Here is a 230,686-nt window from a genome sequence, read left to right on the forward strand (position 1 = left end):
TAGCGCTCACCGACGAATGCAACATGTTCGCGCTGGTGAAGTTCTACAAGGCGTGCAGCGCGGCTGGCATCAAACCCATTGGCGGCTGCGATCTTTGGATCAGTTCGGCGGACGATCCGCGCCCCTGGCGCCTCACCATGCTGTGCCAGAACCGCGACGGCTACCTGAATCTTTCTCGCCTTGTCTCGCGCACCTGGCGCGAAGGCCAGCAAGGCGGGCGCGCATTGACCGATGCCATGTGGCTCACACCCGATGCGACAACGGGACTGATCATCTTGCTAGGCCGCGAAAGCGAAGTCGGTCGCATCGCAGTCAATCAGGGCAGCGACGCTGGCGCAGCACGCCTGCATTCGCTGATGCGGCTGTTTCCCGATCGTCTTTATCTGGAACTCACACGTTGCGGTCGCGAAGGCGAAGAGGCATGGAATAACGCCGCACTCACGCTGGCAACCGGATTGGATTTGCCGGTTATCGCCAGCAACGACGTACGCTTCCTCAAGCAGGATGACTTCGAAGCCCACGAAGCGCGCGTGTGCATTCACCAAGGCCGCGTGCTGGCCGATCCCAAGCGCCCGCGCGACTACAGCGACCAGCAATTCCTGAAAACGCCGCAAGCGATGGCGGAGCTGTTCGCCGATATTCCGGAAGCGCTCGAAAACACACTGGAGCTCGCCAAACGCTGCAATCTGGAAATGAGCTTCGGCACCTATTACCTGCCGAACTTCCCAGTACCGGAAGGTCATGACCTGGCCAGCTACATCCGCGAGATCGCGCGCGAAGGACTGAAGGAACGCCTTGCCGCCGCCCCGCTCGCCCCTGGCCATATCCTGGCCGATTACGAAACCCGCCTGGAACGCGAGCTGGACGTGATCATCAAAATGGGCTTCCCTGGCTACTTCCTGATCGTGGCGGACTTCATCAACTGGGGTAAGCAAAACGGCATTCCGGTCGGTCCCGGCCGTGGTTCGGGTGCAGGCTCGCTGGTCGCATGGGTGCTGAAAATCACCGACCTCGATCCCTTGCAATTCAACCTGCTGTTCGAGCGCTTCCTCAATCCCGAACGCGTATCGATGCCGGACTTCGACATCGACTTCTGCATGGATCGCCGCGACGAAGTAATCGACTACGTCGCGCGCAAATACGGTCGCGATCACGTCAGCCAGATCATCACCTACGGCTCGATGGCGGCCAAGGCCGTGCTACGCGACTCCGGCCGCGTGCTCGGCATGGGCTACAACGCGGTCGACAAGATCGCCAAATTGATCCCCCCGCGCCCGCTCGACCTCACGCTGTCGTGCGCACTCGGCCGCTCGGAGAAAGCACAGAAAGAACCCGACCGCGTGGTGAAGGAATTCTGCGCGCTATACGAGCAGGACGAAGAAGCCCGCACGCTAATCGATTTGGCGCTGAAGCTGGAAAGCCTCACACGTAACGCCGGCAAACACGCCGGTGGCGTGGTGATCGGTCCGCAACCACTGACCGAATTCGCACCACTATATTGCGAACCGGGCGGTGCCGGTGTCGTCACGCAATACGACAAAGATGACGTCGAAGCCGTTGGCTTGGTGAAGTTCGACTTCCTCGGGCTGCGCACGCTCACCATCATCGACTGGGCGGTGAAGGCGATCAATAGGCGGATTGCGGGATTCGGGGAAAAGCCAGAAGCTGAAACCCCGCCGAATCCTGCTTTTCCGAGTCCCGAGTCCCGGATCCCGAGTCCCGCAGACCCTCTGGACATCACCCAGCTCCCGCTCGATGACGTACCCACGTACGAGCTGCTGAAGCGCGCGCAAACCATCGCCGTCTTCCAGCTCGAATCCTCCGGCATGCAACGCATGTTGAAGGATGCAAAACCCGACCGCTTCGAAGACATCATCGCGCTGGTGGCCTTGTACCGCCCCGGCCCGATGGACCTGATCCCTAGCTTCGTCGCGCGTAAGCACGGCCGCGAAGAAGTGATCTATCCCGATCCACGCGTCGAACCCATCCTGAAAGAGACCTACGGCATCATGGTCTACCAGGAGCAGGTGATGCAGATGGCGCAGATCGTCGGCGGTTACTCGCTCGGCGGCGCCGACCTGCTGCGCCGCGCGATGGGTAAAAAGAAAGTCGAGGAAATGGCCAAGGAACGCGCCAAATTCCGCGAAGGCGCCGCCAAGGACGGACTCAGTGGCGAAAAATCCGACGCTATCTTCGACGACATGGAAAAATTCGCCGGCTACGGCTTCAACAAGTCGCACGCCGCCGCCTACGCACTGGTCTCTTACCAGACCGCGTGGCTGAAAGCGCACTATCCGGCCGAATTCATGGCCGCGACCATTTCGTCGGACATGGACAACACCGACAAGGCGGTGACGTTCCTGGACGAATCGCGCGCCATTGGCCTGAAGATTCTGCCGCCGGATGTGAATGCTTCGGAATTCATGTTCGTCGCCGTAGAATCGCGCGTCATCCGCTACGGCCTGGGCGCAATCAAAGGCGTCGGCCAGGGTGCCTGCGAAGCCATCGCCGACGAATGCAAAAAAAACGGCCTGTACAAGGATCTGGCCGACTTCTGCCGCCGCGTCGATCCCGGCAAGCTCAATCGGCGCGTGATGGAAGCATTGATTCTCTCCGGCGCACTCGACGCGCTAGCGCCCAACCGCGCCAGCCTGATGCTGCAATTGCCGGACGCCATGAAGGCCGCCGACCAGCATCTACGCGACCGGCAATCGGGCCAGAACGACATGTTCGGCGCAACCATGGGCAGCTCCGCGTCCGTCGTGCAGGTCGACCTGCCCACCGCACCGGAATGGCCGCTGGAGCAAAAACTGCACGGCGAACGCGAAACCCTCGGTCACTATCTGTCCGGTCATCCCACCGATCCCTGGCGCGAAGAACTCGCCCAACTCTCCACCTGCCCGTTAGGCGAGATCGCCGACCGCTATCAGCCGCCCCGCCCGCGCAAGAGCGACAACGACGACGGCAACCGCTTCCGCCGCGGCCCCGACACCCCATGGACTGTGGCCGGCATGGTCACCGCCGTGCGCAAGCGCGGCGACAGCGACGCCTTCGTCCGCCTGGAAGACGGCACCGGCATCATCGAAGTGAGCTTCTTCGGCGAACTGTTCCAGCAAGTGGCACCGCTGCTGACCCGCGACGAACTACTGGTGGTCGAAGGCGGCCTGCGCATCGACGAATTCTCCGGTGGCGGCTTCCAAGTACGCGCCCGCAGCGCCATGTCCCTCGCCGACGCCTGCCGACGCTACGCACGCCTGCTACGCGTCAAGGTCAACGGCATCGGCCCCGACTTTGTCCCACAACTGCGGCAAGCCCTTGCCGGGCATCGCGGTGGTGGCGCCAGCGTGATCCTCAACGGCTATCGCAACGCTACGGCGCAAGCCGATTTGGAGTTCGGACAAGAGTGGAAAGTACATGCCATTCCCGAGTTGCTGCACACGCTGCGCGGGATGCCGGGTGTGCTGGGGGCTGGCGTGAGAATCGTGAAGACGGGGAATGGGGAATAACCCATCCGATGACACACATCCAAAACGTCTGATGGGTACGCACCGCTACTCCGGACGGGTGCACCGTATTCTTATTTTTGAAGCTTTGTTACCGGTAAAGAAGATGGTGGCAAAGAAATCTGTTTTCTCTGGACACAGCTCCTGTATGCCTCCCCCAACGTCCCATTCATTGGTGTTGAGGAGGCATTGCTTTTGTGTAGAGCTCATTGTTTTGACTTCAATCCAGCTAACTGGACACTCAGTTGGCTTTGGCTTGGGAGAAAAAGCTTCATTAGGGAGTCTGGCTAGAATGGACTCTTTAGTCTCCCCGATCAAGAAAGCTCCAGCGTTGCCGTTAGTAATTTCAAAGACCTTCATTGGCTGATCGAAAGTATGAAAGAAATAACCAACGGCAATAACGCAAGCTAGTACCAGTACGCCAATAATTTTTAGTGATGCGGATAGCACTTTGTTCATTAGCATGCCTCAATTCAATCTTCCGTCGGCTAGTTATTGGGATAGTGCTGCTGCCAAGCCCCAGGTATGTCGGGCATTGTTCCACCAGCATTTTGAATGATTGAATTTGTTGCAGTATTTGAATTAGGACCATTTTTCGCGTCATAGGGTTGGCCCGAGTCATAAGAGTCCCCCGCCCCTGTTACAGCCCCATCGAACTGCGAGCTTGTCATACCTGGCGGCGGCGGTATGTTCCAGTCAGACACGCCATTGGCGCCACCATCGCCTTGGAAAAACGCATTCCGATCATCAACAGCAGTGGGAGCATTGCTCCCCTGAGGGAAGGGAGTTGTATTGCCTGCCAAACTATATTGGCGATCAATTACACGCTGCCCGTTGCAGTCTAGATACCAAACAAAAACAGCACAGTGAACGTATTGCGTCATCGTCACAACTCCCAACGCGGTCACTCTTCCGTCATTAATCGGCCTGCAAACCACCATAGTTTGCGGATTTCGGCGATCGTGACCGCGTATTTCGGTTGATCGTGACCGGTCAGCGCCAGTCATTGTGCGGTGCACTCGAGTGTAACTGGACCGGTCACGATGAGGTATCGGCGGCTGGCTTGGCGGAGGACTTTCGGCGCATCGATTCGCCCTTCAACACGATGCGATGAGAGCGGTGTACGAGACGGTCGAGGATGGCATCGGCGAGGGTGGGATCGTTGAGCCAGGCGTGCCAGTGTTCGATCGGTAGCTGGCTGGTGATGAGGGTCGATTTGCCGTTGCCGCGATCGTCGATGACCTCCAGCAGATCATGGCGCGCCGCCTGATCGAGCGGTGTCATGCCCCAATCGTCAAGGATTAGCACGTCGATGCGCGCCAACTGAGCAAGCACGCGACCGAAGCTGCCGTCGGCGTGGGCGATGCGTAGCATCTCGGCGAGGCGTGGCACACGCTGATACAGCACCGGGAAGCCTTGGCGGCAGGCATGTTGTCCAAGCGCACACGCCAGCCACGTTTTACCAACCCCGGTCGGACCGGTCAGCAACACACTTTGCCCCTGCCGGATCCAGTCGCCGCCGGACAAGGTGGCGATCAGGCGTTTGTCGATACCGCGGTCGGCGCTGTACTGCACATCTTCCAGGCAGGCCTGGGCGTGTTTGAGCTTGGCCACACGAAGTAATCGTTCCTGCCGTCGACCGTCACGCCAATGGCGTTCGCGATCGACCAGCATGCCGAGCCGATCTTCGAACGGCAGATCGTGACAGGCCGGCAACAGGCGCTGTTCTTCCAGCGCCTGTGCCATGCCGTCGAGCTTGAGGGCACGCAAGTGTTCAAGGGTGGGATGGATCAACAAGGTGGTCTCCTTTTCAGTGAGTGGTGGGTGGATCGCGGTAATAGGTGGGGCCACGCAGGTTGACGTGGTCGGGTGTGACCCAGTCGGTTTGGGCGATGGCGCTGGGCAAGGGGTGTTGATCGAGCTTGTTGTGCAGGATCGACTGCACGGATTTGCGCGTGCGCGAACCGATCGCCCACGCGCGTGCGCAGGCCGCTTCCAGGCGGTCGTCGCCGTACTGGCGCGCGAGCGCCAGCAGCCCCAGGCAACTGCGATAGCCCATCTCCGGATGCGGGCGCTCGGTCAGCAGGTGCTCGACCAACTGACGGGTTGCCGCGCCGATCGTGTCGGCCCAGTGCAGGAAGCGACCGGGTGACCATTCCCGATGCGCACGATGTGCGGCCGGCATGTGGTCGGCGACGGTGGTGTGGCGTCCGCGCGCCGGGGAGCGGACGTGGCTGGCGATGCGCTGGCCGGCATGCAGGATCTCGACGGTGGTGTCGGTGATGCGCGCCTCGACGGTCTTGCGTACCAGGCTATGCGGCACGCTGTAGTAATGGCCATCGACCTCGATGTGGTAATCGATGTTGACCTTGCACGGCTTGAAGCGCGCCGGCTCATAGGGTTGCGCCGGCAAGGGCATCAGGGCGGGACGGTCGATCGTCTCGAACCACGAACGGCGCGAGCCGTCGAGCTTCTTGAACGGCCGTGCATTCAAGTCCGTCAGCAGGTCGGCGATGGCGTGATTGAGAGCGCTGAAGGTAAAAAAGCACGGATGGCGCAAGCGCGCGAGGATCCAGCGCTCGACCACCTGCACGCCGACCTCGACCTTGGCCTTGTCCTGCGGGCGTCGTGGGCGGGCCGGCAGGATCGCCATGCCGTAATGCTCTGCACACACCTGCGTAGCACGGTTGAGCACGGGCTCGTAGCGATCCGGCTGGGTGATCAGCGCGCGCGGATTGTCAGGTACCACCAGCGCCGGCACGCCACCAAAAAATGCCAACGTCTGCGTCAAGCCGCGCAGCCAGTCGATCTGCGTTTCGCCCGGTGTGGCGCAGGCATAGGTGAAACTGGACGCACCCAGCACGGCCACGAAGATGTGCGCTCGCCGCAGCTCGCCGGTGTCGGGGTTGACGACGCCAAGGGTGGGGCCGGCGTAGTCGATAAACAGCTTTTCACCGGCAACGTGCAACTGACGCATCGAGCGGCGCAGCGAGGCCGTGTAGTCGTGGAGGTGCTGGCAAAACTGGGTGTATTGGTACGTGAGACGGCCAGCGTTCGCGTCGCAGTATTCCTGCCACAACAATTGTCGCGTGACGCCTTTGCGGCGCAACTCCCGATGCACCCATGGCAGATCGATGGGTGCCCGCTCGCCACGCACGGCGGGTGGTGACATACACAACTGGGCGGCAATCGCGTTGTCGTCCATGGCGGACAGGCCGGGCCAGTCCAGTCCGGCGGCCGTGGCACGTTTCACGTACTTGCTGACCACGCCCTTGGACAGACCCAAGGCCAAGGCGATGCGTTCGTGCGAGAGGTCGCACTCCAGCTTCAGTCGAAGACATTCTTTGATCTTGCGCATAGCTACTCGCGGGGTCGGCATCGCCACTCCAAAAAGCCGTGGAGGATGCCGTTGCGTTGAAGTTATGCACAACGAGGGGCGCGTTTCGGTAAGCCGTGACCGCTGATTTCGGTGACCGTCGAAAATCGGTCACGATCAACCGAAACGGGCGGTCACGGCTTACCGAAATGACCGGTCACGCCTTACCGAAATGGGCGGTCACGATGGGCCGAAATACGCATAGTTGAAAGCCCAAGGGGATCGATATTGCTCAGCGGACTATTTAAGCCGTAAGCGTAAGTGTTCGGTCCGGCTCTCAAACCAAGCGGATCGCTCTCGATATATCGGCCTGAACCAGAGTCGTAGTCACGGAAACCGTTATGGAACAACCCGGTTTCTTCATCAAAGTACTGCCCACTGAAACGAAAGTAAGTATCCCCCGGCAAAGCCGGGGGCTTTATTGGGTGAGCCCCTCAAAGGGGCGATAACAGCGTGAGCCGCCTGAAGGCGGCGGGCTACACGCCCAGCTTCATCTCGTCGTAACGTTCATCCTCTTGCTCTTGGTTTCGGATGTATGCCCTCACCATCGCTTCGTCCAAGCCCACCGTCGAGACGAAATAGCCTCGTGCCCAAAACGACTCCCCAGTGAAGTTTCGATTCCGTCCTCCGAACTTGCGCGCAATGGTGATGGCACTCTTACCCTTGAGGTAACCCACCACGTTCGACACTGCATACTTCGGCGGAATGCTGATGCACATGTGAATGTGGTCGCTCATCAGGTGGCCTTCCACAATCTGCGATTCCTTGTGCGAAGCCAACTCGTGGAAGACCTCGCCCAAGTGCTTGCGTAACTCTCCAAACACCTGCTTCTTTCTCCGCTTGGGAATGAACACCACGCGGTACTTACAGTCCCAACGGGCATGACTCAAGCTTTGATACTCTTTCATCGTGAACCTCGTCTCTTGGTCGAGATTTCAGGTTCACTACGACCGCCGTATAGGTCAAACCTTGGTGAGTCCCCCGGCAAAGCCGGGGGCTTACCTCATTCTGAGTTATACGTATAGCCATTGCTTGTGGGTGCTTGTTCAGCCCATGCATTCCCTTGATAGGCCCACGTCCACACCGCGTTGCCGCTGCTATCGGTGACGGCTCGCGGCGTGCCGAGCTGATCCGCCGTGACGTAGGCGACCGACGTGGTCGTTCCCTGCGTATCAAGGTTCGCCACCGGAATACCAGCAAGGTAGACGTAGTCACGGTTGGTCGTGCCGTATTCGCTTAAAAGCTGACTGTCCTCGTTGTAACTGTAACGTTCGGTCGTGCCTGTCGTCGTCTTTGCTACGCGCTCACCGTTGGCGTTATAGGCGTAATTCGCAACCGTGTGCGTATTCCGACGCAAATCGGCCACTGATTCCGAGCTAAATCGGCCACCCGTTCCGACGTAAATCGGCCCCCATTCCGAGCCAAATCGGCCACCCTGCCAACGTCATGCGTGGACCCCTGATCGGGCACGCTCGCCCGCTTTTCCCCAGCGAGCAGAGCGATGCCCAAAGCGAGGTTGTCCATGCGCAAGATTCGAGAAGTTCTCCGGCTCACCGCGGCCGGCCTATCCGCCCGCCAGGTGGCAGCCAGCGTCAAGCTGGCGCGCAGCACCGTGGCCGATTACCTGCGCCGCGCGCAAGCCGCTGGCGTCCATTGGCCGCTCCCCGAGGAGGTGGACGAAGACACGCTGTGGGATCGGCTCTATCCGCCGACCGTGTCGGCTGAGCAGGCTCACCAACCACTCCCCGACTGGCCTCGTATCCACTACGAACTGACGCGCAAAGGCGTCACGCTGATGCTGTTGTGGGAGGAGTACAAAGCCCATCACCCCGACGGTTATCAGTACAGCCGTTTTGCCGATTTGTACCGGCAATGGGCCAGCAAGCAGGACGTGGTGCTTCGCCACGTCCATGTGCCGGGCGACAAGCTGTTTGTCGACTACGCGGGACACACGCTGGACATCATCGACCGTCGCACCGGCGAGCTGCGTCCGGCACAAATCTTTGTGGCCGTGCTCGGGCATTCAAGCTACACCTATGCCGAGGCCACCTGGACCCAGAGCGTGCCTGACTGGCTGGCCTCGCACGTGCGGGCACTGGAATTCATCGGTGGTGTGCCGCGCGCGATCGTGCCCGATAACCTCAAGGCCGGCGTGACCAAAGCACATCGCTACGATCCGGATATCAATCCGTCGTATCAGGATCTGGCCGAGCACTACGCCACCACGGTGCTGCCGGCACGGGTGAGAAAGCCGCGCGACAAGGCCAAGGCCGAAGTGGGCGTGCAGGTGGTGGAACGGCGGATTCTGGCGCCGCTGCGCGAACAATCCTTGTTCTCGCTCAACGAGGCCAACGCAGCCATCCGCCCATTGTTGGATGAACTGAATCGGCAACCCTTTCAGAAGCGCGAGGGAAGCCGTCTGAGCGTATTCGAGGCGATCGAACGAGCAGCGCTGCAACGGCTGCCTGCCACGCGCTACGAATACGCCGAATGGAAGAAGGCCAAGGTGCACCTGGACTACCACGTCGAGGTGGATCGGCATTACTACTCGGTGCCGCATACCCTGACGGGCCGCGTGGTGGACGTGCGTTTGTGTGCCTCCACCGTGGAAATCTTTCTGCGCGGCACGCGCGTCGCCGCGCATACGCGCTCCACGATGCGCGGCGGTTTTACGACCTGCCCGGCGCATCGCCCGAAGAGCCATCGCGCGGTCACGGAGCTGACGATCGAGCAGTTGTTTGCACGTGCCGAAACCATCGGGCCGAACGTCGTCGGCGTGCTGAACATGCAAGTCAACATGCGCAAGCATCCCGAATATGCGTTGCGCGCATGCCTGGGCATTTTGCGCTTGGCCAACGACTTCTCGCCGCTGCAACTGGAGGCAGCCTGCAAGCAGGCGCTGGCGCACAACAGCACCAGTTACCGCGCCATTCGTGCGCTGATCAAGCACACCCTTCCGCAAACCGAATTGACACTTTCCCTGCCCGAGCACGACAACGTGCGCGGCGCGTCCTACTACCACTGACGGAGACCACGATGGTGCTACATCCCTTGATCGAACAACTGCAATCCTTGCGTTTGCGCGGCATGGCCGCCGCCCTGACGCAGCAACTGGCATCTACCCAAGCCGACCATTTGCCCTTCGAGGACCGCCTGGCCCTGTTGGTTCAGCACGAGATGGCCGACCGCGATACGCAGCGCCTGCATCAGCGTTTACGCTGGGCCAAACTCGGACAGAGCGCCACCCTGGAAGACCTCGATACACGCATCGCACGGGGGCTGGACAAGTGCTTGATCGCCAAACTCGCCACGCTGACGTGGATCAAAGAGCACCTGAACGTGCTGATCACCGGACCGACCGGTGTCGGCAAGAGTTATCTCGGGTGTGCGCTCGCTCAAGCGGCCTGTCGGGCAGATTACTCGGTGCGCTACTTCCGCCTGCCACGATTGATCGATGAACTGACCAAGGCACACGCCGAATCACGTCGTAGCGCTTACTTCCGCTCGCTCGCCAAGGTCGACGTGATCGTGCTCGATGACTTTGCCCTGGCACCGCTGACCGACCTCAATCGGCGCGACCTGCTGGAAATCCTCGACGATCGCTACGACAAGAAATCCACCCTCATCACCAGTCAGTTGCCGGTCGAGCAGTGGCATGCGTACCTGGGCGACCCCACCCTCGCCGACGCCATCCTCGATCGCCTCGTCCATAACAGCTACCGACTCGCCCTCACCGGCGAGTCCATGCGCAAGCGCGCTCCGGCCACGGTGGCCTCGACCCGCTCCGTCACCCCATAATCCACCCACCCCGCGCACGGCCTTTGCCGGGGTGGCCGATTAACCTCGGAAGACCCGGCCGATTTGGCTCGGATCAGGTGGCCGATTTGCGCTGGAATGAGTGGCCGATTTCGTCGGAATACGCACCCATCCAAGGCCACCACCGCACGCAGCACCAGCAGCAGCCCAAGTAGCCACGCACGCCGGACCATTCGCCAAGCCAAGAGGATCAACAAGCATCATCGGGCTGTTGTTCACATAGGCATACCAACTCCACTGCCCGCCCTCATACCCAAGCGGATCAGGCTGGCCATATCGCCCAATGGGTGGCTCGTAATACCGGTTGATGTTGTAGTTAAGTCCTGTTTCCTGGTCAAAGTATTGCCCCGGGAAGCGCAGGTTGTACGTATAACCGTTGCTTGTGGGTGCTTGCTCACCCCATGCATTCCCTTGATAGACCCATGTCCATATCGAGTTGCCGCTGCTATCCGTGACGGCTCGCGGCGTGCCGAGCTGATCCGCCGTGACGTAGGCGACCGACGTGGTCGTTCCCTGCGTATCGAGGTTCGCCACCGGAATACCAGCAAGGTAGACGTAGTCGCGGTTGGTCGAGCCGTATTCGCTTAAAAGCTGACTGTCCTCGTTGTAACTGTAACGTTCGGTCGTGCCTGTCGTCGTCTTTGCTACGCGCTCACCGTCGGCGTTATAGGCGTAATTCGCAACCGTGCTCTGGTTGAGTTGGGCGAGCGCCATCCGGTTACGCGCGTTGTAACCAAATCCATACGTGCTGCCAGCTTGGTTGATCGCGGTGGTGTTGCCGTTGGCATCCACCGTTCGCGCCGCATTCCCCGTGCCGATCAACTGATGCGTATTGGGGTTGTAGCTGTACGCCCCCGTCGCCAGGCCGCTGCCCGTCTTGCTCAACCGATCCCCGGTCGGGTTATACGTCACGCTCTCCAGCGTGCTGCCATCGGCTTCCGTGATGGCCGTGAGGCGATACAGCGGGTCGTAGCTGTACGTCTCGGTGGCCGGGTTGGCGCCGGGGCTGTTGCCGGTCGCGGTGATATGGCCCATCGCGTCCCGCGCCACGTGCAAGGTGAACGCCGGGCCGACGAGGTCCGTCAGCCGGTAATTGGCGTCGTAGCTGCGCGTGATCGTTTGCCCGTTGCCCAGCGTGTAGCCGCTGATCGGTCCGAACGGCAGATAGGTGACGTTGCTGACCAGGGTGGTGGTGCCGTTAGCGGTGATGGCGGTGACGCCGCTGACGTGGCCGTCCGCGTCGTAGCTGTAGCTCACCTGGTTACCGCTGGGATGCGTGATGCTCAGCAGCTTGCCGCCGGGGCTGCGGGTGTAGCTCGTGACATCCGTGTGGCCATCGACCGTCTGGCTCTTCTGGATCACATAGCCCTGGGCGTTATAGCAGTACACCGTGGTGACGGCGCTTTCGATCATCCGCGTCAGGTGGCCGATGGGATAGGAAGTCGTGCAGCCCGTGACGTTGTTGGCTTCGTCGTAGGCGTAGCTGATGTTCTGGGTGCTGTCGGCGTAGCTGGCGCTCAGGCGGCGGTCGTTGGCGTCGTAGGTGAAGGTGACGGTGTTGCCGTTGGCATCGGTGGCGGTCAGCACGTTGCCGGCGGCGTCATAGGTCTTGGCGGTGACGCCGGTGTCGGGGCTGGTGAGTGTCGTCTCGTCCGACAGGCCGTCGTAGTGATAGGTGGTGTTGAGGCCGCTGGGGTCGGTCACCTGGGTGAGGCGATCCAGCGCATCGTAGCTGTAGGTAGTCTTGGTGTTGGCGGTTTGCGCGGTCACCGGCGAAGTGCCGATGACCATGGCCAGGCCGAGCATGATGCCGGTCAGCGGCTTCCTCTTGCGTGCGGCCCCTTTTGCTACGGCAAACGAACGCACTGCAGTCTGTTCTTGATTCATGGTGAAGTCCCTGTCAGTTCGTGCCGTTGTAGTTGTCGAGGGTCTGCACCAGGCGGTTCAGGGCATCGCACCACAAAAGGGGTCGGCACATTTTTCGACCAAACGGCAGACCCAGAAAAGTGTTCTGACCCATTTGTTCTTACATTTGTTCTTAACTTTCCCAGCCACGAATTTTCTCTGCAATGCAAATCGGCACGGTTATCGTGAATTCATTTTCATGCAGCCTGGACAGTTACCCATCTTCCTTCAAACCATATAGCTCCTTCCGCAAGGTGGGCACGAGCAGCATTAAAGTTTGCCCTACCCATTCAGACGCTTTTGTCGCACCCATCTCTTGAAGACTCTGAAGCCTCAGGCGAATAGGAAACCTACTTTCAACACCATTCACAACTGTTCGAACGAGCAGCGATCTGTCCTCTACGTCGAACGTCACGCGAAAGTCGTTAGTCAAAATATCTTCTTTTGGCATATCCAAAGCACTCCATCTAAATTTCTGTTTCTACGCCGGTCAATGGCGGCCATTCGGATTCAGGCACTCCGCGTAAGCACAGTTTGTAGCGCTGGAACGCAGCTTTCATACAAATTGCTACGGCTTGCTTTGGATTTCCAGGGTAGCGAGGCCCCGCCATCAACTGACACAGCGTTTCCTCTCGCTCCAAACGAGCATCGCACTCGTCCTCATTCGAGCCGCACATTTTGCTACCAATCCAGCCCCCGAGCGCCCCGCCCGCGGCAGCACCAGCGGCCCCGCCCGCAGAGCTACCAGACGAAGCCCCGATAGCTCCGCATCCGACCGTGCCCACCCCCGGCGCGACAAGAGTACAAGCAGCTCCACCACCGACTCCGCCTCCTACGCCACCGCCAAGCCATCCCAGCGCACCACCGCATGCGGCGCCAGCCGCCGCCCATGCAGCTTGACATGCGGGTCCGGCAAGACCCAATGGATCACTTGCGTTCAATGGATTCCCACTCACATAGGCATACAGACTCCACTGCCCGCCTCCGTAACCCAACGGATCAACTTGCCAATATCTGCCCGTCGCCGAATCGTAATCACGGTTGACGTTGTAGTTCAGCCCGGTTTCCTGGTCAAAGTACTGCCCCGGGAATCGAGGGTTGTAGGTATATCCGTTACTGACGGGCTGCTGTTCACCCCATACGTTCCCCTGATACGCCCACGACCACAGCGTACTGCTGCCGCCTGAGATGGCTCGCGGCGCTCCTTGATGATCTGCTGTGACATAGGTGATGGACGTGGACGCGCCTTGCGTATCCACATTCGCCACCGGAATATCATCGAGATAGACATACTCCCGGTTGGTTGCTCCGTACTCGCTCAGGAGCTGACTATCTTCTCCGTAGTTGTAACGCTCCGTGACACCACCTGCTATCTTTGTCACACGCTCGTTATCGGCGTTGTACGTATAACTCCCCACCGTATTCCCAGCGAGCTGCGCCACCGCCATCCGATTGCGATCGTTATACCCAAACCCATACACACTCCCCGCCTGGCTGACCGCCGTGGTATTCCCATTGGCATCCACACTGCGCGCCGCATTCCCCGTCGCAATCAACTGATGCGTATTCGGGTTGTAGCTATAATTGCCAGTCGCCAGCCCACTGCCCGTCTTGCTCAGGCGGTCGCCGGTTTGGTTGTACGTCACGCTCTCCAACGTACTGCCATCGGCCTCCGTGATCTGGGTCAGGCGATACAGCGGATCGTAGCTATAGGTTTCCGTCGCCGGAGTCGCCCCCGGCGCATTGCCGATGGCGGTGATGTTGCCCATCGCATCCCGCGCCACGTGCAGGGTGAAGGCCGGGCTGGTCAGGTCCGTCAGCCGGTAGTTGGCGTCGTAGGCGCGCGTGATTTGCTGGCCGTTGCCCAGGGTGTAGCCGCTGACCGGGCCGAACGGCTGGTAGCTGACGTTGCTCACCACCGTGCTGGCGGTGCCGTTGGGTGGCGTGGCGGTGATGGCCTGGATGCGGCCGTTGCTATCCCTGGTGTAGCTGACCTGCGTGCCGCTGGGGTAGGTGATGCCGCTCAGGCGGTCGGCGTTGGTGTAGCGGTAGCCGGTGGTGTCGGTGCCGGCGGCGGTGATCTGCTGTTTCTGGATCACGTTGCCGTGGGCGTCATAGCAGTACACGGTGGTGACGGCGTGCTCGATGATGCGCGTGAGGCGACCGATCGGGTCACTGCTGCTGCAGCCGGTGATGCTGTTGGCCTCGTCGTAGGCGTAGGTGATGTTTTGCGTGCTGTCCGGGTAGCTGACGGTGAGCAGGCGGTTCAAGGCATCGTAGGTACTGGTGGCGGTGATGCCCTTGGCGTCGGTGCGGGTGAGCACGTTGCCGGCGGCGTCGAAGGTTCGGCTGGTGCTGCCGGTATCCGGGCTTTGTTGGGCGGTGGCGTTGCCCAGGCCGTCATAGCCATAGGTGGCTGCCAGGTTGCTGGGGTCGGTCAGCTGGGTGAGACGATCCAGGCTGTCGTAGCTGTATTGCGTGCGGGTGTTGGCCGTGGCGCTGTCGGTGCCGTTGTAGTTGTCCAGGGTTTGCACCAGGCGGTTGAGTGCGTCGTAGCTGGACTGGCGCTGGATGCCTAAACCATCGGCGCTTTGCACCAGCAGAAATGTAGCTGTGAGAAACCGAGATCAGAATGTATGTTCGCTTCGCCCGATGACGAAAGTGCACTCCGACCCCGGTTCTAACCCCTGTTTTACTTAGGAATAAATTGCAACCTGCTAGCAATGCCACCATTCAGGGCAAAATCAATGGCTTTTTTCCAATAGCCATCGATTGCCGGATCTGCGGTGCCGCCATCCGCCAATGTCGACATATCTCCAAGCAATGATGCCAGCGCCCCCTCTTTTAATGCCTGATACCGCTGATCAAGAAAGTAAAACATTGCTTCATAAGCCTGTTGCTCTGTCAAAGTAGTCATAAAAAACCTCACTGATTTGGGCGTGTTGGTGAAGATAGACCAGTTTGAGTATTGTAGTTTCGAGGAGCCTGGTTTAGCCCACCATTCTGGATTACACCATTCATTGTGGAGACCCATACTTGAGAGCCGTCTGGCTGTGTCTCCGCATACCACGTTAGGCCCCTGGAATCTGTACCAAGTTCGTTATCTGGATTATTTGCCACATCTTCGATTAGCTGCTGATTTTCCGGGGTATTTGGCAAATGCCCCTCGTTATTAGCATTGAAGATGTGACCGAGTTGAGAACCATTAGTTGGAAGGCTATTTCTGCGGCATATCCCTTCACGAGCTTCCCTCTGCGCCTCTGTCTCCAGCGGTTGGGAAGTCTGATTTGGGCCTAGCTTATATGCCCATGGCTCGACTTCCTCGTCACGCTCTTCTACAGGGTCATACTGTTGAAGACCAAAGGGATCCTTATAACGCAAGGGATTTCCACCTACATAGGCATATAAACTCCATTGCCCACCTGCATAACCAATCGGATCAACCTGCGTATAGTCACCGATACTCCCATCGAATGTCCGATGGACGTTGTCGCTTAGCCCTGTCTCCGCATCGTAATACTGTCCAGGAAAGTGCAAGTAAGTATCCCCCGGCAAAGCCGGGGGCTTTATTGGGTGAGCCCCTCAAAGGGGCGATAACAGCGTGAGCCGCCTGAAGGCGGCGGGCTACACGCCCAGCTTCATCTCGTCGTAACGTTCATCCTCTTGCTCTTGGTTTCGGATGTATGCCCTCACCATCGCTTCGTCCAAGCCCACCGTCGAGACGAAATAGCCTCGTGCCCAAAACGACTCCCCAGTGAAGTTTCGATTCCGTCCTCCGAACTTGCGCGCAATGGTGATGGCACTCTTACCCTTGAGGTAACCCACCACGTTCGACACTGCATACTTCGGCGGAATGCTGATGCACATGTGAATGTGGTCGCTCATCAGGTGGCCTTCCACAATCTGCGATTCCTTGTGCGAAGCCAACTCGTGGAAGACCTCGCCCAAGTGCTTGCGTAACTCTCCAAACACCTGCTTCTTTCTCCGCTTGGGAATGAACACCACGTGGTACTTACAGTCCCAACGGGCATGACTCAAGCTTTGATACTCTTTCATCGTGAACCTCGTCTCTTGGTCGAGATTTCAGGTTCACTACGACCGCCGTATAGGTCAAACCTTGGTGAGTCCCCCGGCAAAGCCGGGGGCTTACCTCATTCTGAGTTATAAACATAACCGTTGGACGTTGGTTGCATTTCGCCCCATGGATTACCGTGGTAAGCGAATTGCCAAAGGGTGCTTCCGGCGCTATCCGCAATCGCACGTGGCGTCCCCAATTGATCTGCCGTGACATAAGTGATCGAGCCGCTGCCGTTTGCGACATCCACATTCGCCACCGGAATCCCATCCATCCAGATGTAATCCCGATTGGTCGTGCCATATTCGGCGAGCATCTGACTGCCTTCGTTGTAATCGAAGCGCTGGCTTACGCCGTTCGCCACCTTCTGCACCCGCTGATTCAACGCGTTGTATGTGTAACTCCCAACCGTGCTTTGGTTGAGCTGCGCAACCGCCATCCGATTGCGATCGTTATACCCAAACCCATACGTATTTCCGGCTTGGCTCACCGCCGTGGTATTGCCATTGGCATCCACACTGCGCGCCGCATTCCCCGTCGCGATCAACTGATGCGTATTCGGGTTGTAGCCGTAATTTCCGGTCGCCAGCCCACTGCCCGTCTTGCTGAGCCGATCCCCGGTCGGGTTGTACGTCACGCTTTCCAACGTACTGCCATCCGCCTCCGTGATTTGGGTCAAGCGATACAGCGGATCGTAGCTATAGGTTTCCGTCGCCGGATTCGCCCCCGGTGCATTGCCCATCGCGGTGATGTTGCCCATCGCATCCCGCGCCACGTGCAGGGTGAAGGCCGGGCTGGTCAGGTCCGTCAGCCGGTAGTTGGCGTCGTAGGCGCGCGTGATTTGCTGGCCGTTGCCCAGGGTGTAGCCGCTGACCGGGCCGAACGGCTGGTAGCTGACGTTGCTCACCACCGTGCTGGCGGTGCCGTTGGGTGGCGTGGCGGTGATGGCCTGGATGCGGCCGTTGCTATCCCTGGTGTAGCTGACCTGCGTGCCGCTGGGGTAGGTGATGCCGCTCAGGCGGTCGGCGTTGGTGTAGCGGTAGCCGGTGGTGTCGGTGCCGGCGGCGGTGATCTGCTGTTTCTGGATCACGTTGCCGTGGGCGTCATAGCAGTACACGGTGGTGACGGCGTGCTCGATGATGCGCGTGAGGCGACCGATCGGGTCACTGCTGCTGCAGCCGGTGATGCTGTTGGCCTCGTCATAGGCGTAGGTGATGTTTTGCGTGCTGTCCGGGTAGCTGACGGTGAGCAGACGGTTCAAGGCATCGTAGGTGCGGGTTTCGGTGATGCCCTTGGCGTCGGTGCGGGTGAGCACGTTGCCGGCGGCGTCGAAGCTGCGGCTGGTACTGCCGGTATCCGGGCTTTGCTGGGCGGTGGCATTGCCCAGGCCGTCATAGCCATAGGTGGTGGCGAGGTTGCTGGGGTCGGTCAGCTGGGTGAGCCGATCCAGGCTGTCGTAGGTGTATTGCGTGCGGGTGTTCGCCGTGGCGCTGTCGGTGCCGTTGTAGTTGTCCAGGGTTTGCACCAGGCGGTTGAGGGCGTCGTAGCTGGACTGGCGCTGGATGCCTAAGCCATCGGCGCTTTGCACCAGGTTGCCGTTGGCGTCGTAGCTGTTGCTGGCGCTGGCGTCGAAGACGGTGTGGTTGAGGCCGTCCATCACCTGGGTGAGTTGGCCGAGGGTGTTGAAGCTGCGGGTGAGGCTTTTGTGCAGGGTGCCGCTGGTATCGAAGACCTGCTCGGCGGTTTTGTTGCCGGCGGCGTCCAGGGTGTATTGCACGTAGTTGCCTTGCGCATCGGTGACCTTCATCAGGCGGTGCGCCGCGTCGTAGTCGTAGGTGGTGACCACACCGTCCGCATCGGTGACGGTATGCACCGCACCGTAAGGCGTATACGTGAAGCTAGTGGTCGAGCCGCCCACTTTGCGCGAGGCGAGCCAGCCGCGCGGGGTATAAGTCATATCCGTGTTGACGCCGTTGGCATCGGTGACGCGAGTGATCCGTCCTGCGCCATCGTAGGAGGCGATGGTGGTCACGTGCCCTTGAGGATCGGTCACCGTATGAAGATCGCCGGCCTGGTAGCAGGCAGCACCGGGGGTGCCGCAGTTGGTGGCACTGCTAGCCAGGTAGTAGCCGTAGGTGGTGGCTTCTGGAGTGTCTGTGCGCGGACCGGTCGCCGTCAACATCAGACCCACGATAGGACATTGCGTGGTATCGACGGCGGTACAGTAGGTATACGTCCAGCGGCGTACACCCGCTGGAAGGGTACCGCTATTGCTGCAGGCATAGCCGGAGGTGGCGCTGTTGGCAGGATCGGTCTCGCAGCGGGCCAGCGTCTGATCGGTGCTGTTGTACACCCACTGCGCATTGCCCACAGTATTACCGTTTGCATCCAGAACAACGCGTGTCACCGGAACGCGGAACGTGGTGTTCCAGGTGAAATTGGTCGTGCGTTGATTGATCGTTCCCGACGCCTCAATTTGCTGATCGAGCAATCCGCTGGCGTCGTAGGTCGTCTTGGTGACGTTGCCGTTGAAATCCGTCGATGACGTGAGATAGCCGTTACTGTCATACGTATATTGGCGACTTACCGACGCGCACCCTGTACAGGAACGCGTAATCGTGGTCGGAACGGCGACACCAAAGAGATATTCGGTATTGGTCGTCTCGGTTTTCCCGAGCGCATCGGTAACCGTCTCGACCGCAGCCCCATTGTTGGTGGCATAGCTGAAGGACGTTTGGTTGATGCCGTTAGGACCGGTCGTTGAAGTGACCTGATCCGACGAGTTGTACGTCGTGGTGTCGATCCGGTTGTTACTTTCGTCAACGACGCCGGTGAGATCGTTGCCACCGGCACCGTTTTCCGCATAAACCAGCGTGAGCTTGCTTGAGTCGGGATAGGTAACGGTGAGCAAGTTGTTATTGCTGTCGTAGGCAAAGCTGTAGACCTGGCTGTCCGGCGTCATCATGCCTTCGATGCGACCGCTACCGTCGTAGGTAAAGACGAGCATGCGGCCTTGGGGATCGGTGACCGAGGCAAGCTGGCCGCTGGCGTTGTAGGTCAAGGTCTGCGTGAGCCCGCCACGCTGGATAAGCGCCGTGAGTTGCCCGGGGCTGCTGTAAGTTTCCTGGTCACCGTTGGCCGTGATGTACGTCCATCCGCTAATCGACCCGTCATTGGCATAGCTGGCGATGAGTGTGTCGCTGACGTCTTGGTCACCAATCCAACTGGTGCCGTTCTTGTCAAATCCCAGAACCTTCCCGTCGGGCCGCAGGACATAGGCGGTGGCCGATTGAGTATTACTCGCAACACGGACCGTTCGTAGATAACTATGCACGCGATGTGCGCCTAGTACCAGCTCGTTTTGAAGTTGCGACCCGCTATTACCCGATTGGCTGTTGTAGGAAATGGTGAAGTCGAGCGGAAAAGCACCGGCTCCATGATAGATTTCCAGTTCCTCGAACTTATTGCCCGTGGCTGGATTGACCGGATCGCCTGCCAATTGGCAGGGGCAGCGAGGCTTACCTCGATTCTTATCTCGGTTTGGGTTTGCAACAGGACAAAGGCTGTTTGGCCAAGCATCTGCAGAATAAGCACTGGAGTTGGGATCACCGCAATTGGCGAATCGACGTGCACCTGACGGATATTCGTAGGGTCCCCCTGATAGCGCACAGCTTGAATGGTCATGACCGTAATAGAACGCTTCGTAGAGGTCTCCATCTTCATAACCGCCCGAATGGACCATTTGTACGCCAGCCCAAGTCCATGCATCTTGCCCATTGGCACATTTTGGCACCTCTGATTCCCAGAGAGACATATATGCCGCCAAGGGTGTGGGATACCTAATTTGATCCCATCCGCCGTTGTACCAATTGGGCACGTTGTAAAAGATGATCGGTGCGTGTTGTGCTGACACCTTTGCAGCGAAGCCGCTTAGCACAAGACATACAAAAAAGATCAACGCTTGCCAGACATACTTTATCTCTTGGACGCGTTCTATATGTTTCATTCCTTTGCCTCTCGATTCTTTTTCGGATCTCACACGTTTCATGAAAGAACGCACTAACGCGACTCATTCGTGCCATTGTAGTTGTCGATGGCCTGCATTGGCCGATCCAGGGCGTCGTAACCCCGCTGTCGCTGGATGCCAGGCCAACGACGCTTTGCACCAGATTGTCGTTGGCAGCGCAGCTTTTGCTGGCGCTGGTGTCGAAGAACGTAAGGTTGAAGCCACTCATCGCCTTGATGAGTTGGCCTGAAGTGAAGACGCTGCGAGTCAAGCTGTGGTGCAGCGCACCTGTCCGTGCCATGCGGCAGCTCGGCAATTATGTTGCCGGTTACGCCCAGAGTGCTGGTGCATAAGACGCATTGATGATGGCGGTCTTCCATGCAAACCCCTTGTCTTCCCTTGGCAGGTATTTACCCAGATCGATGCAAGCACCGCAAGTACCCGCGATGACTCATCCCTGATTCCGTGAGCTCCCAACGCGCAGTGCGCATGGCCTCTGGGTTTGGGAGTGATCTTTGACTCACCCGGCGGGTGAGTGGACGTCTTCGATATGCCACTCCCATGGCATCCCGTGATCGATTACGCTGACGCACAACCCGTCGACACGATCGCTTTCATGCAGCCCACGTCCTTCGTTGTTCGCCAATCCCCCCGCGACCTAACCGCGATGTCGGGTCTGGCCTTTGTGGGCATCGCACTGCACCGCTTTGCCCAGATCGCGCAACACATCGATCCGAAGTTTCCCACGCGCCAGGGTTTGCCAAGCAGCCAGATTCTGGCCGGTTACATCGGCTTGCTGGCCGAAGGCAAAAGCGATTTCGAGGCGATCGAAGGCAAGCAGCGCTTGCCGAGCGGCAAATTCAACACCAACGCTCTGGTGCTGAGCTTGGCGGCAGTGGCTTACAACATCCTGCGCCTGATCGGCCAGCAAGCACTGCTGGGCAAGGATATCCCGCTGCGTCATCCGGTCAAACGTCGACGCTTGAAGACGGTGATGCAGGAGATGATGTGGGTCGCCGCGCAACTGACCCTGCACGCGCGACGGGTGACGCTCAACTTCGACCGGCACTGTCCCGTGTTCAAGGTGTGGCGGACGCTCTATGTCACCTGGACCGCCGACGACTGGCTGCCGCCTGTGGCGGCGCGCTGCACCTAGCCCGGGCCTGGCCAGCAACTCATCAATCATCCCTACGCGCGAACGATCGCGAGGTATGCGGTTGCACGCAAGCAGGAAAATGTTCCCGGCGGTGCCTGCAAGCGTCGGTGTAAAAGCCCGCGCGCCGCGGTGAGTGGTTCTTTTTCTGGCATCCGATAGCTGAGTGCGGCATCATCATCGCGCTGATCACCGCCTTGGACGGCAAAGCGGAATCGTGCCGAGGAGAGGTCACGGAATCAGGATCTAAAAAGATGTGTGTCATCGGATGGCATAAATAGGCAGACCCCGAAGAACAGCGATTCGTCTTGTTCTTCGGGGAACTTGCATCATGAATTGCCGCGTCTCGTGCACATCAAGTAGAACGCTACGGGAGATTTGCTACCCGTGTTTTGATTGAAATTCAGCGAATCAATAAGTATCGATCCACCATCTATTCTTAGAGCCTGTCGTCATGAGGTGTTGAAATATGGTTAACTACCCGCCATGGAATCTTGCTGGATGGAATCCTCTGTGACTGCAGCCTATCGACGCCATGACATTTCCGATGAAAAATGGGGTTTGCTTGAACCCCATTTGCCGGGTCAAGCGGGCCGATGGGGGCGTGTAGCCAAAGATAATCGGCAATTCATCAACGCAGTGTTCTGGATACTTCGCACCGGAGCGCCGTGGCGAGATTTACCACCCGAGTACGGCGATTGGAAGAATACCCATCGGCGCTTTTGTCGCTGGCGCGATAACGGCACATGGGAAGGTCTGTTGGAACGTGTGATGGATGAGCCGGACTTTGAGTGGCTGATGATCGATGCCAGTCACTGCAAGGTTCATCCTCATGCAGCGGGAGCTCGTGGCGGCAATCAGGGCATAGGTCTCACAAAAGGGGGCGCAACACCAAGATACATTTGGCCGTGGATGCGCATGGTATGCCAGTCCGAATTCTTGTTACAGAGGGTACCCGGGCAGATTGTTCGCAGGCCGCGGAACTGATCAAAGACATTCCTGCTGAGCATCTCATGGCCGACAAAGGTTATGACAGTGATGCCATTGTTGAGCAGGCTCATGAGCAAGGCATGCAGGCGCATATTCCGCCACGTAAAAACCGAAAAGAGCCGCGCGACTACGACACGTACCTGTATCGTCATCGCCACCTGGTTGAGAATGCGTTTTTGTACCTGAAACAGTGGCGTGGTGTGGCGACACGCTACGCGAAGAATCTGTCCTCTTTCCTTGCCGCTGTGCAAATTCGCTGCCTCGTCATGTGGCTCAGAATCTTATGACGACATGCTCTACAATGCCTATGAGCGGAATCGTTGTTGGCGGATTAGCCTGACCACCGGGCGTCGCAGTGCAAATCAGTTTATGCGGCACGTCGGGGTTCAATTGGATCGAAAATCGATTATTTCCAGAAATGCTTACAGAATGTACCCAGTCGTCTCCACCTAACGTAGTTCCTCCAGAGCTGACGTATACGCTATATACCCTATGATTTTCGTCCTGTGCGGAGGCGGATGAGAATGCGGTCATTGACAAAGCCGTACCGCATAAAGACAGTGCTAACCATTTCAAATATTTCACTCGTAGCGTCCTTAGCAGCCAGAAGCTGTAGTAAATGAAAATACCTTTCCGGCCTTAGCGCGCAGTTGACTTGCGTGGGCAAGAACTCCAATAGTCCCATGGACGGGCCGCGTACCTGGAGACATGTTTATTTATGCTGCGCTATCAGTGCAGCACGAAACATAGACGAGGAAACGTGAAGTACTGGTCAAATGGCGTAACGCTGCCAAACGCCAAAGGCATTCTGTGATGCAAACTAGTGTGGCGACGGCTGCCACCTCATGCACATCATGTGTTTATCGAACCGCGAAAAGCGCAGCATATTTGGAAAGGGAATATGTTCGGTTGATCACCGCCCTAGCTTGCATACCGAAGTTCTCTGTCAAGACATAACAGGCTTGCTGCCCGGCTAGCCATACGCCCCCGTTCCCGTGTTTTTGGTGGCCCCGGTATACTGCCCCGACTCTGTACCAGACCAAGACCGGAATGAACCCTAATTTCCTCGACTTCGAACAACCGATTGCCGATCTGGAAGCCAAAATCGAGGAATTGCGCTATGCCAGTAGCGGGCAGGCCGTCAACATTGATGACGAGATCCACCGCCTGCGCGAAAAGCTGAAGATCAAGACCGCCGACATCTTCCGCAACCTGGATTCCTGGCAGACCACCCAGCTTTCGCGCCATCCGGCTCGCCCCTACACGCTCGATTACATCAGCGTGATCTGCGAGGAGTTCCACGAACTGGCCGGTGATCGCGCCTTTGCGGACGACGGTGCTATCGTAGGTGGACTGGGCCGTATCAATGGCCGCCCGGTGATGATCATCGGCCATCAGAAAGCCCGCGATACCAAGGGCAAGCTCAAGCGCAATTTCGGCATGCCACGCCCGGAGGGCTATCGCAAGGCGTTGCGCCTGATGAAGATGGCGGAACGTTTCAAACTCCCGTTGTTTACCTTCATCGACACCATGGGCGCCTACCCCGGCATCGGCGCCGAGGAACGCGGCCAGAGCGAAGCCATTGCTCGCAACCTGCTGGAAATGGCCGAACTGAAAACCTCGATCATCTGCACGGTGATCGGCGAAGGCGGGTCCGGCGGTGCGCTGGCGATCGGCGTGGGCGACCGCACCCTGATGCTCCAATACGCCACCTATTCGGTGATTACCCCAGAAGGCTGCGCCTCGATCCTGTGGAAGAGCGGCGAGAAGGCCAAGGACGCTGCCGAAGCCCTCGGCATGACCGCTCCGCGCCTGCTGCAACTGGGCCTGATCGACAAGATGGTGCGCGAACCCCTGGGCGGCGCCCACCGCAATCCGCACTCGATGGCGGTGCGCCTGAAGGCCGTGCTGCTCAACGAGCTGGATCGGCTCGAAGCCATTCCCCTACCTGAGCTGATGGAACAGCGTTATCGCCGTCTGCGCGGTTACGGCGCATTCCAAGAGTAAGCACGTAGGTTGCCATGAAAGTCCCGCAATCATGGGACTTTCATGGCAACCTACGACATCACTAGCCGCCTGCCGACTTTTGCTGAACAATGGCCCAGCTTTTACCTGTGGGACGCTCTTATGCAGACACGCTCCTCGTTGCAACGCGTGATCCTTATGGCCACGCTAATCTGCGCGCCGCTGGTTTGCGCGCAAAAAGCGCCGACACCTAGTAGCGATGCCGAAGCCCGCACCGCCAAAGCCTTCGAAACCGCTCGTCAGCAGAGCCCACTCGCCCTGCACGCCTTTCTCGCCGACATGCCCAAAGGGGGCGATCTGCATGTCCACCTCGGCGGTGCGATCTACGCCGAATCGTTGATTGCCGAGGCCGCAGCCGATGGCCTGTGCGTAGATATCGCCACATCCGGCCTGCTCGACAAACATGATGCAACTGCCCCCAATTGCGGCAACGGCCGACGTCCCGCCGGCGATGCATTGAGCGATCAACACTTCTACGACACGTTGGTGGATGCGTTCTCCATGCGCAGCTTCGCACCTTCGAACGGCCACTCGGGCCACGACCAGTTCTTCGACACCTTCGGTCGCTTCGGCGCCGTCGGCTCTCAGCACAAGGGTGACTGGCTCAACGAAGTCAGCGCACGCGCCAGCGTGCAGAACGAGCAATACCTGGAACTGATGATCACCCCGCCATTCGCGCATGCCGCCGGACTCGCCCGCACGCTGGGCTGGCACGCCGACTTTGACCTGATGCGTCGCCAATTGCTAGCGCATGGTCTGAAAGACGAAATGGCCGACGACGAACAGCTGCTCACGCAAGCGTTGGCCCAACGCAAGCAGCAACAGCATTGTGACAGCAAGCAGGCCGATTCGGGCTGCACCGTGCAGATTCGATTCCTGTATCAGGTCTTACGCGGCGCAGCGCCCGAACGCGTGTTCGCGCAAACCCTTCTGGGCTTTGAACTCGCGTCGGTCGATCCACGCTGGGTAGGTATCAATTTCGTGATGCCCGAAGACGGCTATTTGTCGATGCGCGACTACAGTCTGCAAATGCACATGCTCGACTACCTGCATCGCCTATACCCGAAGGTGCATATCAGCCTGCACGCCGGCGAATTGGCACCGGGACTGGTGCCACCGGAAGGCCTGCGTTTCCACATCCGCGAGGCGGTGGAACTGGGCCATGCCGAACGCATCGGCCACGGTGTGGACGTGATGTACGAAGACCGCCCCGAAGCACTGCTCGACGAAATGGCCGCGCGCCATGTGATGGTGGAAATCAACCTCACCAGCAACGATGTGATTCTGGGCGTGCGCGGTGCCGAGCATCCGTTGCCGATCTACCTCAAGCACGGCGTTCCCGTGACGCTGTCCACCGACGACGAAGGTGTTTCACGCATCGACCTTACCCACGAGTACGTGCGCGCTGCGGAAGACTTTGGCCTGGACTATCCCATGCTGAAACAGATGGCACGCAACAGCCTCAGCTATAGCTTCCTGCCGGGCGAGAGTCTGTGGGCATCCAGCGCCTGCCAAGGCATCTCGCTGGGCGCCGGCCATCCCAACGCTGCTTGCCAGCGATTATTGGCAAGCAGCGAGAAAGCGACGGCGCAATGGGAGCTGGAGCGTCGTTTACGTGCATTTGAACAAGCGCACTAATGTATGCATCAATACTCCCAAGGCGGAAGCAGCGGCGGTGATATACCATCGTATAGATGCCAATTGGCATGCACGACCTGGCCATGGTGCAAGGTCACCACGGTGACACCCGGCTTTTCCATCAGCGCAATGATCTGATTGAAACCTGACCAGTTCGCCGCCGTATACGCCCAGTGCTCCAGGATATCGTCGTTCTGCGCAGTCAAAGGAGGTTTCTCCGGCACGGCGTACCCCGCCGGATAACACTCATGCAACACATACATATCATTGCCGGTCGGCGCAGAGGTAGGATCAAGTGGATTGCTCAGCTGCTGCCCTTTTTCGAGGCTGTAGGTTAGTCCGGCGCCTCCGTGGGTCGCCTCCCAGAACTGCGCGTGACTTGCCCATAAGGCATCAAATCCTGGGGAGCCGTCCGGCTGCGTACCCTCGTATTGCGTAGGTGTGATAACCACGATGGTAAGCGCCTCGTTTCCAATGTTGCCCGCACTGTTGTCGAAGCATGGATTGAAATATCGAGGGTTGGGGTTGAGGTCCGGCCACGCTGGCCGAGGATAGTTTTGTGCGTAAACATTGAATGCCCCAAAAACCGCTGCACAGGTGCATGTCACTCCAAGTACCGCCGAGCATGTGAATGAACTCAAACGCTTCATGGCTTTGTCTCCCATCGAGTTCCCCCTGGTCCCAAAGGTCTTCGCGATCGAAACACTGACTCCAGTCCGACAGACTCCTATACATGCCTGGGTTGCATCGGCATGCCGATAGGGTCACCATCCAGCCGCTGGCCAAACATGGCCGGCGAATCCGTCGTAAATGGAATACATGGCAAGGTACAGCCGGCCACTTCAAGCTGTGGCTTGATCGTGCGCAGCAAATCGGCCTTGGTGGGATAGAAATCGGCCACCTTGGTCCAGGCCATCAAGTTCAGCTTGGTACCCAGATCGGTGTAGTCGGACACAACCGCGCCTGACATCGCGTCCGGTTGCTGCAAAATCCGCGGATCGGCATTGATGATCTGTCGCAATACGCCCAGCGCATCCTCGATATCGTCGTGCCGCGCGATCAGCAATTGAATGCTGATCATGCGATAAGGCCGCGCCGAGAGATTCGTCACCGGATTGGACCACAGTTGGCTATTAGGCACGAACATCATCGTTCCATCGTTCTTGATGAGATGCGTTGTAAACAACGTGACATCCTGCACGGTGCCACTCACCGCCCCGATTCCCTCGATCGAATCGCCCACGCCAAAAGGACGCCACAGCAGCAGCATCAAACCTGCCGCAATATTCTGCAGCGTACCCTGCAAGGCCAGGCCGATCGCCAGCCCCGCCGTGCCCACCATGGTCAGCACGCTGGCCGTCGCCACGCCCATTTGCCCAAGTGCAAAGATGAAAGCGATCCCGCGCACCGCCCATTTGGCAAAGTTGCACACCACCGACGCAAAGGTCGCATCGGTGTGCATTTTTCCCAGCGCGCGCTGCAGAAATACCACGATGCGATTGGACGTCCAAACGCCTACCAACACGATCATCAACGCGATCAAAAATTCAAAGCCGATTCTTGCCGTGGCGTCAATGACATCATGTATTTCGGACTGCCAATTCGATAAGCCTAGCTGTAACGATGGGATAAGCATGAAGGCCTCCACAACGCTCAGGGTACGGAGTAAGACAACATAGGAAAGCATGAACCCAGGCAACCGCAAGAAGACGTGAATACACCCAAACCAGGCAGCCTGTCCCCGTTTTTTGTGTTTGACCACGTCTTGGGCGACACTCGTCAAACATCAAAAACCTCATGACCATGCGCGCACTTACCCTTCAAAGCGAAGCCTTGCCAGGTACCTTGTTTGCAGCGCTCCATGCGCATCCAGATGGCAAGCTTTGCGTCGCCTACAGCGGAGGGCCGGATTCCACCGCTTTGCTGCATGCCTTGGCACACCTCTCGCCGGCACGCACACGCGGCTTGCGTGCTCTGCATGTCGATCATGGGCTGCATGCGGAAAGCGCACGCTGGGCGGCGCACTGTCGCGCCTTCTGCGCAGCCCTGGGGATTGCTTGCGAAGTACACGTCGCCAAGGTTCAGCGCTCAACCGGCATAGGATTGGAGGCCTCCGCGCGAGAGGCTCGCTATGCCGTATTCGCCGAACACCTCGTTGAGGACGAGCGTCTGGTCTTCGCTCACCATCAGGACGACCAGGCCGAAACCGTACTGCTGAAACTGCTGCGCGGCGCCGGACCGGAAGGCCTGGGCGGCATGCGTGAAGAACGGCCGCTAGGCCGTGGTATCGCCTGGCGGCCGCTGCTCACGCTGCCACGCCAGGCGCTAGTCGACTATGTGAGCGCACACGACCTGCCCTGCATCCACGATCCCTCCAACGATGACCGGCAACTGGCGCGCAATCACCTGCGCCACAACGTCATCCCGTTGCTGAAAGCGTATTGGCCACAAGCCACCATCTCGATCACGCACAGTGCCGTGCTGTGCCGCGCTGCGGCCGATACGCTGCAACAGGATTGGCGGGTCGCCTATGAACACTTACGCGATGACACCAGCAACAGCCTCGATGCACGCGGCTGGCTTGCCTTACCTTCCGCATGGCGTGATCCGCTGCTGGCGCACTGGCTGCATGCCCAGGGCCTGACTGCGCCGACGACCGCACAACGCCGGCAGATCGAACGGCAGTGCAGTGCACAGGACGGGCAATTGCCTTGTATCCAATGGCCGGGGGCCCAGGTGCATGTATGGAGGCACCGGCTATGGGCGGTGCCGCCGCACAAGCGAATCGAGCCATCCGCGGAACTGCGCTGGCAAGGCGAGCCACTGACCTTGCCCGATAGCAGTGTGCTGAGTACGGACCCGAACGTGCGACTTCCCTTTGCGTTGCAGGTTCGTTGGCGACAAGGAGGCGAGCGGATCAAACCGGCTGGTGATCGCCACACGCGTGATCTTCGCGCGTTATTTCAGACGGGAGCGATTCCGCCTTGGCAACGCGATAACTGCCCGCTGTTATACGAAGGCGATCAACTGATCGCCGTGGCCGATCGCTGGCTGACTGAACGTGCTGAAGAGCTATTTCGCCTAAGCGGTGGGCGCGTGTGTTGGCAACCACGTAGGCATAGGTTGGGTTAGCGGAGCGTAACCCAACCTACGCGACCACCCGACCGACACGGCTCGATTACGGTTCCTGGCTCGCCGTCTGTTCCAATCCCACGCCTGCCAGCGCCGTCCTGCTGACTCGCCGATTGACGAAATACATCAGCACAAAGGACAGCAACGTCGTGCATATCACCACGTCGCCCAGCGCGTCGAAATGCAACAACTGACCGTCGATGGCTTCCTTGACCACCATGCCACCCAGCATGGCAGCGATCCCCCCCGACATCTGCTGCAACGACGAGCTGATCGACATGTACGCGCCACGATCGGCCGGTTTGGGCAAGGCCGACATCAATGCCGCCGACGCGATCATGCGCGAAAAAATACCCAGCTGAAGCATCGCGCTCACCGCAATCATCGTCCACAAACCCACGTGGGACATGCGTGTGTAGACCACCACCATCACGACGCTCACCGTGCAGCCAAAGGCAAACACACGGAACTTGCCGAACGCATCGCTAGCCCGGCCGATCAGCGGCCCCGTGATGATGGACACGGCGCCGGTGACCAGATACACCAGCGGCAGTTGCTCGATGGCAATGCCCACGTTGTGCACCAGAAACACCGTGGAATAGGGCATCAGCAGAAAGCCACCCATGGTCAGCATGGCTGTGGTAGCAAAACCGATCAGGTAGGAACGAGTCCGCAGCGTATGCAGCAGGTGGTGCAACGGATGGTGATCAGGCTGCAACGCGAGATGCGCAGTGACCGGACGCAAGCGACTGAAAATCGCTGCGCCAACCAGTGTGCATACCGCCACGACCAGAAAAAACGGCGCGTTCCACCCCCAACGACCGGACAGCGCCAAGCTGAGCGGCAAACCGATCACCGTACTGGCGCCGAAAGCCGTTTGAATAAGGCCCATCACGCGGCCGCGCATCGATAGCGGAAACAGATCGGTAACGATGGCCATCGACGCCGCACCCACCACGCCGGCAAACAGCCCCGTCACCATGCGCGCCAGCAACAGCGATAGGTAACTGTGCGCCAGCGCGCACAGCAAGGTGCCGAGCATGAAGCCGGTGTAGAACACCAGCAGCAGTTTTTTCCGGTCAAAGCGGTCGGCAAAGCCCGCCGCCAAAATACCCGACACGCCTGCGCTGAACGCATAGGCCGAGACCACGTCGCCGAACTGGCCCGGCGTGATCTTCAGCGCCGGAATGACGATGGCCCCCAACGGCGCCAACAGCATGAAATCCAGCACGATGGTGAACTGCAAAAACGCCAGCACGGCCACCACGAACTTTTGATAGCCGGAAAATCCCGTGCCGGCCGGCTGGGCCTTCGGCGAGGAAGAACGATGACTCACAAAAACTCCTTGGGTGGCGCGCTGCGCAGGCCACAACTATCCGGATGGGGAATATCGCAAAATATCGCCGCAGCGGACGAACCGGCAAGCCTTACTTTCCGGCTAGACGAGTGAAAAACCATCGCAGGCAATTGATTCCACGCCTGTGCTGCGCTAGCGTTGCCCGCCATGGCCAAGTCCTCCCCCGCCCCCGCAGAAACCACTCCGGTCGCCGATTTCGAGCGCTCACTGGACGAGCTCGAACAACTGGTGGCGCGCATGGAAGGGGGCGAAATGAGTCTGGACGAATCGCTACGTGCATTCGAGCGTGGCATCGGCGTGTACCGCCATTGCCAGCAGGCGCTGGACCAGGCCGAATTGCGCGTACGCCTACTGCTCGACCCCGACGCCCCAGACACCGCCGAACCCTTCGAACCCAAAGTTTGAGCGATAGCTCTCACCACAACAGGCTGCTCGCTCAGTCTGGTCGAACTGGAACACATGCACGCTGCAAGACCGGTGCGCTGACGCGTGCAGTGGTGCGTCTCGGCGCCCTTACCGCCCACACCGACGCACGAGCGCTGGAAACCCTTGATCGCTACGCTGCAACCGTGATCTTGCACCCGCTAGCCGATCACATCAGGTTGCGTCCATGAAATAGTTCTTCGATTTCTCGGCGCAGCAGTTGCTCGATCTTCTGCCGCTCCTTGAACGACAGATCGTCGGCGTGCGCTTCGAACAGGTAGGTGTCGAGGTCGAAGTCCTTGATGTGCATCTTGGTGTGGAAGATGTTTTCCTGATACACGTTCACGTCGAACATCTCGTACTTTTGGCGGATGTGGCGTGCTAGGTAGTCCTGCACCGAGTTGATCTTGTGATCGATGAAGTGCTTCTTGCCCCTCACATCGCGGGTGAAGCCGCGCACGCGATAGTCGCAAACCACGATGTCCGATTCGAAGCTGTCGATCAGGTAATTCAAGGCCTTCAGCGGGGAGATCACGCCGCAGGTGGCTACGTCGATGTCCGCGCGGAAGGTCGCGATGCCATTGTGCGGGTGCGTTTCCGGATAGGTATGGACGGTGATATGGCTCTTGTCCATGTGTGCCACCACGGCATCGGAAATCGTGTCACGGCCCAGTTTTTCCACCACGGGCTCTTCGGAGATGAGAATGGTTACCGAGGCGCCCTGTGGGTCATAGTCCTGGCGGGCCACGTTCAGAATATTCGCGCCGATGATCTCGGCCACGTCGGTCAGGATCTGGGTGAGGCGATCGGCGTCGTACTGCTCGTCGATGTACTCGATATAGCGCTGGCGCTGGTCTTCGGACACCGCATAGCAGATGTCATAAATGTTGAAGCTCAGAGCCTTGGTCAGGTTGTTGAAGCCCTGCAAGCGCAGGCGCGGGAGGGGTTTCACCACGGCGACACTCCATGGCCGGGTCACGGCCGACAAGTGAGGCGGGTTAGCTACAAGGGTCCCCGCTGAATTGAGAAGGCATGCTGGACCCTTATCCTGCACGCCCCTTGTGTACGGACGATGCCAAATGCCACCATCCGAGGAAGACTGCAAAGTATGCGGCAAAACGATGAAAAACAGAACCGCGGGCAGATCCACAGCCACGTGTCGTCTTTGCCATAATGCACACAGTCGCAAGGGATGCGTTCAGTCAGTACGGCCGCCGGTAAGGACGGCCCTCTTGGACTACTCAGCTTGGGGAAAACTTCTGTGGTGCAGCTGAAATATCAATTACAACAAGCTTTTGAAAAATCGCAGGCGCCACTAGGCTTTGCGCCGGACCCCGTCGCCATGGAGCGCTTTCTGGGGCTCTGCCATCGTCGCCGCTACCCCGGTAAGACCGCCATCATTCGCCCGGGCGACCCCGCCAACACCCTCTATTACGTGATCGAGGGTTCGCTGGCCGTCTGCACCGAGGATGAGCAAGGTCGGGAGCTGATTCTGGCCTATATCAACCGCGGCCAGTTCATCGGTGAAATGGGCATGTTCGTGGAGCAGGCGCAACGCGAATCAATGGTGCGCACGCGCAGCCCGTGCGAAATGGCGGAAATCAGCTACGAGCGCCTGTTCCAGCTTTTGGAAGGCCCGCTGCGCGACGAATGCCCGAAGATCCTGTTCGCCATTGGCGCCCAGCTTACATACCGCTTGCTGCGCACCTCGCGCCAGGTAAGCCGGATGGCGTTCATGGACGTGACCAACCGCATCTCGCGCACTCTGCTGGATCTCTGCCAGGAGCCGGATGCGATGAGCCATCCGGCCGGCACCCAGATCCGCATTTCCCGCCAGGAAGTCAGCCGCATCGTTGGCTGCTCGCGCGAGATGGTAGGCCGTGTACTCAAGCAGCTGGAAGAGCAAGGCATGATCGAGGTCTCTGGCAAGACCATCGTAGTGCGTGGCACCCGCTAAGCCGCCTTGCAACGCCCCTTAGCTCTTGCTGCCCTGCCAGGAGCGTTTTGTCTGCAAGTGCCGGCTTCTCTCTGGGTCAGGTAGGCAGGAAATCTGGAATCATCATCCGTGAGTGTCGAATAGCCGCTTCAATTCCTGGCCAGGATCGGCCGCGCGCATAAACGCTTCGCCCACCAGAAAAGCGTTGATACCCGCGTCGCGCAACCGCGCAACATCGTCGGGCGTGCGGATGCCCGACTCCGCGACCAAGATACGGTCGTATTCCATCAGTTGCTGCAGTTCAAGCGAGTTATCGAGTGAGGTGCGGAAAGTGCGCAGGTTGCGATTGTTCACGCCGATCAGCGGCACTGGCACGGCTTGGGCACGTTCCAATTCCTCAGCGTCGTGCACTTCGCACAGCACATCCAGATCCAGATCGGCGGCCAGCAGGGAAAGCTCCAGCAATTCGGCATCATCCAGCGCCGCCACGATCAGCAGGATGCAATCCGCACCGATCGCACGCGCCTCGTAGACCTGATAAGGGTCAATGATGAAATCCTTGCGCAACGCCGGCAACGAACACGCTGCACGCGCCTGCTGCAGAAAATCCTCGCTACCCTGAAAAAAATCCTTGTCGGTCAGCACGGAAAGGCAGGCCGCTCCACCCGCTTCGTAACTTCGCGCGATGGCGGCCGGATCGAATTCCGTCCGGATCACGCCCTTGCTGGGGCTGGCTTTCTTCACCTCGGCAATCACCGCGGGAAGCCCCTCGGCGATCTTGACCTCGATGGCTGCTGCGAAGCCGCGCGTGTCGGGCATGTCAGCCACGCGAGCGGACAGCTCTTTCAGCGGTAACTTGGTGCTGCGTTCGACGAGCTCTTCCGCCTTGCGGGCAAGAATGCGTTGAAGAATGTCGGTCATAGGCTTGTGATCGGCATGAGGAACCAGTGAAAGGGATGGGCTTGCACTCAGCGAGTAGTATCCGCAAGTCGCTGGGTGGTTGCCACGAATGCGTCCATTTTTGCACGGGCCGCGCCGCTGGCGGTGGTCGTCCGGGCCAACTCTATGCCACCAGCGATAGAGCTGACCAGGCCGGAGATATACAGCGCCGCGCCCGCATTCATACAGACGATGTCGTGCGGCACGCCGTGCCGGTCTTCCAGCGCGTCCAGCAGCATGGTTTTGGATTCCTGCACGTTCTCGACCCGCAGATTGCGGCTGGACGCCATGGCCAACCCGAAATCCTCTGGTTCGATCTCGTACTCCAGAACTTCGCCATGGCGCAGTTCGCCAACCAGGGTTGTAGCACCCAGTGAAATTTCGTCCATACCATCGCGCCCCCACACCACCATAGCGTTCCGCGCGCCGAGCGCCTGCAGCACGCGCACCTGGATACCGACAAGATCCGGATGGAAAACTCCCATCAAGATGTTCGGTGCACCAGCCGGATTGGTCAGCGGCCCCAAGATGTTGAACAGGGTGCGCACGCCTATTTCCTTGCGCACGGGCGCCACCACTTTCATCGCAGGATGATGATTGGGGGCGTACATGAAGCCGATATCGGTCTCGATCATGCACTGCGTCACCTGTGCGGGCGACAGCTCGATCTTCGCCCCCAGCGCTTCAAGCACGTCCGCGCTGCCCGACTTGGACGACACGCTGCGCCCACCGTGCTTGGCAATGCGTGCGCCCGCCGCCGCGGCCACAAACATCGAAGCGGTGGAAATATTAAAGCTTGACACACCATCACCACCGGTACCGACGATGTCGAGGAAATGTGAATGAGGCGGCACCTCCACCTTGGCCGACAGCTCACGCATCACGCGCGCCGCACCCGTGATTTCACCGATGGTTTCCTTCTTCACACGCAGGCCGGTGAGGATCGCCGCCGTCATCAGCGGACTCACCTCGCCATTCATGATCTGTCGCATCAGCGCAATCATCTCGTCATGAAAGATCTCACGATGTTCAATCGTGCGTTGCAACGCTTCTTGCGGCGTGATGGTGATGGTGCGCCCGGTCATGCGGCGAGCTTTTGCAACGGTTGCCGAAGGAAGTTACGTAGCAGGTCATGACCGTACTGGGTGAGAATCGACTCGGGATGGAATTGCACCCCCTCCACCGCCAGCGTCTTGTGGCGCAGGCCCATGATCTCGTCGATGGAGCCGTCGGGGTTTTCCGTCCAGGCGGTGACTTCCAGGCAATCGGGCAGCGAAGATTGCTCCACCACCAACGAGTGATAACGCGTGGCTTCGAACGAATCCGGCAATCCGGCGAACACGCCCTTGCCCAGATGGCGCACCGGCGAGGTCTTGCCATGCATGATGTGCTTGGCGCGAACCACCTTGCCGCCGAAGGCCTGTCCGATGGCCTGATGCCCAAGACAGACACCAAACACCGGGATCTCACCCACCAATTCGCGCAGCACATTCAGCGAAACGCCGGCATCATACGGTGTCCCCGGGCCAGGCGAAATCATGATATGTGACGGCTTCAACGCACGGATGCCGGCAACGTCCATCGCATCATTGCGCACCACCTTCACCTCCTGTCCCAACTCGCCGAGGTATTGCACGAGGTTGAAGGTGAAGCTGTCGTAATTGTCGATCATCAGCAACATATTGAGCCTAATTTTTTGATTTATATTGCATTATCTTAAAAATCTCGTCGTCCATAACCACATTTTCCCCGCCGACGACGAGCGTTGAGCGCCGCAGGACGGCACGTGAAGACACAGCATACCAACGCCGGCGGCCAGAGTTGCGCGCTGCATCACTTTAGCCTTGCGGCCGCCAAGGGCAAGGAACGGCGGAAATCATTCGATGACACGCACATTTTAATTTTATTAATCAATGATATACAGATCATCATCATGGATGGCATGTCGTTTTCGTAGCCACATGAATCGGGTATTTACACACACCTGCCGGCCCTGAAAAAACGATGTGTGTAATCGGATGTCCTATGCGAGGGAAAAGGTGTACTTTAATTACTAACATCTTCACCCAATGCAGTGTCGATGAGTTCGGGGACTCACAACGAAATTCACCCATAACGAACGACATTCGGGGGAGTGCTTTCGGCATATGAGCGTGATCCAGGTCAACAGCTTGCCGATGGTCAGTCCCGCACGAAGGACGGCGGCCGTTTTTCTTTTCCCCCCCGTCGAACTTTTCTTGCGCTGTCTTCTGTCATCGCGAAAGGAGGATATCGATCGTGGATAACGAACAGAGCAACGCTGCCACCAAGCCGCAAACAACGCTTGCCCGATTACGCGAGAAGCTGCTTGATCACACCATCCTGCTTCTGGCGCTGCTGGTAGCCAGCATCACGGGTGCGGCACTATGGTATTTACATAGTCAGCAACAACGCATTGTTTCTTCGCTTGCCGAACAAGGCGCAAAGCAAGAGCTAACCACAATGGAACAAGTGCGTGCCATGTACACCACGGAAGTGGTAGACAAGATGCGTGGCCACGACATCACCGTTACACATGATCATCTTGACCAACCCAATACCATTCCCTTACCGGCGACGCTGACCATCGAGCTTGGCAACCGTATCAACAGTCAGAATACCGGCCTGCAATTGCGTCTTTACAGCGATTATCCGTTTCCATGGCGCAAGGACGGCGGCCCACACGATACCTTCGAACGCGATGCGCTCGTCGCGCTGCGCAAAAATCCGAATCTTCAGTTCATTCGCCTAGAAGACGTGAACGGAAAACCGATGCTGCGTTACGCGGTGGCGGATGTGATGCTGCCCGCCTGCGTTACCTGCCACAACAACACCCCTGCAAGTCCGAAGAAAAACTGGAAGGTAGGTGACGTGCGTGGCGTGCTCGAAGCTCGTCGTGAAATCTCGCCACTCGCAATGACAATACAGACTGATCAACGACGCACATTTGGTCTGATCGGCAGCATGGCGACCCTTGGTCTTTTCGGTGTGGGCTTAGCATTCGTCAGGCAGCGTCGCGATGCCGGCAACTTGCGCCAGGTGGCCTCACGTTTGAGTGCCATGGATGCAGCCTCGCCATCGGGAACCTTCGTCACGGACGTAAATGGTTGCTGCGTGCATATGAATCAGGAATATCGCCGGATCACCGGCCATAAGGGCAGCGGGAGCGTCAACACCCTCTGGTACGCTAGCGTCCACCACGAAGACCGCGAACGCGTGCGCAAGCTATGGGATGAGGCCATACGAAACGGATACACATTTGCCACGGATTGTCGCTTCGTGGACGACAACGGATTGCACATATGGACGAGTTGCAAGGTCGCGCCGATGAAGGACGAGCATGGATTGATCGGCTATGCCGGCACGCTTGAAGACATCAGCGATCGCAAAAAAATAGAGCAGATGAAAAATGAGTTCGTCTCCACCGTTAGTCACGAACTGCGCACGCCGCTGACTTCCATCATGGGATCACTCGGTCTACTGGCTGGTGGTGTCAGTGGCGAACTGTCCGACAAGGCTAAGACCCTGGTGGAGATCGCCCACAATAACAGCGAACGACTAGTACGCCTCATCAACGACATTCTCGATATCGAAAAAATCGAATCGGGCCGCATGCGCTTCGAACTGGTGCCTGCCCCATTGCTGCCGCTGGTCGAACAGGCTATCGCCGCCAACAAAGCCTACGCGGCACAATTCGACGTCACCTTTAGTCTCGATGTACAAGACCCGATTGCATGCGCAAAGGTCGATGCCGACCGTCTGATTCAGGTGATGACCAATCTGATGGGCAATGCCGCCAAATTCGCGCCCGCCGGCACGACGGTAGAATTGTGCCTGACGAGCCACCAGGACAAGCTTCACTTTAGCGTCACGGATCATGGACCCGGCATTCCCAAGGATTTTCGCGACAAAATTTTCGCGAAATTTTCGCAGGCCGATTCATCCGATACACGCCAGAAAGGTGGGACCGGGCTTGGCCTGTCCATTTCCAAAGCGATTATCGAAGCGATGAATGGCGACATCGGATTCGAGACAACCGAAGGCCAGGGCACCACGTTCTATTTCGAACTACCTAAATGGTCCGAGTCACTCGAAGTGCGTGATCCATCCGCGGTCGAGTATAAGACCTTGCATCGCAGCAAGGTTCTTGTCGTCGAGGATGATCACGATGTCGCGACGCTGCTAGTAATGATGTTGGAACGTGCCGGCTACGAAGCCGTGCCTGCCTACGATGCAGCCTCGGCGCGGCGCATGCTGGCTGAAGGTTGTTACTCCGCCATGACATTGGATCTTAAATTGCCTGATGTCGATGGCCGTACATTCATGAAGGAACTACATGACGATCCTGCCACAAAAAATCTCGCGATCATCGTGGTATCCGGCCATCTTCGTCGACAGGTTCGACAGAGCAACGGCAACGGCAACGACCTTGGCGTCGTGGATTGGATCGCCAAGCCCATCAACGAATCGAACCTGTTACAAGCCATAAAAAAAACGACTCGCAATCAAGCTAATGGCAAGACGCGTGTACTGCATGTGGAAGACGATATCGATTTACGTCATATCGTCAGCTCCCTCTGCGAAGATGTGGCGGAATTCGATTCGGCGAGCAATTTCGCGGAAGCGGCAGACATGCTCGCCAAGCAACGCTACGGCCTTATCATTCTGGATCTGGAACTACCTGATCAGTCCGGATGGGACCTTTTGCCGATTATCGACAAACAGGTGCCTCATCCATCCGTACTAGTTTTTTCTGGCACCGAACTGTCGCACGAAGAATCGATCCGAGTCACGGCAGCCCTGGTGAAATCGCATGCCACCAATCCCGAACTGCTGGACACTGTCCGTCACCTTACCGATAGTGCCGGCACGAATGAAGCCTAGGAAGACCTCATGTCCAGGAGACTGTAATGCCTAACGAAACTCTGAAACGTATCTTGTGCGTGGAAGATGAAGCCGATATCCAGGCGATAGTGCGCATCGCGCTGGAAGCCGTCGGTGGCTTCGAATTGATGGTCTGCGGATCAGGACATGACGCGCTGCGCGATGCTCCTACGTACGAACCCGATCTCATTCTGCTCGACGTGATGATGCCCAAACTGGATGGACCGGCCACACTTGTGGAATTGCGGAAGCAGCCGAGTTTGAAGAATACACCCATCGTTTTCATGACCGCCAAGGTGCAAACGCATGAGGTGGAGCAGTACCGCAAGATGGGCGCGGCGGACGTGATTGCCAAACCCTTTGATCCCATGACGCTCTCGGATACCTTGCGCGGAATATGGAATAACGTGCCATGAGCGCTCCGGCGAACGTTTTGACGCAATTGCGACTTTTGCAGGAGCAATACGCCAAGCAACTTCCTGACAAGCTTGATGCTATGAAACAGGCCTTCGATGATGGCCAGAACTTGGAATCCCTGCGGCAATTACGTTTTATTGCCCATGGCCTGGCGGGTTCCGGTGCCACCTTCGGTATGCCGCGCATTTCGGAACTGGCGCGACAGATCGAAATGACCGTTGCCATGGCGATCGATGATGGACATTTCCTTGATGTGTCGGAACAAGAGTCCGTCGCTTTCCTATATGGCGCGCTGAAATCAGCAGCGCTGAGCACAACGGTGGAATCTACCTTTCCGGCTGTGCAGTCGTCTCCGATGATTCACCATGGCACACGAAAACTGGTGTACCTGGTAGATGACGATACGGTGGCGGCAGCAGAGCTGGCGCGACAACTCGGCCATTTCGGATATCACGTTAAAACCTTTGCCACTCCTCAGCAGTTTGCCCACGCCACGACTGACCCAGAGCTCGCCGCAGTGTTGATGGATGTCATGTTTTCCGACGGCGATTTGGCCGGGCCCGATACCATTGCCAAGCTGGTCTCGGCAAAGCAACTCAATGTGCCCGTACTGTTTATTTCAACGCGTGCGGATCTCGCTGCACGCCTGGCCGCTACGCGTGCAGGGTGTTCAGCTTACGTGGAGAAACCTGTCGATGTGCGCGAGATGGTGAGCACACTCGATCGCCTGCTACCGCATATCACGATGGGCCAGGACCGAGTGATGATCGTGGAGGATCTGCGAGAGCTTGCCGAACATTACGCCTACACCTTGCAATCGGCGGGCATAATCACCGACATCGTCACCAATCCGATGAGTATCCTGAGTCATCTGAACGACTTTCGTCCCGACCTGGTACTGATGGACATGTATTTACCCGATTGTACGGGCGTGGAACTGGCAAGCGTCATTCGTCAATTCGAAAACTACATGTCGGTGCCGATCGTCTTTCTCTCCTCCGAGCGGGATACCGCCAAACAGTTGGGGGCGATACGGCTTGGTGGCGATGATTTCCTTACCAAGCCAATCGAACCGGAACATCTGATCAGCGCAGTGCAGGCACGCCTTGAGCGTTATCGTGTGATGCGCTCCTACATGGCCAAGGATGGTTTGACCGGTTTGCTCAATCATTCCAACATCAAAGGGCGATTGGTCGTAGAAATCGCACGCGCGATACGTGATCGACAGCCGCTTTGTTTCGCCATCATCGACCTGGACCACTTTAAGGACGTTAACGACACCTACGGTCACCCCGCCGGCGATCGCGTTATCCGGACACTCGCCGATATGCTGCGACAGCGACTACGTAGGGCTGACGTTGCCGGCCGACTGGGTGGCGAAGAGTTCGGTGAAATCATGCCCAATACCGATGCCAAGGATGCTGTACACGTTCTTGACGAGGTGCGAGAGGCCTTTGCCGGTGTGCAACAATATGCTGACGGACGCGAGTTCAATGTGTCCTTCAGTTGTGGTGTTGTCCAATATCAACCTGGCGTCAGTGCCGACGATCTGCTCAAAGCTGCCGACGAGGCTTTGTACAAAGCGAAGACGGAGGGGCGCAATCGCGTAGTGCTGAATGGCTCAACAACCGATCTGCTGCCACGCACGCCATCACAGATTGCGGATATTCCAAGTGCAAATGATGCTCTCCAGCCAAACGGTCGACATCATTGATCCGGCATCCATATTCTTAAAGAAAAACGCAGTGTTTCAGGTTTTTTTGACGACTCTATCGCTCAAGATTATGGATGCCGACGCAATAATCGCATCATGGATGCGCCAGCACGTGGCCGGTGTAGCTTTCCACCACCAGGCTGAAGGGCTGATTGTCGGCGGTGTACAGCACCGCGCGATGCTGCAGTATATGGTCAGGAATCGTCAACGGCTTGTTGCTAGCTGGTGGCAAGGGTGCGCCAGCGTCCCATCCCGGTGGCAGCGGCGACCAAAGCAGGTCCGCCGAAAGCGTCTGGCGACGAAAATGCAGCGGCTGCACGACCTTGCCGAATGGCACGTCGGAATTATCGAGCTGTTGATTCATGGCTTCGGTCAAACGCGCGGGCACGTACCAGTTATCCGCATCGGACAACACGATATCGCCGCAACTAAGTGCCACGCGACGATAACGCACGGGCTCATGGGGACCCATGCCTAGCAAGGCGCGCGCATCCGCAGGCAACGGCTTGTCGGCACCGTGGACACGATGGGCAACGATATGCGCATCCGGCGCCAGATGATGTGCGCTACACCATCGCTCCAGTGTCAGCGTGGCGCTGGGATGACTCAGCAGTTCCGCGTTCAAGGTTTGCAATTCTGCCAGCGCCTGGGTGCGGCTTAGCACGGTATCGGGCCAGCTTTGCGATGGCTCCCGCGCAAATACCGGTAACGCACACGCTAGCGACAACACTGCAACCGAGCGAAAACAACGCGCTATCCACATCATGGTAAATCCTTATTGATTGACCGACATCAACACAAGCATCACAGGCCTTTGGCTGCTTGTGCCACGGCACGGAACAACGCACGCCCCTTGTTCATTGTCTCTTCCCATTCGGAAGCGGGATCGGAATCGTAGACAATGCCAGCGCCAGCCTGTACGTGCAAGCGGCCGCCCTGAATAACGGCTGTGCGAATGGCGATAGCGGTGTCCGCGTCGCCCCACCAGCCGATCCAGCCGATCGCGCCGGCATAGATGTTGCGCTTGTAGGGTTCCAGTTCCTGGATGATTTCCAGTGCGCGAATCTTGGGCGCGCCACTGACTGTCCCCGCCGGGAACGTAGCCTTGAGCACATCCATATAACTAAGGCCAGGTGTCACCTTGCCTTGCACCTGCGACACGATGTGCATGACGTGCGAATAGCGCTCGACCACGAAGGATTCGCTCACTTCAACGCTACCTGTCTCGCTGATGCGACCGATATCGTTACGGCCCAGATCGATCAACATGACGTGTTCAGCACGCTCCTTGGGATCAGCCAGCAATTCCGCTTCGAGTGCCTGATCCTCTTCCTCGGTGTCACCCCGCTTGCGCGTACCGGCAATCGGACGCACCACCACATGGCCGTTCTGCAGACGGGCAAGAATCTCGGGCGAGGAGCCCACGATCTGCGTATCGCCCACATCGACGAAATACATGTAAGGCGAGGGATTCATCGCACGCAAGGCACGATACACATCCACCGGACGTGCATGGAAACCCACGCTCAAGCGTTGTGATGGAACCACCTGAAAAATATCGCCCGCGCGAATGTATTCCTTCGCACGCTCTATCATCGCCTCGAATGCTTCGCGCGTGAAGGAGGATTTAAAATCGCCTTCGTCCAGCACAGTGGATTGCGTGAGCTGCGGATAAGGCGCACCACCCTGCCTCAGCCGATGCGTCAACGCATCCAGCCGGCGTTGCGCATGTACGTACGCCTGCGGTTGTGACGGATCGGCATGCACGATCAGGTAGAGACGACCCTTGAGGTTATCGAAGACAGCCACTTCCTCGGCCAGCATCAGCAACACATCGGGCGTACCCAGTTCATCCTCGCGATCCCACTGTGCCAGGCGCGGCTCGATATAGCCGATGGTTTCGAAACCGAAATAACCTACCAGTCCGCCGCTGAAAGCCGGCAATTGTGGTAGGCGCGGCACATCGTACTGCTTGCGCAGGTTTTCGATCTCGGCCAACGGATCATCCAGGTAACGACGCTCGACCATTTCACCGGCATCCTCCACCTCCAACTCGTGACCGCGAAGGCGATACACGCGCTTGGCCGGCAAACTGATGATCGAATAACGCCCCCACGTCGCACCACCCTCCACCGACTCGAACAAAAAGGTGTATGGGCCATCGGCCAGCTTAAGGTAGACCGACAAGGGCGTATCCAGGTCGGAGAACACTTCGCGTACCAGTGGGATGCGGGTGTGTCCTTGCACGGCAAGTGCTTCGAATTCGTCACGGGAAATCACGTAGGGAGTCCGATGGAACGAAGAAGGAATAGCCATTGTATAGAGAGGGAGGATCCATAGTTACGACGTGCTCGGCCTTATTGCACAACGAACTTTTGTGCATCGACCGGATAAGTCGACGCCGCGAGAGCGACTTCGACCCAAACCGCATAAACCTGTGATGTACACCATGCACTGGGCCTTCACAATGGACGTGCCGGCCATGAATGTCGACATCGTTAACCACGCTGCCGATGCATCGCATCCGGACTCATTGGAGTCCAAATGCGGGTGGTTTTTGGCGGGTGCTCCCGGAATGAAAAAAGGGCTTTCGCCCTTTTTTAAAGGATCCCGGACATCAGTGGATGTCCGTGGATCGACATTTGGAGCGGGAAACGAGACTCGAACTCGCGACCCCGACCTTGGCAAGGTCGTGCTCTACCAACTGAGCTATTCCCGCATCGGAGCAAGCAACTATAGCAGATCCGGTGCCGATGTGAATAGCCGGAACTGCGTTTTTCAGTAATTCAAGCTACTTGCCGCATATGTTTGAAGTACTGATACAACAAGGCCCCGGGCTTTGACCTAGGGCCTTGTCTGGAAACTGGAGCGGGAAACTGGACTAACATCCAGCCCGCGACACCATTGTTAACTCGGGTGTTTCATCTTGTCTCGCGTCAGACAACTGTTCAATCATGGACTGATTCTGCATTGCTGTCAACGAATTGAGTCCATCTCTTTCCACTCAACGTCAATACGTACCACTTGCGCCTGTTCGAACGTGACGATTCTGGCGTAGCACGCTTCGCCTACTCGCCCACGATGACGCATCGATGGCCCGCGCCCACGATGGAATCCATCCACTCTGCTATGCATTCCCCAGTTTGGGCGAGCACAGCGTATTCAATCTGAACCACGCGCACCACGACCTCGGTGAGGTCCATCATTTCAGGGGCAGATGAGTTGTTCCCGGAAGGCCGGACAATTCGTCTCCCGCATCAATGGCCCGATCTCGAAAATCGCAGCCCTGCGCACGTCCGATACGGAGCAAATTCGTTTGCCATCTCGAACATTCAAGTAGTAGCCCTGCGTGTTTGTCAAAGTTGAATCCCTACGTGATGGACGCGCCGTGATACAGGCCATCCCATGTTGGAGAAAATACAGCCGAGTCGGCTTTCCACAACTGACCGACGGTTACCCAGACAGGTCTTCCCAGTTGCTTTTCAAACTCCGGTGCCAGGTAATGACACCGTTTTAGACACTGACCCGCTGACTTCGCCGGATCGGTTACGCCGGCACGCCGCAGGGGAGGTTCAATGAAGCTACCCTCCGCATCAAGTGCATCACCGGACGTCCAGACTGGCTTGGGTACTTCAAAACCGCACCAAGACGTGAAATCAACCGCTTGTTCGAAGTTGAGTTTTTGTAGTCGCCCCTCCCGCAGAGGGGTGGTTGATACGGCCCAAAATAGAGGGGCGGCGGCGTCTCCATCAATCCACATCACCCTGTTTGTGTGTCACCAAGGCCGCCATTACGATGCCGTATCACTCACCATGATGTGGTTCGAAACGACGCCATCTCGCTCTTGAGCAACGTCAAGCGCGTCTTGCCATCCGGCAGGAAGTGCGTGCCGAACCGCACGAGGCCCGTCTGATGAAGATGGCAGGTCATCATGAAGCTCAGCAGCATGCCGTGCTCGACATCGACGATCTCGATATCGATGGCTTTGAGGCGCGGCTCGTATGTCAGCAGCGTGTGCTCCATGACGCGTTTGAGCCGCAACGTTGAAGCTGGCAGGTCCCGATACACCTCAGTCAGATCATCCAGGCCGTAATCGGGGATGTGCAACAGGCCGTTACGCCGGCTGTTCAAGATGCGCTGAATGTTGTCCTGGACGGAGAGGAACGTCTGCGTCGACGCATCAAAGTCCTCCACTGCCGCGCCGCTGGCGAAGTGTCCCGTCACCTTCTCGAACAACCCCGGCCCGCCACGATTCATGCCGCACGCTCCATGGCGGCCTCAAAATCAATCGTCACGCCCTCCTCGTCGGCATGGCCAAGCTGGATCACCGATGGCAACGGCCCTTGCGCACTGCGCACGAGCAACTCGCGCGAAAGTGCCGGCAGGATCTGCTGATCGAGCAGGCTGTCGATGTTGCGGGCGCCCGAATCGGGCAGCAGGCAAGCACGTACCAATTCGGCCACCAACGCATCGTCGCACGTGGCCGAGACGCCAAAGCGTTGCGCGATGCGCTGGGCGACGGTGTCCAGTTTCATGCGCACAATGGTGGTCAGCGCATCGGTCGACAACGGCCGATACACGATGGCCTGAAAACGCGCCAACAACGCCGGCTGAAAGTGCTCCACCAGCAGCGGCCGGATCGTTTCCATCAGCATCGCCGTCGTCACCTCTCCGCCCGTGTCGCGCACCGCGTCCGTGGTCGCCATGATCTCCGCGCTGCCCAGATTGGACGTCATCAGGATGACGGTGTGGCGGAAATCGATCACGCGCCCTTCCCCGTCGCGCATGAAGCCGCGATCGAATACCTGGTAAAACAAATTCAGGACATCGCGGTGCGCCTTCTCGACCTCATCCAACAGGATGACGCTGTACGGACGCTGGCGCACCGCTTCGGTCAGCACACCGCCCTGGCCGTAACCGACGTAGCCCGGCGGCGAGCCCTTCAGTTGCGACACCGTGTGCGCTTCCTGGTACTCGGAAAGGTTGATCGTGACCAGCGCGCGTTCACCACCAAACATCAACTCGGCCAAGGCCCGCGCCGTCTCTGTCTTGCCGACGCCGGAGGGACCGACCAGCAGGAACACGCCGAGCGGCGCCTGATCCGAGGTCAGTCCCGCTTTCGCCGCACGCAGGCGCTTGCCCAATGCCGCGAGGGCATCATCCTGCCCCACCACAACCTTCCCTAGCCGTGTTTCGAGTTCGAGCAGGGTGGCCCGTTCGTCTTCCAGGAGACTGCCGACCGGTACGCCTGTCCAGTCGGCGATCACGCTTGCGACAGCCGCTTCATCGACTTCGGCGTGAACGAGACCATCGGCGCCTTGTTCGGTGAGCAATGCATGCAAGGTCTTGATCGATGCTTCAACCGCGGCACGAGCGTCGGCATGGTGCGCGTCCCGCCATTGCTCGCGCTGCGCCTGCAATTGCGCGACGGTCATACGCTGCGTGGCGCACAGCGCCTCCAGCCGCGCGTGTTCGACAGACAGCGCCGCCATCCGTTGATCGATGGCGACGAGCCGCTCGCCAACGTCGGCACCCATGATTCCCTGATCCTGCGTCAACGCCAGACGTTCGATCTCCAGCGCACGGGATTCCGCCAGACACGTAGCCAGCGGCACCGGTGTTGCATCCATGCTCATGCGCACGCGCGAAGCCGCCGTGTCTAGCAGATCGACGGCCTTGTCGGGCAACTGCCGGCCGGTCAGATAGCGGCGCGACAAACGCACCGCTGCTGCGACCGCTGCGTCGGTGATGTGGACATCGTGATGTCGCGCGTAACGGTCTTTCAAGCCACGCAGCATCAGACAGGCGCTGGCATCGTCCGGCTCGTCGACTTTGACCATCTGGAAGCGGCGTTCGAGCGCCGCATCGCGCTCGAAATACTGCTTGTATTCGGACCAGGTCGTCGCCGCGATGGTGCGCAACTCGCCCCGCGCAAGCGCGGGTTTCAGCAGGTTCGCCGCATCGGCACCACCTACTGCGTTGCCGGCACCGATCAAAGTGTGCGCCTCGTCGATGAACAGCAGAATGGGCGTCGTGGATGCCTGTACCTCATCGATCACATGCTTCAGGCGCTGCTCGAATTCGCCCTTTACACCCGCGCCGGCCTGCAGCAGACCGAGATCGAGCGTCAGCACGCTGACGTCGCGAATCGCCACGGGTACGTCGCCTTCGACGATCTTGAGCGCAAGCCCCTCGACCAAGGCCGTTTTGCCGACGCCTGGGTCGCCGACAAGGATCGGGTTGTTCTTCCGTCGGCGCACCAGGATGTCGATCATCTGGCGAATCTCGACGTCGCGGCCGAACACCGGATCGATGCGTCCTTCGCGCGCTTTCTGCGTGATGTCAATCGAAAAGCGGCTCAACGCACCCTGCGCTTGTGGCGCCGCGCTCGTCCGCAACAACGCGGAGCGCGGCGTAGCCCCCACATCTTCCGAGTGGTGATCCTCAGCGGTTGATCCCGGCTCCGTCGACTCCTCCGGCGAACGCACCTGAGCAGGGGCTTCAAGCGACACCGCATCAAGTTCCTGCATCAGTCGATCGACTTGCGTGGCCGATACCGTCAGCAGCGCCCATGCATCGTGTGCCTTGAGGAGTTGGGGGTTTTCTGCCAACGCGGCCAGCAGATGCGCGGAACGGATCGACGTCGCACCCCCCGTTGGATCGAGCGAGGCGCGCAGCCACGCCGCCTCCAGCCATGCCCCCACACGTGGCGACAAGCCAGGTTTGCCGCGCAGGTCGTGCGGCAGTCGGTCGATGGCACTGAGCAATCCATGCCAGATCCCGTCGAGGTCGAGTTCATACCGACGCAGGATCACGAGCAGATCGCCCTCGCCACGTTCGAGTAGTTTGATCAGCCAGTGTTCGACCTCGATGTCGCGGTGTGCGCGGGTTTCACACAGGCTCGCCGCGTCGGCAAGCGCCTGCGCGCAGATATCGTTGAGTCGTCGAAGGTAGGGAGTGTAGTCGCGGGAAGTCATGGGAGAAACACTTTCGGTATTTGTGCAAGACGGGCAGGCAGCAATTTGGATGGACTGGATCTACTTGTAATCCCATGTATCCACGACCTTGGTAATCTTCCAAAGTCCGTCCAGTTTTCTCATAAACACCAAAACATCGACTTTGTCTGTGGACCCAAATGTAACCGGGACAACAGCCACGCCATCCAACATGATTGCCGGATGCGTGGCAATGTGAGTAAGCCAGTCATGGCTATCGTAGTCCTGCACCTTTAAAAAGTAGTCGACACCGTTAGGCGGCCCACCGTGGGAGTAATCGTTCCTCAATCTTTTCACCGTGTCCGCAGCCACATATTCTTCTATGTCTTTTTCCCTCAACGGATAGCCTTGGTCGGAGTCGTTTTTTATAAACCACGTATAGAAAGCGCTCACCTTTGCTTCAGGTGTATCTGGGATACTTGCCGCCGTCGCTCCTTGCTGAGTGAAGGCACCCAAGGAAAAGATCACGATGGCTGCGGCGAAGAAAAGGAAACGTTTCATTTTTCCCTCAATCATGACGGTAGATTTCGTAGGAAGGTTGCGCATTTCGATAAGCCGGGTCAGGGTAGAAGCCGTGCCGCTGCTTAAAATCCGATATCCAATGCGCTCCATCATAGATGGCCATGTGACCGGCAGGATGGCCAGGTGCCGGCTGGATCACAATCACGTCACCCTTTCGTGGAGCGCCAAGTGCCGCACGAAAGCCCGCTGCTTTTAGGATTGGACCATAGTCCTTTGCGTAGCGGGTACGTGGAAGGGATATTCCTCCCCACTCGATAGCCCTGCGTACGTACTTAGCACATTCTCCGGTGCTATCAGGTTGGGCATGACTGTCTGCGTAGCTGGCAGCTGACGCTCCGTCGTAAGGCATGCATTTCCTCCAGTGAACGCTTTCATGATGAAAATCAAATCGCCTGATCTTGCCCCTCTTCCACGGACACCCGGTTAAGCGATTCAATTCGCTATCCCGTCCCATGCGGGATACTTGATCACGTGGACACCTGGACCAAAGCAATCCAGGCATCCGCGCACTTGCAACCTCGCCAGAAATGAACAACACGAACGAGCTAGGAGCGTTCGTTCCACGTATCGGCATGGACAATGTTGCCGTCCTCATAGACATGAGGATCTTGATTTGCATATAACTTGTGGTGCTCATAGCAAGTCAACTCGACAAGCTTGCTCGCACTACTTGTAGTCCCAGGTATCGTCGACCTTGGTGATTTTCCATTTCCCATCCAGTTTTCTCATAAACACCAACAGGAGCAAGCATGAATCCGTGGCACCCTGACTACAGTGAACCGCCGATTTTCCGCGCGACGACATAAACATCAACGCCGCTCATCGAGCATTCGCTGGAGGATGCTTCGCTATTCGTGATGACTTGAACCGTGACACCTGATTTCTCGTAAAAAGTAATGTCGTAGATCTGGCGATACAGGTCCGTTCCGACCTTCTCCGAGGCGAGCAGCATCGCCTTTGTTTTCGATTCGTCCAGTTTCGTCGGGTCGGTAATTCCTGCATTTTTCAGGCTCGCGATGGCGATGTTGGTCGGCCAGCTTGAACACGTGGGAGCTTTGGCAAAGCAGAGCATCGGACTCACGAGGAGCAGCGCGGCGAGCAGTCGTTTCATGGCACCACCTGAAGCCGGTGATCACTGCTTTCCCAGACTCGCTCACGGGCGGGAAAGGACATGATGATGCAACCATCTGACGCACGGCCAGGATGCGCTGCGCTATCGCCGTGCATCATGAACCCGGTACGACCGTAGGTGTTCGTCATCGGAGACGGAACGAGCCGCATTGTGTAGTTGCCTGCGTGAGGATGGCGGAAGGGCGCTTCAATCGACCCATTGCCGACAGGAATTGGTCCGACGTTTCTCGCACTTTGCATATGCGGATCATTCTTCCCGATGCCGTTACCAGAGTAACCTTGCCCGACGAGCTCCCCTCCGTCGCGCGTCAAGCGCCCAGTGCTTTGACTGTATTTCCAAGTCATTCGTTGACTCCATTTTGTAATTGAATCCGCTCGGCCTAAAATTCCACCAAGAAACTCTGTCGCCCTGGAAGGTGGCCAGCGCAGATGAGCTGCCCGCGCTGGCCTTAGCCAGATGCGCGCTCAGCGCTCGTTCCACGTATCGGCATGCACGATGTTGCCGTCCTTGTAAGCCCAGGTGATCTTCTCGTAGCGCAGTTCGACCTCTTCGAGATGGTTGTGTTTCTCGTAGTCGGGGTTCTTGATGTCGAGCATTTTGGGCTTGACCGCCACGATCTTCACGTTCTCGAGCTTGGTATTGAAGTACTCCTTTTCCTTGCCCGAATCATCGATCTTGTACCACTTGATCTCGGCCGATTTCAGGGTCTGGCCGCTGGTCACGGCCTTGTACAAATAGGGCGTCGACGCATCAGTTTCCTTGGTGAGCGTGATTGCCTGATGCACGCGGGTACCGGTCAGCTTGCCCGTATTTCCGTCGGTAGGAATATGCACGCCGTGATCGAAGGCCACGAGTTCGACACTGCCCTCGCGACCCTGGACCGTCACCGACCCCTTGATGTCGGCGCCGCCATCGTCCTTGAGCCACATGTATGCCGGAATTGCCATGGTACTTCTCTCCTATCAGGAACAGGCCGGACGGCCTTCGGTTGAACGACTGCTGCGGTCATCGCGGCAGTCGGGAATCAAGGTGATTGCAACGCGCCGGTTGGCAGCCCGCCCGGCGACAGTGTCATTGGAGGCTTTGGGCCGCGTGTCGCCGTAGCCCTGGATCGCGAAGTGCGTCGGTGACAGCCCTGAGGCGTCAGTCAACCAGTCGCGCACGGCGGCGGCGCGTGCTTCGGACAACTGCTGATTCGACGACGGGTTGCCCGTCGAGTCGGTATAGCCAGCCACCAGCACGCGCTTGCCGGGATGCGCCTTGATCATCTCCAGCGCCCCAACCAGCACGCGGTTGGAACCCGGATTGAGCACGGCGCTGCCGCTGTTGAACATTGCCATGCTGTCGAGCTCGATCATCGACGGCGGCGGTGCCGGTGGTTGATAGCTGGCGATCAACCGGTTAGCCACGGGCAACCACGGTGTGCCGCGATACAAACCGAAACTGAGGCGCATCGGCACGCCTGCATTCGCATACCGCTCGAGCTCGTCGCGATCGCGCTTGACCGCTGCAAGCGCATCGACGCGCGCTGCATCCTGTGACGCGGGGATGCTTTGATAACGCGCCACGTTATCAGCCACGCGTTGCATCAGGGCACGGTTCTGCCATGCGGAAGCGGCAGTGCCAGCGACAAAGAAAACCGCCAGCCCGATGAGAGCGTGCCCAAGCGCACGCGGCCAGGCGCGACGCACCGGCTGACGCGGCATGCCAGTCAGCACCGCGTCGGGTAACGGATAGCGCGACACCACAAGCCGATCCGCAGACGGAGGGATCAGACCGGTGATCTGCGTGACAAACTGACCAAACCGTGTGCGTGGCGCCGGAAGGCCCGGCACGGTGGCGACCGCGAAGGCCGTCACCCGCCAGGGCGTACGCCCTTCCATCCACATCGGCAGAAACGCCGTGCTCGCCCAGCGAACCCCTGCATTCAGCCACGCGGCGCGACGTGCACGCAGCTCCGGTTCGATGGGTATCGCCACGCGCACGTACTGCTGCAACCGTGGCGCGATCACGGCGGGCAGATCCTTGGCGTCCAGCGCTGCGGCACCGGATACCCCGAACCAGGGTGACGCCTCGGTGTCGTCCCGTGTGGACGCCGCATATACGGCCACGCCAACCGGCAGTGCATAACCTACGGTCCGGCACACCGCACTCAGGGCGGAACGCCAGGCTTTCCACGCGACGGTTGCGTCGGCGTCGCCATGATCTTGATCCGCCGCGACCAGCAGAACAACCGCATCCGGTCCCTGTCCGCCGCGCCAGCGTTTCAAGGCATCGGCCAAATGTATCAGGGTCGAGGGCGACTCACCGCGTACCCAGATCGCCGCGTCCGTGACACGAACGGTGTCCTCGCCCCAGACACATGCCATGGCCTGGGGATCGCCCACCGTGATGACCAGCGGAGTGTGCCGCTTCAGATCCGCCGGCAACGCCCGCAGCGAGCCATCGAGTGCGGCCAGCGTCTGCACCGTCGCGCGATACTGCGCACGCAAGCGACGAGTCACCCAAACGAAGGCAACGATGGCTGCTCCCGTTACCACCACGGCCAGCAACGCGTTCACACCGTTTGGCCAAGGCGAACAGAGACCAAGCCACGCAAGCGCAAGCAGCGTGATCCACAGCGCCTGCAGGCGGTACGGATATCTGGACACACTCGTCCCCGTCAGCGCAGCAGTTGTGCGGCCGCAGTGCCTAGCCACCGATCGAGCAGCACCCACGCGACGCCAGCAGCGACAATGGAGACCAGCACACAGGCCGGCAACGAAAGCGGTGCGAACCCGCGTCGCCGCGCGGAGGATCGCACGACGATGCCGCCCGGCGTTCCCTCGGATCCGCCGAGCCGCTCATCGAGTGCACTGACCATGGCCGCGCGCACGTCGGGCCCTTCCAGTGCAAGACGTCCTCTGAAACCCAGGGTCAGCACTGCATGAAAGATGGCGAGCAACGGGCGCGCCGGCTGTGGCTGGCGCAGCCGCTGCTGCATCCGATCGATCAAGGCATCGCCGGCATCGTGCGTGCCGAATTCTGCCACTTGCAGCGGTTCGCGCTCCCATGCGTCGCGTTCGCCGTCCTTAAGATGAATGAGCGCCGCTTCGTCCAACAACGCGCACTGCGCATAGACGGCGTCCTGGACGACATCCTCCGACAGACCAGCGGTGTTCAGTTCGACTCGCAAGCGCTGGATCTGCTCGCGGCAGCGCTGTCGCAGGGTCTCGAACGACGACGGGGCGAATTGCCAGCCAAGTGTCGTCACGGTCAGTGCCGTATCGCGAAACGCCACCGGCAGCCACATAGGATTCATGGAGAGAGAGGACGTCATGCAGGCAGTACCGCGTAGAGTTCCAGTGACGCATCCGGAATGGAGGTCGGCACATAAATCTGGCACGCGTGCGCCGCCGTCATTCGTTTGAACGCCGGATGCGCGCTGTCCAGCGCGAAATAGTGATTCTCGATGCGTACCGGAATCGCTGCCGGCAGGCGTGACGCCGGACGAAGCGGGATACCGGGCAAGGCCGAGTTCACGATGTGCTGCACGTCATCCGGCGCACCGATCTTACACAAGCGCGGGAATATCTCGAGCAACTCGTGCGCTGGCATGGACGCACGCACGGCGAGGTAATAGTCGGTGTTCTCGACGAGTCGTGGATCGTTGAACTGCCCGGCCCACGACGTGGCTCGCGGACGGTCCAGTGTGATCGGCACCACACTCGACGGAATCACCGTGTCGAGCAGCGTGCGAATCAAGGCTTCCAGCTTGGCGAACACGGTTTCCGGTGCACGATGGTCGTACGACGGAATCGACTGCAACGTGTCGGTCATCGAGAACGTCAGTAGCGAGCCGGCCAAGCTCGCAAGCACCGCATACAAGCGTTCCGGATGCTGATCGGGCGCCTGCGCCAGGCGGGCCAGCGCGGGCCACGTTGTGTTCACGCTGTGCAGAAGCCAGAACAACGACACGTCGGCCACCGCGTAATCGGCGATTTTGTCAGAGCGCTCCTTGCGGCGCTGCGCGAGACTCGCGCTCTTCGCCGCCAGAATCTCCGAAAGACGTTGCATGCGCGCAGTTAAGTGATCGTTCGCCGACAGCACCAGGCAGGGCGGAACAAACGCAGCATCTGCCTCGAAGCGTCCCTGCGTGTTGCGCACGAAGCGACCTACGGGACAGGTCACGTAATCGTCGTGCTGCTCGAAGTGGAACAGCAGTGCAAGCGCATGTCGCTCGACACTGATTTCGTCTTTGCCATCGCCGTGGAGATCGGCCACGTGCAGGTATTCACCCACGAATCGACGCGGTCGGGCCGGCTTCTGGCCGTCCTCGATGCAATTGCTGCCTTGCGGATCGATCAGCGGCAAACCGACCAGCACATCGACCGCGTCCACGTCTTTTGGCACATCGTGGAGGTTACGGGCTGGCGGCAGCCGATCGACGATATCCGTGTCGATCCATGTGCCATCCGGCAATCGCACCGTCAAGGCGCTCACTTGCACGCGCTCGACGGAAAGCGCCTGCTTGTCGAAAGCGACGCCTTGCACGCCCCAAGGATCGGGGCTAGCGATGCGCGCCACCTGCTCGTCGCAAAGGCTGTTCCATAAACCTTGCTGCTGGAAGTGCTGCGGCGACATGAAGATACCCTTCGCCCACAGCGGTCGTGTGATTTTCATTGTGATTGTACTGACGCGGGCGCACGCTCCATGCATTCGCCCGCTTTGAGGGACCCAGCGCCTGAGTGGCGCGCGTTAGCCGCGCCACCCAAGCGCCCACCAGTTACCGTGAGCAATGCTCCGGCGCGCTTACGTCTTGGCCTTGGGCATCTGCGACACCAGCGACAGGCCGATGTCCATGCCTTCCACCTGGAAGTGAGGCACTATGAACAGCTTGATGCGGAAGAAACCGGGGTTGTCCTCGATGTCTTCGACCACGACCTTCGCCTCGCGCAACGGATGCGACGCCTGCAGCTCGTCGCCCGGATCCTTCATCTCGGTGACGAGACCTTTGATCCAGTTGTTGAGCTCGTTTTCGAGGACGCGGCGGTCCTTCGTGGTGCCGATGTTTTCGCGCTGAATGAGTTTCAGGTAATGCGCGATGCGCGAGAGCAGGAAGATGTACGGCAGTCGCGCGTTGATGCGGCTGTTGGCGGTCGCTTCCTTGGTCTCGAATACAGTCGGCTTCTGGGTCGAGTTCGCGGAGAAGAAACACGCGAAATCACGGTTCTTGTAGTACGACAGCGGAATGAAGCCTAGATTGGCGAACTCGAATTCGCGCGTCTCCGGAATCAACACCTCGGTCGGAATCTTTGCCTGATTGCCAGTGCCAAGATCATAGAGATGGATCGGCAGGTCTTCCACCAGGCCACCGGCCTGCGGACCGCGCACCTGCACGCACCATCCGTTCTTCACGAAGCTCTGCACCATGTTCGCTGCGAATGCGAAGGCTGCGTTGGTCCACAGATAGCGGCTGTGGTCCGGGCCTTTCACACCTTCCGTGTAGTTGAACGCTCGCACAGGCGTCGTATCCGGGCCGTACGGAAGACGCGCCAACACACGCGGCATGATCAGGCCAACGTAACGCGCGTCGTCGGTCTCACGGAAATTCTTCCACTTCAGGTATTCGGCACGATCGAAATAGTTGCCGATGTCCTTGATGGCGGCCACCTCTTCCATCGTGTCTTTGCCGAAGAAGGCCGGACCCACGGACCCGATGAACGGCATGTGCGCGGAGGCCGCAACTTTCGATACGTTGCGCAGCAGTGCAATGTCCTGTGGAGAGCGATCGAATTCGTAGTTGGCGATTACCGCGCCGATCGGCTCGCCACCCGGCGTGTCGTATTCCTGGATATAGACATGATGAAACAGACCGCTCTGGATGATCTCCGGCGTATCCTCGAAGTCCTGACGCAGCGCATCCTTCGAGACATCCAGCACTTCGATCTTGACGTTCTTGCGGAAGTCCGTGCGATCGACGAGGAACTTGAGGCCGCGCCACGCCGATTCGATCTGCTGGATGGTTTCGTGATGCATGATCGCGTCGAGCTGTTCGCTGATCTGCGCATCGAGCTGCCCGATATGAAAATCCAGAAGACTCTTATCCAGTCGATCGACCTGCTGCGAGGAACCGTGCAGCATTTTGAGAAACACGCTTATCGCCTGGGTCACACGCTCGTCGGTCGAGGAATCCGACAGCGCATCCACGCTCTGGAAGCTCTCGACCGGACGGGTCGCTGTCACCGGCGTCAGGTTGATCTTCTCGCACAGTGATGCGTAAACGCTTTTGGCCGATGCATCTAGCACAATGGTCTCCGCCGAGGCTTCCTGGGAGCCCTGTTCGTTCTTTGCCATGATTGGGAATGCTCCGTGCTGGTATCAGTCGTGGGACAGCGCGCTGCCGCTGATGGTCTGAAGGTCGTTGCGCAAACGCTCCGAGAGCGTTGGATCCTTCAGGATTTTCTCCAGCTCGCGACGAAACGTCGCGTCATCGAGCAAGTTGGATTTGAGATCGCGCAACAGATTGCGTGCCGCCATCAGCGCGCGTAGTTGCGGCACCTTGCTCGCCATCACTTCCGGCTTGAAGTCGTCCATCGCGGCGAAGTCGACATCGACCGTCATGTCCGAGCCATCACGAGCGAGCTTGTTCTCGACCGTTATCCTCGCCTTCGGGTGGTAGTCGGCAAGCACCGCGTCGAAATTGGTTTTCGTGATATTGACCTTCTCGCGCTCAGCCACGGCACGCGCGTCCTGTCCGTTACTGAAGTCCCCCGCCACTAGCAGCTTGAGAGGAAGCTCCATCTTCTTCTGCGCACCTCCCGTATGGAGGTCTAGTTTCAAATTGATACGAGCCTTGGGAAGCTCGTTCTGATAACTCGTACTCATCAACAGTCCTTTTGATCGGTAAGAAACGATGTTGGCCACATGCACATGCATGCCCGGGTAGCGATTAGTACAACACTTTCGCAAAATTGTGAGTGGGATTTTTCTGATTCTAGTGTCAGAGATGATCGAATGATTGTTGAGTTGCTTGCTGCACGCAAAATCGCTTCACCTGTTCGCTAAAAGCGTTTATGTTCGGCACCCTGTAACAAGACGCATGCATGGCGATTCGCCATGCTGGACACATATCACAGTGCAAACTCTCGTCTGGAAGCAAGCCAACGCCGAATCGCTGCGCTACGTCAGGCGCACGCAGGTGAGCGCGGGGCCGTTGGATCTGTTGGCACTGCGCGGCTTCACACTGCCCGAGCGGATTTTCATTGTCGGCAAGAACGGCGCGACATCTCCTCTGCCGCAGGACATGCGATCACCATGAGCGGACCGACCCCACGGACCCGCCGTCGCGCCAATGCCATGCAACAACTGCATGCGCTGCAGCAGTTGGCGATCGCGCGGGGCGGGCGCTGCCTGTCGACCGACTATGTAAACAGCGCGACGCCGCTCCTATGGCAATGCGCCAACGGCCATCGCTGGAGCGCCATCCCGACCTCCGTCAAGAATAAAGGTAGCTGGTGTCGGCAGTGCTTTTGCGATAGACGTCGCGATACCCTGGAAGACATGCAACGCACCGCCACCGAACGTGGCGGCCGCTGCCTATCCACACGCTATGTGAACTCATCCTCTCCGCTCGAGTGGGAATGCGCCCAGGGGCACCGCTGGCAAGCCATACCCGAGCGGATCAATCGCGGCGATTGGTGCGCACAGTGCCATTTCGACCGCAAGCGCGACACCTTGGAAGCCATGCAGCAACTGGCCGCTGAACGCGGCGGGCGGTGCTTGTCCACGGCCTACATCAGTAGCCAGACGCCGCTGCAATGGGCCTGCGCCCAGGGCCACCGCTGGCAGGCCGTGCCGGCTTCCGTCAAACGCGGCACCTGGTGCCGCGCCTGTGCAGCCGCACGTCTGCGCGATACCCTGGCAACGATGCAGCAGCTCGCCGCCGAACATGGTGGGCGATGTTTGTCCAAGCGCTATAAGAATGAGCGCATACCGCTTCTATGGCAATGCGCCCAGGGCCATCGCTGGAAAGCGACGCCGATGGGCCTCAAGCAACTAGGTAGCTGGTGCCGCCAGTGTTTCTTTGAAAGTCGGCGCGACACGCTGGAAAACATGCAACAACTGGCCGCCCAACAGGGCGGTCGATGCCTGTCCTCGCACTATGTGAATAGCCAGACACCACTGCTGTGGCAGTGCGCCCAGGGCCATCAATGGCGATCCCAGCCAGCCAAAGTGAAACAGGGCTATTGGTGCGGCTTATGCGTGGATAACGCCGCCATGCAACAGTTGGCCGCCCGTCGTGGCGGACTCTGCCTATCCACGCACTATGTGGATAACGACACAGCGCTTCAGTGGCAGTGCAAGCAAGGCCATCGCTGGCGCGCCACGCCGGCGCAGATCAAGCAGGGGGTTTGGTGCTACCCGTGCCGAGTTGACCAACGCCAACGCGCCATGCTGGCACAACTCCAGGACATCGCCGCCGCGCGCGGCGGCAGCTGCCTGTCCGAGCACTACGTCGACATGAAAACCCATCTCCACTGGCAATGCCATCGGGGGCATACGTGGAGAACCATGCCGGCCGTGATCAAAAGCGGCAGCTGGTGCCCCCAGTGCGCGATCCTGGTACGCGCCAAGCATCAGCAAAAACGCCGTAAGTACCTCGCGGACCGTCCCCCGGCCGATGGCCGATAGCGCCGCGCACGCGGCGGGGGCGGCGAACGCGGAAAGGGCGCATGGCCGCCGTCCTTCGTCATACCCCGGATAACCACCACAGCCGTGGCGATGTATGCCTACGCATCGAGCCTGGCTTCGACGACATACCCAGCCACCCCATACGGCTACGTTGTGCCTTGCACCGCGCGCCAGCGCGCCGGTCAAGCAACCCGCAGGGAGCCAACATGCACGACCCGAACGATATCGTGGCGGCCATCGCGCCGCCGCTCCATCAGCGCTACTTCGTCGACGTCACCGGCTTTGCGCGCAACGAAGCGTCGTCCGTGCGCGAGTTCGAAGTACACGAACAGCTCGGCCATCACTACCGCATCACGCTCACGCTCACGCATCCCGAGGCGCTCACGCGCGCGGAGATGGTCGGCAAGGATGCAAGCTTCCGCATGCTGTCCGCCGACGGCACGCCGCGCCGCTTCGCCGGTTGCATCACCGCCTTCAGTCAACTGCGGCGCAGCCAGGACGAATACACCTATCGCATCATGATCGAACCGCACGTCGCGCGCCTGCGTCTCACGCGCGCCAGCCGCATCTTCCAGCATCAGACCGCGCCGCAGATCATCGAGGCGATCCTGCGCCGTCACGGCTTCAAGGGGCACCAGTTCATCTTCAAGCTGCGCCGCAAGTACCCGGAATATACTTTTAGATTTCAGTATCAGTGCAGCGACGCATGTTTCATGAAAATACTCATGGAACAGGAAGGCTTATTTTCCTACGTCGAAGAAGGCGAACACGGGGATCTTCTCGTGCTCGGGGACGACATCGACCATTATATATACCTCCCCACGCTGACCCTGCCTTTCCGTGAACCCGCTGGCCTGAATGCCGGCGGTGACGCCATCCTTGCACTCGAAACGCACGCGCGAACCGTGCCGCAGTCGTTCCGGGTGGCCGACTATAACCCGGATCTGGCGTGGGAGCGTATCCAGGCCGAAGCCAATGTCGCGAGTAAGGACACCACGACTTACGGCCAGCCGTATATCTACGGCACCGGTCATCTGGATCAGAAACAAGCCCAATGGGAAGCACAACTGCGCCACGAAGCCGCCATCAGCGGGCAGGTGCGCTATCAGGGCGAGACCACCCATCCCGGCCTGCGCTGCGCGCGCATCACCCACACCACCGAGCCTTTGCCCGATGCACCGAACGGCATGGTGATCACCGAGGTGATCCACCGCGGCGCGCGCGACCAGGCGTATCGCAACAGCTTCAAAGCGATACCGGCCGACCGGCGCTTCCGCCTGCCGCTCGACGAGGCGTCGTGGCCGAAGATCCACGGCACGCTATCCGCGCGCGTCACCTCGCCGAGCAAATACAAGTACGCCTACCTGACCAAGGCCGGCTACTACGTGGTGCGCTTCGATCTGGATTTCGATGCCTGGAATCCCGGTGGCGAAAGCGTGCCGTTGCGTCTTGCCAAACCCTTCGCCGGCAAGCGGCAGACCGGCATGCACTTCCCCGCGCTGGATGGCGACGAAGCCGTCATCGAGTTCCGCGACGGCGACCCGAACAAGCCCTATATCGCCGCCTTCCACCACCACAGCCAAGCCGTCGACCTGATCACCACCCAGGACCGCTGGCTGTCGCGCAATGTGATCCGCACGCAAAGCGACAACAAGCTGCAGATGGAAGACTGGAAGGACCAGGAGCACGTCAAGTTCAGCACGCAGCATTCGGGCAAGAGCCAACTCACGCTTGGCCATATGGTCAACGGCAACCGCGAGAAGCGCGGTGAGGGCTTTGAGCTGCGCACGTCGGCGCACGGCGCCGTGCGAGCGGGCCGTGGTTTGTTCGTTTCGTCCAACGACCGCCCCAACGCAAAGGGCAAGCAGCTCGATATGCGCGAAGCGTTGGAGCAGCTCAGCGCCGCGCAGTCGCAGATGGAACAGTTGGCGCAAACCGCCCAATCCGCCCAAGCCGATGCCGCCGATGCCAAGGCCATGAACGAGGTGCTGCAGAAGCAGATCAAGGACCTGCAGCAGGCGGTCATGCTGCTTTCCGCGAGTTCCTCCATCGCCCTCACCACGCCCGAAACCATCCAGCACAGCGCCGGGCGCAACCTCACGTTTACTGCGGGCGAAAACGCCGACATGGGTGTGCTGCGCAAATTCACGGTCGCCGCAGGCGAGAAGATCAGTCTGTTCGCGCAGACGCTCGGGATGAAACTCTTTGCCAACCAGGGCAAGGTGGAAATTCAAGCCCAGGGTGACGACATGGCGCTCGCCGCGCTCAAGGATCTCACCATCACCAGCACCAATGGTCGACTGGTGCTTGCCGCGTCCAAGGAAGTGTGGATCGGCGCTGGCGGCTCGTATATCCGCATCAACGGCAATCGCATCGAGAACGTGTCGCCCGGTGACATCCTGGAGAAGTGCGCGCTCTGGGACACCGTCGAACCGGCGTCCGAAAACATACCGCTGCCGCAATTCCCCCGAACCACTTGCAAGAGCTGCCTGATCGACGCCATGCGTCAAGGTGCTCCCGGCGTGTTCATCAGCTAGGTGCCTGCCATGTTCCGCTACATCCTTTTCGATTCCTGCCAGCATCCACGGTTTCATCAGAAATTGCAGCAAAGAAACATCTTGTATGGCTCACTGTTCGAGGGGCACGCCGAGGAATCACTCCCGGAAATAGCGCCACTACTGATCGACGTCACGGTCGAAAGCGAAGCGACCCAGAAGGTCATTGACGAGACGACTCGAATCGGCCAACTGAAACCGTGCGTCAGCGTGCTCGAATCAACGCTGCCGTTGTTCTTGTTGACCGACCATTTCGCTCAATTCCATCTGATTGAAAGACCAGATGGGCAATCCATGCTCATGCGATGGTATGACACGCGAATATTGCCCGTCTGGCTGGACGCTCTAACCGCGGAACAGCGCATGTTCTTCACACGCGGCATCGCGCAGTGGACAAGCATCGATCGGTTTGGCGACGAACAGAGACACCCTATCGCTGAGAGCGACATCGAAACGGCAAAACGCGCGAGCCTCCCTTTGCAACTTGACGCATCGCAAGCTGAGCGTTTGCAAACCGCATCAGAACCCGACGCACTGATCTACGAGCTGCGCAAAACCATCGCCAAGCAAATCGATAGCATTCCGCATCGCGTGCTCTATCCGTTTATACACACGCACTGGCAGATGGCACGACAGCATGGCCTGTGCGATCGACACGCGCAGACGCTATGGCTCACGCTGGCGCTGCGTACCTCTGGCAAGTTTGTGGAGCACCCCACGGTCGCAGAGCGATTTGCGTCGCCGTCTTCGCAACCCGAGCAACCGTTTGCGGACTGGTTCAATACGTTGCCGGACGACCTATGGGAGCTCGGCAAGCCTTTGTGGGAGCAGTGAATCCATGCCTCAGTCCCACCATCCAAGCCCAGAGCAACGTCCCGCAAATCATCGCGCTACGTCCTCAAAACGAAAAAAGCAGACCCACCGTGTGCGGAGCTTTTTCATATTCGTCAGCTCAACCTTCGCCAGCGGCTACCTGCTGCTCATATTGACCGCCATGTACTCATGGCTTACCGAAGGCGACAAATCATGCGGTGGCTACTTTTGCATATCACTCTCGGAACTCATCGCCGTCCTATCCTCCTTCCTTCTCGCTCCCTTGATCGGCGCTTGGATAACCGTCCAATTCAATGCGTGGATGCATTGTCGCGCGCACCGGGTCATGTCGGAGGAAGAACGACGATTTATGGAGCTTCCGTAATTTAAATACCCGGACTTAGATGCCCGCACAATCATGACGTAAATCCGCGTCCTATTCGATAACGCCGTTGATCATCCATAACATCCAAGGCAGTCAGGAGACTCGATGAAAAACTTCAAGAAACTTGGGCTTGGTTTCATGCTTGCGCTGCTGAGCATGATGCTTTCCAGTTGTTATACCAGTAATGACAGGATGGGACTCGATGTCGTTGGTTATAACCATACCGATCGCGATATTGGCTGGTTCACCGTCGGCAATGGCGGGGGCGGCATTCTAGGTAAACACAAAGGAGGCGGAGGTTTCGTTTGCTGCATTTCCATTCCAAGAAAATACAAGCCTGGCATGACCGTCACCGTTCGCTGGGGTGGAGTCGAAAGGGAAACGCAGGAACGCGCCGTACAAGCCCCCCCCATACACCCCCGAGGACGGCGGCCATTTTGCCATTCATTTCCTGCGCAATGGCGATATCAAAGTCTTCGTCACCATGTATTACCTCGAGCACCCCGACTACCCGCTCAAGGGCGACGAAGCCAAGATGTAAATGCATGTCTTATTCGATAACGCCGTTGATCATCCATAACACCCAAGGCAGTCAGGAGACTCGATGAAAAACTTCAAGAAACTTGGCTTTGGCTTCATGCTTGCTCTGCTGAGCATGATGCTTTCCAGTTGTTATGCCAGTAATGACAGGATGGGACTCGATGTCGTCGGTTATAACCATACTGATCGCGATATTGGCTGGTTCTCCGTCGGCAACGGTGGAGGAGGATACCTCGGCAAACACGAAGGAGGCGGAGGTTTCGTTTGCTGCATTTCCATTCCAAGAAAATACAAGCCCGGCATGACCATCACCGTTCGCTGGGGTGGAGTCGATAGGGAAACACAGGAACAAGTCGTGGAAGTCCCACCCTATACCTCAAAGGATACGGGTGTATTCGCCGTCCACTTTTTGCGAAATGGCAGCGTCAAAGTATTCGCCACCGACCTCGTCTTTTTAAGCAATCCTGATTACCCGATCAAGGGCGACGAAGCCAAGATGTAAATGCATGTCTTATTCGATAACGCCGTTGATCATCCATAACACCCAAGGCAGTCAGGAGACTCGATGAAAAACTTCAAGAAACTTGGGCTTGGTTTCATGCTTGCGCTGCTGAGCATGATGCTTTCCAGTTGTTATGCCAGTAACGACAAAATGGGACTCGATGTCGTCGGTTATAACCATACCGATCGCGATATTGGCTGGTTCACCGTCGGCAATGGCGGGGGCGGCATTCTAAGGAAACACAAACAAGGTGGCTCTGCTTGCTGCATTTCCATTCCAAGAAAATATAACCCCGGCATGACCGTAACCGTTCGCTGGGGTGGAGTCGAAAGGGAAACGCAGGAACGCGCCGTACAAGTCCCCCCATACACCCCCGAGGACGGCGGCCATTTTGCCATTCATTTCCTTCGCAATGGCGATATCAAAGTCTTCGTCACCATGTATTACCTCGAGCACCCCGACTACCCGCTCAAGGGCGACGAAGCCAAGATGTAAATGCATGTCTTATTCGATAACGCCGTTGATCATCCATAACACCCAAGGCAGTCAGGAGACTCGATGAAAAACTTCAAGAAACTTGGCCTTGGCTTCATGCTTGCTCTGCTGAGCATGATGCTTTCCAGTTGCTATAACAGAAACGAAAGCATCGGTCTCGATGTCGTCGGTTATAACCATACTGATCGCGATATTGGCTGGTTCTCCGTCGGCAATGGCGGTGGCGGCGTCCTATTGAAACACAAACAAGGTGGCTTCGCCTGCTGCGCTTCCATTCCACGCACTTACAAACCGGGCATGGCTGTTACTGTGCGATGGGGAGGAGTCGAGAGGGAAACACAGGAACAAGTCGTGGAAGTCCCACCCTATACCTCAAAGGATACGGGTGTATTCGCTGTCCACTTTTTGCGAAATGGCAGCGTCAAAGTATTCGCCACCGACCTCGTCATTTTAAGCAATCCTGATTATCCGCTTAAAGGCGAAGAAGCCAAGCTGTGACACCCCTAAAGCAAAAGAAGGAACGTTCCGTGTCAAACAAGCTAGTGATTCCCAATCCAATGCCCACTGATGGCTATCGCACACTCTCTCCACGAGAAATGGCACAAAGACAGAGCGCCTTGACCTGTATTCGGAGCAAAGAGTCTGCGCAATGCCAAGGCCAGGTTTACGCCACGGTGTTCTTTGACGGTACCGGTAACAATATGGATTGGAAGGAACCCGACACGCTGGGCAAACAGGAAGAACTAGACAAGCACAGCAACGTGGCCAGGCTATATCGTGCTGCCCTTGCCGAGCCCAATGACGGTTTCTTCCCCTACTATATCCCCGGCGTCGGAACGCCTTTCGAGCAAATCGGCGACCTGGATGGTGGCCGTTTCGCGAAAGGTCAGCGCAGGCTCGGCGAGACCGCTGGCTACATGGGCGCAGACCGCATCAATTGGGGTATCACGCGCATCTATAATGCCGTTCATCGCTACCTAACCGGCACAGATCTATTTGATGACAAGAAAGCCAAGACCATCGCCAACAATATGAGCTCGGCAATAGGCGCCCTCGGCTTCGAGAATAGCTACCGCCGAAGGGTATTGCGCAATTGGGAAGAAAAGCTCTCCGCCGTCGTAAGAGGAAGTCAGCGCAAAATCACACAGATCAACGTCGCGGTGTTTGGCTTTTCGCGCGGGGCCGCGGAGGCAAGGGTCTTCGCCAATTGGTTGAGCGAGCTTTTGCAGCAAGACGGTGGCGGATACGTGTTAGCAGGCGTACCGCTACGCATCTATTTCATGGGCCTGTTTGATACCGTCGCCTCCGTTGGCGGTTCTGACGCCATCCCGGGCGTTGAAGGCCACCTGGCATGGGCGGATGGCAATATGCGCATCCCTCCCACCGTGGAGCAGTGTGTGCACTACATCGCGTTGCACGAGCAGCGCGCCTCGTTCCCGCTGGAAACGGCTGCAATCGTACGACAGGTGGTCTATCCCGGCATGCATTCTGACGTGGGTGGCGGTTATTTGCCCACTGAGCAAGGCAAGCTTTCGCAGCTATCCCAAATCCCTCTGAACGACATGCACTTCGAGGCATTCAAGGCTGGCGTCCCCTTACTGTCCAGGGAAGAGATCGAGGGCAATCCTGACTACAAAAAGGACTTCTTCATACCGCCAGACCTTATCAAAGCCTATAACGCATTCTGGCAAGACTGTGACATCGGAAACGCCTCCGGCACAGAAGTCACCCGCGATTTTGTGCACCGACACACGCATCAGTACCTGCAATGGCGCGGTGGCCTGTTCGAGCGTTGGCAAGCGCTCAAAACCCGGGCGTTCTATCAACGGGCCAATGCCAAGGACAAAGCCGACCTGGACGCCAGCCAGAATGACCTCGCGCAACAGATTGCGGCAATACGCGGGCGTCTACGCGTAACCGGCGAAGGAACCCATGACGTTCTCGGCCATACGCCCATCGTGCTCATAGGCCGTCTGTTCTATGACGATCCGTTTCAGCCGGTGGACGCAACCACCCGCACGTTGCTCGCGGTCATGGATAGTCGCGTGGACCTGCCCGATGCCGTCCGCCGATTCCTGGACGACTACGTCCACGATTCACGTGCGGGGTTTAACGACATTCCAAAGTTCCGCCTGGAACCGTATCGGCTTACGGGTGGTTACCTCCGCTACCGAAACATTTTCCAGAACGAGCGCGAAACCGGAAAAACGGCATCCGCCGAGACGTCGCTTCCTGCTTCTGGTGCGGCACCCGCGTCAGACGCACGCAGGGAATTGGCCTAACGCATGGCGAGGGAGCAGCAAACATCATGAGCAAGTTCATTCGACTCGGCGACAGCACCGACCACGGCGGCAAGGTTATCAGCGCCTCGAACACGATGCGCATCCGCGGGCGTTTCGTCGCGCGTAAAGGGGATGAGGTGTGGTGCCCCAAGCACCCCGATGTCCGCCCTAACCGCATCACCGAAGGCGACTCCAAAACGACCGATGGCGGCATTCCCGTGGCACGCGAAGGGCATCGTGCAACGTGCGGCTGCCAACTTATTTCCAGCCTCCACTGACATCGATTTATGCCTGTAGAACTGCCAACCCCACAGTGGGACACCACGCCCCCCACACTTCCCAGACCCTTCGTGTGGCTGGGCTTGTTCGTTGCCATCATGCTGGCGGGTGTCATCTTGGCCCTGCTGACATGGCCCAAAGGCGAACCCACCGACACGGCCTGGTTCTGGATGCGTCTGCTCGCGTTCCCGGCACTCGCGTGGTGCCTGCTCTTTGGTTTGCGATGGCTCTATCACGAGCAGGAAAGCGCGCGCCTGCAAGCCGCGGACGACGTGCTGGCTGCCGACCGCGCCAAGGCACTTCTGTTCGCTCGGGAGCCACTGGCGGTGCTTAACGCGAGCTACCTCTGCGCGATAGGTCCGGGCGAAGCCGCAACGCAAATCGTCGATGGCGAAAGCAAGCTCGAATCCCGCGACTCGTTTTCCGACGGCACCTCGGTACGGCACACCGCGCTTGACGTCGAAGGTTTTAACCAGGAAGAACGTTTTCAGTCGTGCTTCACGGCGTTGATACGCCAACTCGCGACCTCCTTGACCGAGATTCCTCGTCGCGTGCCGCTTGCTGTCTATCTGCAACTTCCTGCAGACGCGCCGCACGAGCAAATATTCGCGCTCTGGCAATACTGCTGGGATGCCGCAGGATATCGTTCCGTAGAAACAACCCTGCTCCACGAGGAGCAGGGCATCATGGCGCTCGACGAATGGCTGGATATTCGTGGCGGCCCCGAACTCGAAAAAATTGCACTGTTCATTGCCGTGCAATTGCATGAAATGCCTAGCGCCAACAGCGCTGAAGCGGCGGTCGCATTGCTGCTGGGCTGGGCGCCACTCGTCGAACGAAAAGCACTCCCGTCGCTTGCACTGCTTCATCGCCCGGTGGAAGACAGCAAAGACAACGTGAACGAGACGATTTCGCGAGCACTCCTGTGGGGCAACGCAGAAGCAGCGAACGTCGAGCACCTCTGGCAGGCCGGCTTGACGCACGCAGACGCATCGTCATTGATGCAAGCGTCCTCCGACCTGTCACTGGGTCTTTCGTCCAAGCAAGCCGCGGACGGAATACATGATATCGATGCCGCCATCGGCGATGCAGGCGTTGTCGCCGCTTGGCTTGCCATGGCGCTTGCCATCGAACACGTATCGCAGACACACATGCCGCAACTTGTCGCGAGTCGGCAAAACACACTACGCGCGACGGTCGTTCAACCCGTCGCAACACATCAGGAATCAGGACTGCAGGGATGAATACTCGAAGATTGTCAGGCTTCTGGATGGTCGTGCTCACGATGACGGTCGGCGCCGCCATCACGGCATGGTACCAAGGTGCCGCATTGCACCCGTCCTCGGTTGTCCGCGTGCTGGTCGTGCTACTGATCGGCGCCTCCGCACTGTTGGCACACGGTCTTCTCATGGGCGCATGGCATTGGGTCGCACGACAGCATTGGGTCGCACGACAGGCGCCGCATCGCGACGAAGAGCGCTACACACGCGATGGCACCGCGCGAGTTGGCGCCCCACATGCGTCCACTGCTCCCATCCTCGCGCGACTGTGGCGAGACGAACTGGCTCTCGCGCTCCGGGAACGGCACGGCCTGCGCTGGCGCTATCGCCAACCCTGGCTACTGCTCACCGGCAACGACAAAACCATCGCACGTCTGCTGCCCGAGCTCGCCGAGCACGGTCACTTGATCACCGACGAGGCCGTGCTGCTGTGGCACGCCAACGACGACAACGGCCAACCCAACGACGCCTGGCTGCAACAGCTCTATCGCCTGCGTCGCCGTCGCCCGGTGGATGGTCTCGTGCTGGTGGTCAACGGTGTCGAAGACACGCTCGCGCCGACACGCGGCACCCCCGGCATCCACTTGGCCCGTGTCGCGCAAAGCTTGCATTGGTCAGCACCGGTCTACGTGCTCGATGCCGCCCAGGTCGATGAGGTGAACGACGGCACCACGCCGATCGCCGGTTGCGAATTCCCCCAAGGCCGCGTTGCGCCGTCGATGGACACCGAAGTGCGGACGCTGCGCGATCAGCTCGCCCATCTCGGCGTGCATCGCCTGGGCGCCAATCCGCGCGATATCTATATCGCTAAGCTGTCCGAACGCCTCGATGGGCGCGCCGCGCCCTTGTCAGCCTGGATGGCCAGCCTCGTGGCGCGCCGCTTGCCGGTGCGCGGCGTGTTTTTCACGCCGTTCCCCGCGAAGTCCGTCGAAAGCGGCGCCGCCTCGGGCACCGTCCTTCCTGCACTGTGGTCGCACCTTGGCGATCTGACCCGCCGCGATCGCGGCCGCCGCATCGGCTGGCATCCGATCACCGTGTGGTCGGTCATCGCACTGGCCCTGGTCGGCATTGGCACCGTCGGCACGCTGGTCTCGGCCTTCGCCAATGCGCATGAGCTTCAACGCTCGCAGGCCGTCGTGCGGTCACTCGATCAGGGCGATGACGCCACGCGCGTTCGCGCCTTGCTGGCCTTGCAACAACGCATCGGTGTGTATGAAGCACGCGTGCGACGCCGCGCCCCCGGCGTGCACGGCTTCGGCCTCAACCGCAACCGAGTCACGCTCGACACGCTCTGGATGCGTTATGCCGACGCCAGCCGCGCGTTGCTCACGATTCCCGTGCAGCGCAGTCTCGAAGCATCGCTCGCCGCCCTCGGCAAGGTGCGCGCCGATGCCTTGCAGGATCGCGACGCGCAGCAGCGCGACTACAACGTGCTGAAGACGTACTTGATGCTGGCCGATCCGGCGCACACCGATCCCGACTTCCTCGCGACACAACTCGCCACCGTCTGGCCGGTCATCCCGCGCATGCCGCCCGGCGAATGGCAGGACACCTCACAGCGTCTGGCCCGCTTTTTCGCGCAGCACCTGCACGCACACCCCGATTGGCGTATCCAGCCGTCGGCGCCGCTGATTGCCACGGCACGCTCGACGCTGGTCAATCAGATCGGTCTGGCGAACGCGGACGACACGGTCTACCAGTCGATCCTCGATGGCGTGCGCGGCAAGTATGCCGACCTGTCGTTGCCGGCATTGCTCAACGGCACGGATGCGCAAGGGCTGTTCGGGACGAGCGCGAGCGTGCCGGGCGTGTATTCCCGCGCCGCCTGGGACGGCATGATCGCCGCGGCGATCGACCAGGCGGGCGAACGCCAGGTGGAAAGCGATGGGGTGTTGACCGACGGCAAGACCATCGCCTTGCCCGAGCACGATGCGCAGCGGGCCGGCGATCTGAAGCAACGCCTGACCGCACGCTACTTCGCCGAGTACGCCGCCGCGTGGCAACGCCTGCTCAATAGCCTGCATTGGCAGCCGGCGACGAACCTCAGCGTGGCCGTCGATCAACTCACGCGGCTGACCGATGCGCAGACCTCGCCGCTGATCGCCCTGATGAAGTCCGTGCAGCATCAGGCCCAGGCGGGGCGTCCTTCGCAGGCGCTTGGCGACACGCTGGTGCGTCGTGCGCAGAGTCTGGTGGGCAAGGAGGACACCCCGGCGAGCGCGGTGACCAACCCGCTCGATCAGTCGTTCGGCCCGCTGCTCGCGCTGATGGGCGACAGCGGTGTGACGACTGGCAACGGTGCGAACGCCGCGAACGGCAACGCGCCCGCCACCCTGAGCGGCGTGAGTCTGCAAAGCTATATCACCGTGGCCACCACGATGCGGCTCAAGCTGCAGCAGATCGGCCATAGCCCCGATGCGCAGAGCATGGCCCGCGCGCTCGCGCAGGCGGTGTTTCAGGGCAAGCTCTCGGATCTGTCGCAAGTGCGCGAACAGGCGGCCTTGACCGCCGCGAGTCTGGGTTCCGCCTGGGCGGGTTTCGGCGATGCGCTGTTCCTGCGTCCGCTCGACGGCGCGTGGCAAACGATTCTGCAACCGGCCGCCGCCAGCCTCAACGAGCTCTGGCGCGCCAGCATCGCGGCGCCGTTCAACAGTGCGTTCGATGGCCGCTATCCGTTTTACGACACGAACGCCGACGCCTCGTTCGCGGAACTGGGCCGTTACGTGCGTCCCACCAGCGGCTTGATCAACCGCTTCCTCACCGTTGAACTGGCCGGTGTGCTCGCCCAGCAAGGGGATATGTGGGCACCCAACGGGCTGGCGCCGCAAACGCTGGCGTTCGACCCGGCCTTCCTTAAAGCCATCCAGCAGATGTCGCTACTCGGCACGCGCTTGTATCCGTCCGGCGACGCCAGTTATCGCTTCGAGATCATGCCGCAGCCCACGCCCAACGTGACGCGCTCGGAGCTGACCATCGACAAGCATGCCGTCATCTACTTCAACCAGCAGGAAACCTGGACGCCGATCGCCTGGCCCGGCGACGGCTTGAACGGCCATGCGGCGCTCACCTGGCAAACGCTCGATGCCGGCGTGCGGCAAGTCTTCGATGCCACCGGCGATTGGGCGTGGCTGCGCCTGCTCGCCACGGCCGAGGTCAAACCGCTCGACAGCACCCGCTATGAACTCACCTGGACGCACCCCGACGCCGAATCGCTGCGCTATGTCCTGCGCACGCAGGTGGGCGCGGGGCCGCTGGATCTGTTGGCACTGCGCGGCTTCACACTGCCCGAGCGGATTTTTATCGTCGGCAAGAACGGCGCGTCGCCCGTCATGCATCCCCTGCCGCCGGAGCTGCGTTCACCATGAAACCTTTCTTTCTCACAACGCTGCGTGCAGCCATGCTGCTCACGCTGACGATGCTGACCGGCTGCGGCGCGTGGCAAACCACCAAGGACACGTCCACCGACGTCAGCCGCGCGATCTTCGTCGCCAAGGTCAAACAGATGCATCTGGTGATCGAGGGCCGCGCCGAACTTAACCGCGATGAGCGTGGCGCGTCGCTGCCGGTGGCGATGCGCGTCTATCAACTGAAGGATGCCAAGGCGTTCGAGCAGGCGACTTACGCGCAGTTGTTGCACGATGCCGACCGCGTGCTCAAGGCGGACGCGTTGAGCCACACGGACATCGTGCTGGCACCCCAAGCCACGATCACGCTCAACACACCCATGGCCGACAACGCGCAGTACGTGGGCGTGGTGGCGTTTTTTCGCGATCCGTCGCACGCCGCATGGCGGCTCGTCATGCCCAAAGCGCAGTGGAAGAAGACCGATCCGGTCACGCTCAGCGTGATCGGTAACACGCTGGAACGGGAGGGTGATGCGCCATGAGCAAGCCTTTGTCTTCCGAACGCGCGCCCCGATCGCCCCGTGACCCGAAGGCGCTCTTCGATTGTTTGCACCGGACCGGCACGCGCAACGTGAACGCGCATCGCCGCAATCAGAAGGCTGGCGACACACAGCTCGCACCAAACCGCAAAGGCAACACCCTCCCATGTTGACGAACCTCCTCAAATCCCTTTTCGGTACGCGCAAGCCCTCGGATCTGGCGCGCTCCGCCATCGCCCGATGGCACGACTGGCTGCAACCGATCAGCGCTACCGCTCCCGTCGGCGCCGATCCGAATTACGACGACAACTTCCAGACCGTGCGCGATGAAGTGGGCAAATTCGCCGACGTCAACGACGCGCTCATCATTACCCACGCCGAAAAGCTGCTCAAACACACGGCGAAGGACACACGCGTCGCCGCGTACTACGTGTATGGCCGCATGCGCCGCGATGGCGCCGAAGGTGTCGCGGAAGGGTTCGAACTGCTCGCCGCGCTCGTCGATCGCTTTGGCGACACGCTGCTGCCGACCCGCCCCGAAAGCCGCAAAGCCGCGATCGAATGGCTCGCCGGCAGCACGTTCGCCAACCGGTTGGATCAGGTGCAAGGACTCAGCGGTCCGTTGCTCGAACGCACGCTCTCGGCCATCGCGCTGATGACGGAACGCACGACCGAATGGCCGGAACCTGGCCGCCCTGATCTGGCACCCCTGTTTCGCCGTTTCGAAAGCCGCATCGAGCTGACGGTGCCGGGCGACGGCACGACGTCGACGACGAGCACCACTCCCGCTCAGGCCACCGCGCCATCCGGCACACCCATCGCGTCATCGCACGAGCTGCTGGAGCGCGCGCGCCAGATGGCGAAGTTCCTGCGCGAACAATCCCATGGCTACCTTGCCGCCTGGCGCCTGATGCGCTGCATCCGCTGGGACACGCTCGATGAGGTGCCGCCGCACGAGGCCAGTGGCAAAACGCGATTGCCCGCACCGCGCGCGGAACTGCGCTCGAATCTCAAACGCTTGCTGCTGCAAAAACAGTGGCCGGAATTGCTCGAACGGGTGGAAGCGGCCTTTGCCGAAGGCGTGAATCACTTCTGGCTGGATTTGCAGTATTACGCCTTCGTCGCGCAGGAACATGCCGGCCATGAGTACGCCGCCGTGCGCGAGATGGCGGCGATGGATTGCGCGCTGCTGCTGCAACGCCTGCCGGGTTTGGAACACCTGTCGTTCAACGACGGCTCGCCGTTCGCCGACAGCACGACGCTCGAATGGATCGCCCGCCACGCGACGGTCTACGACGCAGGGCAGAACCCCGACACTCTGGTGGACACTGCCAACGAGAGCGAAAACCATTGGGCTAGCCTCGAAGCGCAGGCACTCACGATCACCACCCAACAAGGTCTCGACGACGCCCTGGCCTGGCTGCAAAAACTGCCGGGCCACGACACCGAACGCCAGCGCTTTCTGCGGCAACTCGTGATGGCCCGCGTCGCCGAGCGTGCCGATCGCGCGGATATCGCGATCCATCTGCTGACCTCGCTCGACACCAGCGCGCAACGCCATCGACTTGCGCAGTGGGAGCCCGCCCTCGCCTTCGACGTCAAACAACACCTGATACGCGCACTCAGAACACGTCTGCACCGCAAAGATGCCGACAAGGCGACGCTTACGCAGAAGATCGACGCACTGCTTGGCGAGCTCACAGCGATCAATCCGGCCAGGGCCGTGCTTGTTCACTCAAGCCGATGAAACGTAGCGCCAATCCAACACCACCAATCCCCATGAAATTCGACCTTGCGAACATGCGATCCATAAGAATCTTTGCCCTCGTGGCACTGTGTCTCGTGCTTGCAGGTTGTCCATCCGATAACGTGCCGCTGGAGGTGGTTGGGTATAACCATACCGATCGAAGCATCGGAGATTTTTACGTAAATGGAGGCTGGGGTGCGTTTTTGATGAAGCATAGTGGCGGAGGAACGTACACATGCTGCGTCGTCGTGCCACCCGTCTACAAACCTGGCATGAAGGCCACCATCACCTGGAGCGATGAAGCGGGTGAAAACCCTCGATCCCGCGAAATCGCCGTGCAACCCTACGGTCCAAATGACTTTGGACTTTTCGCAGTCCACTTTCTTCGCGATGGACAAATCAAAGTGTTTGTTACCCCGTACAACCTAGGCCATCCCGATTATCCCCTGAAAGGTGACGAAGCCAAGCTTTAACCGCAGCAACAAAAAAAGGAATATTCCATGGATTTCAAATTAACACCCGCTGCGCCCATGCCCGCCAACGGCATGCGCGAACTTACGCCGAAGGAACTGGCGCTGCGAGCGAGCGCCATGGCCTGCATCCAACAACTAGAATCCGCGCAATGCCAAGGGCAAGCCTTTGTCAGCCTGTTTTTCGACGGCACCGGCAATAACAAGGATTGGAAAGAATCCAAACTCAGCTGATCGCACCTACTGAAGTATTTCTCGCATGCTTGCGCTAACAGCACCAAGACAAGGAACTTCGCATGTCGTCCATCGCAACAGCATCGTCCGCCACGAACCGCCTTTCCGCATGGTTGCGCGCACTCCGCATGTTGCCGCTGCTTGCACTGAGCTTTCTGCTTGCCGGCTGCCATGCCCATTACGTGCCGCTGGAGGTGGTTGGGTATAACCATACCGATCGAGATATCGGAGATTTTTACGTAAATGGAGGCTGGGGTCCGTCTTTGATGAAGCATAGTGGCGGAGGAAAGTACACATGCTGCGTCGTCGTGCCACCCGTCTACAAACCTGGCATGAAGGCCACCATTACCTGGAGCGATGAAGCGGGTGAAAACCCGCGCTCCCGCGAAATCGCCGTGCCGCCCTACGGTCCTGACGACTTTGGAGCGTTTGCCGTGCACTTTCTGCGCGACGGGCAAATCAAGGTATTTGTCACGCGCTACGGACTCGGCCACCCCGATTACAACCTGAAGGGCGACGAAGCCAAGCTGTAAACACACATCAACAAGAAAGGGAATATTCCATGAGTTTCACATTGACATCTCCAGCACCGATGCCCGCCAACGGCATGCGCGAACTTACGCCGAAGGAACTGGCGCTGCGAGCGAGCGCCATGGCCTGCATCCAACAACTAGAATCCGCGCAATGCCAAGGGCAAGCCTTTGTCAGCCTGTTTTTCGACGGCACCGGCAATAACAAGGATTGGAAACAATCCAAATTCGGCTGACCGCACCTACTGAAGTATTTCGCGCGTACTTGAATCCGCGTGTCGCTAACAGCACCAAGACAAGGAACTTCGCATGTCGCCCATCGCAACAGCATCGTCCGCCACGAATCGCCTTTCCGCATGGTTGCGCACTCTCCGTCTGCTGCCGCTGCTTGCACTGAGCTTTCTGCTTGCCGGCTGCCCTGCCGATAACGTGCCGCTGGAGGTGGTTGGGTATAACCACACCGATCGGTCCATTGGGTACTTTTCCGTAAATGGCGGTGGTAGCACGTTCTTGATGAAACATAGTGGCGGTGGCGGATACACATGCTGCATCACCGTGCCACCCGTCTACAAACCTGGCATGAAGGCCACCATCACTTGGAGCGATGAAGCGGGTGAAAACCCGCGCTCCCGCGAAATCGCCGTGCCGCCCTACGGTCCTGACGACTTTGGAGCGTTTGCCGTGCACTTTCTGCGCGACGGGCAAATCAAGGTATTTGTCACGCGCTACGGACTCGGCCACCCCGATTACAACCTGAAGGGCGACGAAGCCAAGCTGTAAACACACATCAACAAGAAAGGGAATATTCCATGAGTTTCACATTGACATCTCCAGCACCGATGCCCGCCAACGGCATGCGCGAACTTACGCCGAAGGAACTGGCGCTGCGAGCGAGCGCCATGGCCTGCATCCAACAGCTAGAAGCCGCGCAATGCCAAGGGCAAGCCTTTGTCAGCCTGTTTTTCGACGGCACCGGCAATAACAAGGATTGGAAAGAATCCAAACTCGGCTGATCGCATCAACTGGAGTATTTCTCGCGTGTTTGCATCCGCGTAACGCTAACAGCACCAAGACAAGGAACTTCGCATGTCATCCATCGCAACAGCATCGTCCGCCACGAACCGCCTTTCCGCATGGTTGCGCACTCTCCGTCTGCTGCCGCTGCTTGCACTGAGCTTTCTGCTTGCCGGCTGCCCTGCCGATAACGTGCCACTGGAGATCGTCGGGTATAACCATACCGATCACGACATCGGCTTCTTCTCCATCAATGACTATGGTGGACCCTATATCGGTAAGCACGAAGGCGGTGGGAAATTCACGTGCTGTGTGTTGGTACCCACCCAATACAAACCGGGCATGGCTGTGTCCGTGCGATGGGGGGGGTTGGAAATGGGACAAACGAAAGAACAACGCGTGGAAGTGCAGCCCTATGGTCCTAACGACTTTGGACATTTCGCCGTGCACTTCTTGCGCGACGGAAGCATCAAGGTATTTGTCACGGCCTACTACCTCAAGCATCCGCAATACCCCCTAAAGGGCGACGAAGCCAAGCTGTAAGCACACATCAACAAGAAAGGGAATATTCCATGAGTTTCACATTGACATCTCCAGCGCCCATGCCCGCCAACGGCATGCGCGAACTTACGCCGAAGGAACTGGCGCTGCGAGCGAGCGCCATGGCCTGCATCCAACAACTAGAATCCGCGCAATGCCAAGGGCAAGCCTTTGTCAGCCTGTTTTTCGACGGCACCGGCAATAACAAGGATTGGAAAGAACCCGCACTCGGTGGCAAGCAAACCCAGACCGACCTGGGCAAGCACAGCAATGTGGCCAGGCTATACAACGTTGCGCTCGACCGGAGCGATGACGGCTTTTTCTCGCACTACATCCCCGGCGTTGGCACACCCTTTCCAGATATCGGCGATGGCGGCGGCAGCCTCGGCATGAGCACTGGGTATATGGGCGCGGATCGCATCAATTGGGGGATTACCCGTGTACTCAATTCCGCCGCCGTCTATCTGACCGGACACGATCTGTTCGACAAAAAGATGATCAGGGTAGAAATCCTGATCGCCAGCAGCAACTCGCTAGGCCCCGCTGCCAACAGAAGCTTCAGACCCGAGTTGAAGAAGCTGGCCGACGTCGTGGCCCGCAGCCAACGCAAGCTCACCAGCATCAACGTAGCCGCGTTCGGATTTTCGCGTGGTGCGGCCCAAGCGCGCGTGTTCGTGAACTGGCTGGCCGAGATGGCGAAACAGAACGACGGCAGCCTTGCCCTGGCGGGCGTTCCCCTGCGTTTCTACTTTTTGGGTCTGTTCGACACCGTGGCCTCGGTGGGCATTCCCGATGCCGTCCCCGGCTTCGAGGGCCATATGAGCTGGGCAAACGGGAAGTTGGGCATTCACCCCTCGGTGGAGCGATGCGCGCATTTCATCGCGCTGCACGAGCAGCGCGCCAGCTTTCCCCTGGAATTGGCGGAGCGGGCAACACAGGTGACCTACCCGGGCGTGCATTCGGATGTCGGCGGCGGTTACTTGCCCACGGAGCAAGGCAAGCTCTCACAGCTTTCGCAGATTCCCTTGATCGATATGCATTACGAGGCCATGAAGTCGGGGGTTCCGCTTCTTGACTCCAACGAAATAGGACGCCGCGATGACTTGTTGAAAGATTTCCATTGCCCGAAGCCGCTTATCGAAGCGTACAACGCCTATTTGGACACACACGGCAGCAGCAGCGTTTCCGGCAAAGATGCCGTTGTCGATGTCATCCACCAGCACACGCGCCAATACCTGCAATGGCGCGGCGATCTGCTCGAGTCCTGGCAAGGGCTGAAAACGCGCGACTTCTATCGCCGGGCGACATCCTCGGATCAGAAGCAGCTCCTGATGGCAAACACCGACCTGTCGAATCAGATGGCCGTACTGGACCAGCGGATACACATCGAGGATGGCTCCGCGCTCGACAAGGCCGCGGCGATTTCGCTGTACGCCAACACCGGAAAGTTCGATGAGATGCTTCAACCCGTCGACGCCTCCACCCGAGACATGCTGGCAACTTTGCGCCGGCATGCACCCTTGCCCCCTGCGGTGGTTCGTGTTCTGGATGACTATGTCCACGATTCGCGCGCAGGCTTCAGGCCGCTCAGCAACGCGGAGCCGTACAGCGTCACGGGCGGCTACCTTCGCTATCGCACGGTCTTCTCACAGCCATCCCGCAACGCAGCTTTGGCAGCGTCGGACGCTGCAGACGTTCAAGCCACCGAACCACCCACCAGTTCGTCCGCCGCATTGGCGTGACGCATCAACGGTATCCGCATCATGACCAACCCCACTAAAGACAACGACATCCTGCGCTACTACGACGCCGAAATGCGCTATCTGCGCGAAGCCGGCAAGGAGTTTTCGCGGGCATTCCCCGACCGCGCCCGTGCGCTCGGCCTCGATCGCCTGGGCGAACGCGATCCGCATGTGGAACGCCTGTTCGAAGGCTTCGCGTTCCTGATGGGTCGCCTGCGCCACAAGCTCGACGACGAACTGCCGGAACTGACCGAGGGACTGGTCAGCATGTTGTGGCCGCATTACCTGCGCATGATCCCGTCGCTGTCGATTCTCGAACTGCGGCCCTCCGCGGGTGTTCTGCAACGGCATGAACAGCTCGAAGCGGGCCTCGAAGCGGTGTCCGATCCGATTGCGCTGGGTACCGGTGCGGCGGACAGCGGCGCGACCGTCGAGTGCGTGTATCGCACCACGCAACCGGTCGATCTGTATCCATTGAGCCTGACCGAAGCACAGGCCACCACGCGCGACGACGGCCGCTCGGTGCTGCGCTTTCGTCTCGCGATCGAATCGCAGATCGAACGCCAGCAATTCTCGGTGCCGCGCCTGCGCCTTTATCTGCATGCCGACCGTCCCGTTGCGCTGGCCTTGTACGCCGCGCTGACGGCCGAACCGCTGGCGATGCAGGTCCGCGTACCCGGCTATCCGGAGGACCGGCCGGGCGCACCGCAAAGCATGCCGGGGCTGCGGCTTCAGGCGGCCGGCTTTGCCACCGACGAGCGTTTGTGGCCCAAGCCCGACAACGCCTTCGGCGGCTATCAGTTGCTGCTCGAATACTTCACCTTCCCCGAGAAGTTCATGTTCGTGGATCTCTTCGGCCTGGACATGCAGGCGATCCCGCAAGCTGCGCCGTACGTGGACGTGGAAGTGGTGCTGCACAAACCGTATCCCGACGACATGCGTTTTTCCGCCGACAACGTGCGCTTGTACTGCACGCCGATCATCAACCTGTTCGAGGTGGAAGCCGATCCGATCACGACCACGCAGTTCGACACCGACTACCGCGTGGTCGCCAACGAACGCCACGGCGCGCACGTGGATGTCTATGCGGTCGATGCCATCCAGGGTTTCGAGGTCGGCTCTGGCGAGCGCTTCGAATACGCGCCCTTCGCCGCGTTCCGTCACCGTGGCGGCATGCTGCGCCATGACATGCCGGAACGGTATTTCCACACGCGCATGCGCCGCGGCCTGTCAGGCCGCTTCGATTCCTGGGTGGTGCTCGGCGGCCACGCATGGGAACAGCAGACGACCTTGCCCAGCGAAACGCTCTCGCTGTCCGTGACCGGCACGAACGGCATGCTGCCACGCAAGGGCCTGCGCGAAGCCGGTATCACGCGCATGCGCGGCGGCTTCAACAATGTGGGGGCGGTGCGCAATCTCGTCGCGCCCACGCTGCCGGTGTATCCGCCTTCCAGCGACCGCTTTCACTGGCGCGTGCTGTCGCATCTGGCGCCGAATTATCTCTCGCTGCTCGATGCGCAACTGCTGCGCGGTGCGCTCGCGCTGTACGACTGGAGCGACGGCGAACTCAATCGCCGCCGCATCGATGCGATCACGGACGTGCGTCACCGGTCCGTGCAAAAGCTCGTCAAGGGCGGCTTGCTGCGCGGCGTGGAGATTGAAGTCACGCTCAACAGCCACGCGTTTGCGGGTGACGGGGACGTGGAGCTTTTTGGTGGGATGTTGAATCGCTTTCTCGGACTCTACGCGACACTCAACCTGTACACGCGCCTGGTGATCGTTGCGCTGCCGACCGGGCAGCGCATGGTCTGGCCGGATACCAAGGGCGAAGGAGCGCCGTTTTGAACGCGATCGAACCCCTGCGCACCGACATGCCGCCGCTGTGGCCCGCGCTGCTGACGCACGCCACCAGAATGCATTTTTTCCGATTCTGCGAACTGCTCGAACGCAGTGCGCCGGAGCGCCCACTGCTGGGCGCGACCGACACGCCTGCTGACGATCCGTTCCGTTTCCGCTCGAAGCTCCGGCTGGGCTTCCCGGGACGCGAAATCGATGCGGTCGAATACGATCCGGATGACGCGGCACAAGCGCCAACGATCCGCACCACGTTCCTCGGCCTGTACGGCGTGGACGCGCGCATGCCGACGTACTTCGTCGATACCATCGCGCAGAACCACGACGGCGCCGAACCGCTGGCGGCGTTTTTGGATCTGTTTCACCACCGCATCGTCACCCAGTACTACCGCATCTGGCGCAAATACCGCTATCCGGTCGGCTTCGAACGCGATGGTGGCGATCCGATCTCGACCTATCTGCTGAGCCTGGCCGGACTTGGACTCGGCGCGCCAGATATCGGTCAGACGATCGGTCCGCGCAAGCTGCTTTCGATGCTGGGCCTGGTAAATCAGAAAACCCGTACCACTGAAGGACTGGCCGGTGTTCTGCAGCACGCAGTGCCCGACGCGACGATCACGGTGGAGGAATTCCACCCGGTGTGGGTGGACGTCGACACCACCGAACCGATGCCGCTCGGCGAGCACTGCGTGCTGGGCGGCGGTTTCTTCGATCGCGGCAATTGCGTGCGCGTTGTCATCATGCCCACGACGGCAAGCACCGTGCGCAGCCTGATGCCGGGGCACGCGATGCACGATGATGTCTTGCATCTGCTGCGCTTTTATCTCGGCTACGAAGCACAGGCCGTGATCGACATGCACGTCGCCCCCGCCCTCATGCCCGCGCCCGTGCTCGAACCGAACACGGTGAGCCTGGGTTACACCACGCTGCTCGCTCACGATGACGCGCCGTCGCGCGACACGCCTATTCGTGTGCAGCTCGGCGCGTGGAACGTGCCGTCCCGATCGTAATGCGAACGACACGCTCGAAGGAATCCTGCGCATGAAGCCGCCACGCATCGTTCGCCACACGTTCCTCGTTCTTGCCACGCTGGGCGTCAGCGCCTGTGGCCTCGGTCAAGCGATTCACGATGGCGCCGTGAACGTGGCGAAACGGACGTTCACCACGCCGATTTCGACGATGAATCTCGATCTCATCAATCACGTCAGCGGCAACGATCCTGCAATCGTACGCATTTACCAGTTGAAATCGTCATCACGTATACCGCTCACGACCGGCAAGAAACCGAAGCTCGAACCACCCGGATTGTCTGGACTCATTTCTGGACTTAAATGAGCCGGCTGCAGGTGGATTTCGGTGATTGCTGCCAGAATGAAGAAAGGGGCTTTCGCCCCTTTTTTCAAGGATCTACGGACATCGATGGACATCGTGGATCGACATTTGGAGCGGGAAACGAGACTCGAACTCGCGACCCCGACCTTGGCAAGGTCGTGCTCTACCAACTGAGCTATTCCCGCATCGAAGCCGCGCATTTTAACGGCTGAAACGAAACCGTCAAGCGTTTCTGTCTTGTCCATGCGTGAGAGCGGGGTCGTCGCTGTGCAAAGCCGGCCAAGCCGCACGCAGATAATGTAAACCCGACCAAATGGTGAGCACACCGGCAATCATCAGCAACCCTTCGCCGATGTGGTACAGGCGCAAGGCTTCGGCATTTTTCTCGTGTTGCAGGATCAGCACAATCAGGGCAACCATCTGCATCGCTGTTTTCAGCTTGCCCAGGAAGGCTACTCGCACGGTGGCGCGCATGCCAATCTCGGCCATCCATTCACGCAGTGCGGAAATGCTGATCTCCCGGCCAACAATGATGGCGGAGGTGATCGCCATGACGATGCCCGGCCAGCCACCGCGATGGGTTTCCACCAGCATGAACAAGGTGACCGCCACCATCAGCTTGTCGGCCACCGGATCCAGGAAGGCGCCGAACTTGGAGGTCAAGTTGAGCCGGCGGGCAAGATAGCCGTCAAGCCAATCGGTGATGCCGGCCAAGGCGAACACGATGGCAGCGGTTAGGTTGTGCCCCCGGAATGGCCAGTAGAACACCATCACCATGACCGGCAGCAGCGCTACGCGGAACAGCGTGAGCCAGGTCGGTAAATTGATGCGCATGGGTCCTTTCCGTTTTTTGTCAGTGTCGCATGGTGAGAATGAAATTCGCTGGGGAAGTTTTCGCAAGAGTGGCCCCTTACCCACCACTCTTCCTCACTCCTCGAAGCAGGCCCATCCATGACCCTTCCCCGTGTCCCGGAGGGTTGAGAGAGTATCGGCGCTCAGACGTGAAGCGCGCCATAAATGCGTTCGGCAAGGCCGCGATCAATCCCCTTCACCTGCATCAGTTCTTCGACACCGGCCGCTTCTACTCCGGCCAAGCCACCGAAGGCCTTGAGCAGGGCAGTCCGGCGACGCGCCCCGACGCCCTGCACGTCTTCCAGCACGCTGCGCTCACGGGCTTTCTCACGACGCTTGCGATGGCCTCTGATGGCGAAGCGATGGGACTCATCCCGCACCGCAGCGACCAAATGCAGTGCCGGTGAGCTGGGGCCGGGGTGAATCTCTCGATGGGAGCTGGCCAGAATCAGGGTTTCCTCACCGGCCCGACGGCCCGGGCCCTTGGCGACGCCGACCACTTCGATGCCGGTAACGCCAAGTTCGCCAAGAACATCCAGCGCTTGAGCCACCTGCCCGCTACCGCCATCGATCAGCAGCACATCGGGCCGTGCGCCCTCGCCTTCTGCCACTTTGCGGAAACGCCGGGTGAGTGCCTGGTGCATGGCGGCGTAATCGTCGCCGGGTGTGATGCCGCTGATATTGAAGCGGCGGTAGTGCGACTTCTCCGGACCTTCCGGCCCGAACACCACGCAAGACGCCACGGTTGCTTCACCACGCGTATGGCTAATGTCGAAGCATTCAATGCGACGCGGCGGCTCATCCAAACCCAGCAGGTTTCGCAGATCTTCGAAACGCGTTCCCAGCGTTTGCCGACTGGCTATGCGCGAAGTCAGTGACGCCTGCGCGTTGCGCTCGGCCATCTGCAGGAACTGTGCGCGATCACCGCGCACGCGTGTTTTGATCTCCACCGCATGCCCACATTGCTGGGCGAGCATCTCGCTGAGCAGTTGGGCATCGGCGACGTCTTCGCCAAGGATGATTTCGCGCGGTACCAGGCGATCCAGATAGTACTGGGCAATGAATTGCGCCAGCACGTCAGCAGGTTCAGGATCCAGCGGCAGGCGTGGGTAAAAATCGCGAGTACCCAAGCTGAGGCCGTTGCGGAAGAACAACACGCTCACGCAGACAATGCCGGCCTCCATGCGGCACGCGATGACGTCCATATCGGCCGTGGCGCCCTGCACATGATTCTGCGCATGCAGCTTGCGCAGCGCTGCCACCTGGTCGCGCAATGCCGCGGCACGCTCGAAGTTCAGCGCTGCGCTGGCCTGCTCCATCGCATCAACGAGTTCATCGATCACCGCGCTGCTACGGCCGTCCAGAAACATTTCCGCGTGGCGCACGTCGCCGCGGTAATCCTCGACGCTGATCAAGCCCACGCAAGGACCGGTACAGCGTCCTATCTGGTATTGCAGGCAGGGGCGTGAACGATTGCGGAAATAGCTGTCCTCGCACTGGCGCACCTTGAACAGTTTCTGCATCAGGTTGAGGCTTTCACGCACAGCAAATGCGCTGGGGAATGGACCGAAGTAGCGTCCTGGCTGATTGCGTGCGCCGCGGTGGAAAGCCAGCCGAGGGTAATCCTCGCTGCCCGATAGATAGATATACGGATAGCTTTTGTCGTCACGCAGCAAAATGTTGTAGCGCGGCTTGAGCACCTTGATGAGCTGCGACTCCAACAACAAGGCTTCCGCCTCGGTGCGCGTGACGGTGGTTTCGGCGCGGGCGATCTGCGCCACCATGGCGGCGATGCGCGGCTCCATCCGCGGCTTCAGGAAGTAGCTGCCGACGCGCTTCTTGAGGTTGCTGGCCTTGCCCACGTAGAGCAACTCGCCATCTTCGTTGAAATAACGATAGACGCCGGGGGACGTGGTGAGCGTGCTGACGAAGGCCTTGCCGTCGAAGGCTTGGGAGGATGCGTGTTGCATGCGGACGATTTTAGCCCGTTTGGCGTGATTCCTCTGCTGTCTTGGCGAACCTTTTCAGGGCAAGCTTGACTCTTTTGGCATGTTACCCAAGCCAGCAAACAGGATGCGACTGACGGTCATGACTGACTACTCAACCATGCTTGGGCACGATGCAGATCCGCTTCGGTGTCAATGCCCGGCGGGAAGGGCTCCGGGGTCAGGCGCGCAGCAATCGGATAACCGTGTTCAAGCACTCGCAACTGCTCCAGTGATTCAGTCTGCTCCAGCGGCGTGCGCGACAAGTCTGCATAGTGCTGCAAAAAGCCGGCGCGATAAGCATAGATACCGATATGCCGCAGGAACGGCAGGTCTTTCGGCAACACGTCGCGATTTGCGGCGAAAGCATCACGCGCCCACGGCAGCGGTGCGCGGCTGAAGTACAGGGCGCGGCCATTGGCGGCGCATACCAGTTTCACCACATTCGGATCGAACAGTTCGTGAGCATCCATGATTGGCGTGGCCAGGGTCGCCATCGGCACGTCGTCTTCGGCCAGGGCTTTTGCTACTTCACGGATACCTGCGGCAGGGGCGAAGGGTTCGTCACCTTGCAGGTTCACCACGATGACGTCGGTGGACCAGCCATAACGGGCGGCGCACTCTGCCAACCGGTCACTGCCGGACGCATGCTCGCTGTGGGTCATGCATACATCTACGCCCTGCCCCGACAAAGCCTCGACAATGCGCTGATCGTCGGTGGCCACCACGACCTGCGAAGCCCCTGCTTGCAGGGCCCGCTGTGCTACGCGTACCACCATCGGTACGCCGTCAATAGGGCGAAGCGGCTTGCCTGGCAGACGGGTGGAGCCGTAGCGGGCAGGGATGGCGACGATGAAGGGAGGGTGGACTGCTGACATGCACGTTTCCCCCTCTCCTCTGTCCTTGATTAAGGATGGGGGAGAGGGCTGGGGTGAGGGGGCCATCTTGCGGCTACGGCCCCATTGAAACACAGAGCCTAAGTATCCAAATGCATTCGAGGTGGTTTTGTAGGTGCCGGGCAAGCGCGCCCCTCTCCCCAAGGGGGAAAGGGAGCCAAGCGTCAGCGCAGGGCAAACCCGCAGCTATTGGCCAGCCCCATAAATCCCGGAAACGAGGTGGCGACATTGGCACAATCGCGAATCATCACCTCGCCCCTGGCCAGCAGGCCCGCCACAGCAAAGCTCATCGCGATGCGGTGATCGCCATAGCTGTCGACCGCGCCAGCATCGATCGCGCCGCCATCAATGATCGCGCCATCGGGCGTTTCCTCGATGCGCACACCAAGCGTTCGCATGCCTGCCGCCATGGTGGTGATGCGGTCAGACTCCTTGACGCGCAGCTCGGCGGCGCCACGCATGACCGTGCGTCCTTGCGCCGCGGCAGCCGCAATAAATAGCACCGGGAATTCGTCGATCATGTCCGGCGCCAGCGCTTCCGGAAGCTCAACGCCATGCAGCGGCGCGTATCGGACAACCAGATCACCGATGGCTTCGCCGCCACTTTCGCCCTGGTTCTCGACGGTGATATTCGCGCCCATCAAACGTAGCGCTTCCAGCAACCCCGTGCGGCGGGGATTCAAGCCAACCCCTGGCAGACGCAGCACTGAATCGGGCACGATGCTCGCAGCCACCAGAAAAAACGCGGCCGAGGAAAAGTCCGCCGGCACCACTACATCCGTGGCGCGCAGGCAATGGCCGCCTTCCAGCTTGGCGTAACCCGGTGAAAATTCGATCGGCCAACCGAATGCTGACAGCATGCGCTCGGTGTAGTCGCGCGTGGGATGAGGCTCGATCACTTCCGTGCTGCCTTCGGCATACAAACCGGCAAGCAGCAAAGCGGACTTGACCTGCGCGCTAGCGACCGGCAACTCGTAGCGGATGCCATGCAGCGAACGACCACCGTGAACCTGCAACGGCGGCAGTCCATCCGGTGTGTCGATCTGCGCGTCCATGCGGGCGAGCGGATCGGTCACGCGGCGCATCGGACGCTTGGACAGCGATTCGTCGCCGATCAGGGTGCTGTCGAACGATTGCCCGGCCAGCAGACCCGCAAGCAGGCGCATGCCGGTGCCCGCATTGCCACAATCGAGCGGCTGGTCCGAACCACGCAAGCCATGCAAGCCAACACCACGCACGATGCGCTCACCGGCAGAAGGCGCCACGATCGATACGCCCAGTTGCGCAAGCACCGCCGCGGTGGCGCGGGTGTCTTCACCTTCGAGAAAGCCGCGAATATGCGACGTGCCTTCGGCAATGGCGGACAACATCATCGAACGGTGCGAGACCGACTTGTCACCCGGCACTACCACGTCGCCATGCAGGGACGTCGCGGGTCGGCTGACCCAATCCAGGCGTTGTGCCCTGCTCATGGCAGAGCTACCGGGTAGGAACCCAGTACACGCACCTGAGTCGCCATGGGGCCCATGTCTTTCAACGCCGCCTGCAGCGACTCATCATCGATATGACCGGAAACGTCGATGAAGAAGGCGTATTGCCACTTACCGGTATGCGCCGGACGCGATTCGATGCGGTTCATGCTTACATGGTGCTTGGCGAAGGGGCTCAGCACGTCATACAGCGCGCCGGGTTTGTCATTGACGGTAATCAACAGCGACGTGCGATCGTTGCCGGAGGCGGGAAACAGCGAGCGTCCGATGACCAGGAAGCGCGTGGTGTTGTCAGCACGATCCTCAATGGCCTTGGCCACCATGTTGAGGCCATAGATCTTGCCCGCCGTTTCGCCGGCAATGGCCGCGGCATCATCCGCATGACGTGCCAGGCGCGCACCTTCGGCATTGCTATGCACGGCCACGCATTCGGCATCCGGCAGGTTGACACGCAGCCAGGTCTTGCACTGCTGCAACGACTGCGCGTGTCCGTAAACACGCCGGATGCCTTCCAGCGATTCGCGCTGCGAAAGCAAGCACTGATGCACGCGCAGCTCGACTTCACCGCAGATGCGCGCCTCAGAGGTAAGAAACATATCCAGCGTAACCTGGATCATGCCCTGCCCGGAGTTTTCCACTGGCACGATGCCGAAATCGGCGTGGCCGGCAACCACTTCCTGAAATACTTCTTCAATACTGCCAAGCGGCAAGCCATACGCCGCGTGGCCGAAATGCTTGCGCACCGCTTGTTCGCTGAAAGTGCCCTCGGGACCGAGATAGCCGACCTTGAGCGGATCTTCCTGCGCAAGGCAGGACGACATGATCTCGCGGAACAACCGCACCATTTCCACATCCGAAAGCGGACCATGATTGCGATCCACCACCATGCGCAACACATGTGCTTCGCGCTCGGGACGATAATAGTCGATCGCGGAAAGCCCTTCGCCTTTCACACACGCCACTTCGCGTGCCCAGTTGGCGCGTTCGGAGATCAGTTCTTGGATCTGCCGATCAATGCTGTCGATGCGCTCGCGCACCTGCGACAGGGTTGGTTTGGGTTCGTTCATGCCATGCTATCCGTAGAAACGTCTAAAAGAGATAGTGGAGAGAAGCGAGAATAAAACATGCCCATGCTGTCAGTCGTAGGCTTTTCTCTCATTCCTCACTCTTCTTCACTCACTACTGGCTAATAGCCTATCAGCCATGCCGACTGGCGAAGTCTTGCATAAACGCAGCTAAAGCCTGTACCGCTTCCAGTGGCACCGCGTTGTAGAGCGAAGCACGCATGCCGCCTAATGCCTTGTGTCCTTTTAGTGCTAGCAAGCCTGCAGTTTCTGATTCCTGCAGGAAAAGCGCATCGAGCGTACTGTCGTGCAAGGTGAAGGGTACATTCATGCGCGAACGCATGGTCGGGGCGATCGGGTTGCGATAGAAGCCGCCTGAACCGTCGATGGTCGCATAGAGCAAAATCGCCTTCTGGCGATTGCGCTCCGCCATGGCCGTCAGACCACCGCCTTCCTTCAACCACTGAAAGGTCAGGCCAGCGAGATACCAGCCCCAGGTATTGGGGGTATTGAGCATGGAATCGTTGGCAGCATGCTCGGCGTAGCGAAAAATGCGCGCCATCGTGCGACCTTTCCGCTCCAGCAGATCGCGACGAATGATCATCAGCACCAAGCCGGAAGGCCCGATGTTCTTCTGCGCACCCGCGTAAATCAGGCCGAAACGGCTGACGTCGATGGGGCCGGAGAGAATGTCCGAAGACATGTCCGCAACCAGCGGCACATGGCCGACATCGGGAACATCCTGAAACTCCACGCCGTGGATCGTTTCGTTGGTGGCGATATGCACGTAGGCGGCGGCAGGATCGAGCTTCCACGTGCCGCGTGCTGGCATGCGCAGGTAATGGTCGGCTTTACTGGTCGCCGCCACATTCACACGAACATAGGGCGTGGCTTCGCTGGCGGCTTTTTCACTCCAGTGACCGGTGATGATGTAATCGGCACTGTCGCCCTCGCTGGCCAGATTCATTGGAATCTGCGCGAAATGCTGGGTCGCCCCACCCTGCTCGAATAGCACGGCATAGTCAGCCGGAATACCCATCAACTCGCGTAGATCCGCCTCGACCTGCTCGGTCATCGCGATAAAGTGCTTGCCGCGATGGGACTGCTCCATCACCGAGGCGCCACTGCCGTTCCAGTCCAGCAACTCGCGCTGCGCGCGTTCAAGTACCGGCAACGGCAACGCCGCCGGACCTGCACTGAAATTCCATACCCTGCTCACGCACTGGTTCCCGTCATGGATGATCGATGCATTATGCCGCGCCGCAGCAACACATCGTCAACGGGTGAAACACAGGCGCCCCTGATTTGTCAGAAACGCATCAGCAAAAGTAGGGCAATACCTAGCGCAAGCACGGCAGCCGTGACGATCAGCCACCAGACTTCGCCACGCGGGCCGGCGGTGTCTTCCGGCAGCGCTTCGGGTTCCGGCTCGGGAATCACGATTTCCGGCTCAGGCTCCAGTCCGGGCGCGTCGATCAGGAAACGGTGCATGCCAATGCCTATCTGGTCGCCCGGCAACAGTACGGTTTGCTCCACGATGGAGCCATTCACACGTACCGGATAGCGCGAATCAGCGGCCTGCCTGGTTTCCAGGCGCAATTGCCCATCGCGCCAGGCAATCACCAAACTGGCCACCTCACACTGTGGAAGATCGAGCGGAACCGGTCCTTGTGGCCCCAGCTCCAAGCGATTCGCCAACGGCAGCACCTGCCCCGAAAGCGGCCCCGCCACGGCTCGCAGCGCCACTGTGCAACGCTCCTGCGCTGGCATCTGGGGCGAGGTGCGCCCGCCTGGCGTGTGGTCCGCACACAGCAGCATGCGGCAATCGCCCACGCTCAGGATGTCACCCGGGCGCAAGATTGCACGCTCGCGTACAGGGCGGGCGTTGACGTAGATACGGGTGGTTTCAGGTAGTACCTCCAGCACCCAGCCCCGACGATCCAGGCTGATGGACAAGTGATAGGCCGCAGCCTGACTCGCGGTCAGGATTAGATCATTGCCGGGATCGCTGCCAATGCGCAGCAGTGCCTGGTTCCACTGGAAACCAGCCCGGTTGGAATGGGAAAACTCGATGCGCATGAAATGACCAACTGCGTGACTGCGCGACTCTATCAGAAGCGTAGGAATAGAAACGTAGGAGCTATTCGCAGAAATTAGGCTTTATCATGCGAGGTTCGTTTGATGAGATGAATCATGGCAAGCATCGATATCCGCCGTCCGCACCGCCTTTCCCAGTCCGAAGCTCATGCGGTGATCGACAAAGTCGCAGCACGCATGCGCGAAAAATTCGAGGTAAAGACGCAGTGGGAGAATGACACCGCCATGGCCTTCGAACGCCCCGGCATTAGCGGCCAAATTGCCATTAGCAGCAATGAAATCCACGTGAGCGCCCGGCTTGGCATGCTGTTTTTCCCACTCAAAGGCATGATCGAGCAGGAAATTCGTCGCAAGCTAGATGAGCACTTCGCGTAACTATTCAGCCCGTGATAGGCACGAGCAAAGGTTTCACGTCCGCACGTGGTGCAGCGACCACCTTCGCAGCGATACTCCGTCACGATCGGCCGGATCACGAGTAAGTCGAACACTTGATGGCAATACAGTTCGCCGTGTGGTTCGAGGGCGCCGCCACAGGCACAGTGGCTCGGCGGCGGGCACGTCACGATGTGATCAAGCGCTTCTTCGGGCACCGATTCGCGGAAATGCCCTTTATGTCCGAGCTGGCCACCCGGCTTACGATCCGTAACTATTCACTCCTCCTCCGCTGAAAAGCCTCCTACGTGAAATCTGGCATGTTCAATGAGTACGAAATGGTATTTGCGTGCCCTACGCAGGTTATTTTGGTCAACCTTTGACCAAAATTCTGTCGCCAAGGGGGAGGGGTGAATAGTTACTGCGATCCGAGGGCTTTTTAGGACGCTTACCCTTGCCCGAACCATCACTGGACGGTGGCTTGGAGGAGTTGCGCGAATTCAGGCGCAGTTGCTCTTCCAACGCATGAACTCGTACCAGCAACTGCTGATGGCTTTGCGTCAACGTGTCGATCAACCTCGACGTTCCCAGGATGCTGATTGTTGGGGCAACTTGCTAAGTTAGGCGTCCGCAAGGGGAGCTCAATACAACTCAGGTGTTTACCTTATGTAGAATCCTTCGGCTCTTTCCATACTTATAGTCTTGGCAGGTTAGGTCGGTAACCAATCCACGCATATCAGAGTGATCCACCGTCTTTAATCGCCACCCGTCTCCTGGATAGAGCTATGGAACCCCGTATATATAATGGCTACACCCCAACCACCTCTATTTCAACCAATTCGATTTCGAATGAGCCGAATGGACCCAACCTAAAGCATGCCAGCGATTACGTTAGTGGGATATTGACAAATCCGTTTAAAATCTACTACGAATCTGACCATCCTTTTGCGGTCTCGGAATTTATGAAGTCTATCCTTGCATCAAGCAAGGATTCAGTGATCCCCTTTTGGCTCGATGGGCGTAATTATTGTTTGTGGTCAAGTAACGGCGACATGTATGTTAGCCATTCGCGAGAGGAGGCCGCACAAGGGAAGGTGCTGTGCGTTGGACATTTTAATATTCATGACTTAATGATATCCCTCATAGCCGAACCTGGCGTAATGCGCATTTTTTGTTCTAGTGACGCTCCCAGCTTCTACGAAAAAGAGGCATTAGCGCCATTAGGTCGCGCGCTCGGACAAGAAGCCGCAGAGGGTGAAGAGTCGTCCTTACACGATGCGTGCAAAAACCAATCAACGCCGGTGAACATATGGGAAGGTGGTGACAAATTGAGGACAGCCATGGATATTTTTTGCGAATGGGAATCTTCCATAGTTGATAAAAATTTGTCGGAAGATGTTTCCTCTAGTAGGAGCCAAATACATCTTTTCCTTGACACATATCTAAGAAAAAATGGGGCAGATATCCATACAGCGATAGACTTTGCCAGATATGCCATGGATGAAAATTGTGAAACCTACGCGTTACTCATCAATCCTAATATTGATAGGGTCCTTTCACTTCCCAAGCCTTCCCGAGTCGAAGTCAGTGAGGCCATGCGTCAAGAATTCTCTCAGTCGGACCCTAGAGGATGGACAATTGAACAATTAAGCAGCGCCCTCGACGAGTGCATGCGCTCTCCTTTACGTGATAAAGGAACGGTAGCTTTTATATTTGCTACGGTGCTCATGCAGCGCCGTGAAAATTTTGCGCAAAGTCTTCCTAACTATCATGATATATGCTCCCTAAAATTTTCCAAGGACATTACTCCGCTGCACTTCAAGTCTAAAGATATAAGCTTTCATACCACACAAAATGGTAAAAAAATCAACCCGAAAGACTTGGAAACCATAGGGTGCTGTTTGCTAGGCGCCATCAATGCCGTGGATAGCACGACGCGGCCAGCGATTCGCATCAATATTCATGATGAACGCATAAAGAATTGTGCTTTTACATCACGAATAGGAGGCATTATTGAAGTAAATGTGAGTGCAGCCCAAATTCACCAGGGAATGGGCTCGATTATGAGTATGCTGGCACATGAATTGGGTGTTCATTCATTCAGTTACTCATTAAGTGGCGCAGAGAAAGATGCGGAAGAACTAGAGCCTCAAAACGTTTACGAAGCTACTATTGCAGATCACGATTTTACAATCCAACACATACCCGGGAATAAGCAGCAGCCGGATCATCTAACCATTGCCCTTGATGCATTTTTTATGTTAGGCAACAACTTCGAGACAGCCTTTGCTACTCGACGTGGCCAGATGTATAGAGCCACGGTCATAGGCATGATTCATGGGCTCGAGGCTAGTCCATCGTGGACTAGTAAAGAGGAGAAAGACAATGCCAAGAAGGAGATACTTGCCACGTATTGCCTCGATGTGGCTAGAATTGTAGTTACCAACGATACGACTGATCTGTCGAACCTTCTGAATAACAGAGAAAACGCAATTAGCGTCGCCATGAAAGCATATCAATTGATGAAACAGATGTTTCCTGACGATCTTCATAATGTAGAAATAACCATGGAAGAAATGACTGAATATGCAATGAAAGGCTTGATCAGCGCGGCGAAAGATCTTGCCATGTCTGATTGGTTATTAGATCACACACTTTTTTGATTTCGGATAAACTGGACCCATCAGTTGAGTCAAAAATCACTCGCAAAGCGTAACTATTCAGCCCACCCCTACCCATTTTTGTGGTGCATGGACTATTAAACGCAGTGCCACAAAACTGCACGAACCTGTCGCAACGTGCTTAACCTCTGGCCGGCATGGTGATGCTTCGCCACCGACCCAGACGTCCCGCCCACCAACAACTTGGCCGAGCGTGCCCTAAGGGCCTTGGTGATACAGCGAAAATCTCCTTCGTGTCGCGCTCGGGTCGTGGCATGCGCTTTCTTGAGCGGGCCTACTCCGCCGTGCATACCTGCATCCAGCAGCAGCGCTCCGTGTTTGCGTTCTACTGCGACACGTTTCGCTATGACTTCGGCGGCACCGACGTGAAACCTTTGCTCGTACCTACCCCAGGCTGAATAGTCACCACTTCGCTTGATGCTTCTTTGATTGGGTCCCAATTCGTGGCATAATCGTTAGCTAACGCGGCCATTGTGGCCTACACGAACCCCGGAACGCATGGCCAAAGACGACGTCATTGAAATGGAAGGCACGGTGACCGAAACCCTGCCCAACACCATGTTTCGTGTGCAACTGGAAAACAACCACATTGTGATTGCCCATATTTCGGGCCGCATGCGCAAGCACTACATCCGCATCCTGACGGGCGACAAGGTCAAGGTGGAAATGACGCCGTATGACCTCACCAAAGGTCGCATCACGTATCGCATGAAGTAATCCCCGCCAGGCGCGTCACATCCCGTCTGCCCATGAAAAAGCCGCGCCATGCGCGGCTTTTTCGTTTCTTGCTGGTGTGGCCTCAGGACACCGTGGCGGGCACCGGCTCGGCCGTTTCCGTTTCGACGTGCAGCTCGCCCTCGCACACGCTCAACATCACCTTGCCCCCCTCGGCCAACTTGCCAAACAGCAGCTCGTCGGCCAGCACGCGCTTGACCTTCTCCTGGATCACGCGAGCCATCGGACGTGCGCCCATCTGCGGGTCGAAACCGTGCTCGGCCAGCCAGTGGCGGGCATCGGCGTCGACATCCAGACTGACGTGCTTTTCGCTGAGCTGCGATTCCAGTTCGATCAGGAACTTGTCGACCACGCGCAGGATGTGGTCGAAGTCCAGTGCGTTGAACTGGATGATCGCGTCCAGGCGATTGCGGAACTCCGGGGTGAAGGAACGGCGGATCACTTCCATCGCGTCCATCGAATGGTTCTGCTTCACAAAGCCGATGCCACGACGTGAGGCCTGCTGTGCACCGGCGTTGGTGGTCATCACCACAATCACGTTCTTGAAGTTGGCTTCACGGCCGTTGGTGTCGGTGAGCACACCGCGGTCCATCACCTGCAGCAGGATGTTGAACACATCCGGATGGGCCTTCTCGATTTCATCCAACAACAGCACCGCATGCGGATGCTTGGTGACCGCCTCAGTGAGCAGACCGCCCTGATCGAAGCCGATATAGCCCGGAGGTGCGCCGACCAAGCGTGAGACGGAGTGCGCTTCCATGTACTCGGACATGTCGAAGCGGATCATCTCGATGCCCAACTGCATCGCCAACTGCTTGGTGACCTCGGTCTTGCCCACGCCGGTAGGGCCGGCGAGCAGGAAGCAGCCGATCGGCTTGGATGGATCGGCCAAACCCGAACGGGCCATCTTGATCGAGGCGGCCAGCGCCTCGATCGCCGGATCCTGGCCAAACACCACCATCTTGAGATTGCGCTCCAGGTTTCGCAGCACATCGCGATCCGAGGCCGACACCTGCTTGGCCGGGATGCGCGCCATCTTGGCGACGATGTATTCCACCTCCGGCACATCGACTTTGCCCGTGCGCTGATCGACCGGCAGCAAGCGCTGACGCGCACCGGCCTCGTCGATCACGTCGATCGCCTTGTCCGGCAACAGGCGATCCGGAATGTGCTTCACGGACAAGTCCACCGCCGCCTTGAGGGCCTCAATGGTATAGGTAACGCTGTGGTGCTCCTCGAAGCGCGACTTCAGACCCTTGAGAATCTCGAAGCTGTCGGCCACGCTAGGCTCGACCACGTCGATCTTCTGGAAACGGCGGGCCAGCGCGCGGTCCTTTTCGAAGATGCCGCGGAATTCCTGGAAAGTAGTCGAGCCGATGCAGCGCAGTTCGCCCGACGCCAGCATCGGTTTGATCAGGTTGCTAGCATCCATCGTGCCGCCCGAGGCGGAACCCGCACCGATGATGGTGTGGATTTCGTCGATGAAGAGGATCGCACCCGGTTGCTTCTTGAGCTGGCCGATCACCGCCTTGAGGCGCTTCTCGAAATCACCACGGTACTTGGTGCCGGCCACCAGCGCGCCGAGGTCCAGCGCCCAGATGGTGGCACTTTCCAACACCTCCGGCACTTCGCCATCGACGATGCGCTTGGCCAGACCTTCGGCCAACGCCGTCTTGCCCACGCCGGCCTCGCCGACATAGAGCGGGTTGTTCTTGCGGCGGCGGCACAACACCTGGATAGTGCGCTCGATTTCGTCCTGCCGACCGATCAGCGGATCGATCTTGCCTTCCAACGCCAGCTCGTTGAGGTTGGAAGCGTATTCGCTGAGCGGATTACCCTTGCCCTCACCACCTTCCTCGGCATCACGGTCGGCATTGGACATGCCGGAGGACGGTTCGTCGCCGATCTTGGCGATGCCGTGGGAAATGTAGTTGACCACGTCCAGGCGAGTGATTTCCTGCTGGTGCAGGAAATACACGGCGTGCGAATCTTTCTCGCCGAAGATCGCCACCAGCACGTTGGCGCCAGTGACCTCCTTGCGGCCGGAAGACTGTACGTGATAGACCGCGCGTTGCAGCACGCGCTGGAATCCGAGGGTAGGCTGGGTATCGCGCTCATCGCCGTGCGGCAGCACCGGTACGGTTTCAGCGATGATTTTTTCCAGCTCATGGGTGAGTCGCGGAAGATCCGCGCCGCAGGCTCGCAGGGCGCCTAGCGCCGAATGGTTCTCGGTGAGGGCGAGCAACAGGTGCTCGACCGTCATGAACTCATGGCGTTGCTCGCGGGCCTGCTTGTAGCACTGGCCGATGGTAACTTCGAGATCCTTGCTGAACATCCGGACCTTCTCCATTGCGATGTTGGGGCGGCTTTACCGCGTTGGATGCAAGATGGGGGCCAAAAACACCTGATCAATATCTCCACATAACACCCGTCACGCTGAAATGTTGAACAGACTTCAAACCTTTTCCATCGTGCATAGCAGAGGATGCTGGTTAGCACGTGAATACTCATTCACCTGCGTGACCTTGGTTTCAGCCACCTCGCGGGTAAACACCCCACACACGCCCTTACCACGTGTATGTACGTGCAACATGATCTGTACGGCCTTCTCTTGATCCATCCCAAAGAAACTGCGCAATACCTCGACTACAAAATCCATCGGTGTGAAATCGTCGTTCAACAGCAACACCTGAAACAGCGGGGGACGCGCCACTTCAGGCTTGGATACTTCAACGGCAAGACCATGTCCACCGCTGTGTTGTTCTTGTTCGGGTTCGTTCGCCATTTGCTCTTTAGTGGATTCGCGTTTACTCAACGCCAGTATACGCCTAGGTCTTTCATGCTCCTCGGCGGCCGCACTTGAGGTAATGGCACAATAACGCCATTTCCAGTGCCTTCACGGGCCTCGTAGACCCTCAGATGACAGACCTTGACAGTTCCAGCAGTGTGATGTTGAGGAGCATCGACGAATGGCTAGCGGGCCAACGCCTGCCGTTGTCGGTGGTCGCCAACCTGATGCCGGATGGTGGCCGGTCATGAAAGTAATGCTGGGGGTCTCCGGTGGCGTCGATTCGTCAGTCGCCGGACTGCTGCTGCAACAGGCCGGCTATCAGGTCGAGGGCTTGTTCATGCAGAACTGGGAGGAAGATGACCGCAGCGGTCCCTGCACCACCGACACCGACCGCAAGGACGCCGTAGCCGTGTGCGGGCGGCTGGGCATCCCCTTCCATGCTCGGAATTTCGCCGCCGCGTACTGGGATGGTGTGTTCGAGCACTTCCTGGCCGAGTATCGGGCAGGGCGCACCCCCAACCCGGATGTACTCTGCAACCGCGAGATCAAGTTCAAGACGTTCCTGGACGAGGCCCGCGCACTGGGTGCGGACAAGATCGCTACCGGCCACTATGCCCGGGTTGACTGTCTAGACGGTCGCTACAGACTGTTACGCGCCGTCGACGCCAACAAGGATCAGACCTACTTCCTGCACGCTTTGGGGCAACAGCAACTTGCCACCACCCTGTTTCCGATAGGCGAGATCGAAAAATCCCGGGTCCGTGAGATGGCACGCAAGGCTGCCCTGCCTACCTATGCCAAGAAGGATTCCACCGGCATCTGCTTTATCGGGGAGCGCGATTTTCGTCAGTTTCTGACCCAATACATCCCTGCCCGCCCGGGTCACATGCGCACCCCCGACGGCGATCTCATCGGTGAGCATCAGGGCGTGATGTACTACACCTTAGGGCAGCGTAACGGGCTGGGTATCGGCGGCCGTCAAAATGCCAGCGGCAAACCCTGGTACGTAGTCGGCAAGGACGTCGCCAACAACGTGCTGTTCGTGGCCCAGGGGGGCGAGAATCAATGGCTGCATTCACAGCGACTGGTTGCTGAATCCCCCGCCTGGGTAGCCGGTGCTCCTCCCGCGCAGGCATTTCGCTGTACTGCAAAAACCCGCTATCGCCAACACGATCAGCATTGCGTGGTATCCGTACATCATGATCACGTAGAAGTACGTTTCAATGACCCGCAGCGCGCCGTGACGCCTGGCCAGTCGGTGGTGTTCTACGCCGGCGAGGAATGTTTAGGCGGTGCCGTGATCGGTGCGACCGATGCCGCCTATGGCGGCCTGCAAAAAGACGACATGACAAGAGAGACGCAGCGTGTTTGAAGCTTTTGCCATCAATGAGGAACGAGTGCTGGCCCTGGCCGGTTTGTTTCAGGCGTCGGCGCTTGCCCATCAACTGGCGAATGAAGGCCGCTGCGACGACCTGGCGCTAGATGCCAGTCTGGCCAGCGTGTTTCGCATCGACGCACCATCAGTAATCGGTGTGTACGGCAACGTTTCCGGGCTGCGCGTCGGGCTACATACTCTGATCGCGCAACTGGATGAAAGCAGCCGCGACATAGCGGTGACCCGCATGGTGGTGACAGTGATGCGACTCGAACGCAGCCTTGCCCATCACAAGAATCTACTTGACCCATTGCAGCAAGGCATCGTCTCGGCCAAGCGACAGGTCGAGCACTTCGGGCTCAATTCGCCGCAGGTTTTCAGCCGACTGGCCGAGCTTTATGCCGGCACACTTTCCACCTTGCGACCGCGCGTGATGGTAACCGGCAATCCGCAATGGTTGCAGCAACCAGCCATGGTGGAACGCGTGCGCGCAAGCTTGCTTGCCGCAGTGCGATCTGCAGTGCTGTGGCGGCAGATAGGGGGGCGACAGTGGCAACTGTTGTTTCATCGGCGGCAGTGCAGCATGCTGGCGCGCGGGTTGTTGACGGGTACAACCCTGGACAATCGCTAATCACACGTCCCTTCCATGCATCCGTCACCCTCGATCAGCTTGAGACTCGAGCGCTGTTTCGCCAATTTGCGCAGCAAGCCGGCGAAGACCTGCAGATCACTGATCCATGGCGACGCTTCACGCCAGTACAGCGCGATTTCACGCCCCTGCAATGACTGGCCTTTGATCTTGGCCACCACGATATTCGGCATCGATGCCAGGCGATCATGCGCAAGCGCCGGCATCAACGCGTGACCGCCGCGCAGAGTAACCAACGCGGCCAGACTCTCCAGGCTCACATCCTGCACATAGCCTTTGCCATCAGCGTGGCTTTCCGCCATCAGGATCGCTTCGCTGGCTTCCAGTTGATCGAGTGAAACCGTGCGCTTGCCCGCCAGCGGATGATCGGCACGCAACAACACCTCCCACGGTTCGAAGAAAAGCGGTTGCATGGTAATGCCACTGACAGCGGAAGCCGGCGGTGCCAACACGGCGTCGAGTTCCCCTTCATGCAGGCGACGCAACAATCCGCGCGGCTTGCCTTCCGAAAGGCTGAGCCGCGTACCTGGAAAATGCTGCGGAAACGGCGTGATCAAGTGCGGAAGCAGATACGGCCCCAGCGTTGCCAGCACGCCCAGACGCAACTCTCCGCCGAATGCGGTCTCGCCGGCGCGCGCAGTCTGCTGCAAATGCTCGGCAGCCAAGATCACCGCATCGATCTGTTCCAGCAGACGTTGTCCACCTGCCGTCGACACCACGCGCCGACCACCACGCTCGAATAGCGGCGTCCCCAGCGCCTGCTCCACTTTCTGCACCTGATGCGACAGACCAGAAGCGCTGATGTGCATCGTGCGCGCGGCACTATTGAAGCTGCCATGGCGATGCACGGCCTGCACCAGGATCAGGTCGCGTAATGAAACTGCGGATAGATGTGTAGAGATCATTCGTAGCACCTGCTCGCCGCTTGCCTGAAGCATGTCATTCCATAACAACCGCAGCGTGATGTTCCCCTCCAGTATGTAGGAACCTGGTTGGAATCGCCGCCCGCCACCGCGGCTCCGTGATGCTCCTTTACAAAAGCGAAGCCCGGCACATGCCGGGCTTCGCTTTTCATCCCCATTGAATCTCAAGCCTCGACCGTATCCGCCACTTGCTTGAAATCAGCGATCTGATCGAAGTTCATGTAGCGGTAAATCTTGTCGCCATTGGCGTTGATGACGCCGATATCTGCCATGTATTCCTGCTTGCTCGGGATGCGACCCAGACGCGAGCAGATCGCGGCCAGTTCGGCCGAACCCAGGTACACGTTGGTGTTCTTGCCCAGGCGGTTCGGGAAGTTGCGGGTGCTGGTGGACATCACCGTTGCGCCTTCGCGTACCTGCGCCTGGTTGCCCATGCATAGCGAGCAGCCCGGCATTTCCATGCGCGCACCGGCCGTACCGAGTACGCCGTAGTGACCTTCCTCGGTGAGCTGCTGCTGATCCATCTTGGTCGGCGGCGCGACCCACAGGCGGGTCGGGATATCGCGCTTGCCTTCCAGCAGTTTGGATGCCGCGCGGAAGTGGCCAATGTTGGTCATGCACGAACCGATGAACACTTCGTCGATCTTGGCGCCGGCCACGTCGGACAGCGTTTTCACGTCGTCCGGGTCGTTTGGACAGGCCACGATCGGCTCGTGCACGTCGGCCAGATCGATCTCGATCACGGCAGCGTAATCGGCATCGTTATCGCCTTCAAGCAATTGCGGATTGGCCAACCACGCTTCCATCGTCTTGATGCGGCGTTGCAGGCTGCGTGCATCCTGATAGCCTTGCGCAATCATGACTTTCAGCAACGTGATGTTGCTGTTCAAGTATTCAATGATCGGTTCCTGGTTGAGCTTGACCGTGCAGCCGGCAGCGGAACGTTCGGCGGAGGCATCGGAAAGCTCGAATGCCTGCTCCACCTTCAAATTCGGCAGACCTTCGATTTCCAGGATGCGGCCGGAGAAAATGTTTTTCTTGCCCTGCTTGGCCACCGTGAGCAAGCCCTGCTTGATCGCGTACAGCGGAATCGCATTGACCAGATCGCGCAGCGTCACGCCCGGCTGCAGTTCGCCCTTGAAGCGCACCAGCACGGATTCGGGCATATCCAGCGGCATCACGCCGGTGGCTGCCGCGAAGGCGACCAGGCCGGAACCGGCCGGGAAGGAAATGCCGATCGGGAAGCGCGTGTGGCTGTCACCGCCGGTGCCGACGGTGTCGGGCAGCAGCATGCGGTTGAGCCAGGAGTGGATCACGCCGTCGCCCGGACGCAGGCTGATACCGCCACGCGTGGAAATAAAGGCGGGCAGTTCGTGATGGGTCTTCACGTCCACCGGCTTGGGATAAGCGGCGGTGTGGCAGAACGACTGCATCACGAGATCGGCCGAGAAGCCCAGGCAGGCCAGGTCTTTCAGCTCATCGCGAGTCATTGGGCCGGTGGTGTCCTGCGAACCGACCGAGGTCATCTTCGGCTCGCAATACGTGCCCGGGCGCACGCCCTGGCCTTCCGCCAGACCGCAGGCGCGGCCGACCATTTTCTGCGCCAGCGTATAACCCTTGCCGGTATCGGCCGGGTTCTGCGGCAGGCGGAACAGGTTGGACGGCGGCAGGCCCAGCGCTTCGCGTGCCCTGGCGGTGAGACCGCGGCCGATGATCAGCGGAATGCGGCCACCGGCACGTACTTCGTCGAACAGCACGTCGGACTTCACCTGGAATTCGGCGATCACTTGACCGTTTTTCAACGCCTTGCCTTCATACGGGCGCAGTTCGACCACATCGCCCATCTCCATCTTGGAGACGTCGAGTTCGATCGGCAGCGCGCCGGCGTCTTCCATTGTGTTGTAGAAGATCGGCGCGATCTTGCTGCCCAGGCACACACCGCCGAAGCGCTTGTTGGGGATGAAGGGAATATCTTCGCCGGTCCACCACAGCACCGAGTTGGTGGCGGACTTGCGGCTGGAACCGGTGCCGACCACGTCGCCGACGTAGGCAACCAGATGACCCTTTTGCTTCAGATCCTGGATCAGCTGGATCGGACCGCGCTTGCCGTCTTCTTCCGACTGGAACGGCGCACCGTCGCGCTTGTTCTTCAGCATGGCCAGCGCATGCAACGGGATATCCGGACGCGTGGTGGCATCAGGTGCCGGTGACAGGTCGTCGGTATTGGTTTCGCCCGGCACCTTGAACACGGTGATGGTCATGCTCTCGGGCACGGCAGGACGGCTGGTGAACCATTCGGCGTCAGCCCAGCTTTGCAGCACCACCTTGGCGTTGGCGTTGCCCTTGTCGGCTTTTTCCTTGACGTCGTGGAAGGCATCGAACATCAGCAAGGTGTTCTTCAGCACCTTGGCGGCAATGCCACCCACTTGTGCATCATCCAGCAACTGGATCAGCGGATGGATGTTGTAGCCGCCCAGCATGGTGCCCAGCAGCTCCGTCGCCTTCTCGCGGCTAATCAGCGCGCACGCTTCAGTGCCGAACGCCACGGCGGCGAGATAAGACGCCTTGACCTTGGCTGCGTCGTCCACACCAGCCGGCACGCGGTTGGCGATCAGATCGACCAGAAAATTCCTTTCAAGAGCAGACTCTTCGCCAACAGACGGGTTCTTCAGCAGCTCGATCAGGTCGGCGGTCTGCTGGGCCGACAGTGGCAGCGCGGGAATACCCAGCGCAGCGCGCTCGGCGAGTTGTTGACGATAGGCAGTGAGCATGGGGATGGATCCTTTGGGGGATGTACCGTCATCAGACCCGCTCTCCGGCAGACCACCCGCAGGCAGTCCCAGGAGAGAGGGAAAGTAGTGAACTTGCTTATTTTGCCAGCCGGCCCCAAACCCCAGCAACGACAACGTGTTTCCGGCAGCGTTCGAAATCTTGCAATGCGACGGGCGTCAAACTGGCTTGCGCGAAGCCTGAATCGGTCCAAACTTCGCGACATCGGTCAGAAGTAAAACCAGCTCCCTTGCAATTCCCCTAACGTCTGCAGGTCTAGCATTCCCCTGCTATGCCCCCCGATTCCACACGACAGGAGTTCCCCATGCTGGATTCATTCGCCACCCGCGACACCCTCAACGTCAACGGCAGCCCCTACCAGATCGCCAGCCTGACCAAGCTGGGCAAGCAACTGGATATCAAGCGACTGCCCTATTCGATGAAGATCCTGCTGGAGAACCTGTTGCGCCACGAAGACGGCGTAAACGTCACCAAGAAGGAAATCGAAGCCGTCGCCAAATGGGATGCCAAGGCCGAGCCGGATACTGAAATTTCCTTTATGCCGGCGCGTGTGGTGTTGCAGGATTTTACCGGTGTGCCCTGCGTGGTCGATCTGGCCGCGATGCGCGACGCAGTGGTGAAGCTGGGCGGCGATGCCAAGCAGATCAATCCGCTGGCGCCGGCCGAACTGGTGATCGATCACTCGGTGCAGGTGGATGTGTATGGCTCCGCCTCGGCGCTGGAGCAGAACGTCGACATCGAATTCCAGCGCAATCAGGAACGCTATTCATTCCTGCGCTGGGGCCAAAAAGCCTTCAACAACTTCAAGGTCGTGCCACCGCGCACCGGCATCGTGCATCAGGTAAATCTGGAACATCTGGCACGCGTGGTATTCACCCACGAAAAGAACGGTGCGGCCTGGGCGTATCCGGATACGGTATTCGGCACCGATTCGCACACCACCATGATCAACGGTCTGGGCGTACTGGGCTGGGGCGTGGGCGGCATCGAAGCGGAAGCGGCGATGCTCGGCCAGCCTTCGTCGATGCTGATTCCACAAGTCGTTGGCTTCAAGCTCAGCGGCAAGTTATCCGAAGGCGTGACCGCTACCGATCTGGTGCTTACCGTCACGCAGATGCTGCGCAAGTTGGGCGTGGTGGGCAAATTCGTGGAATTTTTCGGTGACGGCTTGAAGCATTTGCCACTGGCCGACCGCGCGACGATCGCCAATATGGCGCCGGAATATGGCGCAACTTGCGGCATCTTCCCGATCGATCAGGAAGCCTTGAACTACCTGCACCTCTCCGGGCGCAGCAAGGCACAAATTCAACTGGTGGAAACCTATGCCAAGGCACAAGGCCTGTGGCATGACGAACACACACCGCCGGCCGAATTCAGCACCACGCTGGAATTGAACCTGGCCGAGGTAAAACCCTCGCTGGCCGGCCCGAAGCGTCCGCAAGATCGCGTCTTGCTGGAAGACGTCAAAAAGAGCTTCCATGCCAGCCTGGAAGGCCTGACCGCCAGCCGTAAGGCCGACCCCAGTCACCACGCGCGCTTCGCGGGTGAAGGTGGCGGCACCGCGGTCGGCCACGATGCCAGCGCGTGTGCCAAAGGACCGCGTGTGCAATGGAACGGCGAAGATTTCCACCTCGAAGATGGCTCGGTGGTGATCGCCGCCATCACCTCCTGCACCAACACCTCCAACCCTGCGGTCATGCTGGGCGCCGGCTTGTTGGCGAAAAAAGCCGCGGCCAAGGGCCTGAAGGCGAAGCCCTGGGTGAAGGCTTCCATCGGCCCCGGCTCCCTGGTGGTGACCGATTACCTGAAGAAAACCGGCCTGCTGCCCGAACTGGAAAAAACCGGCTTCTATGTGGTGGGCTATGGCTGCACCACCTGCATCGGCAACTCCGGCCCCCTGCCCCAGGAAATCAGCAAGGGCATTGCCGAAGGCGATCTGGCTGTCGCTTCAGTGCTGTCGGGCAACCGTAACTTCGAAGGACGCGTGCATCCGGAAGTAAAGATGAACTACCTGGCCTCACCGCCCTTGGTGGTGGCCTATGCCTTGGCCGGGTCGCTGGATGTGGATCTGTCGAAGGATGCGCTGGGCACTGGCAGCGATGGCGAGCCGGTATATCTGAAAGATATCTGGCCCAGCAACAAGGAGATTTCGGACCTGATGGCGAACGCCGTCAATCCGGAAATGTTCGCCCACAACTATGCCGATGTGTTCAAAGGCGACAGCCGCTGGAACGCTATCGATTCGCCGGAGGGTTCGGTCTATCGCTGGACCGATTCCACCTATATCAAGAACCCGCCGTACTTCGACGGCATGACCATGACGACCGGCAAGATCGAAGATATTCACGGCGCGCGCGCCCTGGGCGTATTCGGCGATTCGATCACCACCGACCATATTTCGCCAGCCGGTTCCATCAAAAAGGACAGCCCCGCCGGCCGCTTCCTGATCGGCAAAGGTGTGGAACCGAAGGACTTCAACTCCTACGGTTCGCGTCGCGGCAACGATGATGTGATGGTGCGCGGCACCTTCGCCAACATCCGCATCAAGAACCTGATGCTGGATGGCGTGGAAGGGGGTTACACCTTGCACGTGCCCAGCGGCGAGCAGATGGCCATTTACGACGCGGCGATGAAATACAAAGCCGACAACACCCCGCTAATCGTGATTGCCGGCAAGGAATATGGCACCGGCTCCTCCCGCGACTGGGCCGCCAAAGGCACCCTGCTGCTAGGCGTAAAAGCCGTCATTGCCGAAAGCTTCGAGCGCATCCATCGCTCCAACCTGGTGGGCATGGGCGTATTGCCGCTGCAATTCAAGGATGGCGAGAACGCAAAGTCGCTGGGGCTCACCGGCAAGGAAACCTTCGAGATCACCGGACTGAAAGACGGCGAGTCGAAGGAAGCCACCGTCGTCGTCAAAGGTGAGGGCGGCGAGAAGACTTTCACGGTGAAAGTGCTGTTGCTCACACCGAAAGAACGCGAATTCTTCCGCCATGGCGGCATTCTGCAATACGTACTGCGTCAACTCGCCAGCAAGAAGGCGGCCTGATCGTTGCGATAGCAAGGCCATAGGTAAACGCCACCCGCGGATGGCGTTTACTTTTCAAAGTCGAATCAGAACCACATCCGGCTCGTGATGAAGCCGGCCGGCGCGAGTATCAGGCACCCGAACCTGTGTGCTGGCCTCATCGTCCACCTGCCGAAAATCTCGCTGCGACGCCGCTTGCTGCTGTACGCGGGCGTATGCTCCAATGCCTCGCCCGCATGATGCCGATGCCAGTCTTCGCCACCATCGGCATGTCACTACTGGAGGTTGGGATCGAACATGAGCAACGAGCGTCCTTGGCTGGATCACTACCCCGCTGGCGTACCCGCAGAAATCGACCTTGATCAATACACGTCAGTCACTGCAGTGATCGAAGAAGCGTTCGAGCGCTTCAGCCAACGCCCAGCCTTCCACAGTTTCGGCAAGCGACTCAGCTACGGCGAAGTCGACAAGCTCAGCCGCCAATTTGCCAGTTATCTAACGGGTGAACTGAAACTAACCAAAGGCGATCGCTTCGCGATCATGATGCCCAACTGCCTGCAATACCCGATCGCGCTGCTCGGTGCGCTGCGTGCGGGCCTGACAGTGGTGAACACCAACCCGATGTACACCGCACGCGAACTCAAACACCAGCTTGAGGATTCCGGCGCTAAAGCCATCCTGGTACTCGACAACTTCGCAGCGACCTTGCAACAAGTGGTCGGCGAGACGGAAGCAAAGCACGTCATCACCACCGGCATCGGCGACCTGCTGGGCGCCAAGGGTGCGGTGATGAATCTGGTGGTGAAGCACATCAAAAAGATGGTGCCACCTGTCAACCTGCCACACGCTGTGCGTTTCAACGATGCGTTGAAACGCGGCGCGCGTTATCCGCTGACGCAACCGAAGGTCGGTCACGACGACATCGCCTTCCTGCAGTACACGGGGGGGACAACCGGTGTGGCCAAGGGTGCCATGCTTACGCACGGCAACATGATTGCGAACATGCTGCAAGCGGGTTCGTGGATTGGCGCCAATCTGAAGGAAGGCCAGGAAGTAGTGATTACAGCCCTGCCGCTGTATCACATCTTCTCGCTGACGGCGAACGGCCTGGTGTTCATGCGCCTGGGCGGCCTGAGCTGGCTGATTACCAATCCGCGCGACATGCCAGGCTTCGTCAAGGAGCTGCGCAAGTCCGGATTTACTGCGTTCACCGGCGTCAACACACTGTTCAACGGTTTGCTTAACACCCCCGGCTTCAGCGAGCTGGATTTCTCCAAACTGCGCCTTTGCCTGGGTGGCGGCATGGCCGTGCAGCGTGCCGTGGCGGATCGCTGGAAGAAGGTTACCGGCTGCACCCTGGCCGAAGCTTACGGCCTAACCGAAGCATCGCCGGCCGTGTGCATCAATCCGCTGGATCTGAAGGATTACAACGGCTCTATCGGCCTGCCGATTCCCTCCACCGACATCGAAATCTGGTCGGAAGACAACCAGCCACTGCCACAAGGTGATGTTGGTGAGCTGATGGTGCGCGGCCCGCAAGTGATGAAGGGTTACTGGCAGCACCCGGATGAAACAGCCAAAGTGCTCACGCCCGACGGTTGGCTGCACACGGGTGACATCGGCAAGGCCGATGAAAACGGCTACTTCTATATCGTCGATCGCAAGAAGGACATGATCCTGGTCTCCGGCTTCAACGTGTATCCGAATGAAATCGAAGACACCGTGATGAAGCATCCAGGCGTGGCGGAAGTCGCCGCGATCGGCATGACCGACGAACATTCCGGCGAAGCAGTGAAATTGTTCGTGGTGCGCAGGGACCCCAACCTGACAGTGGAACAACTCAAGGAGTTCTGCCGCGAGAATCTTACCGGCTACAAGCGCCCAAAGGTGATCGAATTCCGCGATTCGCTGCCCAAGAGCAATGTGGGCAAAATTCTACGGCGTGAATTGCGGGATGAGAAGAAACAGGCGGTTACGGGCTGATCGAAGGTTGGGATGCAAACCCTGAAGTATCCCCACGTTTTTACTCCTCCACAGCAGCGCGCATCCGCCATGGACACCGTGTGGCAGCCCGCCGCACAAACTTGTCCCGTAATCACGATCAAGGGTGTCAGGAGTTCTTTGAATTAGGTTTATGCGTTATTTCAGCGCCGGAAAAATTATTTCCTACCATACGGCTATCTCGAAAAGATACGTCATCAAGATGGGAGAACTTAAAGTTCGCGCCTTGCATATCGCAACGCGCGTATAGATTATAAGCCTAACTTACGCAAGTTTAAATCTTGTGACAATCGTGGATAACCTAGGAAAGCCTCCTGTAATATCAACTTCATTTTCTTTGCAATTATTCGCATCTGCATAATCTCTAATATATGCACTATCCATCATATCCAATATGTCATCTTCCTTCATTGGATCAATACCAAATGCAGAAAAAATCCTTTCCCCTTCGTTGTTTTTCCCGACATAGATGGCATGATGTCCAGAAAGTAAATAAGCAGGACCGATTGGGTAGTCTTCATGATTTTCGAAATACACAGCATCGCCTGGTATTAATAAATTATTGTTATTAACTATTAGATCTTCCGTGAAATCATTGAAGGTAACAAAGTCGTTTTGATCAATAGAAATTGACTCATTATAAACAGCAAATTTTTCACCCTTTTCCCTAACAGCATGCACATCCTGCGAGTTAACATATCCACTCATATATGACAACTGTTTAGCTAATGAACAATCCAAAGTATTTTTAGACCGATTACTTATTACGTCTTTCAACGCACAATCCACGTCTCCAGAATTCGTCCAGAATGCTAACCCATCTTTTGGTGCAACCGGGGCTTTCTTTTCGGTTTTTCTTCCTCTAGCTCGCACCTGTTTACCTATCTTTTTCTCTACCTGCTTACCTCCTTGTTCTTTGTTTCTTATATTATCAGTCTTCACGATCTTATTTGTTTCGTTATCAGTACACGTTTCAATAACCGCCCATCTGTTACCATGAAGCATGTATAAATCTGAATCTACGTTATAAGATGAATTATTATTTAGGATCGCCATAGTATGTAAAGAAATACACCTTGCATACATATTTTTAACGCTTAAATTTCCTGATGCAACAAGGCCAGACGCCATTTCCTCCAGATGAGAATCATCCATTCCATTAACGGCATCTACTGCTAACGGATTGGGCGAATGTCGCAATAAAATTGCTTTTAAGTCGCAGCCATTTGAATAAGTGTGACTTACATTTCCAATATTTATAGTGCTAGATTTATTTTCATAATTTTCTGTGGCGTAATTATTCATAAATTTCTGTTGCACATTACCTATCATGAGCTTTTCCTGTTTCTATGTGGACAATATTGTTGGCGGTTGTTTTTAGCTAACAATGCGACTTGGGTAAGTAAGAAAAATTGAACGGCGTACAATAACTAAACTTCACCATACTCAAAGATCAGACAAACACCTGAGTTTTGTAACTATTCAACCTGATTCCGTGAGCTCCTGGCTCGCACCCCACATGCCCGCTTGCTTTGCGTAGGATCACCCACTCACCCGCCGGGTGAGTCAAAGATCACTCGCAAACCCAGAGGCCATGCGCACTGCGCGTTAGGAGGTCACGGAATATGGTATTCAACCGCCCCTTAGTTGCCGCCGCTTGAAAAATTGATCTTGTCCCTGAATCACAGACACTCGGCTAAGCGACGTGTCGTAGCTCGAACTCAACTGGGCCGAGATAATACGATCACACACAACTCGAGCATCATGTCGTAAAGTGCTGATCTTTCGAAAGACGTGGGTCATCGATGGGCTGGGCAGCGGAAGAATTCGTGGATCTGTTGGCAATGTATCGCCCTAGACCCACGATTTTGGTAGCCGGACAAATCGCGGGTGCATAAGGACAAAAAGATCCACGCCGCAACACATGATGCGTACTGCATAGCCCCTGCTCCACCACGCCGCGCCTGGACAAAATCATCCTGCCGCCCTTCCTCCCACTGGCAAATAGCTCAACGAAAACACGGGTTTGATAACCAGCCCGCGGTGGCATCTGGTTTGCCTTGCTTATCCGGTGAACAGCGGACCGCCGTATCGAGCTGATCCCAACTTACGCTCTGTGCTGGCGTGTCTGGCGCGCTATTTGCGCGCTAATCCGCTTGCCGGAGATACCCAGGAAGGCATCACGCAGTGGTGGCTTGGTCTTGATCCGTCGTCAACGGAACAAGTGGCGCAAGCACTAGCTTGGTTGGAAGCGGAGGGTTTGCTGGAAGCAGTGCAACAGACGGATGGCCTCGTTCATTACCGGAGAACCGTGCAAGACGCCGCTACCGAAGCCAGGCTCGATCAATTGATTCGCGATACCACCGTTCCGTAACAGGCATCGATTTTCTACCTCGACAAGGTGCACGCGCATGGCCACGACCTACACCTATCCTGGCGTGTATATCCAGGAACTCCCCAGCACCTCGCACCCCATTGCCGGTGTTCCCACTTCCATCGCCGCCTTTGTCGGCTACACCGCTACCGGCATCGACAACCGCGCGCAACTGATCAACAAGTTCGGCGATTTCGAACAGCTCTATGGCGGTGTCGCCTCCAACAGTGAATTGAGCTATGCGGTGCAGCAGTTCTACGCCAATGGCGGTGGCCCGGCTTATGTGGTGCGTACGCCCGGCTTGTCGGTGGGTGCCGAAGCTGCCACGGTAACGTTTGGCGCCTTCACGTTCGGCGCACTCAGCAGCGGCACGGCGGCCAATGGCAACCTGCTGATCGATATCGACTACATCGGCCTGACACCCGGCGGCAGCAGCGGCGATCCCACCACCTTCAATCTCACCGTCACGGATCTGATCACCGGCAACTCGGAATATTTTCCGTCGGTCACCTTTCAGAACACGCTGAGTAACTTCGTCCAGGCGGTGGTGAACGATCCGGACAATGGCTCGCAGTTGATCAACCTTACCCTCATCAACGCTTCGATCTACTCGACGTATACGACATCGACGGCGATGCCCCAGACCGGTTTTGTCGGTAGTGCCGTGACGCCCTATGCGATTGCCGCGGCGATGTGCGGCACCACCACCATCAGCGGCACCGTGGATATCACCCGCGGCAGTGCAAACGTCACCGGCAGCAGCACCACGTTCTCCACGGCATTGAAATTCGGCATGTGGGTGACCTTCAGCGGCGACACCACCGGCCCCTACCAAATCCAGTCGATCGGTTCGAACACCAGCCTGACACTGACGACCAATTTCACCGGCACCACCGCCACCGGCGTCTCGCTCACCGTGCCTGGCAGCGTGCCTAGCGGCAGTACCCTGGCGCAGCCGCTGTCCAACGCGGATTACGGCCTGGTCATCAACACGACCGATCCAACGCCTCCTCCATCGGGCCTACCGATCACCGTCAAGATCATTTCGAAGAACACGGCCTCGAACACCAGCCTGGTGCCGATGACACTCAGCGGCCTGGCGATGCAGATCCAGCAGGCCATCAACGCCGTACTTGCCGTGCAAGTACCCGGTGCTACCGCCCTGGTCACCGTCACGTCCGTGCCGGGAGCGACGGGCGGACAGGCGCTGCGCCTGAGCGCCATGTTCCCTAACTATCCGGATGCTGTGCTGAGCTTTACCGATCCATCCTCGTCAAGCGGTCTGTCGGCCAGCACCAGCCTACTTGGCATTGGCGGTTCGACCGGAGCCAACGCTTCGCACTATGCGTTGGGCACGGGGCACGCCAACTACGGCGAGCAAACCACGTCCACTCTGGGCGAGTTTGGTGGCCTCCCTGCCAGTGCGGATTTGATCGGCGATCCTGGCGCGTTCACCGGCATTTACGCCCTGCAGAAAATCGACATCTTCAATCTGCTGTGCATTCCAGACGCCACGCGTGCGCAGCCAGGCGATCCTAGCGCCCTGGACACCACCGTCAATCCGAATGCCATCTACAGCGCGGCGATTGCGTTCTGCGATCAGCAACGGGCCTTCCTGCTGGTCGATCCGCCACCGGATGTCACCACGGTTGCCGGCGCGGTCGACTGGAAGAGCAGTCAGTTGTCGGTCGTCGATCCCAATGGCGCCGCGTTTTGGCCGCGTCTGCGCTTGCCCGATCAAAACAACAATTATCAGCTGCGTACCTTTGCACCCTGTGGGGTGGTCGCGGGTGTGTATGCAACCAACGATGCCCATTTCAACGTGGCAACCGCACCGGCCGGCACCGGCGCCTCGCTGAGTGGCGTGCAAAGCATGATCTATAAGATGACCGATCAGGAAAACGGCTCACTCAATCCGCTCGGCCTCAATTGTTTCCGCACCTTTCCCAACTATGGTCCCGTGCTGTGGGGCGCGCGCACTCTGGTCGGCGCCGATGCGCTGGGCAGCCAGTGGAAGTACGTACCCGTGCGCCGCACCGCCTTGTTTATCGAATCCAGTCTCTATCAGGGCACGCAATGGGTCTGCTTCCAGCCGAATGACGAACCTTTGTGGGCCGCGATCCGGCTCAACGTCGGTACCTTCATGCAGAACCTGTTCCTGAAAGGGTATTTCCAGGGCACCACGCCGGCGCAGGCGTACTTCGTCAAATGCGATAGCGAAACAACCACGCAGAACGATATCGATCTGGGCATCGTCAACATCCTGGTCGGCTTCGCGCCGCTGATGCCGGCGGAGTTCGTGGTCATCCAGATTCAGCAGATCACGGGACAGTCCTCGTAACGGCGACAACGCACCGGATAACGCCATCCATGCAGCGGAGATGACCCATGGCCGAGTTCACCGTCAATCCTCTACGTTTTGATCCGTACAAGAACTTCAAATTTCGCCTGAAATGGGACGGCCGGTATGTCGCCGGCATCAGCAAGGTATCCGCGCTCAAGCGCACCACCCAGGTGGTGAAGTTTCGCGAAGGCGGCGATCCCACCATCAGTCGCAAATCGCCAGGACTGAATGATTACGATGCCCTGGTACTCGAACGCGGCGTAACGCACGACCTGGCTTTCGAAGCCTGGGCGGCGAAGGTATGGCAGATCGGTGTCGCGCCGGGCAGCGAAATATCGCTGGCCGATTTTCGCAAGGACGTGATCCTGGACTTCTTCAATGAAGCCGGCCAACTGGCGATCAGCTACAAGATCTATCGCGCCTGGGTCTCCGAATACCAGGTGCTGCCGGATCTGGATGCCAACGCCAACGCCGTAGCGATCCAGCACATCAAGCTGGAAAACGAAGGCTGGGAGCGCGACACCAGCGTCAACGAGCCCACCGAACCGAGCTTCAATTCCACCAGCGCGTGACCGGTGCGTCATGCACCCGCGCCTTTTCCGTGACATGGAGTTGATCGATGCATGCATTGTCCGGCGAACGGTTGTTGCAAGCCTGGGAGCAGGCCGAACACCAGCATGGCTTGCAGCGTGCGCTGAGCATGCTCGCTATCGCCTTGCCGGAGGTTGAGCCTGTCAAGCTAGCCGAACTGCCCATCGCCGAACGGAACCGTCTGCTGCTGCAACTGCGACTGATCAGTTTCGGCCCTACCGTACAGGGCTACGCCAGCTGTTCGCATTGCGACAGCGCCATGGAGTTCAGCCTACCTGTCGAGCATTTGCTGAGCTGCATGGAAGCGCCGGTAACCTCCATCGCGTGGGAGGAGCTAGATCAGCGCTTCCAGCTTCGCGCCGCCAACACGCTCGACTTGCTGGCCACGGTGGACATCGCCGACGTAGCCGCCGCCGAACAAGTCCTGCTCACGCGCTGCCTGCTGACCCATGAAGGACAGGACGGACCAAGCACTGCCATCGCACTCGAAAAATTCGAACAACTGCATGCCGCTTCCGAATTGCGCTGCGCGCTGGCTTGCCCGCAGTGCGCGCAGGAAGCCTTTTGCGAGCTGGATATCGCGAGTTTCCTCTGGCTTGAGGTGCGCAACGCCGCCTTGCGGCTGTTCAGCGACATCCACACCCTCGCCCGGCAGTACGGCTGGAGCGAAAGCGCCATTGCCAGCATGAGTGCGCAACGGCGCGAAACCTATCTGGAGCTGACGAACGCATGAGCAACATTCTCCAGCGCATGGTCTTGCGGGCACGCGATCCCGCCATGCGTGGTGGCGCGCGGATCGAGCCGGTACTGGCCGTACGCCATGCACCCTCCGCACTTGTCGAGCGCGCGCAAGAGAACATTCCCGCCGCACCGCGTTCACCTGTTCCTTCTACTGCTCACGCCGTGCCATCGATCGACACCGCCGTCAACGCGACACTCGCGCAGACATGGCCCGTTTCCTTGGCTACAACAAGGCAAGCAACGACGTCCAGCGACGGGCATGAAACGACAGAGCCACCTCTGCATCGCATGCCGACGCAGCAGCTCGCCGCGCCGACTATCCAGCTCGCACCGCACGGAACGGTCGCGGAAGAACACCCGCTGGCAGACGAAAACTCAACGCCGCCACGCGCGTCCGTCGACACCAAAACCGTCTTCGTTCCGACGATCGCACCGATATCGACCACACCATCACGACCTGAAAACGCACCCATCACCGAGCGCAAAGTGACGCCAGTCGCGCCTCCACCCGCGCGCGTGGACCGAACATACTCACCCGAACCGCCTGCCGCAAACAGCGTGCAGGCCACCCCGGAGATCACCATCTCCATCGGCCATATCGACCTCCGCAGCGCCCCGGCGCCAAGCACTGCGAAACGCACCGAATTTCGACCACGTGTCAGTCTTAGTGAGTTCCTCGCGCGGGAGGGACGGCGATGAGCACGTATCTCGCCGTCGGCGGCGTCAGTGCGGTGCTGCGCTATCTGCTGACCAACGCGCTGACCGATGGCGGCCCCACCACCATCCTGACGTCGCCGCCCGGCATCACCGCCACCTCGCCGGACCTGGTTCCCACCGGCACCGGCGAACAGCCGCGCCTGAATCTTTTCATGTACTACGCCAGCCTCAACCCGTCCTTGCGCAATCTTGGGCTACCGTCGCGCAACGGCGCGGGTTCGCAGATCAGCCATCCGCCACTGGCCGTGAACCTGCACTATCTAGTCAGCGCCTATGGCAGCAATCAGTTCGATCCGGAGATCTTGCTTGCCTGGGCCATGAAGATCTTCCACGACACCCCCGTGGTGCCACACGTGACGATTGCGCAGGCGCTCGCCGCGTTGCCTTCCTCCGCGGAAGGCTCGCTGATCGCCGGCAGCATGCTGGCCAGCCAGATCGAGCACATCCGCATTACGCCCGAAACACTCACCACCGAAGAAATCTATCGCTTGTGGACGGCGTTCCAGACCAACTATCGCCCGACCACGTCGTATCAGATCTCGGTGGTGGTGATCCAGGACACCAGCAGCTATACCTCGAACCTACGACCCGCGCAGCGTACCGTCACCGCCCTACCCCTGCTGACGCCGGTTATCGACCATCTTTCGCCCTGCCAGGTGGCTGCCGGCGGCACGCTGACGTTGCAGGGCAGCAACTTCACCGGCAGCGCGCCCAACAGCACCCTGGTTTCGTTCAACTACACGCCTGGCATCGCGCCATCGGTGCTGCAACCCCATAGCCTGCAAGTCGTGGTGCCCAGCACCTTGCAGGCGGGCACTTGCACACTGCGGGTGCAGACCACCGTCACCTATCCGCTCACGTCGGCGCCGCATCCGGGTTTCAGTTCCAGCCCAATGCCGTTCCAGTTGATACCGACCATCACCACCGCAACGCCGATCACGATTGTGCAAGGCGCCACCCTGACGCTTTCGCTTTCGCCGGCCGTCGGCACCATGCAAAAGGCCGTCTTGCTTATCGGCGACAACGCGATCCCCATCGATCAACGCTCGCCGCTGGGGCCGCCATCGTCCGCCACGCTGGACTTCCCGATCCCCACCGATTTTCCAACCGGCACCTATCCGGTACGCGTTGAGATCGACGGTGCGCAGAGCAAGCTCACGCTCGACACCACCATCGGCAGCCCGACTTACGGGCAGTTTCTACCGCAAATCCTGGTGACGCCATGAGCGCCATGTCGCCTGAATCAACCCGTGACGAGATGCGCGAGGAACCCGCACCGGCCGAATCGCTCAGCACCGCGCTTGATCGCGTGTATCGCTGCCTGATGACAGCTACGGGCCAAAGCATGCCAGATACCGCTACCGCCCCTGCCGGAGAACGGGTGATGGCGGAACAACCCAGCATCGCCTTGCAGCGACTGCGACACATGTTCGATCTCAGCGAGTTCGAACGCGACGTGCTGCTGCTTTGTGCCGGCGCGGCGGCTGAATCGCGCTTTCTCGCCGCCTGCTCAGCCGCCCAACATGAGCGTAGCGCGACCTGGCCCAGCTTCGGCCTTGCGCTGAGCGTGTTGCATCGTCCGCATTGGAGTGCGATCAGCCGCGCACGTCCTTTGCGGTACTGGAATCTGATCGAGGTGACCAGCAGCCAAGCCGGCACGTCGCTGATGTACGCGCCACTGCGCATCGACGAACGCATTCTGTTGTACCTGCTTGGCGTGCCGGCCCAAGACGAACGTCTGGAAGCCTATATTCGCCCGATCCGCGACAGTCACTTCATCGTGGACGAACAGCGTGACACGCCACTCGAAGCCATGCTGGATGTCGCCGTCTCGCATTGGCAACATCCGGCTGAATACGGTGAGCCGATTCTGCTATGCGGCGACCATCCCGCTACGCGCAAGTCCGCATTCATGGGGCTTTGCCGCCGCGCCAGCTTGCAGCCCTATCAACTCGATACAGGCAGCCTTCCCGGCACACCGGTCGAACGCGAACAACTCGCACGCCTGTGGATGCGCGAGTCGGCCCTGCGTCCTTCGGCGCTCTATATCCGCTGCAAGGACGGTGACGACATCCCGCAACTCGCCGCATGGTTGGAAGGGATACAGGCCCCTATCGCCGTCGATACACCGGCCGGCTCGGCCGCCGAGCGTCTGCCTGGATGGCGCATCGACGTACCTGCCCTGTCCGCCGAACAGCGCAAGACCATCTGGATGGAACGGCTGGGTCCGGACGCTACCCGCCTGAATGGCTCGCTTGATCGCGTCGTCGAGTATTTCCATTTCGACGAATCGACCATCCGCCTGGCCGCGACCACCGCACGTGAAAGTGCGCTGGCCAGTCGCACCGATGCCGACCGCGTAACCTGGCATATCTGCCGCCAATACGCGTGCCGCTCGCTGGACCATTTGGCGCGACGGATCGAACCACGCGCCAACTGGTCCGAGCTGGTGCTGCCGCCGGAGCAGACCGAGATACTGCGGCAGATCGCCATCCACCTGCGCCAGCGTGCGGTGGTCAACGATCGCTGGGGATTTGCCCAGCGCTACAGCCGCGGCCTCGGCCTCAGCGCCCTGTTTGCCGGCGAAAGCGGCACCGGCAAAACCATGGCCGCGGAAATCCTTGCCGGCGAGCTGGATCTGGATCTGTACCAGATCGATCTTGCCTCACTGGTCAGCAAATACATCGGCGAAACCGAAAAGAACCTGCAGCGCGTCTTCGATGCGGCGGAAGAAAGCGGCGCGATCCTGCTGTTCGATGAAGCCGATGCGCTGTTCGGCAAGCGCAGCGATGTGCGCGACAGCCACGATCGCTATGCCAATCTGGAAGTGAGCTATTTGCTGCAACGCATGGACAGCTATCGTGGCGTGGCGATCCTCACCACCAATATGCGGCATGTGATGGATCCGGCGTTCGTACGGCGCATCCGTTTTATCGTCCAGTTTCCGTTCCCGGACACCGCTTCGCGCGAACGTATCTGGAAAAACATCTTTCCCGCCTCGGCGCCCCTGGACGCGCTCGACTACGCACGCCTGGCCCAACTGAACGTATCGGGCGGCGTCATCCGCAACATCGCCATGCACGCGGCCTTTCTTGCCGCCGAACAAAACAGTGCGATCGGCGCGCGACACATGCTGTCCGCCGCGCGCATCGAGTATTCCAAACTGGAGAAACCACTAACCGCATCGGAAACACGAGGATGGACATGACCCAGCCATCACCCATGCGTGCCCTAGCTGGCGGCCAAAGCCGTGCCATGCGCCCGGATTCCGTCGCTGCGCCGCCAAACACGCGGCTGCATATCGACATCCAGCGCCTGACCTTGTCCGGCTATACACCCGATCAGCAGCGGCGCTTTACCCAGACCTTGCACACCGAGCTCCATCGTCTAGCGCACCATCTTTCTTCCGGGAACGTTTCTTCCTGGAACGGCGCCGCGCACGCACGCATGGCGCAACTGGATGCAGGACAACTGCCGATCGGCGCTGCGCCGGAAGACGCGGCCAAACAACTGGCGGCGCGACTGTTCGATCGTCTGCGTTCGGCCAAGGGAGGCAACGCGCGTGTCTAATATTTCACCCCTGCTGAAGAAAGGCGCGATTCTCTCGCTCGATGCCAACCTCGGCATTTCGCTAAGCAGCATCATGCTGCAATACAACCCCGAAACGATCACGCGCTCGCTGAAACCGCAAAGCGTCGGCGACGAACCAGACCGCACCGAAATCCTACGCCTGAAAGGTCCGCCGATCGAAACGATCAAGTGCGACATCGTGATCGATGCGATCGACCAACTGGAAAACTCCGACCCCACCGCGATGAGCCTGGGGATACAGCCGCAACTGTCCGCGCTGGAATTGCTGATCTATCCGACCAGCGCCACGCTGATTTCCAACGAGCAACTGTCGCTGAGCGGCACGCTGGAAATCCTGCCGATGGAAACCAACCTGACGGTATTCGCCTGGAACAACCAGCGGATTACGCCGGTACGCATTACCGACATGGAAATCACCGAACAAGATTTCGACCCGCAGCTCAACCCGATCCGCGCCAAGGTATCGCTGGGCATGCGCGTGCTCAATATCAACGACGTGAGCTTCCAAACCCCTGCCGGGGCGCTGTATCTGACTTATCAGACCAGCAAGGAAGCCATGGCCCTGCTTGCATGAGGCGACGCATATCATGGACCAGGCACTTGCCAGCTTGATAACCGGCGCCGCGGGTACCGGCGCGCCGACCAACCACTCCAGCCGCTACTGCGGCGCGGCGACGCTGCCGTATACCTTGCCTGATGGCGCGCAAGTGATGTATCTGGCGCGGCGCATCGTGCCCAAGGCGAGCATCTATCCGTCGGTACAGAGCTACGCGATCGTCGACGGTGACCGGCTCGACAACCTGTCCGCGAAATGTCTCGGCGATCCACTGCTGTACTGGATGATCTGCGACGCCAACAGCGATACCGATCCGGATGCACTGACCGCGCAAGTCGGCTGCAGCATCCTCATTCCATACAGTGCCGGTATTCCACCAGGAGCGCGCAATGGCTAACGCGCTCTACCTCACGCTGCTGGTGGGTCCGGTGATGGCCGTGCCGGCGCCAAAGGCATTGGTCGATGCCTTGGTGTCGGCGGAGGTGACCGAATCGGCCACCGGCAAAAGCGGTTTTCAGCTCACCTTCACGCTGGCCGACCAATCGGTGCTGCAAACCTTTTTCCTGCTGATGGGTTCGTCGCCAATTCCGATCCTGCGCGTGATCCTGATGGCCAACTTCGGCGGTTTGCCGCAAATCATCGTGGACGGCATCGTCCTGCATCACGAAGTGCAGCCGGATGCGATGGAAGGCTCGGCGTCCAAACTGGTGGTGACCGGGCAGGACCTTTCCGCGCTGATGGATTTGATCGATCTGTCCGGCCTGCCCTATCCCGGCATGAGTCCGGACCTGCGCGTGTTGTTGATGCTGACCAAGTACATGCCCTTCGGCATCATTCCCGAAGTGATTCCCGTACTGATACCGGACATCGAAATCCCGATCGTGCAGTACGCGACGCAGAAGAAAACCGATCTCGGCTATATCCAGGAATTGGCCAAGGATGTCGGTTACGTCTTTTACGTCACACCAGGCCCGACACCCGGCACGTCGCAAGCGTATTGGGGGCCGCAAGTGCGCTTCGGCACGCCGCAACAGTGCCTTAATGTCAACATGGATGCCTGGACCAATGTGGAAAGCATCAACTTCCGCTACGAACCGCAGAGTTCGGTGATACCGCTGGTGTTCTATCAGGAGCCCATTACCAAGCTGGTTTTTCCGATACCGATTCCACCGGTGACGCCGTTCAATCCGCCGCTGGGTTCGCTGGTGCCAGTGCCACTCAAAGTGGAACAGATGAACGAGACGGCCAAGTTGCCGATCGCGCAGGCGATCATGCAGGGCATGGCGCGCTCGGTGCAAACCGCCGATGTGATCACCGCCGAAGGCTCGCTGGATGTGCTGCGCTACGGCGACATCCTGCGCGCGCGCAGTCTGGTCGGCATGCGCGGCGCCGGCCTCACTTTCGACGGCGTGTACTACGTGGATAGCGCCACGCATCGGCTGAAACCTGGCGAATACAAGCAAAGCTTCGTGCTCAAGCGCAACGCATTGGTGACCAACGTGCCCGCCGTACCGGCGGCGGCCTATTGAAACAACGGGGAGCGAGTCGATGGAAGTGCGTCCTGGCAAATATCTAGGCAAGTACCGAGCCACGGTGATCGATAACGTCGACCTCATGAAGATTGGTCGGCTGATGGTGCAGATTCCGGCGGTCTCCAACATCCTGCCATCGACCTGGGCCATGCCGTGCATGCCGTTCGGCGGCATTCAATGCGGCATGTATGCGGTGCCGGCCATCGGCGCCGGCGTGTGGGTGGAGTTCGAGCAAGGCAATCCGGACTATCCGATCTGGGTCGGCAGTTATTGGGGTTCGGCAGCGGAAGTACCGGCGCTGGCGCTGGCCTCACCACCCGCCATACAAACCGTGGTGCTGCAAACCATGCTGCAAAACACCTTGATGATCAGCGACGTGCCGGGACCCACCGGCGGCATCCTGATCAAGTCCACCACCGGCGCGATGATCTCGGTGTCGGACACCGGCATCATCATCAGTAACGGCCAGGGTGCGACCATCGTGATGGCAGGGCCGTCGGTCACCGTTAACGCCGGCGCGCTGGTGGTGACGTAAGAGCCTCCCTACGATCCCGGCGTGGCCCGCGCCGAGATCTGTTTGCCTGACGGGCAAGGAGGAACGAAGGCGTGTATGTCGATACACCACTGAGTGAGGACGCAGTCCGGCGGGCACACAGACTCGGCGCGGGCTACGCCGGGATCGTAGGGAGGCTCTAATGCCCGGCTTCCTGCTCCAGCAAGGCGCTACAGTGACCTGCGTGCATGGCGGCCAGGGCATGCCGACGGTGCCCAATGCTGCGGTCACCATCATGGGCATGCCGACTGCATGGCTGTCGGCGCCATGGAGCATCGTCGGCTGCCCCGGCATTCCGGCAGTGCCGCTGCCGCCATGCGTCAGCGCGCAATTCACCACGGGCACTACCCGCGTCACCTCGTTCGGCCAACCGCTGCTGTGCATCAGCAGCACGGCCAATTGCCTTCCGAACGGCACGCCGGCGATAGCCAGCGTCGCCCAGACGCGCGTCACGGCGCTGTGAGGCGACGATGAACCTGGCCTTCCCCTACCACTTCGACGCGACCGGGCACACCGCGCAAACCGATCCGTTGACGCACATCAGCGACATGATCGAGCAGATTCTGTTCACCTCGCCCGGTGAGCGCGTCAACCGCCCCACTTTCGGCAGCGGCACCGCGCAACTGGTGTTTTCGCCCAATAGCGATGTGCTGGCGGCGGCACAGCAGAACGTGATCCAGGCCGGTTTGCAGATGTGGCTATCCGATCTGATCCGCGTGCAGGCGGTCAACGTAGTGGTGCAGGAATCGACCTTGCAGATCACCGTGGTCTACACCGTCATCCAGACCCAGCAGCAACAGACGCAGCAGTTCGTGTACGGCGGCGGGGGCGGCTCATGATCTACTTCTGCGCGCAAAAGAATCGCCGCGATCTGGTACTGGCCAGCAACTCGCTCAACGGCATCGATTATCTGGAGGTGCCAGGCATGTGCGGCTGCGGCACCCAGTTGGCGGTGACGTTTCTCAAGGATGCGCGCGCACTGGCGCTTGCCCCAGCCAATATCGTCATCACCGGCGACACGCCTTTGCAGGTCACCGCGATCACGCCGGCCAGCGATGAAGATCCGCGGGTCATCACGGTGCAGTTGAACGAAACCGGTGATTTCTCGCGCTATACGTTTTCGCTGGTGGCAGCGCCCGATGTCGTCGATCCGCCGGAAGGACTCGACCCGCAACTGTCCACGCTGAGCTTTTCCTTCAAGGCGGGTTGCCCCACGCCGGTCGATTGTCTGCCAGCCGAGAGTTGTCCGCCGCCTGCGCAGACACCGCCCGACATCAATTATCTCGCCAAGGACTACGGCGGCTTCCTGCAGGTGATGCAAGACCGCATGTCGGTGCTGGTGCCGGGTTGGACGGAAACGCATGCGGCGGACATGGGCGTGGCAATGATGGAAGCGCTCGCCTACGCCGCCGATCACCTGAGCTACCAGCAGGACGCTGTCAGCACCGAAGCCTATTTGAATACCGCGCGCAGCCGCATTTCGTTGCGCCGTCATGCGCGGCTGGTCGATGACATGATCGGCGAAGGCTGCAATGCGCGCGTGTGGATGTATCTTGAAACACTGGCCGACGGCGTGGTCATTCCCCAGGGCACCGAATTCTACGTGCGCACACCAGGTCTGCCTGCGGTCATCGATCCGAGCAATCTGCAACAGGTGCAGTTGCTTCAAGGCAGCACGCAACCCATCTTCGCCAGCCTGCAGGCAACACAACTATTTCTGGAGCAGAACCAGATCGACTTTTATACCTGGGGCGACGCCGATTGCTGTCTTCCGGCCGGCGCTACGCAGGCGACCCTGGTTGGCCATCTGAATTCACTCGCACCCGACTCGATGCTGATCTTCCAAGAGGCGCTTGGTCCACTTACCGGCAGCCCCGACGATGCCGATCCTACCCATCGCTGGGCGGTGCGCCTGACGAGTGTTACCACGACGAATTACCAAGGGCTGCCGCTCTGCGATCCGCTCAACGGCCAACCGATCACCCGCATTGCCTGGTCAAGCGACGATGCCTTGCCGTTCCCGTTATGCCTGTCATCCACGACCTCGGCAACGGCCGGCGGGCAACCGCTGTACAACGCGAGTGTTGCACTGGGCAATATCGTGCCCGCCGATCACGGCATCTGGATTGAAAACGAATCCCTCGGCAACGTGCCCGCCGCGCCACCGGCTCCGGATGCCGACACCCGTTGCCCATGCGGCGCCACATCCAGCAGCACACCCGCACCTATCGCGCCGCTGCCGCGCTTTTATCCTGAGCTATCGCAGGCGCCGCTCACTTTCACCATCGCCTACGATGCGACCGCGCCCGCTACGGCATTTCCGATCGGTGAAGCCAGCGGCGCACTCGCGCAAATCCATCTGTTGAGCGACGACGGCCAATCCTGGCAACCGGTGGAAGATCTGTTGGCCAGCGGCCCGGAAGATGCGTTGTTCATTCCGGAAATCGAATACACCGGCGCCGTGTTCCTGCGCTTCGGCGACGATCAATACGGACAGGCTCCCGCCAGCGGCCTGAGTTTCACCGCCCATTACCGCATCGGCAACGGCAGCGTCGGCAATGTGGGGCACGACGCCATCGCCCATGTGATTTTTGCGCCTCATACCTTGCGCAGCGTGCGCAATCCGCTGGCGGCGGCAGGCGGCACCGATGCGGAGAGCATGGAGCACATTTGCCAATACGCCCCGTATGCCTTCCAAACCCAGGAACGCTGCGTCACCGAAGCGGACTACGGCAGCATGGCGGCACAGATCAGTGGCGTCGAACAAGCGCGCGGCACCCTCCGCTGGACCGGTAGCTGGTATACCGCCTTCGTCTCGGTGGAGCCGGTCACCCGCCTGACCACGCCACTGATCCGCGGCACCACACAACGCTTGAACCTGCTGCGCATGATGGGCACCGACCTGGCGGTGGAAGGCGCGGTGATGGTTGGCCTGCAGATCACCCTGCAAATCTGCGTGGATCCGGCGTACTTCCAGGGCGATGTGTATGCCGCGCTGATGCGCGTGTTCATCACCGGCAATCAATGCAACGGGCAGACGGGCCTGCTCAATGCCAGCCAATTCACCTTCGGCGAAATGGTGTACGCCAGTCCGTTGATTGCCGCGGCGCAAGCCGTGGATGGCGTGCTCTCCGCATCCCTGACCACGTTTACCCGCATGGACAACCCTTGGGTCAACGGCGTTGCGCAAGGTTATCTCGGCCTGGGACCGCTGGAGATTGCCTGCTGCGATAACGATCCGGATCACCTCGACCACGGCTTGTTCACCTTGCAAATGGACGGCGGCAAATGAACGACTGCCAGACCACCATCGAACAGCTCTGCGGCTGCTGCACCGGCATCACGTTGGAAACGCCGGAAGCGATCAGCAATCCGCCAGCCTTGCCGGCCATCGCCTATCGCGTCGGCCGCTACGCCACGTTCAATGCCAGCATGCTCGCCGAATTGTCGGAATCGGCGTTTACGCCACTGCAACTGCTTAGCACGCGCGATAGCACCGACTTCTCCATCGCCTTGATCGACAGTTGGTCCGTGGTGCTGGACATCCTCACGTTTTACCAGGAGCGCTTCGCCAACGAAGCCTTCCTGCGCACGGCCGTCGATCAACGCTCGGTGTATGAACTGTCGGCACTGATCGGTTATGTACCTTCGCCGGGTGTGGCGGCCTCGGCCATCCTCTCCTTTACGCTGCTGAACGCACCGGGTGCGCCCGACCATGTGCCGATCCCGCAAGGCTCACGCGTGCAGAGCGTGCCTGGCCCTGGCCAGACGGCGCAGGTGTTCGAAACCTCGGCCGCCATCACCGCACTGATCGACTACAACGCCCTGCCCGCACAAGCCACCGTACCGTGGCAGTTGTATGGCAGCGATACCAGCACGTGGATCCAGGGCACGTCCAACAACATCAGCGTCGGCGACGTGCTGTTGTTTGTCAGCGCCAGCCACGGCGTTCCCAGCAATACCGGTCCTGGCGATGTGCACTACGTGGTGGAAGTGAATGTCGATTCGAATGCGAAGATGATGCAGATCGTCTGGGACAGCGAACTAGTCAGCAGCTTCACCGCCGGCATGACCGCGCAACAGGTCTGCATTTACGTATTTGGCAAGAAAGTCGCGCTGTATGGTGCGCAGGCACCGAATGCGGCCAGCCTGCCGGTATCGACCACGCAGTACATCACGGGATACAACGGTTCCGGCGCCGATTGGGATTTCGACCAGTACGTCATCGGTTCGCAGATGATCAACCTGGATGCTTCGTATCCAGGGCTCAATCCTTCGACTGATGTACCGCAGTGGATCGTGCTGACTTATACGCAAAATGGATACGCGATGACGTCGTTCTTTCCGATCACGGTAGCGGCGGAATCCAATCCCAATATGTACACGCTGACCACCAAGACCACCCAGCTCACCCTCGCCATGGGCGAAAACCTGGGCGACACCATCGGTACGCAGATCGACAACATCTTGTCGACCTACGTCAGTGCCACCCGCAACGTCACTGCCTATATACAGAGTACGCAGCTAACGCCGGCCAACCTGCCCTTGGCACAGTGGAACGACAACCCCGCTTATGCGATTCCCGCCGGCATGCAGGCGCCGGTGGCCGGCAGCAGTTTGACCACACCCGGCGCCGCGCCCATCGCAGCGGGACAGCCGGGCCTGCTGATAGCTGTCGCGGGGGCCAGCATTACGGTCAACGGCGGACAACAGATCGCGGTGGGCCAGCCGATTGGCGTTTCCGGACTGCGTGCGCGTCTGCAAGTGCTGCCCTCGGCGGGAGCCACTTTCACGCCCGCGCAATCCACCGCTTCGCTCACCGTGGCGGACAATCAGATCTTCCTGGTGAATGTGTATCCGCCCACCGTTCCCACCGGCGGCGGCACACCGAATTGGAGCGTGCAAACCTTGAGCGGCATTCAGGGTACGCTGCAAGTCGCCAACAGCTACGTGCAACTGCTGCCCGCATCAAGCAGCGACCCATCGGCAGGCGAAGCGGCCATGGTCAACGCCGTCACGGTGGACGGTGATCTCACCACCCTGGGCTTGCTGTCGCCGCTGAATGGTCTTTACGACGCCACCACCGTCAACGTGAACGCAAACGCGGTGATGGCGACCAACGGCCAGACCGTGCAGGAAATCCTCGGCTCCGGCAACGCAGCCAACAGCGCTTTGCAGTTCACGCTCAAGCAACCGCCGCTGACCTACGTCACCGCACCCACCGGCAATGGCACGCAATCGACGCTGCAAGTGTGGGTGAACAATCTGCAATGGCAGGAAGTGCCCAATCTGTTGTCGTCAGGTCCGGCCGATCGCGTCTACACCACCTCGATCAATGCCAGCGGCGCGACCGTGGTGCGATTCGGCAACGGTACCGAGGGCGCGTGCCCGCCAACCGGGCAGAACAATATCCGCGCCGTGTATCGCTCGGGCATCGGTAGTGGCGGCATGGTCGCAGCCGGCCAGCTTTCGCAACCGCTGGATCGTCCGCAAGGGCTGATGTCGGTCACCAATCCCAGCCCCGCTTCAGGTGCGGCTGATCCAGCAACCGCCCCTGAAGCACGCGCCAGCGCGCCGCTGCCAACCTTGACCATCGGCCGCATTGTGTCGCTGGAGGATTACCAGAACTTCGCACTCAATTTCGCCGGCATTGCCAAGGCCGTGGCGGCCTGGGCGTATTACAACGGCCGTTGCAGCATCTTCCTCACGGTGGTCGGCGCCAATGGCGCAACGTTCGCAGCGGACGATCCCGTCATCATCAGCCTGACTAAAGCGCTGCGCACGTATGGAAATCCCTATGTACCGCTGAACGTGGTGTCGTACGTGCCGATCCATTTCCAGATCGTCGCGAATATCGATATCGACGAGACCGACTACGATCCGAACCAGGTCATGGCGCAGGTGTGGCAAAACCTCGGCAACGCTTTTGCCTTTGATCAACTCGAATTAGCGCAAAACGTCGCCGCCAGCACGATTGTCCAGATCATTCAACAAACACCCGGCGTGATCGCCTTGCAATTGCAAGGCTTGTTCCCCAGCGGCAGCCCCAGCACGACGGTACCCGCACAACTTTGCGCCGCCGGCGCCATGCCGCCGCAGGGCGCGCAGATGCTGCTGCTTGATCCTGCTTCGCAAGGCAATCTCGGAATCTGGTCGCCATGAGCCTCGACGCTGCCCAGCTGTTCGCCTTGATGCCCGCGGTGTATCGCGACCGTGATGCCGCCAACGGCGGCCCGCTGCAGGCGCTGTTCGCGGTGCTGGCCTCGCAGTCTGCGATCGTTGAACACAATATCCAGCAGCTTTACGACGATCAATTCATCGAAACCTGTGCGCCATGGGTGATTCCGTATATCGGCGACCTGATCGGCTACAACTCGATCTACCAGACCCGCGCCAGCGTCGACAGCCGTGCCGAAGTCGCCAATACCATCGGCTATCGCCGCCGCAAAGGCACCCAGATCGCGCTGCAGCAAGTGGCCATGGATGTATCTGGCCGTGCGGCGGTGATCGTGGAGGCATTCAAGCGGCTGATCGTCAACGAGAGCATGCGCCATCCACGACCGCATCACGACGCCACGCTCAATCTCCGCCACGGGCTCGCGCTGTCGTATCTGGATACGGCGTTCGACACCAGCTCCCGTACCATCGACGTGCGGCGCATCGCGCCGAGAATCCGCACCGTCGCCGATCCCGATCCGGTCTCGCTGGATATCGATCTGCATGGCCCGGGCCGCTTCAACATTCCCGATATAGCCGTCTATCTGTGGCGCTGGAAAAACTGGCTGATCACGCGGGCGGCTGCCTACGTCGTCGATGCGCGGCGTTTCCACTTCCATGCGTTGGGCGTGGACACGCCCCTGTTCTCGCAACCGCCGGTGATGACGGCGCCATTCAGCCGCTTGAACACGCGCGTGGATGTGCCGCAGCCGATCGGCCGCGAAGAATTCGCGCGCCGCATGAGCGCCTTCTATGGCCCCAGCCTGATGCTGTATGCCGATGGCGTGCCGGTGGATATCGGCATGATCCGCTGCGCCAATCTTGCCGATCGCCCGGGCGGCGCATGGTGCACCGTCGCTGCGGGAAAGATCGCGATCGATCCGGAATTGGGCCGCATTCAATACGCTGCGGATCTGCAACCGCCGCAATCGCTGTGCGTGAGCTACAACTACGGTTTCCCCGCTGCGATCGGCGGCGGCCCCTACGATCGCAGCAGCAGCCTCGAGCAACAGTCATCCACCCAGGCGCCGGCACAGGCCGACTTCTTCGCTCAGGTCGGCACGGTGGCCACACCCACGCTGGAAGCCGCCGTGACGCTGTGGAATCTGCAACCCGCCGGCACCACCGGCATCATCGTGCTCGCCGGCTTCGCACGCTACGCCATCGATCTGACCGGCGCCAACGCGATCCAGATGCCATCGGGCAGCGGCCTGGCTATCGTCGCCGCCGAACCGGTGCCGGCCGGCGGCCCGCGCGAAGTGATCTGGAATCAAGCCTGCGTGACCCTGGATGGCAACCTACAAATCACCGGCACCCCCGGCGCGGGTCTGCCGGAAGGTGAAACACCGCCGCCAGGGCAACTGCTGATCAACGGCGTGTGGATAGCCGGACAGCTACGCATCGACGGCGCAGCGGTATCGGTGCAGATCGCCGATACCACCCTGGTACCCGGCTTGGATGCGGCCAGTCCCGGGCTATCCGCGGGTGAGCCGAGCATCACGCTACGCGGTGACAGCAGCGTGTGCCTGGCGCGCTGCATCAGCGGACCGATCTACGCGGATATCGCCGGCAGCGTGCGCATCTGCGGGAGCATTGTCGATGCCACCTCGCCCTGCTGCGTGGCTTACGCAGGCGCGGATGGCTGTTCGGCGGGCGCTGACCTGCACGTCGAAGACAGCACCGTGATCGGCAAGCTGCATACCCGCACCCTGCGGTTGGCCTCCAACACGATCTTCTTTGCCCGCACCGGTTGCCACGATCCCTGGCCAGCCGCCATCTGGTGCAGCCGTCGCCAGGTCGGTTGCGTGCGTTTCTGCTATCTGCCGTTCGATTCGATCACGCCACGTCGCTACGAATGCCTGCCACCGGACGCCGACCGTGGCCGCGCCTTCGATCCGACGTTCATCACGCTGCGCTTCGGCCATCCATCGTATGCCTTGCTCAGCGGCGATGTGCCGATGGCGATATGGACCGGTGCGGACAACGGTTCCCAAATCGGCGTGTACGACCAGATTCAGGAAACGCAGGCGGTGTCCAACGTGCGGATCCGCACGCCGGAATACCTGCCGGTTTCTTTGCAAAGCGGCATTTTCCTTAACCCATCGCGCAGCTTGCTGCGGCCACGTACACCACCGCTTGCTTACGGCTACGGTGTGCGCGCGGTGAAGTCCTGCTGCGATGGCGAGGATGGCGACGACGGCGTTTGGTTCGGCATCGGTGTTGGCCTGTTGTAGGCCACTTATCCACGACAACATCTGCGGACAAGGTGCGGGTTATGAAAGGTGACTTCAGCCGGATCCGATTCAACCGCGGCAGGCACTACACCGCCGTACTGCAACAGCAAGGCCGGGTCGAACTCGATGCGGACGCCAACGAGCAGCGCATGATTGACGGCTACCTGCGCCGCGCCGAAACCGTCGACGTGATCGGCGAGTACGGCACCCCCATGGACGACCCAGGCTTTGCGATCAGCGTGACCGCCCGTGGCGAAATCCGCATCGGCAAAGGCCGCTATTACGTCGCCGGCCTGCTATGCGACAACCTCCATCACCAGCATTACGACGACCAGCCCTATCTGCTCGACGCCAGCTACAGCAGCACGGAGTTGCTGGAAGCGCTGTCGCAAGCCGATAGCGATGCCTGTCTGTGTGTCTATCTGGAAGTATGGCAGCGACTGGTTACGGCGCTCGATGACCCCTGTCTCGGCGAGCCCGCATTGGGTCAGGCCGATACCACCGCACGCGTACAAACCGTATGGCGGGTGGTGGCGAGTCTGGATCAGCCCACTCAAGACAACAATGCCTTCAATGAGGCAAACAACGCCCTGGCACCCGGTGGGGTACTCAAGATCGAGCATGACCTCAAGCGCATGCCGATCGACAACGGCAATGTCGGTGTCGGGATCCAACGTGGCAGCGGCGATGCAGGCAGCACCTCGTCCTCATCTTCCTGCTCATGCAAAGCGATGTACGCCAAACCGCAACGGCTCGAACCAGGCACGATGAGCGCGCAAACCGCCCCAGCCACCGGCGATTGTGGTTGCCAGCCGATTCCCGCCGCCGGTTATGTCGGGCTGGAAAACCAGTTGTATCGCGTGGAGATTCACCAAGCGGGAGACCCGACATCGGCCACCTTCAAATGGTCACGCGAAAACGGTTCGGTGGTGGTTGCCATCCAGTCGGTGTCTGGCAGCAGTGTGGTCGTCAACAGCCTGGGACCGGATGCGAACCTCGGTTTCCAGCAAGGCCAATGGGTGGAAATCAGCGACGACACCTATCTGTTCGGCGACACGCCGAACCAGCCGGGACTGCTGTATCAAATCCAGCACATCGAACCGTCCACGCTCACCGTCACCATGACCACGACGGTGCAGCCGGTGAATACGTCGCGCAACGCGCGCATGCGGCGGTGGGACCAGGCCGGCCCTTCGGCCAGCGCCAGTGGCATCGCCCTTTCCAGTAACTGGATCGCCCTGGAAAACGGCATCCAAGTGTGTTTCGGCAGCGGCAACTTCACCCGTGGCGATGCCTGGACCATCCCCGCGCGCGCCGCTACCGGACAAATCGATTGGCCACCCTGCGGCGGTAACGGCAAGACCTATCAGCTGCCGCATATCGCTACGATCCATCGCGCGCCGCTGGCCTGTATTCACGCCAACACGCTGGATCAATATGCCAACACGGACAACAGCTCGCCCTTCACCATCGACGATTGCCGCCGGCAGTTCCCCAATCTGACCGATCTGACCGCCGATGCCAACGCCAAGGCGATTCACATCACCCAGATCAACTGGACCAACGACGACGCCATGACGCTGGATACGTTGATCAAGAACGGATTGGTCGTGACGTTCGACAGCGCATTGAATTGCCCGCTGACGCCCGCGAATTTCATCATCACGCTGGAAACAGCGATCATTCTGGAACGCGCCACCGATAACAACGTACATGCGTACTACGCCTTTAGCGAGCAGAACAGCAATAGTCCAACCACCCCCTCGAAGGCGAATCTCGCGGACGCAAAATTCGACGCTGTGGAACGCCCCACGCCGACCGCATTTCGCAGCCCGGACATCATCGATTCGAAACTGACGCAAAAGAAAGACGTGGTGTCCTGGACCCTGCCCTATAAAGACGTCAGCACATTGCAGGATCTGGATCTGATCGCCCTCAACGCCGCATTGGTGCCCGGTCTCGAATACAACTGGCCTGGGCGAGTACGCGTCAAACTTCCCGGACACAGCCTGTACGCAGCGGGGCGCGGCAATACCGGCACGCTGTATTTGGACGGACAGGCTTTTGGCCAGACCGCGCGCACGGCGGACAACTCACGCGATCGCATCGACCTGCAATTTCCCACCGGCAACAGCGACAAGGCCAGCGATTTCGAAAGCTGGTTCTATCTGTATCCGGTGCTCGCCGTGACCGAAGTAGACCTCACCTATTCGGCCATGACGGTTCAGGACAACGGCACGCCCACAGTGATATCGACCACACCTGCCGCGACCACCCAACCGATCGTGCAGCAGGCAACGATCTATCTGAACTATACGGCCATCGCGCCGGCCACCATCCATCTCTCGCTCAATGGCGACGCCACCGTTGCCAGCGTGCCGTCGACCGTGCAGGTGAAGGCTGGCGACGCTTCCGTCACGGTTACCGTCACTCTCAGCGGCGTACCCGCCGAAGGCGTGACCGACACGTTCGCCTTGAGTGCGGCCATCAACACCGCTCTGGGCACCGCAGCGGCGCAGACCGCGTCGTTCACGGTCACCGGCCAAATCGTCTTTACCTAAGGACCCTCTAATACCATGCCTATGCGCGCCGTCTGGTCATTCTGGAGCAAGCCATTCTTCGCCTTTAAAGGGCGCATCTGGCGCGAACCCGTGCATCATCTGCTTGCATGGGGTCTATCGCTGCGGCTGGCGCGCCAGCACTATCCGGATACGATGCTGGTCACCGATGAAGCCGGTGCGGATTTGCTGGTGGATCGCCTGGGCCTTTCCTTCGCGCAAGTATCCACCGAACTGGAAAACCTGCGCCGCGCCGACGTCGGCTGGTGGGCCTTGGGAAAGCTCTACGCCTACAGCATCCAGGACCGCCCGTTCGTCCACATCGACACCGATGTGTTTCTCTGGAAGGCTTTGCCAAGCCGACTGATTCAAACACCGGTGTTTGCGCAATGCCCCGAAGCGCATGCATTGGAGGAAGCCTGCGGTCCGCGCGATATGGAATGGGCGTTCGGCAAACATCAATTGGTGCTGCCGGCGGAATGGGAGTGGTACCGGTCGCAGCCTTATAACGGCTTTCGCGAGGAAAATTGCGGCATCCTGGGTGCGCAAAGGGTGGATTTCATCCGCTACTACGCGCAGCTTGCGCTGGATGTCGCCATGAATCCCCGCAACTTGCCAGCGTGGACCGAACTGCCGCACAAATCCGGCTACAACATGATGATCGAGCAATTCTTGCTCGCAGCCTGCCTGGACTATCACCGCTTTCATCCGGACTCGCCTTATCGCGGTGTGCACGCCCGCTATCTTTTTCCAAGCTGGAACGACGCGTTCGACCCGCAGAAAGCGGCCCGGGCCGGTTATACGCATTTGCTAGGTGATGCGAAGCACAACGTGCTGGTGACACAACGCCTGGAACAACGCATGAAAAGCGAAGATCCGGCGTTCTATCGGCATTGTGTAGAACTGGACCGACGCAGCATGAGCGCGTGACATGCGCAGAAGCCCGTTCCGTCCGTCGCGTGACCTGATTCGCCCAGCATCGACCCTGGCGAAAAAGCCAGGCACGATCAGCGCCGCGCCACGACCGGCCTTACATGAACCACACGTGGCAACGCTGGGAGGCACGGCGACGCCTTCGCGGCTTGGCAGCATTCCGCTATCGGCGCCCGGGGAACGCAGTATGGATACCGCCGAAGCGTCGCTGCCTGCACTGATCCGGCACGCCACCCGCACACCGGGCCAAGCACTGCCAAGCGGCGCGCGCCAGTCGTTCGGCCTGCGCCTGAATACGGACTTCAGCGATGTGCGCATCCACACCAGTGATAGCGCCGCCAGGGTCGCGCAAACCCTGCAGGCCCAGGCATTTACCGTCGGCCACGACATCGTGTTCGGCGCCGACCAGTATCGACCCGATTCGACCCAAGGCCAGCACCTGCTGGCGCACGAACTGGCACACGTGGCGCAACCCAAGCTGTCCGGCACACCGATGCTCAGCCACCCTGGCGACGCCAGCGAACGCGAGGCCGATCAGGCTGCGGATCAGGTGCTGCAGGGCGAACACGTCGCACCCAAGGCAACCGCCAGCGCGACCGTGCAACGCAGCCCGGCACCGGCGGCACAACACGCGACACAACCGCCACTCGGTGACCAGATGCTCAACAACGCCTCGCCCTTTATGGCAGCAGCGCTCGGTTCCACCACACTGAGCGATTTCGATACCGGCAAGGCGGTGTTGAAACCGGCACATCTGAAAGAGTTGGGCAAGACCGCACACAACATCGAGCAACTTCTGCGCCAATACCCGCAATCCACGCTGACCATCATTGGCCACACCGATACGGTCGGCACCGAGGAACACAACCTGCAACTCGGGCAACAGCGCGCCGACGCCACCGCCGATGCACTGAAGAGCCTGGGCGTGCCCGACGCCATCATGCACACCACCAGCGTTGGCGAAGGCGGAGCCCAAGCAGTCAAGACCAAGGACGAAATCCCCCATGCGCAGAACCGGCGGGTCGAGGTGCGCTTTGAACTCAAGGAAGGTTTCCATGCAAATTTGCTACCCAAACCAGAGGCCAGGGCGAAAGACAAACCGGTGGATTTTTTCGAGCACCCCAAGCCACGGATCGACCTCACATACCATCCGCCGCTAGGGCTGGAGAACAAACCTCCGCGCGTACTCGACGCCGCACTGAAGCCGCTACCGCCGGACCTGCGCAAACCGCAGGCGAACTCGGCGCTGGATATCGTCTGCAAGCATGTGGTCGATCCGGTCATCGATACCGTCGCGCATGCCCTGCCCAAAGACGTTCGCGACAAGCTCAAGAGCGCGGCGCGCGACGGCGTAAAAACCGGCGTGGCGAAGATGGCGCGCATGGCGGCGGAAGGCGCCGGCCTGAAAGACCCGCAAGGATTGGACGCGATCGAGAAGGCGACCGAGGCCGCCATCCAGGAAAAGGGGCGCACGCCATGATCAGTACGCAACACAAACAGTTCCCTCTCCCCGCGTGCCCCGGAGGGGAGAGGGAGTTATCGCAACGCGGGGAAACCTCAATATCTGGATTCGTGCCATTTCAGCACGATGTAGTCGCGTGACGACATGGGCGCACCATCCGCCACCGCGATCAAAGGCCCTGCCCCACCGACCCGACAAGCCGCGCATGCACAGACCAAGGCCACGCCCAAGCCACACGCTGTCGCACACCTGCTACCGGAAACAGCCGCTCCAGTCGTAGCACCGCCCTCGTGCTCGGCGATACCGGCCCTTGCACCGGGAGAAAGCACAGACCCAGGCAGCGATGACACACCGATCTTCCTGCAGCGCAAATGCGCGGCATGCGCGACGGAAGACGAGGAAGCGGTAAACGTCCAGCGCCAGATCTCCGTCATGCCGGAACCGCTCTGGCTACAGCGAAAATGCAGCCAATGCGAAAACGAGGAAGAACAGCAGACCGAGCTGCAGCGCAAGCCTTCCAACACTTCCATCACCCGCGCCTCGCAACATGAGCGACTGGTGCGCGAAGCGCTCGCTCGCAGCCAAGGCGAACCATTGTCGCCACCCATACGCCTGCTGATGGAAAGCGCTTATAGCGTACGCTTGGACAACGTCCGCATTCATCACGACGCGCTAGCGCAACAGGCCAGCGACGCCGTGGCGGCACACGCCTTCACCGTCGGGCAATCGATCTATTTCGCTGCGGGGCGCTATCAGCCCAACACGCGTAGCGGCCGTGAATTGCTCGCGCACGAACTGGCGCACGTGGTGCAAAACCGCAACCCTGCGGCACCCGCGTCGACGCACAAGCGCGCCTTGCAAGTGAGCCAAGCGCAGGCGCCGGCGGAGATCGAGGCCGATGCAGCGGCCAAGGCGGTGATCGCGGGACGTCCCTTCCACGTGCGTGGCAGCGCGCAAGCCAGCCTGCATCGCAAGGAGAAGGATGCACTTGGGCAACTCGTCGACTGGGGCAAGACCCGCATCGACGAGGCCGAATCGGCGGTGGCGACCGGTGTGGAGGACGTCGTCAAATACACCGGCGAGCAGGTGATGAAACTGCTGCGCAGCGTTGCACCCGAACTGGCGGCGATCATCGATGAAGGACCGGTGACCTTCGCCAAGCGCAAGGTTTCCGAGGCGCTGGATGCGCATCTTCCCGCTGCCATGGGCGGATTCAGTGTCAGCGACATGGCCAAGGGAGTGACATCGTGGTTCAGCGAAGCGGGCAGCTTTATCAAAAACCTGCTGAAAGGCGATTCCGATGCATGCAAGAGCTTCACTCACTTCATGCACACCTTGTCCGGTTACGTCGGCAAGCTGATTGATAATCCGGTGATCGATGCCATGACCGGTGCGCTCACCAAAGTCAACGATTTTGTCGTCAAACTGCTGAAGCTGATCGGCGAACCGCTATTCGATGGTTTGAAATCGGTTGTTTCCGGCGCATGGTCGGCGATCAAGAAAGTAGCCTCCACCCTTTCCGGCTGGTTCACCGCGGCGAAGAATGCATTGGGCGCGGCCTGGACCGAACTGATGAAACTGCTCGGCTTCGACGGCAGTAGCGAAGACGGCGTATGGAGCTGGATCAAGGAACAAGCCGGCAAGGTGTGGGACAGCATCAAGGCCGCCGTGGCGCCCGCACTGGAACCGCTGAAGAAAATCGCCTCGGTAGTGGCGCTGCTCACACCGATGGGTCAGATCCACGCCATCGTCAAGTACGGCCCGAAACTGGTGCAGGTGGTGCAATGGATCTGGAACAACGGATTGTCGCCAGAAAAAATCCGCGAAGCACCCGCCGAAATACGCGGCATGCTGGAAAGTCTGCACAGTGGCGTAAGTGGCTTCAAAAACATCCTGAAGACCGGCCTGGACTGGCTGTCCGAAAAACTGTCCGCCCTTGGCGATGCCGTGTTGAACACGGCCAGCACAGTCACGGGACTGCCCCTGCTCAGCTTTGCGCACAACCTGTTCAATGACGCGCGCAACGAATTGAACACCTTGGTCACCTATGTAAAGAAAGGCGCCGAGGATAGTTTCAAAGCCATTGTCGATGCGGAAGACAAGGCCGAGAAATTCATCGCACCCTACAAGGAAGTCATTTCCAGCCTGATCCTGGCGATAGCGTCGCCGCCGATGATTCCGGTGATCCTTGCCGGTTGGGGATGGCGTGCGTTGCCGCGCTGCGTGAAGGTACCGATCCTCGATTTCATTCTCGACATCGCGATCAAGGCGGTCGCCAAAATACCGGCGCTGCCTACGTTCGATTTGCTCTGGCCGCTGCTGAAACCGGCGGTGCTCGGCTTCCTGGAAACCTTGCGCGCTGCCTCGGATGAGGTGAAGGAAAAAGTCTCCAACAAGCTGGCCAAACTGATCAGCGGCGCCAGTCCCGCCTTCCTGATCGCGTTTGTGAAAGGTTTTGCAAAAGGTGTGTGGGACGGCATCACCGATCCGATCAAAGCGATCCTGATGGTGCTCAACGGCCTGGATGCGGCCACCCAGTATTTGTTGAGCCTGGCCGGCATGGAAGACAAAGAGAAGTACAGCCGCTTCGACACCAGCGATGAAGTCGAGCTGGAAAAACAGGAGCCCGTGGTAGCGCAAAAGAAGTCGCTGGTTGCGGAGAAACCGGCGACGCAAGCCACACCTATGGCAGGTGGCGATCTCGCCGAAGTCACCCGCATGGCCAAGGATGCCGCGCAGGAATTGCAACCCGACGTAGACGTGGTGAAATCCGGTTTTTGGGACGCCGTGCAGGAGTACTTCAACGGCGGCAGCATGAGTTTCACCGACATGACTCAGCGTCTGTCGGCGGCCTGGGACGCCGCCAAGGAAAAAATCCGCGCTGGCGGCGCGTGGCTGGCCTCGCAATTAATGCAATTCTTCGGCGGCAGCGGCGAAGGCGACGAAACCAAGGTCGGCGATCAGGTCGGCCAGCTCACCGGCAACCTTGTACTACAAGCGGTGCTCGACCTTGTCACTGCCGACACTTGGACGCTCGGCGGCCCCATCCTCAAGGCCATTGCCAAATTCATCAACTGGCCGATGGAGGCCATGGGCGAAGTCTTCAAACTCTTCAAGAGCCTCGGCAAGCTCCTGCTCGATGGCCTGAAGCGGTTGGGCTCGGCGATCAAGGAATCGGCCGGCGGCGCATTCCGCGCGGTATCCAAGGCCATCGGCCATATCGGCGAGAAGCTGATGGCCATGGGCGAACGCATCATCGGCAAGCTGGGCGGCAAGGCGGCGCGTGCTGAAAGCAAAGCGATTGGGGCATTGGAAAAACAAGCACTGGAAAAGGAAGGCGCGAAGCTGGGCGAGCACGAGGCCGCCAAGGTAACCGGCGCTGGCAAAGCCGTGGAAGGAAAACTTCCCGAAGCCAAGGCGCCGCATGAAGGTGAATTCAAACCTAAGCAATCCAGCGCAGGTGGTGAAGCCGCGACCAAGGCGGAGCGCGAAGCATCGGCCAAGGAAACCGGCCACATCGAAAGCAAAAAACTCTCCAAGCCCGAGCTGCACAACGAAACCGAAATGCTTTCCGAGCATCCCGGCATGCTGGAAGGCACGCCACCAAACCGTCGTGCCAAGGTCGGTGAGCACGAATGGATCGAACAACCCATGGAAAACGGCAAATGCAGGTTCTGCCGCCATTCCAGTCCGGTTTGCGTGGATACGCCGGAGTTGCGTACCGACGCCATGAAACACGCGGAAGAAGCTGCCGCGGATATGCGGAACAAGGCGCAACTCGCCGCCGACGAAGCTGCCGCCGCGCGTCAGAAAGCACTGGCACACCCTGATCTCAGCAAAGAAAACCGCGAACTGCTGGAGGCGCAGTTCAAGAACGCGAACGAACGCGCCAAGACAGCCCGTGAGGAGCTGTCTGCTGCCCAGAAGGAACGTGACAGTGTCAAGGGGATCTCCGGAAAGGCCGCGACCGAACAAAGGAAAGCAGCGAAGGCAAAAATCCAGCAGATGGAACGGGAGCTTGCTGCCGCCGAACATGATGCCGCTGCATCGCGCCGGCTTCTGGATGAACGCAAACAGATGTTCGCCAAGGCCGAAGAAGCCGAGGCACGCGCCGCGACCGCAGCGAACGAGGCCGGCAGAGTCGGCGCAGAGACTACCGAGCAGCGCACGCTGACCGACGCAGTAGAAAAAGCCGAGGAAAAGTTGCGGCAGTTGCACGAAAAAAACAAGCTCAGCAAATCATTCATGCGGCCAGTTTCCGGGGGAGAAATACTCCGTGCCGAGATGGAGCGCAATGCCGCCCTCAAAAAACTGCAGGATCGCGTCGAGAAATCGCTCGGACTTACCTCGGAGGTCGTTGACGATCTCCGCCGCAAGGCACCTTTTGGTGCTGCCGGTGGCGCCGAACGATTCCGCGACTTCCTGGACAGCATGGCCCCTGGAAGCAAGGGACCAGGCGGCAAGTATCGTGATTATGTGACCGGCCTGCTCCACGACACGAAAGATCTGCACATCGACCATATCGTGCCCTTCAACGATATCGTGCGCATGCCTGGCTTCGCCAAGCTCAATCCCGACAACCGCCATATTCTCTTGGACCTGAAAGAAAACTTGGCCTATCTGGAAGGTAAACTGAATTCGTCCAAGCAGGAAAAATCGTTGGCACAATGGTTCGCGGGCAGAGCCGATCTGGTGAAAGCCCAAGGAGCGGGGCGCATCGGCGAATTGGCAAAAGTCGAGACCGATGCCAGACAAGCCCTGGAAAAGAAACTGCAGGAGCTGCTTGAGAAACAAGGTCCTCCATGACACAGAGTATTGTGCTCGACCATCGGCGCCTTATCGCCCAGTGCGCGTCCGAATACGACACCATGGCGCATTCGCTGTTGTCGCGCCTTAAAGCCTTGCACGAGCAAGGCCCTGCATTGAACCCCGGATCGCTGATCGATTTCGGCTGGTCGCTGTTGCAGATCCAAGCCCATCCGCAGCACTGGGTCGTTTGCGAGCCCGCTTACGATAGCGACCCCATCACCTGGCGGCCCGAGGTGAATGAAACACTATGGGTGATGCAACAACAAGCCACCCTGCTCGCCGAGCTAAACCTGGTATCCGGCCAACGCACGCGTGGCGATCAATGGCTGTGGTTGCAACCGGATGCGCTGACTGCACCAGACGTCTATCTAAACCGCTCCGAACCTTCCCATGCACAAGATAGCGGTTGGTATATCCGTGCCGATACAACGACAAACCAAAAGGGCGACTCGCGCGCACGCGCCATCATGGCCGGCACTCTGGCGAGATACAAACCGGAATGGCTTGGCGTGCTGGCACTGCCGATCGGATGCCTGGCGCGCTTCGAACAAAATCACCTTACGGCGATCTTCGATGCGCGACAGCAGCGTATCTATTCAACCCAAGCTAAACCCATCCGATTACACACATCCGAAACATCAGATGAGTGACCCCCTCTCCCGGAGGGAGAGGGTGCCGGCAGGCGGGTGAGGATCCGGGCGAAGCGAGCGCTTTAGTTCCTGTGCATGTCGTTCTCGCACAAGTCTTTGTTTTCGCGCGCTGGCCGTACCCTCACCCCAGCCCCTCTCCCGGAAGGAGAGGGGTTCACGCCCTACTCACCCGGCCTGACATCGAAAAAAGATGTGTGTAATCGGATGAGCTAAGGATGTTCTGAACAATTCAGTTTTGGACGTCCAAAACTGAATTGTTCAGAGCATCCCTAACGAGGCAAAACAGGCATGTGAGGCAATACTCAATAAAATTCCGCATTCAAGACATTTGAATGCACATTGATGCCGGATCAATAAGTCCGCTTACCCGGACCACAAACATTCCAGTGCAATCGCATGCTTACGCATCAGCGCAAAGAACGCGCGGCGATTCCATGGGTGATGCAACAACAAACCACCCTGCTCGCCGAGCTAAACCTGACATCCAGCCGGTACACGCGTGGCGATCACGCTCAGTAGAAAATTCAGGTGTTTACCGGACAGTGACATTTCATGAGTCCATGCAACATAGTGGTGACAAAAAACGCACATCTTCTCGGACAGTGCATCCCTGTCCGACGCCTATAACAGGCGCCCCAGATCCATGAAGCACCTCGCTCGATATGGATCAGCCGTAATCATGTCCCTCATAAACCAGACAGTGAGAGGGAGATGGCTTTTTCCATGGTCCATTCCTGCATGAAGAGTGACGATCCGCCGAACACCCAAGAACCAACCGTGACATGAACATATGGAAGGCATAAATCCCTTTAAGGATGCTCTGATTTATTCCACGTTTCTGGCATGCTATCGCCATCGCCTTAGTTAGCCACGCCATGAAGCAAACCACGTTCGCCTCACTGAGCTACAGCACCAAAAAGCGGCAGACACGCCGAGAGAAGTTTCTGGCGCAGATGGAGCAGGTGGTGCCATGGAAAACGCTGGAGAAAGTGATTGAACCGCACTACCCGCGTGAAGGTCGCCGTTTTCCAGGAGCAATAGGTTCGTGGATGCAAAGGGAGACGGTATAGCTTCTGAGGAGAAGGCTTGGCAGCCAAGGCTTTTCTCCTGTCAGCAACCTGATTCCGTGAGCACCAACTGGCCAAGATGGATCTGCTCTACATCAACGACTTCGGCCTAGCACCACTCAGCGATCAGCACAAACGTGACTTGCTGGAAATCCTCGACGATCGTTACGACAAGAAATCCACGCTCATCACCAGTCAGTTGCCGATCGAGCAGTGGCACACTTACATTGATGAGCCCACGCTTGCCGACGCTGTCCTTGATCGATTCGTACACAACAGCCATCGCCTTGCGCTCAAGGGCGGTTCGATGCGTAAGCACAAGCACACCACCGTGACGGTCGCCGAGCAGACCTCGACCCTCCCGGGTTGACGCCTCGACCCTGATCCAGCACAGTCCCGCCATCCTGGCTCACGCCCTGGCAGACATGCGGCGGAATACTCGGCCGGCATGGCGCGGGATGGGCCGACATCGGCGGAATACGTGCGCCAACGACCCTGTGGTCCGCGAACAGACAGGGCTGGTGACGACGGCGATACTTATTCAGCGTTGCCTTAACACCTGCTTGGGCTACACTCCGCGCCGATCCACCACTCTCGCCATCACAAGCCAGCCAACATGATCCTTCCGCACTATCACGTGGACTATCGCCATCTGCTACCTCCTAGCCAGAAGGAAGACTTTATTGACACCGCCACGGGTGAGAGAATCATAAGCCTGCCCTGGTCCGAAAGTCTGATGACAACGACTCGCGCTCTGACCCATCTGCTCGATAGTGCAAGTCTCAGCGACTGATCCGAAATGATCGAGATTCCCACCCTGGAAACGACGCGCCTTCGCCTGACGGCGCTCACGGAACGTCACTTCAACGACTACGCCGCGATGCTTGCCGATCCGGAAAGCACGCGTTGGATCGGTGACGGTCTGCCACTGGACCGCACCAATGCGTGGCGCTCGCTGGCCATGCTGATCGGACACTGGCAACTGCGCGGCTACGGCATGTGGGCGCTGGAACTGAAAGCCACGGGCGAATTCATCGGCCGCGCCGGATTGCTGCATCCCGAAGGCTGGCCGGACATCGAACTGGGCTGGATGCTCAAGCCGGAACATCGCCATCACGGCTATGCCACCGAAGCCGGTTCCGCCGTGCTGGCGTTCGCCTGGGAACACTTGCATATACAACGCGTCATCAGCATGGTGCGTGTCGGCAACGATGCCTCCGACCGCGTTGCTGAACGCCTGGGCGGTGAACATATCGAAGACATCGATTTCTTCGGCAGCGACAACCACGTTTTCGCCTACTATCCCCCACACGTCGAATCCCACCGCGCCTGGGCATAAGCGCACTGCGGCGCGTACCTGCGAATGCGCTGCGCACACAGCCATGGGCCAATGGTGCCGGCACCATTACCGTCATCGCCAGCAAACCGGATGAAAGCAACTGGCAGTGGCGCTTGAGCATTGCCGACATTTCACAGGATGACGCGTTTTCGCCTTATCCCGGCACACGTATGCATCCAGCTCGCGAAAGACCCATAACCGCCGCTCGACACGCTCTTTACCGATATTCCGCCTGTACCCGCGCCGGCACTACCGTACGCGCAACTTCCGCCAAGGCAAATAACCGCGCCGTACGCATCCAACCCATCGTCAACACGATGAGCTGACTGAGCAGCAGCGCAAACAGGAAACCAACCACCCCGAACGTGGTGACATGAATACGCGCCATACCGAACAGCGTCGCCAGCACCACACCAGCCAGCGTTACCAGCACATAAAACGAAACCGTCTTCACAGGCCGCCGAATGCACTGTCTGATGCCACGCCACATCGCGCGCGTGGCCGAACGCAGTGTGATATCCGCGATAAAAGCGGCCCGCGCTGACTCAACCATCGATTGGACCAGCACAAATACGATCAGCACAAATACCTGTATCACGTGGGCATACAGATTTGCCTGCGATTCCAGCACCGCATTTTCGGCATGTTTGTCTGCGATATTCCCACCGACTTTCCATGCACCGATGACCAAGGCATAAGGCAGCAACGACCAGAGCATCACACGGAACATGCGCCCGTATTCGATCAGGCCGTTCTGCAACAAGGCACCGAAGCCCAAGGCGCGTCCCGCTCTGCCACTGCCGACAATCATGCCATTGAGGTAAGACGACAATAGCAAGGTCGCACCCACACCGATCATGGCCGAAGCACCCAACCATTCGGCATGGTCGCTCAGTGCGAGTACGATATCCGTAAACATCACGGCATTGAAATGCCGTGCCCACTCAGTGGCGTGGACCGAGTTGTCAAGCAAGCCACCCAGCATTTGCCATAGGGGCAGCACAACCGCCACTGTCGGCATCGCCATGATCAGCAACCACAGCAGTAACAAACGCCACTGCACGGCAGCTTGCATGGTCGACCACAGGACAGCAAAACCGACGGAACGGGGCATGTTATCGGCCATCACAGTGTCACCAGTATGGAGTAGAAGGTTTGCAGCAAGGTCGCAACATCGGCCGTCCAACGCCGGGAAGCCGCGCCATCCGCATGGATGGTCTGGCTGTTGTTGAGCCGGTTGGCATCCAGGAAGTTATGCGCATCCGGATCGAGCTCGGCCGATACCACCTTGCTGGACTTGGTGAAATCGAAACGCGCCCAGCGGCGATCGTCGTCCCAGATCACATCTTCGTGCGAACCATCTTCGTAGGTAACGCGCAGTAACTCGGGCGCAGCAATGCCGTTGCGTACCACGGTAACCGTGCTGTGCCATGGGAACGGCCCGGCATTGTCCGGCTTGGCATTCGGATGGGCTTTCTTCCAGTCCTCACGCTGCGTGTCGATCTGCTTGTCCAGCTCATCCGCAACGACCTCGCTTTGCTTGCTGTCTTTCCAAATCACCCCAGCCTGCGGCAATACCTCGTAGCTGCTGATGGAAGACACGCCATCGTCCAGCGTGCCCGTGCCGTAAACGTAGTTATGGAAGATCTGGTCCACCTCCTTTGCGTTGCCTGAACTGTCGATCAGCGCGGCACGAAAATCCGCTATGGACGGATGCCGGAAACGCCAGCGCTGGTAATACAGGCGAAAAGCTTTTTCCAGGGCCGGCGTGCCCAGTCGTTCTTCCAGATCGCGCATGGCCGTGGCAGTGCGCGAGTACACCGTGCCGTAACTGTCGCTTGATAGCCGATCCCAACTGTTTTGCGCGAGCGGATCGTACGGATGCCGCAACATGGCCGTGAGGCGTTCGAACTCGAAGCCTGTCATGCGCGGCGCGATGCCAAGCCATTGGGTGAACCGCGTTGCCAGCACGACATCTTCGTGACGCTCGCACAGCATGCGGTTGTCCCAGAATTCGTTCAGCCCTTCGTCGAGTATCGGTTCCTCGAATTCGTTGGAGGCCAGGATGCCGTAGAAATAGCCATGACCAAATTCGTGGATGTTCACGAAATCGCTGGTCATCTGGGTCCAGGTATTCGGTTTCACATACTTCAATCCCACGGACGTGAAGAAGGTGGGATATTCCATGCCGCCCGCTTCTTGCGCGTTGTAAGGCGGAATCACCACGGTCAGCGTGGAGTATGGATAGGGGGCGAGCGTGCGAGAAAAGTAGCCGATCGCGTCAATGCTCGATTTCAGGGTTGGTGCCGCACTGGCTTCGTAGTCCATCGGATAGATCACGCGCACCGCCACCTTCGGGCTGCCCGACCCCTGGTAGGTACCCTCCAGCGTCTTGAAACCCTTTGCGGCGACCCATGCAAAATCATGCACGTCGCCTTGCACGAAGTGGTAGGTGGTCCTGCCGTCCTTCTGTTCCAGTGCCCCTTGCAACTGGCCCACGGCACCCACCGTGTAATCGCTGGGCACGGTCAGGTAAACGTCGTACAAGCCGAAGTCGGCGAAAAACTCGCTATTAAAGTGGAATTCGTGCGCGTTCCAGCGCACCTGCGTAGCGCCGCGTTCGCCCGGCAATTCCAGCACGGCGATCTTGGGGAACCATTGTCCGACCAGATTGAAATCGCCCCACCAACCGGTACGTTCGACCACGCGCGGCAACTGGCTGAGGAAATCGATATCCAACGCCAGCGTGCCGCCGGCGGGCACCGGCTGAGCCAAATCGATGCGTACCACGGTCTGGTCTGTATCCGGCCCGCCATCCGGATGCACGAAGCTCCACTTCAAAGGTGCGCCCCCCTGCCGCACCTTCTGCAAGCGAATCCAGCCCCACTCCCCCCTTTTCAAGGTCGCCAGGCCGCGCCCGCTATGATCTCTGTCCAGCACGTTGCGCTCGGTGAAAAACGTACTGCCTTCGTTTTGGAAGGCATTGAGATAGAGATGGAAATAAACACTGTGTACATCACGATCGCCGCGATTGCGCCAGGTCATGTGTTCCTTGCCGGTGACGGCGTGTTTGGCCGCATCCAGGTCCGCATCGATGGTGTAGCTCACCACGCGATCGGACAGTGTCGGCTCGTTGCCGGTACGCTCTCCACCCCAGGCATCCGGCGAACTTTTTTGGGTAATCATGGTGTCGTGCGCGGGAGCAAACAGAATGTCTTGCGTTGCCGCCACGGCTGCCGGTGCCGCCGTCTGCGCACTGGCCTGGCATGACCACAACATCACCACCGCAACGAGCCACAGCCCACCCCCAACCGTTGCAAGTCTCATCAGTTCTCCCCGAGAGATGTGTCGAGCATGGTGCAAGCATAGCGGTAGAAACATCAGCCATACGTCATGAGCTTCGCCTCCGGTTGCTCTCCATCCCGCCTCGCGGTGACGCAGTTACCTTCTGCTTCAAGGCTCTTGACTTGCCCCAAAGCGGACTTGCACCGCTCTGATGTCGCACCCTCACGGGCGCACTCGTCCCGGCGCAGGCCGGACGTAGCGCGAAACGCGCAGAACATTCGAAAAATGGCCTCGAAGGGGTGAGCGAAGCGAATCACCCGGTGACTTGTGCTCAGAAGCAAGCCCCGCCCCCGCAGTCTGCAAAGCTGAAAGACACTGGATCCCGGCCTGCATTGGGACGACGAGGGGAGATTTGCTACCACCCCCGCCAGCAACTCGTTAATCTGCCCCCTAGCCGCCCTGTCCGCAGGATTCGCATCCCGATGACAGTAGGCATGCCACACTGTCATATCAGCGGGATTTCTCATGGCCATCTCCACTGTGACGCCAGTACCCAAGAAGAAGTATTCGTGGCTGGCTAACCTGCCTATTCGCTACAAAATGATCGTGGCGATCGGGCTGCTGCTGGGGCTGTTCCTGATCAACGGCCTCATCAATGTCGCCTCGCAGCACAGGCAGACGAACACCCGACACTGGGCCAACCATACCTATCAGGTACTGATGCAGATCCAGGAGCTGCAACGCTCGGCGCTGGCCGGGCAGATCGGCCTGCGCGGCTTCCTGATCAGCCACAAGACCATCGAACTCGACCGTCTCAGCAATAGTGACAAACAGTTTCAGCAACAGCTTGTGCAACTGCGCCAGCTCAGCGCAGACAATCCTCTCCAGCAACTTCGCATCGACCACATCCAGGCCATGGTTTCGCAGTGGAACAGCGAGATGCGGAGTCTGCTCATCGCTCCCCAACTGGCGGTAAAGGATCCAGCCTCGCCCGCCGGCCTGGAGCAACTCGCCCAGATCCAGGCCGACTACATCGCCAAGCGCGGCGTGAAGACCGAGGACTTCACCGCCGTGCTGGATGAGATGCGCGACACCGAGCAGCAATTGCTGGTCGAGCGCACCCTCAGCGTGGAACGGCTGGTACGCAACACTTTATATGTGAATGTAGCCAGTGCCCTGGTCGGACTGATCCTTGGCTTGATGGTGATCTCGCTTACTTCGCGCATGGTTACGCGCCCGATCCGCCGCCTCACCGACCTGATGACGCGCCTGGCCCATCACGACCACCACATCGAGATTCGCGGCGCCGAGCGGCGCGACGAAGTAGGGGAAATCGCGCAGGCACTGCTCGTATTCAAGCAGATGGTGATTGACTCCGAAGAACAGTCTTCGCTGAAGAACCACGCCACCTCGATTTCACACAGCTTGCAGCAAGCCACTCATCACCGCGATTTTGCCGAGCGCCTCACCAGCCTGCTGACACCTTTGCTGCACGCCGGCGTATCGCTGTTCTATGGCTATGATGAAGCACGCCAACGACTGGATTTGCTTGGCAGTTACGGCATGCGCCTGCAAAACCATGCCGGCGCATACATGCCGGGCGAAGGGTTGGTTGGCCAGTGCGCATTGTCACGCCAGCCGATCACGCTGGATGACGTGCCTGAAAACTATCTACATATCGACTCCGGCAGTGGCGCCGCCTTGCCACGCCACATCACCATCCGCCCACTGCTGCTGCGCGACGAGCTTATCGGAGTGCTGGAGTTCGGCAGCTTCGCTCCACCTTCGCCGAAGCACCAGCAACTGCTGGACGAACTGCTGCCCATGGCGGCATTGACGCTAGAAAACCTCAACCGCGCCGTGAACACGCAGGATCTGCTTGAACAGACCCGCGAACAGACCGACGAACTGCGCATTTCGGCACTTACGATGAAACAGCAGCAGCAAGCGCTGCGCGATACCAATGACACCCTGCAAAACAAGACTATCGAGCTGGAAGAACAGTCGCAACGCCTGCAGGCTTCCGAAGAAGAGCTACGCGTGCAGGCCGATGAGTTGCAGGCTTCCAACGAAGAACTGCGCCTGAAGAGCGACACTCTGCGCCAGCAAAAGCAGCAGGTGGAAGCGCTGCAACGCGAAACCGAACAGAAAGCGCAGGAACTGGCACGCGCGAGCCAGTACAAGAGCGAATTCCTCGCCAACATGTCGCACGAGCTGCGCACGCCCCTGAACAGCCTGCTGATCCTGTCACGCAACCTGGCTGACAACCGCGAAGGCAATCTGGACACCGAGCAAGTCGAATCGGCACGCATCATCCACGACGCTGGCTCCAACCTGCTGCACCTGATCAACGACATCCTGGATTTGTCAAAGATCGAAGCCGGCAAGATGGAATTGTCACGGGTGGATTACCCGCTGCAGAACCTTGCCCGCAGCCTGCGCCGCACCTTCGATCACGTGGCGCGCGAGAAGAAACTCGACTACGAAGTCAGCATGGAGGAAAACCTGCCGGTTGAGATCCATACCGATCCCAACCGGCTGGAGCAGATCATCAACAATCTGCTCGCCAACGCCTTCAAGTTCACCGCCAAGGGCAGCATCCGCGTGCACATCAGCCGCCCGGCCGGCGACCTGCCCGTGCCTGATGCGATGAAAGACCAGAGTCTGCTGGCCATCAGCGTGAAAGACAGCGGCATCGGCATACCGGCCGACAAGCTGGAGCGCATCTTCAACGCTTTCGAGCAAGCCGACAGCAGCACTAGCCGCCAGTTCGGCGGCACCGGACTGGGTTTGAGCATTTCGCGCCGCATGGCCGAACTGCTGGGCGGCGACATCGTGCTGCGCAGTGAAGTCGACCAGGGCAGCGAATTCGTATTGCTTTTGCCAGAACGTGCGCCAGAAGAAACCGCCGACACGTCCCTACCAGCCTCCATCACCCACGCACCGATAGCACGGCCCGTTACGCGCTCCTTGCTGCCTGCCGAAGGCGTGGCCGACGATCGCGAGCGCATCGAACCGGGCGACAGTGTCATCCTGATTGTGGAAGATGATCCCGCGTTTGCACGCATCCTGGCCGACATCGTGCGGCAGAAGGGTCATCGCATGCTGCATTCGCTGGATGGCGAGGAGGGTCTGGCGCTGGCGCGCCGTTATCACCCCGTTGGCATCCTGCTCGATGTGATGCTGCCAGGCATGGACGGCTGGACTGTGATCGAACGACTCAAGTCCGATCCCGCCACGCGGCATATCCCGGTGCATTTCCTTTCGGCGACCGATGATGCCTCGCGCGGCCGGGATCTGGGCGCGGTGGGCTTTCTCACCAAACCGGTCACACGTGAAGCCATCAACGATGCGTTTGAACGCCTGTTGCATTTCGCCAAGGGCCGCACACGGCATCTGTTGGTGGTCGACGACGATGCGAATGCACGCGCTGCCGTGCGCACCCTGCTCAACCAAGACGACGTGCGTATCGACGAAGCCAGTACCGGCGAGGAAGCCCTGCAAAAAATCAGCGAAACCGGCTACGACTGCATCGTGCTCGACCTCGGCCTGCCCGGCATATCCGGCCTGGAGTTGCTCGAAAAACTGGCACACAGCGGTAGCATTCCGCCGGTGGTGGTGTATTCCGGCCGCGAGCTGAGCCGCGAAGAAAATCTGCGCATCCGGCAATACACCGACAGCATTGTGATCAAAGGTGTGCGATCGCCGGAACGCTTGCTGGACGAAGTCAGCCTGTTCCTGCATAGCATACGTCAGACGTCTGGCCCAGCCTCTATCTCTCCAACACCACCCCATGATGGCCTGAGTGGTCATCACGTGATGCTGGTGGACGATGACATGCGCAACCTGTTCGCCCTGTCCAAGGTACTGCGCGGCTGGGGCTTGCAGGTTACGGTGGCGCAAGATGGCCAAAAGGCGCTGGAGCAACTTGCCGAGCATGGCAACGTGGAGCTGGTGCTGATGGATATCATGATGCCGGGCATGGATGGCTACGAGGTTACACGTGCGATCCGCGGGCAACCATCGCTCAACCACTTGCCGATCATCGCACTAACGGCCAAGGCCATGCGTGGTGACCGCGAGCAATGCCTGGAAGCCGGCGCCAACGATTACCTTTCCAAGCCGATCGATCTGGACAAGCTAGCCTCTATGATGCATGTGTGGTTGCGAAGCTGAGAATCTACAGGTACAGGACATGACCGTGGACACGCTAGAGCTCGATAGCATTGAAGTGGAACTGTTCGTGCAGGCGCTGCAGCGCCGCCACGGTTACGACTTCAGCCAGTACGCGCCTGCCTCCCTGAAACGACGGGTGCGGCAACTGACGGACCATTTGCAATGTAAGACGATCAGCGGATTGACCGAACGCGTGTTGCATGAACCAACCTTGCTTCCACGCGTACTCGACGGCCTCACCGTGCCGGCGTCGGATATGTTCCGGGATCCGGGCTTGTTCCGTGGTCTGCGCGAGCAGGTGCTGCCGATGCTGGCTTCGTACCCGCGGATCAATATCTGGCAAGCAGGGTGCGCACACGGACAGGAGGTGTATTCCCTGGCGATCCTGCTGGAAGAAGCCGGCCTTTACGAGCGCACGCAGATCTTCGCCACCGACCTTAGCGAGCAGGCCTTGCAACAGGCTGAGGAGGGTATTTATCCCATACGCAACGCGCAGCAATGGTCGCGCAATTATCAAGCCGCCGGCGGCAGGCATTCACTGGCCGACTACTACAGCGCGCGCTACAACCTACTGAAGATCGACCAGCATTTGCGCCGGAACGTCACTTTCGCCCAGCACAACCTGGTTTCGGATGGCGTGTTCTGCGAAGCGCATCTGATCCTGTGCCGCAATGTGCTGATCTACTTTTCCAACCCCTTGCAGGATCGCGTGCTGTCGTTGTTCCGCGACAGTCTGGTGCGCAGCGGCTTTCTCTGTCTTGGCCTGCGCGAAAGCCTCGAATACGCCACTGCTGCCGCAAGCTTCGCGCCGTTCGACGAACGCTTGCGCATCTATCGCATGAACAATCAGCCAGAGTGAGCTTTCGCATGAATATGCCGCAAGCTATTGCGATCGGTTGTTCGGCAGGTGGCGTGGATGCGCTCAAAGCCATCATCAGTGGCCTCGACGCCAGGTTGAATCTACCGATTTTGGTGTGCTGCCACACCGGCTCCGATACGGTGGAGCTGCTGTGCGAGATATTGGACCGCGCTTCGCCGTTAGCCGTGACCGAGGCACGCGAACGCCATCCTGTACAAGACGGGACTGTCCATCTGGCCCCAAGCGGCTACCATCTGCTGATCGAACACGATCGACACTTTGCCTTGTCGATCGATCCGCGTGTCAACTACGTGCGCCCATCCATTGACGTGATGTTTTGTTCTGCTGCGGAGGTCTGGCACGAAAAACTCATAGGTATCGTACTTACAGGGGGAAACGCCGATGGCGCCTCAGGCCTGCAACGGATACGGGAATTGGGTGGCACCGCTATCGTTCAATCACCGTCCAGCGCGGAAATGCCGACCATGCCACAGGCCGCATTGGATACCGCCGGTGCGGACTATTGCGTCGATCTTTCCGATATCGCTCCACTGATCAATCGATTGTGCCTGGTATGAGTCATCATCCTCCCAAAATTCTGGTCGTCGACGACACCCGCGCCAACCTGGTCGCGATGCGTCATCTGCTCGCCAACTGCGGCGCCGAACTGGTCGAAGCTGTCAGCGGCAACGAAGCCCTTTCCCGCTGCCTGGACGAGCAATTCGCGCTGATCCTGCTCGACGTGAACATGCCTGACATGGACGGTTTTGAAGTAGCCGCCCTGCTTGGCGAAGCCGAACAGTTGCACGATACGCCGGTGATCTTCGTGACCGCTGCGTATGCCGACGACCTCAATCGCCTCAAAGGCTATCGCTCCGGCGCGGTGGATTACATTTCCAAGCCGATCAACGACGTGATCCTGCAATCCAAAGTGCGCGTATTCCTGGAGCTGCATACAGCACGCATGCAACTGCAGCAGACGCTGGAAGAACTTTCGGCGCGCAACCAGCAATTACAGGTGGAAATTGCCGAACGCCAGCGCGTCGAAGCCAAAGTGCGCCACCAGGCCACGCACGACATGCTCACGGGCCTGCCCAACCGTGTACTGTTCCACGATCGCCTGCGTCTGTCCATGCAACATGCAGGGAAAGATCATAGCTTTGCGTTGGCGTTGGTAGACATCGATGGTTTCAAGGCGGTGAATGACACCTATGGCCATCCTGCCGGCGATGCGCTGCTGCAGGCGATTTCCTCGCGCCTCAACAACCGTGTGCGCGCCGATGATACCGTGGCCCGGCTGGGCGGCGATGAATTCGCCATGATCCTGGAGAACGTCAGTGACGTGCATGCCGTACTGCAACGCTGTCAGGACCTTTGCGACATACTGGCCAAACCCTATCCGCTGACGGGAACGCACGGCGCGTTCACTGCGCATGTCAGCGCTAGTATTGGCATCGCGATGTGGCAGGAGCGACTCGAGTCGGACGAAACGCTGATCCAGGCGGCAGACCGCGCGCTTTACCAGGTGAAGGAGAGCGGCAAGAACGGATGCGTGCTATCGGGCTCCTGACCGTTGAGCTTCGCGTGTCATCAAGCGCAAGATGCTAATGCCCGGCACTTCCAGCAAACGTCGAATGTGCCGATTGCGGCCTTCGTCGAGCGTGACTTCCAACCAGGTATTTTTTCGCCGGTACGCAATAGCGATACCCGCTTTGCAGTCAGGGGCTCACCCTTGTCGATGGCACCCTGGATCATTCGGTCCAGCGCAGCTTGGTCTGGATATGATCAGGTTAGTGGGCCGACCAAGAAAAAGCCCGGCCTGGGCCGGGCTTTTTCTTGGCGCTTTGCAGTCCGATTACTGCTGAACTTGCAATTCCGTACGACGGTTGCGTGCGCGACCGGCGGCGGTCTTGTTGGTGTCGATCGGATCGTTCAAGCCATGACCAATCGGCCCTTCCAGACGGCTTGCATCGATACCGTGCGAGGTCAGGTAGTCGTACACGATTTTCGCACGACGTTCCGACAGGCCCTGGTTGTAAGTGGCCGTGCCCACGCTGTCGGTGTAACCGGCAACGGTGACATGCACCTGCGGGTAACGCTTGAGCGTATCCACCGCCTGATCCAGGATCGCCATTGAATCGGATGCCGGCACGGCCAGCGTCGGCTCGATGTTGGTTTCGTGCTTCTTCGGACGGTCGAACTTGAAGTTCACGCCCTTCAAGTCGATCACGACCTTCTGCGGACAGCCATCCGGACCGACGATCGTGCCTTCCGGCAGATCCGGGCACTTGTTGTCGCACAGGTTCACGCCGTTGCGGAACTGCTTGGAGCAGTCCGGAGCAGCCGGGGGCGGCGGCGTAGCCGGCGCGGCAGCCGCTGGCACGGCACCGATCTTGGCCACCAGGCTGAAGCCCAGGTACCAGTCGCCGTAGCCATTCTTCGCCGGCTGGGTCTTGTCGTCCCAGTCGTAACGGTAGGCCGCTTCAACACGGAAGTCTGCGCTGTCGGTGATCGACTTGGAGATACCCGCGCCAGCCTGTACAGCCGGAGCCCAACCCTTGTTGAGCGGATTGCTGTGGTAGCTGCCCATCACGCCACCCATCAGGTACGGACGCCAGGCGTTTGCATCACCAAAGAAGTAGCGGGCGGACACACCATAGGCGTTATTCGCCCATCTGTTGCCCTGGCCGAACACATCGGTGTCACCATCACGCTTGGTACGGTCGATGAACAGTTCCACGGAAACATTCGGGGCGACGAACTTACCCACGGACAGGCCGTAGAAGATCTGGCGGCTGCGGGTATTGCGGTCAGTGTCGTTGTAGAAGCCGCCGATGGTTGGGGCAATGTACCAACGATCATCAAAACCATTCGACCATGCGGGTGCGGAAGTGCTGCTGCCCGCAGTCGCGGCCGTATTGTCCTGCGCGTGAACGGCACCTACGCCGCCCAGGGCAAGAGCAATAAGAAAATAAAGGCCCTTACGTTTCATCAGGTGTCTCCTCGATTATTGGTGTTCGCGTCCATTCCACCCCAGACGGAAATCGCGCGGCAGAACGTATAGGTATGCGGGGGACTTATTCGCTACCTTAGCTTGGTGTCCCTAACAGCAAGCCAGGCAAGTGTAGCAAAACTGTTAAGGCATCCGCACACCAGTCTTTCGTTTAACACGGATTTCCGGTGAAGCTTTGTTCAGCTACATCCTGAAGGGTCTCCACTACACCACGGTCGTTTGATGGGTGAGTTTGTCGGGGACGATGATCCTCCGCGAGGGCTTAAGCAGGCAGTTCCAGATCGAATTTGGCGAACAAGCGCCGATGCTCGTTTTCTGGTTGGGTGTAGCGTGCAAAAACCAGCCACTGCCCTTCCGTCGTGGGAAACCAGACATCCACAGACGCTACACTTGGCACATGCTGAAAATCGACACCCACGCCCACATCCTCCCCCGCGACTGGCCCAATCTGGCCGCCAAGTACGGTAACGAAGCCTTCCCAGTGATGAACCACACCGACGGTCGCTATCGCATCTATAAGGACGGCAAGTTCTTCCGCGAAGTATGGGAGTCCTCGTTCGATCCGCAGCATCGCATCAAGGACTATGCCCGCTTCGGTGTAAGCGTGCAGGTGATTTCCACTGTGCCGGTGCTGTTCTCGTACTGGGCACCGGGTTACCAGGCACTGGAGCTGCACCGACATCTGAACGACCACATGGCTGAAATTTGCCGGGATTACCCCCGGCATTACGCCGCTATCGGCACGGTGCCGCTGCAAGCGCCGGACTTGGCGATCCGCGAACTGGAACGTTGCATCGACGAACTGGGTCTGTACGGCGTGCAAATCGGCTCACATTGCAATGAGTGGAATCTCGACGCCCCGGAGCTATTCCCGTTCTTCGAGGCGGCGTCCGACCTGGACGCGGCCATTATGGTGCACCCCTGGGACATGATGGGCACGGCCACCATGCCCAAGTACTGGATGCCCTGGCTGGTAGGCATGCCTGCCGAGCAGTCCCGTGCGGCCTGCTGCCTGGCCTTTGGCGGCGTGCTGGAACGCCTGCCTCGGCTACGCGTAATGCTGGCGCATGGCGGCGGCAGCTTCCCCTGGACCATCGGACGCATCGAACATGGCTTCCGCATGCGCCCGGACCTGGTCGCCACGGATAACCCGCGCAACCCGCGCGAATACCTCAAGCGCCTGTTTTTCGATTCCTGCGTGCACGATCCGCAGGCCCTGCGTTATCTGCTGGATGTAACCGGTGTCGAGCGCGTGATGCTCGGTACCGACTATCCTTTCCCGCTGGGGGAGCAGGAACCGGGCAGCGGCATCGAGTCGCTGCAACTGGATGATCCGACCCGTGCCCGCCTGTTTCACGGTACCGCACTGGAGTGGCTGGGACTACCGCAACAACGCTTCTCTGCCCAAAATTGATCAGCGCATCCCAAACAGGAGCACGCATGAATGTCAGGCGTTACATAATGGTGATCGCCGTACTGCTGCTGGGCAGCATAGCGGTAGCACAGGCTGACGATGTCCATATGGCGTCCGGCAGCGTGCATTTCAGCACACCCTCGAACTGGGTCGGCATCATGCAGGTGGATGGCGATCCGGAAGTCCGCGTGTTCCAGGTGCCGGATCCTTCGCCCAGCGCGCGCAGCACGCTCGCGCGTGTCAGCGTAACGGTGAAGCAGATGGTCAATCCTCAGGACTTCAACAGCTACGTCAGTGGCGCGGTTACCAAAGCGAAGCAACTGAAGAATTACCAGCCCGGTCAACGTGCGGCAGGTGACGAGAACAGTTTCATCTACACCGCCAGCGAAAACGGTACGGCGTACACCTATGTCGAGCGCTACTGGTTCCGCGACGGTCACGCGATCCAGTTGCGTTGCGCGCGCCCGTCAACAAGTCAGGCGGGACAAGCATGGACGGTCACGTTCGATAAAGGCTGTAGTTCGATTGCTTCGACGCTTGGCACTTAAGGCAACACCGAAACGCGCTGCTTGAAGCACAAGCAACAACATGCCCAATGAGTGCTTTACACACCAAGTTGGAATGTCTAGATGTCCACACCTTACAAAGCCACCCTCGCCTGGGCTCAAACTCACGACGCTGCCGATCCTCTGCGTGCGTTCCGCGACGAGTTCCTGATTCCTCCGCATGAAGGCGGCGAGACACACTACTTTTGCGGCAACTCGCTGGGCTTGCAAGCACGCGCGATACGCGAAGCGGTGAATGCGGAGTTGAACTATTGGGGTGAACTGGGCGTGGAAGGCCACTTCAAAGGCCGTCTGCCGTGGATGGACTATCACGAGTTCGTGCGCGATCACCTTGCCGAAGTCGTGGGGGCCCAGCCCGACGAAGTCGTTGCGATGAATACGCTGGGCGTGAATCTGCACCTGATGATGGTGAGTTTCTATCGCCCCTCGCCGGATCGCCACGCCATCCTGATCGAAGCGGGTGCATTTCCCACCGATCGCTATGCGGTGGAATCGCAGATCCGCTATCACGGGTTCAGTCCCAAGCTGTCGCTGATCGAGCTGCAAGGCGACGAGCCGAACGGCAGCCTTTCGATGGCGGCGATCGAACGCGCATTGGCCGCACACGGCTCACGCATCGCGCTGGTGATGCTGCCCGGCGTGCAATATCGCACTGGGCAGGCTTTCGATCTGAAAGCCATCACCGAACTGGCGCACAAGCACGGTTGCATCGTGGGTTTCGATCTTGCCCATGCAATCGGCAACTTGCCGCTACAACTGCACGACAGCGGCGCCGACTTCGCGATCTGGTGCAGTTACAAATACCTGAACTCTGGCCCCGGAGCGGTGGGTGGCGCCTTTGTACACGCACGTCACGCCCATGCTGCACTACCCCGCTTTGCCGGCTGGTGGGGACACGACAAGACCACGCGCTTCCAGATGGAGCCGGAATTCGTACCCACGCCCGGTGCGGACGGCTGGCAGCTTTCCAATCCGCCAATTCTTGCGCTGGTACCGTTGCGCATCTCACTGGAAATCTTCCATCGCGCTGGCATGAAGCGCCTGCGCGAGAAATCGCTGCAACTCACCGGCTACCTGGAATGGCTAGTGCAAAGCCAGTTATCGGATGTGTTGGACATCGTCACGCCCAAGGAAACCGAACGGCGCGGCTCGCAACTTTCTCTTCGCGTACTGGGTGGTCGCGAACAAGGGCGCGCACTGTTCGACTATTTGATCGAACAAGGCGTCATCGGTGACTGGCGCGAACCCGATGTGATTCGCATCTCCCCAGCACCGCTGTACAACCGCTTTGCGGATTGCCTGGCGTTTGCGCAGGCGGTGCGCAAGTGGAAACATGGCTGATTCGGCAGGTGCGTCAGCCAAGCTACGCCAGCAGCCCTACTACAGGAAGCTGATGGGTTGGCGTGTTCATAAGAGCCTGTTTGTAATCTTTTCGTTATCCCGATGGTAGAGCGATGACGAGAAATCACTACGCCAGAGGGGCATCCGATGGCACACATCTCACAAGAAACCCTTGCAGCCCCATTCAAAGCTTGCTTCTAATTTGAAGTGGTTTCAGCATCCCTGCACCGTCGATTGTCAATAAATGTTTTAAATCATGTTTTTCGAGCAACATATTGATCGAACTCGCTGGAATACCTCCGCGGGTATCGGTTCGATGCTGCACGATGTCATCGAGAAATGCCGAGCGAACAGCAGGATCCGTTATCCCCCAGGACTGCAAATGTTTATCGATGAGTGCCCTGTAATCTATCGACGCATTAACCGATGGATAATAGACGCCTGAGTTGGAAAAATGGCTGGCTCTGATCGTGCTCCATGCCAAGGGCATGGAGCCAGGGCCGACATCGGGTGGAATATTCTCCGATGTCACGACCTCCTCCATGATATTCGCCGACTTTGCGCCTAGCGTTCCGGCTGTCAACGCCGCGCCATGGAATTGAATATCCGGGTGTCCTTTCAATGTCCCATACAAAGGCACATTCATTTCTTTATCTCTAACCATATCAATGGTATTTGCTGAGATATCGATGCCATCGAATATTTGTTCTATACCTCGATTTTCCTGCCCAAGGCTATACACGAGTTGATCGACTTCAACAACCTCCCTTTCTCGTATGCACGCGAGCTCCACCCCTTCGATCTTGCGCATGATCACCGTTTTAGGATCAGCTGATGTCTCCGCAGGCCTATAGCGATCAATAGTTATTTGTAGTTTCCCATTCGCCAGGGACTTGATTGCAACAAGTTCACAATTTGGCCATAGATTTCCCGTTTGGCCCAAGGTTGATTTGGCATCCACGGCTAACGTACCATCACGCAATGTGTCGAAGCCGTTTCTCGCTATCCATATGACATCATTTTTCCTATGCTGATAGGTTTCTGGCGTCATTTTAATATCGGGTGTATCTTGCAAGAACAAGCCTCGCCGTGTTGCTGCGGCAGCAGTGCCTCCTCCACCCCAAACCATTATGCGACGCCCCTCTCCCAGCGATGAGCATTCTTTATCAGATAAAATGAATGCATTACCGTCAACAATTGGCGTAAATCCTTTTTTTTGATCGAACGTAGACAATCGTTTGTAATCGGACTGATTCAACAGCGACCCTAATGAGCGACCTGCATTGACGCTTTCAATAAGCTTTGCAATTGTCGAAATTTGATCCTTCTCGCAGCTATTTTTTAACAGATCATTCAAATCCAATAGGTTTGGTTGTTTATTGGTCGTTCTACCAGAATCGTGGAAATACCCTCCTTTGACAAGCAAGCGGTAAACTTCTTCGGATCGATCTCCTACAATCGTTTTAAAATCTTCCCTATAGAATTGACCATGCTGCGAAAAAATATTCTTTGCATCTGACAACCCAGTTCCGACAACAATTTGATTGGCGTGAACCGTCTTAACATGATTCTGCCCATTCAAGCGATAGGCAACTTGAATCAAGTAGCCATCGCCATTGGCTTTCCTCACATTCATGACTTCCCCTGGAATGCCAGGAAAATTATGAATGACTTGCGAATGGATCATGCCTTTATAAAGATGACGGGCATTGACTTGAGAAACACCAAAGGATTCAGAAATAGCAGGATTATAGTTCGATGCAGCGGTGTCAGCATCGAATTCGAGAACACCCGAGGTTTGAGCCAGTTGATAATTCCCCTGCCAAATACCATTATTTTGACCGACAAAGAGCGCATTCTGTTCATGTTTATTAGGCATGTATTCCCAATATCGGCTCTGGTTATTTCCACGACCAATTCCAAGCACATCCACGTGAGGTGATGGATCGGAGTGAAACATCATCAGGCGATTTTTATTAGCTGCATTTAACTGTAAAATATCATTCTCGAATTCGGTTTTCATGCGCTTATTTTTAGCGCGCATAAAATCCATGTCCGAATGAAGTTGATCTTTGCTTTCCAATTGAGGATAAATAGATCGAACATGAAATGGTCGCTGATCTATCACGCGAACGTCACCAAGATTCAGGTCACGAATAATATCGGCGTCAATTTCGTTCATCAACTTCTCGATTTGATCGATTGACAATCCAGCTTTATTCATTACATGATCAAGCAAAGGATTTTGTAGATTCTCCTGAATTGAGATAAAAATTTTTGCTTTGAATGTATCAAAGTTTCGAATAATATTATTTGTCCTTTCCGCATGAGATGATCCATATGTAAAGATATCAACGACTCCTAAATCGATTAAGTTACTTAACACATTTAGTGCTAAATTATTAGATGAATCGCCTTCCAAGTGATAATGAGCAATTTCTATCGAATCAGATGATGAGCTTTTAACTGCCGACTTTTGCTCGTCAACTTCCATGATTTCCGCATGTAACTTCATACCAAAACTTAATATATTCATAATTCGTGACAGTCCATCTAAAATTACGCCAATCATTTAACTCAGCATGAGGTAAGCCCCGGCTTTGCCGGGGGCTACTTACATGAAAAATAATCAACGATCACCAAATTTTCAGACCTAACTTTCTAAAAGATACAAAATTAGGAACTCTATTTAAAATACCTGATTCCGTGAGCTTCTGACTCGCATGCCCGCTGCCCGCTTGCTTTGCGTGAAAGCACCCACTCACCCGCCGGGTGAGTCAAAGATCACTCGCAAACCCATAGGCCATGCGCACTGCGCGTTAGGAGGTCACGGAATCAGGAAATAGTAACAGTTAGGTTGAACCTCTTTCTCTAAGGTATTTACCTTATTACGATTAATTATCGATCACAGGGTTTAAGAGCCTGTTTGCAATTTTTTCGTTATCTTCGATCATTAGGCGAAGCAGACGTGCTTACGATCTCCACGGTTGGAGGCTTCGTGCGACTCTGCACGCTGCATAGCAGTGGCTCGATCTGCGCAAATTTTTCTCGGCTAATGTCACTGGCGTCGTGGTTTCTCGTCATCGCCCCATCATCGGGGATAACGAAAAGATTGCAAACAGATTCTAAGTGGATGGATTCGGTCAGGTAGTCAAGTTGGCGAGACGTTGCCGTAATGCATCCAGGTGCAGATCGTTGCCGGCACCAGGTGATGTACGCGCAGCCAGGCTCGCTTCGGGTGTGCGCCCCTGCCCGGCAGCCGTGACGGCTTCCGCGGCTGCACGATAAGCGTCACGGAAAGGCACGCCTGCGGCGGCCTGCTCGATGGCCACGTCGGTGGCATACATGGCCGGTTCGATGGCGGCGCGCATGGCGGTTTCGTTCCATTGCATGCGTGCAAGCAGGTCTGGCAGTAGTTCGAGCGCTGCAAGACCATGTGTCACGCCATGAAACAGCGAGCCCTTGGAAAATTGCAGGTCGCGTTGATAACCCGAAGGCAACGAAAGCAGTTGTTCAATTTCGCAGCGTGCGGCGGCGACGGTTGCATACGAAGCACGCAGCAGCTCCACCACGTCGGGGTTGCGCTTGTTGGGCATGATGGAGCTACCGGTAGTGTATTCGGACGGCAGCGTGACGAAATTGAATTCCGCTGTGGTAAACAGCGAAAGATCCCAGGCCAGACGGCGCGCATCGAGCATGGCGCTGCCGATGCTTTCCATCACGGCCATTTCGAACTTGCCGCGCGAAAGCTGGGCATAGATCGGCGACACCTGCATCCGCGAAAAGCCAAGCGCCTGGGTGGTGTGGGCGCGATCGAGCGGAAGATTCACGCCGTAACCGGCTGCGGTGCCGAGCGGATTGGCATCAATCCAGACCTCGGTCTGACGCGCACGCCATGCGTTATCGACAAAACCCTCGGCAAAGCCGGCGAACCACATCGACGTCGATGAAACCACCGCACGCTGCAAGTGGGTGTAGCCCGGCAAGGGTAAGGCCGGTTGGGCTGCACGCTGCAAGCATACTTCGGCAATGGTGTGGCAATGCGTTTCCAGTTCGGCGAGCTTTTCCTTCAGCCACAAACGTGTGGCGACAAGAATCTGGTCGTTACGGCTACGGCCGGTGTGCACGCGACGACCGGCATCACCAAGTCGGTCGGTGAGACGCGCTTCGATGGCAGAATGGCCGTCTTCGTAACGATCGTCCAGTACAAAATGGCCGGCGCGGAAGTCCTCGACAAGGGCATCCAGTTCGCGTTTGAGATCCTGCATTTCTTGCGCGCTGACCACTCCGATATGGGCCAAGCCTTCGACATGCGCCTTGCTGGCAGTGATGTCATGCAGGAAGAATTCGCGATCCAGCAGCACATCGTCGCCGGCCAGGAACTTCATGATCTTAGCGTTGGTCTCGACACCGTTTTTTTGCCAAAGGAGGTCGGTCATGATGAGTCTCGTGCCATGGGTGTTTCGATCCTCGCCAATCTAAATGTGATCAAAAGACAGGCTGCACACAGGGAAGGGAGTCAATGTGTCGCTCAAATGGGAATGGAGGTGTACTCGTCCATGCCAATCGCCCGATTGATGTTTTGCATCGCCTGCGTAGCCGCACCTTTCAAAAGGTTATCCAGGGTAGCAACGATGACGACACGCTTGCCGTCTGCCGACACCGCAAAGCCACCCACCTCGGCATGATGCTTGCCGGCAACCTGGCTGACCCACGGCGATTCATCCTGCACGCGCACCAGCTTCTCGTCACCATAGGTTCGCTGGAACAACGCAAGAATATCTTCGTGCTTGTGTGATCGAGCAAGGTACAGATTGGTGGTGACGGTCAGGCCACGAAAATGCGGTGCGACATGCGGCATGAATTCCACCGGGATACCCAGGTGGCGGCTCGCTTCCTTCTCGTGCATGTGTCCGGTCAAGGAGTACGGCATCAGGTTGTCGCGCAGCTTCTCCGGATTGTTCTTGTCCGACGGAGTGGTGCCTGCGCCAGAATAACCGGAAACACCGAAACACACCGGCGGTGCTGCCAGCACGCCCTTGAGCGGCGCGATGGACAACTGGATCGCGGTGGCATAGCAGCCGGGATTGCTGATGCGTTTCTCGCCGCGCCATTGGTTGCGCGTGAGTTCCAACAGGCCGTAGTACCAGGTGTTATCGAAGCGGTAATCGGCAGAAAGGTCCACGATCACCGGATCCTTGCCGGCCTTGTCGAAGGCTTCGACGCATACCGACGCCTTGCCATTGGGCAAAGCCAGCACCACCACATCCGCATCAAGGCTAGGCAGATCTTCATGCGCCGGCGATGTGTAATGCAGATCGCCCTGGTATTCGGGAACGTGCTCATCCACGCGCTGACCATCCAGCTCACGTGACGACACGTACGCCAATTCCAGCGAAGGATGCGCAGCTACCAGCTTGATCAGTTCTGCGCCGGTGTGGCCACGAGCACCTACGATGCCGATGCGCTTGTTGGAAGCAGCCATGATCGTTAATCCACCAAAGTCGGTTGACGTACGGCGCAGTGAGCGACGCAACGCTCGATCGTGTCGAAGTCGTGCAGGCCGTACCAGAACACTTTCCAGCGTTCCTGCTTGTAGCAACCATCCGATTCGGCGTAATAAAAGTGATTCACCTGGTTGCCATGGCGTGACCGCCAGAACAAGCTCGGGTTTTCCTCGCGCATCACCAACCATACCGCGCGTCCCAGACCTTCGCCCTTGGCATCATCGAGCACTGCGAATTTATCCAGATAGATCAAGCCGTCCTCGTTGGTGAGGATCATCGCGGCGCGATAGTTTTCGCTGACGTAGATGCGATAAGGCGTAGTGCGTTCGAAATAATCGTCGACCACCTTGCAGCCGAAGCTGGATTCGATCAGCGTGCGCATGCGTGCATGATCCACGCCTTCCCAGCTTTCGAAGCAGAACACTTTCTCGCCCCGGCGCACCAGCGTGCCGGAACCTTTGTGCGTAAACAGCTCTTTCGCCAGCTCCGACGGACGCGTAATCGACACCGACGACGTCAGTGGCAGGCCTTGCAGCAAATCGGCGATCTGCTCGATCTTCACGCGCATGCCGCCATTGATCCAAGACTGGGCCATCAGGTGATCGTATTCGGTGCTCAGGTTGATCGAATCGATGACCTGTCCCCGGTCATCCAGCAGACCGCCGGTGCCGGTAAGGAAGATGATCTTGTACGGTTCCAGCACACGCACCAGTTCGTTAGCGGCGAAGTCGGCATTGATGTTGAGGAACTGGCCTTCGTCGGTTTCGCCAAGGCTGGCGATCACCGGGATGGAGCCTGCACGCAAACTGGCCTCAATCGGTGCAAGGTTGATGCTATCGACCTTGCCGACCATGCCGTAGACGTCTTTGTCCAGGAAGCTGGACATGAAGACGCCGGAGGGCACCGAGGTGGCGCGCGTATTCATCGCTTGCAAGGCTTCCACCAGTCGCAGGTTCTGCTGCTGGAACACGCGGCGCACAATGCCCAGCGCCTTGGGCGAGGTAACACGTAACCCGTTGACGGTCTGCTTGGTGATGCCGGCCGCCTGCAGTTCTTCATCCAGCTGAGGGCCGGCACCGTGCAACACGATCGGTGTCAAGCCGACCTGCTGCAGGAAGGTCAGCGATGACGTGAGGTCGGCCAGCTCGTCGCGCAGTACGGCGCCGCCGACCTTGACCACAGCGAAGCGCTTGGCATCAAGCTGCGAAAAGCGCTTGAGGTATTGCTGGATTTCCTTGGCGCTGCCCATGGCGGAGAGCAGGCGCACAATGGTCTGGCGGGTGGTCTTATGCGCTTCCACGGTTCACGATCTCGTAGATGGTTTCGGCGTATTTTTGCAATTGATCGAGGGCAACCCATTCGTCGGCAGTGTGCGCTTGGGCGATATCGCCAGGGCCGTAGACGAAGGCGATGTAGCCGCCCGCAGAGAACAGCGCGGCTTCGGTCCAGAAGTTCACGGCATTGCCGACCGGAATGCCCAATTCATCGGCGATATCGCGTGCGGCAAGGCGCCTTGTTTCGGCGGTAGCGGTATCGCCAGCTGGCAGGGAATCGCCACGGAACAACTCGGTGTAGCTCAGCGGTTGCGGTTCGACCAGGGTGCGGAAGGTTTCCAGCAGGTGATCCGGTTTCATACTGGGCAGCGGACGGAAGCCAAAACGCACATCCGCCGTCGGCGCAATCATGTTGGCCTTGATGCCGCCTTCGACGCGACCGACGTTGAAGCGCAAACCGGTCAGGCCGCCGAAACGCTCGCGTGATTGACGCTCCACGTAATCCAGTGCCGCACTGCCCCAACGGATCGCCTGATGCAACGCGCTGTCGTTGGGGTGCTGCTCGCCGGAAGCATGGCCTGCCTGCCCAACAAAACGCATCTGCACGGAATGAATGCCTCGATGTGCCAGCACGGCTTCGCCGCAGGTCGGTTCAGCGACAATCACCGCGTCGTAAGGATGCCCCTCCTTGAGGAAGGCAGCGATACAGCGTGGGTCGTTGGCCTCTTCATCCGTGGACAACAGCAAGGCCATATCGCCAGATGTGGCCTTGGCCACCGCCAGCAACGCCGCGGCCGCACCTTTGATGTCGCTTGCGCCAAGGCCAATTGCGCGATCAGCCGTCACCGTGAGGACGTGCGGATCCTGGGTCCAGTGCGGCGAATCGGGCACGGTATCCAGATGCACATTGAACAGATATTTCGGCTTGCCGCGCACGGCATACAGCGTCACCGCGCCCGCGCCATGATCGGCAACGCTCATTTCAAAACCGGGCAGATGTTCGCGCAAATAATCGAAAATACCGCCGGTGTCGATTTCGCGCGGCGGATTGCGCGTATCGAACGACACCAAAGCACGCAAATGCGTCAGCGTCGCATCGAGCAATGCTGCTTCCCCGATTCCCGATTCCCGATTCCCGATTCCCACGCTCCCAGCACTCATCGGTTCACCTCAGCCCACAAGGTGCTGCTCATGCCGAACAGCTTGATGAAGCCTTCCGCCTCAGCCACGCCCCAGTCTGCCGCCTGCGCATAGGTAGCGCCCTTGGCATTGAGGATATGACGGGATTCGACGGCGATTGCATTGACGACGCCGCCGGTGGTTTCCAACGTGACATCGCCGTTGACGGTTGCCTGGCTGGACGCCAGAAAAGCTTCGAGGTCGGTCTTGAGCGGATCGTGGTAGAAGCCCTCGTACACCAGCTCCACCCACTTGCGTGCGACGTCCGGCTTGAAGCGATTCTGATGCTTGGTGAGCACGGCTTCTTCCAGTGCACGATGCGCGACCAACAATGCGGCAAGACCTGGCGCTTCGAAAATGATGCGACCCTTCAGGCCAATGGTGGTGTCGCCGGTATAGATACCGCGGCCCACACCGTATTGCGCCAGCAGTGTGTTGAGCTTGGCGAGCATCTTGTGGCCGGCGATCTTCTCGCCATCCAGCGCCACCGCCTCGCCGTTGACGAAACTGATCTTCAGGCGCAACGATTTGGACGGCCATTCGGCGCGCGGCTTGCACCAGCCCATCGCACCTTCGCCCGGCGCCTGCCAGCGGTCGATCTCGCCGCCAGACATGGTCAGGCCGAGCAGGTTTTCGTTGATGGTATACGCCTTCTGCTTGGCACGCACGCCAAAGCCGAGGTTTTCCAGATACTTCTGCTCGTAGGCACGAACTTCCGTGTGTTCTTTCTGGATTTCGCGGATCGGCGCGACGATCTCGTAATCGCCCTGCCCCTTCACTGCCAGGTCGAAACGCACCTGGTCATTGCCCATGCCGGTGCAGCCGTGCGCAATCGCCTTGGTACCCAGCTCGGCGCAGCGCTTCAATGCCGCGTCCACGATCAGGTAGCGGTCGGACACCAATAACGGATACTGCGACTGGTAACCCTCGCCAGCCCACACGAATGGTTTGACGAAGCCATTCCAGATCGCCGGGCCGCCGTCGATGGTCTGATGGCTGACCGCCTTCAGTTCCTTGGCGCGCGCTTCGATGTAAGCGCGCTCTTCATCGTCCACGCCACCGGTGTCGGCGAACACGGTATGCACGGCCCAGCCGCGTTCTTGCAGGTAGGGAATGCAGAAACTGGTGTCGAGGCCACCGGAAAAGGCGAGAACGATGTTTTTGTTGTGGCTGACGGGACTCGGGGTGGCATTCGACATAGCAATGACCTCAGTAAAGCTAAAAAGTATTAGTTAGAAAATAGACAAGAGAACAACCATCGAGCAATTAGGGGTGAGTAGGCCGACTGATGTTTCTCACCCATGACGACGCTCCTCGGCTTGTTGCATCAGGTCGGCAAGCTCGGCATCGCGCAGTCCTTCCCGCTCACCCAGTCCCCTGACCACACCGGCACGATTGGCATCAGGATGGTTCTGGCTCAACTTGAACTTGCCTTCGATCCGATCGATGCTGATTTCCAGCCCGACGATGGTCTTCAGCATTTTCTGGATGTAATCTTCCGGCGCATCGCTGACCTGCCAGGGCCTGGGTTGTGACGCTTCGTGACGGTCCGTCAGCCGCTCGAGAAAGCCACGCAGCCAGGCTTTGTCTTCGATCACTCGCAAACGGCCGTGCACATGCACCACGGCGTAATTCCAAGTCGGCACCTCGCGCCCGGTTTCATGCTTGCTCGGATACCAGTGGGGACTGATGTAGCCGTTGGCTGCCTGGAACATCACCAGCACTTGCGCGCCGTCAGCCTTGGTCAGTTCATTGCCGCGCGCAACGTGCCCCTGCAGCAAGCCGTCACCCGCCAGTTCCAGCGGCAGATGATTGGCTGTCAGCCCTCCGGCTCCATGCATGACCACGGTGCCGAGCGGATAGTCGCGAATCAGCGCATGCAGCACATCGATGCGCGTTTCGTGGAAGGATTTGGGCAGGTACATGACGTGTTCTGCGGCTCAATGTTGTGCGATCAGCGAGGCCATCACCGCCTTCTGCACGTGCAGGCGGTTCTCTGCTTCATCGACAGCGATGCATGCGGGCGAATCCATCACCGCGTCGGTCACCTTGATGTTTCGACGCAGCGGCAGGCAGTGGCTGAAAACGCCGTTGTGGGTCAGTGCCATCTTGGCTTCATCGACGATGAAATGCTTGTGCGCGTCGCGGATCGGCTTTTCCTGCTCCCAGCGGTCGAAGAACGGCAAAGCGCCCCAACTCTTGGCGTAGACCACGTCGGCGCCGCGATAGGCTTCCTCGATGTTATGGCTGACCTTGAGCGAACCGCCGTTTTCCCTGGCATTCTGCTCGCCGAAGGCCATGTAACGCTCGTCCAGCACGTAATCGGGTGTGGGGCACAGCAGGGTCACGTCCATGCCCATCTTGGTGGCGATCAGCAAGGCGGAATTGGCCACGGCGGTGTTGAGCGGCTTGGGATGATAGGTCCAGGTCAACACATACTTGCGGCCGCTGAGATCGCCAAAGCGCTCCTTCAGTGCCAGCGCGTGTGCCAGTTCCTGGCAGGGATGAGTGATCGTTTCCATGTTGATCACCGGCACCGTGGCGTACTGCGCGAAGGCCTTGATCACAGCATCTTCACGGTCCACCGACCAATCCTGGAATTTGGGGAAGGCGCGCACTGCAATCAGATCGACATAGCGGCTCAGCACACGCGCCACTTCAGCGATGTGTTCTTCGGCTTCGCCATCCATCACCACATTCGGACGAAACTCGATCGGCCATGCGTCCTTGCCGGGCGACAGCACGATGGCATGGCCGCCGAGATGGAAGGCACCCAGTTCGAAACTGGTGCGCGTACGCATCGAAGGATTGAAGAACAGCAATGCCATCGACTTGCCAGCAAGCTGCTGACCACATGGCGAGCGCTTGAAAACGGCAGCCTGTTCAAGCAACGCGTCGATTTCAGCGCGGTTGTAATCCTGGGTGGTTAGAAAATGGCGAAGCGACATCGTTGACTCCAGTCCGAAAAAGCAAAAAACCCGGCGCAAGGGCCGGGTTTTGTCGTCGTATTCACTTGCAACGTGGCGACAGCCTACCCGGCCGAATGTCGGTCCAGCGGTCGACGCGCACGCGAAGTCATGCCAGCGGCCATGCGGGCGCTGGTAAGCACGATAGCGGTATAGACGGCTGCGGACATGGGGATTCCGGGTAGTTGAATTTCAATCATGACTGGATTTGCGTTGCCATGCAACAAAAAACGCCGGCAAGCCGCCAAAACAAAAGGTGACCGTGCCAGGGCAGCGGTCGCCTTAGGAAACGGGACGCTTCGATCAGTCCGCAGGCGCCACGTTGACGCGTACGCGCAGGCGTTCACCCGGGTCATAACTCAGGCGCGACATATAAACGTCGCCGTGATAACGGTACTCGACGTCATAGCCAATAATCTGGCGCTGCTGCGTAACCTGGCTGTCAGGCTGACAGACGGTCTGGTCGGAGGTGTAGGTTTGGCCGCCGCTCGAGACAGAATTGCCGACCGCCCCACCCGCTACCGCGCCGCCCACGATAGCGGCGGTGTTGCCACGACCGTGGCCAATGGTACTGCCGAGCACACCACCCACCACCGCTCCCAGCACCGTGCCGATGCCCTTGTTGCTCGGCGTCTGCTGGGTGACTTGCTGGTCGTAACACTGCTGCGTCGGGGTGGTCGTCTGGACAACACTGTAAACCGGATCGACACGGAGCACATCGGCCCAGGCATAGTGTGCGTTGTCACCACCACCTGCACTGGGTGGCGGCGGTGCCGCGCCCTGCGGCGGCGGGGGATAGTTGCCGTAGCTGGTCTGCGCCGCCACCACGGCGGACACACTGACCAACACCAGCAACGGGATCAACAGCATATTCTTATTCATGGACAACCTCCACAAAGGGGTGGATGAAAGCGCCTTTTGCGCACAGCGAAATTGCAGCAAATTCACGCTGAATCCACGCTTAGAAGTACCGCAATTTAGCCCTTTGTTTTGTGTTGAGAATTGTAAATTTCAGAAGCATCTGATGTTGGGCTCCGACTGCCTTTCGGCGGGACCTTGATAAGATGTCTGATTCATTTGCCTGTACCAGCCAAGCTGCGGACCCTGCCCCATGCCGATCTCGCTCTATAACAGCCTCAGCCGCCGCATCGAGCCCTTTGCGCCGCTCGATCCGAATCGGGTGACGGTGTACCTATGCGGACCGACGGTCTACAGCTATGTGCATATCGGCAATGCGCGCGGCCCGGTCGTCTTCGACGTACTAGTCAAACTGCTGCGCCGCCATTACCCGCAGGTGATCTACGCCCGCAACATCACCGACGTGGACGACAAGATCAACCACGCCGCGATCGAACGAGGGGTGCCGATCGGCAGCATCACGGGACGCTTCACCAAGGCGTATCGCGAAGACATGGCCAAGCTCGGGATCGCGCAGCCAGACATCGAGCCGTTCGCCACCCAACATATCGACCAGATCATCCGCATGATCGAAATCCTGATCACTGGCGGACATGCCTACGTGGCGGAAGGCCATGTGCTGTTCGACGTAAGCTCTTACCCTAACTATGGCGCGCTTTCCGGTCGCGACATCGATGAGCTGATCGCCGGTGCTCGCGTCGAGGTCGCTCCCTACAAGAAAAACCCGACCGACTTCGTGCTGTGGAAACCCTCCACCCCCGAACTGCCCGGCTGGGACAGCCCCTGGGGACGTGGTCGCCCAGGTTGGCATATCGAATGCTCGGCCATGAGCGCAGCGCACCTGGGCGAGACCATCGACATCCACGCCGGTGGCGTGGACCTGCAGTTTCCGCATCACGAGAACGAGATCGCCCAGTCCACCTGCGCCCATGGCGGCAAGGTGTTTGCGCGCTGGTGGCTGCATAACGGCATGCTCACCTTCGATGGCCGCAAGATGTCCAAGTCGCTGGGCAATGTGCTGCACGTGCATGAGCTGCTCAAGATGCATCCACCGGAAGCCCTGCGCCTGCTGTTGCTGCGTGGCCACTATCGCCAGCCGCTGGATTGGTCCGATGCGGCCATTGCCCAATCAATCAGTACACTGGATGGCTGGTATCGCGTGCTGCGCGAACTCAGTGCGATTGAACTCGATCCTGCTCAACCGCTGCCCGTGCCCGCCCAGCTCGAAGAAACCCTGAGCGACGACCTCAACACCCCCAAGGCCCTGGCTGAGCTGTCGTTGCTGGCCGATGCCGCCCGCCAAGCACCTTCCGCTGCCACCAAGGCCGCCCTGCTCGGAGCGGGTACGATGTTGGGCCTGCTGCAGGACGATGTCGAAGTTTGGTTCAAACAGGCTGGCGGCCAGAACGTGGATGCCGAACACGTGGAGAGTCTGCTGGAAGCACGCCACGCCGCGCGTGCCGCCAAGGATTTTGCCCGTGCCGATGCTATCCGCAACGAGCTGATGGCCATGGGCGTGATGATCGAGGACGGGGCCCAAGGCACGCGCTGGAGCATCGTAAAGCACTGATTCGGCTCTAGGGATGCTCTGATCTATTCCACGCACCCGGCATGACGTCCTTTAAATTCAAGATGTGGTGGCCGCATTGTCTGCGCGTGTGGCTGCGGCCCAACGGTGAAGGCAGACTGACTGTCTGTCGAGACGTTGGGCCGCAGCCACACGCGCAGACAATGCGGTGACGGGTACGCGGAATAAATCAGAGCATCCCCAGCATGGCGATCCGCGCGATAATAGGCGCATGAACACGATTGCCAATGCCAGCGCCACCCAGGCTCAACAAGACATTGCCGAGGAATTTGCCTTTTTCGGTGACTGGACCGAGCGCTACCAATACCTGATCGACCTGGGCAAGCAGTTGCCGCCCTTCCCCGAAGAATGGAAGACCGAGGAATACCGCGTGCACGGCTGCCAGTCCATGGTGTGGTTGATACCCAGTGGCGACGCTTCACAGATGCACTTTGACGCCACCAGCGATTCGGCGATTGTTTCCGGGCTGATTGCGCTGGTGTTGCGGGTGTACTCCGACCGCTCCGCTGCCGAAATCGTCGCCACCGAACCGGAGTTTATCCGGCAGATCGGGCTGGCCAAGCATTTGTCACCCACCCGTTCGAACGGTTTGGCAGCCATGTTGGCGAAGTTGAAGGCGCATGCGGCGGCGCTGGAAGCTGCGTAGGGATGAAATCCCAGCCTCGTTAGGCTCAAAGAAAGTTGGGATTTCGTCCCAGCCTACAAAACTGGAAAAACAAGCATATGAGAGCGCCAAACCTCCCAAATTGAGCAATGGCCCACAAAAACAAAAAGCCCCGCTCTCGGCGGGGCTTTTTCGTGGAATCAATCACCCATCTGTTTCTGCAGATGCTCGCGACGTTCCTGTGCATCCAACGACAAGGTAGCAATGGGACGCGCATCAAGACGCTCCAAGCCGATTTCCTCATCAGTTTCTTCACAATAGCCATAGCGGCCTTCCTCGATTCGGCGTAGAGCCTTGTCGATCTTGGAAATCAGCTTGCGGTAGCGGTCGCGGGTACGCAGCTCCAGTGAGTTTTCGGTCTCGCGGGTGGCGCGTTCGGCTTCGTCGCCCACGTCGCGGACTTCGTCACGAAGGTTTTCCATGGTTTGGCGGGACTCTTCCACCAACTGCTCGCGCCATTCGCGCAACTTGTTGCGGAAGTAGGCCAGGTGACGAGGATTCATGTACTCCTCGTCCGCAGAGGGACGATAGCCAGAAGGCAGGTCGATGGTGGTGGTAAGGGGTAGCGCGTAACGGCCGTCTTCGCGGGTTACGCCATTATCGAGATTTGTAGCGGTGTTATTCATTGAGGACTGCGTGTTCTTCTGCTTCTTGGTAGTCGAGTGGTTCGCGGTGGCGTTGGCTACGCGCGGTGCCGTCGGACCGACAGCACTGGCCACTTTGCCCCCCATAGGGGCAGTAGCCTTGGATGATACGGATTGGCGTGTTGCAGTTTGTGCGACTGGCGCCGGATGCTTTGCCTCAATCGCGGGCTTGGCGGGCTTGGCCAGGACTGGCTTGGCGGCCGGCTTGGCGACAACCTTTTCTTCCACCATTTTCTTGGCCGGCGCCGGCTTGGGCGGCCCAGCGTGCCCGGGTTCCGGTTTACCCGCTACCTTCTTAGCCGGCACAGACGTGGGTGCGACCTTCTTCGGTTGCGGCTTGGCGACAGGCTTGGCGGCTTTCTTCTCAACGACTGTCTTGGCGGGCACCTTCTTGGCGGGCACCTTCTTGGCGACCACCTTCTTGGCGACCACCTTCTTGGCAGACACCTTCTTGGCGACCACCTTGGCCGGCACCTTCTTCGCCGCTGCCTTCTTGGCAGGTGCGTGCGTCTTCGCGGACTTGGTCGTAGCGACTTTGGCCTTGCTGACTTTGGTTTCGTTGCCCTTACCCGTCGCCTTTCCCTTCTGAGCAGTCTTGGCGGCGGTGGAGTTACGCGTGGTTTTCGCCATGTACCTTCACCATTTTGACTGTGGCGGCCGGCTGTTATAGCCCAATCCCCTCACACCGGCAACCTTCCTTCTGGAATACTTGCAGCAATTAAGTGCCGCAAGTGTTTCGGCAATGTGAATGCCGTGAGTCGATCAATCCTTTTCCTGATTAAACTCTATAAGCGCTTCATCAGCCCCCTTTTGGGACAGCGTTGTCGCTTTTACCCCAGTTGCTCCGATTATGCACGGATTGCCGTCTCCCGCTTTGGTCCCTGGCGGGGCAGCCTACTGGCTGGATGGCGCATATTACGTTGTCAGCCGCTGTGCACAGGAGGGCAGGACCCGGTCCCCGAGCACTTCCACTTCCCCCGTTGCCGCAACCATGGAGAACCGCATGTCCACTGACTGGCTGATCAAGAACGCCGAACTAGTCAACGAGGGCCGCCGCTTCTACGCCGACGTACGCGTGAAGCACGGCCACATCGAGACCATTGGCGAAAGCCTGGACACGCATGGGGGTGAACAGGTGATCGATGCCACCGGGCTGTGGCTGCTACCTGGGATGATTGACGATCAGGTGCACTTTCGCGAACCGGGCCTGACCCACAAGGCTGATATCGCCCACGAGTCGCGCGCCTGCGCTGCCGGTGGCATCACCAGCTTCATGGAAATGCCCAACACCAAGCCGCCAGCGCTGGATCGTGAGTCGCTGGAAACCAAGTACAGCCGCGCGGCCGAAACCTCGGCGGTGAATTACGCGTTCTACCTGGGTGCGAGCAACGACAACCTCCAAGCCATCCGCGCACTCGATCCGAAAGCCGCGCCGGGCATCAAGGTGTTCATGGGCGCGTCCACCGGCAACATGCTGGTCGATAATCCAGAAACACTGGATGGCATTTTTCGTGAGGCCCCCACGCCGATCATCACCCACTGCGAAGACACACCGATGATCGACGTACTACATACCAAGGCACTCCAGAAATACGGCGAGAACATTCCAGCGCGCGAACATCCGCTGATCCGTTCACGCGAAGCCTGTATCAAGTCGACACGACTGGCCATGTCGCTGGCGCAGAAGCACGGCACGCGCCTGCATGTGCTGCACATTTCCACGGCCGATGAGCTTGTACTGTTCCAGCCCGGCCCGATCAAGGGCAAGAAGATCACGGCCGAAACCTGTGTGCATTTCCTGCATTTCGACGACGCGGACTATGAGCGCCTGGGCTTCCTGATCAAGTGCAATCCGGCAATCAAAACGGCAGTGGACCGCGAAGCTATTACCAAGGCCGTGGCAGAAAGCCGCATCGATGTGCTGGCAACCGATCACGCACCGCATTTGCTGGAAGAAAAAGGCCAGCTTTACGACAAAGCGCCCTCCGGCCTGCCGTTGGTGCAGTTTGCCTTGCAGGCCGCTTTGCAGCGTGTTGCCGAAGGCAAGTTGACGCTAGAACGCGTAGTGGAGGCCGTCTGCCATGCACCGGCGACGTTGTTTGACGTGCACGAGCGCGGCTTCCTGCGCGAAGGCTATGCTGCCGATCTGGTGTTGGTGGATCCGCGCAAGCCGCATACGGTGAAGCGTGAGGAAGTGCTGTCCAAGTGTGGCTGGTCCCCGTTTGAAGGCTATACGTTCAGCAGCTCGATTGTGTCAACGTTCGTCAATGGACAGCGCGTGTGGGATGGCTTACGTGTGGACGATGCTGTGCGGGGCCAGCGGTTGGCGTTCCATCGATAGGAATGTTTTTACGGCCGTAGATAACGTCCTTCACGACGTCGCGCCTTGCGCAGCTTGTCCTTGAGCAAAGCACAGGTGAAGCGGCCTCAAGGCAATGCGCTATGTCACCGAATGCAGGAACGCCTCCAGCGCGGCACCGCGATACTTCTCGCGATGCAGAAGTATCGAAAGTCTTCTGCGCAAATCGAGGAACGGTGTTTTCAATGCTACCAATCGCCCCGTCGCCAGCGCATCGGTCACAGCCACCTGCGGCAGGCAGGCGATGCCGAGCCCTGCGGTGACGGCCTGCTTGATCGCTTCGATCTGATCCAGCTCCATCACCGTTTCACCCGGTGGCAATTGCGCCAGTGCGCGTTCGGTGGTGACGCGCGTGGCGGAGCCGGGTTCGCGCAGCACCCAGCGTGCGCCGGCGAAGTGTTCGGGTTTCAACACGCGCTTTTTGGCCAGCGGGTGATCGGGCGGCGCACACACCAGCAGCACGTCATCGCGCCAAGGATGCGTTTCCAATAAAGAGTGCGTAACCGGGCCCTCCACGCAGCCGATGTCGAGGCTGTGATCGAGCACTGCCACGGCGATGTCATCGGTGTTGGTTACGCGCAGGCGAATCGCCACCTGCGGATGCAGACGTACGAAATCGCCCAGCAGTTCGCCCACGCGGTAATTGCCGACCGTGTTGCTTGCCCCAATACGCAACTCGCCGGCCAGCGCATGCGTCATGCCAGCAGCGCGGCGCCCGAATTCTGCGTGGCGCTCCAGCAGCTCCTGCGCCAGCGGCAGCAGTTCACGCCCACGTGCGTTCAGCCGAAGCCGCCCACGCTCGCGATCGAACACGGGCGCGTCAAGCTGCCGCTCCATTTCCGCTAGCGCCATGCTGGCGGCCGGCTGGGTGAGGTGCAGCCGCTCAGCGGCGGCGCGCACGCTGCCGTGCAGGGCGATCTGTATGAAGACATCGAGCTGGCGCAGGCTGACATTTAGCATCAGCTTATTTTATGTATTTGATTAGATATTTCAAATTTTCCTAATACATGCCAAGTTGGACAATGCGCCTATCCCCAAGGACATTCCGCCATGAACGCCGCCTTCCTCTCCGCCACACCTCCCCTGCCAGTCCGCGCCGCCGGTCTGCTGTTGGCCATCGCCATCGCTCTGGCGGCGTGGTGGCTGGGACACTGGGTGCCGCTGATCGGCGGGCCGGTGTTCGGCATCGTGATCGGTATCGCCGTGCGCAACCTGTTCGCGCCGGGCGAACGTTTCAGTCCTGGCATCCAGTTCGCCAGCAAACAGATTCTGCAGTGGTCGATCGTCACGCTGGGTTTCGGGCTGAGCCTGACGCAGGTGGCCAAGACCGGGCTGGAATCGCTCTCCGTGACACTGGTGACGATGACTACCGCGTTCGTCACCGCACTGGTCTTGGGCCGCTTGATGAAGGTGCACAACAAGCTTCAGATCTTGATCGGCGTGGGCACGGCCATCTGCGGCGGATCGGCGATTGCCGCGGTGACGCCGATCATCAAGCCGGACGATCACGATACGGCTTTCGCGATCTCGACCATCTTCCTGTTCAACGTGGTGGCCGTGCTGCTGTTTCCGCTGCTGGGTCACGTGTTGCACCTGTCGGATCTCGGCTTCGGCATGTGGGCGGGCACAGCGATCAATGACACCTCTTCGGTGGTGGCGGCCGGGTACAGTTACAGCAAGGCGGCTGGCGATTTTGCCACCATCGTGAAGCTGACACGTGCCACGCTGATCATTCCGATCTGCCTGATCATGGCTATCGCCGTGGCGGTGCGTGAAAAGCATGCGGCCAAGCATTCGGGTGTCGCCAGCGACTTCAACCTGCGCAGCATCTTCCCATGGTTCATCCTGTGGTTCCTGGTGGCTTCAGCGGTGCGCACGGCCGGTTTCGTTCCGGTAACGATCCAGCCGGTGCTGCATATGGCGGCGGAGTTCATGATCATCGTGGCGCTGACGGCGATCGGCCTGTCTGCCAACCTGCGCAAGATGGCGTCGACCGGTGCGCGTCCAATCCTGCTGGGCTTGGGCGTGTGGGCCGCGGTGTCGATCAGCAGCTTGCTGGTGCAGTGGGTGATCGGGCAGCTTTGATATGCGCTTTACTCCTTAAGGCAACGCCCCTGCTCTACCAAGGTCAACGCAACCTTGTCGCGCAAATACACCGGCAACGCAAGTTCAGGAACCTTGGTCTTGCCCGCCTTGAATTCGCTTGCCGCCAGGGTGGCAACATGATGCGCCTGCGGATAACAGGCACCATCCGCTGAACGGGGCGCACTGCCCAGGCGCTTGGCAAGCATATCGGCATAAGTAGCCCATCCGGTACCCACCACATGCCATGCGGCGGCTTGCGGCAATACCAGCGCATCGGCAGTGCAGACACGCTCTTCATCCAGCGCGATCAGGTCGCCATTGTCGTCTCGTCGATAGCTCGCTGCATAAATCTCGCCCATGCGTGCATCGATCACTGCCAGAATAGCGGCATCGTCTTCCGGCGCTTCAAGCGCCAACGCCGCTAGTGAAGAGATGGTGACCACCGGCAGGTCCAGCGCCATCGCCATGCCTTGCGCCAGCGATACCGCCAGACGTACGCCGGTAAACGCACCGGGGCCACGCCCTACTGCAATCCCATCCAGCGCATGTTTGCCGATACCCGCTTCAGCCAGCAGCTCGTCGGCCATGGGCAACACACGTTCAGCGTGACGGCGTGGCGCCAACTCGCTGCGGGCAATCACAATCTCACCGTGCACCAGGGCGACGGAACAGGCTTCGGTGGCGGTTTCTATAGCTAGCAGGTTCATCAACACATTCTCGCATTTTTGGCAGCCCATGCCCTGGCCCGTACAATGGGCGTTTACCCGTTAAGGCAACGCGCGCCATCCGGCGCGTAAACGCGAGCCCCCGATGGAAAAGAGTTTCGAACCCCGTTCAATTGAATCGAAATGGTATGCACGCTGGGAAGCCAGTGATGTATTTCGTACTTTGGGGAAGGGAGATCCCTATTGCATCCTGCTGCCGCCACCGAACGTCACTGGCACGCTGCACATGGGTCACGCCTTCCAGCAGACCGTGATGGACATGCTGATCCGCTACCAGCGCATGCGCGGCATGAACACGCTGTGGCAGGTGGGCACCGACCATGCCGGCATCGCCACGCAGAAAATCGTGGAAAACCAGCTCGCCGCGGAAAGCAAGAGCCGCCACGACCTGGGCCGTGAACCGTTCGTCGAGCGCGTGTGGCAATGGAAGGAGGAGTCCGGCTCCACCATCACCCACCAGATGCGCCGCCTTGGTGTGGCTGCCGATTGGTCGCGCGAGCGCTTCACCATGGATGAAGGTTTGTCCGCCGCGGTGCGCAAGGTGTTCGTGGAATGGTATCGCGCGGGCCTGATCTATCGCGGCAACCGCTTGGTGAACTGGGATCCGGTGCTGGGTACGGCGGTGTCGGATCTGGAAGTGAACAATGTGGAACGCGATGGACACATGTGGTCGATCCGCTATCCGATTACCGACAGTGACGAAAGCGTTGTTGTCGCCACTACGCGCCCGGAAACCATGCTGGGTGACGTGGCCGTGGCCGTGCATCCAGACGATGAGCGCTACCAGCATCTGATCGGCAAGACCCTCACCTTGCCGCTGAGCGGCCGCCAAATTCCAGTGATTGCCGACAACTACGTCGACAAAGAATTCGGCACCGGCTGCGTGAAGATCACGCCCGCGCACGACTTCAACGACTACGCCGTCGGCCAGCGCCACAAGCTTGCACCGATCGAGATCTTCACGCTCGATGCGAAGGTCAACGGCAACACGCCTGCCAAGTATCAAGGCTTGGACCGCTACGATGCCCGCAAGCTGGTGCTCGCCGATCTTGAAGCCGCCGGCCTGCTGGTCGAAACCAAACCGCACAAGTTGCAGGTGCCGGTCAGCGACCGTTCCGATGCGGTGATCGAACCGATGCTCACCGATCAGTGGTTTGTTGATCTCACCAGCGACAAAGGTCGCAAGATGATCACCGCGCCTGCGCTGAATGCCGTGCGCTCGGGCGAAATCAAGTTCGTGCCAGAAAACTGGACCACAACCTACACGCAGTGGCTGGAAAATATCCAAGACTGGTGCATCAGCCGCCAGCTCTGGTGGGGCCATCGCATTCCGGCGTGGTACGACGAAGCCGGCCAGATCTTCGTCGGCGAAGACGAAACCGATGCGCGCAAGCATGCGTCCATCACGCCGGTTGGCGCATTGAAGCAGGACGAGGACGTGCTCGACACCTGGTTCAGTGCCGCACTGTGGCCGTTCTCCACGCTCGGCTGGCCAGCGAATGGCCCGGTAAAAAACGAACGCGGCGAAGTGATCGCCAACTGGGAAGCCGACAAGATTTACCTGCCCAGCGCCGTGCTGGTCACCGGTTTCGATATTATCTTTTTCTGGGTCGCGCGCATGGTGATGGCGACCAAGTACTTCACCGGCACGGTGCCGTTCCGCGAGGTGTACATCAACGCCATCGTGCGCGATGCGGAAGGCCAGAAGATGTCCAAGTCCAAGGGCAACACGCTCGATCCGTTGGACCTGATCGACGGCATCGAGCTGGAGCCGCTGGTGGAGAAATCCACCAAGTCGCTGCTGATCCCGCAAGTGCGCGAGAAAGTGGAAAAGCGCGTGCGCAAGGATTACCCAAACGGCATTTCCGCCATCGGTACCGACGCACTGCGCTTCACCTTCGCCGCACTGGCCAGCTACAGCCGCACCATCAACTTCGATATCAAGCGTGCGGAAGGCTACAAGGCGTTCTGCAACAAGCTCTGGAATGCGGCGCGCTTTGTGCTGATGAATGTAGGGGAAAACGGGACTGAGGACTGGGGACTCGGGACTCGGGCCGTGACCGAAGCCGAGCGGTGGATTTTTACGCGGCTGAAACAGACGCTTGCCGAAGTCGAACAGCACTTCGTTACGTACCGTTTCGACCTGCTGGCGCAGGCGCTGTACGAATTTGTGTGGAACGAATACTGCGACTGGTTCCTGGAGCTGTCCAAGCCCGCGCTCAATGGCGACGATGCAGTCGCGGCAGCATCCACGCGCCACACCTTGCTGGTGGTATTGGAAACCGTGCTGCGTGCGCTGCATCCGATCATTCCGTTCATCACCGAAGAAATCTGGCAATCGGTGGCGCCGAAGCTTGGCATCAAGGCAGACGGTATTCTGCAACGCCCGTGGCCCAAGGCCAGCGATATGCAGGCCGATGAAGCAGCCACAGCAGAAATCGAATGGTTCAAGAATGTGCTCAGCGGTATTCGCCGCATTCGTGCGGAAATGAATATCGCACCGGGCAAGATCATTCCGCTGCTACTGGCTGACGGTGACGTCAGCGATCGCGCGCGCGCCGCCAAGTTTGCTGCGCAGATCAGCTTCCTTGCGCGCGTCGAAGCACCACAATGGATTGCTTCCGGTGCTGATGAACCGGCTGCTGCGGCAGCCGTGGTCGGTTCGATGCGCGTATTGATTCCGCTCGCCGGCCTGATCGATCTTGGCGCCGAGAAGGCGCGGCTCGCCAAGGAGATTGGCAAGATCGAAAGCGAGATCAAGAAATGTGAGAACAAGCTGGGCAATGCCAATTTCGTGGCGAATGCGCCGGCCGAAGTGGTGACGCAGGAGCGCCAGCGCATTGCGGATTGGGGCACGCAGCTCACTACGTTGCGCGAGCAGTTGCAGAAGCTGGGTTGATGCTTTTGCACTCGACATCCCTTTCATGTGCTTCACACGCATGTTTTACTGAGATCCCGGCCTTCGCCGGGATGACGAGCTAAGAGCGTGGCAACTCAATACCCTCCTCCCATTGCCCTGACTATCGCCGGCTCCGACTCCGGCGGTGGTGCCGGCATCCAGGCTGACCTGAAAACCTTCCATGCACACCACGTGCATGGGCTTTCAGTCATCGCCGCCATCACTTCGCAGAACACGCAAGGCGTAAGCGCTGTGCATCCGGTACCCCTCGGCCATATCCGCAGCCAGATCAAAGCGGTGTTCGACGATTTCCCGATCGCCGCCGTCAAAACCGGCATGCTTGGCAACGCCAAGACCGTGCGACTGGTAGCCAGAGAATTGCGCAAGCGCAAACCCGCCTGGCTGGTAGTCGACCCGGTCATGATCTCGACCAGCGGTTCACGTCTGCTGGATGAGGATGCGGTGGAGGCGATGGTGAACGAACTCATCCCGTTAGCCGACGTACTCACCCCGAACCTGCCCGAAGCGGAAACCCTGCTTGACTACCCGCTTCGCACCGCCAAACAACTGACCGACGCCGGAGAAGCTCTGCTCGCCCTGGGTGCTGCCAGCGTGCTGCTGAAAGGCGGGCATGCACGCGGTCGTGAAATCGTGGATCGCTACTTCGATGATCGCGGCATCGTGGAAATCCGACACGCCCGCTTGCCGCGCGAGGGCCACGGCACTGGCTGCACGCTGGCCTCGGCCATCGCATCCGAACTTGCCTGTGGCCATACGCCACGCTCGGCGGTACGCCGGGCCACCGCCTATGTGCATCGCGCCTTGAAGAACAGCTATCAACCCGGCGGTGGCGCCAGTCATGTACTCAGGCACTAAGCCGGATTGGCTGTAAAATCCTTGACTTGCGACCATCCGACCACATACTCCGGCCTTGCCCAAGGCGTTATCCGAGCCATTTTCACGATGGATTTCATCAGTCCTCGCTTCATTGTTCTGTATGTGCTGCTGGCCTTCGTGCTGTGCGTGCTGCTGGTGCACCTGCGCGGCCGTGCACGCTTGCGCTTCGATCGTCAGCTTGTAGATCACTCAGCCGTGTTCGCGCCCTACAACCTGCTGATGTATGCCTTTTCGGCCGTACCGGCCAGGCCGATTCTCGATCGCCGCGGCTTTCCGCAACTGGATCTGCTGCAGTCCAACTGGCAGGTCATTCGCGACGAAGCCTTGCAATTGTTCGACGAAGGCCATATCCGCGCCGCGCAGAACAACGACGATGCCAGCTTCAACAGCTTCTTCAAGCAGGGCTGGAAACGTTTTTATCTGAAATGGTACGGCGAACCGCTGGCCTCGGCCGAAGCGCTGTGCCCACAAACCGTGGCCTTGCTCAAATCCATTCCCAGCGTGAAGGCGGCGATGTTCGCCACCCTGGCCCCGCACAGCAAACTCAATCCGCATCGCGATCCATTCGCCGGATCGCTGCGTTATCACCTTGGTTTGATCACCCCGAACTCGCGCGATTGCCGCATCTTCGTTGACGGCGAAGAACACGCCTGGGGTGACGGCAAGGATGTGGTGTTCGATGAAACCTATGTGCACTGGGTGGAAAACAATACCGACCAGACTCGCGTGATCCTGTTCGCCGATGTCGAGCGCCCGCTGCGCACGCGCCTGATGAATGCCATCAATCATCGCGTCGGTGCCTTTATGGGCAAGATCACGGCTTCGCCAAACACCGAGTCGCCGGAAGAGAAAACCGGCTTCATCAATCGGGTATTTGCGTTCAATCATCGCAACCGCGCGCGTAGCCGGGTGTTTAAACACAAATTCCCCAGACTGTTTCGGGTAGTGAAATACATCGGCATGCTGATCTTTATCTGGTTGGTGTTTCTGGCCCCCTGGCCGTTCGTGCGGTAAGAACCTGTCACGTTACGGACTGGACGATCCGGAAGCCTGCACCACACCGACTATTCAGAAGCCTTGAAGCCGCTGTGCGTGATGAAGGCGCATCACAGCAAGGCTTGCAGATATCCATGCCGAAAGAACAAAGCGAACGGCTCCGAACTCATCACCCATCCTGATCACCACGCGGAACGCGGCCAATTATCGGCAGCGGCATTGCCGATCGTCCGCAAACCATTGCAGATCGTCCACCGTAATTTCCAATAATTACGATTCATGCACTAAATAAGCCCTTTTAGGACTTTAACCATATGATCGACCATTACCCATCTATAGACTGCCCCCTTTTCAGAAACACGAAACCTTTAGCCAGCAGTGACATCGATGTCTACGCAGACATGGCGCATGTCCAGCTGAGCGAATACCTCTTCTCGTCAACGGCCTGAATATTCATGGGCTGGCTTGAGAACACACACCCGCTGAGCGCCCTATGACTCGTACCATTCGACCTTCGCTGAAGATTATCGTCGCAGCAATATTCGCGTCAGGCTCGTTAGCCGCACACGCAGACGGCATGCTGCCGGCCACCACGGTCGTATTGGTCAATGAAGCCGACAAGGAAGCAAGCATGCAGGTGCGCAACGATGACCCCGTTGCCGCCTTGCTTTACGTCAGTCTCGAAGACATACCCGAAGATAAAGAGCCGTTATTGATCGTGACGCCTCCCGTCACTCGCGTGGAGCCTGGTGCGTCGCAAACGGTACGCTTCATTCTGCAAAACCGTGAGCCGCTGAAAACCGAGCGTCTAAAGCGCGCCACGTTCGAAGGCATCCAGCCCAAGGATCCTAACGCCAAAGCCAAACTGGCCGTAACGGTACGGCAAAACCTGCCGGTGATCATTCATCCCAAGGGGCTTCCGCTCAACAAAGAACCGTGGAAGCTGCTGACCTGGTCGGCCAGCAAGGATTCGCTGACGGTACGCAACGATAGCCCGTACGTGGTGCGCATAGCGCAAGATCTGGTATTGCAGCCAGGCAATGCGTCCGCCGAGCTACCTAATCCCTACGTGTTGCCAGGCCAGGTCATTTCGGTGCCCATCAAGGGCACGGCCACGGCCGTCGAATTCACACCGGCCTCGCTGTATGGCTTTGCATTGCCCAAGCATCAAGCACCGGTAACTGCCGGGCAGTAATCGGCTGCATGGCATTTCGACACTATGCATCGCCGCACCCGCTCGGCCTGGATGGGAACGTCTCGAAAATACCTCGTCATAAAGGTTTCTGCCACCTTGGCGCAGGTTGCTCTGGGTTTGGACGTCTTGGCGGCCGAAACCAGTCCAGCTATCTCGTCAACGAGCAAGCCGCAATCGCTGGAATTCGACAGCGAAACCCTGAAGAGGCGCGGCATCGATCCAAAGCTTGCCGCTTATTTTCGCGACGCGCCGCGTTTTCCCGACGGCCCGCAACGGGTAACGCTCTTCGTCAACGGTCGTAAGCGCGGACAACTCGAGGTGCCATTTACTGGCGATGGCCAGTTGTGTTTCGATCGCGCCCTGCTCGACAAGGCACGCATGGTTTTACCTGAAGAAGTCGGGAAAAGCATCTCCACGAACGCAGCGGGCAGCACCCCAACCTGCGTCGATTTTCTCGCTGCCTGGCCGCAGGCGCATATCGATCTTCGACCCGACAAGGACGAGGTCGAATTGATTGTGCCTACCGACGCCTTGCGCGAACCAGAACAGAACGAACCGGAATATGCCACCGGCGGCATCGCCGGCTTGGCCAATTACGACATGACTGCCGTCCACAGCCGTTTCGGCACACAAACCAGTCAATCGGTATCGGCCAATACGGAATTGGGACTCAACGCCGGCGACTGGATCGTGCGCAGCCGACAGTCGCTCAATTCGCAAGATGGCCGGACGCAAACCCAGCAATTGCTTACCTACGCCCAGCACACTTTCACGCGGCAGCGTGTGGCGCTGCAGGTTGGACAGATCGACCTGAGCCAGCCCATCTTCCCCGGCACCTCGATCGAGGGTGCTCAGATCTTGCCGGAATCAGCCTTGCTGGCCAACGTGAACAATGGTGCCGGTGCCATCGTCGAAGGCATTGCCCATTCGCAAGCGCGGGTCGAAGTGCGCCAGAACGGCGCCTTGATCTACACGACGGTGATGCCGCCCGGCGCATTCGCGCTGCGCGATGTTCCACTCCTCAATAATTCCTCAGGGCTGGAAGTCACCGTCATCGAGGCCGACGGCAGCCCGCAGCGCTTTACCGTGCCTGCCGCCGCGTTATTACGACCTTCACTCGCACCTGAAGGGTATTCGCTTGCCGCCGGGCGGGTACGCCGCTTTACGTCGGGCGACGGCAACCTGCAGCCATCGCTGGTGAGCGCCACGCGCGGCTGGGCGCTGGGTCGCCAGACACGCCTCAGTACCGGAGCATTGGTCGCCACCCGTTACGAGGCACTGGGTTATGGCATTGACACCAAAACACCCCAGAATTGGAGTGTCAGTTACCGACAAATGATCGCTCAAACCGATCGTGAGCATGTCCGTGGCCTGCAGACCAGCGTGTCGATAAGCATGCCGCTGCCCAATAGCTTCGCCATCGGCGCATCCGCCCTGGTCCGCACCCCAGGCTATCGCGACCTGCAAGATACGTTGCATGAACGTGCGTCTCCATCCGGCGCATTGCCGGCTGACCAGTTTGCGCGATCTGACGCAAGCAATCGGCAATACAGCGCGCTAATGAGTTGGAATCATCCCGGCCTGGGTGCTTTCAACGTGAACTATTCGCGTTACTTGCTTCAACCGGGCAGCGCATATGGCCAACGCGCCGTGATGACGTGGAGCAAATCCTTTCGTCGCGCCAACCTGTCGATCACCGGTGAATGGAATATCAAATCGAATGCATCCAACGTCGAGCAACGCGCAAGCCATCTCAACGGCAATGCCATTTACGCCACGCTCACACTTCCATTGGGACGCGACAGCCTGCGCACCACGGCGGAACAACGTGACGGCCGGCAGCGTCTTGGCGTGAATTACAACAGCCGCGTCAACGATCAGTTCAACTACAACGCTTCGTTACAGCGCGATCAGACACGGGGAACCACCGACGTTTCCATCGGCGCAGGCGTACTGCCGCGCTATACGCAAACCAACGCGACGTACTCGCGCTACGGCTCTGGCAGTTCGTTGTATACCGCCGGCCTGCGTGGCGGCATCGTGGCACACTCCGAAGGCATTACGTTTTCGCCGTATACCGTCCAGGACACATTCGGTGTCGCCTCATTAGGCAGCAGGCAAGCCGGCGTAAAGCTAAACACACCCGCCGGCTCCGTTTGGACCGACGCATGGGGCCGCGCAGTCGTGCCACAACTGAGCGCGTATCAGCGCAGTCAGGTGGACATTGTCGCCAAGACACTGCCACGCGATGCCGATGTCAGCAATACATCCAATAGCGTGGAGGCTGCACGTGGATCAGTGCAAAAACTCAACTTCAATATGGTCCGCAGTCAACGAGTACTGATCCGTGTCATCACTGAAAGTGGCCGGCCACTCGCCAAGGGCAATACCGTTGTCAACGGCGCGGATCAATTCATCACGGCAGTGGGAAACAACGGCGAGGTATTTCTGAGCGGCGTTCGGCTCGACGAAACCTTTAAATCGGTGGATGACCAAGACAGGCCTTGTCGCCTGACCTTCGCCCTGCCGGACAAGCCCACTGGCGACAACTACTTCGAACGCATTGATGCGCAATGCAAACCGCTATGACACCGCCAACCATCCTCCTTCAAACATACCGCACGTGCGTGCTTGCCGTGCTGACGCTTGGCTTGGCCTTGCAAGCAGCCTCCACGCATGCGGCTGACTGCACTGTGCAACTGAGCCAGAGCGAACTCGATTACGGTCGCATCACACGCGGCGAACTGGCTGCCCCCACACACATGCAGACCGATCTTCCGCTGCATGAACGGCATGTGACGCTCACCGCGATCTGCGCGTCACCCTCCGCCATGGCGCTGTTCTTCCGTGCAACCGCTGTCGATGCCTCCCGTTTTCGCCTTGCCGATGGCGGCAGCTTTTCCATAAACATCGATCACGCCTTACTCGACGGCAAGCCGGTATCGTTGGGAAGCGTTCGCTATCTCGGTGAGCCACCTTCGCAAATCGCCAACAGCCTTCCCCTCCGCCCTCACTTCGGGGTACAGCCCCTGATCGACGGACAAGCCGCCCAAGGCACGCAACTTTCTGTGCAACTGACCGTAAAACCACAGATCACCGCTGCGACATCACTGCGCCGGGACGAAACCGACCTGCATCAACAAGGGACGTTCGACATGGTGACGCCATGATTCGCCGCACCTCAAGGACCGTTTTTTGCATCGCATGCGTTTGCACATTCACCGCTAACGCAGCGAATTACCACGCCGACTTTTCCATCAAGGCCACCCTTGTTCCGTCGGCGTGCAAACCGACACTGTCGGATGCCGGTGTGGTCGACTACGGCACCATCCAGGCATCCCGTTTGCAGCGCACGACACCAACCCTGCTGGATGCCAAAAGCTTGCAATTGACAGTAGAGTGCGATGCGCCGACCTATTTCGCGCTGAAACTGCACGACAATCGCGCTGGAACGGGCGGAGCGGCCACCGATAGTTTCGGACTTGGCCGTAGTGCAGGACACGATATCGGATCGTACAGCGTGCGTGTGAGCCACGCCTTCGCAGGCAACGCATCGCTGATGCTGCTACGGAGCGACGACGATGGCATACGCTGGCAAAGCGATGCGGAGCCGCTGGTCACCGACGCACTCTACGCTTTCGCCGCACCGGAATCGGTCGTGCCACATGCCTATCAACATCTTTCTGCCGACATGTGGATACAAGCGAAGATTCTTCCTACGCAAGAATTATCTCTATCGGAAGTGATCATGCTTGATGGCTCCGCTACGGTAGAAGTCACTTATCTCTAGCCGTAATCGTCTAATGAAGACCGGGCTTTTGAGGGTCCCGGGGTATAGATGTAACCATTGCATGCTTTGTTACGAATATGCCGAGACAACCCTCGCACAATCCAAGGACTACACGTGAACAAGATTTCAAAAACACTACTGGCCTCAGCCCTTGCGCTTACTGCATCCACCGTATTCGCCGAAAGCGTCGACTTCACTGTGTCGGGCACCATCTCTCCATCGGCGTGCGTTCCAACCCTTTCGGGAAGCTTCGATTTTGGAGTCATCAACTCCACCGAGCTTAAAGATGTTGAAGGAGGTGTCAAACGCGCCCCAACGAAGACGGTAGACTTTCGCATCGATTGCACGGCACCCACGTCATTCATGATGGTTGCCACAGATAACAAGGCCGGCACGGTGAGTGACAGCGTTACCGCCCTATCCCCCTACTTCTTTGGCTTGGGTCAGGCCAATGGCAAGAACATCGGCGGTTACAAGGCGGAGCTTGGTCATGCCTTCGGGGACGGCACCCTTGCCAACGTTTATCTTGCCACGGACAGTTCAGCCTCGAGCTGGGTGCAGAGCCTCGCCGTGAATCCGAACGATTATTATCGCTTCGGCACCAGTGAGAACAGCTATAACAGTTACAGCACGGTCATGGCCACCTTGACCGTCCTCCCTTACCTTGACGCAAGCCTTGATTTCGGCGACGAAATTACCATGGATGGCTCGGCAACGATTGAAATCAAGTATCTGTAACGGCGTAACGGCCGGCGCAGGGAGATCACTTTTCCCAACGTTGGTCGACCGGTTTACGCGCCTAGGCATTTCCGACTTCTCGCGAAGTAACTGCAAGCGCGTTGACGTCACCGTTGTCGTTGAACCATTCGCTGCGAGCAGCCTCCCACTGAACAAGAACCTCGTGCTTGGCAGCTCGACCACCATCGAATTGCACTAGCTGCAAACCAAAAACCGTCCCACTCTTCTGATTCAAACTGGAATGTTCATGAAAAACCTTTCGAAACTCGTTCTGGCTTCGAGCTTGGTGCTCGCCGCATCCACCGCATTCGCCGAAAGCGTCGATTTCACTGTATCGGGCACCATCTCTCCCTCGGCGTGCGTACCGACTCTTTCGGGAAACTTCGAATTTGGAACCATCAACTCAACGACACTTAAGCTCGATACATCCTATGAAGGCATCAAAACCGTGGCCGCCAAGGATCTATATTTGAACGTAGCCTGCTCAGCAGCCACATCATTTGCGCTTTCTGCCACGGACAACAAGGCGGGAACCGTGAGCAACAACGTCGCCGGCCAACTCCCCGAAGCATTTGGCCTAGGTCAAGCCAATGGCAAGAACATAGGCGGCTACCTGGTAGGCTTGCGGTCCGCCGTTGGAGACAGCGGACCGGTCAAGACTTTCAAAGCCACGGACGACACGGCGACAACCTGGGCCGTAAGTTATAACCTCGATGCGCGCGGAAACTACACTCGTTTCGGCTTGAGCGCGGACACGTATAACAGCTACAGCAGTATCCTTGCCGCACTCTCTGTCCAGCCACTCTTTGACGCAGACATTGATTTAAGCAACGAGATCACCCTGGATGGCTCGGCAACGATTGAAATTAAGTATCTGTAACCACGTGATCACCGACGCAGCCGTCCCAGGCATGCAGGGATAGCGGCGCCAGATCATGATCATCGGATAGGAGGCCGGTTTTCCGGTCACCGAGTCGCCGGAGGCGGCCGCCCGCCTCCGGCTCCCACAGAACGTAGCGTGCGGTTTTCCCGCACTACGCTCTTCGGAGGTTGCTTCACAGCACTGCGAGTGCTTGCAGCTCCCGATAAGAGAGGTACAGGCGTGGCCGCGATGAATGAGAGATTGCGTGAGATAGTGTGAAGCTTGGTGAGTCTGGATGTGCTTCGCGAGGCAACGGCACATGCGGGTCGGGAGAATGACGAGTCTCGCGTTGATGTTCGATCATGCATGGGATTCAGTCCGGCTTAGCCGGACGCGGGCGGCATTTATGTGATTCATTAACCGGCTAGCCGTTGCCTAGGCATTCCGTGCAAGCGCAGGCTGAAAGCGACTCCGCTGCCGTCCTCCAGATTCCGTGCCGAGGCAACCCCACTGTGCCGCTCGACCACCAACCGCACCACATAAAGGCCCAACCCGAGATGCGGCGCATCGCCTGGGGTGGCTTTGTCGCGCAGACTGACCAGTGAATCGAATAGTCGCCCCTGCATGGCGGCTGGTAAGAGGGGACCCTGGTTCGCCAATTCGATCTCGGTGCCGCCATCGAAGGGCCGCAGACTCAACCGTAACCAACCGTCGACGGGAGTGAATGACAAGGCGTTGTCGAACAGCTTGTCCAACGCCTGGGCGATCAATTCCGGGGCGCCATGCAAATGCATGGGCTGATCAGGCAACACGCATTCCAGCAGACGCGCGCCGGCCAGGGGTCGATAGGCATCGGCACAGCCTCGCACCACGTCGACCAGATCGACATCTTCGGGCTCGGCGGCGGCAATCGCCCGCTCCATCCTGTTGGCCTCGCTCATTGCGCGCACGAGTGTGCCCAATCGTGCTACGCCGTCGCGTGCCCGTGCCAGATAGGGCTGGGCCTCATCGGACAATTCGGCATGTTCAAGGTTGTCCAGCGACGACTTCACAATCGCCAGCGGCGTGTTGAGTTCGTGCGACAGTTTCGAGGCCAGTGTGCGCAGGTAATCGGTATAGCCGCCAACCGCTTCGAACAATTTCTGGAAGCTGCGGGCCAGATCGCCGATCTCGTCGTTGGACTCCACCATCGGGAAATAGCCTTGAATCATCTGGCCGTCCAAACGCCCATCGTTGAGCTGGGCACGCTCGACCGCATCGCGCAACCGGCCAAGACGAAGACTGAGGCTCGTCGCAAACAGCAACAGAATCGCGCCTGCTACCAGCATCACACCAAAACTGGTCAACAGCAGGCTCAGGAATGCGCGATTGGCCAACAGTGGCACCGCGCGACTGGCCTGCTCCAGCAGCAACACGCCAACCACCGTGCGATCACGTTCAACCGGCACAGTCGTTGCAAGCACAACGCTGTCGCGTTCCTCACCTTGACGCCAGACGATAGTCGCCTGACCGGTACGAGCACTTTGTACTTCCGGCAAATCCAGGCGCGGCACATCGGCCGTCCAAAGCTCGGCTTCCTCGAGTGGGTTGGCTAACAACGAACGGTAGATGATCGAAGACAACCAACCCGGCTGCGGACCAGAGGTCGTCAGGCGCCCGCTCTGCGCCAACAGCCAGCCGGACGGTGCTATGAGACGCGCACGCGTGTCCTCCGGCGCCATGCGTGACAATTCCTGTGCGAGATCCGGTGAATAACGCCAGAGCGGACGCACGTCGGCGGCAAGGGAGTCACCGCCATCCACCGCGGTGTAGACGCCTACGCCTAGCGCGCTGAGTCCGAGACCGCGCGGCAAACGCCATTCGACGCGGTAACCGCTGCCATCTTCCTGCCATTGGCCAACGATCCTGTCAGGCAGATCGCCGGCGGGTGGATCAAGGGTCAATGCCGTGAAGCCGCCCGGCGCGGCACTCGCGATCAGATAACGGCGATGTTGCGAGCCTTGCGCCAGATCCAGAATCAGATGATCAGCCGAAAGCGCGTTGGGGTCGCCCGCATCGGCGCGTGTGCGATGCACTGCACGTACGTCGACGTAGACATAAAAACCATTGTCGTCCTCCGCCAGCAGCAACTTGCCGCGTTTGCCCAGCGGCTGGCTCCACGGCGTCATCAGTGCCCAGTCATCGCCGTAGCCGTCGATGGTGATGGGACTTATCGCCTGTTGCACATACCAGCCATTGCCAGGCTGTGGTAGCGGCACATCGGTCACGGCAAGACTGCGCGCCACGGCTGTCGCCGTCGCTGTCAGCGCCTGTTCCTGCCCCTGGCGCAGCAGGGTTTCCATCTGGCGCACGTACAGCCAGCCGGCCACCGGCAATGCGAGCGTACATAGGGCAACCAGCAGCAGTTTTTGGCGGAGGCTCATTGATAATAAAGCACATAGTTCACACCGATAGCACTGGCGTAGGTGCAGCAATCCCTGGTCCAGCCGACGGGCGCCGTCGTAGCAATGCTCCACGCAGGCGCGGCACCGTCGGCCGGACCATGCGTTTCGACCGCCATGTCAGGCTGCGCTGCCAGGGTGACGCCTGCACATAGCGACCGACTTGCAAGCACCCAACGCAGTCGCATCATGGACGCCACCGGTAGCCAACGCCATGTACGGTTTCGATGGCATCGAATTCCGGGGCCACCGCAATGAATTTCTTGCGGATGCGTTTGATGTGCGAAGTGATAGTGGCATCATCCACCACCAGCTCCGCTTCGCGCATAAGTTGATCGCGATTTTTCACGTGGCCTGGGAAGCGCACCAGCGTGTGCACCATCCAGAATTCGGTCACGGTGAGCGGCACTTCTACCTCGTTCCAGGTGATGCGCATACGCTCGGATTCGAGCTTGAGCGGGCCGTGGCCAATCACCGTTTCGCTGGAAGTGGGTGTTTTCAGTGATTCGATCCGGCGGAACAAGGCGGCAATGCGGGCAGCCAACTGATGCAGGCTGGTGTCCTTGCTGAGGTAATCGTCCGCGCCCAAACGCAGGCCGGAAATCACGTCGAAGTCTGAATCGCGAGCCGTGAGGAAGATGATGGGCAGCGTGGCCGATTTGGCGCGCAGTTCACGACAGAGATCGAAACCACCTTCCGGCTCATCGCCCAAACCGATATCGATGATCACCAACTCCGGTAGCCGGATGGTGAAGGCGTTGGACGCCTCTTGCCGCGAGCCGTAACCGCGGGTGTCGTAGCCAAAGCGGTTGAGCGCCTCGACGTAGTTGGCACGGATCAGGGGTTCGTCTTCGACGATGGCGATGCTGCGGCCCATGTGGATTCCTCGTGAGTGGCACGCAGGTTGCTATGCGAGCCCCGTGCCGCGCAAGCCCGGGAGCGTGCTTTGCCCGCGTTCTGCCAGATTCGGTCGCCCGATCGCCCTTGTCTTGGCGGTGAGGCCGCCCTGGCCCGGTTTTTGATATCTCCACGCCACACTGCAGCATGCATGGTTCCAGAGACGCACGAGCCGCGAAAAAATTTCACCCGATGCGGGAACCAATCCCGGCAAGCCCGGTCTGACTACTCGGCAGACGCTTATTTCCATGCCGTGGAAGTTGCCAACGCTGTTTGACGGTCGAGCCTCCCGTCCTTCAGCCCGCACGAAGCCTCTGCCAATGGTGTCTCCTCTAGCGTCTTTCCGACGCCCCTCCAGCCCGGTGCAGATTTCCCTCCGCACCGGGTTTTTCTTTTAAGGCAACGCTGAATAAGTATCGCCGTCGAGGGCAGCACGCATCTTGTGGATCACGGCCTGGTAATTGGCTGCGCCGAAGATGGCCGATCCGGCCACGAAGGTGTCGGCGCCTGCTGCCGCGATCTCACCGATGTTGTCGGCCGTGACACCGCCATCCACTTCGAGGCGGATCGGTAGACCGCTTTGATCGATGCGCTGGCGTACCGCGCGCAGTTTGTTGAGCGCTTCGTGGATGAATGTCTGCCCGCCGAAGCCCGGGTTCACCGACATGATCAGCACCAAATCAAGCTTGTCGAGTACGTGATCGAGCCAGTTCAGTGGCGTGGCGGGATTGAAGACCAACCCTGCTTCGCAACCGGAATCCTTGATCAGGGCAAGGGTGCGGTCGACGTGCTCGGTGGCTTCTGGGTGGAAGCTGATGCGGGTTGCGCCGGCCTTGGCGAAATCCGGCACGATGCGATCCACTGGTTTCACCATCAAGTGCACATCGATCGGTGCGGTAATGCCGTAATCGCGCAATGCCTTCAGCACCATGGGCCCCATGGTGAGGTTGGGTACGTAATGATTGTCCATCACATCGTAGTGCACCCAGTCACCGCCGGCGGCCAACACCTTGGCGGTGTCCTCGCCCAGTCGCGCGAAATCGGCGGAAAGAATGGAAGGGGCGATGACAGGGGATTGCTTGCTCATGGCGGGCCTATAAAACGGGAATGGCAAAAGGTCGGAAACGCTTCAACAAAGGCGCGAAACCGCCATTTTACAAGGACTGGCACTCCCCGCTCCCCCCTTACTTGAACCCACGCTCCGCCTTGATCCGCTCGTACGCCGCATTGATTTCGCTGGCACGGGCCTCGGCGCGCTTGCGCATCTCTTCGGGCAGGTCGCCGAGGCGGTCGGGGTGATGCTCGGAGATCAGCTTTCGATAGGCGCGCTTGATGGCACGGTCATCCGCGTCGCGTGCAACGCCAAGCACCGCGTAAGGATCTGGCCCCTGCGGATTGCGTTGCGGTGGCACGTAGCCGCCCGGTCCATGACCATAACCGCGTGCACCGGCCGTGCCCTGCCAGACATAACCCTTCATCGCCATCAGGGCCATCAGCTCCATATCGCTGACCCGCAAGGCGGAAGCAAGCTGGCGGAGAATCGCCATTTTTTCGGGTGGCGGATGGCCTCCGGCCAGCACCGTTTCAATCACCACATCCAGCACGGGGAAGGCGTGATCGCGACGCAGGCCGACCCATTGGCGCAGTGCATTGATCGGTCCGGTGACATCGAACTCGGGTTGCTTGCCCACATTGAACGCACTGATGGCCTGCTGACGCGCGTTCCCGTCCAGCCCCATGCGCGCCATCACGCTCTCGGCGATGGCTATTTCCGCTTCGGAAACGCGGCCATCGGATTTGGCGATCGCCCCCAGCAGCGCAAAGAGCGGGGACACATAGCCGCCAGATTCGGGAGTCGCAGTTCGACGCTGGCTGAAGCGCAGGTTGTCGAGCACGAAGCCGACAATCGCTCCCACGCCAGCCCCTACCAGGTCGTGGCCAAACAACAGGCCCGCCATGGCGAACCAGAAGGTGTACATGTAGCTCATGGCGTCGTGGCGGCCTGTGGTTGGGGTGGCTGTGCGCTGTACCAGCGTACGAGCTGATCCAGATCGGCATCACTCACCGGACCGATCGCCGCACGCATCAGTGGTACATCGCGACTGCCGTCGCGGTAATCCTTCAATGCCTTGCGCAGGTAATCCAGCCGTTGACCGGCCAAATTCGGCGCGCCGGGAATCTGCGCCATGCCGGTTTCACCGTGGCAGGCCGCGCACAAACCCAAGCGCATCGGCTTGGGTGGCATATCGGTGGCAAGCACTGACAAGGCACCGGTCAGACCAAGTGCCGCGAGGAGTACGGTTCGCATCGGCAACAGATGGATATAAAGACGCCGATTCTAGCAGCGTCTCAGGCGTAGGCCGTTACAATAGCCCGCTTGTCGATCTACCGGAGCGCACCGTGCCCACGACCCTGCTGCAATCGAACTTGCCCGGCCTGGAACTGATCCATCGCGGCAAGGTGCGTGACGTCCATGCCCTGCCCGGCCAGCGATTGCTGATCGTCGCCACCGACCGACTGTCCGCCTTCGACGTGGTGCTGCCCGATCCGATTCCAGGCAAGGGCGAAATGCTTACCCAGATTTCCAATTTCTGGTTCGGCAAGACCGCACACATCATGCCCAACCATCTCATGCATGCCCCACTGGATGAAGTCCTGCCAAAGGATTCGGACCTTGCGCTGTATAGCAAGCGTTCCGTGGTCACCAAGCGACTGAAACCGGTGCCGGTGGAAGCGATTGCACGCGGATATCTCATCGGCTCGGGCTGGAAGGATTACCAGGCCACCGGATTGCTGTGCGGCATCAAGCTACCAGCGGGCCTGCATCAGGCCGAGCAGTTGCCGGAACCGATCTTTACACCATCGACCAAGGCTGCCGTAGGTGACCACGACGAGAATGTGAGCTTCGACACCGTCGTGACTGCCGTCGGCAAGGAGCTGGCCGAACAAATTCGCGACGCCACACTGGCCATCTACAAATGGGCCGCTGTTTATGCTGCTGAACGCGGCATCATCATCGCTGACACCAAGTTTGAATTCGGCACGGATGAAAACGGCAAGCTGTATGTGATGGACGAAATGCTGACACCCGATTCCTCGCGCTTCTGGCCAGCGGATCAGTACCAGGTCGGCATCAGCCCACCGAGCTACGACAAGCAGTTTGTGCGCGACTATCTGGAAACGCTGGACTGGAACAAGAAGGCACCCGGCCCGCATGTGCCGGCGGACGTGATTGCCGGCACGGCCGCCAAATACACCGAGGCGTTGCAGCGTCTCGCTGGCATCACCCTGGATTGAGTTGATGAATGCCTGGCTTACCCTTGGCCTCGCCATCCTCGACATCGCATTGACCGTTGTAGACGTACTAGTATTGAGTCTCTTCTCCAAACGTAGCGCGCACTGATGGCAACGTTCGAACCAGGCACCCGCAACATGCGCGACTGGCTCGACAGCTACAGCCGCGATCACCAGCATCCCATCAACCGGCTACTGCACTGGATCTGCGTCCCACTGATCGTGTGGAGTGCCATCGCGATGATGTGGACGATTCCCGTGCCGGAGGCATGGTTTCGCCCCGGCTCCTGGGCGGTATTGGCGATCGTGCTGTCCTTCACCTGGTACTGGAAACATTCGCATCGGCTCGGCGCCGCATTGCTCATGGTGCTGGCGATCTTTGCCTTGAGCTGCTTCTGGGCGTTTCAGCACTACGGCCCGTCGACGCTGCTGCGAATTGGCATCGGCGTATTCGTCGTGGCGTGGATCGGCCAGTTCATTGGCCATCTGATCGAAGGGCGTCGGCCAAGCTTTCTTACCGACCTTGCTTACCTGCTTGTCGGCCCGGCTTGGTTGATGGATAAACTGATGCGTCGCTTTGGCTTCAAGGAAACCCCATGACGGTTGTGCTTGCGCTGCTCAGCAGCGTTATCTGGTGGGTGATCATCAGCAGCGTGGGTGCGGTTGTGCCTAGCTTGATTGCCTGGGTCGTATTACGCTGGAACGAAGGCACGACCGTGGTGTTCAACCGCACCTATCTGGCCTGCCTGATCTGGGGCCTTTTCGTTATGTTGGTTTGCGGGGTGGTTGCCGCACATCTCGGCATACAACATGGGCCGTTCAGCCCATTGATCCACAACAACGGATTTCGCGTAGCCCAGGCGCTTTCGATGGTAGTCGGCGTCTTGGCACTCTGGCGCTTGGTTCCGCGCATTGACGCGCGACGTATTCGCCTTGGCAGTGCATGCATGGCGATGGCTGCGGTCATGGCAGTCAGCTTTGGTATCGCCACAACGCTCGCCAGTCTTTGAGCTAGCGCGCAGATTGGGGTAACGCAGGATAGCCCCGCCCTCCGAAGAGAGCGGGGCATTTCGATCAACCGATGACGCGCTTCACCGCATCCACCACGTGGCCAACGGTGAAACCAAAGTGCTCGAACAAGGCCGGCGCCGGCGCAGATCCGCCAAAGGTGGTCATGCCAACCACTTCACCATCTAGGCCAACGTACTTGAACCAGTAGTCCACGCTAGCGGCTTCCACCGCCACGCGTGCACGACACCAGCCTGGCAGCACGCCTTCGCGGTATTCCAGCGGTTGGGCATCGAACGCTTCCGTGCACGGCATCGACACCACGCGCACCGGCACGTTCTGCTGTGCCAGCGTGCGGGCCGCTTCCATCGCCAATTCCACTTCGGAACCTGTAGCGATCAGGATCGCCTTGAACTGGGTATCGGCCGGATCGGAAAGCACGTACGCACCACGCAAGATGTCGGATACCTGCCGCGGCGTACGCTGCTGATGCTTGAGCGTCTGGCGCGAGAAGATCAGGCAGGATGGATTATTCTTGCGCTCGATCGCGGCCTTCCAGGACACCACCGATTCCACCACGTCGCACGGACGCCACACGCGGTTGTTCGGGATCAGACGCAACGAGCCGAGGTGTTCGATCGGCTGGTGGGTCGGACCATCCTCGCCCAAACCGATCGAATCGTGCGTGTAGACGTGAATAACATGTGCCGGAATCAGGCAGCTCATGCGCACAGCGTTGCGGGCGTAATCGGAGAACACCAGAAAGGTGCCGTCGTACGGCAGGAAGCCGCCGTGCAATGCGAAACCATTGGCAATCGCACTCATGCCGAACTCGCGCACGCCGTAATGAACGTAATTACCATCAGGGCCAGTGATGTTTTTGCTGCCCTTCCACATGGTGAGGTTGGAACCTGCCAGGTCTGCCGAACCGCCGACCAGCTCCGGCAGCAGCGGACCGAAGGCATCCAGTGTCATCTGCGAAGCCTTGCGCGAAGCCACGTCCGGACCTTCGGTCTGCATTTTTTCGATATACGCCTGCGACTTTTCCGCCCAATCGGCCGGCAGTTCACCAGCGATGCGGCGGCTGAATTCCGCAGCGAGTTCCGGATGCTCCGCTTTGTATTTCGCAAAGACATCGTTCCACTGCTGTTCGCGCTCTGCGCCGACGACTTTTTTGTCCCAACCAGCGTAGATGTCGGTAGGAATTTCGAACGGCGCATAGCGCCAGTCGAGCATGTCGCGGGCAGCGGCCACTTCGGCCTTGCCAAGCGCGGCGCCATGGCTTTCTTCCTTGCCCTGCTTGTTCGGGGCACCGAAGCCGATGATGGTCTTGCAAATGATCAACGTGGGTTTTTCGCTCTGCGAAGTCGCTTGCTCCAGCGCCCTCTTCACCGCGTCAGCGTTGTGGCCATCCACCACGCCGATGACATTCCAACCGTAGGCTTCGAAACGCTTGGCGGTATCGTCGGTGAACCAGCCTTCCACTTCACCGTCGATGGAAATGTTGTTGTCGTCGTAGATGGCGATCAGTTTGCCCAGCTTCCAGGTACCTGCCAGCGAGGCGACTTCGTGCGAAACGCCTTCCATCAGGCAGCCATCGCCCAGGAATACGTAGGTGTGGTGATCGACGATGGCGTGGCCCGGGCGGTTGAAATGCGCCGCCAGGACTTTTTCTGCCAGCGCAAAACCGACCGAATTGGCCAAGCCCTGGCCTAGCGGTCCGGTGGTGGTTTCCACGCCTGGGGTTTCGCTGGCTTCCGGATGGCCGGCGGTCTTGGAATGAAGCTGGCGGAAACGCTTGAGCTCAGCCATGGGCAGGTCGTAGCCGGTGAGATGCAACAGGGCGTACTGCAGCATCGAACCGTGGCCGTTGGACAGCACAAAACGGTCGCGATTGGGCCACCTCGGGTTGCCGGGGTTGAACTTCAGGAAGTCGTTCCACAGCACTTCGGCGATGTCGGCCATGCCCATCGGCATGCCGGGGTGGCCGGAATTGGCTGCCTCCACAGCATCCATGGCCAGGGCGCGGACGGCGTTGGCGAGTTCGCGACGGGAAGTCATCAGGTCTATCTCCGGGGCAGGCGCAAAAGGACTTATTGTCGCCGATCGTTGGCTATCTGTCGTCCAGTTGTCGTTATAGGCGTCCGTTGTGATTTGTTTATTGTGTGCCGTTGCAGATCCATGCCGTCATGGTCGCTGGCGAATACCGCTTCTGATCGCCGTCGCGTAACCAAAGCCAGAGAAACAAGAAAGGGCGCCCGACGAGGCCCTTTCTGTTGGCCCTTCAAGCGGCGGCTGAAACGATGATCAGCCCTTCCACTGGCCCAGTGCGGCAAGGCCGTTGTCCTTGGCGCGGGCAGCCACGGTCTTCTGGGCTTCGGCGTAGTTGACCTTCATGTCCTTCGACCACAGCTTGAGCGCGGCCTGTTGCATGGCGCGGCCGTAGGAGAAGGACAGTGGCCACGGATGCGGCCCCATGCGATTCATCGCATTGAGGTGGGCGGTGGACTGCTCGTCAGTCTGGCCGCCAGAGAGGAATACGACGCCTGGCAGGGTAGCCGGCACAGTGGTCTTCAATACACGTACGGTCGCTTCGGCCACTTCCTCTACGCTAGCCTGCTCTCCCGCATCCTTGCCCGAGATGACCATGCTGACTTTCAGGATAGTGCCTTCCAGCAGCACGTTTTGCTCGTACAAAGCATTGAACAGGCTGCGCAGCACGGCTTCGTGCACTTCGTAGCTCACTTCGATGCTGTGGTCGCCGTCCATGATCACTTCCGGCTCGACCATCGGCACCAGGCCAGCTTCTTGGCACAGCGCGGCGTAGCGGGCCAGCGCATGGCAGTTAGCTTCGATGGTGGAGGAACTGGGGTTGTCTTCGCTGATGTTGATGACGGCACGCCACTTGGCGAACTGGGCACCGAGCTTGACGTACTCGGCCAGGCGATCGCGCAGGCCGTCGAGACCTTCGGTGACCACGTCACCGGGGAAGCCTGCGAGCGGCACCGGGCCCTTGTCGACCTTGATGCCTGGGATGATGCCGTTCTTCTTCATCACCTGAGTGAACGGCACACCGTCCTTGGTGGACTGGCGGATGGTTTCGTCGTACAGGATCGCTCCGGAGATGTGATCGGAGAGGTTCGGCGCGGTCAGCAGCAGCTCGCGGTAGGCGCGACGGTTCTCTTCGGTGTTCTCAATGCCGACCGCCTCGAAGCGCTTCTTGATGGTGTTGGTCGACTCATCGATGGCGATGATGCCCTTGCCAGGCGCGACCATCGCCAGGGCGATGCTCTCAAGATCTTCAATGCTCATTGGACGACTCCGTAAAACTTTGGCGGCATACGGCCGCAAGAGAAGGGTGCCACCCATGCGGGTGGTCAGGTTGAAAACGCGGGATTATAGCCCCAACCGGTCGGCCGGCGTCCGTGACCGGCCGAATCGAGGGCAGAGCCAGTTTACGATCAGCTCTAGCCGTAGCCTGGCAGCTTGCAGGGAGCCATCATGGCGGCCTGCCGGGTTTTGTCGCCTGGGGAGTTGAACGGGACGATGTAATACGTGGAGACCGGGTCTTCGTGCTTATTGGTCAGCGATGGACCGTATCGGAATTTGGACACTGCGCTGATCGCTGCCTTGCCGAGATCGCTCCGCGGCGTCACCTTGGCAACCTGGATATTCATGGGGATGCCATCGGAACCGATGGTATAGGTCACCGCCACACAGCCGGGCTTGTAGAGGTTCACACCGCTGTTGGGTACGTCAACCTGGATACCTTCCTTGCGGTTGTTGATGAGAATCCAGTCGTTGGAGAGCTGCTCCGGTGCTACACGACGCGCTTTCTGGGCCATGGCGGGCATGCTGGCGGCAAGGACAGCGGCCACCAGTAAGGATTGGCCGAAACGAGTCAAGGCCTGCATGACATACCTCCGATGTATCGCGGTTGGGGACGGCCCTAAGTCTAGCTAACCCGCGGCACACCTGCGCAGCGGGTTAAGAGGGGGCTTAGAGATCACGCAAACTTTCCACCACGCCGTCGGCACCTACCGAAAGCAACTTCAACGTATTGGTGCCACCGCCGCGACCGATATGATCGCCATGTGTGAGCACGACGCGATCGCCTTCGGCCAGCTTGCCTGCTGCAAACAACTGCAACACTGCCTCGCGTGCCGACACCCCTGGATTCAGGGTGTCATGGGTAAATTTCACCGGCTGCACATCACGCAGCATGAGCATGCGCCGACGCGCATCTTCGAACGGCGAAAGCGCATAAATCGGCACCGCGCTGCGATAACGCGAAAGCCATTGCGCCGTTGCACCTGATTCGGTCAAAGCGACAATGGCACGCGCCTTCACTTCGCTGGCCAGCAGCATGGCCGCCAGTGCGATGGCCTGATCGGTGCGATCCAGGCGATGACCGGCCGTGGTCAAGTCTTCCTTCGACTCGAACTGGCTTTCCGCTCCCAGGCAAATGCGACGCAAGGCAGCCACGGCTTTGTCCGGATGTGCACCGGCCGCCGATTCTTCCGACAACATCACCGCATCGGTGCCGTCGATCACGGCATTGGCCACATCGAGCACTTCGGCACGCGTGGGGATGGGAGAGCGCACCATCGACTGCAACATCTGCGTCGCCGTAATCACCGCACGGTTGCGCTGCACGGCTTCGCGAATGATCTTCTTCTGCAAGCCAGGCAGTTCGGCGTCACCAATCTCCACGCCCAAATCACCGCGCGCCACCATCACCACATCGGACGCGTCGATGATTTCACCGAGCACCGAAATCGCATCGGCACGCTCGATCTTCGCCACCAGCGACGCCTTGCCGCCGGCCTCCTCCAACAAGTGCCGCGCCAGCTCCATATCCGCCGCGGAGCGTACAAACGATACCGCGAGGAAGTCCGCGCCGATCTCGGCGGCCAGCTTGATATCGGCCTTGTCCTTTTCCGACAGCGCCGACACCGACAAACCACCGCCCTGACGATTCAAACCCTTGCGATCGGAAAGGCGACCGCCGATCAATACCCGGCAGTGCACCTCGCAGCCGACAACCTCAAGCACGGTCAGCGCCACCAGGCCATCGTCCAGCAACAACACGTCGCCGGCTTTCACATCCTGCGGCAATCCAAGATAGCTGACGCCCACGCGGCTCGCATCGCCCGGCGGAGCATCTACCCGGCAATCGAGCACGAAGGCATCTCCGTCGCGCAATTCCACTGGGCCATTGGCGAAACGCTCAACGCGAATCTTCGGCCCCTGCAGATCAGCCAGCACACCTACCTCACACCCGACCTTCTCAGCCGCCTTGCGTACGGCCACGGCTCTGGCCCGATGATCATCGGACTGACCATGGGAGAGGTTGAGTCGGACCACATTCACGCCTTCGACGATGATTTTTTCCAGCATGCCCGGCGCATCGGTAGCGGGACCCAGGGTGGCAACGATCTTGGTACGACGGCATTGTGTTTCGGTAGCCATGATGCAGATTTCAAATTTTGTCGTACCAGACTAGCAGAACTGCATGAACGCGATAGGACGCATCCCGCGCAACGCTTACATCACCTCAGAAAAGCACTACGGATTCGCTGACTTACATAAACAAAACGTAGCCATACGATGCGTTGCCGTGGTACATCACGGCATCATTGCCCATCGAGAGAGATCGAGCATGACATCAAAGCATTCATGGCAAAACGGGAAGATACGCAGCCGCCTCACAATCATCGCAAGCGTCGGACTCAGCGCGATTTGCGCAGCAAGCCTCAGCATCGCGGCAAAGGCACAGAACGCACCGAGCGATTATATGGAGAGCCCCGTTCAACAAAACCCCGATGAACTCATCCACTTTTGGCATCATTTGGGAAGCGGCGGATCGAGCTGCGTTACGCCCGTAACCTATCACCCATTCTGCAACGCCAGATTCAAAACCTCCGCCAAACGCCGGCCCGCTTCACGCAAGCGGGCTTCGGCTACCGGTAGTTTGGCATTGATGTAGGCCTGGTCGATCACGTGGCCGCTCGGATAGATATCGTGGCTGATGCGGCAGGATTCTTCCGCCCATTGCGCCGCGGCATTATCGTACGGTGCCATCGGCGGAGGCAGTTGCATGGCGCCTTGCGCATCCAGCCTATTGACGTACGCCTTCCAACCGAGCTGACGCGTACTCAGCAAACCCGAATCCCACACCCGGTGCAAATTCGTACCCTGTCCCTGGAACTGCACCTGATACTTGTTGCCGCCCAGATCGTCCTTGTAACCCCCATGCAGCGGCTGATGAATATCTCCAATAAAGTGCACCACGAACTTCAACGCCTGCAACCTGGCCTGATCCGTCTGACTGCGATCACTCAGAATGGCGATGTAGTGCGAAATGGCTTCAACGACACATTGACCATCCTTGCAATCGCGCGGCGGGGTATAGATGCAATCACCGCTGCGGAAATCGATGAAATGCAGAGGGCGGGTTTTGTTCCATAGATCCTGCTGCTTGGGATCGTTGCGGATTTCGTCCGCCCAGCTGGCAATGTCGGCCAGCGACTTGGTGTGATCGAGTGCGCGCAGGTGTTCCACTTCCGCCTCGGCCGCAGGGCTGAGATGGCGCTGGGCCAGTTCGGCTACTACGCTATGCCCCAGCGGCCCCCATGCCTGCGCAGCCGGCACGATGGCGAGGGTCGTGAACAAGGCAGCAGCAAGACGGCAGATGGAACGCATGACGACCCCCTTGGTGGCAAGCCGAGAATCTTGCCATAGCCTTTATGACATCGGATGAGGGATCGCCCCGGTTCGGGCTAAAATGCGCGTTTCGGCGGCCCTACTAGACCGTCGCTTTGCTGCCTGTCATCACTTCAGAGGACGCTGTCTCATGACCATCAAGGTCGCCATCAACGGTTACGGTCGTATCGGCCGCAATGTTCTGCGCGCGCTGTACGAATCAGGTCGCACGAACGAATTTCAGATCGTCGCGATCAATGACCTCGGCAATGCCGAGACCAACGCGCACCTCACCCAGTACGACACCGCCCATGGCAAGTTCCCGGGCGAGGTCTCGGTGGACGGCGGCGACCTGATCGTCAACGACGACCGTATCAAGGTCTGCGCGGAACGCGACCCGTCCAAGCTACCATGGGGCGAGCTGGGCGTTGAGGTCGTGCTGGAATGCACCGGCCTGTTCACTTCCAAGGCCAAGGCCGGTGCGCACCTCGCCGCTGGCGCCAAGAAGGTGATCATTTCCGCCCCCGGCGACAAGGACGTGGACGGCACCTTCGTGTTCGGCGTGAACGACGACAAGATCACCGCCAGCCACCAGGTGATCTCCAACGCCTCCTGCACCACCAACTGCCTGGCACCACTGGCGAAGGTGCTGCACGAAAAGATTGGCATCGTGCACGGCCTGATGACCACCATCCACGCCTACACCAACGATCAGGTACTGACCGACGTCTATCACTTGGACCTGCGCCGCGCCCGTTCAGCCACCCATTCGCAGATCCCGACCAAGACTGGCGCCGCCGCCGCGGTGGGCCTGGTGCTGCCGGAACTCAACGGCAAGCTGGACGGCTTCGCCATGCGTGTACCGACCATCAACGTGTCGGTGGTCGACCTCTCCTTCGTCGCTGCCCGCAACACCACCAAGGAAGAAATCGATGCGGCCATCAACGACGCTGCCCATGGCCCGCTGAAGGGCATCCTGTCGGTGAATACCAAGCCACTGGTGTCGATCGACTTCAACCACAACGCTCACTCCTCCATCTACGACGCCACTCAAACGCGCGTGATGGGCGGCACGCTGGTGAAGGTGCTGAGCTGGTACGACAACGAGTGGGGTTTTTCCAATCGTATGCTGGACATGACCAAGGCGCTGGTCGCGGCCAAGTAAACGCATTGTGTCCGCACCGAAAAAAGCCGGGCCAAGCCTGGCTTTTTTCTTGGCTGCACTCGCGTCATATCGTCTCGACCATTCAAGTCCGACAGGCTCCTAGCGAATCAAATCCGCCTCCCATCACACACTGAAGCTTTGTGTTTACCTGAACCTTAAGGCAGCGCTGCCTTAACGCCGGTAGCGTACGTAAGCACGCTTGGCCAGGTACAACAGATGCCCGGTCAGCCCACGATCCTGCGCCTCGCGCAACGCCGTGTTTTCCGTATAGAGCATGCGGATATGGCCATCGCGCTGTTCCAGCAGATGCTTGATTTCCGCGAGATCCCTGCGCGACAGCACTCGCCCCTCCGCGAAGTGCTCGGGCAACTGACGATTGACGTAATAAGTGGTATGCCTGGGCGCCGTTTGCTCCGTAGGCCGGTCCTTGGTGTAGAAATACAAGGCTACCGAGCGCCGCGTCAGCTCTTCGCGTCCGGGCGGAAGGCAAATGGGATCGAAGGCATGCCAGGAGACTTCCGACGTTTCAAAAATCACGCAGCGATTGAAGAGCGGGTCGATCGAGCGCGAAGGCCGGCTGTCAACATGCGGATCGCGGAACAATTCCAGACAACCACCCCAGCCCTCTTCCCAGACCGGATTGAGGTACACAATAAGGTTGAGCCGGCGATGCCAGCGCTCACTCGGGTGATAGTTGAAGTCGACGTGTGCATCCAGCGCCATGCCGTTGCGATTCTCGTGCGTTCCACCACCGAGATACCAAGGGTCATAGATCAAGTCGTCGATACCGGTGATATCGCCAATCGCCTTGAGGAACTCCGGGCTCTTGATTGCGTCATCCAGCCGCTGATAGGCAGGTCCAAGGCTACGCACCTTGTCCAGGGTGGATTTGCCGCCAAGCTCCCCACTATCAGCTATCGCGTTGCCTCGCTCGAACGCGGGAAAGCTGCCCAGCAGCGCCTGCGCAAAATTCAGGGTCAGAAAATCGTCGATGACGACATGCGGAAAAGGCGGCGCCGACGCGAACTCCTGACGGTAATCGGCCAGGTTGGCCATCACGGCCGGATTGATAATCGACGTCCCTGCGCAACCCTGCATTGGCACACCCTTAACCATATAGTCGTCGTTGATACGATCACTGGCCAATAGGATGCCAGCACCAAACAAAGCAATCTAGCATAAGGTCAACACGCCCCATGACATCCTGAAATGGCCTTGCTCCGGTGCGTCGGAGCCGAATGAAGTCGTGTCAGGCGTCTGATCCGGTAATATCCGCGTTCTCTCACGTCATGATGATGTGCGTTCGCGGACCTGATATATGTCAGCGATCATATCGTCAACGGAACAGGCCCATGGAAGCATCGCCGCGAAACCAAGTCACTGGCAGACAGGTTTTTGCCATCTTGTTCCTGGGGTACTTGCTGTTCGTGCTTTACCCCCTGCTGCGCGCCGATCGCCCGTACAACGATGACCTCGTTCGTGCGCTCAATGGTGCTTACGGCTGGAACGCCAATGGCCGTCCACTGACCACACTGTTGATGCGGGCACTGGAATTGAACCTGCCTTCGCTCGTCGACATAGCTCCGTTGACGCAGATCCTGGCCATTGCATTGCTGGCTTTGTCTGGCGTACTGATCGCCCGGCGTTACAAGCTTTCATCACCCTTGCTCGCTGCCTTGCTCACGCTGCCACTGGGCGCCCAGCCCTTTTTCCTTGAAAACCTGTCGTTTCGCTTCGATGCACCAGGCATGGCTTTGGCGATCTTGTTGGCGCTGATCCCGATCACGACGTTACGGCAAAAGCGATCCGGCTTCTATTTGGGCGCACTTTCCTTGCTGGGAAGCTTGTGCAGCTATCAGCCGGCTTTCAATGTATTTCTCATTTTCGCTCTGCTGGATCTGCTCGCAGCACAAACCGAGCGGTCCGAACCAAGACAGATCTTCTGGCTGACATGCCGCTATGTCACCCAGACACTGCTTGCCGCGGCTGTCTATACCTGGAAAGTCGCCCCATCCATCAAGGACTGGGTGCAAGAACATAGCCGAACCATCCATAGCATCCGCGACATCAACGTGGTCGTGCACAACACCAAAACCATGGGCACTTATCTGCTCAGTGCGATGCCATATCGCTGGACACTGATGTTTCTGCCCTTGATGTTGCTCATGGCAGTCACACCGTTGGTGATCACCTTGCACTACACGTTTACGCCATCCACACAACATGCGCATCCGCTGTGGGTCAAGTCTGCACTGATCATCCTTGCCCTGCTCGCACCTGCTGCAGCCCTCGTCTCCCTCGCTGGACCGATGCTTTTGCTGGTATCGCCCATCGTCGCCGCCCGCGTATTCCCCAGCGTTGGCGCACTGATCAGTGCCGGCTTGATCGCCCTATACCTTGCCAGTCATGCAACAACGCGTCGCTGGGCTGTTTATCTCACCAACACAGTGGCAAGCATCTGGGTCGCGGGCATGCTGGTATTTGCCGGTGCCTATAGCAACGCCCAATCCGCCCAGAAGCACTACGAAGATCGCATCGCATCGCAATTGTCGAATGACCTGGCTGAGTTGAAAGCCAACGACGGCATCCAGCAGTTCCTGCTGGATGGTTCGGCCGGACTCTCACCATTAACAGCCCACGCAGCGAGCCGCTTTCCTTTGCTCAATACGGTGGTGCCCACTTATTTGCAGGGACGTGACTTCATGTCACGCTACTTCATGAAGCACTACGTCACGGGACTCCATGAAGCCCGCGAGGATGACACGAACAATGCAGCAGCCGATGCCGTGCTAGGCCGCGCGTGTACCGCGCCAGTGGTCTATACCAGAAGCCGTTACACCTTGCGGCTAGTAGGTGATACGGCCGTTGTTACGCTCCCCGGCGGTCTTCCAACGGGTTGCCCGAACCCACCTTGAGCATCTGCGACAAAAAGCCAGTCCCCGGCAAAGCCGGGAACTGGCCTACCCAATTAGTTGAGCATCTTCAGAACGACATCATAATCATTAGTGAAGTGCTTTCAGTGCCGCGTCGTAATTAGGTTCTTCAGCAATCTCGCCCACCAATTCGGTGTGCAGCACCTTGTCGTGTTCGTCCAGCACCACCACGGCACGCGCGGCCAAACCGGTCAGCGGACCGGAAGCGATGGCCACGCCGTAGTGCTTGAGAAAATCCTGACCGCGCATGGTCGACAGCGTGACCACGTTACTCAGGCCTTCGGCACCGCAGAAACGCGCCTGTGCAAACGGCAGGTCGGCGGAGATACACAACACAACGGTATCGCCCAATTGCGAAGCTTTTTCATTGAACTTGCGCACCGACGTGGCACACGTCGGCGTGTCCACACTGGGGAAGATGTTAAGCACCTTGCGCTTGCCGTTGAAACTGGCGAGCGTGGCGTCGGAAAGATCCTTGGCAACCAGGCTGAAACCTGGTGCCTGCTGGCCGACGGCCGGCAACTGGCCGGCAACGTTGACCGGATTGCCTTTGAGCGTAACTTGAGACATGTGGGACTCCTTGGTCGGTGAGAGAGTGACTACAGAAAGATAGCGCCGATATTTCGGTGCGTCATCTGTTGTCACCGAAGTCCCGTGAAGTTTTTTCACTTCAAGGGTGTAACCACTTGCTCGATCGCACCGAAGATGGACACGCCATGACGGTCGATGACCTCGATCCGCAGTGTGTCACCGAACTTCAGGAAAGGCGTTATTGCCTTGCCGTCACGCAGCGTTTCCACCGTGCGTTGCTCGGCCAGGCAAGAAGCACCCTTGCTGGTGTCTTCATTGGCGATGGTGCCCGAGCCGACGATGGTCCCCGCAGTCAGCGGACGGGTCTTGGCCGCATGCGCAACCAGTTGCGCAAAATTGAACTGCATATCGACGCCGCATTCCGCTTCACCGAACCACTTGCCGTTGAGCCAGGTGCGCATGGGCAGATGCAGCTTGTCGTCGTGCCAGGCATCGCCTAGTTCATCGGGCGTAACGAACACCGGTGACAAAGCCGAACGTGGCTTGGATTGCAAGAAACCGAAACCCTTGGCCAGTTCCGCAGGAATCAAGCAGCGCAGACTGACGTCGTTGACCAGACCCACCAGTTGGATATGCGCTGCAGCTTGCTCCGGCGTCACCGCCATCGGCACGTCATCGGTGATCACCACCACTTCGGCTTCGAGGTCGATGCCGTAATCTTCGCTCGGCACCACCACCGGATCGCGCGGCCCGAGAAAACCAGCGCTGGTGGCCTGATACATCAGTGGATCGACATAGAACGATTCGGGCACCTCGGCACCACGTGCACGACGCACACGTTCCACGTGCGGCAGGTACGCGCTGCCGTCCACGAATTCGTAGGCACGCGGCAGGGGCGAAGCCAGCGCTGCTGCATCCAGTGCGAACGCACCTGTTGCCTTGCCGGCGTTGAGTTCATCGGACAAGGCGTTCAGGCGTGGCGCCGCATTCGACCAATCGTCGAGTGCCGCCTGCAAGGTCGGTGCGATGCCGGTGGCTTTCACCGCACGCTGCAAATCGCGACTCACCACGATCAGCGTACCGTCGCGACCGCCTTCTTTCAGACTGCCCAGTTTCATGCATTCACTCCGTCGGCTGCATCGTCGGGCAGCCTTTCACATCGTTGTCAGGTAACGGCCAAGCGCGCGATGGATCACGCGCTCGCCGGATCGAAATGCTTGGCAATGCCTTGCCAGCACTGATAGTAATCGCGCTGCAATTGCGGCGCTTCCAGCGCCTGTTTGGTCGGGCGGATCACTTTGCGCGTTTCGAACATGAAAGCCATGGTGCCAGTGAGGTGATCGGGCTTGCTCACATCGGCAGCACTCGCTTTCTCGAAGCTCGCCGCATCCGGACCGTGGCCACTCATGCAATTGTGCAGACTGGCACCGCCCGGCGCGAAACCACCGGCCTTGGCGTCGTACACACCTTCGATCAGCCCCATGAATTCGCTGGCGATATTGCGATGGAAATACGGCGGACGGAAGGTGTGCTCGGCCACCAACCAGCGCGGCGGGAAGATCACGAAATCCACGTTCGCCGTACCATGCGTATCGCTGGGTGAGGTCAGCACGGTGAAAATCGAGGGATCGGGATGATCGACGCTAATCGAACCAACCGTATTGAAGTGCGTCAGGTCGTATTTGTAGGGCGCGTAGTTGCCGTGCCAAGCCACCACGTCCAGGGGCGAGTGATCCATGCGCGCTGACCACAGGTTGCCTTGGAACTTGGCGATCAGCTCGAAATCGCCTTCGACGTCTTCGTACGCCGCATGCGGGGTAAGGAAATCACGTGGCAGCGCCATCGAGTTGGCGCCGATCGGCCCCAGGTCCGGCAGACGTAGCATGCCGCCGAAATTCTCGGCGACGTAACCGCGCGCTTCCTTGTCCAGCAACTCCACCCGGAAACGGATGCCGCGTGGCATCACGGCAATTTCCAGTGGCTTTATGTCCAGCACGCCCAGTTCGGTGGCAAGACGCAGGCGTCCGGACTGCGGCACGATCAGCAGTTCGCCATCCGCGTCGTAGAAAAAACGACCTTCCATCGAGCGGTTGGCCGCGTAGAGATGAATGCCGCAACCCGACTGCTCTGCCGCACTACCGTTGCCGGCTAGCGTGACCAGGCCATCGACGAAATCGGTGGGCTTGGCCGGCATCGGCCACGGGTCCCAGCGCAACTGATTCGGCGTGGCAGGCGCTTCGTCGAAGCGATTATGAAAACTGCCATGCACCAGTGCTTCGAACGGCCGATGCATGGCGGCAGGCCGGATGCGATACAACCAACTGCGGCGGTTGGTATGCCGTGGCGCGGTGAAGGCAGTGCCGGATAGCTGTTCGGCATACAGACCATGCGCAACGCGCTGCGGTGAGTTCTGCCCCGTAGGCAGCACACCGGGAATCGCTTCGCTGGCGAATTCATTCGAGAAGCCCGATTGGTAACCGTTCGATTGCATCATGTTGTCACTCTATGCCGTATCCGAGCGCCCCTCTCCCTCTGGGAGAGGGGCTGGGGGTGAGGGTCCGGGCGAAGCGCGCCAACCACTGCTTGCAGCAGCATTTGTCATCGCGCACTGATCGCACCTTCACCCAAACCAACCTCCGAGGGAGAAGAACTCAAGTTTCGAGGGCTTACAAGATTGCTTCAAGCACTGCTTCGGTTTGTTGTAGCACTTCGTTGTCCCAAAACCGCAAGATTTTCATGCCTTGCGATTGCAGGTACAACGTTCGACCTCTGTCCACTTCGAGGTTGTGTTGCGAGCCATCCAACTCAATCACCAGATGTTTCGCGTCACAGTAAAAATCGACAACGTAAGGTGGGATGGAGTGCTGCCGCCTAAACTTGTAGCCATTCAAGCGACCGCCGCGAAGGTAGTACCAGATTTTCTGCTCCGCTTCGGTTGCCGATTTTCGCAATTGCCGCGCGTTGTCTCGCGTTCTTGTCGGTAACGGTGGTTTGATGCGTTCTGGCACTATCGGACCCTCATCCCAACCCCTCTCCCGAAGGGAGAGGGGCTTTCAGGCTTTAAAGCACGCCACGCTTCATTTGATCGCGCTCGATCGACTCAAACAGCGCCTGGAAGTTGCCTTCGCCGAAACCTTCGTTGCCCTTGCGCTGGATGATCTCGAAGAAGATCGGGCCGATATTGTTCTGGGTGAAGATTTGCAGCAGCTTGCGTTGTTTGGTTTCCGGATCGGCGTCCATCAGGATCTTGTTCTTGGCCAGGCGCGGCACATCCTCGCCGTGGTTGGGGATGCGCTGATCGATCACGTCGAAATAGGTATCGGGCGTATCCAGGAATTGCACGCCGCTTGCGCGCATCGCTTCGACCGTCTCGTAGATATTGTCGGTAAAGCAGGCGATGTGCTGGATGCCTTCGCCGTGATACGCGTCGAGGTATTCGTTGATCTGGCTCTTCGGATCGTTCGATTCATTCAGCGGAATGCGCACGATGCCATCCGGCGCAGTCATCGCCTTGGATACCAGGCCGGTCTTGACGCCCTTGATATCGAAATAGCGTATCTCTCGGAAATTGAACAAGCGCTCGTAGTAATCGGACCACTTCTGCATATTGCCGAAGTAGAGGTTGTGCGTGAGGTGGTCGATGAAGGTCAGACCGAAGCCGGTTGGGTGCTGATCGACGCCTGCTATCGGTGCGAAGTCGCCGTCGTAGATACTGCCCGCGTCGCCGTAGCGATCCACCAGATAAAGCATGCAGTCGCCGATGCCTTTGACTACCGGCGCATTCACGGCCTTGGTCTGGGCCTTGTCAGTGGATGCCTCGCCGCCCTGGGCCAGCACGGTCTTCAACACCTCATCCGCCGGCTTCTTGAAGCGGATCGCAAAACCACAGGCGCTGGGGCCATGCTTGGCAGCAAAGTCGGCGGCGAAGGAGTGGAGGTCTTCATTGACCAGGAAGTTCACACCACCCTGACGGTAGACCGTGATAGGACGCTGCTTGTGCTTGAGCACGGCGGTGAAACCCATGCTTTGGAAAAGCTTGTGCAGTTCGCCACTGCGACCGGCGGGTGCGGCAAATTCGACGAATTCAAAACCATCGATGCCCATGGGGTTTTCGAAGGTGGTGACGTGCATGCCGAGATTGGGCTGGGCGTTCATGACGCTCTCCTGACGTGAGTCCGATGCGCGACGGCGACCACGGCAGCGTGCCACCATCGGGATAAGGCCATCGTTATAGTTACATGTGAAACTAATTGCAAGGAACACTGCCGCAATGTCAAATCCGCGTAAGCCGACTCCTGCTGGAGCCGAGCATGCCCCCCTAGAGCTGGAACATTTCCTGCCCTATCGGCTGTCGATCCTTTCCAACACGGTAAGCCAGGCGATTGCGGACGACTACCAACGAAAGTACGACCTCAGCGTGACCGAGTGGCGTGTGATGGCCGTATTAGCACGTTTCCACGGGCTATCCGCCCGGGAAGTTGCAGAACGCACGGCCATGGACAAGGTGGCGGTCAGCCGCGCCCTAGCCCGGCTGGTGGAGGCCAGACGCGTGCACCGCGATACGCACGACGGCGACAAACGCCGCTCCGTGCTGAGCCTTACCGAGGCTGGCTGGCTGATCCACGACGATGTGGCGCCGATGGCCCGCGCCCGCGAGCGCGAGGTGCTGGAGAAACTGGACCAGGAAGAGCAGCACTGGCTGACCCGGATTCTGGACAAGCTCCAGCCAGTCTCAAAGAAGTGATCCGAGATAAGCGTGGACAACGCGATGCCGTCGCCCACGTGCTGGTTTTTACTTCACACCATGCATCAAGCGATTCACCAACGGTGAAATCAACAGCAGCAATACGCCTGAGCCAGCCAGGACATAGAAGCAGAAGGTGAAGCCGTTGAGCGCGGAAGCAGCGGTCATGCCCGTGGCGCCACTGATATGCGAAGCCAGCATGCCGGACAAATTGCCACCGAGCGCCATGGACAGGAACCAGCCGCCAAGACCCAGGCCAACCAGACGCGGCGGCGCCAGCTTGGTCACCATCGACAGGCCGATCGGTGACAGGCACAGTTCGCCCACCGACTGGAACAGATAGCACGTCGCCAATGGCCAGAACGGAATCAAGCCACGCGGGTCGAGCAGATACGACAGCGCATAAATCAAGCTCACAAAGCCGATGCCGTTGAACACCAGGCCCAGGCCAAACTTGCGTGGGATGGAAGGCTCCTTGTGGCGCTTCGCCAGCCACCCCCAGACCAGCGCCGTCACCGGCGCAAAGACCACCACCCCGAGCGGCTCCATCGACTGGAACCAGCCCACTGGGAATACCCAGCCACCGAACATCTGCCGATTCACCATGTTCTCGGCCAGGAAGTTGAAGGTGGTGCCGAACAGGTAATAGAAGATCCAGAACAGTACGTTGAAGGCAAAAATGATCAGCATCGCAATCACGCGATCGAGCTGCACGCGATCGTGCCGTACGGCTTCGCCGATCAGCACCATCACCATGCCAACGAACAGCACGCCCATCACCCATTGCAAGCCGACGGCGCCGAGCTTGGCGAGCAGCAGATAGGTCACCGGCACGGCAACCACCACACCCGCGACCACCTGCAGCATGCGCATGCGGCTCTCGCTGTCGGGCGTCGGACGCCCTACCCCGTGCAAGCCACGCCGCCCGAACCAGAACCACAGCAAGCTGAGCACCATGCCGATGCCTGCCGCCGCAAAGACGATGTGGAAGTTCTGCTGCAGCGGTGTATCGGTGAAATAACTGGCCAGCCAGCCGGTCAGCAGCGGTGCCACTAACGCGCCGCAGTTGATGCCCATGTAGAACAACGTGAAGCCGCGATCGCGACGCTCGTCATCGCGCGCATACAGTTGTCCCACCATCGAGGAAATGTTCGGCTTGAACAACGAATCGCCCACGATCACCATCGCCAGACCGAACAACAAGGCTTCACGGCTTGGAATCATCAGCACGAACAAGCCCGCCGCCATCACCACGGCGCCGAGCAGGATCGAGCGCTGGCAGCCGATCAGCTTGTCAGCCACATAACCGCCGAAGACGCCGAAAGCAAACGCCAGCGCAACGTAAGCACCGAAGATGCTGCTGGCCCAGCCCTGTCCAGCGGGATCGCCATGGTAAAACTGCGCCACCGCGTACAAGGTCAGTGACCAACTCAGGCTGTAATACGCGAAACGTTCCCAGAACTCCGTCATGAACAGCATCCACAACGGACGCGGATGACCGAACAGTTGCGGAAAGTCCGGCGTGGCCTGAACGCCGGCTTCGGAATACTTGTTCACAGACATACCCCAGGGATTGAACTGGGAAGATGTAACGGCCAAGTGCATGTAAGTCAAACACATTACAGCATCTTTACTCATGCGCAAACGTGTTTGTGCCAGATTGACCGCCGACGTTGCGTAAAAGCACGTAGGTTGTTGGGATGCAAACCCCAACAATGCCCCACACACATCATGTTGGGTTTTGCACCCCAACCTACGCGGATCGCTTCGCAAGACTTGCCCGCTTCAGACATTCGACCTTTCCTGGATAGTCGTGCGCGAAAACGGGAATAACGGCGAGACAGGACTTTCCCAGGAACTTAAAGGGCGCTTAAGTAAGTATCCCCCGGCAAAGCCGGGGGCTTTATTGGGTGAGCCCCTCAAAGGGGCGATAACAGCGTGAGCCGCCTGAAGGCGGCGGGCTACACGCCCAGCTTCATCTCGTCGTAACGTTCATCCTCTTGCTCTTGGTTTCGGATGTATGCCCTCACCATCGCTTCGTCCAAGCCCACCGTCGAGACGAAATAGCCTCGTGCCCAAAACGACTCCCCAGTGAAGTTTCGATTCCGTCCTCCGAACTTGCGCGCAATGGTGATGGCACTCTTACCCTTGAGGTAACCCACCACGTTCGACACTGCATACTTCGGCGGAATGCTGATGCACATGTGAATGTGGTCGCTCATCAGGTGGCCTTCCACAATCTGCGATTCCTTGTGCGAAGCCAACTCGTGGAAGACCTCGTCCAAGTGCTTGCGTAACTCTCCAAACACCTGCTTCTTTCTCCGCTTGGGAATGAACACCACGCGGTACTTACAGTCCCAACGGGCATGACTCAAGCTTTGATACTCTTTCATCGTGAACCTCGTCTCTTGGTCGAGATTTCAGGTTCACTACGACCGCCGTATAGGTCAAACCTTGGTGAGTCCCCCGGCAAAGCCGGGGGCTTACCTCATTCTGAGTTAGTGCCATTGCGGTTAAGGCAACGCTGAATAAGGCTCCTCTTTATTCTTCTTCGGCCCAGCCTTACGAAGCAACTTTTCCACTGCTTCACTGGTGGCATCGGTCGAACTTTCCGGGCAGATAAATGGATACTCCCGATCGTCGATGATCGGCTCAATGCCGAAGAAATCGTTGAGCACCGATTCCGAGGTGCAGTAAGCACCTTCCACCCACGCTTGGTCGTTCGAATACGCCTCGCCGACGATGAAGATATCGGCATCCGCCCTTTCGATCAGTTGCGAGGGTTTGCGGATCTTGCGTTGCACATCGCCGATATCGAAATGCGGCGCCCATTCGTGATAGCCGGCATTGAACGGGGGCAGTGACCAATCCATGTAAGCGGCCTGCAACGGTTCGGGCACGGCGCTGAAGTCCGTATTGGGGCCGAAATGGAGTTCCGCCAGCATTTTGCGCAGCATCTTTACCATGCGCGCCGGTACCTTGCGTGGCCCCTCCAGGGGCTGCGTATCGGCCGAACTCGGTATCTCGCGCTGACGCTTGGGGCCCAGTTCCAATTCCCGCCAGAACTCGGTGTTGTCCTCGTCGTCATAACTGGCAAGGATGCCGTAGATGGGTTGTTTCTTCGGCTCGGTCGCGTTGTTGCCGAAATACACCACCATGCGAATGGGCGAGTTGCTCACGCTCGGTCCAATGGTGTTGTTGCGTGAGAGCGCGGCCAACTGCTTGGTCTGGGCAATCGTCAATGCCTGCTCGGTCATGCTCTCGATCGCCCCCACCATATCCGTCGCCGATGTGTAAGGCACGTCGACCAACGTCAGCATCGCCTTTAGTGTAGTGGCCGGAAATTTCTGCGCGCGGAGCTGGGCAATGGTGTCAGGCGTGATCGTGTAGCCGACGATCTGTGCGGGATAAGGAGCCGGATTGTCGATGTCGGGCGCCCACCATGGCTGATCGAAGAACATGCCTACCTTGTACGACGGCTGCATGATTGTCGATTCCAAATAAAGGTTCACCTTCTCGTGGTTGAGCACATCCACTTCGCCATGTGTCGGCAAGCGGAAACGCGTGGCTTGTGCCACCAGATCGATCGCCGCACGGGGCATCGCCATCCACGCCGCATCGGCCACGCCCGAGCCGGTGGCGATATTGGGGCTGTCGCGATGTGCGTAGGTAAACACTGCCTTGCCCAATTTCGCCAGGATCGAATGAAGACGTGTATCAGGGTGATAACGGAACTCGATGCCCTTGGCCTTGGCAAGCTTCACGACCTCATCGAATAAGGCATTGAACATCCCCGAGTAGCCTATCGATAGCGTGCGATACTGGCTTCCCGGTGTGAACTCGTTATTGATGTTGAACGACACGCCGGCATGCGTGTTGATGACATTGGAACTATAGCCGTTGCCATCGGCGGCGTAATCGTAGCCTTCTGCGCCCAATTGATCGTAGAGCAGATTCCAATAACCGATATCCTTCAGATAGTCGCCCTGCTGGAAGATGCTCGATGCCGGCAACTGCGCGGTGATCCTTCCATTCTGATAGAAGCGACACCAATCGCGACGGGTGAAATCCGCCCACGGCTTGGTCGTAGCCAGGTCTTGCACCGTAGTAAAACCCTGATCGGGCGTCGTGCTGGCGCCGAAATTGTTCACTGTGTAAGGCGCGGGTGTGTTGGAGCCAATGGCATCCAAATAAAAATTCCGCGAACGCAGGTAGAACAACTGATTATTGGTGACGTTGAACGGCACCGAATATTTTTCCAGCCCCAGCTTGGAGATCACCGTGCTGACCACGCGATGGCCTGGCGCGAGGCCATTGTTCGGTTCCGGAAAAGCCTTGCTCGGAGCGCTATCCCAGTAGGAGTAGCGCATACCGCCCAGCTCGACATACGAATCGGTCTTGTCGTTATTGTAGTGCCAGGTGCAGACACGAGCACCGGCCGCGCGGGTGCCTGGATGACGTTTGGAGAAGTCGTAGCGCCCCCAATCGTACAGCTCCAGCACGTCACCCTTCTTCAGTTGTTTCGAAGCGAATTTGGCTTTTTTGCATTGGCCTTCCAGCAAGCGCCACGCGGTGTACAGACCGGCCGCGCCGGCGCCAAAAATCGAATAGATTTTCTGTGCCATGGTCAGATCCTTCGATAATGGGAATGCACGCTTTATTCGCTGCCGAGGCGACGCATCTGGCCTGGCAGATCCTTTTCGGGGATAACAATTTCAACCAGAACGGGTTTGTTTTTGATTCCCGCAATGCGGGGCAACTCGGATTTGAGCTGATCTACCGTCTCCACCCGAATGCCTTCCGCGCCGAAAGCCTTCGCCAACGCCACGTAATCCCATTTGGGCAGGATGTCGAAGGTATCGAATGGATGCTTCGAACCAGGCTCGAAGGCAGCCATGTCCACGTATACCTGTTCAATGGCGTATACCTGATTGCTCATTACAAAAATGACGGCGTTTAGCTGATTGCGCGCCAGTGTGGACAACGATTGACAGACCATCATGAAGCCGCCGTCGCCGGCTACCGTCCACGCGCGTTTGCGGCTGCCCAACTGCGCACCAGAGGCGGCGCCGGTTTCGAAACCGATGCATTGCCATGCCGCCGAAGCGATGAAACTTCCCTGCGACAACCCATAACAGTTCGTGGCAGCATACATTGCCGAACTGACGCCATACGTCATCACGATGTCTTTCAGCAGGTTCGCATCCTGCAGAAATTTCATGGTGTGCTCGAAAAATCGGTTGTAGGTGATCACCTGTGGCTGGGTATCGTAGATCGGATCGGAATTGCTCGCCCACGGTTGTGGATATTTCGGTGGGAGTGGTGCTGTAGCCTTGATCGGATAGCCCTTGCTCGCCTTGAATTTGACCAGCAGGGCTTGCATGAAATCCTGCAAGGTCACATCGCCATATTTGAAATAGCCCGCACGGACCCCGGCAGTATCGGCCAACACCATGTCTGCGTATTTGGTTTCAATGAGCGCCAGATAGTCATCGGTGATGATAGTGCCAAGGGCCAATACGCAGTCGGACGCCTCCACGATGTTGCGCACCGATTCGATCGATGCCGCGTCGGAATAGGTGCCAATGAACTTGTCACCCTGCTCGTCCAGCACGGTTTTGCCGAGCGAAGTGGTGGTGTAGAGAAACCCGCTGGCGTCAATGATCGCCTGCAGCAATTCAGACAGGCCGAAGCGCAAGACTTCCACACCAGCGAGTATCAGCGGATTTTTGGCTACCGAAATCTGCGTCCAGGCCTGATCCACCGCGTTACGCAACGTTGCTTCCGGACTGCGAACGATGCGCGGTTTAAGCGGCGCCGCCGACGGGCGTGGACATGGCTGCCCCCATACTTCCTTGTAACAGGCGATATACACGGGGCGCCGGTCGGTAAGCGCATCGACCAGTAACTCGTCGATCTGCCCTGGGGCATCGACATTGCTGCGGAGCGTGATAGCTTTAACGGTGACGTTCTCGTAAACCTTCCGGTCCGCATCCAGATCGCCGGTGGAGTGGTGGAACAGCACGTCATACATGTCAGTGATGTCGCGCATATCCGCGCCCGGCGTGGCGCTGATCATTACTATCGGACTGCGCTCGACCCAGGCGCCGGCAATGGCATTGAGCGCACTGAAGGTGCTCACGCCAAATTGCAGCGATACCGCCGCGAGTCCTCGACAGCGCGCGTAAGCATCGGCGGCGTAAGCGGCATCCAATTCGTTGATCGCGCCAATCGTGTTGATGCCATCAAAATGCTCCAGGGCCTGGGTAAATTCCTTCACATAATCGCCAGGAATCTGGAAGATATCGGTAACGTCAAGCTGCTTGAGCCGGGTCAGCAGATAATCGGCAACCGTAAAATCGGCAATCGCGGACGGAGCCGAGGCGAACAGCTCCCTTTTCGAGATGATGCGCGTCATGGCGACTCCCATGATCCGCGTATGCCGCCAACGTCAAAACCGCGTGTATTGAACGCCATCGCATCACTCCTTTAATGAATGGATTTACTTGATAATTTGATAAGCGTTTCCAGATCCTTCCACGGCACCACCTTTTCCATCTGCTCAAGAAATATCTCTTCCGCGCCTGGCGTTTTTGCTTGAAGTTCGCTGCGGCAAAGCACCTAAGCACAAGAGCGATCGCTTCACGCACTTCTACTGTCTAAGCCAGTCACCATCCGGCCCCAGGCGCCAGTCCGCCTCCTGCACCTGCCGTCCATGAGAAGGACCATTCAAGCTTTCGTCGATCCGAATGATTTTATCAATAGATACAGTCGTATCCGCATTGTAAATGGTGTTGCGAAGTACGACGGTTCGACTCGTCCAATCGATGCTTTTCAACTGGCCTTGCTCAGCCGTTTCATTGTTGGAGCCTCCGAATTTCCCCCAGATCATAAGGTACTTACCTATGGCAATGCGCTTGAGTTGATCATCCATCGTTTCGGGTAACACGGACTCGTATTCCACATGACCCCAGCCTTCCTTAATGTCATCAATTTCATCAAGCGAATACAACTGCAACCCGCCACCGCCTGCGTCCAAAAACAAATCGTCAGAGTCGAAATTGATAAACCTACCCTGTACTACCGCCCCATCGGTCGTCCAAACCGTCAGGGAGTCACCCCTCTCAATGCTCTTCAATACTTCACGCTTGTCCATATCATGACTCCTTCGCTGAGGTAGTTGAAAACGCAACACGAGAAGTTGCCTTAAGTTTATTTCCTGAAATATCGAAAACCTACGTATACACCCTAAGCAGTGAAAGCCGTGTATGCACCCATGATTCCAAGGCATCAGTGATGTAAGCGCTAACTCAACGGCGTTATAGAAGCAGCCCCCTTCCACCACCACACTGTCCCCACATTCAGCACGGCGGAGGCGGCCATGGCCAAGCAGGGAAAAGGACGCCGATGGCTTACCGCTTACCGCGAGATTCCGCAAAAGGCTTACGATGAAGGCCATGGGCGATGGCCTCCGGATCGAAATGATCGAAGTCTACGTGGTGCATCCTCTCCAACTTCTGTTTAATTAATCCTAAAAACTCAGGATCATTGAGGGCATCCGCATATACGGTAATCTCTTTAAATACCGATGTCGCCCCTGAACAGTACACACTCTCATTATCCGAATAGAATTGGCTAATATCTGATTTTTCCACTACCGAACCGTCCATTAGCGGGTCAATCAGAAGTTCCTCGTCCACACCAGCTATTGTCATCTTTATAGAACCAACTACGTGATCACCACCCGCTCCATGATTATCTAATATAGTTATACGTATGTTTGCATCATCAATTTCATGTTTCGTGAAGCCATTATTCATAAGATGTTTCTCAAAAGCCAATCGAAACATGACAGTAGCCATCAAGGCCTTCTCGAAACAGTTTCCGGCGTTTGATTTCAATGAAAGCATAATGAGTTCAGCTAAATTTTTAATAAATTTATTTCTTGCAACTTCATACTCAGTCCGATCAATATGGTCGCTTCTTATTATCTTTCTCCATTCACTTGATTTGACAGGAGCAGCCTTGCGATTACGCCCTATTAACTCACCATGAACATCAAGTCGATCCACTATGACCCTCGTTTCTTCATCAGTTTTTTTTCTCACTTCTTCATATACATGACGCTTATCAAAACAACCATACGCAAAAATTTTATTAATATCAATAAACTCTCTTGTGGAAGATACTGGGATCATAAGATGAATCAATTCGGAGCACCCTTTAGCAAGATTGTTAACGGCGACTTTAATGGGTGAATTCACCTCCGTTTTGACGTTACTGTTTTCAACAGGATGAATTTTAGAAGAGTAGCCACCATAGGCGCCTAGAGATGCTATGGGTCTGCTATTATCCATTAAATAATCCTTAAATTAATTGACGATTAATCGATATCTACGCTTATCTGGCGCCTGATTCCGTGACCCCTCCTCGGCACGATTCCGCTTGGCCGTCCAAGGAGGCGAACAGCGCGATGATGATGCCGCACTCGGCAATCCGATGCCAGAAAAAGTTGAGCGCCATACATCGCGCGTGCAGGGTCAGTTGTGCTGCCACACGCAACATCTCCTGCATCACGGTCTTCAAACGCCGCCGCTTGGCCGGATGACGCAGTAGCGCCTCCTTGCCAAGCAGCGCTTGCTGGCCGATCAGGCGCAGGATGTTGTAGGCCACCGCCGCCAGGCCCAACACCAAGGTGTGGGTGTTGAATTTGCCGCTCGGCAGCCGCTCCAGGTCCAGATCGCTCTTGAACTCGCTGTGGAACTGCTCATGGGTGCCATGATCCTGGTACAGCGTGATCACTGTGTCGATCGGTTCGGTAAGAGTCGTTTCCCAACCGTCAATCACCACTTCGGGAAACAATGGCACGGTGCCGTCGGCTTTGATCGTGCGCTCGGTCAGGCGCAGAATGCGCCGCAGACGCACTTCACGGCCATCGGCCAAGGTGAGCGTGCGCCCCCGGGTTTCCCAGGTGGTGATGCGCTTGCCGTCGCGTGGCGATACCCACGCCCACACCCTCCTTCTTACTGTCGGAGTTGTCCAGGCAGAACACATCCAGATCGAGCGGCACGATGCAACGCAATACCCACGAAGGCCAAGCCAGACATCGCGGTCAGGTCGCGGGTGGATTGACGAACAACGAAGGGCGTGGAATGCATGAAAGCGATCGTGTCGATGGCGGGTGCGTCAGCGTAATCGATCGCGGGCTGCCATGGGTGCGGCGTATCGAAGACGTCCACTCACCCGCCGGGTGAGTCAAAGATCACTCGCAAACCCAGACGCCATGCGAACTATGCGTTAGGAGGTCACGGAATCAGGTGATACATAGCAGCGCTGGCTTACCGCTTACACACGCCGCTCGATGCAGTGGGCTGAACTTCGGAACGAATCAGGAAGAGCTAACGATGAAGGCCATGGGCGATGGCCTCCGGATCGAAATGATCGAAGTCTACGTGGTGCATCCTCTCCAACTTCTGTTTAATTAATCCTAAAAACTCAGGATCATTGAGGGCATCCGCATATACGGTAATCTCTTTAAATACCGATGTCGCCCCTGAACAGTACACACTCTCATTATCCGAATAGAATTGGCTAATATCTGATTTTTCCACTACCGAACCGTCCATTAGCGGGTCAATCAGAAGCTCCTCGTCCACACCAGCTATTGTCATCTTTACAGAACCAACTACGTGATCACCACCTATTTCATTATTGTATAATATATTTATACGTATGTTTGCATCATCAATTTCATGTTTTTGGAAGCCCTTATTCATGAGATATTTCTCAAAAGCCAATCGAAACATGACAGTAGCCACCAGGGCCTTCTCGGAACAGTTTCCGGCGTTTGATTTCAATGAAAGCATAATGAGCTCAGCCAACCAAGACCAATCAATAGCGAAAGGAGCAGCCTCGCGATTACGCTTTATTAATTCATTGTGAACAATATGTCGATCCAATATGACCATCGCTTCTTCACTAGTCATTTTTTTTGTTTTTATATCTCCATTTGAGCATTCCACAAATTGATCAAAATCAAAAAAAAATTTATTAATGTCAATTACCTCCCTTGTGGAAGATACCGGGATCATAAGGTGGGTCAATTCGGAACAATCTTTAGCAAGATTGTTAATGGCGACTTTAATGGGTGAATTCACCTTCGTTTTGACGCTTCTATTTTCAACAGGATGAATTGTAGAAGAGTAGCCACCATAGACGCCTAGAGATGCTATGGGTCTGTTATTATCCACTAAATAATCCTTAAATTAATTGACGACTAATCGATATCATACGAAATATTGTTAACTAGCTAAAATATACGGCATGGCGACAAAATAAAAATAAGGTGAACGCCTGATGTTCTCCGAACGTCTATCGCTATTCAATTGTGCCTACCGGTTTCAAGGCAGCGGCAACGTGGCGCACATAAGTTCCACCTGAAGACTCATCGCTTAACCATCACTCTGGCCAACCTACGCCAGTCGGCTCGAATCAGCCGATCCATCGGTATGAGTATCGCCACAAATCTGTTACTGCATGCCGGCGAAACACTGACCTATTCGACTCATTCAACTACAACTAGAAGAAGTACCTATGCGTTTGCAAATGTCGCGTCGTGATTTCCTGAGTAACACTGTCAAGGCCTTGGGTGTGGCCGCCACGATCGGCTTGCCGGCAAGCGCATCGCGAGTCCTTGCTGGCACGCCGCCCAACACTGCATCGAGCGTTGCATGGATGCAGAACAATCTTGCTCTACTCGGCTCGCGTACGTTGCGGGAAATATGCATACCCGGCACGCATGATGCCGGCATGAGCGCCTTCAATTCGGGCACCGCTTTTGCCCACCCCTGCAACACGATCACCCAAACCAACGCCATACTCAGCCAGTTGCAAAATGGTTCGCGTTACTTCGATATCCGCCCGGTGATCAGTGCTGGCAAGTACGTCACGGGCCATTACTCCTATATCGCGCAAATCAATTCCTGGCAAGGCGGCAACGGGCAGTCGATCCAGTCCATCATCGATGACATCAACGCGTTTACGGCTAGCAACAACGAGCTAGTTGTGCTTAACCTGTCACACGATCTCGATACTGATCTTGGCAACAGCTCCTACGCGCCCCTCACGCAGGCGCAGTGGGACAGCCTGCTGCAAATGCTGCAGCAGGGCCTGAATCACCTTTATACGGGTGCGCCCATCGGCGCCGACCTGACAGCGCTGACCCTCAACACCTATATTGGCAACAACTCACCAGCGGTCGTGGTGGTGGTCGATGCTTCCGCCAGCGGCTTCACTCTGGGCCGTTTTGCCGGGCAGGGCTTTTATCTGCCGCAGAACTTCCCTGTCTATAACCAGTATTCCGAAATCAATAACCTCGACAGCATGATCAGCGATCAGCTATCGAAAATGGTCACGCAACGTTCCAACCCGGAAGCATCGTATTTCGTGTTGTCATGGACACTCACCCAGGATGGTGGCCAAGCGATCTTCTGCGAAATAGGTGCCGATAGCATCCTTAAACTGGCCAATAAAGCCAACGCCCAACTGGCTGCGCAGCTCTTGCCCGCATGCAGCGCACAGACCTTTCCCAACATCATCTATATCGACAATCTCACTTCCAACCTGGATGTGGTGTCGCTGGCCATGCAGATCAACAACCTCTGAAATATTACGGCGCACCATTCACTGAAATCGCCGCCCGGCTCCGCGCCACCACCGAGATTTCCAATACCTTGCAGTTCGGCACACCGACCGGACTGACCGCCTGTCAGACGCGGAAAGTGCTACCTGTGGCGCTCTACCAACACTCGCGTCACATCCGTCAGTCCATAACCACGCGCCCGCAACAACACAGTGAGATGAAAAATCAAATCCGCCGCTTCGCCAAGTAACTCCTCTTCTCCCTGCGCCACGGCGGCGAGCGCTGTCTCCATGCCTTCTTCGCCTACCTTCTGCGCAATCCGACGAGTCCCTTCTTCGAACAAGCGTGTGGTGTAGCTGCCTTCGGGCAACAGCGTTTTGCGCTTTTCAACCAGCGTATCGAGCTCGGCAAGAAAACCCAGTGGCGGCTGCACCGTATCGCCGAAGCAACTGCGGGTGCCCAGGTGACAGGTAGGCCCTTGCGGATCGACTAGCACGAGCAAGGTGTCCGCATCACAATCCACACGGATCGCTTTCACCACCAGCACATGCCCGGAGCTTTCACCCTTCATCCACAAGCGCTGTTTGCTGCGGCTGTAGAACGTTACCTTGCCGGTTGCCTGGGTCTGCGTCAGCGCCTCGGCATTCATGTAGCCGAGCATCAGCACTTCGCCCGTCAGCCAGTGCTGCACGATCGCTGGCAACAGATCGTCCGGCTTGGACCAGCCCAATCGACTGAGGTCGGTCCGACTCACTTGTGTTGCTGCACTATTCATGATGGGAAATCTCCTGCAAGCGCACCACCACACCTTGCTGCCGGAGGTAATGCTTCAGATCAGGCACCGCGATGGCGCCACTGTGAAAGACGCTAGCGGCCAGTGCACCATCTACATCAGCCTGTGCGAAGGCGTCGCGAAAATGCTCCATGGCGCCGGCACCACCTGAAGCAATCAGCGGCACGCTGCATACAGCGCGCGCCATCGTGAGCTGATCCAGATCATAGCCTTTGCGCACGCCATCGCTATCCATGCCATTGAGCACGATTTCACCCGCACCACGCTTTTGCACCTCGATCATCCAGTCGATGGTACGCCGGGACAACGAACGTGTTTTCGATGGTTCGCCGGTGTACTGGCGCACGCGCCACTCGCCATCGGCATCACGCATCGAATCGATGCCGACCACCACGCATTGCACACCAAATGCTGCCGCCAGTTCATCGATCAGCTCCGGACACTCCAACGCCGGCGAGTTCACCGAAATTTTGTCGGCACCAGCGTGAAGCACCTCACGTGCTTCATCAACCGAGCGAATACCACCCGCGACGCAGAACGGAATATCGATCACCCGCGCGACACGCTCGACCCAGGTGCGGTCCACGCTGCGTCCTTCCGGACTGGCGGTGATGTCGTAGAACACCAGCTCATCGGCACCTTCGTCACGATAACGCAGAGCCAGGTCCATGATCTCGCCCATTACCACATGGTTACGAAAGCGCACGCCCTTCACCACTTTGCCTTCGCGCACGTCCAAGCAGGGAATGATGCGGCGACTCAACATGCCAGCGCATCCTGCAGCGTAAAACGTCCTTCCAGCAAGGCGCGACCAAGAATGACACCGCGTGCGCCAGCCACCGCCGCGGCGCGGATATCGTCCAGCGAACGCACGCCACCGGAAGCCTGCACGGCCAGTTGCGGCACCACTTGTGCAAGATGTCGGTACAAATCCAGATTGAAGCCGGCCAGCATGCCGTCGCGCTCGATATCCGTGCACAGCAAGTGACGCGCTCCGCGCTCGGCATACCAGGGAGCCAGTTCGTCCAATGTACGGGCCTCTTCCTCCATCCAGCCAGCGCTGGGCAAGGTCCAACGCTCGTCGCGCCGACGCGTGTCGAGTGCAATGGTGAAACGCTCGGCGCCGTGATTGCCCAGCCAATCAGCGACCCATTCCGGCTCGCGAATCGCCACACTACCAACCACCACGCGCGTCACGCCCGCCGAGAACAGTCGGCGCACATCATCTTCCGTACGCACACCGCCGCCAGCCTGGACTTGCATGCCGGCTTTCGCCAGGGTCTCGATCACGGCGAGGTTGGAAAGATCGCCAGCACGTGCGCCGTCGAGATCAACTACATGTAACCAGCGTGCACCCGCCGTTGCATAGCGTGCTGCCACCTCGCGCGGATCGCTGGCGTAGCGGGTTTCCTGCGCGTAGTCGCCCTGCTTGAGGCGAACCACCTGGCCGCCACGCAGGTCGATGGCAGGCATCACTTCAAAGCTCATGCTTGTTCATTCCAGCCGCATCGAAGGCACTGGATCCCCGCTTTCGCTGGGATGACGGCGAGGCTATGTCAAGCCGATAACCTTGCATCATGATCAGAGATCCAAAAAATTCTTCAGCAACTTCGCGCCAACCTGCGCCGAACGCTCCGGATGAAACTGCATGCCATGGAAATTACCGCGCGCAATGACGGCGGAAAATTCATCACCGTATTCGCTGCTCGCCAGCGTGTAATCACCCTTGGGCACGGCATAACTGTGCACGAAATACGCCCAGTCGCCATCTTCCAGCTCTTTCAGCAAGGGATGCCGCACGATGGACACAAGGCGGTTCCAGCCCATATGCGGCACGCATCGGCCAGGTGCTTCTTCAAAACGACGAACCTGCGCAGGAATCACGCCCAGGCAATCCGTATCGCCCTCGGCGGAATGCTCACATAACAATTGCATGCCCAGGCATACGCCCAGCACCGGTTGGGTGAGTGAGCGAATCACGTCCACCAGCCCCAACTCGCGCAGCCTCGCCATGCCGGGCGCGGCTGCGCCGACACCCGGCAAAATGACCTTGTCGGCCGCACGAATCTGTCCGGCGTCGGCGGTAAGCGCCGTATCGACACCCAGGCGCTGCAAGGCATAACGCACCGAGCCGATATTGGTGCCACCGGCATCGACCAGCACCACGCTCATTACAAGGCTCCTTTCGTGCTTGGCAGCTCATTGCCTTCGCGGCGAATGGCCTGACGCAACACCCGGGCGGTGACTTTGAAACAGGCTTCGACCATGTGATGCGCGTTTTCGCCCTTCACCGCAAGGTGCAAGTTGGCGCCCAGCGTGTCGCACAGCGAACGGAAGAAATGCGGCACTAGTTCCGTCGGGATATCACCGACACGCTCGCGCGGAAACTGGCCTTCGAACACGAAATAGGGTCGGCCGGAAAGATCCAACGCCGCGCTGGCCTGCGATTCGTCCATCGGTAAGGTAAAGCCATAACGGGCGATGCCACGCTTGTCACCCAAGGCTTGACGCAGGGCCTGACCCAGCGCCAGCGCGCAATCCTCGATGGTGTGGTGTTCATCGACCCGGGTATCGCCATCGCACTCGACGCGCAGCGCGAAACCACCATGCTTGCCAATCTGCTCCAGCATGTGATCGAAAAAACCCAGTCCGGTGTGTGCAACCGGATCGGCTACGCGATCCAGATCCACGCGAACGTTGATGCGCGTTTCCTTGGTATTGCGCACGACTTCGGCCACGCGCGGCCGATCCAGCAATTGATGGGCGATATCCTCCCAAGCGATACCGTCAGGACCGACGCGAAAACCGCGCACCCCCATATTGGCCGCAAATTGCAGGTCGGTCTCACGATCGCCCACCATGGCCGAATCGGCACGCATCCAGCCATCGTCCGCCAGGTACTGACGCATCATGCCAATGCCGGGCTTGCGCGTATCCAGTTCTTCATGCGGAAAGCTGCGATCGATCAGCACTTCGCGAAAGCGAATGCCTTGCGAGGACAGAATGCGCATCAGCAAATTGTGCGGGCCATCGAAATGCGCTTCCGGAAAGCGCTCCGTGCCCAAGCCATCCTGATTGGTGACCATCACCAGTTCATAACCCGCGCCGACGATGCGTTGCAGCGCGGCGATCACTCCGGGCAGCAGATCGAGCTTTTCGTAACTGTCGATCTGCTCGTCGACAGGTTCGTGGATAAGGCAACCGTCGCGGTCGACAAACAAAATCTTGCGGCTCATGCCCTGCCCTCGTTCAGCACGGCAAGCACCTGTGCATTTTCTTTCGGTGTTCCGATGGTGATGCGCAGCGCGTTCTGTAAATGGGGATAACGCCGAATGTCGCGCACCACAATTTCTGCTTGCAGCAAACGCTGATAAACCGTTCCCGCGTCATCAAAACGCACCGCGAGAAAGTTGGCATCCGATGGCAGCACTTCAAGCACACCCGGAAGCTGACCCAAAGCTGCCTGCATCAGTGCGCGCTGCTCGCGCACGATGGCGATATGTTCACGCGCCTCGGCTTGCCCCGAAGGCGATAACTCCGCCATGGCGGCTGCCACGCAAGGCAAGGGCAAGGGATACGGCGGCATGATCCGGCGGACCAGCGCAATCACCTGCGGATTCGCCAGCAAACTACCGATACGCGCACCGGCAAGCGCCCAGGCTTTGGACAAAGTGCGCAACACCGCCAGATGTTCATAACGATCGATCAGGTCCGCAACGCTACCCTGAGTGGAAAATTCCACATAGGCTTCATCCACCACCAGCAAAGCCTTGCCGGCCAGTGTCTGCGCTACTCGCTCGATCTCCTCGTGGGCAATCGATTGGCCGCTCGGATTGTTCGGCGTGCACAGGAACACCAGTTTGACAGCCGGCGTGACCGCCGCCAGCAAAGCAGGTGCGTCCAGGCTGAAATCTCCGGCTAGCGGCACTTCGATAATCGCTGCATTTTGAATGCGCGCACTGACCGCATACATGCCGAACGTCGGCGGCTGGATCAGGACGGCGTCTTCGCCGGCCTGACAGAACGCACGCACCAGCAAATCGATCGCTTCATCACTGCCACGGCCGACAAATAGCTGCTCTTCCCTCACGCCATAAAGTGCCGCCAACGTCTGCAGCAACGCCGCTGGCTGCGGCTCGGGATAACGATGGCAGCCAAGCCCACCGTCGCCATGGGGCGCCCACGCCGATTCATTGGCATTGAGCATGATCTGGCCACCGCCCGCTTCCATGCGTGCCGAAGAGTACGGTTGCAGTGTGCGGATTTCCGGCCGTGCAAGATCGAGCACGCTCATACGTGCATACCCAGCGAAGCCAGACGCAGCGTGACGGCACGACGATGTGCTTCAAGCTGCTCGGCGGCCGCCAGCGTGGCCGTACATGGGCCGATCGCGCGCAGGCCACTGGGATCCAGTTCCTGCACGGTGATCTGTTTCTGATAGCTAGCCACCGACACGCCGCTATAGCTGCGCGCATAACCATACGTCGGCAGCACGTGATTGCTGCCACTGCAGTAATCGCCCACCGATTCCGGTGTCCAGGCGCCCACAAAAACCGAGCCGGCGCTTTCAACATCACCGAGCAGTTCGCGCGCCGCATTCACCTGCAGGATCAGATGCTCCGGCGCATAGCGATTGCTGACTTCCACGGCCTGCGCCAAAGACTTCACCTCGATCAGGCGGCTTTGCGACAAGGCCTGTTCCGCGATGGCGCTGCGCGGCAGCTCCGCGCATTGCCGATCCACTTCAACCGCCACCTTGTCGAGCAGCGTCGCCGAGGGGCTGACCAGAATCACCTGCGAATCCGGCCCGTGTTCTGCCTGCGACAGCAGATCCGCCGCGACAAACACCGGATTGGCATTGGCATCCGCAATCACCAGCACTTCCGAGGGGCCGGCAGGCATATCGATCGCCGCTCCTTCCGGATCCGCCGATACCTGCAGCTTGGCCTCGGTCACCCAGGCATTACCCGGGCCGAACAACTTGTCGCAACGCGGCACGCTTTCCGTGCCATACGCCATGGCAGCAATCGCCTGTGCGCCGCCAAGCTTGAAGACGCGGCGCACGCCAACAGTACGCGCTGCAAACAGCACGGTTTCGTCACAGCTGCCATCGGCACGCGCGGGCGAGCACAACACTACGTCGCGGCAACCAGCGATGCGTGCGGGCACACCCAACATCAAGGCGGTCGAAGGCAGTGGCGCGCTACCCGCAGGCACATACAGCCCCACGCGATTGATCGGGCGCAACATGCGCTCGACGCGTACGCCGACAGCCGTGTTCACGCTAACAGGCTGCGGAGCTCCGGCACGGTGAAAGGCTTCAATACGGCCGGCCGCTTCACGGATGGCGGCTTTGAGCTCCGGCGCCAGCTTCGCTTCCGCGGCGGCAAACTCCGCCTCATCCACTTCGATGGCATCCAGCGCACAGCGATCGTAGCGTGCGGACAGTTCACGCAGGGCTGCATCGCCGTTGCCGCGTACGGCAGCGATGATCTGCTCCACGCCATGCCTCAATGCATCCGCACGCGCTTGCGTGGGACGTGCCAATGCGGCACTGCGTTCTGTTTCGACCAGGGTATTCCAGTGGATTCGTTTCATGCCCAATCACGCTCAAGCAAGCATTTTTTCGACCGGCAGTACGAACATTTCGCGTGCACCCGCCCTCTTGATTTCTTCCAGTTGGCGCCAGCTTACTTCGCCGGCACACAGCGCCTGCAACATCAACTGATCGGGTTGGCCCGCCACCGGCAGCAAGGTTGGCTGCGGGCCGCCCGGGAGCAGCCGCGTGACGGCATCGAGCGACGTTCGCGAGGTTTGCAGCAACAGCAGGCGCGATTCACGCACCTGGATCACACCATCCAGGCGCTTAAGCAGCAGCTCGATCATATCGCCGCGTTCGTCGATCGGCAGTGCATTCGGCCCCGTCAGCACGGCCTCGCTTTGCAGCAGCACATCGGTTTCGCGCAACTGGTTGGCGACCAAGGTGCCACCGCTTTGCACCAGATCGCAGATAGCGTCGGCCGTGCCCAGCTTGGGCGCAATTTCCACTGAACCGGCGAGCGTAACGACCGCGGCATCCACGCCCTGCTCTTTCAGCCATTGATGAAGCAACCCGGGATACGACGTGGCAATGCGCTGGCCAGCCAGGTCCTGTGGCGTGCGATAGTCCATATCCTGCGGCACGGCGATGGAGAGGCGGCAGCGTCCAAAACCCAGCGGGCGCCATTCGGTCAATGCAGCGGCCCCGTTGCCCGCGGCACCTTTGAATTCACTCAGCACATTGCGGCCGACGATCCCCAGGTCGCACACGCCCTGGGCGATCAGGCCTGGAATATCGTCATCGCGAACCAGCAGCAGATCTACCGGCTCGCCTTCGCCGAAACAGAAGAGCTTGTCGCGGCTTTGGCGGAAAGTCAGGCCGCAACGATTGAGCAGCTCCAGCGCGGGCTCGGTCAGCCGGCCGGATTTTTGCATAGCGATGCGCAAACGATCTCTGGGTTTCATACCTTGGCCCTTTTCGCCGCCGCGCGACTGCGCGAGGCACGCGCGGCCGCAGCCAGATAACCGCCGGCGCCCTGATTCAGATAGCGCGCCACGCGGCCGATGGTGGTGATGCTGACCGCTGTGCGCTCATGAATTTCGCGGTAAGACACACCTTCCAGCAGATACGGCACCACACGCCAGCGATCCACCAACACTTCCAGTTCGGCGGGCGTACACAGGTCATTGAGGAAGGCATCCATTTCTTCTACGTTTTTCAGCGAGAGCAAAGCCCGGCACAAGCTGTCCTTGGCGGACTCGTCCGGGGTCTCTGGGTCGATCGATCGGCGCTTCATAATGTACTAATGCATTAATATAATGGAACGAATCATACGCGACGCTAATAGCTTCGGCAAGTTGATGGCTGCCAAATAATACCCTGGTAAAATTATTTGTGGCTTTCATCCCAATCGGGTCGGGCGCTAGGTTGCCCTAGCCGCCTCGGTTAGAGAACCCCAGTACCCACCAATCGTATATTTTCAGGACCCGCGGTGAGTAAACTGCTGCGCCGGCCTGGGTATCGTGATTTAACTTGGCTTGCATACCTTGTAACTCTGTCGTCAGGAAAGTGGTGTATCACGTGTTTTTTCTAGTGGCCGCAACTCGCCACGCGTAACAGCCTCCGGCACCGAGAACGAGTAGCGCCCGAGCATGTTGATGTGCTCGTGGCCGAAGGGCGACAGCCGCACCTCGTCCTCGGGACGCATCGACCCCTTGCGCAGCCGATCCAGCCAGGACTGCCGGCTGCCCTCGGCAGGCTTGAGCAGGTCCTCGAGGCACTGCCGCTGTTCGGCCGTCACGCCGCGCACGAGCAGACACCACAGGCGCGACTCCATGCGCGAGCGCACCTCGGCAATGAAGCGCTCCAGTACCGTGACGCCGGGCAGCAGCACCTTGTGGCCGACCAGCCAACCGTTGGCGTAATCGAACAGCACACTCGGCCGGTCGGTGC

At 58.8% G+C, this 230,686-nt stretch carries 192 protein-coding genes, 2 tRNA genes and 6 pseudogenes (2 of these 200 only partly in view); 103 read left to right on the forward strand and 97 right to left on the reverse strand.

Going from position 1 to position 230,686, the window contains the following annotated elements; genetic code table 11:
• Positions 1 to 3,506 carry the 3' portion of a DNA polymerase III subunit alpha gene (gene dnaE, locus EO087_RS05560; RefSeq protein ID WP_128898005.1) on the forward strand. The gene continues 112 nt to the left of window position 1, outside the view, so only the last 3,506 of its 3,618 coding nucleotides appear in the window; the start codon falls outside the window, past its left edge; its stop codon occupies positions 3,504 to 3,506.
• Positions 3,507 to 3,551: 45 nt separating this feature from the next.
• Here dnaE and EO087_RS05565 read toward each other — a convergent pair whose 3' ends face one another.
• The 7 genes from EO087_RS05565 to EO087_RS05595 form a co-directional block, all read right to left on the reverse strand.
• On the reverse strand, positions 3,552 to 3,962 hold the full coding sequence (locus EO087_RS05565) for a hypothetical protein (protein ID WP_128898006.1): 411 nt from the start codon (positions 3,960 to 3,962) through the stop codon (positions 3,552 to 3,554).
• Positions 3,963 to 3,991: 29 nt separating this feature from the next.
• Positions 3,992 to 4,387 carry a hypothetical protein gene (locus tag EO087_RS05570; protein ID WP_128898007.1) on the reverse strand — a complete coding sequence of 132 codons (396 nt, stop codon included), beginning with the start codon at positions 4,385 to 4,387 and terminating at the stop codon, positions 3,992 to 3,994.
• A gap of 154 nt (positions 4,388 to 4,541) precedes the next feature.
• A complete protein-coding gene (gene istB / locus EO087_RS05575; protein ID WP_128897459.1) occupies positions 4,542 to 5,300 on the reverse strand; it encodes an IS21-like element helper ATPase IstB in 759 nt (252 codons plus the stop codon).
• Between the two features lie 13 nt (positions 5,301 to 5,313).
• Positions 5,314 to 6,882 carry an IS21 family transposase gene (gene istA / locus EO087_RS05580; RefSeq protein ID WP_128898008.1) on the reverse strand — a complete coding sequence of 523 codons (1,569 nt, stop codon included), beginning with the start codon at positions 6,880 to 6,882 and terminating at the stop codon, positions 5,314 to 5,316.
• 161 nt (positions 6,883 to 7,043) lie between these two features.
• A complete protein-coding gene (locus EO087_RS05585; RefSeq protein WP_343133207.1) occupies positions 7,044 to 7,286 on the reverse strand; it encodes an RHS repeat-associated core domain-containing protein in 243 nt (80 codons plus the stop codon).
• A 69-nt stretch (positions 7,287 to 7,355) separates the two neighbouring features.
• A complete protein-coding gene (gene tnpA, locus EO087_RS05590) occupies positions 7,356 to 7,787 on the reverse strand; it encodes an IS200/IS605 family transposase (RefSeq protein WP_128897488.1) in 432 nt (143 codons plus the stop codon).
• A 95-nt stretch (positions 7,788 to 7,882) separates the two neighbouring features.
• Complete coding sequence (locus EO087_RS05595) at positions 7,883 to 8,245, reverse strand: hypothetical protein (RefSeq protein ID WP_128898009.1); 363 nt, start codon at positions 8,243 to 8,245, stop codon at positions 7,883 to 7,885.
• A 135-nt stretch (positions 8,246 to 8,380) separates the two neighbouring features.
• Between EO087_RS05595 and istA (EO087_RS05600) the strand changes: the two genes are divergently transcribed.
• The gene (istA, locus tag EO087_RS05600) at positions 8,381 to 9,904 is read left to right on the forward strand and encodes an IS21 family transposase (protein ID WP_128897578.1); all 1,524 of its coding nucleotides are present in this window, start codon (positions 8,381 to 8,383) and stop codon (positions 9,902 to 9,904) included.
• 11 nt (positions 9,905 to 9,915) lie between these two features.
• Positions 9,916 to 10,677 (forward strand): IS21-like element helper ATPase IstB, encoded by a 762-nt coding sequence (gene istB, locus EO087_RS05605; protein WP_128897577.1) that lies wholly within the window; start codon positions 9,916 to 9,918, stop codon positions 10,675 to 10,677.
• A 39-nt stretch (positions 10,678 to 10,716) separates the two neighbouring features.
• On the opposite strand, the gene EO087_RS05610 is transcribed toward istB (EO087_RS05605), so the two are convergent.
• The 6 genes from EO087_RS05610 to EO087_RS05635 form a co-directional block, all read right to left on the reverse strand.
• Positions 10,717 to 12,582, reverse strand: a complete 1,866-nt coding sequence (locus EO087_RS05610) for an RHS repeat-associated core domain-containing protein (RefSeq protein ID WP_128898010.1) — start codon at positions 12,580 to 12,582, stop codon at positions 10,717 to 10,719.
• Between the two features lie 485 nt (positions 12,583 to 13,067).
• Entirely contained in the window at positions 13,068 to 15,197 is a 2,130-nt protein-coding gene (locus tag EO087_RS05615; protein WP_128898011.1) for an RHS repeat domain-containing protein, read from the reverse strand.
• A 95-nt stretch (positions 15,198 to 15,292) separates the two neighbouring features.
• A complete protein-coding gene (locus EO087_RS05620) occupies positions 15,293 to 15,517 on the reverse strand; it encodes a hypothetical protein (RefSeq protein WP_128898012.1) in 225 nt (74 codons plus the stop codon).
• Positions 15,518 to 15,525: 8 nt separating this feature from the next.
• On the reverse strand, positions 15,526 to 16,137 hold the full coding sequence (locus EO087_RS05625) for an RHS repeat-associated core domain-containing protein (protein WP_240669135.1): 612 nt from the start codon (positions 16,135 to 16,137) through the stop codon (positions 15,526 to 15,528).
• Positions 16,138 to 16,224: 87 nt separating this feature from the next.
• Positions 16,225 to 16,656, reverse strand: coding sequence for an IS200/IS605 family transposase (gene tnpA / locus EO087_RS05630; protein WP_128898014.1), 432 nt, complete (start codon positions 16,654 to 16,656; stop codon positions 16,225 to 16,227).
• A gap of 95 nt (positions 16,657 to 16,751) precedes the next feature.
• Positions 16,752 to 20,174: a DUF6531 domain-containing protein gene (locus EO087_RS05635; RefSeq protein ID WP_164931776.1), complete on the reverse strand. Its 3,423-nt coding sequence runs from the start codon at positions 20,172 to 20,174 to the stop codon at positions 16,752 to 16,754.
• Between the two features lie 677 nt (positions 20,175 to 20,851).
• Between EO087_RS05635 and EO087_RS05640 the strand changes: the two genes are divergently transcribed.
• The 5 genes and pseudogenes from EO087_RS05640 (at position 20,852) to EO087_RS05660 (ending at position 26,487) form a co-directional block, all read left to right on the forward strand.
• Positions 20,852 to 21,034: a hypothetical protein gene (locus EO087_RS05640; RefSeq protein WP_128898016.1), complete on the forward strand. Its 183-nt coding sequence runs from the start codon at positions 20,852 to 20,854 to the stop codon at positions 21,032 to 21,034.
• Between the two features lie 485 nt (positions 21,035 to 21,519).
• Positions 21,520 to 21,837, forward strand: a pseudogene (locus EO087_RS16670) (hypothetical protein); the annotation flags it as partial.
• Between the two features lie 498 nt (positions 21,838 to 22,335).
• A pseudogene (locus EO087_RS05650) lies at positions 22,336 to 23,111 on the forward strand (IS5 family transposase).
• A 763-nt stretch (positions 23,112 to 23,874) separates the two neighbouring features.
• Positions 23,875 to 24,831 (forward strand): acetyl-CoA carboxylase carboxyltransferase subunit alpha, encoded by a 957-nt coding sequence (locus EO087_RS05655; protein ID WP_128898018.1) that lies wholly within the window; start codon positions 23,875 to 23,877, stop codon positions 24,829 to 24,831.
• 42 nt (positions 24,832 to 24,873) lie between these two features.
• Positions 24,874 to 26,487, forward strand: coding sequence for an adenosine deaminase (locus tag EO087_RS05660; RefSeq protein ID WP_240669136.1), 1,614 nt, complete (start codon positions 24,874 to 24,876; stop codon positions 26,485 to 26,487).
• 8 nt (positions 26,488 to 26,495) lie between these two features.
• On the opposite strand, the gene EO087_RS05665 is transcribed toward EO087_RS05660, so the two are convergent.
• The gene (locus EO087_RS05665; protein WP_128898020.1) at positions 26,496 to 27,137 is read right to left on the reverse strand and encodes a hypothetical protein; all 642 of its coding nucleotides are present in this window, start codon (positions 27,135 to 27,137) and stop codon (positions 26,496 to 26,498) included.
• Positions 27,138 to 27,214: 77 nt separating this feature from the next.
• Complete coding sequence (locus tag EO087_RS05670; RefSeq protein ID WP_164931777.1) at positions 27,215 to 28,123, reverse strand: mechanosensitive ion channel domain-containing protein; 909 nt, start codon at positions 28,121 to 28,123, stop codon at positions 27,215 to 27,217.
• A 161-nt stretch (positions 28,124 to 28,284) separates the two neighbouring features.
• Between EO087_RS05670 and tilS the strand changes: the two genes are divergently transcribed.
• Positions 28,285 to 29,619, forward strand: coding sequence for a tRNA lysidine(34) synthetase TilS (tilS, locus tag EO087_RS05675; RefSeq protein WP_240669137.1), 1,335 nt, complete (start codon positions 28,285 to 28,287; stop codon positions 29,617 to 29,619).
• Positions 29,620 to 29,665: 46 nt separating this feature from the next.
• On the opposite strand, the gene EO087_RS05680 is transcribed toward tilS, so the two are convergent.
• A complete protein-coding gene (locus EO087_RS05680) occupies positions 29,666 to 30,955 on the reverse strand; it encodes an MFS transporter (protein ID WP_128898022.1) in 1,290 nt (429 codons plus the stop codon).
• 168 nt (positions 30,956 to 31,123) lie between these two features.
• Here EO087_RS05680 and EO087_RS05685 point away from each other — a divergent pair, with 168 nt between their 5' ends.
• Entirely contained in the window at positions 31,124 to 31,381 is a 258-nt protein-coding gene (locus EO087_RS05685; protein WP_128898023.1) for an exodeoxyribonuclease VII small subunit, read from the forward strand.
• 187 nt (positions 31,382 to 31,568) lie between these two features.
• Here the strand turns inward: EO087_RS05685 and speD are convergent, their stop codons facing one another.
• Positions 31,569 to 32,354 (reverse strand): adenosylmethionine decarboxylase, encoded by a 786-nt coding sequence (speD, locus tag EO087_RS05690; protein ID WP_115494805.1) that lies wholly within the window; start codon positions 32,352 to 32,354, stop codon positions 31,569 to 31,571.
• A 306-nt stretch (positions 32,355 to 32,660) separates the two neighbouring features.
• On the opposite strand from speD, the gene crp reads away from it, so the two are divergent.
• Positions 32,661 to 33,356: a cAMP-activated global transcriptional regulator CRP gene (gene crp / locus EO087_RS05695; RefSeq protein WP_128898024.1), complete on the forward strand. Its 696-nt coding sequence runs from the start codon at positions 32,661 to 32,663 to the stop codon at positions 33,354 to 33,356.
• A gap of 102 nt (positions 33,357 to 33,458) precedes the next feature.
• Here the strand turns inward: crp and trpC are convergent, their stop codons facing one another.
• Genes trpC through EO087_RS05710 form a run of 3 tightly spaced genes read right to left on the reverse strand, consistent with a single transcriptional unit; the run spans position 33,459 to position 35,955 of the window.
• Positions 33,459 to 34,256 (reverse strand): indole-3-glycerol phosphate synthase TrpC, encoded by a 798-nt coding sequence (trpC, locus tag EO087_RS05700; protein ID WP_128898025.1) that lies wholly within the window; start codon positions 34,254 to 34,256, stop codon positions 33,459 to 33,461.
• A 47-nt stretch (positions 34,257 to 34,303) separates the two neighbouring features.
• On the reverse strand, positions 34,304 to 35,359 hold the full coding sequence (gene trpD, locus EO087_RS05705; RefSeq protein WP_128898026.1) for an anthranilate phosphoribosyltransferase: 1,056 nt from the start codon (positions 35,357 to 35,359) through the stop codon (positions 34,304 to 34,306).
• Positions 35,356 to 35,955 (reverse strand): aminodeoxychorismate/anthranilate synthase component II, encoded by a 600-nt coding sequence (locus EO087_RS05710; protein ID WP_128898027.1) that lies wholly within the window; start codon positions 35,953 to 35,955, stop codon positions 35,356 to 35,358. Before EO087_RS05710 ends, trpD begins: the two co-directional genes overlap by 4 nt.
• 105 nt (positions 35,956 to 36,060) lie before the next feature.
• Here EO087_RS05710 and EO087_RS16215 point away from each other — a divergent pair, with 105 nt between their 5' ends.
• The 4 genes from EO087_RS16215 to EO087_RS05725 all read left to right on the forward strand — a co-directional run bounded on the left by EO087_RS16215 (position 36,061) and on the right by EO087_RS05725 (position 41,307).
• Positions 36,061 to 36,231 carry a hypothetical protein gene (locus EO087_RS16215; protein ID WP_164931778.1) on the forward strand — a complete coding sequence of 57 codons (171 nt, stop codon included), beginning with the start codon at positions 36,061 to 36,063 and terminating at the stop codon, positions 36,229 to 36,231.
• A 320-nt stretch (positions 36,232 to 36,551) separates the two neighbouring features.
• Positions 36,552 to 39,176, forward strand: coding sequence for an ATP-binding protein (locus tag EO087_RS05715; protein WP_128898028.1), 2,625 nt, complete (start codon positions 36,552 to 36,554; stop codon positions 39,174 to 39,176).
• Positions 39,177 to 39,202: 26 nt separating this feature from the next.
• A complete protein-coding gene (locus EO087_RS05720; RefSeq protein ID WP_128898029.1) occupies positions 39,203 to 39,592 on the forward strand; it encodes a response regulator in 390 nt (129 codons plus the stop codon).
• Positions 39,589 to 41,307, forward strand: coding sequence for a diguanylate cyclase (locus EO087_RS05725; protein WP_128898030.1), 1,719 nt, complete (start codon positions 39,589 to 39,591; stop codon positions 41,305 to 41,307). The genes EO087_RS05720 and EO087_RS05725 overlap by 4 nt, the downstream gene beginning before the upstream one ends.
• 94 nt (positions 41,308 to 41,401) lie before the next feature.
• Here EO087_RS05725 and EO087_RS05730 read toward each other — a convergent pair whose 3' ends face one another.
• The 13 genes from EO087_RS05730 to tssB form a co-directional block, all read right to left on the reverse strand.
• Positions 41,402 to 42,073, reverse strand: a complete 672-nt coding sequence (locus tag EO087_RS05730; RefSeq protein WP_240669138.1) for a hypothetical protein — start codon at positions 42,071 to 42,073, stop codon at positions 41,402 to 41,404.
• Positions 42,074 to 42,111: 38 nt separating this feature from the next.
• Positions 42,112 to 43,587: an anthranilate synthase component I gene (gene trpE, locus EO087_RS05735; RefSeq protein WP_128898031.1), complete on the reverse strand. Its 1,476-nt coding sequence runs from the start codon at positions 43,585 to 43,587 to the stop codon at positions 42,112 to 42,114.
• Between the two features lie 363 nt (positions 43,588 to 43,950).
• A tRNA-Gly gene (locus EO087_RS05740) sits at positions 43,951 to 44,026 on the reverse strand.
• Positions 44,027 to 45,114: 1,088 nt separating this feature from the next.
• Positions 45,115 to 45,564 (reverse strand): type VI secretion system baseplate subunit TssE, encoded by a 450-nt coding sequence (tssE, locus tag EO087_RS05745; protein ID WP_128898032.1) that lies wholly within the window; start codon positions 45,562 to 45,564, stop codon positions 45,115 to 45,117.
• The gene (gene tssH / locus EO087_RS05750) at positions 45,561 to 48,284 is read right to left on the reverse strand and encodes a type VI secretion system ATPase TssH (protein ID WP_128898033.1); all 2,724 of its coding nucleotides are present in this window, start codon (positions 48,282 to 48,284) and stop codon (positions 45,561 to 45,563) included. The genes tssE and tssH overlap by 4 nt, the downstream gene beginning before the upstream one ends.
• Before the next feature lie 60 nt (positions 48,285 to 48,344).
• Complete coding sequence (locus EO087_RS05755; protein ID WP_240669139.1) at positions 48,345 to 48,917, reverse strand: DUF3828 domain-containing protein; 573 nt, start codon at positions 48,915 to 48,917, stop codon at positions 48,345 to 48,347.
• Between the two features lie 676 nt (positions 48,918 to 49,593).
• Positions 49,594 to 49,935 carry a hypothetical protein gene (locus EO087_RS05765; protein WP_128898036.1) on the reverse strand — a complete coding sequence of 114 codons (342 nt, stop codon included), beginning with the start codon at positions 49,933 to 49,935 and terminating at the stop codon, positions 49,594 to 49,596.
• A gap of 485 nt (positions 49,936 to 50,420) precedes the next feature.
• Complete coding sequence (locus EO087_RS05775) at positions 50,421 to 50,903, reverse strand: Hcp family type VI secretion system effector (protein WP_128898038.1); 483 nt, start codon at positions 50,901 to 50,903, stop codon at positions 50,421 to 50,423.
• 15 nt (positions 50,904 to 50,918) lie between these two features.
• Positions 50,919 to 52,607 (reverse strand): OmpA family protein, encoded by a 1,689-nt coding sequence (locus tag EO087_RS05780; protein WP_128898039.1) that lies wholly within the window; start codon positions 52,605 to 52,607, stop codon positions 50,919 to 50,921.
• 11 nt (positions 52,608 to 52,618) lie between these two features.
• Positions 52,619 to 53,275, reverse strand: coding sequence for a DotU/TssL family secretion system protein (locus EO087_RS05785; RefSeq protein WP_128898040.1), 657 nt, complete (start codon positions 53,273 to 53,275; stop codon positions 52,619 to 52,621).
• Complete coding sequence (gene tssK / locus EO087_RS05790; RefSeq protein ID WP_128898041.1) at positions 53,272 to 54,618, reverse strand: type VI secretion system baseplate subunit TssK; 1,347 nt, start codon at positions 54,616 to 54,618, stop codon at positions 53,272 to 53,274. Before tssK ends, EO087_RS05785 begins: the two co-directional genes overlap by 4 nt.
• A gap of 129 nt (positions 54,619 to 54,747) precedes the next feature.
• On the reverse strand, positions 54,748 to 56,292 hold the full coding sequence (gene tssC, locus EO087_RS05795; RefSeq protein ID WP_128898042.1) for a type VI secretion system contractile sheath large subunit: 1,545 nt from the start codon (positions 56,290 to 56,292) through the stop codon (positions 54,748 to 54,750).
• A 24-nt stretch (positions 56,293 to 56,316) separates the two neighbouring features.
• On the reverse strand, positions 56,317 to 56,862 hold the full coding sequence (gene tssB, locus EO087_RS05800; RefSeq protein ID WP_240669140.1) for a type VI secretion system contractile sheath small subunit: 546 nt from the start codon (positions 56,860 to 56,862) through the stop codon (positions 56,317 to 56,319).
• A 211-nt stretch (positions 56,863 to 57,073) separates the two neighbouring features.
• On the opposite strand from tssB, the gene EO087_RS05805 reads away from it, so the two are divergent.
• The 25 genes from EO087_RS05805 (at position 57,074) to EO087_RS05925 (ending at position 81,109) form a co-directional block, all read left to right on the forward strand.
• Complete coding sequence (locus EO087_RS05805; protein ID WP_128898043.1) at positions 57,074 to 57,256, forward strand: hypothetical protein; 183 nt, start codon at positions 57,074 to 57,076, stop codon at positions 57,254 to 57,256.
• On the forward strand, positions 57,253 to 58,629 hold the full coding sequence (locus EO087_RS05810) for a hypothetical protein (RefSeq protein WP_128898044.1): 1,377 nt from the start codon (positions 57,253 to 57,255) through the stop codon (positions 58,627 to 58,629). Before EO087_RS05805 ends, EO087_RS05810 begins: the two co-directional genes overlap by 4 nt.
• A 41-nt stretch (positions 58,630 to 58,670) precedes the next feature.
• Entirely contained in the window at positions 58,671 to 61,166 is a 2,496-nt protein-coding gene (locus EO087_RS05815) for a type VI secretion system Vgr family protein (RefSeq protein WP_240669141.1), read from the forward strand.
• A 9-nt stretch (positions 61,167 to 61,175) separates the two neighbouring features.
• Positions 61,176 to 62,018, forward strand: coding sequence for a DUF4123 domain-containing protein (locus tag EO087_RS05820; RefSeq protein WP_128898045.1), 843 nt, complete (start codon positions 61,176 to 61,178; stop codon positions 62,016 to 62,018).
• Between the two features lie 469 nt (positions 62,019 to 62,487).
• A complete protein-coding gene (locus EO087_RS05825) occupies positions 62,488 to 62,943 on the forward strand; it encodes a DUF3304 domain-containing protein (RefSeq protein WP_240669142.1) in 456 nt (151 codons plus the stop codon).
• A 43-nt stretch (positions 62,944 to 62,986) separates the two neighbouring features.
• Positions 62,987 to 63,424, forward strand: coding sequence for a DUF3304 domain-containing protein (locus tag EO087_RS05830; RefSeq protein WP_128898046.1), 438 nt, complete (start codon positions 62,987 to 62,989; stop codon positions 63,422 to 63,424).
• A gap of 63 nt (positions 63,425 to 63,487) precedes the next feature.
• Positions 63,488 to 63,919 (forward strand): DUF3304 domain-containing protein, encoded by a 432-nt coding sequence (locus EO087_RS05835; RefSeq protein WP_128898047.1) that lies wholly within the window; start codon positions 63,488 to 63,490, stop codon positions 63,917 to 63,919.
• 63 nt (positions 63,920 to 63,982) lie between these two features.
• Positions 63,983 to 64,417 (forward strand): DUF3304 domain-containing protein, encoded by a 435-nt coding sequence (locus EO087_RS05840; RefSeq protein ID WP_128898048.1) that lies wholly within the window; start codon positions 63,983 to 63,985, stop codon positions 64,415 to 64,417.
• A gap of 59 nt (positions 64,418 to 64,476) precedes the next feature.
• A complete protein-coding gene (locus EO087_RS05845) occupies positions 64,477 to 66,201 on the forward strand; it encodes a DUF2235 domain-containing protein (RefSeq protein ID WP_164931779.1) in 1,725 nt (574 codons plus the stop codon).
• A 26-nt stretch (positions 66,202 to 66,227) separates the two neighbouring features.
• The gene (locus EO087_RS05850) at positions 66,228 to 66,479 is read left to right on the forward strand and encodes a PAAR domain-containing protein (protein WP_128898050.1); all 252 of its coding nucleotides are present in this window, start codon (positions 66,228 to 66,230) and stop codon (positions 66,477 to 66,479) included.
• Between the two features lie 9 nt (positions 66,480 to 66,488).
• Positions 66,489 to 67,724: a hypothetical protein gene (locus EO087_RS05855; protein WP_128898051.1), complete on the forward strand. Its 1,236-nt coding sequence runs from the start codon at positions 66,489 to 66,491 to the stop codon at positions 67,722 to 67,724.
• Positions 67,721 to 71,125, forward strand: a complete 3,405-nt coding sequence (locus EO087_RS05860) for an ImcF-related family protein (RefSeq protein WP_205744446.1) — start codon at positions 67,721 to 67,723, stop codon at positions 71,123 to 71,125. The genes EO087_RS05855 and EO087_RS05860 overlap by 4 nt, the downstream gene beginning before the upstream one ends.
• Positions 71,122 to 71,646, forward strand: coding sequence for a type VI secretion system lipoprotein TssJ (tssJ, locus tag EO087_RS05865; protein ID WP_128898052.1), 525 nt, complete (start codon positions 71,122 to 71,124; stop codon positions 71,644 to 71,646). Before EO087_RS05860 ends, tssJ begins: the two co-directional genes overlap by 4 nt.
• Before the next feature lie 163 nt (positions 71,647 to 71,809).
• Positions 71,810 to 73,390, forward strand: coding sequence for a type VI secretion system protein TssA (tssA, locus tag EO087_RS05870; protein WP_128898053.1), 1,581 nt, complete (start codon positions 71,810 to 71,812; stop codon positions 73,388 to 73,390).
• Between the two features lie 32 nt (positions 73,391 to 73,422).
• Positions 73,423 to 73,863, forward strand: a complete 441-nt coding sequence (locus EO087_RS05875; RefSeq protein WP_240669143.1) for a DUF3304 domain-containing protein — start codon at positions 73,423 to 73,425, stop codon at positions 73,861 to 73,863.
• A gap of 27 nt (positions 73,864 to 73,890) precedes the next feature.
• Positions 73,891 to 74,094: a hypothetical protein gene (locus EO087_RS05880; protein WP_128898054.1), complete on the forward strand. Its 204-nt coding sequence runs from the start codon at positions 73,891 to 73,893 to the stop codon at positions 74,092 to 74,094.
• Positions 74,095 to 74,156: 62 nt separating this feature from the next.
• Complete coding sequence (locus EO087_RS05885) at positions 74,157 to 74,627, forward strand: DUF3304 domain-containing protein (RefSeq protein ID WP_240669144.1); 471 nt, start codon at positions 74,157 to 74,159, stop codon at positions 74,625 to 74,627.
• 29 nt (positions 74,628 to 74,656) lie between these two features.
• The gene (locus tag EO087_RS05890) at positions 74,657 to 74,860 is read left to right on the forward strand and encodes a hypothetical protein (protein WP_128898055.1); all 204 of its coding nucleotides are present in this window, start codon (positions 74,657 to 74,659) and stop codon (positions 74,858 to 74,860) included.
• 73 nt (positions 74,861 to 74,933) lie between these two features.
• A complete protein-coding gene (locus tag EO087_RS05895; RefSeq protein ID WP_128898056.1) occupies positions 74,934 to 75,404 on the forward strand; it encodes a DUF3304 domain-containing protein in 471 nt (156 codons plus the stop codon).
• Between the two features lie 29 nt (positions 75,405 to 75,433).
• On the forward strand, positions 75,434 to 75,637 hold the full coding sequence (locus EO087_RS05900; RefSeq protein WP_128898057.1) for a hypothetical protein: 204 nt from the start codon (positions 75,434 to 75,436) through the stop codon (positions 75,635 to 75,637).
• Between the two features lie 73 nt (positions 75,638 to 75,710).
• Positions 75,711 to 76,181, forward strand: coding sequence for a DUF3304 domain-containing protein (locus tag EO087_RS05905; RefSeq protein ID WP_128898058.1), 471 nt, complete (start codon positions 75,711 to 75,713; stop codon positions 76,179 to 76,181).
• Positions 76,182 to 76,210: 29 nt separating this feature from the next.
• Positions 76,211 to 77,920: a DUF2235 domain-containing protein gene (locus EO087_RS05910; RefSeq protein WP_128898059.1), complete on the forward strand. Its 1,710-nt coding sequence runs from the start codon at positions 76,211 to 76,213 to the stop codon at positions 77,918 to 77,920.
• Positions 77,921 to 77,941: 21 nt separating this feature from the next.
• Complete coding sequence (tssF, locus tag EO087_RS05915) at positions 77,942 to 79,765, forward strand: type VI secretion system baseplate subunit TssF (protein WP_128898060.1); 1,824 nt, start codon at positions 77,942 to 77,944, stop codon at positions 79,763 to 79,765.
• On the forward strand, positions 79,762 to 80,784 hold the full coding sequence (gene tssG / locus EO087_RS05920) for a type VI secretion system baseplate subunit TssG (protein WP_205744447.1): 1,023 nt from the start codon (positions 79,762 to 79,764) through the stop codon (positions 80,782 to 80,784). Before tssF ends, tssG begins: the two co-directional genes overlap by 4 nt.
• 31 nt (positions 80,785 to 80,815) lie before the next feature.
• On the forward strand, positions 80,816 to 81,109 hold the full coding sequence (locus tag EO087_RS05925; protein ID WP_128898061.1) for a hypothetical protein: 294 nt from the start codon (positions 80,816 to 80,818) through the stop codon (positions 81,107 to 81,109).
• Positions 81,110 to 81,215: 106 nt separating this feature from the next.
• Here EO087_RS05925 and EO087_RS05930 read toward each other — a convergent pair.
• From EO087_RS05930 to EO087_RS05965, 8 genes are all read right to left on the reverse strand, one after another.
• Positions 81,216 to 81,291: transfer RNA gene (locus EO087_RS05930), tRNA-Gly, on the reverse strand.
• Between the two features lie 37 nt (positions 81,292 to 81,328).
• Entirely contained in the window at positions 81,329 to 81,940 is a 612-nt protein-coding gene (pgsA, locus tag EO087_RS05935) for a CDP-diacylglycerol--glycerol-3-phosphate 3-phosphatidyltransferase (RefSeq protein ID WP_128898062.1), read from the reverse strand.
• Between the two features lie 161 nt (positions 81,941 to 82,101).
• Positions 82,102 to 83,928, reverse strand: a complete 1,827-nt coding sequence (uvrC, locus tag EO087_RS05940; RefSeq protein ID WP_128898063.1) for an excinuclease ABC subunit UvrC — start codon at positions 83,926 to 83,928, stop codon at positions 82,102 to 82,104.
• Between the two features lie 116 nt (positions 83,929 to 84,044).
• Complete coding sequence (kdsB, locus tag EO087_RS05945) at positions 84,045 to 84,821, reverse strand: 3-deoxy-manno-octulosonate cytidylyltransferase (RefSeq protein WP_128898064.1); 777 nt, start codon at positions 84,819 to 84,821, stop codon at positions 84,045 to 84,047.
• A 182-nt stretch (positions 84,822 to 85,003) separates the two neighbouring features.
• The gene (gene aroA / locus EO087_RS05950) at positions 85,004 to 86,311 is read right to left on the reverse strand and encodes a 3-phosphoshikimate 1-carboxyvinyltransferase (protein WP_128898065.1); all 1,308 of its coding nucleotides are present in this window, start codon (positions 86,309 to 86,311) and stop codon (positions 85,004 to 85,006) included.
• Complete coding sequence (pheA, locus tag EO087_RS05955) at positions 86,308 to 87,396, reverse strand: prephenate dehydratase (RefSeq protein WP_128898066.1); 1,089 nt, start codon at positions 87,394 to 87,396, stop codon at positions 86,308 to 86,310. The genes aroA and pheA overlap by 4 nt, the downstream gene beginning before the upstream one ends.
• A 130-nt stretch (positions 87,397 to 87,526) precedes the next feature.
• Positions 87,527 to 88,612: a 3-phosphoserine/phosphohydroxythreonine transaminase gene (serC, locus tag EO087_RS05960; protein WP_128898067.1), complete on the reverse strand. Its 1,086-nt coding sequence runs from the start codon at positions 88,610 to 88,612 to the stop codon at positions 87,527 to 87,529.
• Positions 88,613 to 88,701: 89 nt separating this feature from the next.
• A complete protein-coding gene (locus tag EO087_RS05965; protein WP_128898068.1) occupies positions 88,702 to 89,472 on the reverse strand; it encodes an FHA domain-containing protein in 771 nt (256 codons plus the stop codon).
• Between the two features lie 114 nt (positions 89,473 to 89,586).
• Here EO087_RS05965 and EO087_RS05970 point away from each other — a divergent pair, with 114 nt between their 5' ends.
• A complete protein-coding gene (locus EO087_RS05970) occupies positions 89,587 to 89,865 on the forward strand; it encodes a polyhydroxyalkanoic acid system family protein (protein WP_128898069.1) in 279 nt (92 codons plus the stop codon).
• Positions 89,866 to 90,312: 447 nt separating this feature from the next.
• On the opposite strand, the pseudogene EO087_RS16675 reads toward EO087_RS05970, so the two are convergent.
• Positions 90,313 to 90,405, reverse strand: a pseudogene (locus EO087_RS16675) (DUF6444 domain-containing protein); the annotation flags it as partial.
• A 242-nt stretch (positions 90,406 to 90,647) separates the two neighbouring features.
• Between EO087_RS16675 and EO087_RS05985 the strand changes: the two are divergent.
• The 3 genes from EO087_RS05985 (at position 90,648) to infA (ending at position 93,260) form a co-directional block, all read left to right on the forward strand.
• The gene (locus EO087_RS05985) at positions 90,648 to 92,525 is read left to right on the forward strand and encodes a hypothetical protein (RefSeq protein ID WP_128898071.1); all 1,878 of its coding nucleotides are present in this window, start codon (positions 90,648 to 90,650) and stop codon (positions 92,523 to 92,525) included.
• A gap of 251 nt (positions 92,526 to 92,776) precedes the next feature.
• Complete coding sequence (locus EO087_RS16680) at positions 92,777 to 92,941, forward strand: hypothetical protein (protein WP_240669145.1); 165 nt, start codon at positions 92,777 to 92,779, stop codon at positions 92,939 to 92,941.
• A gap of 100 nt (positions 92,942 to 93,041) precedes the next feature.
• Positions 93,042 to 93,260 carry a translation initiation factor IF-1 gene (gene infA, locus EO087_RS05995; protein ID WP_128898072.1) on the forward strand — a complete coding sequence of 73 codons (219 nt, stop codon included), beginning with the start codon at positions 93,042 to 93,044 and terminating at the stop codon, positions 93,258 to 93,260.
• Positions 93,261 to 93,342: 82 nt separating this feature from the next.
• Here the strand turns inward: infA and clpA are convergent, their stop codons facing one another.
• Both clpA and clpS read right to left on the reverse strand, forming a co-directional pair.
• Positions 93,343 to 95,613, reverse strand: coding sequence for an ATP-dependent Clp protease ATP-binding subunit ClpA (clpA, locus tag EO087_RS06000; protein WP_128898073.1), 2,271 nt, complete (start codon positions 95,611 to 95,613; stop codon positions 93,343 to 93,345).
• 120 nt (positions 95,614 to 95,733) lie between these two features.
• Complete coding sequence (gene clpS, locus EO087_RS06005) at positions 95,734 to 96,063, reverse strand: ATP-dependent Clp protease adapter ClpS (RefSeq protein ID WP_128899827.1); 330 nt, start codon at positions 96,061 to 96,063, stop codon at positions 95,734 to 95,736.
• A gap of 250 nt (positions 96,064 to 96,313) precedes the next feature.
• Between clpS and mnmA the strand changes: the two genes are divergently transcribed.
• The gene (mnmA, locus tag EO087_RS06010) at positions 96,314 to 97,441 is read left to right on the forward strand and encodes a tRNA 2-thiouridine(34) synthase MnmA (protein WP_128898074.1); all 1,128 of its coding nucleotides are present in this window, start codon (positions 96,314 to 96,316) and stop codon (positions 97,439 to 97,441) included.
• A gap of 10 nt (positions 97,442 to 97,451) precedes the next feature.
• Positions 97,452 to 98,075, forward strand: a complete 624-nt coding sequence (hflD, locus tag EO087_RS06015) for a high frequency lysogenization protein HflD (RefSeq protein ID WP_128899828.1) — start codon at positions 97,452 to 97,454, stop codon at positions 98,073 to 98,075.
• On the opposite strand, the gene EO087_RS06020 is transcribed toward hflD, so the two are convergent.
• The gene (locus EO087_RS06020) at positions 98,072 to 98,998 is read right to left on the reverse strand and encodes a LysR family transcriptional regulator (protein WP_128898075.1); all 927 of its coding nucleotides are present in this window, start codon (positions 98,996 to 98,998) and stop codon (positions 98,072 to 98,074) included. The genes hflD and EO087_RS06020 overlap by 4 nt on opposite strands.
• A gap of 182 nt (positions 98,999 to 99,180) precedes the next feature.
• Entirely contained in the window at positions 99,181 to 101,787 is a 2,607-nt protein-coding gene (locus EO087_RS06025; protein ID WP_128898076.1) for a bifunctional aconitate hydratase 2/2-methylisocitrate dehydratase, read from the reverse strand.
• 323 nt (positions 101,788 to 102,110) lie between these two features.
• Here EO087_RS06025 and acnA point away from each other — a divergent pair, with 323 nt between their 5' ends.
• Together acnA and EO087_RS06035 are read left to right on the forward strand one after the other, a co-directional pair.
• Positions 102,111 to 104,855 (forward strand): aconitate hydratase AcnA, encoded by a 2,745-nt coding sequence (gene acnA, locus EO087_RS06030; protein ID WP_128898077.1) that lies wholly within the window; start codon positions 102,111 to 102,113, stop codon positions 104,853 to 104,855.
• A 276-nt stretch (positions 104,856 to 105,131) separates the two neighbouring features.
• A complete protein-coding gene (locus tag EO087_RS06035) occupies positions 105,132 to 106,817 on the forward strand; it encodes an AMP-binding protein (RefSeq protein WP_128898078.1) in 1,686 nt (561 codons plus the stop codon).
• Between the two features lie 282 nt (positions 106,818 to 107,099).
• Here EO087_RS06035 and EO087_RS06045 read toward each other — a convergent pair whose 3' ends face one another.
• Positions 107,100 to 108,167, reverse strand: coding sequence for a hypothetical protein (locus tag EO087_RS06045; protein ID WP_128898080.1), 1,068 nt, complete (start codon positions 108,165 to 108,167; stop codon positions 107,100 to 107,102).
• Positions 108,168 to 108,861: 694 nt separating this feature from the next.
• On the opposite strand from EO087_RS06045, the gene EO087_RS06050 reads away from it, so the two are divergent.
• From EO087_RS06050 to EO087_RS06170, 26 genes and pseudogenes are all read left to right on the forward strand, one after another.
• Positions 108,862 to 109,209, forward strand: coding sequence for a hypothetical protein (locus tag EO087_RS06050; RefSeq protein WP_164931780.1), 348 nt, complete (start codon positions 108,862 to 108,864; stop codon positions 109,207 to 109,209).
• 37 nt (positions 109,210 to 109,246) lie between these two features.
• Positions 109,247 to 111,550, forward strand: a complete 2,304-nt coding sequence (locus EO087_RS16685; protein ID WP_128898082.1) for a phage tail sheath C-terminal domain-containing protein — start codon at positions 109,247 to 109,249, stop codon at positions 111,548 to 111,550.
• Positions 111,551 to 111,597: 47 nt separating this feature from the next.
• Positions 111,598 to 112,125: a phage tail protein gene (locus EO087_RS06060; RefSeq protein ID WP_128898083.1), complete on the forward strand. Its 528-nt coding sequence runs from the start codon at positions 111,598 to 111,600 to the stop codon at positions 112,123 to 112,125.
• Between the two features lie 47 nt (positions 112,126 to 112,172).
• The gene (locus EO087_RS06065) at positions 112,173 to 112,877 is read left to right on the forward strand and encodes a hypothetical protein (protein ID WP_128898084.1); all 705 of its coding nucleotides are present in this window, start codon (positions 112,173 to 112,175) and stop codon (positions 112,875 to 112,877) included.
• Positions 112,874 to 113,584, forward strand: coding sequence for a hypothetical protein (locus EO087_RS06070; protein ID WP_128898085.1), 711 nt, complete (start codon positions 112,874 to 112,876; stop codon positions 113,582 to 113,584). Before EO087_RS06065 ends, EO087_RS06070 begins: the two co-directional genes overlap by 4 nt.
• Positions 113,581 to 114,828, forward strand: coding sequence for a DUF4255 domain-containing protein (locus tag EO087_RS06075; RefSeq protein ID WP_128898086.1), 1,248 nt, complete (start codon positions 113,581 to 113,583; stop codon positions 114,826 to 114,828). The genes EO087_RS06070 and EO087_RS06075 overlap by 4 nt, the downstream gene beginning before the upstream one ends.
• Positions 114,829 to 114,833: 5 nt before the next feature.
• Positions 114,834 to 116,810 (forward strand): ATP-binding protein, encoded by a 1,977-nt coding sequence (locus EO087_RS06080; protein WP_164931781.1) that lies wholly within the window; start codon positions 114,834 to 114,836, stop codon positions 116,808 to 116,810.
• Entirely contained in the window at positions 116,807 to 117,172 is a 366-nt protein-coding gene (locus EO087_RS06085; protein ID WP_128898088.1) for a hypothetical protein, read from the forward strand. The genes EO087_RS06080 and EO087_RS06085 overlap by 4 nt, the downstream gene beginning before the upstream one ends.
• Entirely contained in the window at positions 117,165 to 117,767 is a 603-nt protein-coding gene (locus tag EO087_RS06090; protein ID WP_205744448.1) for a hypothetical protein, read from the forward strand. The genes EO087_RS06085 and EO087_RS06090 overlap by 8 nt, the downstream gene beginning before the upstream one ends.
• A 13-nt stretch (positions 117,768 to 117,780) precedes the next feature.
• The gene (locus EO087_RS06095) at positions 117,781 to 118,146 is read left to right on the forward strand and encodes a LysM domain-containing protein (protein ID WP_205744449.1); all 366 of its coding nucleotides are present in this window, start codon (positions 117,781 to 117,783) and stop codon (positions 118,144 to 118,146) included.
• Positions 118,139 to 119,278, forward strand: a complete 1,140-nt coding sequence (locus EO087_RS06100; RefSeq protein ID WP_128898089.1) for a hypothetical protein — start codon at positions 118,139 to 118,141, stop codon at positions 119,276 to 119,278. The genes EO087_RS06095 and EO087_RS06100 overlap by 8 nt, the downstream gene beginning before the upstream one ends.
• A gap of 19 nt (positions 119,279 to 119,297) precedes the next feature.
• The gene (locus tag EO087_RS06105) at positions 119,298 to 119,816 is read left to right on the forward strand and encodes a phage baseplate assembly protein V (RefSeq protein WP_128898090.1); all 519 of its coding nucleotides are present in this window, start codon (positions 119,298 to 119,300) and stop codon (positions 119,814 to 119,816) included.
• A 160-nt stretch (positions 119,817 to 119,976) separates the two neighbouring features.
• Positions 119,977 to 120,297 carry a hypothetical protein gene (locus tag EO087_RS06110; RefSeq protein ID WP_128898091.1) on the forward strand — a complete coding sequence of 107 codons (321 nt, stop codon included), beginning with the start codon at positions 119,977 to 119,979 and terminating at the stop codon, positions 120,295 to 120,297.
• A 7-nt stretch (positions 120,298 to 120,304) separates the two neighbouring features.
• Positions 120,305 to 120,673, forward strand: coding sequence for a GPW/gp25 family protein (locus EO087_RS06115; RefSeq protein ID WP_128898092.1), 369 nt, complete (start codon positions 120,305 to 120,307; stop codon positions 120,671 to 120,673).
• The gene (locus EO087_RS06120) at positions 120,670 to 123,126 is read left to right on the forward strand and encodes a baseplate J/gp47 family protein (RefSeq protein WP_128898093.1); all 2,457 of its coding nucleotides are present in this window, start codon (positions 120,670 to 120,672) and stop codon (positions 123,124 to 123,126) included. Before EO087_RS06115 ends, EO087_RS06120 begins: the two co-directional genes overlap by 4 nt.
• A complete protein-coding gene (locus EO087_RS06125) occupies positions 123,123 to 125,996 on the forward strand; it encodes a putative baseplate assembly protein (protein WP_128898094.1) in 2,874 nt (957 codons plus the stop codon). Before EO087_RS06120 ends, EO087_RS06125 begins: the two co-directional genes overlap by 4 nt.
• Positions 125,993 to 128,284 (forward strand): hypothetical protein, encoded by a 2,292-nt coding sequence (locus tag EO087_RS06130; RefSeq protein ID WP_128898095.1) that lies wholly within the window; start codon positions 125,993 to 125,995, stop codon positions 128,282 to 128,284. Before EO087_RS06125 ends, EO087_RS06130 begins: the two co-directional genes overlap by 4 nt.
• Positions 128,285 to 128,325: 41 nt before the next feature.
• Positions 128,326 to 130,845, forward strand: coding sequence for a DUF6519 domain-containing protein (locus EO087_RS06135; protein ID WP_128898096.1), 2,520 nt, complete (start codon positions 128,326 to 128,328; stop codon positions 130,843 to 130,845).
• Between the two features lie 15 nt (positions 130,846 to 130,860).
• Complete coding sequence (locus EO087_RS06140) at positions 130,861 to 131,772, forward strand: DUF6734 family protein (protein ID WP_128898097.1); 912 nt, start codon at positions 130,861 to 130,863, stop codon at positions 131,770 to 131,772.
• Position 131,773: 1 nt separating this feature from the next.
• A complete protein-coding gene (locus tag EO087_RS06145) occupies positions 131,774 to 133,255 on the forward strand; it encodes a DUF4157 domain-containing protein (RefSeq protein WP_128898098.1) in 1,482 nt (493 codons plus the stop codon).
• A gap of 126 nt (positions 133,256 to 133,381) precedes the next feature.
• A complete protein-coding gene (locus EO087_RS06150) occupies positions 133,382 to 138,043 on the forward strand; it encodes a DUF4157 domain-containing protein (RefSeq protein ID WP_128898099.1) in 4,662 nt (1,553 codons plus the stop codon).
• Positions 138,040 to 138,696, forward strand: a complete 657-nt coding sequence (locus EO087_RS06155; protein ID WP_128898100.1) for a hypothetical protein — start codon at positions 138,040 to 138,042, stop codon at positions 138,694 to 138,696. The genes EO087_RS06150 and EO087_RS06155 overlap by 4 nt, the downstream gene beginning before the upstream one ends.
• A 396-nt stretch (positions 138,697 to 139,092) precedes the next feature.
• Positions 139,093 to 139,215 carry a hypothetical protein gene (locus EO087_RS16885; RefSeq protein ID WP_255417049.1) on the forward strand — a complete coding sequence of 41 codons (123 nt, stop codon included), beginning with the start codon at positions 139,093 to 139,095 and terminating at the stop codon, positions 139,213 to 139,215.
• A gap of 356 nt (positions 139,216 to 139,571) precedes the next feature.
• Positions 139,572 to 139,721, forward strand: a pseudogene (locus tag EO087_RS06160) (IS5/IS1182 family transposase); the annotation flags it as partial.
• Positions 139,722 to 139,836: 115 nt separating this feature from the next.
• Positions 139,837 to 140,133 (forward strand): annotated as a pseudogene (locus tag EO087_RS06165) (ATP-binding protein); the annotation flags it as partial.
• A 429-nt stretch (positions 140,134 to 140,562) separates the two neighbouring features.
• Positions 140,563 to 141,102, forward strand: coding sequence for a GNAT family N-acetyltransferase (locus EO087_RS06170; RefSeq protein ID WP_128898102.1), 540 nt, complete (start codon positions 140,563 to 140,565; stop codon positions 141,100 to 141,102).
• Positions 141,103 to 141,319: 217 nt separating this feature from the next.
• Here EO087_RS06170 and EO087_RS06180 read toward each other — a convergent pair whose 3' ends face one another.
• The gene (locus EO087_RS06180; protein WP_240669146.1) at positions 141,320 to 142,216 is read right to left on the reverse strand and encodes a hypothetical protein; all 897 of its coding nucleotides are present in this window, start codon (positions 142,214 to 142,216) and stop codon (positions 141,320 to 141,322) included.
• An 11-nt stretch (positions 142,217 to 142,227) separates the two neighbouring features.
• On the reverse strand, positions 142,228 to 144,429 hold the full coding sequence (locus tag EO087_RS16220) for a M1 family metallopeptidase (RefSeq protein WP_240669147.1): 2,202 nt from the start codon (positions 144,427 to 144,429) through the stop codon (positions 142,228 to 142,230).
• Positions 144,430 to 144,912: 483 nt separating this feature from the next.
• Here EO087_RS16220 and EO087_RS06190 point away from each other — a divergent pair, with 483 nt between their 5' ends.
• From EO087_RS06190 to EO087_RS06205, 4 genes are read left to right on the forward strand one after another with little or no spacing between them, the layout of a single operon-like run.
• Positions 144,913 to 148,563, forward strand: a complete 3,651-nt coding sequence (locus EO087_RS06190) for a response regulator (RefSeq protein WP_240669148.1) — start codon at positions 144,913 to 144,915, stop codon at positions 148,561 to 148,563.
• 19 nt (positions 148,564 to 148,582) lie between these two features.
• Entirely contained in the window at positions 148,583 to 149,422 is an 840-nt protein-coding gene (locus EO087_RS06195) for a protein-glutamate O-methyltransferase CheR (RefSeq protein ID WP_128898104.1), read from the forward strand.
• An 8-nt stretch (positions 149,423 to 149,430) separates the two neighbouring features.
• The gene (locus EO087_RS06200; RefSeq protein WP_128898105.1) at positions 149,431 to 150,000 is read left to right on the forward strand and encodes a chemotaxis protein CheB; all 570 of its coding nucleotides are present in this window, start codon (positions 149,431 to 149,433) and stop codon (positions 149,998 to 150,000) included.
• A complete protein-coding gene (locus EO087_RS06205; RefSeq protein WP_128898106.1) occupies positions 149,997 to 150,992 on the forward strand; it encodes a diguanylate cyclase in 996 nt (331 codons plus the stop codon). Before EO087_RS06200 ends, EO087_RS06205 begins: the two co-directional genes overlap by 4 nt.
• Before the next feature lie 285 nt (positions 150,993 to 151,277).
• On the opposite strand, the gene EO087_RS06210 is transcribed toward EO087_RS06205, so the two are convergent.
• The gene (locus EO087_RS06210) at positions 151,278 to 152,414 is read right to left on the reverse strand and encodes an OmpA family protein (RefSeq protein WP_128898107.1); all 1,137 of its coding nucleotides are present in this window, start codon (positions 152,412 to 152,414) and stop codon (positions 151,278 to 151,280) included.
• A 418-nt stretch (positions 152,415 to 152,832) separates the two neighbouring features.
• Between EO087_RS06210 and EO087_RS06215 the strand changes: the two genes are divergently transcribed.
• The 3 genes from EO087_RS06215 (at position 152,833) to kynU (ending at position 155,756) form a co-directional block, all read left to right on the forward strand.
• Positions 152,833 to 153,849 carry an amidohydrolase family protein gene (locus EO087_RS06215; protein ID WP_128898108.1) on the forward strand — a complete coding sequence of 339 codons (1,017 nt, stop codon included), beginning with the start codon at positions 152,833 to 152,835 and terminating at the stop codon, positions 153,847 to 153,849.
• Positions 153,850 to 153,875: 26 nt separating this feature from the next.
• Positions 153,876 to 154,397: a hypothetical protein gene (locus EO087_RS06220; protein ID WP_128898109.1), complete on the forward strand. Its 522-nt coding sequence runs from the start codon at positions 153,876 to 153,878 to the stop codon at positions 154,395 to 154,397.
• Positions 154,398 to 154,478: 81 nt separating this feature from the next.
• Positions 154,479 to 155,756: a kynureninase gene (gene kynU / locus EO087_RS06225; protein WP_128898110.1), complete on the forward strand. Its 1,278-nt coding sequence runs from the start codon at positions 154,479 to 154,481 to the stop codon at positions 155,754 to 155,756.
• Positions 155,757 to 155,940: 184 nt separating this feature from the next.
• Here kynU and EO087_RS06230 read toward each other — a convergent pair whose 3' ends face one another.
• The 9 genes from EO087_RS06230 to EO087_RS16910 all read right to left on the reverse strand — a co-directional run bounded on the left by EO087_RS06230 (position 155,941) and on the right by EO087_RS16910 (position 167,564).
• On the reverse strand, positions 155,941 to 158,328 hold the full coding sequence (locus tag EO087_RS06230) for a hypothetical protein (RefSeq protein WP_128898111.1): 2,388 nt from the start codon (positions 158,326 to 158,328) through the stop codon (positions 155,941 to 155,943).
• A gap of 571 nt (positions 158,329 to 158,899) precedes the next feature.
• Positions 158,900 to 160,195 (reverse strand): argininosuccinate lyase, encoded by a 1,296-nt coding sequence (argH, locus tag EO087_RS06235; RefSeq protein ID WP_128898112.1) that lies wholly within the window; start codon positions 160,193 to 160,195, stop codon positions 158,900 to 158,902.
• Between the two features lie 92 nt (positions 160,196 to 160,287).
• Positions 160,288 to 161,241, reverse strand: coding sequence for an N-acetyl-gamma-glutamyl-phosphate reductase (argC, locus tag EO087_RS06240; RefSeq protein WP_128898113.1), 954 nt, complete (start codon positions 161,239 to 161,241; stop codon positions 160,288 to 160,290).
• A 5-nt stretch (positions 161,242 to 161,246) separates the two neighbouring features.
• Positions 161,247 to 162,512: an acetylglutamate kinase gene (locus EO087_RS06245; protein ID WP_240669180.1), complete on the reverse strand. Its 1,266-nt coding sequence runs from the start codon at positions 162,510 to 162,512 to the stop codon at positions 161,247 to 161,249.
• A 37-nt stretch (positions 162,513 to 162,549) separates the two neighbouring features.
• A complete protein-coding gene (locus EO087_RS06250; RefSeq protein ID WP_128898115.1) occupies positions 162,550 to 163,698 on the reverse strand; it encodes an acetylornithine deacetylase in 1,149 nt (382 codons plus the stop codon).
• Positions 163,695 to 164,915 (reverse strand): argininosuccinate synthase, encoded by a 1,221-nt coding sequence (locus tag EO087_RS06255; protein WP_128898116.1) that lies wholly within the window; start codon positions 164,913 to 164,915, stop codon positions 163,695 to 163,697. Before EO087_RS06255 ends, EO087_RS06250 begins: the two co-directional genes overlap by 4 nt.
• 96 nt (positions 164,916 to 165,011) lie before the next feature.
• Positions 165,012 to 165,641, reverse strand: a complete 630-nt coding sequence (locus EO087_RS06260; protein WP_128898117.1) for an FMN-binding negative transcriptional regulator — start codon at positions 165,639 to 165,641, stop codon at positions 165,012 to 165,014.
• 15 nt (positions 165,642 to 165,656) lie between these two features.
• Positions 165,657 to 166,664: an N-acetylornithine carbamoyltransferase gene (locus EO087_RS06265; protein ID WP_128898118.1), complete on the reverse strand. Its 1,008-nt coding sequence runs from the start codon at positions 166,662 to 166,664 to the stop codon at positions 165,657 to 165,659.
• A 321-nt stretch (positions 166,665 to 166,985) separates the two neighbouring features.
• Positions 166,986 to 167,564, reverse strand: a complete 579-nt coding sequence (locus EO087_RS16910) for a glycine zipper 2TM domain-containing protein (protein WP_128898119.1) — start codon at positions 167,562 to 167,564, stop codon at positions 166,986 to 166,988.
• A gap of 229 nt (positions 167,565 to 167,793) precedes the next feature.
• Between EO087_RS16910 and cysS the strand changes: the two genes are divergently transcribed.
• On the forward strand, positions 167,794 to 169,170 hold the full coding sequence (cysS, locus tag EO087_RS06275; protein WP_128898120.1) for a cysteine--tRNA ligase: 1,377 nt from the start codon (positions 167,794 to 167,796) through the stop codon (positions 169,168 to 169,170).
• A 229-nt stretch (positions 169,171 to 169,399) separates the two neighbouring features.
• The gene (locus EO087_RS06280) at positions 169,400 to 169,834 is read left to right on the forward strand and encodes a SufE family protein (protein ID WP_128898121.1); all 435 of its coding nucleotides are present in this window, start codon (positions 169,400 to 169,402) and stop codon (positions 169,832 to 169,834) included.
• Between the two features lie 158 nt (positions 169,835 to 169,992).
• On the opposite strand, the gene dksA is transcribed toward EO087_RS06280, so the two are convergent.
• The gene (dksA, locus tag EO087_RS16695) at positions 169,993 to 171,126 is read right to left on the reverse strand and encodes an RNA polymerase-binding protein DksA (protein WP_240669149.1); all 1,134 of its coding nucleotides are present in this window, start codon (positions 171,124 to 171,126) and stop codon (positions 169,993 to 169,995) included.
• Positions 171,127 to 171,249: 123 nt separating this feature from the next.
• Here dksA and yidD point away from each other — a divergent pair, with 123 nt between their 5' ends.
• Both yidD and EO087_RS06295 read left to right on the forward strand, forming a co-directional pair.
• Complete coding sequence (gene yidD / locus EO087_RS06290) at positions 171,250 to 171,510, forward strand: membrane protein insertion efficiency factor YidD (RefSeq protein WP_128898122.1); 261 nt, start codon at positions 171,250 to 171,252, stop codon at positions 171,508 to 171,510.
• A complete protein-coding gene (locus EO087_RS06295) occupies positions 171,500 to 172,837 on the forward strand; it encodes a dihydroorotase (protein WP_128898123.1) in 1,338 nt (445 codons plus the stop codon). Before yidD ends, EO087_RS06295 begins: the two co-directional genes overlap by 11 nt.
• A gap of 99 nt (positions 172,838 to 172,936) precedes the next feature.
• Here the strand turns inward: EO087_RS06295 and EO087_RS06300 are convergent, their stop codons facing one another.
• On the reverse strand, positions 172,937 to 173,815 hold the full coding sequence (locus EO087_RS06300; RefSeq protein ID WP_128898124.1) for a LysR family transcriptional regulator: 879 nt from the start codon (positions 173,813 to 173,815) through the stop codon (positions 172,937 to 172,939).
• Between the two features lie 90 nt (positions 173,816 to 173,905).
• Between EO087_RS06300 and EO087_RS06305 the strand changes: the two genes are divergently transcribed.
• Positions 173,906 to 174,940 (forward strand): putative sulfate exporter family transporter, encoded by a 1,035-nt coding sequence (locus EO087_RS06305; RefSeq protein WP_128898125.1) that lies wholly within the window; start codon positions 173,906 to 173,908, stop codon positions 174,938 to 174,940.
• An 8-nt stretch (positions 174,941 to 174,948) separates the two neighbouring features.
• Here EO087_RS06305 and tsaB read toward each other — a convergent pair whose 3' ends face one another.
• On the reverse strand, positions 174,949 to 175,647 hold the full coding sequence (gene tsaB, locus EO087_RS06310; RefSeq protein ID WP_128898126.1) for a tRNA (adenosine(37)-N6)-threonylcarbamoyltransferase complex dimerization subunit type 1 TsaB: 699 nt from the start codon (positions 175,645 to 175,647) through the stop codon (positions 174,949 to 174,951).
• Positions 175,648 to 175,750: 103 nt separating this feature from the next.
• Here tsaB and EO087_RS06315 point away from each other — a divergent pair, with 103 nt between their 5' ends.
• The 9 genes from EO087_RS06315 to EO087_RS06355 all read left to right on the forward strand — a co-directional run bounded on the left by EO087_RS06315 (position 175,751) and on the right by EO087_RS06355 (position 187,060).
• Positions 175,751 to 178,564, forward strand: a complete 2,814-nt coding sequence (locus tag EO087_RS06315; RefSeq protein ID WP_128898127.1) for a valine--tRNA ligase — start codon at positions 175,751 to 175,753, stop codon at positions 178,562 to 178,564.
• A gap of 87 nt (positions 178,565 to 178,651) precedes the next feature.
• Positions 178,652 to 179,440: a bifunctional hydroxymethylpyrimidine kinase/phosphomethylpyrimidine kinase gene (gene thiD / locus EO087_RS06320; RefSeq protein WP_128898128.1), complete on the forward strand. Its 789-nt coding sequence runs from the start codon at positions 178,652 to 178,654 to the stop codon at positions 179,438 to 179,440.
• 111 nt (positions 179,441 to 179,551) lie between these two features.
• Positions 179,552 to 180,475: an aspartyl/asparaginyl beta-hydroxylase domain-containing protein gene (locus tag EO087_RS06325; RefSeq protein ID WP_304988491.1), complete on the forward strand. Its 924-nt coding sequence runs from the start codon at positions 179,552 to 179,554 to the stop codon at positions 180,473 to 180,475.
• A gap of 475 nt (positions 180,476 to 180,950) precedes the next feature.
• A complete protein-coding gene (locus tag EO087_RS06330) occupies positions 180,951 to 181,652 on the forward strand; it encodes a fimbria/pilus chaperone family protein (RefSeq protein ID WP_128898130.1) in 702 nt (233 codons plus the stop codon).
• A gap of 96 nt (positions 181,653 to 181,748) precedes the next feature.
• On the forward strand, positions 181,749 to 184,241 hold the full coding sequence (locus tag EO087_RS06335) for a fimbria/pilus outer membrane usher protein (RefSeq protein WP_164931783.1): 2,493 nt from the start codon (positions 181,749 to 181,751) through the stop codon (positions 184,239 to 184,241).
• Positions 184,238 to 184,822, forward strand: coding sequence for a hypothetical protein (locus EO087_RS06340; RefSeq protein ID WP_128898132.1), 585 nt, complete (start codon positions 184,238 to 184,240; stop codon positions 184,820 to 184,822). The genes EO087_RS06335 and EO087_RS06340 overlap by 4 nt, the downstream gene beginning before the upstream one ends.
• Complete coding sequence (locus EO087_RS06345; RefSeq protein WP_128898133.1) at positions 184,819 to 185,442, forward strand: DUF1120 domain-containing protein; 624 nt, start codon at positions 184,819 to 184,821, stop codon at positions 185,440 to 185,442. Before EO087_RS06340 ends, EO087_RS06345 begins: the two co-directional genes overlap by 4 nt.
• Positions 185,443 to 185,556: 114 nt before the next feature.
• Positions 185,557 to 186,180 (forward strand): DUF1120 domain-containing protein, encoded by a 624-nt coding sequence (locus EO087_RS06350; RefSeq protein WP_164931784.1) that lies wholly within the window; start codon positions 185,557 to 185,559, stop codon positions 186,178 to 186,180.
• Positions 186,181 to 186,427: 247 nt separating this feature from the next.
• Complete coding sequence (locus EO087_RS06355; protein ID WP_164931785.1) at positions 186,428 to 187,060, forward strand: DUF1120 domain-containing protein; 633 nt, start codon at positions 186,428 to 186,430, stop codon at positions 187,058 to 187,060.
• 398 nt (positions 187,061 to 187,458) lie between these two features.
• Here EO087_RS06355 and EO087_RS06360 read toward each other — a convergent pair whose 3' ends face one another.
• The 6 genes from EO087_RS06360 to EO087_RS06385 form a co-directional block, all read right to left on the reverse strand.
• Positions 187,459 to 189,465, reverse strand: a complete 2,007-nt coding sequence (locus EO087_RS06360; protein WP_128898136.1) for an ATP-binding protein — start codon at positions 189,463 to 189,465, stop codon at positions 187,459 to 187,461.
• Positions 189,462 to 189,674, reverse strand: coding sequence for a hypothetical protein (locus EO087_RS06365; RefSeq protein ID WP_128898137.1), 213 nt, complete (start codon positions 189,672 to 189,674; stop codon positions 189,462 to 189,464). The genes EO087_RS06360 and EO087_RS06365 overlap by 4 nt, the downstream gene beginning before the upstream one ends.
• Positions 189,671 to 190,360: a proteobacterial dedicated sortase system response regulator gene (gene pdsR / locus EO087_RS06370; RefSeq protein WP_128898138.1), complete on the reverse strand. Its 690-nt coding sequence runs from the start codon at positions 190,358 to 190,360 to the stop codon at positions 189,671 to 189,673. The genes EO087_RS06365 and pdsR overlap by 4 nt, the downstream gene beginning before the upstream one ends.
• 414 nt (positions 190,361 to 190,774) lie before the next feature.
• The gene (rpe, locus tag EO087_RS06375) at positions 190,775 to 191,467 is read right to left on the reverse strand and encodes a ribulose-phosphate 3-epimerase (RefSeq protein WP_128898139.1); all 693 of its coding nucleotides are present in this window, start codon (positions 191,465 to 191,467) and stop codon (positions 190,775 to 190,777) included.
• A 97-nt stretch (positions 191,468 to 191,564) separates the two neighbouring features.
• Positions 191,565 to 192,368: a co-chaperone DjlA gene (djlA, locus tag EO087_RS06380; protein WP_128898140.1), complete on the reverse strand. Its 804-nt coding sequence runs from the start codon at positions 192,366 to 192,368 to the stop codon at positions 191,565 to 191,567.
• Positions 192,365 to 192,688 (reverse strand): c-type cytochrome, encoded by a 324-nt coding sequence (locus EO087_RS06385; RefSeq protein WP_128898141.1) that lies wholly within the window; start codon positions 192,686 to 192,688, stop codon positions 192,365 to 192,367. The genes djlA and EO087_RS06385 overlap by 4 nt, the downstream gene beginning before the upstream one ends.
• A 92-nt stretch (positions 192,689 to 192,780) precedes the next feature.
• Between EO087_RS06385 and EO087_RS06390 the strand changes: the two genes are divergently transcribed.
• The 3 genes from EO087_RS06390 (at position 192,781) to EO087_RS06400 (ending at position 194,684) form a co-directional block, all read left to right on the forward strand.
• Positions 192,781 to 193,677, forward strand: coding sequence for a phosphoribosylaminoimidazolesuccinocarboxamide synthase (locus EO087_RS06390; protein WP_128898142.1), 897 nt, complete (start codon positions 192,781 to 192,783; stop codon positions 193,675 to 193,677).
• Between the two features lie 105 nt (positions 193,678 to 193,782).
• On the forward strand, positions 193,783 to 194,274 hold the full coding sequence (locus EO087_RS06395; protein WP_240669150.1) for an Mpo1-like protein: 492 nt from the start codon (positions 193,783 to 193,785) through the stop codon (positions 194,272 to 194,274).
• Positions 194,271 to 194,684, forward strand: coding sequence for a hypothetical protein (locus EO087_RS06400; protein WP_128898143.1), 414 nt, complete (start codon positions 194,271 to 194,273; stop codon positions 194,682 to 194,684). The genes EO087_RS06395 and EO087_RS06400 overlap by 4 nt, the downstream gene beginning before the upstream one ends.
• A gap of 64 nt (positions 194,685 to 194,748) precedes the next feature.
• Here EO087_RS06400 and tkt read toward each other — a convergent pair whose 3' ends face one another.
• The 5 genes from tkt to EO087_RS06425 form a co-directional block, all read right to left on the reverse strand.
• Positions 194,749 to 196,743, reverse strand: coding sequence for a transketolase (tkt, locus tag EO087_RS06405; RefSeq protein WP_128898144.1), 1,995 nt, complete (start codon positions 196,741 to 196,743; stop codon positions 194,749 to 194,751).
• Between the two features lie 246 nt (positions 196,744 to 196,989).
• Positions 196,990 to 197,994, reverse strand: a complete 1,005-nt coding sequence (locus tag EO087_RS06410) for a class I fructose-bisphosphate aldolase (RefSeq protein WP_128898145.1) — start codon at positions 197,992 to 197,994, stop codon at positions 196,990 to 196,992.
• Between the two features lie 155 nt (positions 197,995 to 198,149).
• Positions 198,150 to 198,596: an energy transducer TonB gene (locus tag EO087_RS06415; protein WP_128898146.1), complete on the reverse strand. Its 447-nt coding sequence runs from the start codon at positions 198,594 to 198,596 to the stop codon at positions 198,150 to 198,152.
• Positions 198,597 to 198,681: 85 nt separating this feature from the next.
• Entirely contained in the window at positions 198,682 to 200,154 is a 1,473-nt protein-coding gene (pyk, locus tag EO087_RS06420; protein ID WP_128898147.1) for a pyruvate kinase, read from the reverse strand.
• Between the two features lie 420 nt (positions 200,155 to 200,574).
• Entirely contained in the window at positions 200,575 to 201,387 is an 813-nt protein-coding gene (locus EO087_RS06425; RefSeq protein ID WP_128898148.1) for a S1/P1 nuclease, read from the reverse strand.
• Positions 201,388 to 201,538: 151 nt separating this feature from the next.
• On the opposite strand from EO087_RS06425, the gene gap reads away from it, so the two are divergent.
• On the forward strand, positions 201,539 to 202,552 hold the full coding sequence (gap, locus tag EO087_RS06430) for a type I glyceraldehyde-3-phosphate dehydrogenase (protein WP_128898149.1): 1,014 nt from the start codon (positions 201,539 to 201,541) through the stop codon (positions 202,550 to 202,552).
• Positions 202,553 to 202,723: 171 nt separating this feature from the next.
• On the opposite strand, the gene EO087_RS06435 is transcribed toward gap, so the two are convergent.
• A complete protein-coding gene (locus tag EO087_RS06435) occupies positions 202,724 to 203,668 on the reverse strand; it encodes a 2OG-Fe(II) oxygenase (protein WP_240669151.1) in 945 nt (314 codons plus the stop codon).
• 236 nt (positions 203,669 to 203,904) lie between these two features.
• Here EO087_RS06435 and EO087_RS06440 point away from each other — a divergent pair, with 236 nt between their 5' ends.
• Positions 203,905 to 205,467 (forward strand): glucosyltransferase domain-containing protein, encoded by a 1,563-nt coding sequence (locus tag EO087_RS06440; RefSeq protein ID WP_164931786.1) that lies wholly within the window; start codon positions 203,905 to 203,907, stop codon positions 205,465 to 205,467.
• Positions 205,468 to 205,554: 87 nt separating this feature from the next.
• Here the strand turns inward: EO087_RS06440 and tpx are convergent, their stop codons facing one another.
• The 5 genes from tpx to hppD all read right to left on the reverse strand — a co-directional run bounded on the left by tpx (position 205,555) and on the right by hppD (position 210,171).
• Positions 205,555 to 206,055, reverse strand: coding sequence for a thiol peroxidase (tpx, locus tag EO087_RS06445; RefSeq protein WP_128898151.1), 501 nt, complete (start codon positions 206,053 to 206,055; stop codon positions 205,555 to 205,557).
• A gap of 95 nt (positions 206,056 to 206,150) precedes the next feature.
• Positions 206,151 to 207,134 (reverse strand): fumarylacetoacetate hydrolase family protein, encoded by a 984-nt coding sequence (locus EO087_RS06450; RefSeq protein WP_128898152.1) that lies wholly within the window; start codon positions 207,132 to 207,134, stop codon positions 206,151 to 206,153.
• A 74-nt stretch (positions 207,135 to 207,208) separates the two neighbouring features.
• The gene (hmgA, locus tag EO087_RS06455) at positions 207,209 to 208,507 is read right to left on the reverse strand and encodes a homogentisate 1,2-dioxygenase (RefSeq protein WP_128899837.1); all 1,299 of its coding nucleotides are present in this window, start codon (positions 208,505 to 208,507) and stop codon (positions 207,209 to 207,211) included.
• Between the two features lie 175 nt (positions 208,508 to 208,682).
• Positions 208,683 to 209,024: a DUF559 domain-containing protein gene (locus EO087_RS06460; protein WP_128898153.1), complete on the reverse strand. Its 342-nt coding sequence runs from the start codon at positions 209,022 to 209,024 to the stop codon at positions 208,683 to 208,685.
• Between the two features lie 52 nt (positions 209,025 to 209,076).
• Entirely contained in the window at positions 209,077 to 210,171 is a 1,095-nt protein-coding gene (hppD, locus tag EO087_RS06465) for a 4-hydroxyphenylpyruvate dioxygenase (protein WP_128898154.1), read from the reverse strand.
• A gap of 115 nt (positions 210,172 to 210,286) precedes the next feature.
• On the opposite strand from hppD, the gene EO087_RS06470 reads away from it, so the two are divergent.
• Positions 210,287 to 210,760 (forward strand): MarR family transcriptional regulator, encoded by a 474-nt coding sequence (locus EO087_RS06470; RefSeq protein ID WP_128898155.1) that lies wholly within the window; start codon positions 210,287 to 210,289, stop codon positions 210,758 to 210,760.
• Between the two features lie 48 nt (positions 210,761 to 210,808).
• Here EO087_RS06470 and EO087_RS06475 read toward each other — a convergent pair whose 3' ends face one another.
• From EO087_RS06475 to EO087_RS06505, 7 genes are all read right to left on the reverse strand, one after another.
• A complete protein-coding gene (locus EO087_RS06475; protein WP_128898156.1) occupies positions 210,809 to 212,317 on the reverse strand; it encodes an oligopeptide:H+ symporter in 1,509 nt (502 codons plus the stop codon).
• 404 nt (positions 212,318 to 212,721) lie between these two features.
• The gene (gene tnpA, locus EO087_RS06480; protein ID WP_128898157.1) at positions 212,722 to 213,153 is read right to left on the reverse strand and encodes an IS200/IS605 family transposase; all 432 of its coding nucleotides are present in this window, start codon (positions 213,151 to 213,153) and stop codon (positions 212,722 to 212,724) included.
• 120 nt (positions 213,154 to 213,273) lie between these two features.
• The gene (locus EO087_RS06485; RefSeq protein ID WP_205744450.1) at positions 213,274 to 215,385 is read right to left on the reverse strand and encodes a hypothetical protein; all 2,112 of its coding nucleotides are present in this window, start codon (positions 215,383 to 215,385) and stop codon (positions 213,274 to 213,276) included.
• 32 nt (positions 215,386 to 215,417) lie between these two features.
• Positions 215,418 to 217,178, reverse strand: a complete 1,761-nt coding sequence (locus EO087_RS06490; protein ID WP_128898158.1) for a thiamine pyrophosphate-dependent enzyme — start codon at positions 217,176 to 217,178, stop codon at positions 215,418 to 215,420.
• A 234-nt stretch (positions 217,179 to 217,412) separates the two neighbouring features.
• A complete protein-coding gene (locus EO087_RS06495) occupies positions 217,413 to 217,916 on the reverse strand; it encodes a hypothetical protein (RefSeq protein WP_128898159.1) in 504 nt (167 codons plus the stop codon).
• Positions 217,917 to 218,172: 256 nt separating this feature from the next.
• Positions 218,173 to 219,117 carry a hypothetical protein gene (locus tag EO087_RS06500; RefSeq protein ID WP_128898160.1) on the reverse strand — a complete coding sequence of 315 codons (945 nt, stop codon included), beginning with the start codon at positions 219,115 to 219,117 and terminating at the stop codon, positions 218,173 to 218,175.
• Between the two features lie 43 nt (positions 219,118 to 219,160).
• Positions 219,161 to 219,775 (reverse strand): transposase, encoded by a 615-nt coding sequence (locus EO087_RS06505; protein WP_164931787.1) that lies wholly within the window; start codon positions 219,773 to 219,775, stop codon positions 219,161 to 219,163.
• A gap of 56 nt (positions 219,776 to 219,831) precedes the next feature.
• Here EO087_RS06505 and EO087_RS06510 point away from each other — a divergent pair, with 56 nt between their 5' ends.
• The gene (locus EO087_RS06510; protein ID WP_128898162.1) at positions 219,832 to 220,014 is read left to right on the forward strand and encodes a hypothetical protein; all 183 of its coding nucleotides are present in this window, start codon (positions 219,832 to 219,834) and stop codon (positions 220,012 to 220,014) included.
• Positions 220,015 to 220,158: 144 nt separating this feature from the next.
• Here EO087_RS06510 and EO087_RS06515 read toward each other — a convergent pair whose 3' ends face one another.
• Entirely contained in the window at positions 220,159 to 221,010 is an 852-nt protein-coding gene (locus EO087_RS06515; protein ID WP_128898163.1) for a hypothetical protein, read from the reverse strand.
• Positions 221,011 to 221,353: 343 nt separating this feature from the next.
• Between EO087_RS06515 and EO087_RS06520 the strand changes: the two genes are divergently transcribed.
• A complete protein-coding gene (locus tag EO087_RS06520) occupies positions 221,354 to 222,424 on the forward strand; it encodes a hypothetical protein (RefSeq protein ID WP_128898164.1) in 1,071 nt (356 codons plus the stop codon).
• A gap of 119 nt (positions 222,425 to 222,543) precedes the next feature.
• On the opposite strand, the gene hisIE is transcribed toward EO087_RS06520, so the two are convergent.
• The 10 genes and pseudogenes from hisIE to EO087_RS06570 form a co-directional block, all read right to left on the reverse strand.
• A complete protein-coding gene (gene hisIE, locus EO087_RS06525) occupies positions 222,544 to 223,176 on the reverse strand; it encodes a bifunctional phosphoribosyl-AMP cyclohydrolase/phosphoribosyl-ATP diphosphatase HisIE (protein ID WP_128898165.1) in 633 nt (210 codons plus the stop codon).
• Positions 223,169 to 223,960: an imidazole glycerol phosphate synthase subunit HisF gene (gene hisF, locus EO087_RS06530; protein ID WP_128898166.1), complete on the reverse strand. Its 792-nt coding sequence runs from the start codon at positions 223,958 to 223,960 to the stop codon at positions 223,169 to 223,171. Before hisF ends, hisIE begins: the two co-directional genes overlap by 8 nt.
• Entirely contained in the window at positions 223,954 to 224,682 is a 729-nt protein-coding gene (gene hisA / locus EO087_RS06535; protein ID WP_128898167.1) for a 1-(5-phosphoribosyl)-5-[(5-phosphoribosylamino)methylideneamino]imidazole-4-carboxamide isomerase, read from the reverse strand. Before hisA ends, hisF begins: the two co-directional genes overlap by 7 nt.
• Positions 224,683 to 224,775: 93 nt before the next feature.
• Positions 224,776 to 225,366, reverse strand: coding sequence for an imidazole glycerol phosphate synthase subunit HisH (hisH, locus tag EO087_RS06540; RefSeq protein WP_128898168.1), 591 nt, complete (start codon positions 225,364 to 225,366; stop codon positions 224,776 to 224,778).
• The gene (gene hisB, locus EO087_RS06545; RefSeq protein ID WP_128898169.1) at positions 225,366 to 226,430 is read right to left on the reverse strand and encodes a bifunctional histidinol-phosphatase/imidazoleglycerol-phosphate dehydratase HisB; all 1,065 of its coding nucleotides are present in this window, start codon (positions 226,428 to 226,430) and stop codon (positions 225,366 to 225,368) included. Before hisB ends, hisH begins: the two co-directional genes overlap by 1 nt.
• Entirely contained in the window at positions 226,427 to 227,488 is a 1,062-nt protein-coding gene (hisC, locus tag EO087_RS06550) for a histidinol-phosphate transaminase (protein ID WP_128898170.1), read from the reverse strand. Before hisC ends, hisB begins: the two co-directional genes overlap by 4 nt.
• A complete protein-coding gene (gene hisD / locus EO087_RS06555) occupies positions 227,485 to 228,792 on the reverse strand; it encodes a histidinol dehydrogenase (protein ID WP_128898171.1) in 1,308 nt (435 codons plus the stop codon). Before hisD ends, hisC begins: the two co-directional genes overlap by 4 nt.
• A 12-nt stretch (positions 228,793 to 228,804) precedes the next feature.
• A complete protein-coding gene (gene hisG / locus EO087_RS06560; protein WP_128898172.1) occupies positions 228,805 to 229,698 on the reverse strand; it encodes an ATP phosphoribosyltransferase in 894 nt (297 codons plus the stop codon).
• On the reverse strand, positions 229,695 to 230,030 hold the full coding sequence (locus EO087_RS06565; RefSeq protein WP_128898173.1) for a YerC/YecD family TrpR-related protein: 336 nt from the start codon (positions 230,028 to 230,030) through the stop codon (positions 229,695 to 229,697). Before EO087_RS06565 ends, hisG begins: the two co-directional genes overlap by 4 nt.
• 191 nt (positions 230,031 to 230,221) lie before the next feature.
• Positions 230,222 to 230,686: pseudogene (locus tag EO087_RS06570) on the reverse strand (DUF4158 domain-containing protein); its annotated part runs 410 nt beyond the window's last position; the annotation flags it as partial.

Origin of the sequence: Dyella sp. M7H15-1, assembly GCF_004114615.1 — a bacterium.
Taxonomy (GTDB): domain Bacteria; phylum Pseudomonadota; class Gammaproteobacteria; order Xanthomonadales; family Rhodanobacteraceae; genus Dyella_B.

Bases quoted from the DNA above. Each gene is read 5' to 3' on its own strand.
- EO087_RS05565 (WP_128898006.1), bottom strand. From the start codon at position 3,962: ATGAACAAAGTGCTATCCGCATCACTAAAAATTATTGGCGTACTGGTA.
- EO087_RS05570 (WP_128898007.1), bottom strand. From the start codon at position 4,387: ATGACGCAATACGTTCACTGTGCTGTTTTTGTTTGGTATCTAGACTGC.
- istA (WP_128898008.1), bottom strand. From the start codon at position 6,882: ATGCCGACCCCGCGAGTAGCTATGCGCAAGATCAAAGAATGTCTTCGA.
- tnpA (WP_128897488.1), bottom strand. From the start codon at position 7,787: ATGAAAGAGTATCAAAGCTTGAGTCATGCCCGTTGGGACTGTAAGTAC.
- istA (WP_128897578.1), top strand. From the start codon at position 8,381: ATGCCCAAAGCGAGGTTGTCCATGCGCAAGATTCGAGAAGTTCTCCGG.
- istB (WP_128897577.1), top strand. From the start codon at position 9,916: ATGGTGCTACATCCCTTGATCGAACAACTGCAATCCTTGCGTTTGCGC.
- EO087_RS05610 (WP_128898010.1), bottom strand. From the start codon at position 12,582: ATGAATCAAGAACAGACTGCAGTGCGTTCGTTTGCCGTAGCAAAAGGG.
- EO087_RS05620 (WP_128898012.1), bottom strand. From the start codon at position 15,517: ATGACTACTTTGACAGAGCAACAGGCTTATGAAGCAATGTTTTACTTT.
- tnpA (WP_128898014.1), bottom strand. From the start codon at position 16,656: ATGAAAGAGTATCAAAGCTTGAGTCATGCCCGTTGGGACTGTAAGTAC.
- EO087_RS05655 (WP_128898018.1), top strand. From the start codon at position 23,875: ATGAACCCTAATTTCCTCGACTTCGAACAACCGATTGCCGATCTGGAA.
- EO087_RS05660 (WP_240669136.1), top strand. From the start codon at position 24,874: ATGGCAACCTACGACATCACTAGCCGCCTGCCGACTTTTGCTGAACAA.
- EO087_RS05665 (WP_128898020.1), bottom strand. From the start codon at position 27,137: ATGAAGCGTTTGAGTTCATTCACATGCTCGGCGGTACTTGGAGTGACA.
- EO087_RS05670 (WP_164931777.1), bottom strand. From the start codon at position 28,123: ATGCTTATCCCATCGTTACAGCTAGGCTTATCGAATTGGCAGTCCGAA.
- tilS (WP_240669137.1), top strand. From the start codon at position 28,285: ATGACCATGCGCGCACTTACCCTTCAAAGCGAAGCCTTGCCAGGTACC.
- EO087_RS05685 (WP_128898023.1), top strand. From the start codon at position 31,124: ATGGCCAAGTCCTCCCCCGCCCCCGCAGAAACCACTCCGGTCGCCGAT.
- trpC (WP_128898025.1), bottom strand. From the start codon at position 34,256: ATGACCGACATTCTTCAACGCATTCTTGCCCGCAAGGCGGAAGAGCTC.
- trpD (WP_128898026.1), bottom strand. From the start codon at position 35,359: ATGACCGGGCGCACCATCACCATCACGCCGCAAGAAGCGTTGCAACGC.
- EO087_RS05710 (WP_128898027.1), bottom strand. From the start codon at position 35,955: ATGTTGCTGATGATCGACAATTACGACAGCTTCACCTTCAACCTCGTG.
- EO087_RS05720 (WP_128898029.1), top strand. From the start codon at position 39,203: ATGCCTAACGAAACTCTGAAACGTATCTTGTGCGTGGAAGATGAAGCC.
- EO087_RS05725 (WP_128898030.1), top strand. From the start codon at position 39,589: ATGAGCGCTCCGGCGAACGTTTTGACGCAATTGCGACTTTTGCAGGAG.
- EO087_RS05730 (WP_240669138.1), bottom strand. From the start codon at position 42,073: ATGATGTGGATAGCGCGTTGTTTTCGCTCGGTTGCAGTGTTGTCGCTA.
- tssE (WP_128898032.1), bottom strand. From the start codon at position 45,564: ATGAATCGTGGCGGGCCGGGGTTGTTCGAGAAGGTGACGGGACACTTC.
- tssH (WP_128898033.1), bottom strand. From the start codon at position 48,284: ATGACTTCCCGCGACTACACTCCCTACCTTCGACGACTCAACGATATC.
- EO087_RS05755 (WP_240669139.1), bottom strand. From the start codon at position 48,917: ATGATGGAGCGCATTGGATATCGGATTTTAAGCAGCGGCACGGCTTCT.
- EO087_RS05765 (WP_128898036.1), bottom strand. From the start codon at position 49,935: ATGAAACGACTGCTCGCCGCGCTGCTCCTCGTGAGTCCGATGCTCTGC.
- EO087_RS05775 (WP_128898038.1), bottom strand. From the start codon at position 50,903: ATGGCAATTCCGGCATACATGTGGCTCAAGGACGATGGCGGCGCCGAC.
- EO087_RS05785 (WP_128898040.1), bottom strand. From the start codon at position 53,275: ATGACGTCCTCTCTCTCCATGAATCCTATGTGGCTGCCGGTGGCGTTT.
- tssK (WP_128898041.1), bottom strand. From the start codon at position 54,618: ATGAAAATCACACGACCGCTGTGGGCGAAGGGTATCTTCATGTCGCCG.
- tssC (WP_128898042.1), bottom strand. From the start codon at position 56,292: ATGGCAAAGAACGAACAGGGCTCCCAGGAAGCCTCGGCGGAGACCATT.
- EO087_RS05810 (WP_128898044.1), top strand. From the start codon at position 57,253: ATGAGCGGACCGACCCCACGGACCCGCCGTCGCGCCAATGCCATGCAA.
- EO087_RS05815 (WP_240669141.1), top strand. From the start codon at position 58,671: ATGGCCGCCGTCCTTCGTCATACCCCGGATAACCACCACAGCCGTGGC.
- EO087_RS05820 (WP_128898045.1), top strand. From the start codon at position 61,176: ATGTTCCGCTACATCCTTTTCGATTCCTGCCAGCATCCACGGTTTCAT.
- EO087_RS05825 (WP_240669142.1), top strand. From the start codon at position 62,488: ATGAAAAACTTCAAGAAACTTGGGCTTGGTTTCATGCTTGCGCTGCTG.
- EO087_RS05830 (WP_128898046.1), top strand. From the start codon at position 62,987: ATGAAAAACTTCAAGAAACTTGGCTTTGGCTTCATGCTTGCTCTGCTG.
- EO087_RS05835 (WP_128898047.1), top strand. From the start codon at position 63,488: ATGAAAAACTTCAAGAAACTTGGGCTTGGTTTCATGCTTGCGCTGCTG.
- EO087_RS05840 (WP_128898048.1), top strand. From the start codon at position 63,983: ATGAAAAACTTCAAGAAACTTGGCCTTGGCTTCATGCTTGCTCTGCTG.
- EO087_RS05845 (WP_164931779.1), top strand. From the start codon at position 64,477: ATGCCCACTGATGGCTATCGCACACTCTCTCCACGAGAAATGGCACAA.
- EO087_RS05850 (WP_128898050.1), top strand. From the start codon at position 66,228: ATGAGCAAGTTCATTCGACTCGGCGACAGCACCGACCACGGCGGCAAG.
- EO087_RS05855 (WP_128898051.1), top strand. From the start codon at position 66,489: ATGCCTGTAGAACTGCCAACCCCACAGTGGGACACCACGCCCCCCACA.
- EO087_RS05860 (WP_205744446.1), top strand. From the start codon at position 67,721: ATGAATACTCGAAGATTGTCAGGCTTCTGGATGGTCGTGCTCACGATG.
- tssJ (WP_128898052.1), top strand. From the start codon at position 71,122: ATGAAACCTTTCTTTCTCACAACGCTGCGTGCAGCCATGCTGCTCACG.
- tssA (WP_128898053.1), top strand. From the start codon at position 71,810: ATGTTGACGAACCTCCTCAAATCCCTTTTCGGTACGCGCAAGCCCTCG.
- EO087_RS05875 (WP_240669143.1), top strand. From the start codon at position 73,423: ATGAAATTCGACCTTGCGAACATGCGATCCATAAGAATCTTTGCCCTC.
- EO087_RS05880 (WP_128898054.1), top strand. From the start codon at position 73,891: ATGGATTTCAAATTAACACCCGCTGCGCCCATGCCCGCCAACGGCATG.
- EO087_RS05885 (WP_240669144.1), top strand. From the start codon at position 74,157: ATGTCGTCCATCGCAACAGCATCGTCCGCCACGAACCGCCTTTCCGCA.
- EO087_RS05890 (WP_128898055.1), top strand. From the start codon at position 74,657: ATGAGTTTCACATTGACATCTCCAGCACCGATGCCCGCCAACGGCATG.
- EO087_RS05895 (WP_128898056.1), top strand. From the start codon at position 74,934: ATGTCGCCCATCGCAACAGCATCGTCCGCCACGAATCGCCTTTCCGCA.
- EO087_RS05900 (WP_128898057.1), top strand. From the start codon at position 75,434: ATGAGTTTCACATTGACATCTCCAGCACCGATGCCCGCCAACGGCATG.
- EO087_RS05905 (WP_128898058.1), top strand. From the start codon at position 75,711: ATGTCATCCATCGCAACAGCATCGTCCGCCACGAACCGCCTTTCCGCA.
- EO087_RS05910 (WP_128898059.1), top strand. From the start codon at position 76,211: ATGAGTTTCACATTGACATCTCCAGCGCCCATGCCCGCCAACGGCATG.
- tssF (WP_128898060.1), top strand. From the start codon at position 77,942: ATGACCAACCCCACTAAAGACAACGACATCCTGCGCTACTACGACGCC.
- EO087_RS05925 (WP_128898061.1), top strand. From the start codon at position 80,816: ATGAAGCCGCCACGCATCGTTCGCCACACGTTCCTCGTTCTTGCCACG.
- pgsA (WP_128898062.1), bottom strand. From the start codon at position 81,940: ATGCGCATCAATTTACCGACCTGGCTCACGCTGTTCCGCGTAGCGCTG.
- uvrC (WP_128898063.1), bottom strand. From the start codon at position 83,928: ATGCAACACGCATCCTCCCAAGCCTTCGACGGCAAGGCCTTCGTCAGC.
- kdsB (WP_128898064.1), bottom strand. From the start codon at position 84,821: ATGTCAGCAGTCCACCCTCCCTTCATCGTCGCCATCCCTGCCCGCTAC.
- aroA (WP_128898065.1), bottom strand. From the start codon at position 86,311: ATGAGCAGGGCACAACGCCTGGATTGGGTCAGCCGACCCGCGACGTCC.
- pheA (WP_128898066.1), bottom strand. From the start codon at position 87,396: ATGAACGAACCCAAACCAACCCTGTCGCAGGTGCGCGAGCGCATCGAC.
- EO087_RS05965 (WP_128898068.1), bottom strand. From the start codon at position 89,472: ATGCGCATCGAGTTTTCCCATTCCAACCGGGCTGGTTTCCAGTGGAAC.
- EO087_RS05970 (WP_128898069.1), top strand. From the start codon at position 89,587: ATGGCAAGCATCGATATCCGCCGTCCGCACCGCCTTTCCCAGTCCGAA.
- EO087_RS05985 (WP_128898071.1), top strand. From the start codon at position 90,648: ATGGAACCCCGTATATATAATGGCTACACCCCAACCACCTCTATTTCA.
- infA (WP_128898072.1), top strand. From the start codon at position 93,042: ATGGCCAAAGACGACGTCATTGAAATGGAAGGCACGGTGACCGAAACC.
- clpA (WP_128898073.1), bottom strand. From the start codon at position 95,613: ATGTTCAGCAAGGATCTCGAAGTTACCATCGGCCAGTGCTACAAGCAG.
- clpS (WP_128899827.1), bottom strand. From the start codon at position 96,063: ATGGCGAACGAACCCGAACAAGAACAACACAGCGGTGGACATGGTCTT.
- mnmA (WP_128898074.1), top strand. From the start codon at position 96,314: ATGAAAGTAATGCTGGGGGTCTCCGGTGGCGTCGATTCGTCAGTCGCC.
- EO087_RS06020 (WP_128898075.1), bottom strand. From the start codon at position 98,998: ATGATCTCTACACATCTATCCGCAGTTTCATTACGCGACCTGATCCTG.
- EO087_RS06025 (WP_128898076.1), bottom strand. From the start codon at position 101,787: ATGCTCACTGCCTATCGTCAACAACTCGCCGAGCGCGCTGCGCTGGGT.
- acnA (WP_128898077.1), top strand. From the start codon at position 102,111: ATGCTGGATTCATTCGCCACCCGCGACACCCTCAACGTCAACGGCAGC.
- EO087_RS06035 (WP_128898078.1), top strand. From the start codon at position 105,132: ATGAGCAACGAGCGTCCTTGGCTGGATCACTACCCCGCTGGCGTACCC.
- EO087_RS06045 (WP_128898080.1), bottom strand. From the start codon at position 108,167: ATGATAGGTAATGTGCAACAGAAATTTATGAATAATTACGCCACAGAA.
- EO087_RS16685 (WP_128898082.1), top strand. From the start codon at position 109,247: ATGGCCACGACCTACACCTATCCTGGCGTGTATATCCAGGAACTCCCC.
- EO087_RS06060 (WP_128898083.1), top strand. From the start codon at position 111,598: ATGGCCGAGTTCACCGTCAATCCTCTACGTTTTGATCCGTACAAGAAC.
- EO087_RS06065 (WP_128898084.1), top strand. From the start codon at position 112,173: ATGCATGCATTGTCCGGCGAACGGTTGTTGCAAGCCTGGGAGCAGGCC.
- EO087_RS06070 (WP_128898085.1), top strand. From the start codon at position 112,874: ATGAGCAACATTCTCCAGCGCATGGTCTTGCGGGCACGCGATCCCGCC.
- EO087_RS06075 (WP_128898086.1), top strand. From the start codon at position 113,581: ATGAGCACGTATCTCGCCGTCGGCGGCGTCAGTGCGGTGCTGCGCTAT.
- EO087_RS06080 (WP_164931781.1), top strand. From the start codon at position 114,834: ATGTCGCCTGAATCAACCCGTGACGAGATGCGCGAGGAACCCGCACCG.
- EO087_RS06085 (WP_128898088.1), top strand. From the start codon at position 116,807: ATGACCCAGCCATCACCCATGCGTGCCCTAGCTGGCGGCCAAAGCCGT.
- EO087_RS06095 (WP_205744449.1), top strand. From the start codon at position 117,781: ATGGACCAGGCACTTGCCAGCTTGATAACCGGCGCCGCGGGTACCGGC.
- EO087_RS06100 (WP_128898089.1), top strand. From the start codon at position 118,139: ATGGCTAACGCGCTCTACCTCACGCTGCTGGTGGGTCCGGTGATGGCC.
- EO087_RS06105 (WP_128898090.1), top strand. From the start codon at position 119,298: ATGGAAGTGCGTCCTGGCAAATATCTAGGCAAGTACCGAGCCACGGTG.
- EO087_RS06110 (WP_128898091.1), top strand. From the start codon at position 119,977: ATGCCCGGCTTCCTGCTCCAGCAAGGCGCTACAGTGACCTGCGTGCAT.
- EO087_RS06115 (WP_128898092.1), top strand. From the start codon at position 120,305: ATGAACCTGGCCTTCCCCTACCACTTCGACGCGACCGGGCACACCGCG.
- EO087_RS06120 (WP_128898093.1), top strand. From the start codon at position 120,670: ATGATCTACTTCTGCGCGCAAAAGAATCGCCGCGATCTGGTACTGGCC.
- EO087_RS06125 (WP_128898094.1), top strand. From the start codon at position 123,123: ATGAACGACTGCCAGACCACCATCGAACAGCTCTGCGGCTGCTGCACC.
- EO087_RS06130 (WP_128898095.1), top strand. From the start codon at position 125,993: ATGAGCCTCGACGCTGCCCAGCTGTTCGCCTTGATGCCCGCGGTGTAT.
- EO087_RS06135 (WP_128898096.1), top strand. From the start codon at position 128,326: ATGAAAGGTGACTTCAGCCGGATCCGATTCAACCGCGGCAGGCACTAC.
- EO087_RS06140 (WP_128898097.1), top strand. From the start codon at position 130,861: ATGCCTATGCGCGCCGTCTGGTCATTCTGGAGCAAGCCATTCTTCGCC.
- EO087_RS06145 (WP_128898098.1), top strand. From the start codon at position 131,774: ATGCGCAGAAGCCCGTTCCGTCCGTCGCGTGACCTGATTCGCCCAGCA.
- EO087_RS06150 (WP_128898099.1), top strand. From the start codon at position 133,382: ATGGGCGCACCATCCGCCACCGCGATCAAAGGCCCTGCCCCACCGACC.
- EO087_RS06155 (WP_128898100.1), top strand. From the start codon at position 138,040: ATGACACAGAGTATTGTGCTCGACCATCGGCGCCTTATCGCCCAGTGC.
- EO087_RS16885 (WP_255417049.1), top strand. From the start codon at position 139,093: ATGCTTACGCATCAGCGCAAAGAACGCGCGGCGATTCCATGGGTGATG.
- EO087_RS06170 (WP_128898102.1), top strand. From the start codon at position 140,563: ATGATCGAGATTCCCACCCTGGAAACGACGCGCCTTCGCCTGACGGCG.
- EO087_RS06180 (WP_240669146.1), bottom strand. From the start codon at position 142,216: ATGCCCCGTTCCGTCGGTTTTGCTGTCCTGTGGTCGACCATGCAAGCT.
- EO087_RS16220 (WP_240669147.1), bottom strand. From the start codon at position 144,429: ATGAGACTTGCAACGGTTGGGGGTGGGCTGTGGCTCGTTGCGGTGGTG.
- EO087_RS06190 (WP_240669148.1), top strand. From the start codon at position 144,913: ATGGCCATCTCCACTGTGACGCCAGTACCCAAGAAGAAGTATTCGTGG.
- EO087_RS06195 (WP_128898104.1), top strand. From the start codon at position 148,583: ATGACCGTGGACACGCTAGAGCTCGATAGCATTGAAGTGGAACTGTTC.
- EO087_RS06200 (WP_128898105.1), top strand. From the start codon at position 149,431: ATGAATATGCCGCAAGCTATTGCGATCGGTTGTTCGGCAGGTGGCGTG.
- EO087_RS06205 (WP_128898106.1), top strand. From the start codon at position 149,997: ATGAGTCATCATCCTCCCAAAATTCTGGTCGTCGACGACACCCGCGCC.
- EO087_RS06210 (WP_128898107.1), bottom strand. From the start codon at position 152,414: ATGAAACGTAAGGGCCTTTATTTTCTTATTGCTCTTGCCCTGGGCGGC.
- EO087_RS06215 (WP_128898108.1), top strand. From the start codon at position 152,833: ATGCTGAAAATCGACACCCACGCCCACATCCTCCCCCGCGACTGGCCC.
- EO087_RS06220 (WP_128898109.1), top strand. From the start codon at position 153,876: ATGAATGTCAGGCGTTACATAATGGTGATCGCCGTACTGCTGCTGGGC.
- kynU (WP_128898110.1), top strand. From the start codon at position 154,479: ATGTCCACACCTTACAAAGCCACCCTCGCCTGGGCTCAAACTCACGAC.
- EO087_RS06230 (WP_128898111.1), bottom strand. From the start codon at position 158,328: ATGATTGGCGTAATTTTAGATGGACTGTCACGAATTATGAATATATTA.
- argH (WP_128898112.1), bottom strand. From the start codon at position 160,195: ATGACCGACCTCCTTTGGCAAAAAAACGGTGTCGAGACCAACGCTAAG.
- argC (WP_128898113.1), bottom strand. From the start codon at position 161,241: ATGGCTGCTTCCAACAAGCGCATCGGCATCGTAGGTGCTCGTGGCCAC.
- EO087_RS06245 (WP_240669180.1), bottom strand. From the start codon at position 162,512: ATGGGCAGCGCCAAGGAAATCCAGCAATACCTCAAGCGCTTTTCGCAG.
- EO087_RS06250 (WP_128898115.1), bottom strand. From the start codon at position 163,698: ATGAGTGCTGGGAGCGTGGGAATCGGGAATCGGGAATCGGGAATCGGG.
- EO087_RS06255 (WP_128898116.1), bottom strand. From the start codon at position 164,915: ATGTCGAATGCCACCCCGAGTCCCGTCAGCCACAACAAAAACATCGTT.
- EO087_RS06260 (WP_128898117.1), bottom strand. From the start codon at position 165,641: ATGTACCTGCCCAAATCCTTCCACGAAACGCGCATCGATGTGCTGCAT.
- EO087_RS06265 (WP_128898118.1), bottom strand. From the start codon at position 166,664: ATGTCGCTTCGCCATTTTCTAACCACCCAGGATTACAACCGCGCTGAA.
- EO087_RS16910 (WP_128898119.1), bottom strand. From the start codon at position 167,564: ATGAATAAGAATATGCTGTTGATCCCGTTGCTGGTGTTGGTCAGTGTG.
- cysS (WP_128898120.1), top strand. From the start codon at position 167,794: ATGCCGATCTCGCTCTATAACAGCCTCAGCCGCCGCATCGAGCCCTTT.
- EO087_RS06280 (WP_128898121.1), top strand. From the start codon at position 169,400: ATGAACACGATTGCCAATGCCAGCGCCACCCAGGCTCAACAAGACATT.
- dksA (WP_240669149.1), bottom strand. From the start codon at position 171,126: ATGGCGAAAACCACGCGTAACTCCACCGCCGCCAAGACTGCTCAGAAG.
- EO087_RS06295 (WP_128898123.1), top strand. From the start codon at position 171,500: ATGTCCACTGACTGGCTGATCAAGAACGCCGAACTAGTCAACGAGGGC.
- EO087_RS06300 (WP_128898124.1), bottom strand. From the start codon at position 173,815: ATGCTAAATGTCAGCCTGCGCCAGCTCGATGTCTTCATACAGATCGCC.
- EO087_RS06305 (WP_128898125.1), top strand. From the start codon at position 173,906: ATGAACGCCGCCTTCCTCTCCGCCACACCTCCCCTGCCAGTCCGCGCC.
- tsaB (WP_128898126.1), bottom strand. From the start codon at position 175,647: ATGAACCTGCTAGCTATAGAAACCGCCACCGAAGCCTGTTCCGTCGCC.
- EO087_RS06315 (WP_128898127.1), top strand. From the start codon at position 175,751: ATGGAAAAGAGTTTCGAACCCCGTTCAATTGAATCGAAATGGTATGCA.
- EO087_RS06330 (WP_128898130.1), top strand. From the start codon at position 180,951: ATGACTCGTACCATTCGACCTTCGCTGAAGATTATCGTCGCAGCAATA.
- EO087_RS06340 (WP_128898132.1), top strand. From the start codon at position 184,238: ATGACACCGCCAACCATCCTCCTTCAAACATACCGCACGTGCGTGCTT.
- EO087_RS06345 (WP_128898133.1), top strand. From the start codon at position 184,819: ATGATTCGCCGCACCTCAAGGACCGTTTTTTGCATCGCATGCGTTTGC.
- EO087_RS06355 (WP_164931785.1), top strand. From the start codon at position 186,428: ATGAAAAACCTTTCGAAACTCGTTCTGGCTTCGAGCTTGGTGCTCGCC.
- EO087_RS06360 (WP_128898136.1), bottom strand. From the start codon at position 189,465: ATGAGCCTCCGCCAAAAACTGCTGCTGGTTGCCCTATGTACGCTCGCA.
- EO087_RS06365 (WP_128898137.1), bottom strand. From the start codon at position 189,674: ATGATGCGACTGCGTTGGGTGCTTGCAAGTCGGTCGCTATGTGCAGGC.
- pdsR (WP_128898138.1), bottom strand. From the start codon at position 190,360: ATGGGCCGCAGCATCGCCATCGTCGAAGACGAACCCCTGATCCGTGCC.
- rpe (WP_128898139.1), bottom strand. From the start codon at position 191,467: ATGAGCAAGCAATCCCCTGTCATCGCCCCTTCCATTCTTTCCGCCGAT.
- djlA (WP_128898140.1), bottom strand. From the start codon at position 192,368: ATGAGCTACATGTACACCTTCTGGTTCGCCATGGCGGGCCTGTTGTTT.
- EO087_RS06385 (WP_128898141.1), bottom strand. From the start codon at position 192,688: ATGCGAACCGTACTCCTCGCGGCACTTGGTCTGACCGGTGCCTTGTCA.
- EO087_RS06395 (WP_240669150.1), top strand. From the start codon at position 193,783: ATGGCAACGTTCGAACCAGGCACCCGCAACATGCGCGACTGGCTCGAC.
- EO087_RS06400 (WP_128898143.1), top strand. From the start codon at position 194,271: ATGACGGTTGTGCTTGCGCTGCTCAGCAGCGTTATCTGGTGGGTGATC.
- tkt (WP_128898144.1), bottom strand. From the start codon at position 196,743: ATGACTTCCCGTCGCGAACTCGCCAACGCCGTCCGCGCCCTGGCCATG.
- EO087_RS06410 (WP_128898145.1), bottom strand. From the start codon at position 197,994: ATGAGCATTGAAGATCTTGAGAGCATCGCCCTGGCGATGGTCGCGCCT.
- EO087_RS06415 (WP_128898146.1), bottom strand. From the start codon at position 198,596: ATGCAGGCCTTGACTCGTTTCGGCCAATCCTTACTGGTGGCCGCTGTC.
- pyk (WP_128898147.1), bottom strand. From the start codon at position 200,154: ATGGCTACCGAAACACAATGCCGTCGTACCAAGATCGTTGCCACCCTG.
- EO087_RS06425 (WP_128898148.1), bottom strand. From the start codon at position 201,387: ATGCGTTCCATCTGCCGTCTTGCTGCTGCCTTGTTCACGACCCTCGCC.
- gap (WP_128898149.1), top strand. From the start codon at position 201,539: ATGACCATCAAGGTCGCCATCAACGGTTACGGTCGTATCGGCCGCAAT.
- EO087_RS06435 (WP_240669151.1), bottom strand. From the start codon at position 203,668: ATGGTTAAGGGTGTGCCAATGCAGGGTTGCGCAGGGACGTCGATTATC.
- EO087_RS06440 (WP_164931786.1), top strand. From the start codon at position 203,905: ATGGAAGCATCGCCGCGAAACCAAGTCACTGGCAGACAGGTTTTTGCC.
- tpx (WP_128898151.1), bottom strand. From the start codon at position 206,055: ATGTCTCAAGTTACGCTCAAAGGCAATCCGGTCAACGTTGCCGGCCAG.
- EO087_RS06450 (WP_128898152.1), bottom strand. From the start codon at position 207,134: ATGAAACTGGGCAGTCTGAAAGAAGGCGGTCGCGACGGTACGCTGATC.
- hmgA (WP_128899837.1), bottom strand. From the start codon at position 208,507: ATGCAATCGAACGGTTACCAATCGGGCTTCTCGAATGAATTCGCCAGC.
- hppD (WP_128898154.1), bottom strand. From the start codon at position 210,171: ATGAACGCCCAGCCCAATCTCGGCATGCACGTCACCACCTTCGAAAAC.
- EO087_RS06470 (WP_128898155.1), top strand. From the start codon at position 210,287: ATGTCAAATCCGCGTAAGCCGACTCCTGCTGGAGCCGAGCATGCCCCC.
- tnpA (WP_128898157.1), bottom strand. From the start codon at position 213,153: ATGAAAGAGTATCAAAGCTTGAGTCATGCCCGTTGGGACTGTAAGTAC.
- EO087_RS06485 (WP_205744450.1), bottom strand. From the start codon at position 215,385: ATGGCACAGAAAATCTATTCGATTTTTGGCGCCGGCGCGGCCGGTCTG.
- EO087_RS06490 (WP_128898158.1), bottom strand. From the start codon at position 217,178: ATGACGCGCATCATCTCGAAAAGGGAGCTGTTCGCCTCGGCTCCGTCC.
- EO087_RS06495 (WP_128898159.1), bottom strand. From the start codon at position 217,916: ATGGACAAGCGTGAAGTATTGAAGAGCATTGAGAGGGGTGACTCCCTG.
- EO087_RS06500 (WP_128898160.1), bottom strand. From the start codon at position 219,117: ATGGATAATAGCAGACCCATAGCATCTCTAGGCGCCTATGGTGGCTAC.
- EO087_RS06510 (WP_128898162.1), top strand. From the start codon at position 219,832: ATGCAACGCAATACCCACGAAGGCCAAGCCAGACATCGCGGTCAGGTC.
- EO087_RS06520 (WP_128898164.1), top strand. From the start codon at position 221,354: ATGCGTTTGCAAATGTCGCGTCGTGATTTCCTGAGTAACACTGTCAAG.
- hisIE (WP_128898165.1), bottom strand. From the start codon at position 223,176: ATGAATAGTGCAGCAACACAAGTGAGTCGGACCGACCTCAGTCGATTG.
- hisF (WP_128898166.1), bottom strand. From the start codon at position 223,960: ATGTTGAGTCGCCGCATCATTCCCTGCTTGGACGTGCGCGAAGGCAAA.
- hisA (WP_128898167.1), bottom strand. From the start codon at position 224,682: ATGAGCTTTGAAGTGATGCCTGCCATCGACCTGCGTGGCGGCCAGGTG.
- hisH (WP_128898168.1), bottom strand. From the start codon at position 225,366: ATGAGCGTGGTGCTGGTCGATGCCGGTGGCACCAATATCGGCTCGGTG.
- hisB (WP_128898169.1), bottom strand. From the start codon at position 226,430: ATGAGCCGCAAGATTTTGTTTGTCGACCGCGACGGTTGCCTTATCCAC.
- hisC (WP_128898170.1), bottom strand. From the start codon at position 227,488: ATGAGCGTGCTCGATCTTGCACGGCCGGAAATCCGCACACTGCAACCG.
- hisD (WP_128898171.1), bottom strand. From the start codon at position 228,792: ATGAAACGAATCCACTGGAATACCCTGGTCGAAACAGAACGCAGTGCC.
- hisG (WP_128898172.1), bottom strand. From the start codon at position 229,698: ATGAAACCCAGAGATCGTTTGCGCATCGCTATGCAAAAATCCGGCCGG.
- EO087_RS06565 (WP_128898173.1), bottom strand. From the start codon at position 230,030: ATGAAGCGCCGATCGATCGACCCAGAGACCCCGGACGAGTCCGCCAAG.